The organism is Cellvibrio zantedeschiae (assembly GCF_014652535.1).
In the GTDB taxonomy this organism is placed as follows: domain Bacteria; phylum Pseudomonadota; class Gammaproteobacteria; order Pseudomonadales; family Cellvibrionaceae; genus Cellvibrio; species Cellvibrio zantedeschiae.
Genome location: NZ_BMYZ01000001.1, coordinates 55,795 through 286,480 on the forward strand (window position 1 = coordinate 55,795; position 230,686 = coordinate 286,480).

Consider the following 230,686-nt stretch of genomic DNA (forward strand, 5'->3'; position numbering starts at 1 on the left):
TTCCATAAGCGCCAGCCCAGCATAATCGGCATTGCGGTTTGATCAAGCTGCACGCCTACCCACTCAACTTCGCCATCTACGTGAGTTTTTTGCAGGAACCAACCAGGTGTGCCTGAGTAGCCTGGCGTTTTATTGCTGGTTTGTACGTGTTCCAAATATTCGAATGCAACTTTTGGTGTGACTTTATCGCCCAATGCCAGCATTGCCATGGTGACTTGATAAAAATCCCGTGGCCAAACTGCTTTGTATCCGGTTTGTGCTTTGTCTGCCGATGCAGAATCGCCCCAGGGATTCGAGAGAGATGCAATTACACCGCCCGCATAGGTTTTATCTTCCTGCGCTTTTAAAACGAGGGCGCTTGCGTAAACTAATTTGCCGCCGTCAGTTGCAGTTGCAGAAAGTTTTTCCAATTCTGGTAAAGAGGCGATGTAATCCTCCCAACCTAAGGTATCTCCTTTACCGTTAAAGTTTGCCAGAACTTTTTCATGTCCCGTGGTGAGGGTTTGGTTTGCGGCTGCGAGACTTTCATCTTTGGAATTGCCAAATCCTAAAACAAATTGCCATTCACCTGCCTCACCTTTTTTCAAGGTAGGAAGTTGCAACGTCATGGCGACATTACCGGTAGTGTCGCCGGTGCTTGCGTAGGTGTGGCTAAGTTTGCCTTCGGCTATTAAATCATTTATACCATCAGAAACGCCTTCAAAGCCTACAGTGCTCGCGCTCACGGGCGCATCTGTTTTTACCGTGAGATGCGTTTTGCCATCAGCGACTAGCCAGCTATTGTTTTCGCTCCAGGCTTTATCGCCGGGGCCGGTGTTAGCTAAATTGGGATTGATGTATAGAAACGGAGTGACATTATCGGCGAATGCGCGAAAGCTCACCTTCATCATTAAGCTATTGGTGTCGGGATCCGTAAAAATATGTTTTTCAATTTCGTAGCGTCCTTCTTTATCGCGATTAATAATTTTATAAGCGAGTGAAAGCGGACGGCCGCTTGCATCTTTGTCTAAATAATCGATATGGGAAATAGTGTCAGTTTTTTCCTGGTGTAAAAATCCGTTGCCTTTGATATAAAACTGCGCTTCCTGAATTTGTGCCTCATGAATTAAGCCAAACATGGTTTCGGTGAGCACGCCTTGCGCCAGGGAAAACCATACTTTGGAAATTTTTCCGCTGCTACCTGTATCCTGATATTGGCCTTGGGTATATTGCTCGTAAGAAGTGCCTATGCCATTTTTACCTGAGTAAGACCAATGTGATGCCGCGCCGGGAGCACCGGGAGCTATATCATTTGCAGTTGCAGTACCGCTGGAATGAGAAGCAGTATCTTTGCATGCACTAAGGCCAATCAGGGATGAAATTAATAGACAGCTCAAACGTTTTTTCATGTGGATACCATTTTTCATTTTAAGAAATTATAAATATTCTGGTCGCAAGTGGTTGCTTTGCAGCATGTTTACTATCGCCAAGGTTAGAATTAGTTATCCCCTGAAACAATTGCTTACATACGTATTCAGGTGACATTGTTGCTGCATACGTATGCACAAAATAATTTATAGCAAGGTTCGCCAAGCGCATTGCATTTGCATTGGCTAACCAGGTTTATGAATACGTATTCTATTGGATTTATTGCAATGAAAATTCTGCATACGTATGTAGCCTCTTGGTTTGGTTTTAAGGCTCGCGTATGTTGTCAGCCATACGCACATTCCTTTATGTATTGCCAAAATAATTAGCTTGCAGACTGAATGAGCAAGATGCGGTCTACCAATAACAAATTAGTCCCAGCCTGGCAGGTGTAATCGCCTTAGCCAGGCTATGAGGTGTAATCATGCAACAAAATCCCTGGTGGCGCGGCGCGGTCATCTATCAAGTTTATCCTCGCAGTATGATGGATAGTAATAATGATGGCATAGGCGATATTCCGGGCATTATTAGCAAGCTGGATTACATTGCCAGCCTCGGTGTGGATGCAATTTGGATTTCGCCATTTTTTAAATCGCCCATGAAAGATTTTGGCTATGATATTTCTGATTATCGAGCCATTGACCCAATTTTTGGCACCTTAGCTGATTTTGATGAGCTCATTGTGCAAGCTCATGCGCGCAATATAAAAATTATTATTGATCAAGTATTGAATCACACCTCGGATCAGCACGCCTGGTTTGAGGAAAGCCGTGAGTCCAAAGACAATCCAAAAGCTGATTGGTATGTGTGGGCTGACGCAAATCCCGATGGCACTCCGCCCAACAATTGGCTTTCAATTTTTGGTGGATCTGCGTGGGAGTGGGAGCCTCGTCGTTGCCAATATTATTTACACAATTTTTTAAAGACCCAACCCGATTTGAATTATCACTGCCCTGCGTTGCGCGAACAAATTTTGCAAGAAGTGGAATTCTGGCTAAAACGCGGTGTGGACGGTTTGCGTTTGGATGCCATTATTTTTTGTTTCCATGACAAACAACTGCGTTCAAATCCAGCTAAACCAGTTGAAGAAAGAAAAGGCCGCGGTTTTAGGGAAGATAATCCTTACGCATTTCAGCGCCATGTTCACGATACTTGCCAGCCGGAAAATATAGGGTTTTTGGAATCACTGCGCAGCTTGATGAATCGCTACCCTGGCACAGTTACGCTGGGGGAAATTGCGTCAGAAGATTCATTGAAAACCATGGCGGAATATACGGCAGGCAACACGCGCTTGCACATGACCTATAGTTTTGAATTATTAGTTGATAATTTATCTGCAAGCTATATTCGCGAAACTGTTGAAACCTTGGAAAAAAACCTAACCGACGGTTGGCCATGCTGGGCTTTTGGTAACCATGATGTAGTGCGTGTTATGTCGCGCTGGAAGGGCGAAGAGCACGCGCCTGCCAAAGCAAAATTGCTTAATGAATTATTATTTTCGCTGCGCGGAAGTGTGTGTTCTTACCAGGGTGAAGAGTTGGGTTTAACTGAAGCCGAAATTGCACAGCATGAGTTGCAAGATCCTTATGGCATTACTTTTTGGCCGCGCTTTAAAGGTCGCGACGGTTGTCGTACGCCAATGCCGTGGAGCAAAAGCGCAATTAATGCAGGCTTTTCACAAGGTAAAACCTGGCTGCCAGTGTCGCCAGAACATCTTCCTATGGCCGTAGATCTGCAAGATGCGGATAAAAACTCTGTGTTACACGCGTTTAGAAAATTTCTTGCGTGGCGCAAGCAACAGCCTGCGTTATTGTGGGGTGATATTGAGTTTTTAGATGCACCGGAAAATGTGTTGTTGTTTGTGCGCACTTATGAAGGCCAACGTTTATTGGCAGCATTTAATTTATCGGCTGTGACTGAAACAGTTAATCTAGGTGGTAGAAAAGCTATGCCTATAAAAGCGCATGACGAAGTTTCAGCACAATGTAATGGTGATCAATTAACCTTGTCACCCTATGCTAGTTTTTTTGCATCGCTCGATTAATACTTTTTTTGCATGGTACCCTTGTCTTCCAGACAACATCTTTAAGGCGCCTTAGGGCGCCTTTTTTTGCGCGATACAAATGTGTTTAAGCGCCTTTATTAGCGTCACTTCCAATCTTATTTTCTTTTTGACTTTATTATGTTTATTGGTTGTCGCGCACTTCCAGATTTATTTGCGTGTTTAAAATTTCATCTACACATTATTAATTTTTAATGTAAAAAATACTTTTGCATACGTATGCGTTTTGTTGAATACGTATGCACACTATTGTCGTGCTTTAGCGACAAAGCCTACTATCCTCCCGAGGGCAGAACCAATCTGTTTTACGAGCTGCAGGTTTTGTTTCAACAAAATTTGTGAGAAAAAATAATAGAGTACACACCCGCGGGGAATACTAGATCATGAAAAAATTACCGTTCAATCATATGCTGGCACTCTTATCAACCATGACGTTGGTAGCAGGCTCTCATGCAGTTTATGCGCAGCAGGCCGCAGCGGAAGCCGAAGAAGTTGTAGTGACCGGTTTTAAAGCGAGCTTGGAAAAAGCGCAAGAAGTTAAGAAGGCCAGTTCTTCTATTGTTGAAGCTATTGCAGCAGAAGATATTGGTAAATTACCTGATAGTAGTATTGCAGAATCTTTGGCGCGTTTGCCTGGCTTGGCTGGTGAGCGTCGCGACGGTCGTACCAGTGGTTTGTCTGTGCGTGGTTTTAACGAGAACTACGTTGCCACCACCATGAATGGCCGTGAAATTCTCGGCATCGGTGACAACCGCGGTGTTGAGTACGATTTGTATCCATCAGAAATTATTTCTGGCGCAACTATTTATAAAACGCCCGATGCAACTTTGGTTAACCAAGGGTTGGGCGGTATTGTAAATTTGTCCACCATTCGTCCGTTGGATCACGCTCCGGTTATGAGCGTTAGTGGCAACTTTGAACAAAATGATTTGAAATCTGCAAACCCTGATTTTAAAGATACAGGCCATCGTTTGGCATTTACCTACGCTGATAAATTTGCAGATGACACAATTGGTGTTGCGCTTTCTGTTGCAACTATGGAATCGCCAAGCCAAGAGCAACAATTCCGCGCGTGGGGCTACACCGATGTTGACACTAATGGCGACGGCGTAAATGACGCGCGTGCAATTGGTGGCCAGGATACCAACGTGCGTTCTTCGCTCATGAAACGCGATACTTATTCAGGTGTTTTCCAATATCGTCCAAACGATAAAGTGGAAGTAACTGTCGACGCTTTGCATATCGATTTTAATGACGACAAAGTATTCCGCGGTTACGAAGAAGGTTTTGCGTGGGGCGGTGGTGCAGTAAATACTTATGGCAATGTTGTTGATGGTTTGGCCATGTCTGGTACCACCAGTAACTTCGCAAGCGTTATCCGTAACGATGGCGACAGCAAAGAAGCGAAGCTTGATACTTTTGGTTTGAATGTAAAATATTTCCTCTCTGACGAGTGGTCATTAACGCTTGATGCAGCAACTGGTAAATCAGAGAAAGACCAATTGGATATGGAATCTTATTCCGGTGTTGGTCGTGCTCCATTTGGTGGTGCTGTTACTGCGGGCCCCCAAGGTGCAAAAAATGCACGCGCATGGACTATGACATCTAAAGGTGCATTCTTCTCTGCACATCCAAGTTTGACTCAACCTGACTACAGCAACGCAGCCATTATTAAATTAGCGGGTCCACAAGCCTGGGGCGGTGGTGCATCTCCTGCATTTGGTGGTCGTAATGATCAGCAAGATGGTTTCGTAAATAACCCACACTTTGAAGAAGAATTAACTACCTTGCGTCTGCAAGCATCTGGCGATGTTGAGTTCTCAATCGTAACAGGTGTTGAATTTGGTATTAATTATTCTGATCGTAGCAAATCAAAAGTTAACTATGGTGCGTTCTTAACGTCACCAGAATATTACGCTGCTGACGGTGTAACTATTGATGCGGGTGATGCGGCAGTTCCAACTAAATACATCACCGGTGTTGCCGATTTGAGCGTGTTTGGTTTGGGCAAAATGCTTGCTTATGACGGTATTCAAATGTACCGCGATGGTTATTACAAAGAGACACCTGCAGCCTTATTTGAAACTAACCGTTTAGGTGATACTTACACTGTTGATGAAGAAGTAACAACATTATTTGGTATGGCTAAATTCGAAACCGGTGTTCTGACAGGTAATGTTGGTTTGCAAGTTATTAGCACTGATCAATCAGCAACCGGCTTTGCAACGCAAACTAAAGCTGGCGGTTACGTGCAAGCAACACCGGTTAAAGATGGCAAAAAATATGTGCAATTGTTGCCAAGCTTGAACATGAATTTCCAGATTACAGATGATCAAGTAGTGCGTTTTGCATCGGCAAAAACACAATCGCGTTCACGTATGGATGACATGCGTCCAAACAGCACCATTGGTTTCTCGTTCGATACAGCGCGTCGTAACAGTACAGATCCATTGTTCAGTGCGTGGAGTGCTTCATCAGGTAATTCAACATTGAAACCAACGGAAGCTATTCAGTTTGACTTGTCTTACGAGTGGTATTTTGCAGAAGACGGTTTGTTGTCTGCTGCTTACTTCTACAAAGATTTGCAATCATGGAATCTTAATACTCGCGTAGTGACAGATTTCAGCAGCTACATTATTCCTGGTTACCATGATGTATTTACCGCGGCAGATACGGCTGCAGGTTACAGCTTGAAATCAAAACAAGGTGTGACAACTGCTAACGTTGCAGCAGGTTCTGGTTATGCAGCTGGTACAGAATTCCAGGCAAATATTCCGTTGCGTTTAGTCAGTGACTATCTGGATGGTTTAGGTGTTATCGCAAGTGCCGCATTTATGGACGGTGAAATTGATAACGCTGGCGTTAAACAAGAAGTTCCTGGTTTGTCCAAAGAAACCTATCAGTTGACCGTGTACTACGAAAACTCAGGTTTCGAAGCTCGTGTGTCTGCACGTAAGCGTGATGAATACTTGTCTGAAACCCAGGGCTTAAGTTTGGCGTTGACTCCAGGTACAGATTTAGGTGCAACGTTGGTTGATGCGCAAATTGGTTATAACTTTGCAAACAGCGGCATTCAGGCTCTTGAAGGTTTGACTATCACCCTGCAAGCGCAAAATTTAACGAACGAATCTACAGTAGTAACTGAACCTGATGACGCTCGCGAAATTGATCGCTACCAGAACTTTGGCGCTAACTATTTGTTAGGCTTCAGCTACAAGTTCTAAGCACTGTTGCTAGACTAAGTTAAAGATAACCCTGTTAGTTTTTCGCTAGCAGGGTTTTTTTGCAACTAAGGCGCTTCCAAAAATTACTAAAGGCCAGCAATGAATAAGCCTATAAAAAAAGTTGTGATCGTCGGCGGTGGCACAGCGGGTTGGATGTCTGCTGCGTTACTAAAAAAAGTAATGGGCTCTGTTGTCGATATCGAACTTATTGAATCTGAAGAAATCGGCAGAATTGGGGTGGGCGAGGCAACGATTCCACCTATTCGCTATTTCAATCAAGCATTGGGAATCGATGAAGCAGAGTTTCTTCGTGAGACTAAAGCCAGCATTAAACTCGCTATTAAATTTGAAAACTGGCGTGTTCCCGGCGAAGGTTATTTCCATACTTTTGGTGGTGCAGGAAAAAACATCGGGTTTTGCGCGTTTCACCATTTTTGGTTGCGTGCAAAAACGCTGGGCGATAAATCCAGCCTATGGGATTACGATTTGAATTATCTCTGCGCAGCGTCAAATAAATTTGCGCCCATAAATTCAAAAGATCCTGCCTTGGAAATGCAATATGCGTTTCATTTTGACGCATCGCTTTACGCAAATTTCTTACGAAAATTTAGTGAAAATATTGGTGTAATACGCACAGAAGGTTTGATTGAACGGGTCACTGTTCATCCGGATTCTGGTGCCGTAGATCATCTTATCTTGAAAAATGGCAGGGTAGTTCACGGCGATTTATTTGTAGATTGCTCTGGTATGCGTGCTTTATTGATTCAACAAACACTGGGCACGGGTTACGAAGATTGGAGTCACTGGTTGCCTTGTGATCGTGCTATTGCTGTGCCCTCAGAACGCCTCGCGGCGACTTTGCCTTATACGCGCTCAATTGCCCATTCCGCCGGTTGGCAGTGGAGAATTCCTTTACAACACCGCAATGGTAATGGAATCGTCTATAGCAGCAATCATTATTCGCAAGATGAAGCTGCGGCCATACTACTAAATAATTTGGATTCCAAAGCGCTGGCCGAACCGAATTTTATTTCGTTTAAAACCGGTCGTCGGTTAAAACAATGGAACAAAAATGTTATTGCTGTGGGTTTGTCGAGCGGTTTTTTGGAGCCACTTGAATCTACCAGTATCCACCTTATCCAATCAGCCATAGTTCGCCTGATAAAACTTTTTCCGCATGCGGGAATAGATGCAGTTAACGTTGCGGAATACAACAGGCAATCGAAAACCGAGTTTGAGCAGGTGCGCGATTTTATTATTTTGCATTATCACGTCAATGAGCGAACTGATAGCCAATTCTGGCGCGATCTGCGCAATATGGAAATTCCTGAAAGTCTTACACACAAAATTAATTTGTTCCGGGCTACAGGAAAAATATTTCGTGAGCAGGATGACCTATTTTTAGAAAGTTCCTGGCTACAGGTTATGTTGGGGCAGGGTATTGTTCCGCGTGATTATCATGCGCTGGCCGATAATCTATCTGAGCCCGATTTAATGTCTTTGCTCGCCAATATGAAAAAAATTAAGCAGAGCCCGCTGGAACAAATACCAAGCCATGATGAATTTCTCAGGCAGGTTTGTGCAAGATAATGATGAATCTCAGCTGTAGTATCGAATAATTAACCAGGAGAGCGTGGATGAAAAAATTAATATCGGTGATAGGCGTGTGGATCTTGTCGTCCTACGCCCTTGCAACAGACACGCTTATCAAGCATGTGGAGCCGCTCAGTTGGTGGGTGGGTATGCAGCATTCGCAATTGCAACTCATGGTGCATGGAGAAAATATCTCTACACTTACACCAGAAATTAATTACCCGGGTGTCACCCTTGTTAACACCCAGACAACGGATAATAAAAATTTCCTGTTTATAAACTTGAATATTTCTGAAGCAACAAAAGCGGGTAGCTTTGTTATTTCATTTAAATCCGGCGATAAGCAGCTTGCTAAAATTGATTATCGTTTGGATACGCGCGCAAAAAATTCCGCGATGCGCAAAGGTTTTAGCTCCAATGATGTTATCTATTTGCTAATGCCTGACCGTTTCGCAAACGGTTCCGCCGCCAATGATTCAATGGCAGATCAATTGGAAAAATATAATCGCACCTTGAGCGGTGGACGTCACGGTGGCGATTTAAAAGGTATGCAAGAGCATCTGGATTATATTGCCAATATGGGGTTTACCATGATTTGGCCAACGCCCCTCGTTGAGAATAATCAGCTGCAATATTCCTACCACGGTTACTCTGCAACTAATCATTATAAAATTGATAGTCGCTTTGGCAGCAATCAAGACTACAAAAATTATGTGATAGCAGCGAACAAAAAGGGCTTGGGTGTTATTCAGGATGTGGTGCTTAACCATATAGGTTCGGGTCATTGGTGGATGAAAGATATGCCCGCCAAAGACTGGATTAATTTTCCCGATAATTATACGCAAACCACACATCGCCGTACCGCTATTCATGATCCTCACGCCGCACCTGAGGATGCAACATTATTTACCGATGGCTGGTTTGTGCCCACCATGCCTGACTTGAATCAGCGCAATCCGTTATTGGCAACCTATTTAATTCAAAATTCGGTTTGGTGGATTGAATACGCCAATCTCTCGGGTATTCGCGAAGATACCTATTCTTATTCGGATAAAAATTTCCTCAGTGCTTGGGGAAAGTATTTGCTTGAGGAGTATCCCAACTTTAATGTGGTTGGCGAGGAATGGACAAGCAATCAGGCTATTGTTGCTTCCTGGCAAAAAGGCAAACGCAATGATAATGGCTACATATCCTACATTCCGAGTTTGATGGATTTTCCAGTGCATGATGCGATGCGCACTGCACTAACTGAAAATGAAGGCTGGTCTACAGGCTTAATAAAATTATACGAAACCATCGCCAATGATTTTATTTACGCGGATCCTATGAATATGGTTGTGTTTCCAGAGAACCACGATACCAGCCGTATTTTTTCAGCCTTAAATGACGACGTAAATTTGTATAAAAACGCCATGGTGTTAAGTGTAACTACGCGTGGTATACCACAATTTTTCTACGGCTCAGAAGTATTGGCGACCAGCCCCAAAGAACGCGATGACGGTGCCGTGCGTAGCGATATGCCGGGAGGTTGGGCTGGCGATAACATCAATGCATTTAGCGGTAAGGGATTAACTCCAGCACAGAAAGATGCGCAGGCATTTTTGAAAACATTATTAAATTGGCGTAAGACAAACGAAGCGGTAAAAACTGGAAAGCTTGTGCATTACGTTCCTGAAAATTCCACGTATGTTTATTTCCGTTATACAGATTCAAAAACAGTGATGGTTGTGCTGAATAAAAATACCCAGGACTCAAAGCTGGATTTAGCCAGATTTCAAAATATGCTAAAGGGAAAGGCCAGCGGTAAAGATATTTTGACTTCATCGGTAGTTGATTTTTCTCAACCACTTACCTTAAAAGCCAGGACGCCCATGGTGATTGAATTATAAATCCCCATCACATAGTAAAACGCCCTGGGCTTAAGCTGCACAGGGCGTTTACTTCAAAGTTAAAGCACAGCATCCGCGCTTAGGATTCCATTGTTGCTACAGTTGCTTTCGATGAAAGTTGATTGGCAATTGTTTCGGCCGCTTTCTTTCCCGCCAAAAAAGCATGATCAGAATTGTAATACTCCCACTCGCTATAGCGGCCCGCTAAAATAATATTGTGTTTTGCCATCCAGTTTTTAACGGTTGTAACGTTTTTAGCGCGAGCATGGTCATAAATAACATAGGCGTAAGGCATATCAACTTGATTTGCCGTAATCACTGTATCTTCTTCCGTCATCATGCCCACTTTAATACAATCTTCTATGCAGCGAGCAATCAGTTCATCGCCGTCGAGAGGCAGTGGTTTCCAGGGCGAATAAGAAATCTCACAAGTGAAACCAAAACCGCCGGGTGCATTGCATTCAGAGCTAGCATTTCCCTGCACAAATATGCGATGAAAAATGGAATCTTCAGGATAATAAATCCAATGTTTATCGGTAACATTTTCGCGCGCAATTCCAATATTTACACAGCGAATGGATATGTGTCGCAAACCTCTCGCGGCCGCTTGAACTTCTTCGGGTGCATCAGATCCGATTAAACGCACGAGTTCTGGTAAGGGCATAGTGGAAATTAAATTGTGGTAACTATAACGACGGCCATCAGCCAATACCACCAAGTGGTCACGCGGAAGTATCTGCACTACATCAGCATTGAGTTCAATGTCGCCTTTAATATGCGGAACAAATCCAGATACCAAGGCTTGGAATCCACCTTTTTTGGGATAGCCAAAGCGCGCGTTAGGCCCCATAGGTTTTCCCACGGGTTGTAAGGCGCCATCAATTATTTCGCCTAAGTCTGGAAGGGGAACTCGTCCGCCTAACCAGGACGTTTCCATTTGTGTTAGCGGCAATGTCCACAATTTTTTGTTGTAGGGAATTGCAAAATGTTTTGCTATGCCAGCACCCCACACTCTATAAATAAATTCTTCAAAGTTTTGTGTTTCGCGTTTTACTCCTGTTGCGCCAGCATTGGCTGCATCAAGAGTTCCATCGGCACAACAATCGTCCAGTTTTTCCATATCACATTTTTTTTCTGCGCTAACACTATGCAGATTTCCGTAGCGCGCATCAATCGCACCCATGATACAGTCCTTGATGACTTCTGGTGGTAATCCGTAAAGCGCCCCCTGGAATGGATAGCGGGTATATACATTTTTGCTATAGACCCAAGCTTCACGATTTTGCCAGTGTTGATTGTCGCCCAATAAAATATCGTAAAGTTTTAGTACGTAGGGATCGTTGGAAAACATTATGTGGCCGGCATAATCGAAGGTAAAACCTTTGTCCTGAATCGATCTGCACCAGCCGCCCACATTTGCATTTCGCTCAAGCAAAACGGTATCCGCACCTAAATGATAGGCGGCGCTTAAACCCGTAGGGCCACCGCCAATAATGGCGGTATTAACAAAGCGAGCCAGCTTTGCAGGCAGCGGATTAATTCCGGCTTTGTTAGGTTTAAGATTATCCTGACTTTGTTCTTCGTAATGAGCGACATGGCTGGTTCGCGCCTTTGTGGTTTCTATAAGTTTAGCCATGCTGGCAGCTGTTTTTTCCCAGGAGGTTGCAGAAACAATTGTGCGCATTTTTGCAATTAAGTTTGACCGTTGCTCAGCTGATAACGCCAAATAGCGCTTACATGCTGCAATAAATTCTGCTTTATTATGTGCAATGGAAACTGTATCGCTGTAAGGAACAACAACATCTGTGATAGCGGTGCTTACAATGGGCACTTCTGCTGCCATGTATTCCAACACTTTTGTTGGGCTAATAAAGCGTGTTGATTCATTTAGCGCGAAAGGTAAGAGGCAAACATCCCATCCTGCCAAAAATTGCGGTAAAGATTCATAGGGCTGCTGACCGAGATAATGAATATTCTCCCGTTGTGGTAAGGCTGCCGGATTAATTTTCACTACAGGCCCAACCAGTATTATTTGCCAGGTTGGATCTGAGTCTGCTAATGCAGCAACTAATTCCAAATCGAAACGCTCGTCTATCACACCATAAAATCCCAAACGTGGGCCGGCGATATTTATTTGCGCGGGGTTGGTATTTTTTCTGTCCAAAGCTTTTTCAAAATGACTTGCGTCTACACTGCTGGGGAAACAGTGGACGTTTGCATGCAAATTTCTTTTTGATTGATAAAGGCTTGGTCCACCGGTAAACACTATGTCGGCTACGCTAAGCAGCGCCTTCTCGCGCTGTATGAGTTGCTTTGGCGCGTTTTGGAATGCTGACAGCTCATCCATGCAATCATAGATAATCAATTTTGCGCGAAGTTGTTTTAACAACGGCAATGCCATGGGCGTGTAAAACCAAACAATCGGATCTTCGTCGTCAGGATTTAAACTTGCGACTAAAGGTTCGAGTTCCGATAGTTGGTCGTCGTGAAAGCCGGAGGTCTGTATAGGTGTATGTGGTTGGCAAATAGTAATGTTTGCACTGGGTGAGTAGGTTTTTAGAAAACTTTTTCCGTCATGAAATACAGGTTCTTCAAAAACAATAACTTTATAATTTTTCGCTAATCTGCTTAATAAATGTTGCGGTCTTTGATAAACGAAATCCCAGCGTAAATGGCAAAACACAATAATAGTTGGCATACCAGCTCCTAAGTCAATAAGGCACGTTTCGATTTTTAATTCTTTAAGCGGTTAAGCTATAACTTCAAAAATTTTAATAATTGCTGTATTTGCAAGCGATTCAATAAAAAATTTAACTTAACTTTTTGTGCCACATGAAAGGTTGTTCAAGGAATGTCATTTATGGCGTCGCGTTGATTATTGCCGCGTTTTACCATGATGGTGTACACAAAAAACTAACTCTGTACGATAACGAACCTTAATTTTTTTAATGGGTTGTTAATATTTATAAAATGATTTTTTAATTTATATATTGTTGCGCCATTAATTTATTTTTTGCTCACTTAAATCATCTTAAATCAAGTTAGATTTGTCTTTATTGGCCAAGGAGCTGAAAATGACCAGTGATGCTTTCGCATATCCACGACCACAACTGGTGAGAGAAAACTGGTTGTCATTAAATGGCAAATGGAAATTCGCTTTCGATGACAATAATCAATTTCAAAATTTGTCGGATGATATTCCCTGGGACAAAGAAATACTTGTGCCTTATCCTCCAGAGTCTGAGGCGAGTGGCGTAGGTGATCGCGGATATCATTACGCGTGTTGGTATAAACGCGAATTTGAAATTTCCACAAAAGGGCAGCGTGTATTGCTTCACTTCGGCGCCGTGGATTACCGTGCGAAAGTGTGGGTCAATGGACATTTGGTGGTAGAGCATATTGGCGGGCACACGCCATTTTCTGCAGACATCACCTTTGCGTTAGGTGATTCTGAAAAACATGTAGTAACGGTTTATGCAGAAGATGACCCACACGATTTAGCGAAGCCACGTGGTAAGCAGGATTGGCAATTACAACCGCATTCTATTTGGTATCCGCGCACTACAGGAATTTGGCAAACCGTGTGGCTTGAGCCCGTTGCAAACACCTACATCAACAAAATTCGGTGGACACCAAATTTTGATGGTTTTGAGATTGGCTGTGAAACAAATATAGCAGGAGATCTCAATGCGGATTTTACCGTTGAGGTAACCATTTCACACAATGGAAAACTACTAGCTGATGATCACTATAAAATTATTGGCCACGAAGCCGCGCGAAAAATAAGTTTATCTGATCCAGGTATAGATGATTCGCGCAACGAATTATTGTGGAGCCCGGAACGCCCTACATTGCTCGATGCAGAAATTATTTTGCTGCGCGACGGTGAAGTGATCGACAAGGTTTCGTCTTATACGGCCCTGCGTTCTGCGCATATTAATCGCGACAGATTTATGCTCAACGGCAGGCCCTATTTTTTGCGTCTCGTTCTGGACCAAGGTTATTGGCCCGATACTTTATTAACAGCGCCATCTGATGATGCGCTGCGTCGCGATGTAGAGCTTACCAAAGCTATGGGTTTTAACGGTGTGAGAAAACACCAGAAAATTGAAGACCCGCGTTATTTATATTGGGCCGATAAATTAGGTTTATTAGTGTGGGAGGAAATGCCTTCTGCATATAGATTTACGTCTACTGCAATTAAACGTTTAGTGCGGGAATGGGAAGAAGTTATTGACCGTGATTACAGTCATCCCTGCATAATTGTTTGGGTGCCTTTCAATGAATCCTGGGGTGTGCCAAATCTTACGTCAACACAAGCACATAGGAATGCCGTTGAAGCGCTTTATCATTTAACGCGTACTTTCGATTCTACTCGCCCTGTTATAGGTAACGATGGCTGGGAAGCATCAGCAACTGACCTTATTGGTATTCACGATTACGACGCAAATCCGCAGAGTATCGCTGCGCGTTACGGTTCGTCAGTGCAACAGGAACTGTTTGATCGTCGTCGCCCCGGTGGAAGAATTCTCACGCTCGATGGTTATCCGCATCGCGGTCAACCCATTGTGCTAACCGAGTTTGGTGGCATTGCCTATGCCAAGCAGCGTCACTCGGAAGAAGGGCAAGAAATGTGGGGATACTCACAAGCATCCAGTGATGGAGATTTTTTCAATCGATATCGTCAATTGCTAGAGGTGGTTAACGAAACCGCAATGTTCAGTGGTTTTTGTTACACACAATTTGCCGATACCTTTCAAGAGGCGAACGGTTTGTTGTTTGCTGATCGCACACCTAAGTTGCCTTTGGAAAAAATCGCCGCAGCTACGGGAAATATAAAATAATAATCGCATCGCCAGTGTTCACCAGATGCAGAATTATTCTGCTATTTAAAAGGCCAAGCAATGAAGAATATTATTAAGGGCCTCACACAAAATTCTTCTATTCCTATTTGGGGCGGAATTGAATGCACGGTTCACAGGCTGGGGGATGCCTATGGCGACCAATTGCTTCGCAACGGACATAATGATCGTGCTTCAGATTTAAAAATCATTGCGGAGCTTGGTATAAAAACGCTGCGCTACCCTGTGGTATGGGAACGAATTGCACCTCAAGGGTTAGCAAAAGCTGATTGGTCGTGGACTGATGAACGGCTCGCACAATTAAAAGAGTTAGGCATAAATCCTATCGCTGGATTGCTGCATCACGGTAGTGGGCCGAGCTTTACCAATTTAATTGATCCTGATTTTCCCGCCAAATTTGTGGAATTTGCCGTTGCGGTTGCTGAGAGATATCCCTGGTTAGAAATATTCACACCCATTAACGAACCATTAACTACGGCGCGTTTCAGTTGTCTGTATGGGGTTTGGTATCCACATCTTCGCGATGACCACGCATTTTCACTTGCCGTATTAAATCAATGCAAGGCGAACATTCTGGCAATGCGTGAAATAAAAAAAATTATTCCATCTGCAAAGTTTTTGCAGACCGAAGATCTCGGCAAATGTCACGGAACTAAAAAGTTGCAGTATCAATGTGACTTTGAAAATGAACGGCGATGGGTGTCCCTGGATTTGCTCACGGGGACGCTAAATAACCAATCTGTGATGTGGAAATATTTTAGAAAGAGGGGGAAAGTTAGTGAAGATGATTTGGAGTATTTCACTACTCATTATTATGCTCCCGATATTATTGGTATCAATCACTATATTACCAGTGAGCGTTTTCTGGATGAAAACAGGAAAAAATATCCTGAGTGGTCACATGCGCAAAATGGAAAAGATACCTATTCTGATATAGACATCGTCCGCGCTGATATACACAAAAGAGAAGGACACTACAAAATATTAAAATCCGTGGCTGAGCGTTACCATTTACCTATAGCTTTAACGGAAGTTCATCTTGGATCATCGCGGGATGCACAGCTGCGCTGGTTTATGGAAGCCTATAGCGCTGCAACCAGGCTTAAGGATGAAGGCGTAGATATACGTGCAGTCACGAGTTGGTCGTTGTTCGGAGCATATGACTGGAACAGCCTTCTCACACAAAATAATAATTTTTATGAATCGGGCGCTTTTGATATTCGATCAGGCGAACCCCGACCCACGGCCGTCGCGCATTTGATTAAGCGCTTATGTGAAAATAAAGTGCCTGACCATCCAGTGCTGCAAGCGGATGGTTGGTGGAAGAATCCCGAGCATGTTCACTTTGCATTTGGTTCATCAAAACACGCCAGAGGCTTGCCCACGATTGAGCACATGTTCCCCGAAAATTTGTTGGCAGCAAACGTTAAACCCATATTGATTATTGGTGCCACGGGTACATTAGGCAGGGCATTTGCACATATCTGCAGCATGCGTAACATTTCATACGTGTTATTGTCCAGAAACGATATGGACATTATGAATAAAGAACGCGTCGAATTTTTTTTACAGAAGCATGAGCCTTGGGCTGTGGTTAACGCAGCGGGATTTGTGAGAGTAGATGATGCGGAAACTTCACCGGAGTTATGCTTTCGCGAAAATGCTTACGGTCCCGTCGTTTTAGCACAGGCCTGTTTAAAATATGGCGTAAACTTTTTAACCTTTTCTACAGATTTGGTTTTCAATGGCCAAAACACAAAGCCCTATCGCGAAAGCGATTCGGTTTCGCCGCTGAATGTTTACGGCGCCTCAAAAGCCTATGCGGAGGCACATGTACTAGCCGCAAATCCATCCGCCTTAATTGTGCGAACAAGTGCTTTCTTTGGCCCATGGGATGAGCATAATTTTATTGCACAGTTAATCAAATCAGTGACAAACGGCAAAAGCTTTATGGCAGCTAGTGATCAAACCATAACGCCGACTTATGTTCCTGATTTAGTCAATAATTGTCTCGACCTTATTATCGATGAAGCCAAAGGAATTTGGCACATTGCCAATAGCTCTGCTACTACCTGGTCGGAGTTTGCTTTTTCAGCCCTGGATGTTGCCGGTGTTGATAAAAAGCTCATTAAGCCTGTTGTGTCCACCGTGTTTAATCCAAAAGCTAAACGACCTGCGAATAGCGCACTGGAGAGTGAAAAAGGAATTTTTTTGCCAAAGCTAGAAGATGCTATCGAAAGGTTTTTTAGAGAGGTTAAGAGTATTTGAGAAGAGTATTGCTACCAGAAGAAAAATGGGTAACGCAAAAAGGCAGATATAGATCTGCCTTTTTCTAGTTCAATAGGATTATCGTTTTGTCAGCTTTATCGCCGCATCAATAAAATAAATAGTTGTCGTGCCTTCAAATCCCGAATCAGTTCCAAAAATAACCCAGAGTGCACCATTGGCATCTGAGTAGGTTGTGAATTTTCCGGTCTCGCTTTTCAGCGTTTTCTTTTTGTAGGATTGGTCAGTGCTTTCGCAAGCTAAACCGTTACCTATGTTGCCAATCACCATTGTATCGCTGCCGCCCGTTGCCTGGTTATTTTTATCGATATTCATTAAATAAAAACCTGTACCGTCGTTAACAGGTTTGGGCTCTATTTTTGCTGCACCGGCTTTTACATAAACGGAATCACCAGGTGAGCCGCCAATACCTGAGCAGCCACTATGCACGTCCGTTCCTATACCTAATTCAAAATCAATTTCGTACCGGGTATTGGGCTCAAAACCGGTAAATTTTTTGGTGACGAACATAAATAGATCATCGCTATGATTATTGCCGCTGATTTTTATTCCTTTGCGATTTTGTCCGAGCGACGAAGGTAAGCTTGCGTGACTTGATGTTAATTCATAAAAGGTTTCCTGCCCTGCTGGATAGTCAGCGAAACCGGCGACCCAGCCTTCGGCGTTAGTATTAAAGTCAATATTGATGAGTTTGGTATTGGTGGGCGGAGCACCTACGTAGAGTTTCCCTCCTCCACAAGCGACCAATGTTGCAGTTATTAACAGGCCCAAGGCTATTTTTAATGGATGCGTGGAATATTTCATAGGATTTCCTCATGTGTTGCATCTGGATGATGAGGGCATTGTGATGGTCGGCAACCGATCATTCTGTGGGGAATATGTAGGGACTTGTAAAAATCTGTAGCCAGTCGTTACCTGGTTCGCTGTGTTACAAACTATTACAATTTCGTGCATTTAAATAACAGTTTTCTGGCTGGCATCCCGTATAGCATTAGGTGTATTCGGTAAAAATAACGATAGTTGCCTATAGAAGGAGTTCTCTATGAAAAAAATTATTCAATGCTTATGTATCAGCGTGCCGCTGGTTGCTTGTGGTGGTGGCGGTGGAGGTTCTACGGATACGCCACGTTTGCCGCCCCAGGTTAAAACAGATTACAGCAATCTTAAGCAGTCCAAGCTTGAACCTGGCCCTTTAAAGCAAGTAACAGCGACCGATTTGACCGATATGGTTAAAAACGGTTTGCGAATTTCATTGCGCGATAATCAAAACTTTAATGAGCTGGCGCGCACCGCAACCTTGAGTGGTGACAAGGCTTCATTGGCCAATGGTTCGAAAACATCTGGCGATTTTTCCGGCACTAATGTGCAGGTAGAAAATGTGGATGAGGCGGATGTAGTGAAATATGACGGCCGCTATATTTTTGCGGCAACGCCAGTGAACTATACAGATGCCGGACCAAAGGCAGAACTAAAAATATTCGCAACTAATCCTGCTACAGCTACCAGCACGTCAGTGAGCACTACAGCAATTGATACAACATATTGGGGTGATATTTCAGATTTGTATTTGGTATCTGATGCTTCAGCCACAAGTGGTTTGGTGACTATTCGTCGTTCCATGAATTTTATGTATTTTGCCAAAACACTTAATGCTGCTGATGGCCCAACACCGGATGTTCCTGAAACACGCGCCGCACAGGAGAGCAAAGCTGCAGCAATTGTTGCGGGTGATGATAAGCGTTTAATCATGCCGCAAGATATGGACAGAGGCGTAGAAATTTCTTTATACGATGTGCGCACACCCGCATCGCCATCCAAAGCCTGGACTGTGACCTTGGATGGTGATTTGCTCGCGTCGCGTAAAATTGGCAACACCTTGTATTTAGTTACCAGTTTTGTTCCGGCAATTCCAGATTTACGATATGGCGTATCAAATAAAGAAGAGCTAACCGCGAATGAAAATTTAATTGCGTCAACTCCGGTCGAAAAATTGTTACCAAATTACGCTATTAACGGCGGTGCCGATCAGCCGCTAAATAAAGAATCTTGTTTGGTTTCGGCCAATGCAAAGGCGAATGAAGGCTACCTAAATTTAATTAATATTACGACTATAGATTTAAGCAAACAAAAATTGGTGAATTCCGTTTGCATCAATACAAATGTTGAAGGTGTTTATAGTTCGTTAAATAATTTGTATCTCGGCGGTTCTGATCCAGCTAAATGGCAAGATTGGTCCAGCTTCTCGGTTATTCACCAATTCAAATACACCGACACTGGTGTGAGTTATGTTGCCAGTGGTGGTGTTGAAGGTATTCTTGGATGGGGTGAGCCTTCGTATCGAATGGATGAATATAAAGATGCGTTGCGCGTAATTACTACTCGTTATGGTGATAAGGGCGAACCTACACATCAATTAAATGTATTGCAAAAAGTTGCGGGTAAAAGCGAACTAGCCGTTGTTGCGCAATTGCCCAATAAAACACAACCAGAAGCAATTGGAAAACCAAGGGAAGATATTTACGCAGTAAGATTTAATGGTGATCGCGCCTTTGTGGTGACCTTTGAGCGTAAAGATCCTCTTTATGTATTGGATCTTGCCGATACCAAAAATCCAAAAATTGCTGGGCAATTAGAAATTCCATGTTTCTCTACCTTTTTGCGTCCTATTGGAAAAGATTTTGTTTTCTCTCTCGGTAATGAAACTGATGCAGAAGGTCGTCAAGCCGGCGTTAAGGTAGCCTTGTATGATGTGCGGGATATCACCAAGCCGGTGCAAGTAAGCAGTCAGGTATTTGGCGACGCCGGTAGCTGGAGTGAAGCGCTTTACGATTATCATGCGTTGTCGTTTTTGCAACGTGGAGATGATCAGCTTCGTGTAACCTTGCCTATGGTGTTGTACAAAACTGACATCGGAAAAGATTTCTGGAATTACACCTGGCTTAATACAGGGTTGCATATGTTTGAAGTTAACGGCTTGGTCAATGGCAAAGCTTCGTTGGATTATGTAGGAAATTTAATTTCTGAATCGAGCACCACTGCAGAGTATCCTTCGTGGAGTGGTAGTGATCGGAGTTTGTTGCACGACAATGCAGTCTTCTATGTTCATGATTCAAAAGTGAATGGTAGTTTCTGGCCGGTAAAAAAATAATACGGCGTTAAAAAAGCCCTGCTGTTTAAACCAGCAGGGCTTTTTTTATGGCCAAAAATAACGGTTGTGTGAATATTATGTAGCTGCTTGCAGCTGCAAGGCTGCGCTCAAGCATTTCTAAAAAATTAAATGCATCGATATACTCTTGGTTTACGAAGGCTTGGTTTTACCCCGCCAATGCCTAAGGCAAGCTTTAGTATCATCGAATTTCCTACTCTTAAAATTAATATGCGGCTCGGTGTTTAACACTAGTTGCATACGTATGTATGAACTGAATACGTATGTAGCTGGTTGTACGTTTTCTGGCTTCTTAATAATATTATCGCAGACGTATCTGTTGCTGATCTGTCTCAATCGCTGTTAGTTATTTGGCGCAGTTTATACTGCGCTTTTTTATTTCTGCCGCTATTGTTATGTCCCACTTGTCGCCCCCGTCGTATTAATCTTCATTTTTTGAATTTATCGGTATTTCAAGAAAATTTTTAAGAAGGCTTTTGAATTTACAAGCCAAAAATTTTGTATACCAGCGAATTGCCAACTAGCCTGTAATCAAACCATATATACCTTTTGACTGGGACCGTTCATAGGAGTGTAGGTATGGGTACTGCTATCCCTCCTTAGCGCCTGTTTTGCATACGTATGTACTTGTTGAATACGTATGCATGATGTTGTGAGCAAGGCGTCACACAAATTAACATCTAGTAGTTAATGCCGAATTTCTAAATTCTGAAATAAGTTCTTGTAATACCGTGTTGGTGCTTTGGTGGTGCTGATTTCGACAAGACGCTTAGCGCTGCCTAACCATAAAAAACGCAGTCATTAATTTGTTTCAATAGTTCTATTTCGAATGTGGATCTTATGGACGCCGCTAATTAAGAGCAGCCATAGCGCAATAAATATTTGTAATGATACCTAGTGAAGTTTTCGGTAAGAGTCTTTGCGATTTGTACCGGGTGCAGCTCATTTATTATTGTTAAATTCGTTTCTGCGCCGCCTACATTTCAAAAAAATAACATAGGGGAGAGTAAACTGATGTTCAATTATCGTAAAACACTAGGCATCTTTGCCTTGGTTTGCACTATCGCAAGCCTTGCGGGATGTGGTGGTGCCAGCGGCACTGGTAGTGACACTACGCCGATAAAAACCTGCGGCAATTTTCAAATTGTTTTGGCCGATGGCTCCTGTGGTGCACCGCCACCACCGCCACCCTGTGCCGACGGCTTCATTCGCGCTACGCCTGATAGCGCCTGCGTTAAATCTGATTTTAAGTTGCCGACAATGCCAGCCAAAGTTGCTGATGATGAAGCGGTAATTTATTTCAATAAAGAAGATAAAAATTTTGCCGGCTATACGCTTTATACCTGGCAATCCTGTAGCCCCACCTGGTTAAAACCAAGCTCTGGCTGGACTGATGAATCGCAAGTGATTCAAGGTGTTTCTGAAGCAGAACAAGACCCTATTTACGGTGCTTATTTTGTGGTGAAACTCGCCCCGGGTGGAACCTGTGGTAATTTCATTATTAGAAGTGCTGGCCAGGCGCGTCAAACCAACGATTTGACTATAGGTACTGCAACGACTGGCAGTCCTTTTGATCGCCGCTATTTTGTGATTGCTGATCCGTCAGATTTGCGCAACAGCCGCGTAAGCGCTTTGCCGATTTGTATTAACGATGTGTGTGCAAAATTTGAAGAGCCCAAGTTGGCTATTTCCAATATAGCTGCACACTGGATTGATGCTTCAACTATTTTGTGGGATCGCGAAGTATCTAATGTAAAACTTTATTCTGCTAACGACGGCGGAAAAATTTCTGCCAATAAAGATGGCTCTGTTGCTAACGGCACTGTGGTGGCAAGTCTCTCTGCAACCAGCATTAATGATGCCCAGCGAGCATTGGTTCCGCACCTGAGAAATTATCGCGCTTATTCGCTTAATTTAACGGCCGATGTGATTAAAGGTTTGCTGAAAAAAGAATTGGTTATTGTTGGCCAAACATCTACCGGTAACTTGGTGGGAACGCGTTTGCAAACCGCGCAAATTCTTGATGCTTTGTACACCGCGGGCGCCAACGACGCTAACGAAGCGAAATTGGGTGTGAGTTACACCGGCGGCAATGTTAGTGCATCTGTATGGGCGCCAACAGCAACTAAAGTTGAGTTGCGTGTGTACGGCAATGATTTGGTGATCGAAAGCACCAAAGATATGACTGAAAATAAAACCACCGGTATCTGGACTTATAGCGCTGCTAAAGCAGAGTTGGATCGCAAATTTTATCGTTTCCGTGTCACTGTATTTAATGCATTCACAAATAAAACCGAAGTGTTGGAAACAACAGACCCTGAATCTGTGAGCTTATCGACCAACGGTTTGCATTCGCAATTTGTAAATTTGAATGATAGCGATTTGAAACCTGCCGGTTGGGATGGTCAGGTTGTGCCAGAAGTTTCTGCACCGGAAACCATGTCAATTTACGAAACCCACGTTCGCGATTTCAGTGCGAATGACCAAAGCACACCGGTCGAGCATCGCGGTAAATATTTAGCATTTACAGATACCAATGCTGCGCCGGTTAAACATTTGAAAGCCTTGGCTGATGCTGGCTTAACGCATGTTCATTTGTTGCCAATTGCCGATGGTTCCTCCATTAGCGAAGATCCTGCGACCCAAATTAATTTGGACAGTTATGTATTTGAATTGTGTGCGGCACAAAGCCCACGCGATAGTGCAATTGTGTGTAATGGTGTAGAAAAACCTAACGCAACCTTGCGCAGCGTATTGCAAAAATATGCGGGCGATTCAACCAAGCAACGTGCAGTGATTGATGCGTTGAGAGATTTTGATGCGTTTAACTGGAACTACGATCCTGAACATTTCAATGCGCCGGATGGTAGCTACGCAACCAACGCAAAAGGTGTGACACGTATTCTTGAAACCCGTGCCATGAACCTCGCGTTACACAACCTGGGTTTGCGTGTGGTTTACGATGTGGTTTATCCGCACATGGCTGCTGCCGGTGTTAAAACAGCGAACTCAACGTTTGACAAAATTGTTCCCGGTTATTACTTCCGTCAAAACGCAATTTCTGGCGCGGTAGAAACCCAAACCAATGCGGGTCCAGATACGGCAACTGAGCATGTTATGGCTGCCAAATTTGTATCTGATTCCTTGGTGCAATGGGCTTCTGCATACAAAGTGGATGGCTTCCGTTTCGACCAATCGGGTTACATGCCTAAATCAGTATTGGTAAATGCGTACAGCGCTGTTAAGGCGGTTGATCCTGATAACTATTTTTATGCTGAAGCTTGGACCGGCGGTAGTTCGTCGGGTGACCGTATTGCCGAGCGTGCTTCGCAAGTACCTTTAGCGGGTACAGGTATTGGTACTTTCAACGATGTAATCCGCAACCCGCTGCGTGAATTGGCGCTGGTGAATGGCGGTGCCCTGGATCGCGTGCGCGCTGGTTTGGCGGGTAACCTGGCTGACTTCCGCATTTTGTCCAAGTCTGGCAAAACCGTTAAAGCAAGCACTGTTGGCGCTTACAACCTTGATCCGCAGGAAGCCATTAATTACGTTGAGAAACATGATAACGAAACCCTGTGGGACTGGATGCACAGACCTAACGCGCTGCCTGCTAATACAACTGTAGAAAATCGTGTGCGCATCCATGATATGACCTTAGCCGTGCCACTCCTGAGCCAGGGCGTACCATTTATCCAGGCCGGTAGCGACATCCTGCGTTCCAAGTCCATGTCATCCAACAGCTATAACGCGGGTGACTGGTTCAATGTGCTGGATTTCACCAAGCAAACTAACAACTGGAAAGTGGGCTTGCCGCCAGCGAGCGACACCTCTGATGCAAACATCCTCTTGGCCTTTGCTGACGAGCAATCCAAACCTACGCCAGCTTTGATACAAAAATCATCCGATGTATTCAACGAGATTTTGAAAATAAGCAAAAGCAGCCCGCTGTTTAGCCTGACAACGGCAGCCGATGTTATGGACCGTGTTGGTTTCCACGATGGCGGTACTACCCAAAAATCGAACTTGATCGTGATGAGTATTGATGATGGCGCAGGCAAGGTAACGGGTACCCAAACCAACCGTGCAGACCTTGATCCTAAAGTCGATGCAATTGTGGTGATCTTTAACGGCTCTGCCACGGCGATTACGCAAAAAGTACTGACTTCTGCGGGCTTTGTATTGCACAGCATCCAAAAAACCTCTGTGGATGATACAACTCGCACCGCAAGCTTTACCGAAGGGACAGGTGGCGGCAGCTTTACGGTGCCGGCTTATACCGCTGCAGTATTCGTTAAACCGCAATCAGGCGCGCAAGGTGCAGGTCTTTCTGCGACTGCGACCTCAGGCTATGAGCCACCGGTTCCCTACGGGGATACCGCCCTTTATGTGCGCGGTAGCGTATCTCCTGCCGGTTGGGATGCAACGGCTGCTAACCGCATGAAGTACGAAGGCAACGGCATTTACTCTGTGGTTCTGGATGTTCCGGCAGGCACTAACGCATTTAAAGTGGCTGAAGCTAACTGGAGCTTGCCAAACCTGGGTTCAAACCAGGCGGTAACGGTTGGTACTCCTGTGACCTTGACCCAAGGCTCGAACGATAACCTCAATCTCACTGTGGCTACGGCTGGCAAATACCGCTTCGAACTGAATGCACTGCAAAGCACCACGGCGCCAATTTTGACGGTGACTAACCCGGACACCTTTGGTGCCACTGCGGTTTACCTGCGCGGCACTGTATCGGCTACAGGTTGGGATGCAGCAGCAGGTAATCGCCTGGTTTACGAAGGCAACAGTATTTATGCCTTGAAACTAGATCTTGCTGCGGGTGACTACGTGTTCAAAGTGGCTTCGTCAGATTGGAGCACCTTCAATCTGGGTAACGCCTCTGCGGTTACCTTGGGTGCTGAGCTGCCCATTATTCAAGGCAGCAACGACAACATCCCAATTCACATCACCAAAGCGGGCAGCTACCGTTTTGAAGTGAACACGCGTAAACCTGATGCTCCAGTGGTTAAGGTTTACCAGGATGACTTGTTCAAAGACACGCCCATCTATGCACGCGGCACAGTGTCTAGCGCAGGTTGGGATGCAACCAGCGCTAACAAGTTCAGCTACAAGGGGGCAGGTCTGTACACCTTGGGGTTAAACATTGCTGCTGGTAATTACATGTTCAAAATCGCTGAAACCAACTGGTCGAACCCGAACCTGGGTGCGCCCTCCGCAACCCTGGGTGTACCAACGGATTTGGTTCAAGGTTCAAACGACAACATTGCTTTGAGTATCCCAACGACAGGTGATTATGTTTTCACCGTGGATACCACCAAAGCGGATGCAATTACTGTGACTGTGGATTCGAAATAGACCCCCTCCCAATCCTTTCCCGAAGACTCGGGAAGGGATTGGTTAACGAGGTTCGAACAACAAAAACTAAATGACTAGTCGAGATTAAGCAGATGAAAAATTTTAATGTAAAACCGCTGGGAGTTGTCATCTCCGGGTTGTTAATGGCAGCGACCACCCAATCGGTGCTCGCGCAAGATGCAGACAAAAAAGCGATAGAAGAAGCTGATGAAGTCATCATTACTGGCTTCCGCGCATCCATCGCCAATTCGATCGAAATGAAGCGCAACGCCGACACTATTGTGCAAGCGATTTCGGCGGAAGATATCGGCGGCTTGCCAGATAAATCTATCGCAGAATCACTCAGCCGCTTGCCCGGTATTACCGTCACCCGTTCAAGCGGCCAGGCCGGTACTATCCAGGTGCGCGGTATGGGCGAGGGCTACGTGTTCTCCACATTAAATGGTCGCGAACAGGTATCGCCGAACGGCAGCCGCGCCATGGAGTTCAGTCAGTTTCCATCAGAATTAATTAACTCTGTTGAAGTTTACATGTCTCCCAAAGCTTCGCTGATTGAGGGTGGTATTGCAGGTACTGTAGAGCTTAAAACCATCAATCCCCTGAAGATGAAAGATGACCAAAGCATACAGATTGGCGTGCGCGGCAACTACAACGACAAAGCCGATGAGCTTTATGAAGTTGAGCCATACGGCAAACGTTTCTCTTTATCTTTCTCTAAAAAATTGTTGGATAACACTTTGGGCGTGAGCTTGGGTTATGCAAAATTATTGCAACCTAACGCCGCATCCCAAATTGAAAACGACAACTATTCCAGACCTGCGCTAACAGTGGATGGAAAAGACGTTTATGCACCAGAGAGTTTTTTTGTAAAACAAAAAGGTGGTGAAGATGATCGCGATGGCTACATGGCCACCGTAGACTTTGAACCCAACGAACATCTTGCCATTGAAGCAGACGCTTTTTACTCCAAATTTAAATCGCAAAGTGATGAACGCGGTATTCGTGTGCAAGGCTTCAGAAATATGAATGTCTACAACACGACTTACTTCGACGACATCTACATGACTGGCGGTACTTTTGTTGGCAGAAAAAATTCCCAGACAATCGATTTCAAAGTTGAGAACAACGATACCACGACCGATTACGATATTTTCTCTGGCGGTTTTAACGCTAAATGGTCTGAAGATAAATGGAACATCGCGGCCGATCTTTCGCATTCAGAAGCGTCAGGTTTATTTAGAAATTCTCTGTCGCGTTCATTTCTTTATAAAAAAGGCCCGGTGGATTCTGCGCATCCTGATGGCTGGTATCGTGACGATGACCAGCAAGCGGCCTTTGCGCTTAACGGCATCAATATTCCCAAGTTCAGTTTGAATCGCGATTACACCAATACGGCGACACTGCGCATGGGCCAATATGAAGAATATCCCTATATCAACGAAGACAAAATTGACGCTGCGCGTATCGATGGAAAATATGAATTGGATACACCGGTCATAGTGTCCATTGAAGCAGGCGTGCGCGTTGCGAAACGTAATCACAAACAATCGCGTAATGTGTTTGTGTATGGCGACGGTGCTGGTGGTCGTATCACCACGGATTATTCATTGCCAATCACTGATGCAAATTCTGATGTTGTGAATTGGAAAGGTGATTTCTCTAACATGCCGTCGTTTCTTGCAATCGACAGCCGTTCCATTATCGAACAAGCCTACAAAAATAATTTGGTGTTGATGAGCCGCACTAAATACACCGGCCCCAATACACCAGAAATTGCCAACCCTGATGCCTTTGATGCAAATGGCAACCCGAAACCGCGTTCAATTGTTGCGGGTGCGCGCTGGGGCGAGGGGCGTTCCTGGTCCATGACTGAGCAGGCGGATATTCAAGAAGATGTAAATTCTTTTTACATTCAAGCGAATATCAACACCACTCTGTGGGACAGGGACTTAACGGGTAATATCGGTTTCCGCCGTATTGATACCGAACAATCCAACATGGCATTTGTGAATGTTAACGGCGACACCAGCAAAGGCGCAGTTGAAATTTGCGATGACGTAGGTGATTGCCGTTCAGATTTGGCGTTAACACGCATCGGTGTTGAGTACAGCAATAATTTGCCGTCACTGAATTTGAACTATCACCTTGCTGAAAACGATCAATTGCGTTTGGCATTAGCACGTGTATTGTCGCGCGCGCCCATCAATCGTCTTGCAAACTTTAACCAAGGAAGTATCGATGCCAATAACCCGAATGGCCCGACTTACAACTACGGTAGCAACAGCTCGCCAACCTTGAAGCCGTTCCTTGCAGACCAAATCGATATTTCTTACGAACACTACATGCCAGATACCAATGGTTCATTCTCCATTGCGGCTTACCATCGTGAAATTAAATCCTTCATTCAAGATGCATCTATCGAGAATTTTGATTTCGCTGCAAATGGTTTCCCCATTCCAGAAACTTTCCCCGTCGTGGAAGGTGGTTTGGTCGTGGATAAACCCGTGCGCAACGGAACCTACACTTTCTCAACCAATAATGCTGAAGGTGGATATATTCGCGGTTTGGAAATTTCCTATACGCAAACCTTTAACTGGTTACCGGGGCTTTTCAAAGGCTTGGGCGTATCGGGTAGTATCTCTAAAGTAGACAGTAAAATTACTACCGTGAGCACCCTGGATCCCAACAATCCAGATAGTAATTTGCCGTTCTCCGGTTTGGTGGAAGATTCCGGCAACATTACTATTTTCTACAGCTACGAAAATTTCGAAACCCGTTTATCGACAACGCACCAGGGCTCTTTCGTGGGTGAAGCTTTAAACATCGCCCGTGCGCCAGTAATTTATGCTGCTGAAACCGTTATGGATTTCCAGGCAAGCTACAAATTCGATAACGGAATCAATATGATTTTCTCGGTAAGTAACCTTACTGATGAACCAAACCGCAGTTACAGCCTCAGCGAAGAATTGCCACGCCGTTTAAACTGGTTCGGCAGAACCTTCTCACTGGGTGCAAACTACAAGTTCTAATTTTAAGTAAGATAAAAAAACCGCGCACTTGTTGCGCGGTTTTTTTTATGAAGAAACACACTTTATTTTTTTGCCGCCTCTGGTTTCGGTAGACCAATAGTTCCATTGATACTGATTACATTTTTATTCTCTTCTTTTTTCTCCTTTTTTTCAGATGCGGAAGTTATAGGTTCGCGTGTAAATGCATACTTTGTAGTATCGAAATCTAATTCTTTTAGTGGACCAGTTGGGCGAGACTTTAGCGCTTCAGTGAAAGTATGAATGTAGCCAGTCTCAATTATGTTTAAGGACAGATCCCAAACTACGCTTGTGGTGTTACCTCCACCGCTTTCAGCAACTAGCGCTTCGGTGCTACTACCTACAAATCGTTTTGTTAAATATTCTTTAAGGGGAATGAGTGATGTGATTGCTTCAGAAAGATGGGTGTCAGGAGCGGCGGTTACTTTTGATAATGTTCCATCTGCCGCTAACTCCTGAGTCAGTGAGTTTGACCCGAACCAGGGTAAGGGAGCGTTTAAATAATAAGGTTTTTCGGTGTCGACAATAGATTCAGTGCTTATAAAATTTGCGATCAACTCCGGCTTTACTTGCGTGATATCAGCTTTTTCCTGGAGAGCTACAAATTCACTAGTGACTTTCGCCGTGTCCTCGAAACTATTGGGGTCAGCTTCTAGAATTAATTTCTTGATAGATGTTAATTTAATAAGTTCAGTTTTTGGTATCTCAACTTCATAAATCTGTTCGTTTGAGGGTTTTGCATTTGTGGCATCAGTCTTATAAGTAATTGTTAAGGTTGCCTTTAGCCAGGTTGTTGAATATTTGCTGTTGTGTGTATAAATATTCTTTTTTACATAGAAGGGAATTCCTCCTACAGATTTATAAGTTGTAACTTCATTTTCGATTTTAGCTTCGCGAACCCATACAGTATTTGTGCATGAGCTTAGTAGGATTGGAATAAGTAGTAAAATTATTTTCGGTTTCATAGAAATTTCCTTATGCAGTGGATGTGTGTGGAAAACAATAAAGCGAAAGCCAATCTATGCTTCAGGTGCATGTTTTTCTATTACATCTAATAACACATATGAATAATGGATAATTAGTAAAAACGGTGATTTCGAAAAAGTTAACTGGAAATTCAACGTGCTAAGTTGTTATCCTGATAGCCAATTACTTTTTTATTCAGAAATTTATATGGCTATCGAAATCGAACGTAAATTTTTAGTTGTTAATGACAGTTGGCGCAGTGCTATTGCTGTTTACTTTTGCCAGGGATATTTGAATCGCAGTAAAGAGCGTACTGTTCGAATTCGTGTCGCGGGAGATCAAGGTTTCCTTACCATAAAAGGCGCAAGCAAAGGCGCAAGCCGCACTGAATTTGAATACGAAATTCCTCTGGCCGATGCCAAACAAATGCTCGCTTTATGCGATGGCCCTTTAATTGAAAAGTATCGCCGGAAAATTTCCTTCGCGGGTATGTTGTGGGAAGTTGATGAGTTCCTTGGTGATAACCAAGGCTTGGTCGTTGCAGAAATTGAGTTGGAGTCTGAGGAGCAAGCCTTTGAAAAACCTGATTGGCTGGGTGAAGAGGTGACTCAGGACGTTCGTTACTACAATTCCAACCTATCGGTTAATCCCTTCAAAAGCTGGGCAGTTTAGAGGGTATTTCAAAGCTCATTGCTATCTGATGTTTAATAGAAAATAACAATTAGACCCATTTCTTTAATTGTCTTTATCTCTTCGATCCATTTGCCTAGTATAAATCCTGAAACAAGCCTTTGGATTCGATGAGGACAGGATTATGGCTAAGACAATGACATTTGCGACCTTACACTTTGGTGTGGCTTTCACCGTGGGCTATGCCTTAACGGGTAGCGCTCTGGTAGGCGGAACCATAGCTTTAGTCGAGCCGGCAATTAATACAGTGGTATTTTTCTTTCACGAAAAGGCATGGCTCAAAATTGATGAGCATAAAGCAGACTTGGTGGAGATTTTTGCGAATAGGGTGTGAGGCGGATTATTCCGCCTCTGCCTCAAGTTCCTGTTTCGCACGGCGCGTTTCAATGAACAGGCCTATATAAACCCCAATTTCAAACAATGCCCACATAGGAATGGCGAGTAAGCACTGGGAAGTGACATCGGGCGGGGTGAGAATCATACCTACCACAAAGCAACCCAAAATCACGTAAGGGCGTTTTTTAATGAGCGATTTGGCTGACATAACCCGCGCGTAAATCAATAGCACTGTGGCGACGGGAATTTCAAAAATAAATCCAAACGCAAAAAACATGTGCAACACAAAATCCAGATATTTTGTAATGTCGGTCATGGCCGTTACGCCTACCAAACCTGACTGCGTAGTGATTTTAAAAATCAGCGGAAAAATTAAAAAATACGCGAAAGCCATGCCTATATAAAACAACAAAACGCTGCTCACCAAAATGGGTAGCGCGATGCGTTTTTCATGTTTATATAAACCGGGCGCAACAAACGCCCAAATTTGGTAAAGAATGTAAGGAATCGCCAGCACCAGGGCTACAAAAAAAGTCAGCTTCATTGGTGTTAATAAAGGCGATGTGATATCTGTTGCAATCATGCTGGCATTGGTGGGCAATAATTCCATTAGCGGTGCAGAAACAATCGCGTATATGTCATTGGCGAACTTGGCATAGAGTGCCAAAAACAACGCGAAGATGACGACTATAGTTCTCAGCAGGCGAGTGCGTAATTCAATCAGGTGATGAACCAGTGGTAGTTCTTTATCGTTTTCGGCCGATGTCATAGAGATGCTTTGTTACTGGTTTGAGCAGAATTATGTTCAGTGGTTGGATGTTCGTTAGCAGTTTGCTTCGCAGCGGGTGTGTTTATTGCTGCAGTTGTATTTGCTGGAGCATTTGCAGAGGCGAGAACTTTTCCATCAGTTGTTTTTTTCTGCGCAGGTTCAAGCAAGTTTTCCAATTCCACATCTGCTTCTGGCAGTTCTGCTAAATTTTCTAACTGTTCTTCCATGTGCGAATGATAGGGCAAATCAGGTTCGCTTTTATATTCGATAGCAGTGGATTCAATAGTGTTTTGTGTCTCTGCAAAAACGCTGTCCATATCGCGGCGCGCTTGTTCCAGGTTGCGCATAATTTCTTCGTTGTGCAATTGTCGACGAATATCATCCACACCAATTTGGCGTTCTATTTCTGAGCGTGTTTCGCGCAAGCTGCGTTTAAAGCGACCAACCCACAGGCCCACAGTACGCACGGCTTCAGGCATACGTTCCGGGCCTATGACGAGGAGCGCAACAATCGCACAGACAATTAATTCAGAAAAACCAATATCAAACACGGGCTTTGCCTTTTTAAAACTACAGCTTAGCTATAGATATCCGCTCATCCTGAGTTTGTCGAAGGATGAGCGATGTAGCCCTTCGACATGCTTAGTGTGAGCGGAGTAATTATTTTGGATCTTTATCGGTGGTCACTTTGTCTTTCTCTACCGAGCCTTCAATAATCTTGTGATCATCAGCCTGAAGTTTTTCCTGCTCTTTTTCTTTGTCGCCGTCACTCATGGCTTTTTTGAAACCCTTGATTGCGCCACCTAAATCACCGCCCAAATTGCGCAGGCGACTACCGCCAAAAATGAGCAATACGATAATCAGGATAATCAGGATTTGCATTGGGCTGCCAAAGTTACCGGCAAAAATGTGAGCTGTCATAAAACGCCTCGGTTAAAAAATTAATGATTGTTACTTGTGCGCGATGCTTTTTCATCGTGCCCTGAAATATTAAAACGACGAGCTAATTCATTGAGTACAGCATCGGCGTTTTCACCTAAATGGGAGAGCATCACCAAGCTGTGAAACCACAGATCAGCGGTTTCATAAATGACTTCCGTATTGTCGCCGCTGGCTTGTGCATCCTTCGCGGCTAAAATAGTTTCGGTGCATTCTTCACCGACCTTTTCCAAAATTTTATTTAAACCTTTTTTGTGCAAGCTGGCGACATATGAAGTCTCGGCGTCTGCAATTTGTTTGCGCGCTTCTAAAATATCGGTCAGTTGTTTGAGAATATCGTTGCTCATTGGGCTCTCTCTGTCGTCGCGCCTAGTAAATCTCGCTGGGGTCTTTTAGTACTGGCTCGACCACTTGCCATTCGCCGTCATTAAACACGCGATAAAAACAGGATTCCCTGCCGGTGTGACAGGCAATACCGCCAATTTGTTCCACCATCAGCACTATGACATCTTCATCGCAATCCAGCCGAATCTCTTGCACGTTTTGTACATGGTGCGAGGTTTCACCTTTGTGCCACAGCTTATTGCGCGAGCGCGAAAAGTATACCGCTTGCTTAAGCTTTGCGGTTGTTTCCAGCGCTTCGCGGTTCATCCACGCCATCATTAAAATGCGGCCGGTCTTGGCATCTTGCGCTATGGCGGGCACCAGGCCATCGCTGTTCCAGCGCACTTGATCTAACCAGGAAAGAGTTTCGGTCATAATCTCAGGGTCACACTAAGGCTTAAGCTAATTTCGAGTTTTCGGCCAGGCCGAGCAGTGCGCATTCAACGTTGCTGCGCAGGTGCTGGCAATTAAGGGTGCCGATTATGGCACTGTTAACGGCGCTCTGGGCGAAAATTACTTTCATTTGCTGTTCGATGATGGCGTTGGCCGTTTTTTGGGTTTGATCTTCTGCTAGCAAGTGGCCGCTGTTGAAGATCTTTTTAAGCAGCACACCAGCGTTATTAAGTGCGCAGCTTTGCATAAGTTTATGGTCGTCTGCTTGTGCAGGATCGAAAGTCGCCATAACCACGTCGGCCTCCTGAGCGCAGATCATTCCGCCCTCAAGCGTTTTGGTGGACATGCCGAAGGCGCGAATCCAGCCCTCCTGTTTTAATTTGGATAGGGTGTGTAGCACTTGGTGGTGATGGATTAAATGGCTGTCGTTACCGTCGGAATGGATAAGCACTATATCGAGGTAATCTGTACGTAACCGACGCAGGCTGCGCTCTACGCTCAGGCGCAAGGCGCTGGCCTCAAAATCGAAATTGGAATTGCCATTGCCATCGTAATTGCGGCTGAACTCTTCGCCAGCTTTGGTGCAAATTACCCAGTCTTTGCGCTCACCGCGCAACAAATAGCCCAGGCGCTCTTCACTCACACCATAAGCGGGTGCTGTATCCAGAAGGTTGATGCCAAGGTCGCGTGCCGTGCTTAGCAAGGTGCGGGCGTCATCGTCACTTGGCAGCTCAAAGGCTTCCGGATATTTGACGCTTTGGTTGCGGCCGAGCTTTACCGTGCCCAAGCCTAATCGACTGACGCGCAGGTCAGTGTTGCCGAGTTGTGTTTGCGGGAGCATTAATGCTGATCCTTGTTGTTATCCGTGAAGCTTTCTACACCGTAGGGTTCATCCTGATCTTCGTCGTAAGCTTCAACTAATTCTTCTTGTAACTTGAGCATCAAGCTCTCTTCTTTGCTCATAGCAGCGGGAAATGCGGTTTCCCAAGGCGTTGGTGCTATGTCGGGCTTTGGTAGCAGCCCTTGCAAGCCGGAACTTTGGTTACCCGGTGTTATGCCCGCCTGTGCAAGTAAGTCGAGCGCTTGGTTAGCAAGGTTAGGTGCAAGCGTAAGTTTGGTAGGCCAACCCACCAATAGGTTGTTGCAGCCGTTTGCCGGGGCGATAAACGCGTTATCGGGGCGTGCAAAATTAGGTTGCAGGGGCTCGGCGCGGTTGATGGCTAAAGTCGCCCATTCCGCCTCACTTAAATCTACCCAAGGTATTAACTCCGCGAGCTCTTGTTTGGCTTGCTCGATCAGCTCGTCTGCATCCATGGTTGCCCCACGCTCGGCAAGGCTACCACCCAGATACCAAACCTGTTCATGCTTGTTGAGCGCGTGGCTGGAAATGGTCAAGCGCGGTGTAGTTTCCGCTCCTAAACAGTGGCCAAAAAAGTGAAATGGGTGATGGTGTTTGACCATGACCTGTTGCAGCGGGCGTATTTGCATGGCCGGGCTATCAAGCCCAAGTTGCGACAAGAGCGAGGCATTGCCCTGGCCTGCAGTAAAAATAAATCGCTTGGCGCGTATTTCCAGTGGGGCTTGATCGCGCTCTATCCGCAAGTAAGCGTTTCCATCAGCATCTTTTAGGAAGCGTGTTTGTTCGCCGTCGATAAGGAAACAGTGCGGTTCTATATTGTGCGCAAGATTGGTTACCAGGCTGTGAGCATCGAGCACTATGTCCACCAATCGATAGAGGCTGCCGTTGAAGTCTTTGTGGCGCAAAAGCGGCGGGCGGCGCTCATCGGAAACGGGATCAACCCGGCCGCGCGTGGCTTTGCTGGCGAGGAAGCTGGTGAGTTTGGCGGTGATGCTATCGCCAGACCATAGAAAGAAATGGTCGCTAAGGATGCGCGTGTTGCGCAGGTCTACATCGCCCTCGCCACACAAGCAGGCGCGCCAGTGCTGGGGCATATCGGCGATGGCTTCAGAAGCACCCGTGAGCATGCCACTCAGGGTGTATTTCATTCCACCGTGAATCATGCCTTGCGATGCCATTGTTTGATCGCTACCCAAGGCTTTGTGTTCAAACAAGGCGAATTTATAGCCTTGGCTTTGCAAGCGATTCGCCAGCCACAACCCCGCCACACCGCCACCTATAATGGCGATATCGAGTTCGATGTGCGTGGCTGACGTGGTCATGTGGCTGTTAGATTTCCACCTGGGTGCCAAGTTCAATCACGCGGTTGGTGGGAATGTTGAAGTGATCTACCGCAGTGCCCGCGTTGCGCGCCATGGTGGCAAACAGATGTTCACGCCACATAGGCATGCCGCTATCCAAGGTTGCGACAGGAACAATTTTTTCACGCGACAGGAAGAAGGAGGTTTCCATGATATTGAATGATAAGCCCTTCTCCGCGCAGGCGGCTAAGGCCAAGCGTATGTCTGGCGGGTTCATAAAGCCGAAGGTGATTACAACGCGATAGCAGTTATTACCCATATCCTCAATTTCACAGGCTTCTTTGATATCTACCCAGGGAACGTTGGAAACCTCCACCGTTAAAAATACCACTCGTTCATGCAAAACCTTATTGTGGTTGAGGTTGTGCAAAAGGGCATGGGGAGTTGCTTCGGGTGTTGCGGTCAGGAAGACAGCAGTGCCTGGCACACGCGTAGGCGGGCTGATAAATAGGGAGGGTAAAAGTGCATCAAGAGGAACCGATGAGGCGCGCAAGCGTTGGAACAGAATATCGCGGCCTTTGCGCCATGTAGTCATCAGCATAAACATGGTCATGGCGATGAGGATGGGCAACCATCCACCTTCAAACACCTTAGTGATACAAGAGGTAAAGAGCGCTATATCGATGCACAGGAACAACCCGGTAGACGCAATACACAAGGGCAGGGGAATCTTCCAGCCAAAGTAGATCACAAAGAAGGTGAGGCAGCTGGTAACCAACATATCTCCCGTCACGGCTACACCATAAGCAGAGGCCAGGGCGGAGGAAGATTGGAAGATAACCACAATCAGCACAACGGCGATCATCAACACAAATGTCAGGCCGGGCAGGTAAATCTGGCCAATTTCGTTGGCTGATGTTTGCACCACCTTCAAACGCGGTAAAAAGCCCAGCTGTACGGCTTGTTTTGTGAGTGAGTAAGCGCCAGCGATAGTCGCTTGGGAGGCAATGCCTGCTGCCAGCGTAGCCAAAATCACAATCGGATAGAGCGCCCAATCAGGGAACATATGGAAGAAGGGGTTGGCGATAGTCGTTGGGTCTTTGAGGATAACCGCGCCCTGGCCAAAATAGTTGAGCAGCAATGCCGGGAAAACCAATACAAACCAAGCTGTGCGAATAGGGCCTTTGCCAAAGTGCCCCATGTCGCCGTAAAGGGCTTCTACACCGGTCACTGCCAAAACCACGGAGCCAAGGATCAAGAAGGATGCAAAGCCATGGTCCGTCAGGAAGTGAAACGCATAAATCGGGTTAAGGGCGAGCAGAACATGGGGGTTATGCAAAATACCGTTGATGCCGGAAATGCATAGCACCAGAAACCAGACGATAGTAATTGGGCCAAACACCGCGCCGATACGCGAGGTGCCCCCGCGTTGAAGAGCAAAGAGCCCGACAATAAAGGCAAGGGCAATAGGCACAATATAAGGTTTGAATGCGCTGGTAGCGACTTCAAGTCCTTCAACGGCAGAGAGTACGGTTACTGCGGGTGTGAGTACGGCATCGCCATAAAACAGGGACGCACCCAATACGCCCAACATCAACAAGTAGGGCTTCCAGTTAGGGTGATCTTTGGTTGAAGCAAATACCAGCGCCAAAAGCGCCATGGTGCCGCCTTCGCCGTGGTTGTCGGCGCGCATCACGAGCGTGATGTACTTGAGCGTTACCACAAACATTAGCACCCAAAAAACGGTAGAGAGTCCGCCGAGCACAGCGGCTTCGGTCAGGGCTATGCCGTGGTGTGGGCTGAAGGTTTCTTTCAGGGCGTAGAGCGGGCTGGTACCTATATCGCCGAAGACCACACCAAGGGCGGCAACAGTCAGGGCGGCATGGGAAGATTTTTGCGCGGTAGTTTGTGAGCTCATCAATTGATCTCGGAGCAACAAAGAAGGTTGGGCATTGTGCCAGAGTATAGACGCGAATCAACTGCTAGTTGTTAAGTGCCAAAAGCCGATCCGGTGCATTTGGAATTCAGTTGATCTTTGCGATTCTCTTTGACAGACTCCAAGGCCGAATTCAGCAGCCCGGATTTACGAGTAAACGCGGTTTATGTCCTTAAAAATAATTGTCACCGATACCCAAAGCGCGCTCGGCCAAACCCTTGAGCACGATTTGGAGCGAGAGCAGTGCCAGCTCTTGTCGCCCAAAATTCATTGGGAAGATGCCGCTGCTGCACGTGAATATCTGGTGCAGCACAAGCCTGACATTGTTATTAATACACTCGCATGGGAAGAAATTCCCTCCGCGGAACAACAAGCGCTCATACCGATTGTTGCCGCTAATATCGCCAGCGCTTGTGCAAGTTTGGGGGTGCCTTTAATTCACTTTTCCAGCTACCAGGTCTTTGGGGTTGATAACAAAAGCAGCCACAGCGAGAAGGATATTCCCGCACCGGTTAGCGCAGAAGGGCGCGCATTTTTTGCAGCGGAACAAGCTATAGAGCATAGTGCCGCGCGCTATATTATTTTACGTTTGGGTTGGATCATCGGCAGCATTGGCAACAATCATCTCACGCGTTTATTAACAGCAATTCAAACACAGCAACCTATAACGCTTAACACGCGGTTGCGCGGCGCACCTACGTTGTTGTCAGATGTTGTACGAGTTTGTGTTGCGCTGGTAAAGCAAATTTCCTGTGGCTCCGACAATTGGGGCGTAATGCATTATTGCAGTGGCGATGCGCTCAACGAAGCAGAATTTGGCGAGCAACTTGTGCAACTACTTGCACAACAACAATTACTCAAACACGACGCGAATTTTACGCTAATCGATTCAACCCCCACCACCGAACCACTCAGCGCCGTGTTAGGCTGCCGCAGAATTCGTGATTCCTTTGGTGTACAAGCAAGACCCTGGCGTCCGAGCTTATTGCCGCTGGTAAAGCAGTGGTTTCATAATCAGGCCAATCAATAAACATTGAACTTGTGCAAATTATCAAAGAATAAAGCGCATGGCAGTTTGCTTAAATGAAGGTTGGTTTTTGCTAAAAAAGTGACATAAAAAAACCGCAGGTGTCGCCACTTGCGGTTTTTATTTTTTTGGAAAGATTTAACGCTTAAACGCGTTGGAAAACTAAAGTTGCGTTGGTGCCGCCGAAGCCGAAGCTGTTGGACATGACGCGATTTAATTTCACGTTGTCTTTGCGTTCCAACACAATCGGCATACCTTGGGCTTCTGCGTCGAGCGTAGTGATATTTGCAGACGCGCAAATAAAATCATTTTCCAACATCAGCAAGCTGTAAATAGCTTCTTGAACGCCGGTTGCGCCCAAACTGTGGCCAGTCAAAGATTTTGTCGAACTAATTGGTGGAATTGCATCGCCAAAAGTTTCTTTAATGGCTTTCAGTTCGGCCAAGTCACCTACAGGTGTAGAGGTGCCGTGCGAGTTGATGTAATCGATGCTGCCTTGGGTTGTTGCCAAAGCTTGCTTCATACAACGCACCGCGCCTTCGCCAGAAGGGGCAACCATGTCGTAGCCATCTGAAGTTGCGCCGTAGCCAACGATTTCTGCATAAATTTTTGCGCCGCGCGCTTTGGCGTGTTCGTATTCTTCAATCACCAAACAACCGCCGCCGCCAGCGATAACAAAACCATCACGCTCTGCGTCATAAGCGCGCGATGCCTGATCTGGAGTTTCATTGTACTTGGTAGAGAGTGCGCCCATGGCATCGAACAATGCAGTTAACGTCCAATGTTCTTCTTCGCCGCCGCCTGCAAACACTATGTCTTGCTTGCCGAGTTGGATTTGCTCGAGCGCAACGCCAATGCAATGTGCGCTGGTGGCACAAGCAGAAGAAATTGAGTAGTTAACGCCTTTGATTTTAAACGGAGTCGCCAAACACGCTGAGGTGGTGCTGCCCATGGTTTGGGTTACACGGTAAGGGCCAACACGCTTCACGCCTTTCTCGCGCAGGATATCGGCAGACTCAACGAGGTTTTCAGAAGAGGCTCCGCCCGAACCCATAATGATACCGGTGCGCTCGTTGGAAACTTGTTCTTCGCTCAAACCTGCATCGGCAATGGCTTGTTGCATGGAGATGTAAGCATAGGCTGCTGCATCACCCATAAAGCGCAGGACTTTGCGGTCAATTAATTCAGATAAATCGATATCAATTGAGCCAGCAACGTGGCTGCGTAAACCTTTTTCTTTGTAGGCTTCTTGAAATTTGATACCAGAACGGCCAGCGCGCAAAGCGTCTAACACGGCAGTTTTATCATTGCCCAGGCAGGAAACAATTCCCATACCGGTAACAACAACGCGTTTCATAGGCTACCTCTTTACTTTTCAAATCCCCAACGTTGCAGCTCTTCGCTGCGTGCATTCACAGCGCTTAATCCTACGTGAGATTAAGCTGTGCGTCCGTTAGGTGTGAGACTGAGTCGGTCATGGCTGGGCGGCGATTATGCCACAGTTCAAGCTGTGCTACACAACCCCGCCGCGGTGGGATGGATCAGAAACTATCGGTATTTTGGAACAAACCGACACGCAAATCACTTGCAAAATAGATGTCCTTGCCATCGCAAGAAACGCGGCCATCGGCGATACCCATAATGAGTTTGCGCTCGATAACACGCTTTAAATTGATGTGATAAGTGATTTTCTTTGCAGTTGGCAGAATCTGGCCAGTGAATTTCACTTCGCCACAGCCCAAGGCGCGGCCACGGCCAGGATTACCTTTCCAGCCCAAAAAGAAGCCAACCAATTGCCACATGGCATCAAGGCCCAAGCAGCCTGGCATTACCGGGTCACCGGGGAAGTGGCAGGCGAAGAACCACAAATCAGGGTTAATATCCAATTCCGCCACAATCTCTCCCTTTCCAAACTCACCGCCGGTTTGGCTGATGTGGACGACGCGGTCGAGCATCAACATATTAGGCACGGGCAATTGCGCATTGCCGGGGCCAAACAGACGGCCATGACCGCATTCGATCAGTTCTTCGCGGGAGTATGAGCTCTTGGGTTCAAAATTGGTCATGAAATTAACTCAGCAGTTGAAGGCGAGCGCGGCGAAGAGCCGCACAAAAGGCCGCCATTCTACCTTCTGTGCTTATCTTGTCCAGCACCTTGCCCGCGAGTAACGCCCGATTAAGTCGATTAGTCAGGCGTTTGAATGAGTCTTAGGGGATGGTCTTTGGATCAAACCAAAGTTCTTTGCGGTCCAGAGGTGTCTCTTTGGAGAGTGTGGGGTTATCCAGGAAGAAAGAGCGGCGATTCTTCATGTCAGCTTTTGCCAATACATCCTGTACCGATGGATCTGCAAAGAAGGTTTGGTCAAAACTACCGTCGGCAATAGCCGCGTTTAAGCCAGCTTCCAAATCCCGGGCAAGTGCTTTGTTTTCTTTACCGACAAATAGATAGAAGGGCATGCGATACACCAGCATCAAGCCTTTCTCGACGGTTAAATCTTTTAAGTTGGGGTGTGCATCCAGTTCGCCAAAAGGTTCGTGCACGCCGCGTGAGAAGGCATCAAAACGGCCGCCATCTACCATCAAAAACAGGCTCTCGTATTTGTTGGCTTTCACCACCTTAAAGCCGTTGCTTTCTAGAATCTTGGTATCCGCCCAGGTTTTGCCCTGGCCGATAGTCAGCTTTTTCAAATCCTCCACGGTTTTAACGTTGTCGAATTTGCTTTGGTTGTTTTTGTTGATGATAAAGATCCGGTTGCCCAGCAAGCCTTTGTAGAGGCAAATGCGGATAGGTGTAAACATGGATTCTTTGTCGGCATTGGAGGAGTTCCAAAAAGCCTCAAGCTTGCCGTTGGAGACTTCTTCCATAATTTTGACTTGGGAATAGGGCTCTTTGGTTACGACCAGTTTGTATTTTTTGTCGATATGTTTGAGTGCCAGCTGAATCATTTTGACCGCATAGGGGCCGTTAGGGTCGCTGGAATCATTAACACGAATAAGGCTATCTTCGGCGCGCGTGCCCGAGCTTAATACACCCAAAAGGCAAACAAGCGCTAACTTTCTGTATTTCATAAACTCCCCGCTATTGCATCGTTTTTATTAAACGGCGTTTTATCCTGATGTAACTGCAGCTGACGCCTTCGTTTAATGAATATAGCCGCTTATTTTGGATGCATTAAAAAATCTTACTTATTTGCTGTGTTGTAACCAATTACACACGAATAGTGAGAAATAGGGTAACTCGTTTCGGCGTGCTTGTGGTGATACTGGTCTGAGTAGCGGAACACGGAGGATTGAATTGGCGAAATCATTATTGGGGAGGGCAGTCAGCGCACTTTTGGTGAACAAAAATGCGCTGTTGGTCGAGAAAGTGCGCTGGGTGTGGCTTAGAAATCTTTCGGGTCAGCCCACAACTCTTTGCGATCGAGTGGGGTTTCTTTAGAAAGTGTCGGGTTATCCAGATAGAAAACCTTACGGTTTTTCATGTTGGCTTTTTCGATAATGTCTTTAACTTGTGGCGAGCTGTAAAAGAGTTTGTCAAAACTGCCATCGGCAATGGCTTTGTTAAAGCCATCTTCCAGCTCTTTTGCCAGCTTGCGGTTATTTTTGCTGGTGTATAAGTAGAGGTCCATTTTGTAAATCAACAGAATGTTTTTCTCTACGGCCAAGTCAAGTTTTGGGCGCAGCGCAAGCTCACCAAAAGGTTCGTGAACCCCGCGCGGGAATGCATCAAAGCGTCCGCCTTCTACCATGTAGAACAGGTTTTCGTATTTGTAGGTTTTGATGACGTTTAAGCCGTTTGCTTCCAGGATTTTGCCGTCAGCCCAAGTTTTGCCCTGGCCAAATTTCAGCTTTTTTAAGTCTTCAAAGGTTTCAACTTTATCGAACTTGGCTTGGTCGTTTTTATTGATGATAAAAATCCTGCAACCGAGCAAACCTTTAAACAGCGGGATGCGAATGGGCTCCAGTTCCTCTTCTGTTTCTTTGCCTGTTGTGGTCCAGATTAAATCCAGCCCGCCGGTTTTTACTTCCTCATTAGCGCGCGCTTGAGTGAAGTTTTCTGTACCTACTTTTAAGGTGTATTTGGTATCCATATGGTCCAGTGCGAGCTGAATCATAGATACGGTGTAGGGGCCATTAGGATCATTGGAATCATTGACCTTAAGAACTTTGGTCTCGGCCATACCGAATGGAGCCGCGGTGAGCAGTAACGTCAAACATGAACATTTAAGGAGTTTCATTGGGTTTCCTTCGGTCAATAAGCGCGTGGTGATAAGTCTTCTTTTAGATTTTGCTGGAGAGCCAGCGGGCTTATTAAGGAGTTTCTGTGTGTGGCTAAAGTATTGGCCAAATTGATAATAAAGCAAGCATGGGGGTCGTGCTTTTAGGTGTATATGTGGATAGCAGATAGAAACACGGCCTTTTAAAAAAGAGGCCGTAGTGGTGAGCAATAAGGGGAAGTTCTATTTAATTAATAAGTACGCGCCAGGGAGAATTCGGCGACTTGGCGCATAGCTTGGGTAAACGTGTTATCGGGGAGCGACTGCAATTGAGCTATGGCATCGCGCACTTGTCCGCGCGCTGCTTCCAGCGTGTAATCCATAGCGCCTGTAGCTTGTACGATTTCCAAAATTGCCCCTAATTGACTGGCATCACCGTTGCGAATGGCATTTGCAATAACGGCCGCTTGTTCGGGTGTACCTGTGCGCATGGCGTAAATTAAGGGTAGGGTGGGTTTACCTTCAGCCAGGTCGTCGCCCACGTTTTTGCCGAGTGTTGCGGCATCGCCTGTGTAGTCCAGTGCATCGTCAACCAATTGGAAAGCGACGCCAACTTTACGACCGTAGCTTTTCAGTGCTTCGCGTTGCGCGGGGGTTGCACCGGCGAGCACGGCGGCAACTTCGCAGGCCGCCGCAAAAAGTATGGCGGTCTTTTTGTCGATAACCTGATAGTAATTGTCTTCAGTAACATCGGGATTCTTGGCGTTTACTAGTTGTTGTACTTCACCTTCCGAAATGACATTGGTGGTGTTCGCCAAAATCGCCATAACATCCATGCTGCCAATTTCTACCATCATTTGGAATGCGCGCGAATAGAGGAAGTCGCCCACCAATACGCTGGGTGCATTTCCCCACTGGGCATTTGCCGTAGGGCGGCCGCGGCGCAGGTTTGACATATCCACTACGTCGTCATGTAACAAGGTGGCTGTATGAATGAACTCGATAATTGCGGCCAAATCCAAGTGTTCGGTTTTGCCGCTGGTCTGCGGGTAGCCCAGGGCGTTAGCTGTTAACAAAACCATTAAGGGACGCAAGCGTTTGCCGCCAGCTTCAACCAAATAATGGCCAATGTTTTCCACCAGACCCACATCAGAATGCAACTGCTTGATGATGAGTTCGTTGACTGCGGAAAAATCGTCTTTAACAACTTGATGAAATGGCAACATGATGGAATTCTTATGATGAAGAGTAGGATTGGATCACGGCGGCAATGCTAACAGTGAGTGCATCATAGTCAAGCAAAACCCTGTGCCAGCTAACAATAGCGATCAAGTTTTGGGCTTTTTCAGAACTCGGCGAGTTCCGCAAGCGTGTTAAGCTGCGCGGCGGTTCCGCGTTAGTCATAAGTATTAAATTATCAGGAAATATACGGTGCTATGAGTTTTATCTCGCGTTATAACACCCTGCGTTTTTCTTTAGCTGTATTGATACTCGCAAGCCTGGGTTTATCCAGCGGCAGCTTTGCTGAAACAGCAAAAGAGCCTGTCGTGGTTCCGCCGTGGGGAGGTGGCGCTAATTCGCCCAAAGATTATTTTTATCGACTATTAACTCTAGCACTCACTAAAACCGAATCAGCTTATGGTGCTGCGGAAGTTGTGCCATATCAAGAAGTTTTGACAGCCACACGTTTTATGGCTGATTTAAAAATGAATAAAACCATTGACGTCATGTGGCATGGCAATAGCGAACTTTATGAGCGCGAACTTCTCGCTATTCCAATTTCCTTAACTAAAGAATTAAATGAATACCGTGTTTTTCTTATTCGTCGTGAAGACCAACCGCGCTTTAGCACTATTAATTCTTTGGATGATTTAAGTAAGTTCACTTCCGGCGGCGGTGCCGACTGGCCATCGCGCGATATTATGGTCGCCAATGGATTGCCAGTGATTGGCATTACCAACACCAGCTTGCTATTTAACATGCTAAAGGCCAAGCGTTTTGATTATGTTTCGCGTAGCTTGTTTGAAGTGTGGGGTGAAAACGAACGCTTTGCAAAAGAGGGCTTGGCGTTAGAGCAAACGCTGTTAATACACGGCGGACAACCGTTTTATTTTTTTGTGAATAAAGCCAACACCGCACTCGCCAAACGTATAGAAGAAGGTTTGCGATTAGCAATTGCAGATGGAAGTTTTGATGAATTATTTTATAGCGACGAAGGAATGCAGCGGGGACAGCAAGAGCTTGAACATAACGAACGAAAATTAATTAAATTAAAATATCAGCCGCGCGCCACCACCGGATTACCGTAAAGCCATTGGATTTTAAGAGCATGATGTGAATCCACGGCTAAGGCAACCAAGGTATCTTGCGCAATTAACTGTTGATGAAATCGCCAATCGCGTTGTTGTTGATTTAGCGCAGCATCAAGACTCGCACTTATATTTTCTTGATCAAACTGAAAAATAATCCTATCCAGTCCGGTAGAAATTCCACCGCCAGTCGCTTTAAAAAAAGCTTCTTTAAGAGTCCAATATTTATAAAACAAATTTTCACGTTCGGTGATGGGGCGGTTTTGTAAGGCGTTGAACTCACTTTCGTGAAAAAAGCGTTTGGCAATTTTCATAAAGTCGCGCCTGCCAGCCGTTTCAATATCAATGCCCAGTTCGCCGTGTTTGCTTACGGCCAGTACTGCCAGTGTGTTGCAATGAGATAAATTGAAATGAACGGATGCGCAATTGCTTAAAAAGGGCTTTCCATGTTCGCTGCGGGCAAATAGCAAATCATGCGCAGCAATACCTGTATAAAGTGAGAGCACTTGACGCAAGAATGCGCGAGTAGCAAGAAAGTGTGCCGAATTAATTTTAAATTCTTGCGCGCGAATGAGTTCCTCACTAGAAACCAATTCCGCAAATTCTGCATGCGGCTTTGCGGAAAATTCCGATAGATCCAGCAACCACACATCAACATCATCTGACGGTTGTGATGCGAAATCTACATTGAATTTAATGTCTATCAAGACCAATCGCCGCCTGAATCGCTATCAGATGAAAAATCACTGCCAGAGTCGCTATCCCAAGAGCCATTGTCGCTATCGACAAAATCATTACCGCTAATGTCGTCGTAATTACTCGGCGTGGAGTGATTGCGAGTTTGTTCATCGTGATCGCTCGATTGATTAGTATCGAGCACCTTGTGCATTAGCATTTCACCGGCGACCACACCTGCACCTATTGCGGCGCCCGTGGCCAAACTGCTCGCAATGTTGGAGCCCATGCCACCGCCTTGTTGAGGAGTGTTTTGATATGATGTTTGCGGACCATAAGAATTTGTTTGGGTTAATGGGTTAGATTGAATTTGTGGGCGGCGCGAGATGCTGCGAACAATAAACACAATAAAAAATACTACAAACGCTACCGCGCCCCAAGTCACCAAAGGATTGGTGGAGTGATAGCCGCCTTGGTCAGCATGATTAATTTTTTGTTTGAGTGCTTCTACAGCTGCGGGTTTTGCAAATGCCAGGTTGGGCTGTAGCCGTTCCGCGCTAGCGAGTTCTGTGCGTGCATCATCAAGCTTACCTTGCGCCGCTAAAATTTCTGCGTATTTGAAATGCGCTTTTGCGCTATCTGGATGCGCGCTTATGACTTCCTTCATAAGCTCATCAGCTTTGCTTATGTCGCCACTTTTAAGTGTTTGGTTTATATCGTTAAGGCTCGGCTCGGCACTCACCAGGCCACTAAGAGCCAGGGTTACCGAAAAGATAAAAATCTGAATGGTGCGGGCAATTGAATAGGATTGCATGATGTGCTCCAAAAGATATTTTTAAATGAAAACCGTGTTTTACTATAAAGCTGAAAATTGTAGTTGGGCATTTACTATAACAAATCAAGCTGCCGCCAGTGTTAAATTTAGTTGCTATGCTTTATCAAGTCACCAATAACAGGAGTGTTTATCATGGCGAGGGAAACCTTGGTTATGCGTATGTGGCGTAAGCTGAATGGCTCTGCCCTGGGGCGTTGGCTTTTTGCAAAAATGGTTTGCTTTAAAGCGCCTTATTTTGCCAGCGTGGCGCCGCGTATTCAGGTATTAGAGCCTGGTTTTTGTGAGGGTTCAATTAGGCAGCATCGGGCGATTCAAAATCATATAGGTACGGTGCACGCTATTGCTTTGTGCAACCTTGCAGAACTCTGTGCAGGCTTAATGACAGATGTGTCAATTCCAGCGGATATGCGTTGGATACCTAAAAGCATGAAAGTAAATTATCTGCATAAAGCCAAGGGAAATATTCGTGCGCAAGCAAGGCCCGAGGCTGAATTATATTCATCAGCGCAGGCTTATAACGCTTTAGTGAGAGTTCGCATGATGGATGATCAGCAGACGGAAGTATTCTCTGCAGAAATTGAAATGTGGATTAGCCCGAGATCCTAAATAAAAGCGCGCTGAAATCTAGTTGATCGCAGCGCGCTTTTATTTGTTTAGAATGAAAAAATTATTGTTCAGATTTTTTACTAAATATTTTTTTCAGTAATGCAGCCGCCGCCACTAAACCTATAATAATAAATTTCTTGAAGGCTAATAATAAAACGCCAAGTTTAGCAAACAAACCCATTTTAGCAGCCACACCACCTGCCACCAATGCAGCTAAGCCATACTCAGCGGTGTGATCAGTTTTGCTATCAAAATCAGCATAGCGGTTGCCCTGGGTGAACTCCGTAACAGCCAATATAGAGGGCATTTCACTTTTAATTTGCGAAATTTGGTTCATGGATGCAACTGCGTTTAAAACCAAGACTCCTTTCCTGCCCAAAACGCGGATATTGTAGTTCAAGGAATTAACGCCCTGCTTGTCGCTGCCATATTCTTTCGCCCAAAAAAGTTTTCGTGTAGTCTTGTCATAACTTGGCGGCTCAGCCCAACCCACTAAATGCATGGCGCTATAGCCCTGTTTTACTCGTTCTTTGTTTTCCTCCTCACTTTCTTTTTTCATTTCTTCCAGCAGTTCGCTGTAATTAATTTTATCGGCGTCTTCGTCTTTAATGTGCCCATCTTCAGTGTAACTGATAACAACGCCCCAACCGGCGTCTGATAAGGGGCTGGTTTCTGTGGGAACAATCATACCCAATGTGTCATTTCCCGGTGGGTTACCCCATCCTTCGACTAATAGTTTTTCTGTATCGGCTGGCGTTAAGTAACGAAAGTTTGCCGGTAAATCCACAGTGGCTATGCCGTTGGGCAATGATATTTTTCCCGTTTGGAATTTAAGCGATGCTAAAAAGGTTGCGGCGCCTGTGTCAGCTGCAGAAGTGGTTGCAGTTTCTTCGCTGGCCTCAACAACAGGCGGGGTGTCAGTGGATTGCGAAAAAGCGTTGAGTGAAAAAAGTGTCAATAAAATGAGAAATAGCTGCTTGGCCATATTGAGTCCCTGTCAGTAAATAAAAATTATTCTTGCGTTCCCTTGTGGCTATAAAAACTAAAATCATTATTGTTATGTAAAACGAACTCATTCCATTGTGATTTTTGCTATTAAGGTCCAGAAATAGGGTAGGTGATTTTTGCATTATTCAAATACAAAGGCAAAATACTTTTCGAGTAGCTATCGCCTGTGTATTAAAGATGAGAACCCATCATCAATGTGCATGAGTAAAACATATTGATGATGGCAAATTTTATCGTTCATCGGCGAGGCTGATCATCCATTCAAGGCCGAAACGGTCGGTAAGCATGCCAAAGCAGGGCGACCAAAAAGTTTTGCTTAAAGGCATTCGCACAGTACCGCCATCGGCAAGGGCGTTAAATGCGCGTTCCGCTTCTTCCTGGGTTGGTAACGCAAGCGATAAATTAAAACCACTAAAGCTTGAGTCAGAATTGCAGCCATCGGAAGCCATAAGTGTGTTGCCAGCAATATGAAAAGTTGCATGCATCACTTTGTTTTCAAATCCTGGCGCCAGGGTTCCAGGTGGTATGGCATCCGGGCTGTCGCTATAGCGACCCAAATAGCTCACGGTAGCGCCCAATGCCGTACCATAAAATGCCAAAGCCTCTTCGCAGCGCCCGCCGAAAAACAAATAAGGTTCAAGTAAGGTTTTCATTAAAAGATCCTGTTAGTCGTTAATTTGAAATTAAATTATGAGTGTCTTTGTTCAATTCATGCAAGTGGCACTCTATATATTGCATTTATGAAGATGCGATTTCTCCAATGCTGTTTTATTTTGTAAAGTCGATTAATGCATCTGTTCGCCAGCTATATACTGACCCTATTAGATAGCATTTATCCAGGTAGAAATCATGAAGATAAAATTATTTTTGTCCATCCTTGTCGCCTATAGTCTTATCAATATGGCTTGGGCTGAAAAAGTGTCTATTATTTATGATGAGTCATCAATCCAGGCGAACTATGCTGCCCGCAAGTTAAGCGAAACTTTAAAAAGTGAAGGTTACGAATTACAAAAAGAGCATGTGGGATATGATTATCTCATCAGTCTCGCAACTCACCCCGAACGATTAAAGCCAGAAGCTTTTTCAATCATTCCCGAAGGAAAAATTATTACCGTAATCGGTGGTGATAATCGCGGCATGATTTATGGTGCATTAGCGCTTAGAGAGCAATTGCGTAATCATGTTTCATTAGCAAAAGTAACTGCTGAAAACCAAACGCCACAGCTTGAATTTCGCGGCATAAAATATAATTTACCCTGGGAAACTTACCGGGCCAGTACCGCACTCACACAACATACATCTACCGTTCGCGATCTAAAATATTGGGAAGATTTTTTAGATATGATGGTGGAAAACCGTTTCAATGTGGTCAGCTTGTGGAATCTAAATCCTTATACCTTCATGGTGAAACCAAAAAATTTCCCGGAAGCCAGCCCATGGTCAGAAAAAGAATTTTCTGAATGGCAAAAGCTTTACCGCGGTATTTTTAAACTGGCGAAAGAGCGTGGGTTGGATACCTACATTGTTCATTGGAGTATTTTTGTTAGTAAAGAGTTCTCCGAAGCACACGGCGTAGCTAAACAAAATTTTTACCCACATTATTTTGTCCCCGGCGATACATCTGAAATTGTGCGCCGTTATTTACGCGAAAGTGTTAAGCAGACGTTAGAAGAATATCCTGATCTGGATGGTATTGGTATTTCCCACGGTGAAGGCATGGCTGGCATGACACCGCTGCAACGCCAACAATGGATGGACGATGTTTTAATTGCAGGTATGCTCGAAGTAAAACGCCCCGTTAAATTAATTCACCGCGTTCCTTTTTCATCCGGTTTATCCTCAGATCCTGGCGTCAGTAAAAGCGTAGAACAAGTTACACGTGCAGCAATGGAAAAATTGGAAGATCGCTTTTCCGGACCAATTTGGGTGGAAATGAAATTCAATTGGTCGCACGGTCACTCAACACCGAAATTAGAAAAAGTTCACGGCGGAAAGTTAGGTGATACCTATTTCGTTCCTCAGCCGAAAAATTACAAAGTCGTGTGGCAAGTCAGGAACGAAGATTTCTTTGCTTTGCGTTGGGGCGTGCCAGAATTTATCCGCAAACATATTGAACTCAACGGACACCATAACTACGTAGGTGGATATTTTGTTGGGTCTGAAACCTATATTCCCGCATTGGATTATTTTACCGCGGTTAAAGATCCCGTGGATTGGAAATGGGCATTCCAGCGGCAATGGCTGTTCTACAAATTGTGGGGCCGTTTGCTTTACGATGCCAAGACGCCAGACAGCGTTTTCCAAGCTGAATTTAATCGCCGCTTCGGCACAAAAGGCGATAATTTATTGCAAGCCTATTCACTTGCGTCTAACACACAATTGCGATTAGCGTCCCTTTATGATTCAACATGGGACTTTATGCTCTACAGCGAAGGCTTTTTAGCTTTGCAAGGCGACACTACTAAATATATTTCCGTTGATAGGCTCATCAATCAAGCCACCATGTCCAGCGACTATGTTTCTATTAATGATTACGTTGAAAAAACCAATAAAGGCGAAAAGTTTTCGGAAGAAAAAATAACACCATCAAAACTTATCGAAATGCTAGAGCGCGATAACAACGAGGCACTGAAGCTCGTCAACGCAATAGATACCAAGGGCAACGCCAGCCTTATGTACGAAGTCGCTGACGTAAAAACCTGGGCCAATTTAGGCTTGCACCTCGCCGAAAAAATAAAAGGCGGTATAGCCCTTAAAAAATTCCGCCTCACCGGCGATACAGAACAGCAGCAACAAGCTATTCAACATTTGGAAAAAGCCTTGGCTTATTGGGATGAAGTAATCCGCATCACACGGCCTATTTATCGCGATATGCCATTAACCCACTACAACCATATCTCCTACGATGAAAATAAAAATAATTTGTTTCATTGGGCGCTGATTCGTGATCAGGTAAATGCAGATGTTGATATTGCGCGGAATAGTGTGAAGAGGGATTAGTGGAAACGAATGAGCATATGACTACTAGTCTTATTGTTAAGTGTAATTAGTAAGTTTTACATACATTAAGGCACTAAGCTAACCGCCCTGTGCCGTGGTGTTTCCCAAAAGCCAGCAGATTCGTCTAGAATGATAATATTGCACACCAGTGTTTTTTGAAAGAGATGATCTATGGCCTACTCGCGCGCATCAATTCCATTGTTTTCGGTCGCGTTGCTCGTGCTTACGGTCTATATGCTTTATTTAATCCTGTGGACAAATATTTTTAATATTCCTGCGCTGGATGATTCTTCATTACATCAAAATGCGTTTGCAACAGCAGAAGACTCGCATTATCCAGTTGATCAACATTCTACTTTCGATTCACAAACACTAAAAAAGATATTTACTCCCACTACTAAAAAAACAACTCAATCTGAGTCAGGCAATCCCGATCATTCGCAATCACACGCAGACACTCAACTGCCTGGCCAATCACTCTCTCAGACGGAACAAGCTTCCAGCATAGATTCTATGAAATCTGGTGGTGCAATTATCCCCACAAAAACTCCGCAACAAATTCGCGCTTACGAACTTAAAATATTATGGGATAAATACAGCGCACGCGTGCCGCGTTTGTATTCAAGCCCTTTAAGTTCAATGACAGAAACAACATTGGGCAGGGTAGGGGTAATTTCCATGAATCTGGATTTACTCTACCCGCAGGACCAAGGCGCATGGATGCTAAAAGTTGAAGGTGTGCGTGAAGAATTAATCGCAATAGCCGCAAAGGGTGAGCGCGAAGCGGTACGGGCATTGAGCTTTCAATACTTCCGAGCGCCGCTAAATAAAACAATCGAATCTCTCGCCTGGGCAATGATCGCCAACGCCATTGCGCCCAATGAATATTACCTAACTATATGCATGGCATCACCCGAGGCATTCCCGGAAGAGGTCTTTGTTCAAGCGAGTGAGCAAGCTCTAAATAATGTGGCGAATTACGGTTTTGTTGTTCGTAAATAGGTATCACGTTTTAAAAGAAGCGGTGACGGCTTATCTGGTTTAAATAAAAGACCAATTTTTTGCAGTGTACGAGGCCATTATTCTGCTCAAATCGCTTCTGTCAGAAATAATTATTAGCGATGTTTAATCTAATTATTTTTTGCCTTTCATTAAGGTGGACTTCATACAGTTAGGTATGAATTTTATAGCGTGTCTTGATGATGAGTTTATCGACGTGTTGATTGATGCGCTATACGCATCTGCTATGACAACTTGGAATTTGCCTTAGCGTCCAACCGTCGGAAACCGAAATATTTAGCATTAAAAGAAAGTGGCATCTCATTCAATTGTGCAGCAAATTCAATCAGTTATGCTAACGCACATTGAAAGTGCGTCGCGCTCCGGGCCGATAAGGAAATGTATAAATGGGATATCTACAAACGAATTTGTTCGGTTTGTTGGTGGTTTTTGCGAGTATTACCGCAGAAGCTAAACAAGCTTTGCCAGGCAAGCTTCTGCTTGATGATGGGCGTGGCGGGCCTTTTGAAACTCATCTCATTGACCTTGCCAATGGAAAGGCGCAAAAGCTTCCGCATAGCTCGGTAGGTGAGAGCCAGCAGAGTTCTGATTTGTGGGAAGCCGGGCAGCCCATGGGCAGCGGTATATTGGTACGCGAGGATCCAGTAGGTAATTTGGCTTTCATCAACAGTCGTTCGCTGAGGGAAGAGGCTCGTATAGACCTGGCGCCGCTGCGAGACGCAGGGGTAGATCCAGAATTTCGCTCAGCAATCCCCTCTCCTGATGGTCGCATGTTGTTGGGTTATTGGGAGCCGAACGATGCGCCCAAGCCGCGCTTGTATGTGATTAGCCGCGAGCAACAGGTTCTCGACAACGGATCGCCCTTCAAATACCCCACTGAAAATGCCACTTACGCTCTGGATTGGTTGCCAGATGGTCGCTATGTCTATCTGGCAGGTCAAACGCTCGTTACAGCCAAGCCCGACGCGGGAGTGGTATCGCAAGTGCGGTTGCCTATCGAGGCTGGTCTTGATGCCGATGGTGCAAGATTAAAAGTTAGCCCGGATGGTCAGCGCATCTTGTTAAATCTGTGGACGCGCGGAAAAACACCGCTCTCCCTGCTTTTTACCATGCGGTTGGATGGTAGTGATATGCGGTTGCTTGCGCACCCCAGCGAGCGAGTGTTGCGGGAAAACGCGCGTATATCATTGCAAGGTGCGACCTGGTCGCCCGATGGCAAATGGGTGGCGTTTGTCGTGGGCACAGTTAATCCCTCTGTACCGGGGTATTACCAGATTTGCCGGCCAATCTTATTTGTTCCTACGGATTCCGGCCCACATGAAGTCGATACAACCGCTGTAGCAGATCCTTATAAGCGGACTTTACCGGGGGAACCTGAACCACTTACAACCTGTGGCAACTTGAGCTGGCTACCTTGATTGCCATCTTTCCAATTACATCTTTAAAAACACACCATTAACAAAGGAGACAAATATGGGTGCCGATGCGTTTGTAGGTTTTTATGGGATCAAGATTGAACTGGATCCTGATGATGAAGACGAACTGGATGCTTGTGGGGAAGAGACAGATCCGCGCTGCGTTAAAGCCAAGCAGGCCGGATTGGAGTGCCACAGCGGGAATATGACCGACGGCGAGGATTATTTTCTATTTATCGGCAAGAATTTAGCCTGGCTGGGATTGGAGCACGATCAATACATTTCCTACTCGCCCGACTCGTTTAACGCTATTGTAGAAAGGGTAAATAGTCAGCTTAAGAATGCAGGCTTTACCGAAACACCAGCGCTGCATTTCCAATTTGTGGGGCAGTATTAACGCTGGATTGGTGAATTCCGGACTTCTTATTATTCCTTTTCCAGGCATCGCCCCATTACAGCCGGTGAGGAATTGAGCCCCTGGATGCGCCAACCCAGGGGCGTCCATACGGCCGTCATTGCACCGGCCAAATTTACTTCTTCGTCACTACGGTTTGATAGGGGCGGCATATCCAAACGCGGTGTATCTGTCGTTGCCAGCAGCTCGCGGATTGTGATTGGGTTTACATCTCCACCAATATCCGGCAAACAGCGAGCACCGTCGCGCATGACAGATGCGGGCGCTTTTATAATGTCTGGCCCTTCTACAAACTCAACTTGCGGTAACGATAGGTGCTCAAGCGCGGTGCCATCTTCCTTGGCAATAATATCGCGCAAGGAACGCCAGAATTGCACGAAGGCCTGGTGGCGATCCACCGCCGTTTTGCAACCTTTGGCTTGCGGCGACAGTACAGCTTGCGCGGGAAGCTTCAAGGCTCCGCAAGCGGCGGGAGTCACCGATACATGGTAATTGCTACCAGTGCGCATTATTTTCAAGCGATAGGCCTGGTTAAGCAGGTCATCCTGCCAGGCAAAAAGCCAGCTGCCGTCAGGTTGCTTTAAAGCTGGTCCGCTAGTGCTCAAATCACATTCCCGCGTGCCAGCATAAACGCTGACCCCCGCTGTGAGAGGTGTGCCTGTTGCATCCAGGCTGAGATGGACGTTATTAACATCGTCGATAGAACAAGACACTAACCTGGGTAATGTCACAAGAGGGCTTTCAGTCGCAGTTGCATAGCTTGGCCACAACAACAGGAAGGCGCTAAACAGAAAGGTACGTATTAACTGAAATGATTTCATTTTTCCTCCCTAATGGTTTTTTAGCCTTCACGGTTTTTCCCAGGCAACCAGGCTGCATACCGGAAAATGTGCAACTCCACCCATATTGATAAGGATTTCTTTAGCAAGATTATGTGGTCGTCCGTAGGCTATGCCGGACACATCTTTGGCGCCTACTGGAACCTGCCAGTAAGAGCATTTTCCAGTTCCGCCAGCGCCACCTAAACCACCACCAACCATGTTGGAGGTTGTATCGTATTTAAAGGCAACCCTGCTATCGTCAGGCGACCACACCGGGTGAGTCATATAGCCCTGGTTTGTTAAGCGATAGTGGTTTGAGCCGTCGATGTTGGCAATCCACACATCACCCATGAGGGCGGTTGCGGAGTTGCGCCAGAGATAATAAACCGCGATTTTGTTTCCCGCGTGATTGATTCGCCAAAGCCCAATTTGCTGCCCGGCGGGAATAGCAAGGCGACCAATGTCAGCCCATTTGCCATCAGGTCCGCTTATGGAAATAAGCCCGGTTTTGTCGTGAATTCGATACAAACGTCCATCCGCAAGGGTATCTATAGTGTTATCGCTGCCGCCACTGGAAAGCTCGCGAATAATGTCTCCTGTCCTCAGGTTGGCGACAAACATTTTGTCGCCATCGCTAGCGCCAACAAACGTACGGAGCAAATAAAAATCATGGTTTCCAAATACCGGGCCTGAAATGACTGTGCGCTTTGGAATCTGTTGTGTCACTAACAGCTGCCCGGATGAAACATCGTAGATATTTACAGTCTCTGTTCGGGTAGATGTATTTTTTGGAAAGATGGCCAGCTGTCGCCCGGCGGCAAGCAAAGAAAAGGTGTCATCGCCTTTTCGATAGGGAGCGAATTCTTCCCAGCGCTCACCCTTCACGTCGCCCTTAATTAATTTGCCCAGGGTCATGTCGGGAGTCAGTATGAATTCTTTATTGGTGTTGAATGATGGGTCGGATTGAGCTTTACATGTTGAGAATAGTATTGCAAAAACAAGCGCAAGTTTTCGTTTCGTCATACCAAACTCCCTGATGTTTTTTTCACGTTGAAATATTTCGCCAGCAATTTTCATTAAGGTATTGCTGTGTTTTTTCAAAGCGATTGTCGACAACGCATTTGGGAAGTCAATAAGAAAAACTGTTGTTGTGGTAGCGGCGATGAACGAGGCGAAAAAATTTTCTATAAGTGCTTAGGTGTTAAAAAAAATTATGGTTTTTAACGTGAGTGACAGCGAGTTTTTTAACAACTAGTTTGTGTCTTAATATTGGGGTGGGTGTGGTGCGAGGCGTCCAACTGGAGTTAATCAAAACAAACTAGTGTTTGTTTTGACCCTGCGGGCTTCGGTGCTTTTGCCCCTCGTTTCAAACGCGTTGCGTTTGTGAACCAGGAACTTTGAAGAACAAACCGCAGCGCTACGCGTTAAATAAAAAGCCCCTATCGGTTTTTGCCGATAGGGGCTTTTTATTTAATATGGTGGGCCCAACTGGACTTGAACCAGTGACCTGCCGATTATGAGTTTGATGGTCTTCTGTTTTATGGTTATTGATGAGTATTGATATGGGTTTATATTTATAACAAAATCAATAGGTTATTTTGTTTTTATGATTGATGAGTATTTCTGTGTGTTGAGCTATTTTGATAGCATTTGTAGCACAGGTGTAGCACAGGAATCGTTCGCATGTCAGAAAAATCAAAGCTTAGATTTACAAAAGAGCTGTTATTAGCATTGCCTATTGCTGCGAAGCGTGAGCGTTATCGAGATTCAAAGGTAGAGGGGTTGGTCTTAGATATTCTGACAACAGGGAAGAAGGTTTTTCGTGTCTACAAAAGAGTTCGAGGGACTCCTGCACCAATAAGCGTCACGATAGGAAGGTTTCCAGAAGTAACCATCGAGCAGGCTCGTACACATGCTTTAAAAATCCTTGGCGCCATCTCTCTGGGGGTCAATCCAAATGAGCTTGAGCGCATTAACCGCCGCTCGAATATTACCCTGCTGCAAGTCTATGAAGATTATAAGTCTCGAAAAGAACTTAAATCGGAAACTATACGTGGATATGAACAGGTTATGCGGACCTACGTTAGCGATTGGCATGCATTACCAATAATTACTATTACTGAGTCTTTGATAAAGCTCAGGCACAAAGAATTAAGCGCGAGCAGCAAAGCCCAAGCGGACTTGTGCATGCGTTTACTTCGAGCGTTATTCAACTTTGCATTATATGAATATAAAAACGCAAATGATGAGTCAATTTTCACTAAAAATCCTACTCACGTTCTTAGTCATCAAAAGCTATGGAATAACGTTGGGCGTAAGCAAACTCGAATTTATCAAAATGATATTAAGGGGTGGTATGGAGCAATTTCGCGAGTGCGAAATACTTCCGACGCTTTTACCCAAGCGGTTTGCGATTTTGTAGAAATGACTTTTTTTACAGGCTTGCGCAAAACGGAGCTACTTTGTCTTCCTTGGGCTGATGTTGATTTAAAAGCTCGTGTTTTTTGTGTTGCAAAAACAAAAAATGGAGTCCCCTTATTGTTGCCTATTGGAGATCATTTGCTGACTATTTTTGAACGTCGTCGCAAGCAAACAGATGGGGCTTTTGTGTTTCAGGCAAATAATGAGCATGGTTATGTTCGGGAGCCTAAGAAAATAATTGCTAAATTGGTGGAGGAGAGTGGTATTCCGTTTACGCTGCATGATTTGCGTAGAACTTACACAAGCACTGCTGAATTATTAAAAATTGGTACATATACCATTAAGCGGCTGCTTAATCATAAAACTAAACGAGACGATGTGACCGCCGGATATACAATTTTGACTGCAGAAGAATTACGAAGTCCGGTTCAGGTTATTGAGACAAGGCTTCTTGAACTCGCAGGTATTAAAAGCGATCAACATATCAATCGTGATAGATTGTTATCAATCATAGATACGCTGTCTGATGCAGATAAATCGCTTCTAATATCCAAATTGTCTGACTCTAAATTTACCTTAGTCGCTTTGGATGGCGCTAGAGGCGAGGCTGACTAAAATCGGGTTTGTATTCGGCGAAAAGTTCATCGAGATCATCAGGTTCATCCTTAAGGCTACAAGATGTCGCGTCGCATATTGGACACTTTATATAAAAGCTTTTCCCTTTAGGGCATCGAGCGCCATCAATCTTTTTTACGTTTCCCTTGGATGTGAACGCAGGCTCGTTGTTGCATTTAGGTGCTGTGCACTTGATTTTGCGGTCTTTTTGAAAAATAAAGATAGTTCCGTTGCAGCCTAATATGCTGCAGGTTTTTTTAACAGAATCGCTGTTCTCCATTTTAACTCCTACATATTTTTATTTTTTTAAATTTCGACACTTAACAGCCTGCGCCAGATTTGGACTTTTGCTATTCATACAATAATTCCCACCGAATAATTATACCACAAAATGGTTCGCAATAAATTTTGGCTAGGTTAAATCCCGTTACACTGATATCAGATATCCTGCAAAACAATTAATTGAATTATGAATTAATGTTTCCGATAGCTGCATATTAGTTACTCCTTAATTATTCTTTAACTATAGTCCCTCCCACACCTTTAAATTTCTCTACAAACGCAGCGATTTTTTGAAACACACTTTGTTTCTTTGCGAGGTATTGCGGGTTTAGCGGGCTCATCTTGGGTAGGATGGCGTTAAGCTCTGTTCCTGCATCGCTGGCGTACTCTCGCTTGAGCGACGTGGTGATATACCGCTTTGCGGCTTCTTGATTCAGATTCTCAGTAATAATCAGCTCTTCTGCTTCACGTTGCTGTTCGGCTTGGGCATACTTATAAAAAGCTTCGATTACGTTAACGGCATTATCAATTTTGTCGAGGTCAGTTTGATTGATGAAGTCAACGACCAAGCTTTCTTTAGCGCGATTGCCGAGGCTTGCGCGAATGATCCGGCGCATCTCTTCGACTAACTCTACTTTGCTTTTGGTTTTTTTGTGGTGCTCGAAAATCAGCTCCAGAATGTAATCCAAATTGATCTCTTGCGATTTAAGCAAATCCACCTCAAACACTACATCGTCCCAGTCGATGGTTGATTTAGCTTTTTCTTCGGCGGATTTTTCACGGCGTTGCCAATCGCGAATATCGTTGTAGCTAGAGCGGTAGTCTTGAATCTTGCGCTCGGCGGGCAGGCGTATGGTTTGCAACGCCGCCAGCTTTTCATCATCCAAATAATGTTCTGCTTTAAATGCCTCAACGGCTTCTGGGCTGTTTATATCCAGTTTTTGCAAGGCTTTTAGGCTGGCAAATTCGTCGTAGTTTTGCAGCACGTTTTCTACGCGCAAGTATTCGCCAAAGAGCTTGGCAAAGGCTTTTTTATCGGACTCTGTTTCGATGGTGGTTGGATCAGGAAAGCGTTGCTCCAGTTCGCTCACTACATCCATAAAACCGCGTCGTGCTTCGCCGGTCACCACATCGGTAAAGCCTTCCATGTATTCCTTGTAGCTCTTTTCCAGTACGACGTTTTTAGTGTTCTTGTCACCAAACAACGTGATTGCGTCCACTGTCGCCGTTTCCAGATCGCGAAAGGTGACGATATTGCCGAACGTTTTTGTCGCATCATAAATACGGTTAGTGCGCGAAAAGGCTTGCATCAAGCCGTGGAAGCGAAGATTTTTATCCACAAACAAAGTATTAAGCGTTGGTGCATCAAAGCCTGTAAGGAACATTCCCACCACAATCAATAAATCGATTTCTTTGGTTTTAACCCGCATGGCTAAATCGCGGTAATAATTCTGGAAGCCGTTACTATCCACACTGAAATTCGTTTTAAAGAATAGGTTGTAATCAGCAATCGCAGCGCTTAAAAATTCTTTGGCGCTACTGCTCATCGCAGACACTTCAAAACCCTCGTCCTGAATGTCGCCTATCGCATCCTGCTCTTCATTGGCGGCAAAAGAAAAGATGGTGGCGATCTTCAGTGGCTTTTCGCTCTTAGCCTGTAAGCTATTCAAGGATTCATAATACAGCTTGGCGGCATCCACACTGCTTACCGCAAACATGGCATTAAAGCCCTTAGCGTTAGCCTGTAAACGATGAGTTTTCTGGCGATAGTTATTGAGAATGTATTGGGAAATCTCCCGAATACGTTCGGGGTGTAAGAGTGCTTCCTTATTTTCTGCTGCGGTGAGTTTTTTCTCGTCCAGCTCGGTTTCTATGGCTTTAAATTGTGGGCGCACATCGTTGTAGTCCACTTTGAACTTGAGCACCTTTTCATCGCGTATCGCGTCGGTAATCACATAGGCATGCAGTTCGCGGCCAAATACGGTTGCCGTGGTTTCTGCACCTAGCGCATTTTGTGGGAAGATAGGCGTGCCGGTGAAACCGAACTGATAGAAACGCTTAAATTTTTTGTTTAGGTTTTTCTGTGCCTCACCAAACTGGCTGCGGTGGCATTCATCAAAAATAAACACCACTTGCTTACCGTAAATGGGCAAGTCGCCTTCAGTTTTCATCAGATTGTTGAGCTTTTGGATGGTGGTAACGATAATTTTATTATCGTCTTTTTCCAAGTTGCGCTTTAAGCCGGCGGTGCTGTCTGAGCCGTTTACGCTATCGGGTGAAAAGCGTTGATACTCCTTCATGGTTTGGTAGTCCAAGTCTTTCCTGTCTACCACAAAAAATACTTTATCAATAAATTCCAGCTCGGTTGCCAAGCGCGCTGCTTTAAAACTGGTTAAGGTTTTGCCGGAACCGGTAGTGTGCCAAATAAAGCCCCCGCTTTCTGGTTTGCTCCAGCTTTTCGCCTCAAACGAGCTTTTGATTTTCCACATAATGCGTTCGGTGGCGGCGATCTGATAGGGGCGCATTACTAGCAGCGTATTGCTTACATCAAATACCGAATAATGCAGCAGCACGTTCAGCAGCGTGTGTTTCTGGAAGAAAGTGGCGGTAAAATCTTTTAAATCTTTAATGAGATTGTTATCGGCCTTCGCCCAGTTCATGGTGAAGTCGAAACTATTTTTATTGCGCGCGGTAGTATTGGCAAAATAACGGCTATCGGTACCGTTAGAAATCACAAACAGCTGCAAATACTTATACAGCGATTGTTGGCTATTAAAACTCTCTTTACTGTAGCGGTGCACTTGGTTAAAGGCTTCACGAATAGCAACACCACGTTTTTTTAATTCAATTTGCACCAGTGGCAAACCATTAACCAAAATTGTCACATCGTAACGGTTGGCGTGGCTACCCGCCTGTTCAAACTGCTTAATCACCTGCACTTTGTTGCGGGCGATGCTTTTCTTATCGAACAGGTAAATGTTCTTTATGCGGCCATCATCAAACACAAAATCGTGGATATAGTCGTTATGGATTTTGCGGGTTTTATCGACAATATTATCGCTGGGTTTATCTAAAAAGGTTTCCACAAAACGCAGCCATTCACTTTCTAAAAACGCCACATTATTAAGAGCCTGTAGTTGCAGGCGAACATTGGCCAGCATAGCCGCCGCGTTATTCACGCTGGGCAGGTATTCATAGCCTTGGTTTTGCAAATCCTGAATAAACTCGCGCTCCAAATCGCCTTCGCTCTGGTAGCTTTCTTTAACTTCCCATTCTCTTTTGTATTTATCCAGAACGATAAAGTTATTGGATTCGGCGATAGTTTTGTAGTCGGTCATTGCGTTTGGTTCCTGGTATCCATTACCACAGATTAAATGAGCTGAGCGTACTGACGAAGCAGTGACACGGTTTGCGGAAGTTGTTGTTTTTGTAAGTTGGCGAGGAAATCATCAACATCCATAGCAGGATTTTTTAAGGCATTACGTTGATCGCGAAATGCAGAGCAGCAAATGGCAGGCGCCATATCAATTTGGTAATAAATAAAATCGTCTGGGTGAATAACTTCAATTTGAAAAGACGCCAAATACTCTTCTGGAAAGTCTTTTAAATTTGACGTCACAATTGCATCAGCTTTGCTTTTAATCGCGGCAGCCAGTACATGGCGGTCATCTGCATCAGGCAATTCAAGCCCCTGAATTAAGCTCTCGTAACCCGTGACTTTGGCATCAGGCACATGGCGATCCATCAACTCCCGCACCTTTTCCAATTGATCGCGGTTATATTTTCCTTCTCTTAGACGTGCGTTAATCCACTCGTCGTGTATTCGGTCTGTCCAATAAGCTTTAAATAAATTTTTACTGGCCAGACGCATTAGGCTATCCCGCAGGGGGGCGGGATAGAGCACGCAGGCATCAAAGACGACTGAGAACCGCACCATTAACTCTCATACCCCATACCTAAGGATTGCGAGAGTGCTGTTAGTTCATCTAATGCTTGGCTTCTTTGGCTATCAATCTTCTCTTTGTACTCAAGTACATCTTTAGCTAGAACGCGGCGATGCGCGCCAACCTTACGAAAGGGCAGCTCGTTCTTCTCCAGTAGGCTAACCAAATGTGGGCGGCTCACATTCAATAAATTGGCCGCCTCTTGGGTACTGAGTTCATGGTGAATAGGAACAAGGCTTATAGCGTTGCCCTTGGCCATTTCTGAGAGTATATCCAGCAACAATTGCAGTACTGGGCCAGGTAATACAAGGTCTTCAGCCGTACCGTTGCTGCCCCTGAGCGACATTTGCACCCTATCGGCATCCGCATACTTACTGAGCATACGGCTGGAGAGTTTGGCCTCTTCCATTTCGGGCTTGGTAGGTAAATGCACAATATTATGCCTAGCGTTCATAACAACCTCCGTTATCGCCTCAAATAGGCGGATATTATGGGGGAACTATAGCATAAACGAAATAAACGAAAAGCCCTAAAGAGTGAGGCGGACTGCGCACAGCCCTCGCTACTTCTCCATCCGGTCGGGAAAGCTCGTTAGCAGGTCGCGGTGCTGTGCAGGAGTTCTGCGGTTTAGATTGTTGGACATGAGGCCTCCTCCTCGGAGTATTTATCTAAAACGATTCCTTACGGCGGTGGAGTTGGTGTCATCATCCATTTTGTAGTTCCTGGGTCCTGAAGCCATAAGTCGTTGTCAAATATTTTACTAGCTCGTCCAATTTTTCTTTGTCCCTATCTTCAATATCAGCAATCTCTTCACCTGCATGGGCGGAATGGCTGGATAGATTAAGAATTCTATTTAAGAATGGGTCTGGTTGTCCGCCTTGCGTTTTTGGTAGAAGCGCGGGCCAGTGGTTGTAGCCCAAGAATGTGGCCATTTTTTCCAAGATGTTCCGCAGAAAGCCAAAGTGGTATTTTCGAACTTGACCACTCGTAATAGCTTCTTGCAGTTCGGATAATAAAAACAAATGATAAGAAAAAGGGGAGTCTGTTGGTTGTTCTACAATCTGAAAAAGCCCATCAGCTTTTTTTGCTAACCGGTGTTTCTTAAATTCATTGTTTGGATTGTAGGTGAGTTTGTAGGTTCCATCGGCCTGCTTTTCATAGGCTTTGTTACTCAGCTCATTACTTAGAACGTTATAAAACAGTGGGCTGTGGGTTGTAATAATAAATTTAAGATTAGATTTACTCGATTTAATTAACACCGCGAGGTCAACTGCTAGTTCAATTAGATGGTTGTCATCCAGAGAACAAACCGGATCATCAATAAAAACATATTCCAACTGATCAAATTTATCAGTTATTCGGTTCGTGGGATCAGGTTCATTGCGAATGGAAACTACTTGCTCCAATAATGTGTAAATAACACTCCAAACGAAGTTGCTTTCCTCTCCCTTAGAAATTTTCACAATTTCATAATTCCCTTGAACTACTATAGCGCCGTCGTCGGTTGTAACGATAGCGTCGCCCACCACTACTGGCTGATTGGCTGCTATTTTAAAAGTTACCTCAGAAAAAGCAGGAACGGGAACTTCAACTTCCCTCCCATCATGATCTTCGATTTTCAATACGTATGCTTCATTGAACTCTGGCGAGACTCTACTACTCGTGTAGCGCTGAAAATTGGAAATGATGTTGCCGTCTTCTCCTAAGTCTTTAAGCAAAGTAATAAGCCAACCTGTAAATGTATTTGGCTGAACTTTCAATTTTGGCTTAGGATCAATTTCAGCTTTTAAATCGTTATCCCAGTAAAACAAGTCTTCAGTAAAAGCATTGTAATAAAGAATTTTTTCGCGAGGCTGATTGTTTTCATCATCGGTGATTTTGGGTGCAACCAAATTTTTAAACTCAAGTGACAAACGAGTCTTGCCTGTACCATTGAAAGCATAAATCAACTGTACCTTTTTATTAGCGTCTTTTAGTTCCTGAGCTATGTCCTTTAATTCCTTGTTCATGTTATGCCGTTACCTCTTTAGCTTTCGGAAAGCTCAACAACAAATCACGGTAATACTCGTATTGTTTTTGGCGCAGTTCGATTTCTCGGGGCAAGCCTTCGGTGATAGAGCTGGTTAGTGCGTCAAATTTATCCAAAAGAGATACGATGCGTGCTTGTTCAGTAAGCGAGGGAATGGGTAACAATCTTTTCTCAATAGCCCCCTTTCCAACATGCATCATTGTCGAACCTGTACCATGCTCCGCCTTGAGCGCCTCCGTATCCCACGCCAATAGATAAAAAAGATATTTCTTAGAAATAAGGGTGGCATCAGGTACAACTTTCCAAATGTGGTAGTGATAAATTACTTTTTCACCGCCCCAAATTTTTGGCCCAAATGAGGCTGACCATGCGTATAACAAATCACCATTATCACAATACTTATCTTCATCAAGCTCAAGGTTAGAATAATACCAATTGCCGTTCGTAAAGAAATTACCTACCCTTAAAACTGGATACTTACCCATTTCGAGTAACTCCGGCTGCTTGTAGGCTCTGCCATTTATAAAGCGGCATACCTCCCCCAACGTCTTCCTCTCCACCACCCCCTCTTCAAAACTCAACAGCTGATCGCGAAAGTAGTTGTATTGTTTTTTGCGTGCATTAAGCTCGGCGGTCAGCTCGGCGGTCAGCTCGGCGGTGTGGGCGGTAAATGCGTCCAACATGCGGACGATTTCGGATTGGATTTCTAGAGATTTTTTTGGGTTTTCTGGGCAGGGGATGGGGATTTGGAAATCCTTAATCTTGGCATCAGAAATTGCAGGATACGCCGAACCGCTCTGATTTTCTTCAAGGTATTTTTTGAAATCAGTGGAGGATACCCAATGCAAAATCCATTTAGGTAAAACCTTACCACTATTTGTGCGCAATACACAGTATCCCGTACTCGCAACTTCGCCCGAATAACCTTCGGGAATTAAGCAGTACCGCATTTGTGTAGGGCGAGTTGTTGCAAAAATAACATCATCCTTTTCCACAAGCTTTTGTGCTCGGCTTGGTGCGTTGCTAGATGAAACTACAGATGTTTCAGTTATTGATTTTGTTTCAATATCCACAGAAGTGAGATCAATATAACGATAGGTTCGATCTGCATCTCTCCACTTTATATTGTTTGTGGGCAATACGACTTCCCCTATAGCCATCCACTCTACATCAACGCCATCCAACAGCCTTTCCAAATAGTTCAAGCTGCTCATGCGTCCAACTCCTCACCTTCAATCTCCGCCACAATCGCATCAATCTCTTTGCGCAGCATGTCGATTTTGGCAACGGTGGTTTTGAGTTCGGCATTGAGCTGATTAATATTCACCACTTCACGATTATCTTTCGCTTCTACATAGCTGCTTACCGACAGGTTGTAGTCATTTTCCGCACTGGAAATTATTTCTACTGACACCGTTTTGGCAAAGTGTTCAATGTTCGCTTTGCTATCGAACACTTTCATTATTTCTTCAACATGAGCATCGGTCAGGATGTTGTTATTGGTTTCTTTTTTAAATAAACCGCTGGCGTCTATAAATTGGATGGCGTTGTCTTTTTTGTTTTTGGCTAATACCAAAATGGTCACAGCGATGGTGGTACCAAAAAATAGATTAGGCGCTAATGAAATCACCGTTTCTACATAATTGTTATCCACCAAATATTTTCGAATTTTCTGCTCTGCACCGCCACGGTAAAAAATACCGGGAAAACACACAATAGCAGCGCGGCCTCTGCTAGATAAATAACTTAGCGCATGCAATACAAAGGCAAAATCCGCTTTGGATTTAGGCGCTAGCACACCGGCGGGGGCAAAGCGTTCATCGTTAATCAGGGTTGGGTCGTCGCTGCCAATCCATTTAACGGAATACGGAGGGTTGGAAACAATCGCATCAAATGGCTTGTCATCAAGAAAGTGCGGCTCTCGTAAAGTATCGCCCAGCTGCACATTGAACTTGTCGTAGTTAATGTTGTGCAAAAACATATTCATACGCGCAAGGTTGTAGGTGGTGTGGTTTAGCTCTTGCCCGTAAAAACCTTCATCAATAATGTGCGCATCAAAATGTTTTTTAGCTTGCAAAAGCAGCGAGCCAGAACCACAGGCAGGGTCGTAAATTTTATTCACGCTAGTTTGGCCATGCATGGCAAGTTGCGCGATAAGTTTGGACACATGCTGCGGAGTAAAAAATTCACCGCCAGATTTGCCCGCGTTAGCTGCGTAGTTGGAAATTAAAAATTCGTAGGCATCGCCAAACAAGTCGATATGGGATGCATCCGCTTTTTCATAAAAATTATGGCCAAAATCCAAACCTGCTACGCCTTTGAGCACAGCGGCCAAGCGCAGGTTTTTGTCTTTTACCGTATTACCAAGGCGGTTGCTGGTGGTATCAAAATCAGCAAACAGGCCTTTAATATCTTTCTCGGAGGGGTAACCGTTGGCGGAGCTTTCTATAGCGCCAAAGATGGCGGCAAGATCGGTATTCAAACTTTCGTTGGTATTCGCAGCCTTGACCACATTGGCAAACAACTGGCTGGGGTAGATAAAGTAGCCCTTGGTTTTAATGGCGTCGTCTTTAATGTCTGGCGTGATCACGCTGTCGGGCAGTTCGGCGTAAGTAATGCTGTCGTCACCGGCTTCAATGTAGATAGCAAAGTTTTCGCTGATAAAGCGGTAAAACAAAGTGCCTAGCACGTATTGTTTAAAATCCCAGCCATCGACGGCGCCGCGTACATCGTTGGCAATCGACCAGATTTGGCGTTGCAGGGCGGCGCGTTGTTGTGAACTTGTCATTCTTATTTCCTGTTTAATTCGTTTAGTGCTTATAGTTAAAAATAGTGTCGATTGCTTTTGGCTATTAAATAACAGCCTGCTTATCGTCGAGTTAAGCCGGTTGCCTAGTGTGCCTTATGTCGCAAGGCAACAGGTATTTTTTTGAGGCTGCCATAATAATCCGTGATTAAGCTTCATTGTTAGAAGCTTAATCGCCATTTGGTTTGCCGTCATTTTGCCAGTGAGAGAATAAGGGAAAGTCAGGGGCAGGTTAGTAGCCTTGGCTAGGGGCAACTCAATTGAATCCAGGCGTTAAATGTCTATCTCGTATTCAATAGACCGCTCATATGATTTTTCTCGTTGCGGCAGGTGCTCAATGGCAAGCGAAGAATAATTGTCTCTGCTCATTAATTTAGCGAGAGTGATCATTCTTTGTTCTTCGGAAATGGCTTGGCCTGAGTCATACGCTCCTGCTAACTCATCCACCTCTGATCTATTTACATAGAGGTGAGATTCTTCTTTATGGCGGCTAAGCGCAACGTAAGTGTTTGCACGATCCATCCCGCCGCTGTACAAAGTAAAAGTGTTCCCATCTATAGTGGTGCCCTGCGAGCTATAGACTGTGAGGGCATAGGCTAGGCAGAGGTTTGTACCGAGTGTATCGCTGTACTCTGATGCAAGGAAGGTTAGATTTCTTTGATCATCGGTTGTCACAGTTAACCTTGCATCATTTTCAACCTGTTGGATTTCTTTGATTGTTCCCAATGTACCGTTCGATACTTGTAACCGCTGGTATTCATTCCGAGTGAACTTTACCCTGTCGCCTATCGAAAATTTATACTCAAATTTCTTATCTGCGATGCTACAAGTGAGAGGGATATTTTCCTGACCAACTACACCTTCCTTAATAAGAATAGTTCGAATGATTTCGGAAAGCTCTTTTACGTTTTCCCATCTTTGTGCCATGACTAGAGTTTTCTTATCAGGGTTAGCCTTATGGTACTGGTGCCAGTCGGCGATCAATTGCTGCTTGGTGTCACCGCTGGTTTCACCCAAGTGCAAACATTTATGTCTTTTGAGTTCGCCGAGAGCGGCAATAGATTTTCCATCTCGAAAATTTGCCACGGTTGTTCTGGCCCATTCTTTGTTTTGTCTGCGGATATTTTGAATACGTTGCGTGCCAACGATTTCAGGGCGGGAAAGATAACGAAGCGCGCCTCCTCTTTTTATGCTATCGAGCTGCTTGTCTTCCCCTGTGAGAATAACTTTGCATTGATTCTTTTTTGCGGCATGTAGTAGTTGCTGCAAATCTGTGCTGGGCAATTGCCCTGCCTCATCAACAATAAGGACATCTATATTTTTCAGTGGGTTTTTTCCATCGTCGATGGACCCAATAATAGAAGCGACCGTTCTAGATTTTATACCGGTCTCTTCAGCTAAATTGTCTGCTGCTCGCTTTGCGATACAAGCACCCTCGACCTTTAATCCTTGCTGTTCAAATGCAGTCTTTACAGGTAGTAGCGTTGTGGTTTTTCCTGAACCGGCACTACCTTGAGTTACTACAAAGTCGCCGCCATTCAGCATTGCAAAAATGGCCTCGCGTTGTTCATCGTCGAATTTGAATGAATTTTTCTGCGCTTTTTGGCTGCATCGGATGGCTTGCTCCGAGTAATCAATAGCTTCGATAATTTCTTTTTCAAAGATTTGCTTCGAATTTTGACTGGCAAGCTCTTTTGCTGTTTGAATCATTGATCTTTCCGTGTCTATAACCTCTTGAGTTGTGTAATAGCGACTGAAAGGTTCATCTGGTGCGAGTTCAATGATGTTGCATCCACACAGAATCTGTTTTGCAATTTGTTCTGCTTCCCGAGCATTTTTATTGGATGCAACGGCTGCTATGGCAACTTTTTGATAAACTTCTTGCTCGGTGAAAACAGCTTTGGTTTCAGTGATCTCAGTTAGTATCAAGTCTGCATCTATTTCTTTGGTTGTTCTCACTCTATTAGCCAGCTTAATCTGTGAGATGGTTTCTTCGTCTAACCCTCTCTCTGCCAGCGCCTCTTTCCATTGCCCCGCAAGTACTAAGTGATCAACAGAATGTTTTTGCTTGCGAGTCAGCAGCTTGATTTTCTGCCCGCTTTTACTTGCACTTGATTTAATACCTGACTCATAAAGCGCTTTATTAATATCTTGAGCACGTTTTGAGTATTCGTTGCAAATATCACTGTCAATCGCCGCGATTCTAAAAGATTCACCATCTAGCTCTACGGCAAAACCAAGCTGCTGTATTTGATAAGCAAGTTCAGCGCGATAAATAGCGCCGCTTGCTTTTTGCCATTGATAGAGTTTTCGGGAGTCGATACTGCCCCAGCTTAAATCGTGTCTTGGTGCAACGTTACATATCAGCGCATGCGTATGAATTTGAGGTTGTTGCTCCCGATTAGTTGAATGCTGGAAAGTGGCGACTACTAAGCCTGCTGTTCGTTCGTACTGTTCACCCGATTTCCCTCTGCGAGTTATTGCAGCTTTTCGTTCCAAAAATTCTATGCCTTTACAGACCGCGCTTTCTTGAGCGGCCAATATTTTCTGTTTCAGATTTTGGTCGCCTGCTGCGGCTAGGAGGCTCAGGGACTTTGGGCAGCTATAAGTACAATCCCAAGCATTGCGGCGTTTGTCTTTCCCTGCGTTTTGAACCAGTGCCTCCCCTAGTGGTGAAAAACCGCGCATCAAGTTCTGATACTCTTGGCTCGCTACGATTTTGTTGCATAACCCGAGCTGCCGCGCGCCCACGCCCCGCCAAACTCCGGGTGGTTCTCCAGAACCGAGATAGTAATCTTCTTTTGCGAGGTTGGCGTAGTAGTCAATGTTGTTAACGGGGCTAATGGTCAGCATTGTATTCCCCTCTTATTCAGACGATTTGTTTGTGGCGATTTTGTATTTTCCTTCGGAGCAATTGCCTCGATCCATTTTGCAGGGCAGTGCCTTTTAGCTACTGAATTTGCTTTATATATTGGCCAAACTAATTTGTAAGTTGCTTGCCAGCCAGGAACAAATAAGTAGCCTTCAACTCCCTTGTTGCTTGCAGGTTTCAGTTGCGTCAATTCAAAGTCCTCTACCAACTGCTCTCTGGTGCGTACCCATGTTGCATTAGCGTCAGATGAGTTGGGTCGCTCAACAATTCTTTCACCAAATATTCTAGAAATGTACTTGGCTTCATCGCCACCGGAGCCGATCCGTAAAGATATTATGTTTGATAATAAATTTAATATTGTATCCGTATCGTTCGCCCCATAAATTTCTCGAATTTGAGATATTGACTGCGTGCAAATCACAGACCTGGCTCCACGACTACGAGCAAGTTCAAGCCATTTTTTTATCATGGGATTTCGGGGTAGATTCGCAAACTCGTCAATGAATAACCAAGTTTTGCGCTCAATATTTTCTTCTAGCGCAAGAAAGTTTCGCGTGATAAGTGACACTATTGCATTGCACAGCGGTGCTCCAATAGAGTCAAAGCGTGGATCTGACTGTATGATGATGACTTTCTTTGGGTCGTTTCCTGAAACCCATTTTTTTACACTGAAACCGCCTTTGACAGGACGAGGCCACGCAATAGCCAGATCCTCAATCCAACTCAGCTCTCCTGTCAAGTTCACGTAAAAGCCCTGCGTTGTCACCGATTCTTTTTTTATGAAAGATGCCGCGATTGGGTGGTGAATATTTAGTAGCTCCAACATTTGATCTTGAGGAGTGCTCAACATGTTGCTCAACGCTTTCCAGCCCCACGGCTTTTTGTAACTCAGCAGTACCAATATCATTCCAACAAAGAGCATCCTTGCACCTGTAAACCATATAGCATCTTTTCCGCCCCTATCAGGAATTAGGCACAAAGCTAGCAGTTCGGCTTGATGCTTTGTGCCAACATCTAAAAATATATTCCAGCAGGCACTACGCTCATCCCAGGCGGCAATTAAATGGGTAGTATCAGAATTATAAAAGCTAGAAGTGTATTCGCCTTTCTCATCATAAATAATTGCGTAGTCGCCACGACTTATAGCTTGGCTAACTAACGGCTTAAATACCGTCGATTTACCGCCACCAGTCGCACCAACTATGCCGAAACTGGCTTGTTCACGTTGCGTGCATAAGCTGATTTTAGGGTGAATATAAATCCCCTTTTTGGAACTCAAATTTGCTTTTAAATCTCGTTGATGTGAAGCCCTTGCATGTCGTTCTGCTCTATTTCCCTCTAACAATAGCGGGCCTTTGATATGAATTACTCTCTCCCGTCCGCCCTCCACCCAAAGGAGTTGGCGAACGAACAAAAATGACGTTACAAATGAGAAAATAATTGGCAATGTAAGGTGCAAAATAAATTCAGTTCTTAGATTGGCCACTCCTAGGTTATTCCAATAGATCAGCCATTTTTGGAATTCGACAAATGGAATGTACTTGCCAAAAATTGTGAGTATAAAAGGGTAGTGCTTTTTAAATGATCCCCAGTCTGAGTGATCAAACCAGCCCCAAGTGGTATTCCAGAGTATTATTGATTGCGCTAAGAAAAAAATAGCGAATAGCACAACCATTTGTGGCCATAGTTGATATCGTTTGTTATGTGGTGGATTCATCTGTGGAGCCCTCATTCATTCTGGTTTTATATTTTTTTATTGCCAGCAAACGTTCGCCGTCATCGAGTCCCGCAACTGCGGTGAGAATCTCAAATATTTTTTTCGTAAGCCGTTGCTCCAACCCTGCAAGCAATGAAGAAATTTCTCGTTGATTGAGGTGCTCACGCCATGCCGCTCTGAGAACGTCGGCTTTGCCCATGCCCCTCTCTTCGGCTTCTGCCGCAATTAAATTAAAATCGTAGCTGGTAAGCCGGAGATTTATATTTTGATTCAGTAAATCGTTGTTTTGATGTTTCATATAGATTTTCAACCTGTGTAAACATTGTGAACACCTTGTTGCTCCTGACTTTGGTGCTTAATTTTTCTTGTAACCGTTACGACCATGTAAACAGTGATAACTCATTTGTCTCAAGCACTCTGCCTGGTTACGGGCACTGCTCTGCTAGCATCACGGGTGCGTTAGGGTCTGAGTCCTCTCATGGAGTACTGGTATATGTCCTTCTCTCGATAAAGCTTTCTAGCTCATCAAGCGCATAAAAAACTTTCCGCCCAATTTTTATGAATGGCAGGTCATACCGACCGGTTGTTGCCCAAGCGGCCAGTGTTTGCGGTTTAACTGATAAGTACTCCGCAGCTTGGTCACGGGGGAGTAGGTTTCTTTGTCGAATCATGTGTAAGTCACTCTTAGTGGAAGTGGCTTAATGTTATTTTTCTACTAAAATTTTGGCTCACGACTTTTCTGAAATTAGGTGAACAGGGGAAGGAAATGAAGCGAGGTACAAGGTTAAAGCGTGCAGTTCGGCGGGCTTTGTGTTCGGTCGGTAGGGGGTGCAGTGATGAGCTTGTTAATCTTGTGTTTAATTTGTCATCTTTGTTGTTTAGTGAGCATGCATTAAAACATACGGGGTTCGGCAGAAGGTCTGCCGGAGAGCTGTTCAATGAGGCAGTTGAAGGGCGATATAGGGAAATCTGCGAACTGTTTAAAAATCTCGTTGCTGAGAATAGTGCTGAGTTTCAAGTGCTGGAGATGAATGATGCAATCAGGTCTCCTGATTCAGTGCTGCAAACTGCTGAGCTGTTAGTTGCGCAATCTGATTACTTGAGTTGGTATAGTAAGAATGGATATACGACAGCTGAGGAATTGAATCAGAGTGACCAATGCAGCAAAGCTGAGGTCGCTAGCAAAGATTTGCAATTAATTCGTTATGTTTTAATGGCGCTGGCAAGAGCAATTGATTCATCACCGGAGAAGGTGTGTAAGTTTTGTTTTCGCATTATTACTCAAAGATTGTCATGCAGAAAACATCTCTCCACTCAATCATCAGTGGTTTTGGGCCAGTCAGGTAATGTTGAAAGAAATAGAGCAAAGAAAATATTGGATGTAATGGACCCTACAGCAGTTCGGCTTTTGGATAGGTTCCGGGCACAAAGAATAATACTTGGGGATAATGTGTTGGTCTTAAGTTCGGAAGAGACGGAAAGGAACCCTGTATCCATATTACGCAATGGCGCGCCCATAGCGCCAGATGTTTACAGGCTAATCAAGTTAGCTAAGACTGAGAATTGGGACGATTTTAAACCAAAGGTTTTGTCATTCATAAAGCAAAATAGTCCTCACGTTTTTAAAGTCATAAGGCCTGAAGTTTATGAAAAATGCTATAGCTTTAATGATTTTGTCGGTGCCGTATACAGCAAAGGATGCCTAGACAACACTATGGAGGCATCACTTGATCCATATTGGTTTTTCAGAACAGTAGTTATTGCTGAGCTTTGGTATATCGGTGAAATATTGGTGCCACAGGTGGACGGAAGGTTTAAAGATAACTCTGAGAGAGATGAGAGGATCTTAGACTATGTATATAGACAGCGGCTCACCTATCGAGAGATCTCCGCTAGGGAGGGCATTAGCATAGGCTCAATTTCTAAGATTGTTAAACGGGGTGCTAAATAATACAGAGCTTTTTTGCTCTACAGTTTAAACGCTTGTAGCACAGATGTAGCACAGGAAAAATACGATTAGCACTCACTAACCGTAAATCCCTTGCTGTATATGGTGGGCCCAACTGGACTTGAACCAGTGACCTGCCGATTATGAGTCGGATGCTCTAACCAACTGAGCTATAGGCCCTAAAGAGGTGTGCAAGCTTGCTTGCGAGTCGCGCATTATAGGGGGTCGGTTTGGATGTGGCTATAGTCTTTGTGCGATGCGGTAGAAAGTTTGTAACTTATTGATTGCGCTAAAAAACAAAACCCGCACTTGGCGGGTTTTGTTTTGTTCGTTTGATGATCAGTTAATTACTATTAATCATCAAGGCATTACTAGTCATCTAAAAAGCTGCGCAAATGATCAGAGCGCGATGGGTGGCGCAATTTGCGCAACGCCTTGGCTTCGATCTGACGGATACGCTCGCGCGTTACGTCGAATTGTTTACCCACTTCTTCCAAGGTGTGGTCGGTGTTCATGTCGATACCGAAACGCATACGCAATACTTTTGCTTCGCGGGCGGTGAGGCCTGCTAAAACTTCGCGTGTTGCTTCCATTAAGCCTTCCATTGTGGCTGATTCAACCGGAGACACGATTGTCGTATCTTCAATAAAGTCGCCCAAATGTGAATCTTCATCGTCACCGATTGGGGTTTCCATGGAGATAGGTTCTTTGGCGATTTTCAGCACTTTACGAACTTTATCTTCTGGCATGTCCATGCGTTCGCCGAGTTCTTCCGGCGTTGGCTCACGACCCATTTCTTGCAGCATTTGACGCGATACACGGTTGAGTTTGTTGATGGTCTCAATCATGTGCACCGGAATACGGATAGTGCGCGCCTGGTCTGCGATAGAACGAGTGATTGCCTGACGAATCCACCATGTAGCGTAAGTTGAGAACTTATAGCCGCGACGGTATTCGAATTTATCCACCGCTTTCATCAAACCGATGTTGCCTTCCTGAATCAAATCGAGGAATTGCAAACCGCGGTTGGTGTATTTTTTTGCGATAGAAATAACGAGACGCAAGTTGGCCTCAACCATTTCTTTTTTGGCACGGCGTGCACGCGCTTCACCAATCGACATGCGACGGTTGATATCTTTAATGCTCGCCAAACTCAAACCGGTTTCGGTTTCGATATGTGCGAGTGCTTGCTGGCCTGCGATAACATCTGGCAATACGGCTTGTAATTTGTCCGCATTTTCAGTTTTGGCTTTAATTAAATCTGGCAGCCATTCTTCGTTAATTTCATTGCCGGGGAATTCTTTGATAAAAGTTTTGCGTTGCATTTGCGCTTTGCGCGTGCACAAATCCATTACCAAACGTTCGGCTTTACGCACGCTCTCAAGTGTTTCGCGCGCTTTGGAGTAAATAGGTTCGAACTGACGTGCAGGCAGTTTGAAGAATTTGAACAGGTCGCCCAATTCAGATAATTCTTTTTCTGCTTGCTTGCTACCGTAACCGTATTTGGCCAAGGTTTTAGTCACTTTGTCTTGTTGCTTTTGCAGGGCTTCAAAACGAACTTTGGCTTCTTCTGGATCTACACCAGAAACAGCTTCTTCTTCATCTTCAGTTGCACCGCCTTCGTCGTCGTCATCATCGCCAGCGGGTTTTGCGCCAGCGACAGGAGCAACTTCAATTTCGGCGTCTTCATCAATCAGGGTTGCAGGAATTTCTTCTACTGGATCTAACCAGCCGATGATAACGTCAGCAAGGCGACGTTCTTCTTTAGCAACCAACGCATATTCATTGAGTACGGTTTGCACTGCACCGGGCCAGTAGGCAACGGCGTGCATCAGCTCGCGCACACCTTCTTCAATGCGCTTGGCAATAACGATTTCGCCTTCGCGAGTTAGCAATTCCACAGTGCCCATTTCGCGCATGTACATACGCACTGGGTCGGTGGTGCGGCCAGCTTCGGTTTCTACGGCGGCGAGGGCAGCGGCAGCTTCGGCAGCGGCAATTTCATCGGCGGCAGAGTCGCCGTCGGTCATTAATAAGGTATCGGCATCGGGTGCGGTTTCGTATACGCGAATCCCCATGTCGTTAATCATCTGGATGATGTCTTCAACCTGATCCGGATCAGAAATATCTTCCGGTAAGTGGTCGTTAACTTCAGCGTACGTGAGGTAGCCCTGCTCTTTACCGCGGGCTATCAGCTCTTTAATACGAGACTGTTTTTCTTGAGCGTCATCAGACATTAAGTGACCCTGTAAAACGTGAGTGAGAAATGCAAAGCGCGGGATTATAGCGCAAATGCGCGCGCGGATTCTAGCAAAGCTAGCCGCAAATGCCCTATGCGACCCATGATGGGGATGAATTCGGCAATTTAAATGTGCGAAATCAATCTTGCGGGGTTTTATTTGCCAGTGCGGCGCGCACCAATTGTTCCCGTTCGGCTTTGCTGAGCTGAGTAAAGTCGGTGTTTTTGAGTTTTTCCAAGGAGTCGGCGGATTTTTTTTGATTTTGCTGACGGTGCAGGGCTTCCAGGCAGCCCTTGAAGGCAGCTTCATTATCGTAATTGGCTTTTGCGGCTTTGTCCTCACGGGTGATAGCCAAGGCGCTAGCAGCTTGGAGTAGGTCGCTGCCAGCAATTTTTGCCAGGCGTTCGGTCTCTTCCTCGCCGTAAATTCCACGCCAGTAGCCAATCAAATGCGAGAAATTGTAATGGGGACGCTCGTGTAAGACTTTAAGCAAGCGGCCCAGGGTTTGAATATCGGGGTCGCTATTGTCGAGCCAGCCTACGTAGTCAGCTTCCAATGCAGCCAAACTTGGTGAGGAGGCTAATAGCGCAACCGCTTTTCGCGCTGGCGTTATTAGCATGCGGTTGCTTGCGCTATTCCAGGGCGACGCAGATTCTGCAACTGCCGAGCGTGAATGATGGCCGCTGTAAAACTCATCGTAATTGGGCGGTGGCGCTTCAGTGTCGTACTCATTATGGTAGTAGCTCGCCCAGCCCGGGTCTTCCTGCTGTTGCGGAGCTTGCGACTGGCCTGACGGCGGTTGGATTGCCTGTTGAATGTGAACCTGTTTGGGCGCGGTTTTTATCGGCTCTCTTACAACAGGTTTGGCCGGCTCTTTTATTGGCTCGGGTTTGGGCTCAGGATTTTTCGCGGCTTCAAGGACTAAATCCTGCAAAATATTGCGGCTCAAACCGGTTCGTGTCGCAAGGTTTTCAAACATAAGCTCGCGGAAAACGCTTTTGGGTAACTTATCGAGCATGGGCGCGGCGCGCTTACTAAAAGTCGCTCGGCCTTCCATGGTGCGAATATTCAAGCCTTCGGCAACTGCGTCAAACAGGAAGTCCTCCAGCGGAACGGCCAGCTCAATCATGCGCTCGAATTTCTCTGGGCCAATTTGGCGAACGAGAGTATCCGGGTCTTCGCCTTCCGGTAAAAACAGGAATTTTACGGTTCGGCCATCCGCCATAGTGGTGAGAGATGCTTCCAGTGCGCGATGGGCGGCGCTGCGGCCAGCTTTGTCGCCATCGAAACAAAACACGACTTCGTTGGTGTATTTAAAGGCTTTGTCCAAATGGTCTTCACCGCAGGCTGTGCCGAGTGTCGCAACACCGTAGCGAATACCAAATTGCGCCAGGCTCACCACATCCATATAGCCTTCAACGACCAGCAGGCGCGGTAAATCCCGATAGGCTTGGCGTGCCTCGTAAAGCCCGTAAAGTTCCTGGCCTTTGTGGAAGACGGGTGTTTCGGGTGAATTGAGGTATTTGGGTTTGTCATCTCCCAGAACGCGGCCACCGAAACCAATCACGCGCCCGCGAATATCGCGAATGGGGAACATAATGCGGTGGCGAAAACGGTCGTAGAGTTTTTTGTCGTTTTCGTGATGAATCAGCATGCCGCCTTCAATCAGCAAGTGCTTGTCTTCATCATTATTAGCGAGGTTTTTGAGCAGATTATCCCAGCCGGGTGGGGCGAAACCCACACCGTAGTCTTTGGCGGTTTTGCCATCCAGTCCACGGCCCTTAAGGTAGTTTACCGCCATGTGCTTGCTGGGGTGATGGCGCAGTTGCTGTTGGTAAAATTCGTCAGCTTTTTCCAGCAGGCTGTAAATACTTTTGCGCTCTTGCTCGCGCTTGGCTTGCGCTTCGGTTTGCACTTCGCGCGGAACGGTTAGCCCTGCCACGCGAGCGAGGGATTCGATGGCTTCGGGAAAGCTCAAGCGCTCGTAATCCATCACAAAACCCAGCGCATTACCGCTCGCGCCGCAGCCAAAGCAGTAGTAAAACTGTTTGTCCGGGCTTACGGTGAAAGAGGGGGTTTTCTCATCATGAAAGGGGCAGCAGGCGCTGTAATTCTTGCCGGTCTTTTTCAGCTTTACACGGCTATCCACCGTATCAACAATATCGATACGGTCGAGCAAATCGTCGATAAAGCTTTGCGGAATCATGCCGGACATAGGGTTTGCAATCAGTAGGGCGGATGCGGCCGTAAATTGGCCTGCTAGTATCCTGTGTTGTGGGTGAAGTTTCTAGTAAGCATGCTTATATTTTGATTTGCGCCTATTATCTTTCCACCAATAAAAACATCTGGGAAATTCAATAATGAAAAGCATTAAGGTTGGCGTTTGGGTTTGCTTGATTGTGTCCTTTGCACAGGCCGCGTGGGCAGAGGATCAAACACAGTGGGCGCCTGACAAGCGCGATATTACTTATGCTGGCGTTGAGGCGACGGATAACCCGCGCAAGCTGGACGTATATCTTCCTGCAAAAGCCAAGAAACCTTTTCCTTTGTTGGTGTGGTATCACGGTGGTGGTTTGACCTCCGGGACCAAAAACTATGTTAATGATCAACGCATTGCCAGCTACTGGCGCTCCAAAGGTGTGGCAGTGGTGAATGTCGATTACCGCCTGTCGCCACAGGTGAAATTTCCGGCGTATATCGAAGATGCCGCGCAAGCAACAGCTTGGGCATTTCGCAATGCAGCCAAGCTGGGCGCTGATCCCAAGCGAATTTATGTAGGCGGGCATTCTGCAGGTGCTTATTTGGCCACCATGCAGGCAATGGATGAGCGCTATTTACGTGCGCAAGGTGTAGAGCTAACTTCTTTAGCGGGTTTTATTTCGTTAAGCGGCCAAATGACAACGCATTTTAATGTACGCAAAGAGCGCGGTTTGAGTGATTTACCGCTGGTGGTGGATGACGCCGCACCCTCGCACTACATACGTAAGAATATTCCGCGATTGTTACTCTTGATTGGCGACCACGATTGGCCGGCGCGTTTGGAAGAAAACCAATTGATGTATGCACAATTCGTGCAGCTGGCGAAAACCGATAAGGCGAGTTTTAAAGTGATTGCAGATCGCGACCACAACGCGATTTATGACCGTATTCCCCAGCCGCAGGATGAAACCTATAAGGTGATTTCGGAGTTTATCGGAGTGGATTAAGGCTTGGTTAAAGCCTTAATCCATAAGTTTTTAATGCGTAAGATTTGCCGCGAGGAAATCTTCAATAACGGAGAAATGTTTTAGTGGTTCGGTATGGCCGCCTTCAATGGCAGTGTGTTGTACCTTATGACTAAATCCGGCTTTTTCCAGGCGTTGCACCATTTGCTCGGACATTTCCATCGATGGCCACATTTCATCTTTAGTGGCGGATAACAGCAAAATCGGGCCGTGGATATTTTCTACTTTGATTGCCGCATCGGCCATGACCTGGTTGTTTTCCATCATTTTTTCAAACGCGGTGCGCAAATCACGTTTGATCAGGGCGGGCGTTGCGCTCCATGGAACGGGCACGAAAGTCAGCTCCTGGCCATGGTAGCTGAAAGAAGATGTATTCATCCCCAGGGTTAATGCGGGGAAAATAGCGCTACCCGGCACTATGGCAATCACTGCAGTATATTCGGGGTAATAACTGGCCAATGTTAGTGCCAGCTCAGCACCCTTTGATCCTCCCATAATAATGATTTGTTTGCCGTTTATATGGGGATCTTTTGTTGCATCCATGACTGCCTTATGCACACCTTCAAGGGCTATGCGGTCCAACTGGCGGGGCGTGTTTTTGTCACCAAAGTAACCTAGGGCGAGGAATGCATATCCTTGGGCGATAAATTTATCGCGCTGTGGTTTCCAATGCTCGCTTGCCCAAGGGTTACCGCCCTCGGAGCCGCCTAAGCCGACGATCAAGGGTTGGTTATTTCCCTCCCCCAAAAAGAGTTTGCTTGTTACTTGTCCATGGCGCTCCGGGAGTGCCGGTTTGCTTGAGAACATTAGCGAGCAGGCCGCTATTGCGCTTATCAAACACATGGCTACTGCAACTTGCAGGCAAAGTTTAAGTGTGCGTTTCATTGTTCGTCCTTCCCTGTATTTTTTCTTCCCATTCGTTTGTCGAGTTCACGTTTCTCCCAGCCTTTGCCAAAAAAAGCCCGAGTGTCAAACAGCTTTAAGGCGCAGTAAGCGAGCCAGGAACCCCACGCCAGTGCAAGTCCGAGCCCGTTGCGCATACTGCCGCCATTGAGGTATCCGGCAAGGCAAATCAGCGGGACTATAAGGAGATAAGCCGCCAGTTGCAGGACAAACTCGCGGATATCACGGATGTTCTTTAGCTCGCGCTTTTCCTCTTCGCTTAACTTGGTTTCGTCCACAATTTCGGGAACGCCAAGATCGGCTATATCAGTTTCAAAAACTGCTGCAAGGCATTTCAGGGTTTCGGTGGTGGCAGGTTGGCCTTTTTCCAGCCGTTGGATCGTGCGTTGGCTTAGCCCGCTAAACTCGGCGACTTGTGCTTGGGTCCAGCCGCGTTGAAGACGTTTTTCTTTTAGTGACATGTTTCGGCATCCGTTGATTAGATGGCCTTACCTTAGCAAAACGGCGACATAAGCGACACGACACGGGGCGACTTGGGGGTGACAGGAGGGTTTAGCGGGGTTTAATTAGGTATAGCGGTAGAAATTTATCAATATTCAGGCAGCAAAAAACCGCAAGTCGCTAGGCAGCTTGCGGCCTTAAGTTCTCATAAAGAGCAAGGCATCATTTTAGATGATCGACTAATTGCAGCTCGCTGCAATCGACCAGTCAAAAATTAATACAAACGGGTAAACTTTTTAGATTCGCGTTGAACCTTTTTAGCGTGGCGCTTAACAGCTGCAGCAGCGTCACGTTTACGAATAGTGGTTGGCTTCTCGTAGCATTCGCGAGCGCGAACGTCAGCCAAAATACCTGCTTTTTCACAAGCGCGTTTAAAACGACGTAAAGCTACGTCAAATGGTTCGTTTTCTTTAAGTTTTACTGAAGGCATGTTCTGACCTGTTCTGTTTTCGAAAAATGATGTCTTGAGGATAGGTTCGTGGAAGCTATCCAAGGGGTGCGGATTCTATACGCTTATGTATAGCCCTGCAACCACTTCGCCCTTGCCGCAGGCCAAACTTCTGTTTTTGTCGCTCTATCTCCTTTATTATGGCGACCCTGATTTACAGATAGAGCAATTGATCTTCCATGCGTATTCTCGGCCTTGAAACCTCCTGCGACGAAACTGGTATTGCTGTGTATGACAGCGAGCGCGGCCTGCTTGCCCATGCGCTTTACAGCCAAATCGCGCTCCATGCGGAGTATGGCGGCGTAGTGCCGGAGCTGGCTTCGCGCGATCATGTGCGCAAAATCCTGCCTTTAATCAATCAGGTAATGGAAGAAAGCGGTTCAAGTGCAGCGGATATCGACGGTATAGCCTACACATCAGGCCCCGGTTTAATCGGCGCCTTGATGGTGGGTGCATCTATGGGGCGCTCGCTCGCCTATGCCTGGAACGTGCCCGCGATTGGTGTGCACCATATGGAGGGCCATTTGCTCGCGCCCATGTTGGAGGCAAATCCCCCCGAATTTCCCTTTGTTGCCTTGCTAGTTTCCGGTGGTCATACGCAATTAGTAAAAGTAGATGCTATAGGCGTTTACGAGTTGCTCGGTGAATCTTTGGATGATGCGGCTGGCGAAGCTTTTGATAAGGCTGCCAAGATGCTCGATCTGGATTACCCGGGCGGTCCGCAAATCGCCAAACTTGCGGATTCCGGTGTTGAAGGTCGCTTCGTATTTCCTCGCCCCATGGTGGATCGCCCCGGTTTGGATTTTAGTTTTAGCGGCTTGAAAACTTTTACGCTCACCACAGTTGCAGCACACAAACAAGAAAACGGTTTGCCCGATGACCAAACCTGCGCCGATATTGCCTGCGCATTTCAAACTGCCGTGGTGGAAACTCTCGTTATAAAGTGCAAGCGCGCACTTGAACAAACGGGTTTAAAAACACTGGTGATTGCGGGTGGTGTATCTGCCAATAAAAAATTGCGTAAAGATTTAGAAATTGCACTCGCAAAAATAAATGCAAAAGTGTTTTACGCTCGCCACGAATTCTGCACAGACAATGGCGCCATGATTGCTTACGCGGGTTGTCAGCGTTTGTTAGCAGGGCAGAATGAAACGCTTGCGGTTAATGTAAAAGCGCGCTGGCCGCTCGATAGTTTGCATCCGCTTTAATAGCTTTTTTGCTTTTAATTTCAATTGGCGAATATTTTTATGGATATTGTGTACATACACGATTTGCGCATAGATACCATAATTGGTGTTTACGATTGGGAGCGTCAAATCAAGCAAACGCTGAGTTTTAATCTGGAGATGGCAACCGACATTCGCCAAGCGGCTGCGACAGATGATTTACAATACACGATTAATTATAAGGCCGTATCTGATCGTTTGATTGAATTTGTAGAAACAACGCAACCACAATTGTTGGAAACCCTCGCGGAAAATATCGCGAACATTATTATCAGTGAATTTCATGTGCCTTGGTTGCGTTTGCAAGTCAGCAAGGCGGGCGCTGTGCGCGCCGCGCGCGATGTGGGTTTGATCATTGAGCGTGGTAAAAAATACGGGTTGCCTGAATGACGCACGTTTTTTTAGGCTTAGGTAGTAATCTTGAACGTGAAAAAAATATTCGTGCAGGTCTAGCTGCACTGGAATCACTTTTCGGTGAGCTAGTCCTTTCCAAGGTATATGAAAGCGAATCCGTAGGATTTAAAGGCAGCCATTTTTACAATATGGTTGTATCGCTAAAAACGGATCTCAGTATTGCGTGTCTATCAGAAGCCTTAAAAAAAATCGAAGATGATCATGGTCGTGTGCGCACAGGTCCAAAATATAGCCCACGTACATTGGATATAGATATTTTAACCTACGGCGATTTTGTGGGTGTAGAAGCGGGTATTGAATTGCCTCGTGCAGAAATAACGCAAAATGCGTTTGTGTTACTTCCTCTCTCTGAAATTGCTCCGCAGAAATTGCATCCCCAGCTAAAAAAATCTTACGCTGATTTGTGGCAAGCTTATGACCAGGGCTGCCAAGCCTTGTGGCCGATTAGTTTGCCCAGCTAATTATTTTGTTACAAAAGAAAATCCTTCCGGGTATATATGATACCCATCAAAATCCCCTTTGCTAAGCGGAACTCCGTGGCTGCGCGCTATGGCATAAACCATGGAAAGATGAAAATAAAAGTTGGGTAGAGCATATGCATGAAGGAATTTCTCTCGCGGTAAGGCTACTTCAGTAAAGCCAGCCCGCTCGCGCAAAACTTCATCGTTCGGGCGATTGAATTCTTCTGCAGAAATGGTTTTCAGATAATCAATCGTATCTCTTATGCCTTGCGTTAATCCCTCAAAGCTGGATGTGTTTTGCATAAAAGAAACTACGGCTCGCCCCGCTAGCGGACAACACGCGCGCAAAGCAAAATTCGTAGACGTTGCTATTTGGCTATTCAGCGGCAGCATATCTGCTATTAAACAAGCATTTAAAATGTCAGGATTATGATTGCTGAAGCGCGAAATTTTATCGACTAGATTAAGTAAGCGTTCCAAATAGTAAATGAAATTTTCGCTTGGATTATTATTCGTATCCATTGCTGTTACCACCATTTCTTATAGGCAATTCCACCAAACAAAGATGCAATTACAAGCATTAAACCAAGGATGTAGTAATAACCATAATGCCAATGCAGCTCAGGCATATTGTCGAAATTCATTCCATATATACCAACTATAAAAGTCAGCGGAACAAAAATCGCGGTAATTATCGTTAGCACTTTCATGGTGTTGTTCAGTTGGTGCGAGCTGATAGATAAGTAGCCGTTAATTAAATCGCCGCAAATTTCAAAATACATTGTGCACAAACTGTTTAGGCGCTCGCAGCGTTCAAATAAATCTTGCAGGCCGTGCTCAATGTCTCCGTCTTCATCAATCAATCGTTGTGGAATATCTTTTAACAGATTGGTTACTAAACGTTCGTGGTAGCTAAAAATTCGTTTAAGTTTGCGCAAACGTGATTTATAGGCGATAAGCTCGCGCATAGTTTCATCGTTCGGTTTTTCTTGCATTGAGTCTTCCATTTCATTCAGGAAGGGCTCGAACTCCAAAATTGAATCCAGATAGCAGCCCACAGAAAAACGCATGATTCTGGATGCTAGCAAGCCTGGGCTTACTAGCAAATTTTCTTGTTGTGCATGCTCCCAAAAATAAGAGACGCCGCGCGAAGGCCGTTGGTGACAGCTAATAAGGCAACGGTCACCGGCAAACAATGCGATGGTCATTTGTTTGAAGGTTAAATCTTTCTTAAATTCACTTAAACCGCGGTACAAAATTAAGGTGTAGTTATCAAAGGTTTCAGTTTTTGGTGGATGGCGATAGCGCTGAACATCTTCAATCGCAAGTTGATGGCAATCCAATGACTGTAAAATAATTTTTTCATCAGCAGGGCGTTCGCCTTCCAAATCAATCCAGATAAATCCGCTTGCTTCTTCGCGCCAACGAGTAATTAGTTCCTCGCCGCCAGTTAGCCATTCACCATTTGAGGTTAAAAGTTGGGTGCGTATCATGTTGGCTCAATAGTTTTGTGGTTAGAGTTGTTTTTATATTCTGTTAATTTTGCAAGGCGCAAGCGGTTAATTTCGTCGCCAAAATCTTTGCCTGTGAATCCGCGCGCGCTTATATCTTTTACATCAATTTGCTGGCTGACAGCCAAAGCACCGCTAAAATATTCTGCTTGTGGGTATTCGCGATTTTCAAAACCAGTGCGGCCGCGTGCATCTGCTTCACAGCACATCAAAAATTGTGCGAAGCGTTCCGGGCGACGAAATGAATCTGTTTGTTGCAACACTTTTAACAAGGTTGCCGGTTTTAATTCAAGTGCGCGATGGCAGTGGGTGTGAAATTGGGCCACCATAAGTGACAGCTCTTTATATTCCTTTGGCGCTGCAATGCGTCCGCACAACTGTTTAACCAACGGCAGGCTTCTATCTTCATGAGCGATATGGCGTGGCCATTCATGTTCGGGTGTCGTGCCTTTACCTAAATCATGTAGCAGGGTGGCAAAACGAACGACGGTGCTGTCAGTCATTTTGGCAGCTTGCTGAAGACTCATAAGCGTATGAATACCCGTGTCAATTTCCGGGTGATGTGTTGCTGTTTGCGGTACGCCAAAGAGCGCATCTATTTCCGGAAATAAACGTGCGAGAGCGCCGCAATCGCGCAAGCTTTGGATAAAGATATCAGGCGCAGCTTCGCCTAAAGCGCGTTCCATTTCCTTCCACACGCGTTCAGAAACTAAGTGATCCACTTCACCGTTATCTACCATTTTCCGCATAAGCGCATTGGTTTCATCAGCAATAGTAAAACCTAAGTGGTGATAGCGCGCGGCGAAACGGGCGATACGTAAAATTCGCACGGGGTCCTCTAAAAATGCATCGGACACATGGCGTAATTTTTTATGGACAATATCTTGTTGGCCACCGTAAGGGTCAACAATATTTCCGTGCTCATCTTCAGCCATCGCATTGATGGTGAGATCGCGGCGAATTAAATCATCTTCCAATGTGACATCTTCACCGCAATAAAAACTAAAACCCGCATAGCCGCGGCCGGTTTTTCGTTCGGTGCGCGCGAGTGCATATTCTTCTTTCGTTTTAGGGTGTAAAAAAACGGGGAAATCTTTTCCTACGGGAGTGAAACCTTGTTGCTCCATTATTTCAGGTGTGGCACCTACCACTACCCAATCTTTTTCATGAAAAGGGTAGCCGAGTAATTTGTCGCGCACTGCGCCGCCAACGAGATAGGTTTTCATAATCGTGCCTGATGAAATATGGGACGAGTATAGGGGATTTACTCTTATAAAAAAATATTCAAACTTTTTATAACTACAGGGGTTGAGAAAGTTATAAGTATCCTTTAGAGTCAATGATCTTAAATGTTCAGAAATTAACAATTATGTCTCTACATTATTCCGCTAAACGAATTTGCGCCCTACGACCCCTATTTTGGGCAGTCGTCGCATTTTTATTTGCGGAATTTGAGCGAGAGTGATTGATTTAAATATTCTCTGATTTTCAAAGGCCGCAGCATAAAACCTGCGGCCTTTTTGTTTTCATAAAAAATTGCCGCGTGTTTTCTCTTGCAGCCCTAATAACTCGCAATAACGATTTTATTGCGAAAAAACAAGGAGCAGGCGCATGGCAGTTTTACTCGCATACATATCGGTGGTGCTCATTTGGGCCACTACACCTCTTACTATTCAATGGAGTAGCCATAGCTTAAGTTTTATCGCTGCTGTGTTGTTGCGTATGGCTATTGCGCTTGCAATTGGCCTTGTTATTAATGCGGTATTGCGTCGTAAACTCTTTGCGCAAGCCAGAGCCTGGCAAGTTTATGCTGCTGGCGCTATTGGTATTTTTCCAAACATGCCAGTGGTCTATTGGTCCGCACAATTTATTCCATCTGGTTTAGTTGCGGTGGTATTTGCTATGTCGCCTTTTGTAACTGGGTTAATGACATTGGTTTTGCTGAAACATAATCCTTTCAGCGCGCGGCGTGTCTTCGCATTGTGTTTGGCGCTCACAGGATTGGTGGTTATTTTTTATCACCAATTACAGTTTGATTTGCGGGCAGCTTATGGCGTTGCGGGAATTTTGCTGTCGTGCTTTTTGTTTTCTTTTAGTAGCGTTTTAGTCAAAAAGCTGGATGTAAAAGTTGATGCCTTTAGCCAAGCGTTAGGAACACTGTCATTTGCCCTACCTTGTTTGTTGGTGACCTGGTGGTTTATGGATGGGCATATTCCCACTAGTGTTTCGATGAAATCGCTGGCTGCGGTGGGCTATCTCGCGATATTTGGATCGCTGGTGGGGGCGGCGTTATTTTTTTACGTCCTGGCAAATATGTCACCTACTGCCGTGTCGCTCATTACGTTTATGACCCCGGTATTGGCATTAATTCTAGGAGCATGGGTTGGGCATGAAACACTCGGGTTGCAGCTGTGGACGGGAGCCGGTTTGGTAGTAATAGCTTTGCTGCTCTATATGGATTTGTCATCTGGCGGCTGGTTTTTCTCTGCGTTACGCAGAAATATTTTCCGAACCGAACCGCTGAACTTGGTAAAAGCCCATGTGGATAAATACAAGTGATCCAATTTGGTGCGTATCGCAATCTGCTAGTGCGGTTTTGTGCGCTAATATAGTGCCGTGCCGAGTATTTTATTTAGTATGCAAGATGGTATTCGAATTTTAAGCTAATGATTAATAAAGGAAATATAAAGTTGGCGTGCTATCTGCAAAGTTACAAGCATGTCGTTCTAATGGTTCGGCTGCCTCAAAAAACTAAATGTAGAAACATACTGAGAGGATTTACTCATGAAGATGAAAAAATTAGTTGCTGCTTGTGCCGCGTTGTCTGCCATGGCTGGTTTTGCTGTTCCTGCTGCGCATGCTGATGTTGCCGCGACCGTTGGTGTATCCAACATGTACTACTGGCGTGGTTTTGATTTGGGCGGTGGCGCGGCCTTGACTGCTGACGTGAATGTGAGCGGTAACGGCTTTGTTGCTGGTGTATGGACATCATCAGGCGACGGTACCCTGGGCACTGAATATGATCTTTACGCTGGTTATTCAGGTAAAGCAGGTGATTTTACCTACGGTGTGAGTTTGGTTTCGTACAACTATCCAACTTTAGGTGATGACTCAATCGCTCCAGGTGATTACGTGGAAGTCGTCCCGACCATCGGTTATGGACCATTCAAACTTACCTATTACGATGCGATTGCTGCAGACCATTCACCGCTGGGAGATAAAACATACAATTATCTTACTGCGGAATTGATCTTTGAAAAATTTGCAATCAAGTACGGCCGTCATTCTCAAGATAATGGTGGAGAAGGTACTTTGGACGGTGTATCTCACCTTGACGTGACTTACAAATATAACGACAAGCTGAGCTTTACCGTAGGTTCGTTGTTAACTGTAAATGACTTTGATGCACAGGAAAAAGAAGTTAACTTCGTTGTTGGCCTGACTTTGCCAATCGAATAAGTTTTCTTCTGATTGTAATCTTTAAAGAGCAAGCTTCGGCTTGCTCTTTTTGTTTGTGGAAAGCTGTGGCTTATAAAATAAGAATAATATGATTTATTCTCAAAGAAAGGATTAACAGGTATACTGTCGGCTTGCTTCAATAGCTTACTGAATTCAAGGACATCTTCCCCATGACTCAATCCGACGTATCTCAACGCCCCGCTATTTTAGTGACCGGCGGTGCCGGTTTTATTGGCAGCCACGTCTGCGTAGAACTCATTAATAGCGGTTACCTACCGGTAGTGGTGGATAATCTGTGTAACAGCAAAGAGGAGTCGCTCAAGCGTGTTGCGCGTATCGCGGGTTCTGCTCCGGTGTTTTACCAAGTCGATATCAATGATAAGGATGCAATGCGCAAAGTGTTTGCTGCCCATAAAATTGAAGCTGTCATGCATTTCGCTGGTTTAAAAGCAGTGGGCGAGTCCAACCAAATTCCGTTGAAATATTATCGTTATAACGTTGCCGGAACCCTGTCACTGGCTGAGGTGATGGAAGAATTTAAGGTCTGGAAGTTAATTTTCAGTTCGTCAGCTACTGTTTATGGCGACCCCGTAAGCGTACCTATCGACGAAAGTTTCGCGACTTCTGCGACTAACCCTTATGGCCGCAGCAAACTTATAGTAGAAGATATTCTGCGCGATCTCGCCAAGGCCGCAGGCAACCAGTGGAATATTTCATTGCTGCGTTATTTTAACCCTGTAGGCGCACACGAAAGCGGCTTGATTGGCGAAGACCCTGCAGGCATTCCCAACAATTTGCTGCCTTATGTTGCGCAAGTGGCGATTGGAAAGTTACCGCAACTCGCGGTATTCGGTAATGATTACAACACTATCGACGGTACCGGCGTGCGCGATTATATCCACGTGGTGGATTTGGCTCTCGGCCACGTAGCAGCCCTCAAAGGTTTGGATAAGGTTGGAATTGGTTGCCGCGCTTATAACTTGGGCACGGGTACAGGTTATTCGGTGCTGCAAATGGTGAAAGCTTTTGAAGAGGCGAGCGGTCGCACAGTTGCTTACAAAATTTCGCCACGTCGCCCCGGTGATATTGCAAGCTGTTACGCGAATGCAGATTTAGCTAAATCTGAATTGGGTTGGGAGGCCAAGTTTGGTCTTGAGCGCATGATGCAAGATGCGTGGCGCTGGCAGTCGCAAAATCCCAATGGATATGATGTGTAAGCATTTCTACAAACAAAAACGCCGATCAGTTGATCGGCGTTTTTGTTTGTGTCGTGGGTTAAGTTCTAAACCAAATCTTTATCTGTCGCGAACGAAAGCGCAAAAGATTTTGGTCCAACATTGATTGCACCAGTCATGCTCATCATAGACAACATGGTTTTAATGTCGTGTTGTTTACAGAACTCGCGGAATTGCAGCAGTACAGGTTCATCTTTAATTTCTTCCAATAAGCCGCCGTAACTCATTGCAATGACATCGCTGGTCAAGCCCTGGGTAATTTGTTTGCGCACGTGGTCAAACAATTTTTCCAAAGCGCCGAGAAAACCCTTACCTGTATCGATTTTTTCGGTGGCGCCGCGGTGTAGTTGTACTATGGGGCGCAAATTCAGCGCGCTAGCCAACTTAAAATTAATCCACGAAATATTGTTATCGCCTTTGCGCAAATGGCGACGGTCGCGCATGTAGGAAAGATCGTTTGGAATTAAATAGCCATAAACCTGATCGCGCATATTGTCGATGGCGCGAATAGATTTATTGAGTGGCAAATTCTCAACATGGATTTTCTTAACCAATTCATAAACCAATAATGCATGCCCGGTAAACATTGACATGCTGTCGTACAAACGAATTCTAAAAGGCGCGCGGCCTTCATTTTTTTCCAGCTCGCGGAATTTTGGTTCATTCACCAGGGCCGCTTCAGACACACGCTTGTAAACATCACTTTTTTTACTGTTGATGGTAACAACCTGCACCAAATCGTAATTGGGCAATAACCGCTCTTTCAATATATGCGTCATGTCGCTGACAGAAAGCGGGTCAGATTGCGCTAAACCAAACTGCTGTTTCGAATGGTTTTTGTAAAAATCCAACATGGTTTGCGGGTCGCGATAATCCAGCGCTTGGCCGCCATCGTAATTAATATAAATGGGCAACACTTCAATATTGTGTTGTTGGATAAATTTCGCGGGTAGGTCGCACGTTGAATCTACCGCGATGCAAGTTCTTGAAGACATGATTTCGGCTCCGTGATTCGATCCTCTTATTGGCGATCTTAAAAATTTAATGGGTGAACGCAGTTATCGTGGATTCCTTGATGAACTGCTATGAAGCCATTATTCGCTTTTGGCGGCTGAATCTATAGTCGGCAATTCCCAAGTTTTGTGTGAGGAAGATGAGGTAGTTCGTGTGCGAGATCTCGCACAAAGCTGCGGAATTCGAGAGGTTTTAATTATAAATGCAGCGGATATTAGCTAGCGAGGGGTAAAACGAGCTGGAATTCGGCTCCGCCCAAAGAGGACCGGCCTACATGCAATTTGCCGCCGTAACTGTGAATGATATCTGCCGCAACCGAGAGGCCTATACCTTGGCCGGGTAGGCTGGTATCGAGTCGATGACCGCGCTCCAGAATTCGGGTTTGTTGCTCGGCCGGTACACCGGGGCCATCATCGCTAATGTTAATGAGTAGTTGTTTATCCCTGGTTTCGCTGCGCACATGAACCCGCGATTTACCGTATTTAAAAGCGTTTTCAGTGATGTTTCCAATCACTTCCATCAAGTCTTGCTCGTCACCTGCAAATATGGAGTGCGCCGCTAATTCGCAATCAGCTTGTACACCTTTGCTGGCGTAAACTTTTTGCAGTGCGCTGAGTAAGCGGCGGACAATGGGTTCCAAATCGGAGCGCTGGTGGCTGCCTTGTTGTTGGCTGGAAACCGCGCGTTGCAACTGATAAGTAACAACCTGATTCATGCGCGAAACCTGTTCTGCCGCGAGCTGTTGTAACTCTTCATCGGCGGATGCCTGACTGAGTTTGGCCTGCATAACAGCGAGCGGAGTTTTCAAGCTGTGGGCGAGGTCGCTCAAACTATTGCGATAGCGTTGGCGCAGCGCCTGCTCGCGAGCGAGTACCTGATTGAGGTTGTCGACTATATCTTGCAATTCATCCGGGTGGTCGCCCTCGATATCGCGCGTATCGCCGCTCTGCATAGCGTTTAGCGCAACAGCCAATTTTTTTAGCGGGCTTAGACCCCAGCGTAAAATGGCCGTTTGCGCGATCAATAACAAAATCCCCACGGCGCCCAGCCACTGCCAAAGTTGATTGCGATAAGCATTTTTTTCCGCAATAAAGTCTTCACTGTCATGCACGGCGACAAAGCGAAAAGGCACCTCGCGGTTTTTCGCTACTTCCCAAAAAATATCCGAGTAAGCAATGAAATAATTTTCGTTTTCAAATTCAAAAATAATCTCTGCTGACTCATCAGCATTCAGTTTTGGTGAAATTTGGTCGTAGGTTGGTGGCGTTTGCAGCGAAGTCGAGTTGGATTGCCAAACTAATTCTTTTTTGTCATTAAAGAGATAAGCATAAAGGCCAGAGTTAATGCGCTCAAAATCCTTGTCTCGCAATTCTTTTGGCATAATTAAACGCGGCTTTTCATTTTTTTTGAGTGGGCGTGTGGGTAAATCTGCCGCGCTGTACAGCAGATAAATATTACGCTGTAAGCGCGCTTTTTCTGCAGTGATTAAGCTGGTTTGGAATGCTCGATCCAGGAAAAAACCGGTAACGCCCAAAAACACGGGCAACAAAAGTGCCGACGCAAAAAATAACCGCGCGGTTATGGAGGTCAACTTTTTGCTTAGCACCGAAGCTTGTCCGCTTAGTCTTTAATTGCGTTGAATCTGTAACCCAAGCCACGTTGGGTGCTGATCAAATTCAAGCTGCCATCTGGATCAAGTTTTTTCCGCAGACGACCGACAAAAACTTCAATCACATTACTGTCGCGGTCGTAATCTTGCGCGTACAAGTGTTCGGTTAATTCGGTTTTGGAAATATTTTTTCCGGCGTGCATCGCCAAATACGTGAGGGTGTTGTATTCAAAACTGGTGAGTTCAACTTCCTGGTCATCGCGGTGTACGCGACGGGCGCTGGTATCGATTGCAACAGGGCCGTAACGCAATACGGGCGCAGCATGTCCGCTGGCGCGACGCAACAGGGCGTGTAAGCGCGCGCGCAATTCTTCCGGGTGAAATGGCTTGGTTAAATAATCGTCGGCACCCGCTTCAAGGCCTTCAACTTTGTCTTGCCAGTTACCGCGCGCTGTTAAAATCAGAATAGGGAAGTTGCGCTCTTTTGCGCGCAATTGCTTGATAAGTTGCGTGCCGTCCAGCAGCGGTAAACCAAGGTCGATAATGGCGAGGTCATAATCGTATTCGCTGCCTAAAAACAAACCTTCGCGGCCATCGGCAGCCGTATCGCACGCATATTTTTCGCTGATAACAATTTGCTCAATTTGTTCGCGCAAGCTTTTTTCATCTTCAACAATTAATAAACGCATGATTCAATTTCCTTGTGGAGTGCAAATTATTGTGGCGTGTCTTCGATTAAGGTGCCGCTAACCGCGTCTAAATTAATGGTTTTCATGCGGCCATTTTTTTGAAGTAATTTTACGGCGTAACGCGGCTTGTCGTCTTCTTGATATTTACGCACGTTAATTACCTGGCCTTCCGCCAAAGCTTGTGCGCGTTGAGCAGCTTCAGTGGCAGAAATGGTCGGAACTTCGGGTTGTGTGTCATCACCGGAGTGTGCATTTTCACTCACTGCGGGTTCCGTTTGTTGTGGCACAGAAGGTACGTCTTTTTTGGCCGATTTTTTGTTGCCAAATAAATCTTCTTTGGCTTCGGCCAAATTTGTTTTAAAGCGAGAAAATTGTTTTTCTAAATAAGATGGGGGTTTTTCGGATTCTTTTTCGTGTTTTGCTTTTGCTTTTGCTTCAGGTGCACGGGTTTCAACTGTGTTGGTTTCGGGCGCTGGAGCTTTAACTTTGTCTTCAATGTGGGCTGGTTCAACAGTGGGAGTACCTGCAATAGCTTCAGCTGGCGCTGAGCTGCTACTAGCATTGGGAACCAGTTGCTCCACATGCTGTGATTGCTTTGCCCCTGGTTCGCTTCCGAACAAATCTTTTTTGGCAAAAGCCTGCGGCGCAGCCAAAACCAATGCTATCGCCAAGGGCGATAGCAGGGCTGTTACAGACAATTTTTTGGAAGCTTGCATGGCGACTCCTCGCACTCTTTATCTTTCAACCACTCTTTCTAATTCCAGCGCGGCGTTACATCTGAATGGTTAACGCTAGCTCACCGCGGGCGAGTTTGCAGAACACTATCGCTTCCTAATTGCTAAAATTCAATCGCTATTCAGCGAAAAATCAATAGTCCCTTGATCGCATGGCAACCGCTATCGCAATGCGGTCACCGGGGTGACGGTCAGTGCGGGTTTGGTAAATGCGCCCGTTGTATCTGTAACTTACATCGTAGCCGATAATGCGGTTTTCATATTCGGTGCGGTAATGGGTGCGGCACACCTCTTCATCGCGATAACGCACGGTGCGTTTACTGCCGGCATCATTACCAATGGATGCACCAATCAGTCCACCGACTGCGGTAGCGGATCCGCGGCCATCGCCAATTTCATGACCAATAGCGGCTCCTACTAAACCGCCCACTACTGTGCCGGTGAATGAATCACCACTGCGGCTTTCGCGCGCAACAGTTCTCACACGGCAAGATTCGCGCGGAACATCAATCGCTACCTGGCGGTAAATCGGGCGGGCATCCACTACACGGCCGTAATCACCATAACCGTAAGCGTCATAAGTTGCGTAAACATGGTCATGGTGGTGATGGCGTCTGTAGCCGTGGTCGGCAGAGGCGCAGCCAGCAATGAACATACTCATGCTTATGGCCAGGATACTGCGAGCAAACAGACGATTTTTCATGATGATTTTCCTATAACTGTTAGTTAACAAGGAATTGCAATTGAGTTTTTTAAGCTCACTTGCAGAATAAGTCTGTGAAGCTGAATCCATGCTGAAACTTCATGGGACTTTTTACCGGTTTGAACCATAAATACTCAGTATTAGCCCCAAATCCATGAGTTATTCAGGGTATAATCGCCGCCTTATTGTCCAAATATTTTTGAGTGGATTTGCGTGTTATGGCAGAAGTAGTAAACGTAAAAGAGTACATGGCTGAGCTGGGGCGCAATGCGCGCAAAGCTTCCCGTGCAATTGCAGCGGCATCTACCGGGGTGAAGAACAAGGCTTTGTTGGCCATTGCAGATGCCTTGGACAACAACCGCATCACTCTGGTTGCAGAGAACCAAAAAGACCTGGCGGCAGCCAAAGCCAATGGTTTGGAGCCGGCTATGGTAGATCGTTTGGCGGTCAAACCAGCGACTATAGATGCAATGATTGAAGGCCTGCGCCAGGTTGCTGCCTTGCCTGATCCCTGCGGTGCGATTACCGATATGAGCTATCGCCCAACCGGAATCCAGGTTGGAAAGATGCGCGTACCGCTCGGTGTTGTGGGCATTATTTACGAATCTCGTCCTAACGTGACCATTGATGCAGCCAGCCTTTGCCTGAAATCTGGCAACGCTGCGATTTTGCGTGGCGGTAGTGAATCTATTAACTCCAATCGCGCTATTGCAGCCTGTTTGGCGGAAGGTTTAAAAGTTGCGGGCTTGCCCAATACTGTGGTTCAAATTATTGAAACTACCGACCGCGCGGCGGTAGGCGAGTTGATCGCTATGCCTGAATTTGTGGATGTGATAGTCCCACGCGGCGGCAAAGGTTTGATCGAACGTATTAGCAAAGATGCCAAGGTGCCAGTGATCAAGCATTTGGATGGTATTTGCCATGTGTTTATCGATAGCAAAGCAGATTTGGACAAAGCCTTTGATATAGCACTAAACGCCAAAACCCATCGCTATGGCGTATGCAATGCGATGGAAACTTTGCTGGTAGACGAACAAGTCGCCGCGCAAATTCTGCCTCGCTTAGCTGCCGCCTACGCTGAAAAAGGTGTTGAGCTGCGTGGCGATGAAAAAACTCGTGCGCTTATCCAAGCCAATGAAGCGACAGAGGAAGACTGGGCGACGGAATATCTTGCGCCTGTGCTGTCGATTAAAGTTGTTTCAGGTTTGGATGAAGCTATTGATCACATCACCCGTTACAGCTCGCAACATACCGACGCAATCGTAACTGAAGATTTTACTCGTGCCCGTCGCTTCATCACCGAGGTGGATTCCAGCTCGGTGATGGTCAATGCCTCTACGCGTTTTGCGGATGGTTTTGAGTATGGCCTGGGTGCAGAAATTGGAATTTCTACCGACAAAATCCATGCGCGCGGCCCAGTTGGTTTGGAAGGCCTGACCTCGCAAAAATGGGTTGTGTTTGGTGATGGGCACGTGCGTGTGTAAAGCGAAAAGCAATGCGTAAAAAAATCGGTATTTTCGGTGGCACTTTCGACCCGATCCATATCGGCCATTTGCGCTTGGCGTTGGAGTTAAAGCAACAGCTTAATCTGGATGAAATGCGTTTGCTGCCGTGCCACCAGCCGCCGCATCGCGATGTTCCGCAAGCTAATAGCGCGCAGCGTGCCGAGATGTTGCGGATTGCTGTAAAAACTTGTCCTGAATTGCAATTGGATGAGCGCGAATTACAACGCGATAAACCGTCCTACACTTACGACACCTTGCAGGATTTCCGTGCGGAATTGGGTGTAGATGTAAGCCTTGTGTTGTGCATGGGTGAAGATGCTTTTACCGGTTTGTCGACATGGCATCGCTGGCAAGAAATTATCCAGCTTGCGCATATTGTGGTAATTGCACGCCCGGGTTGGAATATTCCAGAAACGGGCGAAGTGCGGGAGTTATTAAATCGTCATCAGGGATTGCCCACTGATTTAGTGAACTCACCTGCAGGCGCCATTGTGTTGCAATCGCCGCGTTTGCTGCCGATTTCGGCTACCGAAATTCGCGAGCAAATTAATCGGGAACAGTCTGCGCAGTTTTTAGTGCCGGATGCGGTGTGGGATTATATTAAAGCGAGTAAGTTGTATCGCTAAAATCCCTCTTTAAAGTGGGGGGATGCTTTTAAAAGTTGAAGTACAAATTTTTTTAAAACCTATAGGTAATTGAATGTCTGATTTAAACAACGCCATTATTGAAGCCCTGGAAAATCTTAAGGGTAAAAATATCGTTACGCTCGACGTACGTGAGCTTACCGATGTAATGGACACCTTGATTATCGTGAGTGGTACATCTAATCGCCACACGCGCTCGCTGGCTGAAAACTTAGTGGAGGAAACCAAAAAGAAAGGTTTCCGTGCAAATGGTATTGAAGGTTTGGAGGGCGGCGATTGGGTGCTGGTGGATTACATTGATACAGTTGTGCATGTAATGCAGGAAGAAACACGCGCTTACTATGAGTTGGAAAAACTCTGGTCGATGACGCCTGCAAGCCGCGCTGAATAATAATCTACTTTACTCGACGATACGGCGTTAAAAATGACTTCAAATGCTCATTTATTATTTATAAACTCGATTTGGGCATCCTGCGTCATTCTACCGCCCACATCCGTGTGGGCGTCCGCTTTTTCAGTCATTTTTGCCTTGTCTCGTCATCGTCAGTAACGATTATGGGTGCGTTGTTAGGTTTGATATTGTGAAGATTCGAATAATCGCGGTGGGCACCAAAATGCCCGATTGGGTTGAGGCGGGTTATGCCGAATACGCCAAGCGCATGCCGCGTGATGTAATGGTCGAGATGGTTGAGCTGCCGCTCGCCCTGCGCTCAAAAAATTCTGATATTGCCGGCGCCATGAAAAAAGAAGGCGAAGCAATTTTGGCAGCGGTTGGAAAGGGCGAGCAGATTATTGCGCTGGAAGTAAAAGGCAAGCCCTGGACAACAGAGCAGTTGGCAGAAAATTTGGCGACCTGGAAAATGAGCGGTTTCAATTACTGTTTGCTCATTGGCGGGCCTGATGGTTTAGCGCCGGAAGTGTCGGCATTAGCCTCGGTAAAATGGTCGCTTTCGCCGCTCACCTTGCCTCATCCGCTGGTGCGAATTTTGGTGATTGAGCAGTTGTATCGCGCTTGTACGATTTTGCAAAACCATCCTTATCATAAATAACTAAACCTGAAATAAACTAATCGCAAAAAGCGAAGTCACAAATCGCGCATTTTTTAAAATCTTAAGTTGCACACTCCCGTTTAAAAAATTACATTGCCCGATTAATGCCGTCATACGAAAGTCGCGCAGCTATAACAAATTAATTGAGTTATTCCCCGCATGTTTGAGAACCATCACTTTAAAGATCACCAGCGTGAAATGCGGATATTTAAATTCCGTTTGGGCGTGATGGTGAGCGTGATGGCCCTGCTGTTCTGCGTGTTAATTTACCGCTATTACAGTTTGCAGATTGTTAATTACCTCGAATACGCCACCCAATCTGAACACAACCGCGTGCATGTGGAGCCAATTCCGCCTACGCGCGGCATTATTTACGACCGTAATGGCGAAGTGTTGGCCGACAACCGCGCGAGCTTTACGCTTTCGTTGGTGGTCAACAAAACCATGGATTTGGATGCAACCTTAAACGTGTTGCGTACCCTGGTTGAAATCACGCCTGCTGATTTGGAAAAATTCTACAAGTTAAAAAAACAACAGATCCATCCGCTCGAACCTATTCCACTGCGCTACCGTTTGACCGAAGAGGAAATTGCTCGGCTTGCGGTGAATGAATACCGTCTTGAAGGTGTTCAGGTGGACGCGGAGCTGGTTCGTTATTATCCCTTTGGCGATGCCTTCGCTCACACGATTGGGTACGTGAGCCGTATCAGCGAATCGGATTTGGAAAAATTCACCGAAGAACAAGCGCGTCTTTATAGCGGTACGCACTCCATCGGTAAGTCAGGTATTGAAGCCAGCTATGAAAGCGAGTTGCTCGGCCAGGTTGGCAGTAAAAACGTAGAGACTAACGCGCGCGGCCGTGAAATTCGCGTGCTGGATCGTATTGATCCTACGCCCGGCAAGAACGTTACGCTCAACCTCGATTTAAAAATGCAGCAGCAGGCGGAAACCACTTTGGCCGGGCGCCGTGGTTCGGTCGTGGCGATTGAAGTCAAAACGGGCGCGGTGGTGACGGCGGTAAGTAACCCGGGCTTTGATCCCAACCTGTTCGTAACCGGTATTAGTTTTGCGGATTACAAAGCGCTTAACGAATCTCCTGAAACGCCCTTGATCAACCGCTTTGTGCAGGGGCAATTTCCGTCTGGCTCTACCATCAAACCTTTAATGGGCTTGGCGGGATTGCATTTGGGCTTTACCGATGTGAATCGCGCTATTAGCGATCCAGGCTATTTTACCTTGGGCGGCAGCTCACACAGATACCGCGATTGGACCTTGAATACACCAGGCTTGGGTGGTGGTCATGGCAGCGTCGCCCTTAAAAAAGCGATTGCTGAATCCTGCGATACTTATTTTTATGAGCTCGCGTGGCGCATGGGTGTGGACAACATCTACCCCTTTGGTCGTCACTTTGGCTTGGGTGCACGCACGGGTATCGATATTCCCAACGAGCGTCCGGGGATTTGGCCATCGCGTGAATGGAAGCGCACCAAGTACAAGCAGCCCTGGTATCCGGGCGATAACGTGAGTATCGGTATCGGCCAGGGCTATGTTTCGGTTACGCCTTTGCAGTTAGCGGTGATGGTATCGACCATCGCTAGCCGCGGGGATCGCTATCGCCCCCGTTTAGTGAAAGCGGTTGATGGTGTTGATACCAAGCCGATCCTTGAGGATCACATTGAAATCAAAAAAGAGCATTGGGATGCCGTATTTGAAGGCATGGAAGATGCGGTTTACGGCGGCGGCCTAGCCACCTTTCGCAAGTACCATTTGGGCATGGGTGCGGATTACCGCATTGCTGCCAAGTCGGGTACTGCGCAGGTAGTGAACATCGCCCAGGACGCCAAATACAAAATTGGTACTCTCAAAGTCGCCCAGCGCGATCACGTATTATTTGTGGGCTTTGCACCTGCGGATGATCCCAAGCTTGCCATTGCCATCATTCTGGAAAATGACGATCACCTTAAATCATCTGAAAACCCCAGTTTGTTAGCACGTCGTCTGTTTGATGGTTATTTGCGCGGAATTTTTGTTGGCTTGGGGCAACCTGTAGGCTTCCCCGAGGCCAAACCGCAAGAAGTGCTGCCTCCACCGGAGCCGAGCGAGTTGGAGTCACACGTGGATGACCCGCAAGAACCGCTACCGGATGACGTTAATGTAAGTTCCGCGAGCACGAGTTCTGTTGTAAGTTCGGCTAGCGCCAGTTCAGCCAGAAGAGGTGCACAATGATCCGCGCAGTCGACATCACCAGGTATTGTCATCATGGGTAATCAGGATTTTTTACGGCGCATGCCCAAAACCGGGTATGAATTTAGCCGCTCATACCGCATCGCCCAGCGCTTCCACATAGATTTTGTGCTGCTGTTTTTGCTGCTGGGGTTGGCCGGTTTCGGTATGGTTGTGCTCTACAGCGCGAGCAGCAGTAGCATCTTGGCGATTCAAAAGCAGGGCAGTTTTTTTGCTATTGCGTTTACAGCCATGTTTGTTATTGCGCAGGTGCCTGTCGATTTTATGCGTCGCATCGCGCCCTGGATGTACGCTGTTGGTGTAGTTTTATTAGTGCTGGTTTTAGTGGTCGGTATTGGCGCTAAAGGCGCCCAACGCTGGTTAGGAGTTGGGGGAATTCGCTTTCAACCGTCGGAAATTATGAAGTTGGCTATGCCGCTTACGGTAGCGGCGTTCCTGAGCCGCCAGTATTTGCCGCCGCGCTTCCTACATATTGTTATAGCACTGCTCATCATTATTGTGCCCACCGCGCTTATCAATAAACAGCCTGATATGGGGACTGCGATTCTGGTGCTTGCCTCGGGTATGGTGGTGTTGTTTTATGCGGGGTTGCAATGGTGGTACATAGGCGCAGCCGTTGCGCTCGCGGGCGCTAGCCTTTGGCCTATCTGGCATTACATGATGCACGACTACCAGCAAAAACGCGTGTTGATGTTGTTTGACCCCGAAAGCGATCCTCTGGGTGCGGGCTGGAATATTATTCAATCCAAAACGGCCATTGGCTCAGGCGGTTTGCACGGTAAGGGTTGGTTGGAAGGTACTCAATCGCGCTTGGATTTTTTGCCGGAAGGCCATACAGATTTTATTATTGCGGTAATGTCGGAAGAGTTTGGTTTGCTGGGGGTGATCCTGTTAATCCTTGCCTACATTCTGGTCATCGCGCGCGGCATGCACATTGCCATCAACGCGCAGGACAATTTTGGTCGACTATTGGCAGCCAGTATTTCCACTACCTTTTTCGTGTATGTGTTTGTAAATATGGGTATGGTAGCGGGCATTGTACCCGTGGTGGGCGTGCCTTTACCTTTTATTAGCCAAGGCGGAACTGCAATTGTGGCACTTATGTCCGGTTTTGGAATCCTAATGGCTATAGCGACTGAACAAAAACGGGTTATGAACCCGCAGAAATGAGATGACATTGTGGATGTAATTCTAGCGAAACAGCGTGGGTATTCGATGATTAAGCGGTTTTCTAAAGTAACTGGGTTGTGTTCATTGGTCTTTATGGCGAGCGTTATGCCTTGTCAGGCGGACTATACCCAGCATCCGGAAGCAAAAAAATTCATTGCTGAAATGGTTTCAAAAAACGGTTTCACCCGTGCAGAGTTAAATTCATGGTTTGAAAAAGCCGAGAAAAAGCAAGCGATCCTGGATGCTATTTCTCGCCCTGCGGAAGCCTCCAAAACCTGGAAAGAATATCGGCCAATTTTTCTTATGCCTGCTCGTGTGGAGAGCGGTGTGAAATTCTGGCGGGAGAACAGCGCTGAACTTGCACGCGCAGAAAAAGAGTTTGGTGTTCCCGCCGAAATTATCGTGGCGATAATCGGCGTAGAGACCAGCTATGGTCGCATCATGGGTAATTACAACGTTATAGATGCGCTTTCTACCCTGGCGTTTGATTACCCGCCGCGCTCGCCGTTTTTCCGCTCAGAGTTGGAAAACTATCTTTTATTGGCGCGCGAGCAAAAACACAATCCGCTGGATTTTAAAGGCTCTTACGCCGGTGCTATGGGCTATGGCCAATTTATGCCATCCAGCTATCGCAAATGGGCGGTAGATTTTAGCGGAGATGGTTTTACCGATATTTGGAAAACACCTGCGGATGCGATTGGCAGTGTCGCCAACTACTTTAAAGAGCACGGTTGGAAAACCGGTGAGCCTGTGACTGTGGAAGCTCACGCGGCAGACAATATGCAGGCGTCGACCCTGAACAGCATAGTGCCGCCGAGTCTGACCATCGACCAATGGCGCGCGCAGGGCATTAATCCTATTTCGTGGTTACCCCCAACGACGCGTGTCATTGCCTTTCAGTTTGAAGGCTCTAATGGTGCGGAATACTGGTTTGGCTTGCAGAATTTTTACACCATCACCCGTTACAACCGCAGCCCCATGTACGCCATGGCGGTTTACCAGTTAAGCCAAGCCATTAAGCTTGATATGGGGAAAATCTAGTGCGAAAGGTGAGGGCTAAGGGCAAGCTGAATTGGGCGGGTCTTGGTTTTTTACTGGCGATGTTGGCGCTGCTAAATGCTTGTTCCAACACGCCGAAAAAAACGGACTCCGGCGGTTCGTCTTCGTCGTCTTCCGGTGGGCGTTACCAAGGTAAAGATAAGGATTGGGGGCCGGACAAAGAAATCGATATGTCCCATATTCCTGACGCCGTGCCGCGCTATGAAAGCCGCACTATTGCCGGCAATAAGAACCCCTACACCGTGCTAGGCAAAACTTATTATCTAATGGATGACGAGCGCGCTTACACCGAACGCGGCAAAGCCTCTTGGTACGGTTATAAGTTCAACGGCGAGCGCACCTCGAACGGTGAGCTTTACGATATGTTCTCCATGACCGGAGCACACAAAACTTTGCCGATTCCTTCCTACGTGCGCGTTACCAACCTGGATAATGGTAAAAGTGTTGTTGTACGTATTAATGATCGTGGCCCCTTTCACGATGGCCGAATTATTGATTTGAGCTATGCCGCTGCCCAGCGTTTGGGCATTACCCGTTTGGGTACCGGTAATGTTGAAGTGGAAATTGTGGTGCCCGACGGCGACCCGCGCCCACCTTTGCGCACCCGCAAAACCGAGCTGACCGCCAGTGCAAAAGAGGCTGGTATTGTGACTAAGGCAGAGGCTGGAATTGCGTCTCATGACAATAAGGTGCCTGAGGGCACTTATTTGCAAATAGCCGCCTTTGGTGTGGAATCATCGGCTAAACAGTTCGCCAACAGTGTGCGTAAAGCCTTGAGCTATCCTGTCGTTATAAGTACAGCGGCTGCACCTAACAAGTTGTACCGGGTGCGTGTTGGCCCCTTCGCTGACGCGCAAAGTATGCAAAATGCACGCGATCAGCTGCAAAAAATCGATATTTTGCAAAGCCATGTTGTTTATCAGTAAGTAATTATTGAATTAGCGGTGTTACAATTCCGCACAATTATTTTAGGCTTTCCAGCTGACTCTTATTTTTAGCAATTTTTTAAGTGATTTCTTATGTTTAAAGTGACTTCCTTTAGCAAGACTTCTGGTCTTATCAAATCCTTAAGCTGCGCCGCGTTATTGGTGAGCTTGAGCGTAGTTGCTGCCACGCCAGCACCTACACCAACTCCCGGGCAAGCCGCTCCAGCCGGCGCAACTCCAGCACCTACCGTCTCTATTCCTGAAGCACCGGCCTTAGCGGCAACAGGTTACATTCTGATTGATGGCGAGACAGGGGAAGTGCTAGCGCAGAACAATGCCGACCAACGCTTGCCACCAGCTAGCTTGACCAAAATGATGTCCAGTTATCTGGTTATCGATGAGTTGATCCGTGGCCGTATCAATGAAACTAATATGGTGAACATCAGCGTTAAAGCCTGGAAAATGGAAGGTTCACGCATGTATGTGAAAGAGGGCACCCAGGTTTCGGTAATCGATTTGTTGCGCGGTGAAATTATCCAGTCCGGTAACGATGCAACCGTGGCCTTGGCCGAATACGTTGGCGGCAATGAAGATGCCTTCGTTGATCTAATGAATAAAAAAGCGTTGGAATTGGGCATGAAATCCACCCATTACCAAAACGCGGCTGGTTTGCCTGCTCCTGAACACTACACCACAGCCCGCGATTTAGCGGTTTTAGCGCGTGCGGTCATTTACAACCATCCGCAACACTACCCGCTCTATGCGGAAAAAGAATTCAAGTACAACAACATTCGCCAGCCTAACCGCAATAAGTTGTTGTACCTCGACCCAACGGTTGATGGTTTGAAAACCGGCCACACCGAAGAAGCGGGATACTGCTTGGTAGCTTCTTCCAAGCGTGAAGGCACGCGCTTAATTGCTGTGGTATTAGGCACCAAGAGCGACAACGCTCGTGCAGAAGAAACCCAGAAATTACTTGCTTACGGCTTCCGCTATTTTGAAACCGTAAGCCTTTACAAAGCCAACACCGAAATCACCAAAGCTCGTGTGTGGTCAGGTAAGGCACCGGAAGTTGTGCTCGGCTTGCCGAAAGATGTTCGCATGACCCTGCCGCGCGGCCATTTGGATAACGTGAAAGCCAACGTACACGTAAACGAAACGATCAATGCACCGATTTTGGCCGGTCAGGAGTTAGGTAGCCTTACCATTGAGCTGGATGGCAAAGTCATCAATACCCAGCCACTGGTAGCCTTACAGCCTGTAGAAGAAGCCAGTTTCTTTGCTCGTATGTGGGACAAGATCAAACTCTTTTTCCGCGGTCTTTTTAGTTAAGTCGCGGTATCTTCAATTAAGTTAGTGCGATGAATATGGTCGAGGGTGGCTAAGCCGCCCTCCCGGAGTACCCCATGTCTGACGAACAACAGCCCCCCAAAATCGAATTTCCCTGCGAAAATTACCCCATCAAAGTACTGGGTGACGCCGACTCTGAAATGCATGCGCTGGTGTTAACCGTTATGGAGCGCCATGCTCCTGGCTTTGATGAAACGCGGGTCACTATCAATCAATCCAGTAAAGGTCGCTTCCAGTCTGTGACTGTGTGGATTACCGCAACGGGCATTGAGCAGTTGACTGCAATCCACACCGATTTGCGTATCAGCAAAAAAATCAAAATGGTGATGTAAGTTGGTCGCACAGCCTGTTCTGGAAGTCAGTCATCTCGGCTTGCGGCCTTATGAGCAGGTATGGGCGGCGATGACCGAGTTCACCAATACCCGCACTGCAGAAACAAATGACCAGCTGTGGTTGGTGCAACATCCACCCGTTTTCACCCAGGGGCAGGCCGGTAAAGCTGAGCATCTATTGGTTCCGGGCGATATCCCCGTGGTGCAATCAGATCGCGGTGGCCAGGTGACTTACCATGGTCCGGGCCAATTGGTTGCCTATCCTTTGCTGGATTTGCGCCGCCTGAAAATGGGGGTGCGCGAGCTGGTGACGGCTATCGAACAAACTCTTGTGGCATCGCTCGCTCATTACCATATCGAAGCCTTCCCCAAGCCGGATGCTCCCGGTGTTTACGTGAACACCCAAGGCCGTGTAGATAAGATTGCCTCGCTCGGCTTGCGCGTGCGCCGCGGCTGTAGTTTCCATGGCTTGGCGTTGAATGTGGCTATGGATTTGTCGCCGTTTTTGCGGATCAATCCCTGCGGTTACCAAGGCTTGGCTATGACCCAAATGCAAGATCTGTTGCCGAATCCGCCGCTGATAGAAGATGTACAAGAACAACTTGTTATCCAATTTGCGCAGAAATTAGGTTACGAAACCTGTACAATGCGCGCCACGTAATTCCCCTCGGCTCGCGCCGTGCTTCCGCGAGCTGAAAACACGCAAAGAGCTTCTTATGTCTGATCTACCCATCGTTCAAATTCAGGAACTGCAACCGGTCAAACGTACCGAGCGTCACAAGCAAGGCGAAAAGCTGCGCGATGCCGACAAGGTTGAGCGTATTCCGGTTAAAGTTATCGCGAGTGACCGTGCAGATATCCAACGCAAACCGGATTGGATTCGCGTGCGTATTCCTGCATCGCCCGAAGTAGATCGCATCAAGAGTATCCTGCGTAAGAACAAACTTTCCTCTGTGTGCGAAGAAGCTAACTGCCCAAATCTGGGTGAGTGCTTTAGCGGTGGTACTGCGACCTTTATGATCATGGGTGATATCTGCACCCGTCGCTGCCCATTCTGCGATGTCGGCCACGGTAAACCCAATCCATTAGATGTTGAAGAGCCGCGCAAACTCGCAGAAGCCATTGCGGAAATGCATTTGAAATACGTGGTAATTACCTCGGTAGACCGCGACGACCTGCGCGATGGTGGTGCCCAACATTTTGCCGATTGTATTCGCGAAGCCCGTACACTCAGCCCCAAATTACAAGTAGAAGTATTGGTACCGGATTTCCGTGGTCGTATGGAAATCGCATTGGATATTCTTGAACAAGAAGCTCCAGATGTATTCAACCACAATATGGAAACCGTTAGCCGTTTGTATCGCCAGGCGCGTCCCGGCGCTAATTACAATTGGTCGTTGGAACTGCTGAAGCAATACAAAGCTCGCCGTCCCGACGTACTAACCAAATCCGGCTTGATGGTTGGCCTTGGCGAAACCAAAGAAGAAATTATCGAAGTCATGCAGCATATGCGTGATCACGATATCGACATGCTCACCATCGGCCAATATCTACAACCTTCCAAAGATCACTTGCCGGTAGAGCGCTATGTGCATCCCGATGAGTTCGCTGAGTACACGCGTCTTGCGGAAGAAATGGGCTTTAAACACGCTGCCTGCGGCCCATTAGTGCGCTCTTCCTATCATGCTGATAAACAGGCCCATGGCGAAGATATTAGCAATTTGCTACCAGCAAAAAGCCTTTAGTTCGCGATAATAAAAATAGGCTCCAAAAAATAGTTTCTATGGAAGCTATGCTTTAGGAGCCTATTTTTTTGGTTGATACAGTGATTAAAAAACCAGAGATTAAAGTTCAACTCCTTCAACACGCCCCCGAGCATTTTGCCCAGGTCGCCGCGTGGCATCATCAGGAATGTGAGCGTCAGGGCTTGCAATCCAGCTTATCAATACGGCAACAACGCCTGCTGCTACATGTGCAACACAGCGCTCTCCCCAAGACCATAATCGCATTGGAAGGCGAAGAATTAGTGGGTTGCGTCAGCCTCGTGAACTATACCTACCGCACAGACAGCAGCGTTTTAATTCCGCCAAACTCAGCAACTGTGTGGCTTAGCAACCTGTATGTTATGACCGAAAAACGCCGGCAAGGGTTTGGAAATCTGCTTATAGAAGCCGCCAAAAAGTACTCGCAAGAATTTGGAGCTAATGAGTTATGGTTGTCAGCGGCGGAGTTCACTGATTACTACCAAAAGCGCGCGTGGGAAGTTGTCCGCAAAACTCGTTTGGGCGGACGCCAGGTAAATGTTATGCGGATTGCATTAGCTGAACAGGCAAACGATTTTGCAGTTAATGGCTAATTCGAATAAAAGCGCGCTACACGCCCCAATCTAATTCCGTACGGGGCGCTCATTAGGTTTATTATCATTCCAGTTACTGAAGATGATAGACATTATGCGCAAACGGCTTTCAATAATAACGGCGGTTATTGTTTTTCTAGCAGTGTTAATCATTGCTGGAGTATGGCAATTTAATCGCGTATTAAAAGCATCTTCCGTAGATGATCTGCACTACCAAATCGAAAGTCTTAATGTGCACGGTGTGCAGCTCTCTCAATTATCTTTTGTTTACTCATCCCAATCATTTCCATATGTTGTTCAAGTTCGTAAGTTGCACATGGATTGGGAATGGCAAAATTTTATTCCGCAGCTGAATACGCTAACTATTGAACAAGTTGTTCTTAATGGTTTAACTCGCTCCGCAAAAAATAGTGCGGCGGAGGCAAAGGCAGTACCCGCTGCATTCAAACTTCCCGAGAATTGGCGTGCACCAGAATTTTTACCCAGGCAAATTCATATTCGCGAATTAGTGCTAAAACAACCTTGTGCAGCGGGTGTTTGCCGCATAACAGCGAAGGCTGATGCACTTGCTGAAAAGGAAAAAATAACGGCAACTTTAATTGCAAGCCCCGGCGATCAACTTGATTCACAGCATCAGTTGCGAATGACGGCTAATTATAGTGTTGAAAATAATCTTCCTAAACTGAATGCAAATGTAGTGCTCGATAAAAATATAGATATCCAACTCTCAACACATCTTGTAAAAAAAACCGAAATTTATTGGCTGGGAAAATTAAGCGGTTCAGGATCTTATCTTGATAATTGGTGGTTACCTCATTTAACGTCCTGGGGGATAAAAGCTACACCAGATTTGAATCAGGTAAATAGTGCAGTCGCAGCTACTTTAAGTGTGGAAAGTGATTGGCAAGTTTCTCTAACGCCATTGCTTAATATGCCTGTTAACGCAGATCTCGCTCAGTATTCCAAAGCCACTACCGGTCGCTGGTTCTTGGATGTAAAAATTCCGCAACCATTTAAGATTCCGCCTTTGGGTCAATTTTCTGGCCAAACAACGGTCGATATAGAAATGACTGCCGGTCAACTTAATCGCTATGCGGTTTCTGCAGATATTAATGCAGAGCAATTAAACCTACCGGATGCCTGGCAAAACTTTGGTATCTCTGCAGATAAGCTGCATATTAACTTGCATTCAAAGGTAGAAGCTGGCGCAAGCTTAGCGGCGTTGCCTATAGAATTCTTTGGTGATAGCCAAGGTAATCTTGCTGGGAAATTTTCAGGCCATATGGTGGCGGATGTTTTTGCTAAAAAAATTATTGTAGATCGTTTTTTATTAACGGCGAAAGCTAACCAATTAAAACCCTACGCTGATGATGAATTAAAAAATATCAACGTTAATTTACAGGCTGTCGGTTACTGGCAACCGGAAAGCTTTTCATTCAACCTCACTGAACCTGGTCAAATCTCCGCTGATGCAAATATCAAATCGCTCACCCTGATTGCAAAATCTGTCCGGATAATAGCAAATAAATTCAGCGTTGCAGGCAAGGTTGTTCAGGGAGCTGTTGTGTGGCCAGAACTTGCGATAGATAGTGATGCAATTATAAGTGTAGATAAATTATCGCACGCGCAACTCAAAGAAAATTCCTGGCGCTGGCAAGGAAAAGCTAAAGGCTTTGTTAGCAATTTGGATGTTAAAGGCGATTTATCGATAGGTTCTGCGTTTAGTATGAATCACAGCGTTTCAGTAAAATCATTGCAACTCAATGTGGAATGGAAGTTGGCAGACATTTTTCTATTAGCGGCTAATCCTTTTGCCGATACCTTAAGAGCTTGGCCACCTCTGTTGTCGCTCGCTCGTGGAAAACTTGACGCGCACGGAAGCTTTGAGTTTGATCTTGAAAACAAGAGCTTGAAAAAAAGTAATAGCTTTCTAAATGTGCAAGATGTCGCAGGTATTTACGATACAACAGCTTTTGACGGAATCAATACCAAAGCAACTATAAACACAGCGGATAACCACCTAAAAATCGTGACGAACGACATTAAAGTTAATCAGGTCAACAAAGGATTTATATTTGGTCCACTGCAAGCAGCAGGAAATTATCAAGCAACTTGGGAAAAGCCGACGGAAGGAAAATTGGCTTTAGAATATTTTAATGGTGTTGTCGTGCAGGGCAAAGTCAGTACGCCAAAACAGGATTTCGATTTTAGTCGCCCCGAACAAAAATTAGTTGTGACTCTCCATCAGCTCAATTTGACCAGCCTTTTGCAACAGTATCCTACCAGTGAACTTTCAGGTAGCGGCCAACTCTCAGGTAGTATTCCTATAGAAATCAGCAAAAAGGGCATTCGGATTTCCAAAGGCACAGTTGCTGCGGAGTCGCCGGGGGGAAAGCTTAAATACCAATCAGCGCGCGCTACCGAGTTGGCAAAAAGCCAACCCAGTATGAAATTACTAACAGAAGCATTAAATGATTTTCAATATTCGGTACTAGTGAGCGAAGTTAATTACGATGAAACAGGCAAACTGCTTTTATCGGTCAGGCTGGAAGGTAAAAATCCAAAGTTGGAAAAAGGCCGCCCTATTAACTTCAACATCAATTTTGAGGAAGATATACCGGCAATGCTCGCCAGTATTCAACTTAGCAGTAAAGTTAATGATGTTATTAAAAAACGTTTACAGGAATATTTGCAACGGAAGCCTGAGTCAACAGTAATCTCTATTAAAAAGTAAGATTTCAACGTGGTTTAAATTTTATTTAGCAAGAGGCACTATTTATGATTACTCGAGGGATTTGTATTCTTTTTTGCACCTTGATAATTGCCTGTACACCCACCGTGCAATTAGCTGTGCCCAAAGAACCTATCAATATTAATCTCAACGTAAAAATTGAGCATGAAATTTATATCAAAGTAGATAAACAGTTGGATGACCTTTTTAGCAAATCCAGCGGCTTGTTTTAATTCGGAGGAACTACTATGAAAATATTTAAGTTAATAAAACCGGTTTTGTGCGCTGCATTATTGGTCATTTCTTTGCCCTTAATGGCGATGACATTGCAACAGGCTATGAGTAGCTTGGGCGATGTAAAAGCCCAAGGCTTGGTGGGGGAAAAACCAGATGGCTACCTGGGTGTGGTCACTAATTCTGGCAATGCAGATGAAATAGTGAAACTTATAAACGAGGCGCGCTTGGCGCAATATCAACGCTTGGCTAAGGATAATAATATTGCGCTTGCCGATGTACAGGCAATGGCAGGACAAAAAGCAATTGAGAAAACCCAGTCAGGCCAATATATTCAAGTTAATCAGAAGTGGGCGAAAAAGCCTTAGCTTTTACCTTGAGCTAGCTGTCTTTACGGCAGCTGGCTTTCGGTTTCAGTTGCCAGGAATCTCAACCACAAATAACCAAGAACGCCTGCAATTAGTGATGCAAGTAATACAGCAATTTTGGATGCGGTGATTTCATTTGCATTGCCGGTAAACGCCAGATTGGTAATAAAAATAGACATGGTAAAACCAATTCCACCCAATAATCCTGCACCAAAAATATGTTTCCAATCTAGCCCTGCTGGTAATTTACAGACACCTATTGCCACGGCGAGAAAACTAACAAGTGTAATGCCAAGCGGTTTTCCAACAATTAAACCCGCCATAATTCCCATACTATTGTTGCTCGCTAATTCGTGTGACCAGTTTGCAGCAATAATTATTCCGGTATTAGCCAGTGCGAAAATTGGCAAAATAATAAATGCCACGGGCTTGTGAAGTATGTGTTCCAAACGATAGGAGGGCGATTCCTCATCATCGTCTTTTTCTGAGTCCTCATCTTTCGCTGAGTCATCGTCTTTCGCTGAAAAGGGAATGGCGAGTGCAAGCAAAACACCGGCGATAGTTGAGTGGATTCCTGATTGCAACATGCAATACCACATGATGGCGCCGCCTACTAAATAAGGAAAAAGGGACATGACACGAAATACACGATTAACGAGGCACAAGAGGCCGAACATACACGCGGCGACGGTAAGATAAAAAAACGAAAGTTTCGCAGTGTAAAAAACGGCGATCACTACAATCGCTGCCAAATCATCCATGACCGCAAGTGCAGCAAGAAAAACTTTTAAACTAGCGGGAACCCGGTTGCCCAAAAGCGCAAGCGCCCCTAATGCAAATGCTATATCCGTAGCCATAGGAATGCCAATGCCCGCTTGGGTTTGAGTACCTGAATTTAGTGCAAAATGAATTCCCGCCGGTACACATACACCACCTGCTGCCGCAACTATAGGCAAGAGTGCATTTTTGAAGTTAGAGAGCTCGCCAACATAAAGTTCGCGTTTGAGTTCAAGGCCAATCAGTAAAAAGAAAATCGCCATGAGCCCATCATTTACCCAGTGTTCAACACTTAAGCCAGCCACATAGGTGTGCCAAAGCTCAAGATAAGCGTGTCCGTAAAGTGAATTGGCAATCGCGAGCGAAACAATTGTGCAAATAATTAAGATAATTCCGCTCGCCTTTTCCGAGTCAAAGAATTGCATAAATGTTTTTGACAGCGCACTTGTGGTGGGGGCCATTTTAATTCCTGTGAATCATTGCTGTTGTACCAGCTTTGTCAGTAAAGCAGTTCGGGAATTATAACTGCATAGATTCCCTTGTTACCATTTCGTCTCGAAGTGGGCTAGCGAACAGAGACGAATGTCACCTGTTAGTAATATCCGCAGAAACTTGCATCATGTGCGCAATCCATGCAGATGGGTATTGCAGGTTTTTGAGTGTCTAAAAAATATTGAGAGGATACACACATGAAATTTACAAAAGCATCAAATCTTTTAGCCTGTGCATTAGTTGCCGCTGCTGCCGCATCATACGCAACAGCAGATGAATCGGGCTGGTACCTCGGTGGTAACATCGGTGAAACCGAGAGCGATCTGGATGTGGAGCGGCAGGCCGATAAACTGGTTCCACTAGGTGTTACAAGCACTTTGAATAGCCTTGATGATACGGATCATGGCTATAAGTTGTACGCAGGGTATAAGTTAAACCCCTACGTGGCGCTTGAAGGTGGTTACTTCGATTTGGGTGAATTTAATTTCACAAATGTTGCATCGCCTGCAGGAAGTCTAAGCGGCAAATTGGAATTGCGCGGTATTAATCTGGATTTAGTTTTATCAGTTCCCTTGACCGAAAAATTGTCAGGTTTTGCGCGTGTAGGCGCGAATTATGCCGAAGCTCAAAACAATTTTGGTAGCACAGGCTTTGCCTTGGCTCAAACCAGCGAAAAGGATCGTGATTTAAACGGAAAAGCAGGTTTAGGTTTGCAATACAACTTTAATTACAACTGGGCAATGCGCGTAGAAGCAGAGCGCTACCGTTTTGACGATGGTGTAAGCCAAATGGCTGATGCAAATATGTATTCAGTAGGTTTGGTGTATCGCTTTGGCTCACCAACCCCGCCACCAGCGCCAGTTGTGATTGCTCCACCTGCACCAGCGCCAGTGGTTGCACCGCCACCACCAGCACCCAAGTTTGAAAAATATACCTTGTCAGCAACTGAGCTATTTACGTTTGATAGTGCAGCTGTCAATGTTCCCCAACCAAAATTGCAAGAAATTGCAACTGTTATCAAGGGCCCTGGCGCACCGGAAAAAATTGTTATTACCGGTTATACAGATCGTTTAGGTTCTGACGAATACAACCAAAAATTGTCTGAGCGTCGCGCGCAAGCCGTTAAGGATTACATCATTGGCCAAGGTGTTGCTGGTGAACGTTTGGTGATTGAAGGCAAAGGCGAGGCTGATCCAATTGTGCAGTGTGACGATAAAAACAAGGCGGCTTTGATTAAGTGTCTTGCGCCTAATCGTCGTGTAGAAATTGACGAAGTGAAGATTGTCCGTCAAGTACAGCCTTAATTATTGTTATCGGAATAAAAAAATGGGTGCTTACTGCACCCATTTTTTTATCAAAAGGAAGAATTAGGTTGCGTTAAAAATTTAATTTCCTCGGGAGTTGAAACTCTTCCAAGCACTTTATTGCGATGAGGGTATCGACCAAATTTTTCAATAATAATTTTATGCTTTAACTCAAAGTCCAGCGTATCTTCCATACCTTTTGCGCTAAAAAGTTCGAGTGCATGCTCATGGATTGTTAAAGATTCGCTATGCATAAAAGGCAAATACATAAACATAGCTTCAGATGGCGTTAACAATTTATCTGCACCGGCGGCCACAGCTTCCTGAGCGAGTACCAAGGCGATAGCATCATAAGAAAAAGCTTGGGCTGAATCCCTAAACATATTGCGCGAGAACTGGTCTAGCACAATAATTTCGGCGAGCCTGCCCTTGGGTGTAATTCTCCATTCAAACAACTCGCCCCTGGTTGCTGCTGAATGAATTGACGAAAATTTTTCGATTATGGTTTTGTCGAGCTCCGCATCTTTTACCCACCATTTCGATTGGTCTATATCTTCAAACCAAAATTTTAAAATGTCTGTATACATAGAGCTCCGCATCCCTTACTAATAAACTTGGTTTTTGCGTTTTAAATGAAAATACGCCCAGGTAAATAACACCAATATTAATACCGCAAAATAAGGCACCTGCCAGGTTAAAGCTTTAGGTAATGCCTCACCACCTTGCTGCTCTGAAAAACTGGCCAGCAAATAGGAAAACCCGAGACTAAATAAACCATAACCTAAATTAAACACCAAGCCTTTAACGGAGAGTACAGTGGCTCTGCGCGAAGATTCCGCTTCCTGATGAAGTACACGGCTAAGTGTAAAACCGAGGAAGCCCATAATTGTCATTAAAAACATGACCGGAAAAATTCCCCACAATGGCCATGCAGGAACCAGCAGAGCAAGACCCAATAATGAACCTAGAGCTATAAACAACAAATTTGCCAGCATGCTGTAACGCTCATTTAATTTTTTAGCGATGCCCGGAATAAATATGCCTAGAAGGCCCAAGGCCGCACCTATAAAACCATAAGTCCATTCAGGCAAATTTATCAGCCGGTAATAGCTGCTGTTAATGGTTGCGAAGTTGCGAACGATGGAATCAATTGCAACGCCGATTAAAATGACCACCAGCACTCTAGGGTGAGTAAACGCCCAGCGCGCCGTTGATAGGGTTAATCCAATCGCATGCCTTATTGTTGATCCAGCGGTCGAGTGAGTGGGTTCAACCATGCGCAAGGTAAAAATTAAACAGACAAAGGCTTGGCACAACACCAGTGCTACGGGGAATCTGTGCACAGTTTCGGCGGATAATTGCCAGCTTGCGGGAAGACAAAAATTAATGGCACGCGGATCATAAAGCAGACCGCCGAGAATCATAGCAATAACAAATCCTACCGAGCGCCAACGCATAGTATTGGCGAGTAAGCTATCCCAGGCTGCCGTGCGATTTTTTTCATCAAGGGAATCGTAAGCTAAGGCTTCGTCTGCACCGCTAGCGCAAGCTTCCGAAAGTCCGGAACATATTCGATTAAGCACGCAAAGTAAAAATAAGGTCGATCCACCGTCACGTGGTGCTAGCAGTAAACACAACATTTCTACAATCATTAAAACAGATGCTGTAATTAATAATTTTCGCCTGCCGATAGTATCTGCCAGAGCGCCGGACGGAACCTCAAAAATAAAAATGGTTGCTGCCCAGATAAGATTCAAAAATACAAATTGATCCAGCGTTAAACCAAGATCTAAAAATAAAATAGCCAGTACGGGGTAGTAGGCGCGGGCGGTAAAAAAAACAGAGAAAATAATAAAGCAGCTAGAATTTTTGGATAAGTCTCGCGTCATTAAATTAGCCTTGTATTGAGTTATTCTGCTAAACGCTAGAGTTTACATAAGGTAAAATTTATTTTAATAAATTACTTTTCAGTTTCATCTTGAGGAATGTCTACCACTATGAGTTCCCTTTCACCGCTTACGCCAGTTTGTGGTGGTAAATGAATCTGCATTTCCAACGCGGCTATACCTATGTTTATGCTAGCCGTTAGCGATATTGGGTTAGTTGATAAAGGTCTATCTTTTAATTCTTCTATAGCAATTTCCAAAATTCGATAGGCTTGGGCAGTGGAGGCCCGAACTGCTTTTTCATTTAGCGATTCAGTCATGGAACTAGCTGCTGTTGAAAAAGAACCAACGCCATCTTTAATCGTGGAGGAAATGCCGCCCAGCGCATCTGTCGCTTTATTGGCTGCTTGCGATCCTAAATCTTTCATTTTGTCGAGCATAAGTGGAAATCCCGTGCTAAAAATAATTGATGGTGTGCATCTTTCAGTGCTATGTGTTTTCTCAATACTACCCGTTTTGCGTAGGCATAAATAGCACCAGCTGATTGCGCCTAACACAAAAATCGTGATTAAAACATTACACCTTATTACGCATCAGGTTTTTATTTAAAAAGCGCAACAGTTATTTGAGCTGTGCGAAAAATAATTTAGTATGAATGTGTAAAGGCTTCTATTTTAGTCGCATTTTTCAACCAGCAACAGTGGCGCGCTAATTTGTTTGCAGGGATCACATTTCGCATTAATAGTAGGACCTGTGTGGCGCAGATAACCGAATTTCAAAATTGTTCTAATTATTTTAGAGGTTTTATCCAAAGGCTGTATTTGCGAAATTCAACATGAGGACGTGGTGATGCATTGCCCTGCAATTTTTCCAAACGAGGCGGAGCGTTTGAAAGCCCTTACCGATTACGGGTTTGATAACGAGCAAATGATCCGCAGTCTCGACCCGGTTGTGCGCATTGCATCGCGCATGTTTGATATGCCGGTTGCCGCAGTCAATATGATTGGCAGTGATCATGTGTTTTTTGCAGCTAGTGTTGGAGTGGGCGAAGTTGATATGCGACGTGATGTTTCTTTTTGCGCACACGCTATCAACCAATCCGACGTTATGGTGGTGCCCGATGCAACCCTCGATGTACGTTTTCACGATAATCCACTTGTCACAGGCGATGCCAATTTGCGCTTTTATGCCGGAGCACCGCTTTTTTCTCCTGACGGTCATGCGCTCGGCGCTTTATGTGTGATTGATGGAAAGCCGCATCACGATTTTACTCAAGAAGATTGTCAGCGGTTATTAGAGTTGGCCAAGATGGCTTCGGATCGTCTGGAGCTACGCCGCATAGAAGTGGCAACCGAGCGTTCGCGTCCAAGCTTTGATGAATACGCCGGCAGTTCAAATACGCCAGTCGTTTGGTTTGACGAGAATTTGAATATTATTGAGTGGAATCAAGTCGCAGCTCAGTCGCTCGGTTACAAAACCCAGGAAAAAAACGGATTGAAATTTGATGCGCTTCTGGCGCAATCCGAACGCGCCACCTTTCTCGATTTAACGAAGCAGGCCATTGCTGCGCAATCTCTCGATGCGATTCACGTGCCGCCAAAAATGAGCGGACGTCGTAAAGATGGCAGCAGCTTTCTTTTTGGTTTTTCCCTGTTTGGTTGGCGCGATGGCGATGCCATGAAATTCGAAGCAGTGCTTAAAGATTTAACGCAGCAGGCGCAAGAAGAGGAAGAGCTGCGTCAACAAGCTAATCTCGATGCTCTCACAGGACTTGCAAATCGCGGTAAATTTTATCGCAGTGTAGAAGAGACTTTAGTGAATTCTACCGCGGCTACAGTGCTCATGATTGATCTCGATGGCTTCAAGGACGTTAACGATACCTTGGGGCATACCTTGGGCGATGCAATTCTGTGTGAGGTCGCAAGGCGACTTGAGCGTGTTGTTGAAAAAAGTGATTTGGTTGCCCGCATCGGCGGCGATGAATTTGCAATTTTATTAACAGGATTAAATGATCCTCAAGCCGCGTTGAATATTGCGGCAGAGGCCATTGATGATATTGCGCGCCCCATAACAATTGATGCTCATACTGTACGTGTAGCTGCGAGCTGTGGTGTTGCCCTGGCCCCTTCACAAGCACAAGAAGCTTTGGAGTTGGTGAGTAATGCTGATCTCGCACTTTTTAAAGCAAAAAGTATTGGCCGCGGTCGATTATTTTTATTTGTACCTGCCTTACGCATGGACGCCATGGCCCGACGTCGTTATGGGTTGGAATTACACAGAGCCGTGGATGAAGGCGAGTTTTTAATATTTTATCAGCCGCAAATAAATTTAATGTCAGGTGCTATCACCGGTGCAGAGGCATTAATACGTTGGCGTCATCCAGAGCGCGGATTGCTTGCTCCTGCTGCATTCTTACCCGCGTTGGAAGGGGGAACTCTTGCGGCAACTGTAGGTTCATGGGTGCTCAATGAAGCCTGTGGGCAAGCGTCTTATTGGCGTCGTAATGGCGCGCCCAATTTTCGTATAGGAATAAATCTTTGCAGTGCGCAATTTCGTGTGGGCGATTTGGCAACGGAGGTTATTGAAATACTGGATCGTCATGGGCTTCCACCGGAAGCACTTGAATTAGAAGTTACAGAAAATATCGTACTGGACAATGACGACATAGTGTTGGAAATTCTTGATCGCTTGCACAAACACGGAGTCGGTATTGCCTTTGATGATTTTGGCACTGGTTATGCGTCTTTGAGTTTGTTAAAAACCTATCCCTTAACGCGTATTAAAATCGACCAATCTTTTGTCCGCGGTATTTTAAATTCCAAGCGCGATGCGTCAGTAATTCGCGCGATTCTGGATATGGCACGCAGCTTCGATTTGGAAACTATTGCCGAAGGTATAGAAACCGAAGCCGAAAAAAATTATTTGCAACGCGAAAGATGCGACGAAGGCCAGGGTTATCTATTCGGAAAACCCATGACTGCTCGCCAATTTGAAATGTTGCTAGGAATAAATGTAAATACAAAAGTGCGTGCATAGTTTGGTCTGGATCGCATTTTTGTTTTACTTTCTAAATTTTGCGGGAGCACATTGTTAATCGCTTTTCTTCATCGATTTTCGTCACGCTTTGTCTATGTTCGTTAGCGTACGGCCTGAGTAAATAAACAACTTTAAGCTGTGAGGGAATTTCGCAAGTTCCTATGTTTAAAACCTATTTACTTGTAAGGAGATAACATGGATACCATTATTAATCTCATTGCCTATCTCGTTGTATTTGGATTGATATGGTGGCTGGTAAGTATGTTGCCGCTGCCGTCGCCCGTCGCACAAATCGTACGTGTGCTGTTTATCGTTCTATTAATTCTGATTATTTTGTCCTTTGCCGGTATATTGCCGAGCAGCTATTTGCCGCATATTAAATTTACCTGAGAGCCGGTCTGTCTCATGCTGCCTATCGAGTAAAGGCAGCATGAGGTAATACGGCGATAAACTGCTAAGCTTGAAGTTAGACTCATTCAAGCAGGAACGCTCAGCGGCAATGGTATCCGATCCTGAAAACAAGGCGCCCGGTTCTGGAAAATCAGCTATTTCCGGGAATACTGCACTTGTACGCTTGGAAAGCATGTCTGCATTAAGTCAGTCCGACAGTGTTAACCCCCCAAAACTTCGTTTTTTCCGTGCTTTGCAGTTATTTGCAATTATGTTCGCCCTTGTATGGTTGGTTAGTGCCTTACTGGTGAGTCATTATTTAATTCAGGAACAACTCAAGGAAAGTCTCAATTCCTCCAGCAATTATGTTGAGGGCGAGGTTGGGCATTTACTGGATGCGCTATCGCAAAATTTATATCGGGCCGAACAATTATCAAAAACCTTGTCGTTCGATCAGTCTGTTATAAAACTCGCTGAATTTACCAATCGTCATTCCAACGAATATAAAGATCTTCCTGATAAAGAGCGCTACGAGGCAATTTTAAAATTACTGGGAGCCAATACGGTAAATCTGCTTTTTGAACAGCTAGCTCACAGTGTTGATTTATACCAAGTATTATTGCTGGACTCGGCGGGATATTGTGTGGGTTCAAGTCGTTTTACCCAAGCGAATGGTTGCATCGGTGTTAATTATCGCGCGCGGGATTATTATTTAAAGGCACGAGATGAAGGCAGTGGCCGTCAATTTGCAATTGGTCGCGTGCTGCCTGTGCCTTCGTTTTTTTTCTCCACAGCAATCAAGAAAGATAATGAATTCCTTGGGGCGGTTGTTGTGCGCCAGGAAATAAAACAAATTCTTGGATTTCTTAACCACCAAAAATCACTCACATTTATCACCGGTAGCGACGGCGTCATCTTAAGCAGTTCACAGCCGGAACTCGTTTATAGTTATGTCGGTTCCGAATTTTTTCCGTCGTTAGATTTAACACAATATCAGAGTATTTATCATCGCGACAAAATGGAGAATTTGAACCTGGATCAAGTTGTACTTCCCTTTGGTGATTTTCCGTTTATAAAATTCCAGGGAAAAACTTATATGCTCGGTCACGTAAAAGTGGAGGGTGGGGATTTCCATATTTTTATTTTGGATAACGTGGAGCCAGCTATCGCCAGCTATTACAACTCCTGGAAGCTGGCCGGAATTATTGTTGTGTTGGGCTTGTTATTGATATTAATGATTGAGCGCAACTTAAATCACAATCAACATCGCATCGCCCATTTAAATGCGTTGTCAGAAGCGAATAAAAATCTCGCGCTTTTAACCGATGAACTCTATGAGCTGAGTGTAACTGATGCATTAACGGGTATTAGCAATCGCCGTTTTTTTCGCGCACGTTTGCAGGATGAAATTAGCCGCGCACAGCGTAGGAATAATTCCCTGTCAGTTAATAATGTGGAGCTTGTTCGGCTTTCATTGTTGATTATTGATATAGATGAGTTTAAACGGATCAACGATAAATACGGCCACCCTGTAGGTGACCAAGCGATTATAACCATGGCAAAAATTTGCGCCGATGCTGTGCGCCAGTATGATTGTGTGGGACGAATAGGTGGTGAAGAATTTGCCGTGCTGCTAACAGATGCAGATAAGGTGCAAGCCTGTGAAGTGGCGGAGCGCATTAGAAGCCAATGTGAAAATCAATTAATCCAATTTGAAAATTTTAATTTTTTTCAAACATGTTCAATTGGTATAGCGACGCTCAACGCGGGTGATACCGCAGATAGCTTGCTGTCACGGGCAGACAAGGCGCTTTATGAAGCCAAACACGCCGGGCGAAACCGTTTTATCTGTGCGGATTAAATAATCGATTCATAAATAATTTCACGCGTCTATTCACGCGTAAGATTAATTAGCTTCCGCAAATAGTTTGAGTCGTCCTAAAGCTTGCTCCCATTCTTTACCTATAGCCTCTAGCGTTAACTTGGCTTCGGCAATTTGCTGGGGATCAAGTTGCCATAGCCTTTCTCTCCCCATTTTTACGTGCTGAACTACGCCTGCATCCGCCAGCACTTGCAAATGTTTGGTAACGCCTTGGCGACTTATATCGGTATTTGCCGTTAATTGAGCAATTGAAAATGCTCCGCCCATGCAAAGCACGGCAACTAATTTAAGTCGAGTTGGGTCACCCAGCGCAGCAAAAACATTTGCAAGCGCTGTGCTGGAATTAATAATAGCGGGCAAGCCCGCATTAGTGAGTGTTGGCATAATTGGCTACATTTTTGAGTTGTGCTTCCCAACCATTGGTGTGCATGCGGAAGGCTTCCATGCGGCGGTTTGATGGAATCTTATCGAAACCGGATTCTACAACCGTGATCAGGGTGCTTTTGTCGGGCGCATCTTTTAGTGTAAAAGTCACCAATGTCGGCTCCTCGACTGAGTAATCAATTGTGAGGTCTACCGGGTAAGGATTCCAGCGGTATGAAAATAAATCCTGTGGATCGATGCGTTCAACAATAATATCAAACCACACATCTTCATGCCCACAACTGGCGTCCATGAGTCCGCGTGTGCGTTGACCGGCAGCGAATGTCTGGTCTTTAAGATTTACACCAAACCAGGTGCCGAAATTTTCTGCCGTTGTGAGCGCGCGCCATACGCGCTCGCGCGGTGCATTGACCAATATGCTGCGCTCAATGCGATCTGTTTCAGATGTCGTACTCATCGCTATCTGCTCCCCATTGCAGTTTTTTCTTCGCAATTATTGCCGCTCTCAAAAGGCGTACCTTCGCCCGTTTCGGTGTAACTTTGCAGGCTTTTCAAAAAGTAATTCCAACCGTTCTTGCACAAGTCGTAGCACTCAAAACCGGGAACCAGGCCGATGTGATCGAAATCTACACGCGTATGCGCGCTTCCGTCTGGCGTTAGTCGAAAGACAATCTGGGTTCCCACCCATTCGTCCTTGCGTGTCAGCCGCTCGTGCTCAATGTGAGCAAGGGTGCATAGCCAGCGCACCTCACGGTTAGGCTCAAGCGATTCAATACGCATGTCTTTGTAGCTATTACCAAAACGAAAGTGGAGTGTACCACCCGCAGTAGTCGAGCCCGTGCATTCCTGTGTCCACCAGCCCTGTAGCCCTTGCAGGCTGGTAAGTGCATCGTAAACCTTGGCGGGGGTAGTCTTACAAATAAAGCTTTGTTGATAGTGATTCATAATATTCTCCTATGTGCAACCAAATGGTTGTGTTTTGGAGTATGCGACTATTGAGTAATAAATGCAACAATTTGGTTGCATTTAAGGGCTGGAGGAGGTGGAATGTTAAGAGCGCTGTTTGGTATCCAAGGCCAGTAATCTATTGGACTAATGCTTGGTCGATTAACGCATTTTGACTTCAACCAGTTCCTTTAGGTAAGAGAGAACATCAGGGCCATCATTATTGCCATCGTCAGAGGGAAGCGGGCGTGGATCTTCTTGGCGGATAAGGAGCGATGTGATTCCATCAACTTCCTTCAACTCGTAGGTCATGAAGAAGTAATGTTCTGGAATATCTTGCAGGTTGGGGTGGGGGAAGAATAATGAATACTTCAAGCGCGATGTCGGAGTGAATTCAAGGACTGTACCCTTCTGCTCAAAAACCTGCCCCTCCCATTCATTGCGAAAAATGATCGAAGTTCCTGGCTCCCATGTCGTTAATAAATCAGATCCATACTGCCATTGCTTGACCAGTTCAGGTACGGTTAGCGCTAGCCAAACTTTCTGTGCAGGCGCAACAATGTTGACATTTGAATCAGATATTTTCATGTAATCTCCAAAAACTTTTATTGGCATAAGGTCAGCCAAGCTAGCATTATTTTTCAACTTTATGAAATAGTTGTGCAGCAAACCCATAGGACGACCAGCTCGTAGGTACGATTAGCGTAGCGTAATCGTACGAATGTTAATATCCAATTCTACGCCTATAGGGTCAATTTCTTGACAGATGTTGGTTGCGTGCGAAACCAATCATCCAAAGAAAGGTATTTGGTAAATTCGGGTTGTTTAGCCATAGCATTTCCCCTGGTTGTGCAGGGCAGAAATAATATTTTTTCGGCTCGAATTATTTAAAACCTATTTTTGCGGTTACCGCGTAATGATCTGACGCGAAGTTTTCACGCTCTTTGATAATGGTTGATTCCAGCGGTTCAATTTTTCCCAATGTGTAAATGTAATCAATCTTGCAGGTTTCGGTAGTGCCAAACGCGTGAAAGGTTCCTGCCTTATCATCTGGATGAAGTTGATGATAGGTATCTTTCGTAGCGATTGGCGAACCATTTTGACCGAGCAGATATTTCATCGAAGCTTCATCTTCACAAGCATTGAAGTCACCTGTCAGTATCGCAGCATGCTTTTTATATTTTCGCTCAGCAATAGTCTTCGCCAATAGTTCTGCCGATAAATCGCGCTCATGTGGTTTTAAGGGAAAGTGCGTATTAAAAACATAAATAAACTTCTTGGTTTTTTTATCTTGTAAATGAACCCAAGTAAAAATACGCGGCCATTGCATAGCCCAACCATTCGAGCCCGCAACATTCGGTGTAGGTGACATTTGCAAGGTGCCGTGATCTCGTTTATCCAAAGTAAATCGATCTTTCTTATAAAAGATCTGCGTTCCTTCACCACCTTCATCCACATTACGCCCACGCCCAATCACATCATACTCAGGAAATGCTTTTTTTAAATCAGCAATAATTTCAGGTGTAGCTTCCTGCACACCTAAAACATCGGGATTGTGAGTTTTAATAATGGTAGCGACGCGAGGTAGGCGAGAGTTCCAATCATTAGGAAAAGGGTCAACAGGGACACGCAGGTTAAATGTCATAACATTCACGTCATTTGCGTGGGAAAGTTGGCTGAATAAACCAAGAAGTAAACTGCATACAATGACTGCTGGGCGTAAACACATTTTTTTAATTCCAGTAGTGAAGATGAATGAAATCGTAGAGGTAGCAAGCTAACTAAATTTGCGTTACAGGTATTGATTTTTTACCACAGTCGCTTGTTATGCATTTTTTCCCGAGAGGAAATATAAAATGTACCCAGAAAAAATTAACTCACCATTTTCAATTGCATGGCGAAATTCTTGCTTTAACTCTGACTCGCTTTTAAAAGTCGTAGGTGATTTTGAACTCTGTAAAAATCCGCAAAGCCTCCATTCATCAAAACCATTATATTCACCATTAGCCCCAAAATCGAAGTCAACTGGACCAGACGATAAACGAACCGCGCAACCATAACCATGCTTAAAATATTTTACTCCACCTTTTAATTCACCCTGCAGGCTAATACCAGACGCAGCCCATTCCATATTACTCTTTGGTAATGCAATGCCTGAAGCATCCAAAAGCTCAATAGCTTCATTGACGGCAGACAAATAACTTTCAATTAGCAATTTCAGTTTTTCATTCATATTGCATAACGCCGAGCTAAGCGGCAGTTTTTAAGTTGCGGTTTTGTGGAATATTTTTGCGCAGCAAAACCACAAAGCCGCGACTTAAAAACTGTCTAGCGCAGGCACGAAGTGCCGGAGCGGTGCTGCAACGACTTGTTAAGCATATAAGGTTACACTAAGTTTTCTAGCAAAATAATAAAATTTGCTACGCATAATTGCGCCCATATTTATTCTTCTCACCTGCTCTACACTAAGAATTGGAACATGAAATGAACAAATAAAGCACTGAGCTGGTGTAAATGGAATTATGAATTCACCCTCTGGATTGTCAGAAACGATGAACTCAAGCAATTTGCTTTGTGCAACGAACCACTTTAGGTTCGGATTTCTCAAAATAAAGGAATCAATTGCCATTTGCATGGTGATACCACGCTTAAAATGCATGGGGACTACACCACCTTCTTCTATGTAGATAGTTTGCTTTAATTCTAAATTTAATTTTTGCTCATCGGTTAGTGTATTTCCAGTAACGCCAACCAAATTTCCTGACATAGACTCATCATAACTTTCGATTGAGGAGCGGAGGCACCAAAGAGCATAAAACTCAGAAATAATTTCATTATCTTTGCTTGAGAGAACGCGGCAACCAGAAGCTAAGACTCTTTCGACAACGGACTGATAATTATCCTCAATTTTCTTACCATAACCTTGCTCTGCACGCTGATCCCAAAGTCGATGAACACAAAACATTTTGTTCCGAGGATTAGCTGGAAATGTATTATTACCCTGAATTCGATGAGCTTGCACCATACCTTTTTCATTACAAAATCTTTCAATTGATTTACTTGGTAGTACATGCTGATTTTTAACCAGTTCGTTGCTCACCATTTCTCCGAGGGCTTAGCGCCGAGTTCAGCGGCAGCTTTTAAGTTGTGGTTTTGTGGAATACTTTTGCGCAGCAAAACCACAAAGCTGCGACTTAAAAACTGTCCAGCCAACGAAGTTGGTGATGCTTGAGCGACTTGTTATTTTTTACACATATTTTCAATCAATTTGTAATTTTTGCTTTCTTCTTTAACAAAAGAACCGGAAACTTCTCTAATTTCATACAGTTTTGCAGAACAGTCCTTTCCTCTAGGTGTTGAAACAATGTCATAAACAGCTTCATAGTTTGCGTTTTCTACAGGCGTGAATTCAATTTTTTTCATACACCAAGAATACTCAATTGAATAAAGCGATATGCCGGATATTCCAACACCAGCAAAAGAAAATGCAATTGGCTTGTTCGCCTCAACTTTTAGCTCAGTCTGTTGCTTTTTCGGCACCGCGCTATCATAAAGAGGCATACCAATGATTCGGCCCGCTTGACGATCAGCCACTAGATTTGCCTTTATACCTAAAATTGCCATTTCATCACTAGGCGCAGGTCTAGGCGCAATGCAATCAACGCCTCGATTAATAAAAACATCGTTATTATTACCCGGAATTGCCACTAAACGTAAATTTGCTGTTTTGCTGTCTGGGTTAGCTTTATATCCGCTGGTTGTGCAAGCACATAGCAAATTAATATTTGCGATTATAATAAAAATTTTTAATGATGTTTTCATTTGCTTTTTCCCTTAGATAAAATAACGCCGAGTTCAGCGGCAGCTTTTGAGTTTTGGTTTTATGGAACACTTTTGCGCAGAAAAACCATAAAACCACGACTTAAAAACTGTCCAGCGCAGGCACGAAATGCCGGTGCGGTGCTGGAACGACTTGTTAGCATTGTTTTAAAACTACCGATTTAACAGGATCCGCATTAGAACCAAGATTTGGGATGTGCAGAGAGATGATACTCTCAAGCGAGTAAGCGGTCTCAATAGCCTGTTCCGCTTGGCGGTTATAGTTTCGATTGAAAAGACCGTTAAGATCTATTACGTCTTTTTTTCCGCTCCAAACATCTTCAAAATCCTCTTTACTTATTTCAGCATACATTGACCCACCACCATGAGCCGCAGCTTGGATGCTTACCCAGTAGCGAATCTTTTCGTTACTGGAGTTAAACAATAGTACACCCTTGTTTCGATACAGTTGAAATTCCATTTTTTCTCTCACTCGCTCACTAAATTTTCAGAAAAAAATACAAATAATTCTAGCTTAACTATATTTTTCGTATAACTCGTACTGAGATGCTAACAGTTTACTAGATAGCGCCAACTATATAACCCGCAGATTTGTAAGCCAAGTAATTTATGGCTTCACCGTATAACCCCAAAATAATAATTTAATTGGGCTGAAATAAATTTTAAGTCAACCAAATGGTTGAACTATTCTCTCAATTAATTTTAGAGTTATACAGCGAGATCATTACCACTTAAAATAACAATAACGTGTTCCGGCTATTGCTGCTTTAAGTGGCAAAAGAAAATAAAAGAATGCTGCGGGAGTGTGCGGCTCTAATAAGTCTCACCGCGAATATACTGTTCGAGTTGCAAGATAAGATGTTTTTGCTCTTCCATAATATTTTCCAACAAATCCCTAATTGAAAGCATGGCGAGGATTTTGCCATTCTCAACTACCGGCAAATGGCGGATACGTTTTTCGGTCATCAGTTCCATGCAAACTTCGGTGGTTTGATCGGGTGCAACTGTGAGTGGGTTGGGGGTCATGATGTCGCGCACATCAGTGGTTTGGGATGCGCGCCCCATAAGTGCAACTTTGCGCATGTAGTCGCGCTCACTGATAATGCCAACGAGCTTGTCGTTTTCTGTGACGAGTAGGGCGCCGACGCTTTTATCAGTCATGAGTTTGATAGCGTCCCACACGGTAGCGCTCGGTGCGATGCTATGGGTTTCGGCATTGATTTTTTCGCTGAGGATGTCTTTTACTTTTTTCATGGCGTTGTCCTATTCCCGGGGTGATCCACATTTTTATTGTCGACAAAAGCGTTTCGCGATTACATCTTCTATGAGATTACATTCTGCTTCGGGGCTTTACAAATATTTGTTCGTGCATAAGGAGCCGATGTACCCAATTGTTTCGCTATTAGTAGTTCACGGGTAGATCTGCCTCTTGCACCGCTTTTGAATTGTTAAAAACAGTCAACATAAGTAAAACCTCACGGCATTTAAGCTGCATTTGAGTTTCAATCTCCGCATCTAAGCATTTGTAAATTTTAATTTCTAATAAGAGGAATAGCCCATGCCGCAAGCTTTCAATATGAAGGACAAAGTTATTGTTATCACCGGTGCAAGCCGTGGGATTGGTCGAGGGTTGGCAACATATTTCGCGGAGCAGGGCGCGCATGTTGTGGCATTGGCGCGTAATTTGGAGCAGCTTAAGGCACTGCAGACCGAGATATTGGCTAATGGTGGTGCATGTTCTTGTCATCCATTAGATGTGCGCGATGTGCCATCTATTCAAGGAGTATTTGACAGTATTGTGGCTGAGCTCGGGCGCATTGATATCCTGATCAACAATGCCGGCATGGGTAAGCCGATTCCTGCCATTGATATCACCGAGAGCGATTGGGATGAAATGATGTCGCTCAATATGAAAGGCACTTTCTTTTGTGCGCAAGCTGCTGCGCGCCATATGTTGCCGAAACAATACGGTCGCATTGTAAATATTAGTTCGCAAGCGGCAGTCATCGCGATTGATGGTGAAGCGATTTATTGCAGCTCCAAAGGCGGCATTAATCAATTAACAAAAGTCCTGGCGCTGGAGTGGTCAAAACAGGGTGTTACGGTGAATGCAGTCGGGCCAACGTTTACTTACACACCGGGCACTGCAGAGCGTTTGGATAATCCCGAATTTCGTGCTGGCGTTTTAGCAAATATTCCACGCGGTCGTATCGGTAGCATTGAAGATATAGCGACGGCTGTACAATTTCTTGCAGCAGATTCATCGGACATGGTTAATGGTGCTTTCCTATTAACCGATGGTGGCTGGACAATTATTTAATTAATATTTTAATAAAGGAGAAATTTTATGATCGAAAAGCTGCAAGCATTAAATCCAAAATTGAATATTAAATCAGTCGATAGTCCTGAGTTCTCTCGCTATGGTCGTGTGCTTACTGAATATGATTTCAGTGAGTTAATTGATTTAATGAAAGATTATCCAGTGCCCACTACAACCAACACATACATTCCAGAGGTTGAAGCCACGCGGGACTTACCTATTCACGCACTGCTTAGTCAACAACTTTATGGAGAAATGCCAATTCAAATTGGTTTTGGTGGCGGCCATTGTTTAACGCTTAACGCACTTGAGTGGCATAAAGGCAACGAGGTGGATGTCGCAATTACCGATTGGGTTGTAATGTTGGCGCAATTGCAAGATATTAAAGACGGCCAGCTCAATAGCGCCGATGTACAAACGTTTTATGTAAAGCAGGGGCAAGCGATTGAAATGTACGACACCACCTTGCATTACTCACCCTGCAATGTGAATGACGATGTATTTAAAATGATTGTCATACTTCCAAAAAATACCAATTTTCCGCTCGACAAAAAGCCTGCTAAAAATGATTTACTAGTTGCAAAAAATAAATGGCTAATTGCCCATGCAGATGCCTCATCAGAAGTGGAGCGTGGCGCCTATGTGGGAATTGTCGGGGAGAATTTGCGGTTGTTAGTTTCGTAATAATAGGTGCTTATTATTAAGGTTAAATAACGCGGGTTACTTGCTGCAACCCGCTCTGCTTACAATACTAACTCAATGCAATTTTAATCGTGGGCGCAACCAGCGATTAATTCTTCCTGCCAGCATTACCAATCCGGTTTTGATAAAGCCATAAATAGCGACTTGATGCATACGATAAAGCGAAATATAAACCAGCCGCGCTAAACGTCCTTCAATAAACATAGTGCCCTTACCCAAATTACCCATAAGGCTGCCAACCGTTGAATAACTGGCAAGGTTTACCAGGGAGCCGTGGTCGGTATATTTGTAGGCTTTAAGTGGTTTATTATTTAACAGTGCGCGCAAATTTTGGTAGCAAGTGCTGGCCATTTGGTGGGCAGATTGCGCGCGCGGTGGCACGCGTGAGCCATCGGCTGAAATAAATTGCGCGCAATCGCCAATTGCAAAAATTGTTTCGTCACGAGTGCTTTGTAAAAATTCATTGACGTGAATTTGGTTGATGCGGTTAGTTTCTAGCCCGGCGATCTTAGCCATAAAATCCGGTACTTTTATTCCTGCCGCCCACACCATTAAGTCTGCCGCAATCAATTCACCATCTTTGGTGTGCAATCCTTCGTTGGATGCCGACGTAATCATGGTATTGAGTTTTACATCCACATCTATTTTTACAAGCTCGCCGTGCGCTGATGCAGAAATGCGCTCCGGTAGTGCGGGTAATATGCGCGGGCCAGCTTCAATTAAAGTCACTTTTAGTTGGGATGTTGTAACTTCGTTGAATCCGTAATTGTGAATATCTGCCACGGCGTGATGCAACTCTGCCGACAGTTCTACACCCGTGGCGCCACCGCCGACAATCGCGATGCGCACCTGGCTATCTGCGCTTGGCAGGCGTTGAATACGCAGTAATTGATTGAGAAGCTTATTGCGGAATTTATGCGCTTGCGTTGGGCTGTCGAGAAAAATACAGTTTTCTTTTATGCCGGGTGTGTTGAAATCGTTTGATGTTGATCCGATAGCGAGCACCAGATAATCATAATCAATACGTGTTGACGGCAAGAACTCTACGCCGTCATCGTCGCACATAGGCGCAAGCACAATCTGCTTGGCGGTGCGATCTATATCGGCCAATGTACCCACGCGGAAATAAAAGTGGTTGTTGATAGCGTGGCCACGGTAACTCACCGCATCTACACCTTCGTCCATAGTGCCCACCGCAATTTCATGCAGCAAAGGTTTCCATAAATGGGAGGTGTTGCGATCAACTAGCGTGACATGTGCGCGTTTGCTTTTTCCTAAAGTGTTACCCAATTTTGTGGCAAGTTCCAGTCCACCGGCACCGCCACCCACAACCACGATTTTTTTCATGCACTAATCCTGAGTCAATTGTTTTGAAAACGGAGTGTTGTTTAGAGCTAATTATTTCCCAGAAAATAACGCGCCAAAGGGCGCTCAATAAATCTGTAGGTGTTTTGGTTTATGGCAGCCGTAAATTTCGTGTTTGCCAGGGTTTTGTTGCCACCTATTAAATCTTTGTAACCCGTATAAAAATAATATTCAGTTTTTTCGCAACTGGTATGCGCCTGCTTTTTCAAATCATCTGCGCTCATACGCGCACCCCAGTAGTTAAACAATGCTTGTTCCCAAGGCGTATTTACGGAAACCTTTTTGCTGATTGGCCAGGGTTGTAGTTGTGCTTGTTGGGCAATTAAATCGCTTTTAATTAAATCGTACACGCTAAACTTTTCACGGCTTTTAACATAATTGGAAAATCCTGCGGCAGCATTTTTCCAGTCACCTTTGTTCATGTAAATTTCGTGATATCCGACATCGCTTAAGCTATAGCCTTGACCAACGGCTTGTTGCAGCAGCGCAAGCGCCTCGTTGTGATAGCCGAGGCTGGAAAGGTTTTGTGCGTTAAGGCTAATGCTCTCTTTGGATGCTTTAATATCAAGCGCGATCTTTGCTTCGTTTAAGCCTAATTGCTTCAAGTTTTGATCAAAAAAAGATTGGGATAACGCAAAGTGCAGCGCTTGGTTCTCGGGGTTCAAGGGCATGGCTAGTTGATAGTATTTGCCGGCCTTGCGAATATCGGTAGTGTGCTCGTAGCTGCAGCCATTAACATCGGCGCGCTTGGTGTAGGTATCTGCAATTGCTTGATACAGCTCTGCCGAATTTGAAATATTTTCAGCACCTGATTTCAATGTGGCTATTGCCAACGCAAAATAACGATCTTCCCGATAAAGTCGCGCGAGTTGGATGTAGGGTATATCTGTTGTTGGTGATTCGTGAATGGCATCCAATAAAACTTCACGTAGTGCCTGGCGATTAGGCTGACGATCTTTTTCTTGTTGTACGATAAGCGCGCCAAATTTTGCCAATGAAGGCGGATTGATATCCGCGTGCGAAGATTCAGGCAGCTGCATGAAAACAACTTTTGCTTTTTCAAATGCAGTTTCGTCGCGGCCGCGCAATATGTTGTCATAGTGAATGTTGTAAAGAGCTTTTAATACTGCACTGTTGCCGGGGAACTGCTTAATAACTTCCGTTAAGTAAGTTTCGGCGAGTTGTATTTCCTGCGGGTTTTTACTGCGTATGCCATTTTGCATGTGCAGGTAGCCCAAGCTATAGAGAGGCTCTGAATTGCTGGGGTCTTGCTGTGCGGTTTGGATGAGCTGGCTGACAGTATCGGAGTTGTTAAGTTTGCGCGATTCCTGAAAATGACTAGACATTTTATGCTCATTCACAGGCACTAATACCGACGCTACACGTTCGGCTTTTTTTTGCGTTGTGCAACTGGCAAGCAGCATTAACAAGACAAGCGTAACTACATATTTCATGGTGTGCACTGGAATTCAGTATCCGCGTTAAAGGTCAAAGCCCAATTCTTCTGCTTTGGCAAAAGACTTTTCAGAATCGTAAAGTAAATTGTTGTAGCCTTGCGCTAAACCGAGCACGTAATAAGCCTCAGCATTTTTTGGCTCGCTCTTTACTGCTTGTTTGGCTGCCTCCAAGGCTTTGTCATAAGTACCATTTTTTATTTGCAGTTTGGCCAGAGCGATAAAACTTTCTGCTTTGCCGGTTTTTGCAGCGGCTTCTTTTAATGAAGCTAAATCTGCTGCGTTTTTGTCGTAGCTATATACCAGTGTCCATTCGCTAGCTTCGAGCAGCTGATGAATTTGTTCGTAATAACGTGCGTATTCCTGCGCTGAAATGCGAGTGGCTTTCACAATTAACTTTATGTCGACCACGTAATTGCCATTTTCTTCGCGGCCTTTTTGTGAGAGAGAGAAAAATTCATTATCAAAATTTTGACCTTGGCTGGCGACATTAACAACGTGGTTAGCTGAGGGACGGCCAAACACAATATGGGTGGATATAGTAAAGCCCGGGTCAACTTCATATTCCTGGATGCGATCTTTAGGCTTATCCAGGCCGCGGAAATCGGTGAAAAGATTAATTAATTGCGTGATATTAAATCCATAGGTAAGTGGCTCTTTCGGGCCGCTCCACACGTTGTTGAATTTGTATTGGCCGTTAAGATTAAAACTTTGCCACAAGCTGTCTGCATTGTTGGCGGTAACCTTGGTGACTTCGGCGCTGGAATAAATATGGCCAACCATTTCACGAAAACTTTTGTCGCGTTCACGCGAGTATTGCCATATACCACGCAAGCGCTGCTCAAATTCACCGCCCAGTTTTAAGGTGAAACTGCCTTCAGTGTTTTTGCCTTCAAACTTATCGAACACTAAATCCAAATGTGCGAAGTGTTTGTCGTTAGTGAGCGCAGGAATAGTAACTATGTTTTCCGTTGCGTCGTTAACGATGAGTGACGGTTGGCCTTCAAGCCCCACGGAGAATCCGGGAAACAAGCCTTTATCACCGCTAGTATCCATCCATATTTCTTCCAGCCCTGCTTGTGCTGGAATATGCACAATCATGTGGTCGAAACTGACGCTAGTGATCTTCATGTCGGGAATGCCGCGCGAACGAGTGATAACCAATGCAGGATCGGCTTTTATGCCCAATTTGCGCAGCATAGTGACGGCGAGAATCGTTTGGTCTTTGCAATCGCCGTAGCCATTGGTCAGCACTTCAAACGCGTTGTGGGGTTCATAACCACCACGACCAACGTGAGCAAATACGTAGCGAACTTTTTCTTGCAATGTTTGGTAAACCGCTTTTACTTTTGCATCGGGTGTCGTTGCTTTTTTGCTAAGGTCGGCAATTAATTTTTCCAGATTTGCATCGGTTACTACATGAGGCGCACTTAATTGATTCGCCCATTTCGCAATGTCTTGCCAAGAGCCCATGGTGCTCGCGCGCAATTGTGTGCTGCGGCGGTCATCACGGGGCATGCTGTCTTGCAACACGATTTTCGGTAAATTTTTTCCTTTCCATGAGAGTATTTGTTGATTGCCTTTTTCCTGACGTGAATAATTAATACCTATATTGTTTAAATCATTGCTAAACAACACCACATTTTTGGGCGCGGTGATGCTCAATTCAGTATTGCTAATGGCGTCTGAGCGAGAGCCTTGCCCTGCGGCGCGGCCTTCCCACCAATTCATGCTAAAACTGTCGAACCATTGGTTGGGAACAATTTTTTTTGTGTCGGTGTACCTATATTGGAACTCAATCACCGAGCCTTTGCGCACGTTAGGTAATGAAAATAATAAATCTTTCCGGTCCTGGTAAAAATTTTCGTCGCTGGGGCTTTGAATCTGGGTTGCATCGGGTTTGATGCTATCCATATCACCTTCCGGCGTGCGCACGTTGGCAAATTCAAGATTTATATCTTCATAAAAGCTGTTGAAGCTAATACTGATTTGGCTGTAATCGCGTACGGCTTCGTCGCTGTTGATATAAATGGCTACATAAGAAACCGAGTGGCTTAGAAAATTTTCATCGATAGTAATTTCGGTCTTGCGGGAAATAATTTCCGCTTCTGCATTTGGATCATGTTTAAATTGTTTTAGCAGGTTTGCCAAAGGCGGTGTAATTCTCACCACGTTTTTTGCGGTTGTAGCGCTAACAGGGTTCGGCAGAGGCGCCTCGGCTGAAACCTGTAAGCATGTAGTTGCAACTATTAGGGCAAACAATACGGCAATAGACTTCGTCATTGGGATAAAGATTTTCCTGAATTCAAACGCGATACTAGTTGGCAGAAATTTTTTAATAGAAATTATTTAATCGAAAACCAGCAACCGTCTTTAGCGCTCGCAAAAATTGCGTCGATAATTTTCATGTTAGCGAGTGCATCATTAAGCGGAGTTGGAACCGAATTTTTTTGGTTCACACTTTCGGCAAATGCATCGGCCATATTGCGATAATGGTCGCTTGGAAGCTGTACGATTTGTTCGCGGACTCCATCGCGCTTTAATTCAATGTGCGTGATGGTGTCAGCAATCGGATTAAAAGGTAGTGGAATTAAAATGCTGCCTTGCTCGCCATGAATTTCAACATATTGTTCGCCTTCACTTTTGGTGGTGGCGGTAAAGGTTGCGTTGCCTTGCGCAAATTCCATAATGCCAGATACAAAACAATCCACATCGTAACCTGCAAAAGGTGTTATTTGCCCAATCACTCGCGATGGTTCTGCATCGTAAATAAAACGCGACAGCGAAATGCAATAGCAACCAATGTCCATTAAGGCACCGCCGCCCCAATCGACATTATTGCGAATGTTATCGAGTTCGCGATTGTTGTAAGCAAAGTGAGAGTGAATGCTGCGAACCTGGCCTATGCGGCCTTCACGCACTAATTTTTTCGCCGTTTGCCACTGCGGATGGAAGCGATACATAAAGGCTTCCATCACACTTAGCTGTGGATGTGCTTGTGCAACTTTAATGAGTTGCTCTACATCTGCGGTGTTTAAACCTAAAGGTTTTTCACAGAGAACGTGCTTGCCAGCTTCAATTGCTTTAATTGACCAAGGCACATGTAAATGATTGGGAAGCGGGTTATAAATTGCATCAACATCTGGGTCCGCGAGTAATGCTTCATAGCTGGCGTGGGCGCGTTTAATTCCCAATTCTTTCGCAACTTTGTCGGCACTTTCCTGGCTGCGCGATGCTATTGCAACAACTTCGCCGAGCAGAGAGGTTTGAATAGCAGGAATAACTTTTGTGCGGCCAATTTTAGCGCTGCTAAGCACGCCCCAACGTAACTTTTGCATAAGAATCTCTTTGTGATATTGAGCAGATTGAACGGATGCCGCGCGCTGGTTTCAGCGCGCGCGTTTGAATCTATGGCTTATTGCCCTTTATATGAGTTTGCGATGTAGTCGCGCGCGTCTTTGGCATTGTTGTAACAAGCATCAAAATTTTCGGCAACTTGCATGGTGCGTGCGGCGGTTAACAGGCTCAAGGCTTTTGCATAACTCACAGTGCCGCCAAAACCTTTTGCTTTGGCTAGGGATAACTCCTTCCAGGCTGCGTCACTTTCGCTTGCGCAACTGCTGCGCATTTCAGGTTTTGCCGCACAGGCCAGTAAAAGCGCAGCGCAAATGGGAACAAGAAGGGTAAGGCTGAATTTGTGCGACATAATTAGCTCCTTTCGTGATGCCAATCGGAATATTGGTGAACAGCTGATTAGCAGGATGGGGCTTATTGTGGCGATAAGTGACGGGCTTGCCAATAAGAGAATCAAGCCCGTTAAAAGAGTTTTAGGCTTGCGAGCTTGTATGCGTCTGGGTAACTAAATGCTGATCGATAATATTGCGCGCATGGGCAATTACTTGATCCACAGGTGGCCATACATCAATCAAGTGAACATCCTGTTCGTCCAGCGGGTTTTCCATTCCGGCAAACTGGCTATCTAACAGGGCGGGGGACATAAAATGGCCCGTACGGCTGGTAATGCGATCCCCAATGGTTTCTTTGCTGCCATTTAAATAGAGCACTATGGTGCGCAAACCTGCGGACCGCAGTTCATCGCGATGTTTCTTTTTTAATCCTGAAAACGCCAGGATAGTGTGAATGTGCTGCGAATCGTTGCTTTGTAACCGATGTTTGATTGCAGCAACCCAAGGGGTTCTGTGCTCATCGGTGAGGGGAATGGCCTGTGCCATAAGTGCGCGTGATTCAGCGCTATGAAAATCGTCGCCATCAAGGTATTCATAGCCGTAGATATCGCCCAAAGCCTTTGCCAGTGTTGACTTTCCGCTACCGGAGACGCCCATAACAATGATGAGGTTGGTAGTTGCTTTAGGGTTGGAAACGGTATTTTGAGGAATCATTAAGGCTGGCCAATAAGTCATATTAATTGTGTGATGGTATCATATCGTCAAATGATAGCGCAATCATTTGTCTTGTGTTATGGTGCGCAAGGTAAGTTGAAACCATAGCTGTCTTTTGGCGGCGTGTCATCTCTAATGGAGATAAAAAAACAATGAAAGTAGCTAAACAAAGCTCTGATAAAAAGCTCACGCTGATCGATGTTGCCGTCGCAGCAGGAGTAAGTGCAATCACCGTGTCGAGAGTTATAAATCAACCTGAAAAGGTGTCTGAAGCTTTGCGCCAGCAAGTGCAAAAGGCAATCGACATGCTTGGATATATCCCGAACCAGTATGCGAGTTCGCTGGCTTCATCCAAATCAAAAGTAATTGGGGTTTCTATTCCCTCGTTATCCAACGTGGTTTTTACCGATGTGCTGCGCGGTGTTTACGATGTTATGGGAACAGCGGGTTACAAGGTGCTGTTGGTGGACACTCACTACTCGCCTCTTGAAGAAGAAAAAATGATTCGCACGCTGTTAAGTCAGTCACCTGAAGGATTGATTATCACAGGCGGTGATCAAACTAGAACCTGCCATAACCTGCTGCAAAAATCCCGCGTGCCTGTGGTGCAAATCATGGAATTGTTGAATGAACCGCTTGATATGAATATCGGTTTTTCACACTGGCAAGCTGGCTACGATGTAGTCACACATTTGATGGAAGAAGGTTACGAGCGCATTGGTTTTATAGCCGCGCGCATGGACCCACGTGCGCAACAGCGTATGTTAGGTTTTAAAAAGGCGTTGGAAAATGCCGGTAAGTCCTGGAAAAATTTTATCGTCACTACGCCTGAGCCCTCATCGATAGCAGTGGGCGGTGAATTATTTAAAAGTTTACTGGCATCAACCGATGGTACCGTCGATGCAGTTTTTTGTGTGAACGATGACTTGGCTCTCGGCGCTTTATTTGAAAGTCAGCGTATGAATATTAATGTCCCGGGCGATTTGGCCATTTGTGGTTTTAACGATATCGAAGCATCGCGCTTTGTAAATCCTTCGCTCACAAGTGTTCAGGTAAATCGATATGAAATGGGTGTAAAAGCCGCTGAGATGATCATTGATCGTTTAAACGGAAAAATGGATCAGCCCAAGGTTGTTGATATGGGATATCAAATTAAACGACGTCAGTCCTCTACCAATCGCTGATTTCAAATCTAACAATTGTTGCGTTGTACCAGGCAATCCGACAACACAATAACCATAGCGGAGAATAATTAAGTGAATACAACTGCAAGCGATGATCGTTTAGCCAAACTCAGTTGGCGTGAGCGGATTTGTTATGGTTTGGGAGACACGGGTTTCAATTTTTATTGGACAAATATTTCCGCTTTTTTGTTATTTTTCTACACCGAGGTGTTTGGTATTACCGCAGCTGTTGCTGGCTCCATGATGATTATTGTAAAAGTCATCAATGCTTTTACTGATGCTGGATTGGGTGCAATTGCGGATCGAACCCAAACGCGCTACGGAAAATATCGGCCATTTTTATTGTGGGGCGCTTTACCTCTTTGTTTTTCCGGTGTGCTCTTGTACACCACCCCGGACCTCGGTGGTCAGGGCAAAGCTATATGGGCATTTTGTACTTATCTGTTGATGATCACTTGCTACACCTTCGTCAGTATTCCTTACTCCGCTTTATCGGGTGTGATAACGGCGAATCCTGCAGAACGGGATACCATTAATAGTGCGCGCTTTGTGGGCGGCTATCTGGGAGCTGCTTTAGTAACCTGGGGAACACAGAAATTAGTGAAGCTATTTGGCCAGGGCGACGACGTGCTTGGGTGGCAATTGGCGATGGTGTTTTGGGGTGTTGCGGCATCCACTATTCTTATTACGACATTTTTGAACACGCGTGAACGTGTTGCAGCTGTGGCGACCACCCAACCAAAAATTATGGATGATATAAAAGACCTGGTTTCCAATGTGCCTTGGATTGCTGTTTTCACGTTGAATTTAATGGTGATGATATTGCTAACCCTGCGCACAAGCACAACGCTTTATTATTTTAAATATTATGTAGGTAAGCCTGATTTTTCTGCGCAGTTTCTACCAATTTTTATGTTGTCGGCGGTGGCCGGTGCTTTCTCCGCTCCCTTCCTCTTGCGTTTTTTTGAAAAGAAAGCCTTGCTAATTTTGCTCATGCTCGCCACGGGTATATTTTCCGTAGCATTTTATTTTGTTCCACCAGATGGAATTATTTATATGGTAATTCTTCAGGTGCTTATTGGCTTTGCCTTGGGTGTGAAGCCGCCGCTGACATTTTCAATGTTGGCAGATACTGCCGATTACAATGAATGGAAGCGTGGACGTCGCGCCACAGCTATGACATTTGCAGCAGGTGTGTTTTCGCAAAAGCTGGGCTCGGTGCTGGCCACTTTGTTTATCACAGCAGTGTTTACCGCGTTAGGGTATCAAGCTAATCAGGAGCAAACCGCAGACTCATTAAAAGGCATTGTGTTATTAATGTCGTTTATTCCTGCTGCCCTTGCGTTTTTATCAGTCGGCGCTTTGGTATTTTACAAATTAGATAAGCTCACCATGACAAAAATTCAGGAAGATTTGTTGGCGAGAAAAACCCAAGTGTAAATTTATATATGCATTTCAGCGCTGCTTTAGGCAGCGCTTTTTTTTAACTTTATCAAGATACGGATCAGGTAGACATCATGTTACAACCCACACACAACGGCGAACGTTTTGATTTAACAACTCCTACTGCAATGCCGCGTGCTGCAGGTTTTTTGTGGAATCAAAAAATGATGATGCAGATGACTTGTCGCGGCTACGCAGTTGCGCAGTTTATGCAGCCTGAACCAGCAAAATATGCTTACGCCCCTAATCTGGAAGCAAAAACATTTATGCAGCCAGAGCAGCCCTATTATGCGCATCATCCAGGCCGATTCTTTTACATTAAAGATGATGAAACGGGCAAATTTTTTTCTGCTCCTTATGAGCCTGTGCGTGCGCAATTGGATAAATTTAATTTTTCCGTTGGTAAAAGTGATCTGGCCTGGACAATTGAGCATCTCGGTATTCGCGTAGAAATGAGTGTGAGCTTGCCGGTGAATGATGTCGTAGAACTGTGGAGTCTGCGTGTTACAAACATCTCTGGCGGTGCACGCAAGATAAGTGTTTATCCTTATTTTCCAATCGGTTTTATGTCATGGATGAATCAGTCGGCAGAGTACCGTGCAGATTTAGGTGGCATAGTTGCCAGTTGCGTAACTCCCTATCAAAAAGTGGCTGATTACTTTAAAAATAAAAATTTCAAAGACAAAACTTTCTTCCTGCACGATCAGGAGCCTAGCGCCTGGGAAGCTAAACAAGAAACTTTCGAAGGCGAGGGTGGCCTGCATAATCCTTCAGCATTGCAGCAGGAGTTGTTGGCAAAAGGTGATGCGCGTTACGAAACACCGGCAGCAGTTTTGCAATATCGTTTGCATTTGGGTGAAGAGCAATCGCGCGAATTGCGATTTATTTTTGGACCCGCGTTTGACCATAACGAAATCGCTCAATTGCGCGCTAAATATTTAGGCAAAGATGGTTTTGAAAATGCGAAGGCTGAATATGAGGCCTATGTAAATGCTGGTCGCGGCTGTCTGCAAATTGAAACGCCCGATAAAGAGCTTAATAATTTTGTAAACCATTGGTTGCCGCGTCAGGTTTTCTATCATGGTGACGTAAACCGTTTAACAACAGATCCGCAAACGCGCAATTATCTGCAAGATAATATGGGCATGAGTTACATCAAGCCGCAGGTTACCCGCGCTGCATTTTTACATGCGCTCAGTCAGCAAGAAGCCAGTGGTGCTATGCCCGACGGAATTTTGTTGGCAGAAGGCGCAGAGCTTAAATACATCAACCAAATTCCCCACACAGATCACTGCGTATGGTTGCCCGTTTGCTTAAAAGCTTATCTGGATGAGACTAATGATTATTCCATTTTGAATGAGCAGGTTAAGAGTGCGGAGGGCGATGAATCCTTTAGCGTGTTCGAGCGCATTAGCCGTGCAATGGATTGGTTACTGAGCGCGCGCGATTATCGTGGTTTAAGTTTTATTGCCCAGGGCGATTGGTGTGACCCAATGAATATGGTGGGTTACAAAGGCAAAGGTGTATCGGGTTGGTTGTCGGTTGCTACAGCTTATGCATTGAATTTATGGGCAGATATTTGCGAGCATGAATCGCAAGCTGAATTTGCAAAAAAATTCCGCGCTGGTGCGCAGGACGTGAATGAATCCGTCAATAAATATTTGTGGGATGGTGATTGGTTTGCGCGCGGTATTACTGATGACGATGTAGTCTTTGGTATCAGCAAAGATCCTGAAGGTCGCATTTATTTAAATCCGCAAAGCTGGGCAATTTTGGGTGGCGCTGCCAGTGAAGGTCAGCGCGAAAAAATGTTAGCTGCTGTTGAGCAGCAATTGGAAACTCCTTATGGTGTCACCATGTTTGCACCTGCTTACACTGCCATGCGCGATGATGTTGGTCGTGTTACACAAAAGCATCCGGGCTCAGCAGAAAACGGTTCGGTTTATAATCACGCTGCCGTGTTTTATATTTACAGTTTGTACACTGTTGCGGAAAGTAATCGTGCGTATAAATTATTGCGTCAAATGATTCCGGGACCAAGCGAGCAAGATTATTTACAGCGTGGTCAGTTGCCGGTGTTTATCCCAAATTATTATCGCGGTGCCTATCATCAATATCCGCGTACTGCGGGTCGTTCCAGCCAATTATTTAATACAGGTACTGTGTCCTGGGTATATCGTTGTTTGGTGGAGGGCTTGTTTGGGTTGAAAGGCGATGCAACCGGTTTGCAAATTAATCCGCAATTTCCCAAAGAGTGGCAGCACGCCAAGGCAGTGCGCGAATTCCGCGGCGCAAATTTCCATGTGAATATTCAGCGTGCCGATGTGGCAGAAATTACTGTTACGCTGGATGGTGTGAAGTTAGCTCAACCGCATATCGATAACATAGTGGCGGGCAAAAATTACCAAGTGGATGTAGTCTTGCCGTTGTAATCAATATCTGAAAATAAAAAAGGCGCTCATATCTCAGGATAGAGCGCCTTTTTTATTGCTGTGTATACCAGATTATTTCGTTTTCTTTGCGACCGGCTTTTTTGCGGCAACTTTAGGTTCGGCTTTTTTAGCAGGAGCTTTTTTAACTTCTACTTTTTTTGCTTCTACCTTTTTAGGCTCCGCTTTTTTGGGTGCAGCTTTTTTAGCTTCTACTTTCTTTGTTTCTTTTTTTGCATCAGCCTTTTTGGGTTCAACTTTTTTTGCTGCTGGTTTTTTAATTTCGGGCTTTTTGGCTTCTGCTTTTTTTACTTCAGTTTTTTTTGCTTCAGGTTTCTTCACTTCAGCTTTTTTTGGTGCCGCTTTAGTTGTCACCGCTTTCTTTGGCGGCTCTACCTTTTTGGCGGCGGGTTTTGTGGGTGCTTTTACTGCTACCGGTTCAGCTTTTTTTGCGGCAGGTTTGGCTTTAACCTCAACCGGTGCTGGCTCTACCTTTTTTGTGGCGGCTTTGGCTGCAACAGGTGCCTTCTCTACGGGCTTTGCAGTTTTTTCGGTCTTAGGGGCGGGTTTGACGGGTTCAGGAGCTGGCTCTTCGGCAGGCTTGGCTGCTTTTGTTTTCCCTTTCCCTTTCGGCATGGTCGCTGCCAGGCTTTTTACTACGCTTAAATATTTGATCCAGGCTTGCTCGACTGGATTTTTTGGAGAGCTCTGGTTGGCAATTACTTTGAGGATGTGCAGGTCTTCTGTTGTCGGGTCAGACACTTCATCGGCAACGAGTGCGTTGATGAGTGTGCCATTTTTGCGTACCAGCCGCGCCTGTATATCCGACAGGCCGCCTTTCTCAAAGCCGTTAGGAAAGTGTACGGAATCTAGAAACGCCTGCTTTAGATAGTGTTCACGTGGCAGCATAGAGATTTCTCCGTTCTTAGTATGTGCACTCTTTGTTATTGGTAGCCGTTAAAAGTGAACGCGGCCAAAATTGTACGGCGAATGTAATCTGTTTTTATGACAGTGTATAGATGATTTTTTGCTCTTTGCTGCTCTTGATGACGGCTTTGCGAACAAGTCTCACTTGGCGGATGCTTGATGGGCGATTTACAGGCGAAAAAAAACCGGCAAAAGCCGGTTTTTGGGCCGCTGGTGTTCCAGCGAAAGCAGAGGCTATTAAGCCAGGGCTTTGATTTTTGCGTTCAAACGGCTCTTGTGACGAGCAGCTTTATTCTTGTGAATAAGGCCTTTGTCAGCAATGCGGTCGATAACAGAAACAGCAGCAGTGTAAGCAGCAGTTGCAGCAGCTTTGTCGCCAGCTTCAATTGCACTGATTACTTTCTTCAGGTAGGTACGCCCCATTGAGCGCATGCTGCCGTTATGCTTGCGAGCTTTTTCGTTTTGACGCGCGCGTTTTTTGGCTTGGGGTGAGTTTGCCACCGTGGTGCTCCTATAAAAAGCTTAAAAATGAAACTAAAAAATACTGAGATTCGCCCCTTTAGGGACTGAAATCAAGGACGCGACATTATCCCGTTTTTCGGCGGGCTGTCAACCCAAAAAAGCATCTCCACGCCAATCGTTTTGTTTGCGATCTTTATGTTCGAAAGAGGGCGTTTGGGCAGGCAGAAGCTTTGAAGCAGATAGCCATAAACGGTGCTTTCCAGAATGGTGCTTTTCCAGAGTCCCCATATTCTCTCATCCTTGATAAGTCGCTCATTCTTGCGTCTTTTCGCTCCCTCTGTGATAAAGGGCGGCGGCAGTTCTATACCAAAATCCGCCGCCACCCCTTATTTCTGTCTACTTCCCTAGGTAGATCTGGTCTGTTTGCTGGATCAGGCTTGTTAATAACACCTGAGCTTCAGTGTGTTTTAGTAAGGGCGCAGACTGGCCGCACCATAAAGACATGAGTTCCGCGCGCGCTTGCTCGGTTGCCGCAAGTTTGAGCTTTCCCGTGAGCCAATTCTGGATTGGATAGGGTGCAAGTGCGCTATCGCGTAAGTCGTTCATAAACCGGTTTTGGATGCCGCGCGCAAGGCGCCCGCTAAATGCACGGGTTAGGCCGGTGTATTTAGCCTCATTGCTCAAAATTTTATTGCGATGCAATTGGCTGGTGCCCGACTCTACACAGGCTAAAAAAGCGGTGCCGATTTGTACCGCATCTGCGCCAAGCGTTAATGCGGCGGCTATGCCACGGCCATCGGCAATACCGCCCGCGGCTACGACAGGAATCCTGACCGCATCAACCACTTGCGGGATCAGGCTAAAGGTACCCATCAGCGACTCTTCTGGTTTACGCAAAAAGGAAACCCGGTGGCCACCCGCTTCAAATCCAGTAGCTACCACCATATCAACGCCTCCTGCTTCTAAGGCGCGAGCTTCATCAGGCGTAGTTGCTGCACCCAGCGTCATAATCCCCAAGGATTTGCATTGCTCTATAACCCAGGTTGGAGGCACACCGTAAACGAAACTGAATACCTTGGGGCGAGCTTCCAATACAGCATGCATCTGCTCATCAAAATCCGGTGAGAAGTGTTGCGGTTGTTCTGGTACCGGTAACCCCAACTCGGTGTAATAGGGCAGAAGAGGTTGCAGGTACTCCTGGTATTGCACAGGGCTTGGTTGTGCGTCGCTCTGGTCAAACGGTAGCCATAAATTGAGTGCGAAAGGTTTTTGGGTTTGTGCACGTATGGCGGCTGCGACTTTGCTGATGTCTGGCGCCGTTAAATGATGCACACCAAATGAGCCGAGGCCTCCTGCCTCGGACACGCACGCCGCCAAATTCACGCTCGACAAGCCACCGCCAAACGGCCCCTGAATAATGGGCACGTCTAATCCCAGTCGCTGGCTCACGCGGGTTGTGCGCCAAGTGTTCATGATAAAAGCCCCTCCGCTTGCATGGCCGCCTTGACTGCAGGGCGATTTTTAATTCTCGTTAAATAAGCTTGTAAGTTAGGTAAGTCCGCTAGCGATAAATCTACATGTGCTGCCCAACCGGTGACGGTAAACAGGTAAGCGTCTGCAATTGTAAATTCATTACCGGTCAGATAATCCCGCTGAGCCAGTTGAGTTTCCAGCCACTCGTACTTTTTACGCAGAACACTGCGCAGCGTAGCCTTGGCGCTGGCATCCAGTTTCGCGTTAAAGAGTGGGGTAAAAGATTTATGTAATTCGGACGTTATGTAGTTTTGCCATTCAGTGACGCGATAACGCGTCATTTTGGATTCCGGCAGCAAAGAGTCTTCCGCAGACATATCCGCAATAAATTGCGCGATGATTGGCCCTTCGGTCAGTCGGCTGCCGTCTTCCAGTTCAAGTGTTGGAACCTGACCTTTGGGGTTTATCGCATAAAAATCGGCTCCGCCCTGGGTGCGGTGTGAATTCAAATTGACCTGCTCAAGATCAAAGTTGAGCCCCGCTTCACGCAGCACAATATGAGGGGCAAGTGAGCAGGCGCCGGGAGAAAAATAAAGTTTCATAGTAAAAGTCCTCTGGGTTTGTTCTTGGGTTGTTTATGCTGGACTCATTCTATTTATTGCTTTATGGTTAATAAATATTCAAAAAATCAAATTATATGTTCTATGGAGTAACAAATGACTCGCGTCTTTAACGAGGTAATGCTGGGGTCTATCGAATTATTTTGCCTCTGCGCGGAGCAGGGTAGCTTCTCAGGTGCTGCTGTTGTTGCCGGGGTTACGCCTGCAGCCGTCAGCCGCAGTATTGCCCGGCTCGAAGCGCGTTTGGGGGTGACTTTATTTGCCCGCACTACGCGCCGCGTCAGCCTTACGGATGCAGGTTATTTATATTTTCAGCGCTGCAAGGAAGTGCTTGGTCAGTTGGCGGATGCAGAGCGTGAATTGGCGGGGAATCAATTGTCACCATCGGGCGTGGTGCGTATCAGCATCCCGACTCCTTTTGGGCATTTTCGTATCTTGCCGTTGATTCCTGCTTTTAATGAGCTCTATCCGGATGTGCGCTTGGAAGTTCAGCTCAGCAACCAAAATGTTGATCTCACTGGCCAATTTGATTTGGCCATTAGAGGGCGCAACATTCCCGATTCCAGCCTGATTGCGCGCCACCTTGAAGATGCGAAATTAGTTACCGTGGCTGCGCCTGCTTATCTTGCCAAAGCAGGCATTCCGGAAACGCTGGATGATCTGGATAAACACAACTGCATCCAATTTCAATTGCCGAGTACAGGGCAGCCGATTCCATGGTTATATAGGACTGATGGTCGAGAGATCGATAAATTAACGAGTGGAACTGTCTGTTTTTCAGAAGATATTCTGGGTGCAGTAAGCCTTGCTCGCCACGGCGGGGGCCTTATGCAGACTTACGATTTTTGTGTGCAGGAGCGTCTCAATCGCGGTGAGCTAGTGGAAATTTTGCCGCACTACAAAGGTAGCTTTAGGCCATTTTCGCTGCTCTATTCCAAAGATCGCCATATGCCAATCAGGGTAAAAAAATTCATTGAATTTTTGATAGAGCAGCTTGGTGCTAACAAAGCATTACCTGAGTAAAAAGACTGCGTAAAAAGTTAGCTTTCCAATTTTGCATCCAGCGTAATCTTTGCGTTTAACAATTTTGAAACGGGGCAACCTTCTTTTGCCTTGTTGGCAATCTCCAAAAATTTGGTGTTATCGGCACCAGGAATTTTTGCGGTTAAATCCAAATGGGATGCGGTGATGGTAAATCCGGATTCCTGTTTTTCCAGCGTAATGGTTGCTGTGGTTTTAATTGTATCCACAGTCAAACCTGCTTCGGTTAAGGCAAGCGAAAGCGCCATACTGAAGCAGCCTGCGTGGGCGGCGCCAATCAATTCTTCCGGATTGGTGCCAGGGCCATCTTCAAATCGCGTATTAAAACCATATTGTGCGTCGCGCAGAGCGCCGCTTTGGGTAGAGATTTTTCCTTTACCTTGTTTGAGGTTTCCGATCCATTCGGCATTGGCTGAGCGTTGCATAAGTTACTCCTGAAACGATGATTAATCAGGCTTAGCATTATTTCTGTGGCAAGGATTAGGGTCTGTGCGTTGTCTAGCTTAAATGACCTAAGGGAACCGGCAATTTTTGTGAGCTTGATCACACTTGGCTGGATTTGATTCAAATTATTTTTGACGCCTGAAATTGCCTTGGGCAGACTCAGCATAGTTCTTCCGCATCATCTTTTAATAATTAATCAGGGAGTTAATGGTATGCATCTCAGTCCTTTTCGCGTTGCATTATTGGTTGTGATTTTCGTAGCTTCACATTTAGTATTTGCCGATCAAAAAATAAAAACCAAGAGCAATATCAAAAATGATCGCTTGGCTGAGTCGTCTTCTGCGGCAGCCTGTGTTGATGCAAAAGAAGGTTCTGCGGATGGAAAGACAGCTTGCAAAACGGAGTCTTCACAAAGTTCGGCAGCAAGCAAACCAGCTGACACATCCAAACCTTGATTTGAGAAGTTTACGGCCCCGAGAAGGGGCCGGATCGTGTTTTTTGTTAGGTGATGTGCGGAGGCAAGGCGGTACGGAACCGTTTATAAAAAGCAGGGATTTGCGGAAAACTAAAGTTGGACCTTAGGTCCCTACCAAAATGCTGAATGCTGCTTAAATCAAATCAAGTGACGATTAATTAATTCCTGCTTTAAATAGGCGTAGAAAATGGGTGCCGCTACTACGCCTGCAATCCCGAATATAGATTCCATTACCAGCATTGCGATTAACAGCTCCCAAGCCTTGGCTTGAATTTGCGTGCCGATAATTTTGGCGTTGAGAAAATATTCCAGCTTGTGCAACACAATTAAGAAAACGAGTGAGCTCGCTGCGACCGGAATACCAAAAGGCAGTGCGACTATCACAAGAATAGTGTTGGAAATAAGATTGCCGACAATTGGCAATAGACCCGCCACAAAGGTGATTACCACCAAACTTTTTGCCATGGGTAAATGGATATCCAGCAGCGGTAAAACCACGAGAACATAAAGCCCCGTAAAAAAAGTATTCACAGCTGAAATACGCACTTGCGCAAATACAACTTTCTTAAAAGCGCGACTTAAGGTTTTTATTCTATCAAGCAGTGCGGCGGCGAGCGGCGCGCTGGGTAATTGATTAACCATGTGTAGGGAAATCATCGCACCAATAATCATCCCCAATAAAATACGAACTAAGGTGTGGCCTGCATGGGTACTAATAGATTGTGCGTATTGTGAATGCTCGCGCATCCAGTTGGCGATGAATTCGCGCAGCTCTTCGGTGTTATCAGGCAGGTGGCTGCAAATCCATACCGGGCATTGCGCGCGCGATGCTTCAACTATATCGGCCATTTTTTGCAGTAGCGCATGAGTGCTGCCAGCTTCACTTTGAAAAAATGAAATTGCACCCCAAACGGCCAGTGTGAGCGCTGTAATAATAAATGTTCCAATCACGCTGACTGAAACCATACGCGCGCGGCCTTTGCCAACGCCTAAATCTAAACTGGGGGATAAAATCAGGACTAGTGAATGCACCAACAATCCTGCAAAAAGCGCAACCAGGAGGCCGTAGGTCAGGATTACCAGCAGAGCACCTGCAATTAAAATGTAGGATGCAATTTCCGGATAAGTGATTTTATTATTAATCATGAAGGCTTACCGATGAGTGTCTGGTTTGGTCTTATCATAGTGATATTCAACCAATAAGGGAAACTGTGGGCGCGTTACAAATTGTTGGGGGCACAGTCTAATGATTGCAAGCTAAGTACGCGGCTTTAAACCTGCGCGGCGGCGCTAAGTAATTTGGGAAGTTGGTGTTTGGGCGTTTTGCACAGCTGCGCCATAAATGCGAAGGAGGGTGCTGCCAATTCATGCCGGGTTTGCAATTCTTCCAATAAACTCAACCACAAGTGCGCAGTAATTTCTGCATCTGCCAGGGCCCGGTGGTAAATACCCTCGCTCGGTAGATTTTTATATTCAACCAAGGTGACTAATTGGTGGTTGGGCGCTTGCTGAAAAAGTCTGCGCGATGCCAATAAGCTGCAAGCAATTCCGCCATTAAAACTGCGTTTAATTCGTTTGAATTCTGCGCGCAAAAAGCGCTCATCAAAAGACGCGTTGTGGGCAACTAAATTGTGGCCATCGATAAATTCAAAAAACTCCTGCATTACTTCTGCATTTTTACGGGCTTCGCTGGCCATGCGGTTGGTGATGCCGGTGAGATTCTCAATAAAAAGTGGAATGCGTACACCGGGATTCATGAGTTGTTGAAAGCGCCGCGTTATTTGTCCGTTCTCAATTAAGACTGCACCAATTTCAATGCTGCGATCACCCATGTCGGGCGACAGACCTGTGGTTTCAAAATCGAAAACGATCAAGGTATCGGCAGGGCGTGCAGCTAGGTGTATGGTCATTTAAATGCAGTAATTATTTGCGGTGGGCGAGGGTCATAGCTTACCGCGTTGGCTGGATTTTTTCTCGCACACTATTTAAACGTTAATCTCCAAGCCAGCAGGGGACTGGCCCCAAACCAGTTACTCCAATGTCATTCACAGACTTATTCACAGCTTCTGTGGATAAACGATTGCTCGCTTTCACAACAGTTTGAATGCACCCTAATCAGGCATTGGCATAAATACTGCTGACCATTCTTTGTCGCTAGCCCTGGCGGGCGCCAGTTCACGCGAAATTTCGCCATTTTTACAATAAGCGCGCGGGTATTTTCTACCCAAGCTGGGGCTGATGACGTAGAATGCCGCCCTATTTTGAAGCTTCATTTAATTTCATTGATCTTTGTTTGTTGATCTTAATTGGTCCCCTGATTTTGGCCCCGTTTTTTTGGAGAGACGTCCGATGTTAAAGCTACCTGAAACCCTGCGCGAGAATGTACGCCTGCTAGGGGAGCTCTTGGGTGAGACGATTCACGCCCATGAAGGCGAGGATCTATTTGCTAAAGTCGAGGGGATTCGTAAATTAGGCAAGGCTATTACCCGTACTGAGAATGGCGACTCTGCACCTTTGGTTAAGCTGTTGGGCGAGCTGGATGACGCTGACATTCTGCCGATAGTTCGCGCGTTTAACCAATTCCTAAACCTGGCGAATATTGCTGACCAGGAGTACTTCTCAAGTGCTGAATCTGAGCGCGAAGATGTTCTCCAGGCCATGTTGCTGGAGTTCTCTGACAAATACGGCAAAGAAGAGCTGGCAAAAAAAATCAGCGAGCTGAGCATTGAGTTGGTGCTTACTGCGCATCCTACCGAAGTCACTCGCCGCACCCTGATTCGCAAATACGACCAAATCGTAGATACCTTGGCCGACAAACAAAACGGCAGCCTTTTAACGTTCGAACAAGACAAATTGCGTGGCCGCTTGCACCGTTTGGTGGAAGAAATCTGGGCTACTGATGAGATTCGTACTACCCGCCCAACAGCTATTGACGAAGCCAAGTGGGGCTTTGCCGTTATCGAAAACAGCTTGTGGGAAGCGGTGCCTGATTTTATTCGCCACCTCGACCGTTTGAGCAAGCGTCACCTTGGCACTGGTTTGCCAACAGACGTTCAGCCGTTCAAGTTCTTCTCGTGGATGGGCGGCGACCGCGACGGTAACCCCAACGTAACCCATAAAATTACCCGCGAAGTTCTTTTGCTTGGCCGCTGGATGGCGGCTGAGTTGTACTCGCGCGATGTGTACAGCTTGGGCGGCGACTTGAGTATGAGTGAGGCGAGCGACGAGCTGCGCGCGATCTACCCAAGTGCAACGCCTTACCGCGATGCCATGTTCACCCTGCGCAAGCGCATTCAGGCGACCTTGGAGTGGGCAGAAGCTCGCTTGCAAGGCCGCATCGTAGAAACACCGGAAGATTTGATTGTTAGCCGCGAAGATTTGCTTGAACCTTTGATGGTTTGTTACAGATCTCTGAACGATGTGGGCTTGCCGCACATCGCCAACGGCCCATTGATGGATACCATCCGCCGCATCCACTGTTTCGGCATCAACCTTGTTCCGCTGGATATTCGCCAAGACGGCGAGCGTCATGTTAAAGCTGTCGATGAATTGGTTTCTTATCTGGGCTTGGGCGAATATGCCAAATGGTCAGAAGAAGAGCGTCAGGCATTTCTGCTCGAACAATTGGGCAGCAAGCGTCCGCTGATGCCACTGCAATGGCCGGTAAGTGATGATACCGCTGAAGTGCTGGCTACCTGCCGCGTAATTGCGAGTGAGCCGCGCGAAATTCTTTCTCATTACATTATTTCTATGGCGCAACAGCCATCCGACGTACTTGCGGTAGCGCTCTTATTGAAAGAGTGCGGCATGACGTGGGATATGCCGATTGTTCCCTTGTTTGAAACCCTTGATGACCTCGACCGCGCGCCCATCGTAATGGATCGTTTGTGGAGTCTCGACTGGTACCAAAAATACAGTGCGAAAGACCAAACCGTGATGATCGGTTATTCAGATTCGGCGAAAGACGCCGGCAAGTTCTCTGCAACCTGGGCGCAATATAAGGCGCAAGAGAAGTTGGTTGCACTGGCTGAAAAATATGAAGTGTCATTGGTTCTGTTCCACGGCCGTGGCGGTACCGTTGGCCGTGGCGGTGGCCCGGTAGAAAAAGCTATGGCATCGCAGCCACCGGGCTCGATTCTTGGGCGTATCCGTGTAACTGAGCAGGGCGAAATGATTCGCTACAAGTTTGGTTTGCCGCGTGTAGCTTTCAGCAGCTTGTCCTCATATGTAGTAGCTACCCTGCGCGCAACCATATCACCGCATGATGCACCAGCACCTGAATGGCGTGACCTGATCGAGCGTATGGGTGCATCCAGTTTGGAAGCCTACCGCAGCGTTGTTCGCGGTCACGACCACTTCGTACCTTATTTCCGCAGTCTGACTCCTGAACAAGAGTTGAGTTTGCTGGCCTTGGGCAGTCGTCCGGCCAAACGTAAATCAACCGGCGGCGTAGAAAGCCTGCGTGCGATTCCCTGGGTATTTGCCTGGACGCAAGTTCGCTTGAACTTGCCTGCATGGTTGGGTGCGCGCCAAGCGCTTGAATATGCTTTAGAGCATGAACCCAAAACTCTGCAAGACATGGTAACCAACTGGCCATTCTTCTCCAGCTTCCTTGATTTGCTGGAGATGGTAATTGGTAAAGCCGATGGTCCAATCTGCACTTACTACGAAGAGCAGTTGGTACCGGCGGAATATCATGGCCTTGGCAAGCAATTGCGCGATGATTTGAAAGCGCTGGAAATGTTGATCAATGAGTTGAAGAAGCAAGACATTTTGTTGAAAGACGAACCTTTGCTACGTCAATCATTGGAAGTACGTAAGCCTTATGTTGATCCGCTCAACTACTTGCAGGCGGAGTTGTTGAAGCGTTACCGCAGCAGCAAGTCTATTAGCCCTGATCTTGAGCGCGCATTGAAAGTAACAATGGCCGGTATTGCCGCCGGTATGCGTAATACGGGTTAGAAGCTATCTACGTTGCTTTTGCGGCGTTAAAAATGATTTGGAAATGCTCACTTATTTCAATAAGCTCCGCTTTCAAAATCATTTTTGCCTTGCATAAGCTGCCTCGATAACGCTTCTGCGAAATAAAAAAACCGCGCAACTGCGCGGTTTTTTTATGGTATTAAATTAGTTTTAGCTTTGGGTTTAAGCTTCATATTTAGTAGGGGGTGTCATCCTCGCGCAGCGGGGATCCACGGGGCTGGCGCTCCAGCTCTTTATGTTGCTTAAAAACTGGATCCCCGTTGCGCGAGGACGACGACTCCCTTCTTGTGTAGATCGGTTTAACGATTATGCGCCAACTTAAAGAACTCCATCATTTCTTGAAGTTGCATGGCCTGATGTGAAAGTTCTTCAGCCGTTGAGTAGAGTTCTTCCGCTGCCGTTGAATTCTGTTGGGTAGCTATGCTGATTTGGGAAATTGCTGTTGTAATCTGGTTTGCGCCCATACTTTGCTCGTGACTTGCCGCTGAAATTTCTTGCACAAGGTCGGCAGTTTTGCGAATTGACGGTACCATCGCGTTTAGCAGGCTACCTGCATCCACCGCTTGTTTTACCGAGCTATTAGCCAGCTCGCCAATTTCTTTTGCGGCAGTTTGGCTGCGACCGGCTAACTTGCGCACTTCGCTGGCGACTACCGCAAACCCGCGTCCATGTTCGCCAGCGCGGCCTGCTTCAATGGCGGCGTTGAGCGCAAGCAAATTGGTTTGGTAGGCAATGTCATCGATAACGCTGATTTTCTCCGCAATCTTTTGCATGGCTTCTACTGTATGTGTCACTGCATCGCCGCCGCGGGCAGCTTCTTTGGCACTCTGCGTGGCAATGCTATCGGTGATTTTTGCGTTGTCGTTGTTTTGGCTGATCGAGGCTGAAATCTCCTCCATAGAAGCGCTCGTCTCTTCCACACTTGCCGCCTGTTCTGTTGCCGCCTGGCTAAGCGACTGCGCGGTCGCACTTACTTCCTCTGATGCAGATGACAAAGAATCAGCAGTGGAGCGAACATCAGTAATAATGGAAGAGAGCTTCACTATCATCTGGTTAATCGCAAACAGAATACTGCTTTGGTCTTTGCTACGCAGTTGTGCGCGCACGGCTAGGTCGCCATTGGCAACGCGCGAAATAATGTCGGCGGTGTAATTGGGTTCGCCCCCCAGTTGCAATAGCAAGCTGCGGGTAATGGCGAAGCCTAAAACAGTTGCAACCAACAAGCTGAGCAGAATCATGGAGATGTTAATCAGGCGGGTTTGCTCGTAGCGTTTAACCGATAATTCAAACTCATGCTTAGCCACTTTGGCCTGCAACTTGTTGAGTCTGCTAAACACATCGTTGAGCGGGTCAAAAATGGGGTAGATGCCGCTTTGAGTAAAATTGTTAATCGAAACTGTATCTTTATTGGTGTACCAATTTTGCAGATTGCTGAGTTGCTCGTCGGCCTTTTTCAATAAGGGCGTTGCTTCCTTTATAAGCGCGACTTCTTCGTCAACCAGTTCGGTCGCCAAATATGCTTGCCAAAGTTGGGTTGCATGCGGATGTATTTCGGCGGTTATACGCTGGGCTTCCTGAATCGTAATGATATTTTTGGCTGACTTTTGCGGTGTGTCTACCAGTATAAGTGCGTAGTCATCTATGACGTCTTTGAGTTGTTGCATAGGTACAACGCGATCGTTGTAAACGGTTTGCATGCCCAGGTTCGCATCGCGCATACCCGATATGCCCATAATGCCGATAACAAGCATCAGTGCAATCAATGTCCCTGCAAGAATGGCCAAACGCATGGCCACGCGCATATTGTTTAACATGAGAATCTCCTTAGATACTTATACTTTTAAGCAGCAACTGAGGTCGCTTTTATTCTGGAGGCGAAGTGTAAGTCGCGTCCTTAAGTGGAGTTTTATTTTCAGCACTATTGGAATAACCCTAGTTAACGACCTATAGCTTGTCAAAACCGCTTCATTGAGTAGGTTTACTTAAAAAGCAGATCTAAACTTTCGTTATTTGCGTTACTAAAACATCATAGAAATTTTTTTTAATTCAGATTTTAAATAAGGAGAAAGTTTTTCCAACTTCCTTATTCGTCCTTACATGAATGGCGCATCAGTACTTTATATTAGCTGCCTGCGATAGAGTATTTTTACCTAGACGTTCCTGCCGGATTGTCCCTCCCTTCTTTTGACACCCATTTAAACGGGGTCTATACCTAAATTTGTTTAAAGCAAGGCTCTCTATTGAGTCCTGATTGCTATTTGTCATTTTTTCGCTTCTTTTCTTGCAAGTAAATTTATAACGGACTGAGTGCTATGAACTCTCGCAACTATTCACAGACCCATAACGGGTCACAGGCTCAAAACTCATATCAGTCCAATAAGTGGGCAAATGCAGATTCTGCAGCGCCTTCTTCATTATTACTTTTGGGTGGGCTTGGTGTTACAGCGCTGCTCGCTGTTGTTGTTATTTTTTTAGGCGCTTTTTCGTTTTTTATAAAAGCAGTGTTATTTCTTTTGGTGGTGGCGGGTAGCGCTATTGCATTTCTGCAAGCGCAAACTTTTATTCGTAATAGTCAGAACCAAGAGCAAATGCGCGCAGCTGGCTTGCGTCAGCAAGAGCAGTTGCATCAGCTCAAACAAATCACTAGCAATTACCAACAATTAATTCGCGAGTTATTGCCACTCTGGCAACGCCAAACTGATTTGGCGAAATTCCAAATGGAACAAAGTATTACGGAATTGGTAAATCGTTTTTCCGAAATTCACCAGCGTTTGCAATCTTCTGTTGAAAGTGCGCAAGCAACTGCAAGTGGTATGAGCGGCCAACAAGGTCTTAGTGGTGTTATCGATTTTGCCAACGTAGAGTTGGGGCAGCTCGTACAAACCTTACGCAATGCGATTCAACAGCGCGATGAACTATTAACAGAAATTTCCGGGCTTTCAGAAATTACGAATGAGTTGAGCACCATGGGTGCGGATGTCGCGGGCATCGCATCGCAAACAAACTTGTTAGCTTTGAACGCTGCTATTGAAGCTGCACGCGCTGGCGAATATGGGCGCGGATTTGCGGTAGTGGCTGATGAAGTGCGCACGCTTTCCAGTCGCTCTGGCGAAACAGGTTCTCGAATTGGTAAGCGTATTCAGCAAGCAAATGCTGCATTGCAAAAAACTTTGGACCGCACGACTGAATACGCCGCGCAAGATGACCAGCGTTTAACACAATCAGAATCGTCTATCGAAGAAGTTCTCAAGCAATTTCAAAACTCAAGCGAACGCATTATGCAATGCGCGGGCTCGTTGGAAAGTGAAAGCTCACACGTTCAACACAGCGTTGAGGAAGTATTGGTCAATTTGCAGTTTCAAGATCGGGTTGGACAAATTCTCAGCCACGTTACTAACGACATCGAAAAATTTGTAGCTGTTATTAATGATCATCATCAGCGATTGGACGCTGGCCAGGATGTAGAGCCCATTGATGTTCAGCGTTGGCTGGCGGATGTACGTAAAACTTACACCACTCTTGAACAAGTGGATGTACATCATGGCAAACACGATTTTAATAAACCCAATAATTCTGACGTAACACTTTTTTAGGAGTAAGGCATGTCCAAGGTTATTTTGGTAGTGGATGATTCCGCCAGCGTAAGACAAGTTGTCGGTATTGCATTGCGCGGAGCAGGCTATACCGTTGTTGAAGCATCTGATGGCAGAGATGCGTTGTCCAAATTGGATGGCCAGCAAAAAATTAATTTAGTTATTTCCGATGTAAATATGCCCAATATGGATGGCATTACCTTTGTTAAAGAAATGAAACAAAAAGCCAATTTCAAATTTACACCCGTCATTATGCTTACCACCGAAGGTGCAGATGACAAAAAGCAAGAAGGTAAGGCTGCTGGTGCTAAAGCGTGGATTGTAAAACCCTTCCGCCCTGAACAATTGTTACAAACCGTTTCTATGTTGATTTAGTAAAAATTTCTTCGCACATCACGGCGCGTATGGCCAGCTCAAGGTAAGGATGGCAATTAATGAACATCACCCGCAAGAATAATAAATCAGGCACCATCTTTAATGTTGATGGTGAGCTAACGATTTATACAGTGTCCCAAGCCAAGCAGACATTTCTGGATGATTACGAAAATTTCACCAGCCCGGTTGCGCTCGATCTTCGCAGTGTGAGTGAAATTGATACGGCGGGTTTACAGCTTCTTTTGTTTTTGCACAAGCAACTCAGTGCCATAGGTAAGGCAGTGCATGTAAGCAAAAGTAATGAACATGTCGATGCACTTTTAAAAAACCTGGATGTAGCTTCTTACTTTACCCTGGACAATTAACATGAATTTCGACAGCGCCTTGCAAACATTTTTTGCCGAAGCAGAAGAGCTACTGGTTTCCATGGAATCTGCACTTTTGCGTATGGATGAAGGTGAAACTACACCGGATATTATTAATGAAGTATTTCGCGCAGCGCACACCATAAAAGGTTCCGCTGGCTTATTCGGGCTTGATGACATTGTTGCGTTTACCCACAAAGTCGAAAACGTTTTGGATTTGGCACGCGATGAAAAAATAAGTATTAGCAGCGATTTACTTAGCGTGCTTTTACCCTGTCGCGACCATATCGCGCATTTGGTTGATAACGCTTTGCAAGAAAATGCCAACGATGCGGAATGTATTGCAAAAGGCGATGCATTGATCAACGCACTATCACCCTGGTTGGGAGCTCCGCCAAAACCAGCAGCACCAGCGCAAGCCGTTCTCTCATCCAATATGGATAAAGCCGTCGCAAGCGAGCGCGATTTATGGCATATCTCAGTTCGCTTGGGCCCGGATTTGTTGCGTAATGGTATGGATCCGGTTTCCATTATTCGCTTTTTAGGGACCATGGGAACCATTACCCACATAGCAACCCTGACCGACAATTTACCGGAGCTGGCAGAATTCGATCCTGAACAATTGTATTTAGGTTTTGAAATTACTCTGGAAAGCTCTGCAACCCAATCTGAAATTGAAAACGCATTTATGTTCGTGCGCGACGATTCAGACATCCAGATTATTCCGCCGCGCAGCAATATCAGTGCCTACATAGATTTAATTAAGTCCCTACCAGAAAACACTCATCGCTTGGGTGAAATTCTGGTGAAGAGCCATGTGATTACTTATCAGGACCTCGAACAGGCATTAGCAACCCAAAAAGCACAAGCGGTTGCTCAGGTGCAAATCCCGTTGTTGGGACAAATCCTGATTGACGATCAAGACGTTTCCCCAGAATTAGTAAATGCTGCACTGGATAAGCAAAAGAAAAATCAGGAGCGTCGCGCTGGTCCAGAGAATCGTTTTATTCGTGTTGATGCAGAGCGCCTGGATAAATTAATTAATTTAATTGGCGAGTTGGTGGTAAATCGTCAGCGTGTTGATTTGCTCGCTTCTAAATTGGGTAACACCAATTTGACGGAAGCTATTACATCAATGGGAAATTTCACCGAGCAAATTCGCGATGCAGCGCTTACCTTGCGTATGGTGCCCATGGCAGAAACCTTCCAGAAATTTAAGCGCGTAGTGCGCGACACTGCAAAAGAATTGGGAAAAGAAATCGAGCTGGATATTGAAGGCGCGGAAACCGAGCTGGATAGATCCATGGTGGAAAAATTAAATGATCCGCTTATGCACATTGTGCGCAACGCAATGGATCACGGCATTGAACCTGTCGCAGTTCGCCAATCGCGCAACAAACCGAGTGCCGGCACTATTTCACTTAAGGCGCGCCACGATGCTGGCAATATCGTCATAGATATTAGCGATGACGGTGGCGGTTTGGATTTGGAACGCATTCGCAAAAAAGCTATTGCCAATGGTGTGATTGAAGAGGGCGTGCATTTAAGTCGCCACGAACTCTACCAACTTATTTTCCACCCCGGCTTATCCACTGCTGAAAAGGTCACCAATATTTCCGGTCGCGGTGTAGGTATGGATGTGGTGAAGCGCAACATCACCGAGCTGCAGGGCGCTATTGAAATTGATAGCGAAGTTGGAGTGGGTACGCAATTTACCATACGTTTACCACTTACTCTGGCAATTATCGATGGCTTCCATGTGGGTGCAGGCAATATTGATTTTATCGTTCCGCAAAACACCATTCTTGAATGCGTTGATTTAGGTTCACTCAATCACGTGCAAGGCCAAAGTTGTGTGAACCTGCGCGGCGAACAAATTCCCTATATACGTTTGCAAAAATTATTTTCGTTGAAAGCAGTCGACGAATCGCGAGAAAAATTAGTGGTGGTTCAGTTTGGCGATAAGCGCGCCGGTATTGTTGTAGATGTATTACACGGTGAGATACAAACCGTGGTGAAACCCATGGGCCCAATTTTCCAGGCATTAAAAGGTATTGGTGGCTCAAGTTTGTTGGGAACAGGCGCCGTCGCATTAATTTTGGATGTACAGCAGCTTATTGGTTTCGCCATCAATAAAGAGCATTCGCGTACAGGTTCTTTAGTGCCAGGCGCACAGGAGTAAAAAATGAATAGTTTGAGCAAACAAAAGAAAAACCTTGCCGAAAAAATTTCCAAACAATTTCTCACGTTTCGTATTGGCAATGAACATTACGGGCTTGAGTTGTCACAAACCCGCGAAATTATTGAATACAGCGGTATTACCGAAGTGCCACTTATGCCGAGCTTTTTACGCGGTGTCATAAATTTGCGTGGTGAAGTGGTGCCGGTTATCGATTTGGCTGTACGGCTTGGGCGCAAGTCGATAGAAGTTCAGCGCCGCACCTGCATTATTGTGGTGGAGTTAACCAATAACGATCAGCATCACGTGCTGGGTTTGCTGGCTGATGCAGTGAGCGAAGTTATCGAAATGGACGACGAAAATATCGAAGATGCCCCCTCCTTTGGAGCCAATATTCGTGCGGAGTTTATTCAGGGCATTGCCAAGCAAGGTGAAGAATTTGTGGTGTTGCTGGACGCAAACAACGCCTTGTCGATTCGTGAATTAGCGCATTTGGTTGAGGCAGAGTTGCAGTAACTGTTACTGCATTCCGGGCTTATAAACGTATTTAAATTTTCAATATTGTTGGAGTATATCCGTGACTATCGCACAGAAAATGATTTCACTCGTAGCATCTGCACTTATTGGCATTTTGCTGTTGGCAGGTTTGGCCCAGTATCAAATTGAGCACGTATTTGAGAAGGCAAATTTTGCCAACGTCAATACGGTTCCGGCAATGAAATTCCTGGGCATTATGCAGACAAATATTTTATTCATTCGTCTCTCGGTTTCGCAAAATGCAGAATTGAAAACGGTAGACGAGCGAGTAGCCTCTGAGACCAAAATTAAAACCTATATCGAAAAAGCTGATAAGGCTTTTAAAGATTACGAAGGCACTATTGCAGATGACACCGATAAAAAGATGTTTGAAAAAGAATCTGCCGCGTACAAAAAATATGTAGAGTTGTTGCCGGGAATTCTGGCTGCTTCACGTGCAGGCAATGTGGAAGAAAATAATCGCCTGCGTGCAATCTCCAGAGAGTTTTCCGGTGGCTCTATAGATGCCATTACCGAGCACCTGGATTACAACGTTAAACTGGGCCAGGAAGGTGCTGATGCTGCATTGGCAACCAAAAAGAGTGCCGTATTAACAGCAATTGTTATTGCATCCATTACTTTGTTTGTTATTGCCGCTATCGGGTTCTTTATTACGCGCAATTTATTAAAACAATTAGGTGGTGAACCAAGTTATGCATCGGAAATTCTGGGTCGTGTCGCTGTAGGTGATTTAACAACCGATATTCACATCAAACATGGTGATACCACCAGTATGCTTGCGGGCATTAAGGATATGGTTTCCAAACTCACCGATATCATTCACGACGTTAACAGTTCGGCCAATGCGCTGGCATCTGCCTCTGAAGAAGTAAACGCGACTGCACAATCATTAGCCCAAGGTGCATCTGAGCAAGCGGCGAGCGTTGAAGAAACTTCTGCTTCGATGGAAGAAATGTCTGCGTCTATTGCGCAAAACAATGACAACGCCCGTGTAACTGACGGCATGGCTCAGAAATCAGCGCGCGATGCGGTGAGTGGTGGTGAAGCTGTATCGGAAACTGTACACGCCATGCAAAAAATTGCCGAACGTATTGGCGTTATTGATGACATCGCTTATCAAACCAATTTGCTCGCATTAAACGCTGCGATTGAAGCAGGCCGTGCAGGCGAACATGGCCGCGGTTTTGCTGTGGTGGCTTCGGAAGTGCGCAAGCTTGCTGAGCGCAGCCAAATTGCTTCACAGGAAATTGGCGAGTTGGCAACGTCCAGCGTGAAGCGCGCAGAGCTTGCTGGAACCTTGTTACAAGACATGCTGCCTTCAATTCGCAAAACTGCAGATTTGGTGCAAGAGATTGCTGCTGCATCTTCTGAGCAAACAACAGGTGTAACGCAAATTAATACCGCGATTGGGCAGGTTAGCCAGACCATGCAACACACAGCAGCCGCTTCTGAAGAGTTAAGTTCTACGGCAGAAGAAATGAGCTCACAAGCTATTCGCTTGCAAGAGGCTATGACGTTTTTCAAATTGGTGAATGACGGCAGCAATCACAAGCCACGTGCTGCCTCAGGTAAATCGCAAAAAGCGCCAGCCATTAAAGAACCAAAGCAGTCTGTTGTTAAAAAATCGGGTCGTGTTGTGGATTCTGACCTCGACAAAAACTTCGTCAGTTTTAATTAAGCCTAACAAAAGGACAGGTATATGTTGAGCAACCTGAGTTTGAAAACAAAAATATTAATGCTGAGTGCTCTGGTCGCCCTTGGTTTGTTCTTCCTTGGTTTTATTGCCTATGTGCAGATTCGCGAATTTAACGACATAGTCAGTGAGGATGCGCAGATCACTCAACAGCGTTCTGATCTTGCCGCTGAAATCGAGCAGGCTTCAGTCGCCTTTAAATCCCAGGTGCAGGAATGGAAAAACATTTTACTACGCGGGAATGATGAGGAAAAACTGGAACGATACACCAAAGGGTTTAACAAAGAAGAGGCCGAGGTGCAAAGTCATTTGACCAAGGCAGTTAGTTTGCAAAAGAAACTTGGTCAAGCGTCTACAGAAATTGAAGTCTTTCAGAAAGAGCATTTAGGTCTTGGTAAAAATTACCGTGAAGCTCTGGCGACTTTTAAAGCGGCAGATCCAGAATCTGGTAAGAAAGTTGACAAGCTCGTGACAGGTATGGATCGCGAAGCCACTCGCCAAATGGCAGATTTGTCGGCGGGTATGAGCGCAAGCTTTAAAAAATACCTTGAAGAATCGCGCGCAAAAACCGATAAGTTATACGGCGATTCCGTTAAAAAGCTGGTCGTTATTAGTTTGATTGCCTCGCTCTTTATCATCGGCATCATGAGTTTGGTTTTCCTTGATTTATTTAAATTGTTGGGCGGCGAGCCTGCTTATACCGCCGATGTTGTTACGCAGGTAGCGGCGGGCAATCTCGCCATTGATATCGCGCTTAAACCGAAAGATACGACGTCGCTATTGGCTTCAGTTGCGCGCATGCGTGAACAACTTGCGCAAATTATTACGGAGGTAAGCAGCTCTGCAGATGCTTTGTCGTCGGCCTCTGAAGAAGTTAATTCAACGGCACAGTCGCTTGCACAAGGTGCATCTGAACAAGCGGCAAGTGTTGAAGAAACCTCAGCGTCCATGGAAGAGATGTCTGCTTCCATCGCGCAGAACAATCAAAACGCGAGCATTACTGATGGCATGGCCCAAAAAGCAGCGCGGGATGCTGCAACGGGTGGGCAAGCAGTTTCAACTACAGTTGATGCCATGCAAAAAATTGCAGATCGAATTGGTGTAATTGATGACATTGCCTACCAAACTAATTTGCTTGCGTTGAACGCGGCGATTGAAGCAGGTCGCGCTGGCGAACACGGGCGCGGATTTGCAGTGGTTGCATCTGAAGTGCGCAAGCTTGCTGAGCGTAGCCAGGTTGCATCCCAGGAAATTGGTGCGCTCGCGCGCGAAACAGTGGTGCGCGCAGAAGAGGCTGGAAAACTTCTTGAAGATATGGTGCCGTCTATTCGCAGAACAGCAGATCTGGTTCAGGAAATTGCCGCAGCGTCCGGTGAACAAGCCTCAGGTGTTGGCCAAATTAATACGGCCATTAATCAAGTAAGCCAAACCATGCAGCACAATGCGGCGGCCTCTGAGGAATTGAGTTCCACTGCAGAGGAAATGAGTGGCCAGGCAATTCGCCTGCAAGAAGCTATGACTTATTTCCGATTGGCGCGTTAGTGTGTTTAAGGCTTTGGTGCCTGAGCATCAAAGCCGGTTGGTCAGTGGCTGTCAACCTGCAATACGCAGGTTGAATAATGAAAGCTAACCATTATTTGTTTTATGGGTGCTGTTTCAAGTATGACTGTGGAATCAATTAATCATCTGCCCAGTGACAAAGAGTTTTATTTATTTCAGCAGCTTATTTTGGATAAGTTGGGAATTTTTCTACCTTTGCAAAAAAAAGCGCTATTGAGTAATCGTTTGTGGAAGCGATTGCGTGAATGCGATTTGAATTCCTATCAGGATTACTACCGGCTTATTGTTGATAAAAAAGGCGAAGCGGAATTACATGTGGCGTTGGAACTTGTCACTACCAATGAAACCTATTTCTTTCGTGAGCAAAAACATTTCGACTACATGGAGCAATCTATATTCCCCATGTTTAGAAACGGTAGCAAATTGCGTGTATGGAGTGCTGCTGCTTCTACCGGTGAAGAACCTTATAGCATTGCCATGATGCTGGCGGATAAGTGCCAATCTAATTGGGAGCTGGAGTGTTCAGACGTAAACAACACGGTTATTGAGCAAGCGCGCCGAGGGGTCTATCCCGAGTCCAGGATTCGCAATATTCCGCAACATTATTTACATCGCTTTTGCCGCAAAGGTATTGGCCCGCAAGATGGTTTCGTGCGGGTTACACAGGATTTGCGTGATCGCGTTAATTTTTTTACATTGAATTTGCATTACGATTTTCCGGATATTGGAAAATTTGATTTGGTTTTTTTGCGCAATGTATTGATTTATTTTGAAAATGACACCAAGGAGAAAGTGCTTGAACGCATAGCCAAGGTGTTAAATCCCAACGGCGTTTTATTTGTTGGGCATTCAGAGAGTTTGCACGGCGTGACACAACGATTTGCGCCTATCAAGCCAGCAATATACAGGCTTGTTAATTGAGTTATCCGTTATGAGTAAGGAATTAACGCCTCAGGATGCACGCTTAAGTATTCATCCGGGCGAATGGTATTTTGGTAATGAATACGAGAGCCTCTATACCGTTTTAGGTTCTTGTGTGGCATTAAGCGTATGGCATCCTACACTGAAAATAGGCGGCTTGTGCCATTACCTGTTGCCCGTTCAGCCCAGCCATTTAAGCGACAAAGGTTACGACGGGCGCTACGGAAAACTGGTTTTGCCGCTACTGAAGCAGGCCATGCAGCGATTTGCGCCCGCAGGGGAATATGAGTTGGGTTTGTACGGTGGCAGCGACACTATGGCTACTAACACGTCCAACTACAGTATTGGTAAACAAAATATTTTGTTCGCCCAGCGTTGGTTGCAAGATGAAGGTTTAGTGGTAATGCGCACTGACCTGGGTGGTAGGCACTCCCGTTCGCTGGTGATGGAAATGTCATCGGGTGACCTAAGCATCAAACACTATCCCGTATAAATTGGCCCAAGTTTATTGCGAGTAAAAATAGAATGAGTTGCGAGAATTTTTCACTATGGCCATAAACGTTTTAGTCGTCGATGACTCTGCAGTTGTGCGTCAGGTGCTGCGTGAAGTTTTGGGCGAAGCGCCCGATATTAATGTATATGCTGCCGTGTCTGACCCTATTTTTGCGATGCAAAAAATGCAGCAGGAATGGCCGGATGTCATAGTGCTGGATATAGAAATGCCCCGCATGGATGGCCTGACCTTTTTGCGGCAATTGATGAGTGAGCGGCCTACGCCCGTGATTATTTGCTCGTCACTTGCTGAGAAAGGTGCTGAGCTTTCACTCCAGGCTTTGGCCGCCGGTGCGATTGATATTTTCACCAAGCCGCAATTGGGTGTTAAAGATTTTCTGTTAGATGCCAAGCAACAATTTTGGAACAGCGTTCGTGGTGCAGCATCGGCACGTTTAACCAAACGCGCAGCCGAGCCACAAGCTAATAAAAAAGAAATTACCCATAAGCCAGTGCATGCCGATCTGGTGAGCATGACCAGTACGACGGATCGCATTAGCGTTATAGGTACTTCAACCGGTGGCACGCAAGCACTGGAAACTATATTGGTAAATCTGTCGCGCACTTGCCCCGGCATTGCTGTGGTGCAGCATATGCCAGAAAAATTTACCGCCGCATTTGCCAAGCGTTTGGACAGTGTCTGTGAAGTGGATGTTAAAGAAGCTGAAACGGGCGATCGTTTAATTCCCGGTCGTGTACTCATAGCGCCGGGCGGTCATCATTTGGAAATACAGCGCTCCGGTGCGCAGTATATTGCCAAAGTATTTCGCGGGCCTGCCGTTAATCGCCATTGCCCGTCGGTAGATGTTTTATTTCGTTCTGCGGCACGCGCTGCTGGCCGCAATGTAACAGGAATTATTATGACAGGTATGGGAGACGACGGCGCAAGAGGTTTGCTCGAAATGCGACAAGCTGGAGCGCGAACCATTGCACAGGACGAAGCTTCGTGCATTGTGTTTGGTATGCCTAAAGAAGCCATTAACCTGGGTGCGGCTAAGGAAATTTTATCCCTGACACAAATACCAGCAGTATTGGAGGGATAGATGAAAACAGCGGTAAATGAATTAAGTATCTTGGTTGCCGACGATAGCATTACGCAGAGGATGCACGCGCAGGCAATTTGTTCTGAATTAGGTTTACAAGATGTTCACGGCGCAACTGATGGCCGCGATGCGCTCAAAGTTTTGCTTGCACATAAAGTAGATGTTGCACTTATAGATCTCGAAATGCCCATCATGGATGGCATTGAATTGCTGCGCAGCATTGCACAAGAAAAATGTGTAAAAAGCGTTATCATCCTCAGCGCAAAAGATCCTATTTTAATTGCTAGTGTTGGCACTATGGCCGAAGCGGATGGTTTACATGTGCTCGGTACCTTTCAAAAACCTTTACAACGCGATTTGCTTGAAACCAGCTTGTTGCGTTTTGTTCGCGATTTGAAAAACAATCAAACCGATGAGCCACCGCCGCCCAGCGAAGTTACTGTCATAGATTTTTGCAACGCGCTGGATGCGGGCGATATTACTCTCGCATATCAACCAAAACTCACCGTACAAGGATTGATCTTGCGCGGTGTAGAAGCGCTTGCACGTTGGAAGCATCCGCAAAAAGGCAATATTTCCCCTGGTGTATTTATTCCCCTGGCCGAACGTCATGGGTTAATTGATACGCTCACGCGCGAGTTATTGCAAAAAGCCTTTAAACAAAAGCAAGCCTGGCAACAAATGGGTTTGCGTTTTCATATCGCATTTAATTTATCACCCCTATCTTTGGCTGATGCAGGTTTGTCAGATTGGCTGGCGGATTTGGCGCAAGAATATTCAATACCTCCTGACGAAATCACCCTGGAAGTTACGGAGAACGCTTTGCTTGGCGAACTGGCTTGTGCAATTCGCACCCTGGCTCGTTTGCGTTTGAAAGGCTTCAATATTGCAATTGACGATTACGGTACTGGCTTCGCCAATGCGCAACAATTGTCGCGCGTGCCGGCGACCGAATTGAAAATAGATCGCTCCCTGATTCATCAAGTTGCCACTCGCCCGCAGCAGGGCACTATTTTGGCTAGCACTGTTGATCTCGCTAAAAATTTAAAATTAATTACGGTTGCTGAAGGTGTGGAAACACTGGAGGACTACCGCATTTTGGTTGATTTAGGTGTGGATCAGGTGCAGGGCTTTTACTTTTCAAAGCCCCTGTACCCGGATGATTTATTGGAATGGATTAAATCCGGTTTATCAAAAATACGTCGCCAGGTGCACGGAAAGTGATTTACTAAAAAATACAATAATAGTTACAAGATTTAATTGAAGGAGGCGCAATTCAGTTACAGGAGTGTTAGTATCGCTCGCTTAGGGAGATGAGCGTTGAATTGGTCGTTTCGCATGCTGGCTGCCGCTATCTTGGCCAGCGCCTATCAAGTCTGCAACAGTTTTCGCGTTCACATCCTTAGTATAAAAATTATCTAAAGTGTTGTTTGCAATCGGCACAGTGTTAAAGATGCTGTTGAGCTATTGCATAACACATGGAAAACATTCTCCAAGTAGCAATTACTCAGGTGACAACATGCGCTATCTAAAGCTTACCGCATTTCTATTGGGAGCATGCGTTGCTCTTACTAATGCCATCGCCGACATCGCCATTCAAAACCCCGATTCTCGCAACGCCATCATTTTGGATGGACGCTGGGATACTATTATTGATCCCTATGAAAATGGTTACTACAACCACCGCTACGAAGAATCTGATAAAGGTTATTTTAAAAATGCGAAACCGGCGAACCCCAGTGATTTGGTGGAATATGATTTCGCGCGCTCACCAAAGCTGAATGTGCCCGGCGACTGGAATACCCAAGACGAAAAACTGTTTTTGTACGAGGGTACTATTTGGTATCACCGCGATTTTGATATAGGCAAAAAAACTGACCAAAAATATGCCATTTATTTCGGTGCTGTTAATTACCACGCAACTGTTTATTTAAACGGTAAAAAAGTGGACGTGCACGAAGGTGGCTTCACACCTTTTCAATTTGATATTTCAGAACAGGTGAAATCGGGCGTGAATTCGCTGGTGGTAAAGGTTGATAATCACCGCGAGCGCGACCAAATCCCAACGGTTAATACTGATTGGTGGAATTATGGTGGCATCACACGTTCGGTAAAGGTATTGCAATATCCTAAAGCCCATATCCAGGATTACTTTGTTCAGCTAAGCAAGACGGAAGAAGGAGTGTTGGAAGGCTGGGTGAAAGTTGAGAATTTTTCTAAAGAAAATGCCGATGCCCAAAAAGTAGAATTGCGAATTCCCGAGTTAAATATCTCGCAAAAAATTCCGCTAAATAAGAATGGTGAAGCTAAATTCGAAATCGCGACCAAGCCTATTTTGTGGAGCCCGGAGTCGCCAAAACTTTACACGGTTGATTTGCATTACATGCAAGACGTTGTGCACGATAAAATCGGTTTCCGCAGCATTCAGGTGCAAGGCGAAAATATTTTGCTCAATGGAAAATCAGTTTTCTTGCGCGGTATTAGTATTCACGAGGAGTCGCCTCTACATGCTGGCCGCGCATGGAGTGAAGAAGATGCCCGTATTTTGCTGACATGGGCAAAAGAATTGGGTTGTAATTTTGTGCGCTTGGCGCATTACCCCCACAGCGAATCCATGGTGCGTATGGCCGATCAAATGGGTTTATTAGTATGGTCGGAAATTCCGGTCTACTGGACAGTATTATTTAATAATCCTACGGTATACAGCAAAGCTGAAAATCAGCTGGAAGAAATGATTTCACGCGATAAAAACCGTGCATCAATTATTATGTGGTCAATGGCAAACGAAACACCTAATTCTCCTGCACGTTTGAAATTTATTGGCCAGTTGGCGCAAAAGGCTCGTGAACTTGATTCTACCCGCTTGATTACGGCGGCGCTTGATACCCAAAGCGATGAGAATGGTGTTAAAGCTATTGATGATCCTTTGTCATCCATTGTTGATGTGATTGGTGTGAATAGCTATTGCGGTTGGTATGCTGCCACACCGGGAAGCTGTGCAAGTTTGAAGTGGGTATCGCGGTATCGCAAACCTGTCATCATGAGTGAGTTTGGTGCCGATGCTTTACAAGGCCTGCATGGGGACAAAGCACAGCGTTGGACAGAAGAGTATCAAGCCGATGTCTACAATAATAATCTCGCTATGATTGATAATATGAGCTTCTTACGTGGACTTTCACCATGGATTTTAAAAGATTTTCGTTCGCCGCGTCGCCCCTTGCCCGCGGTGCAGGATTTCTGGAATCGTAAAGGCTTGCTTTCTGACAAAGGAATTAAGAAAAAATCCTGGTATATTTTGCATGATTACTACATGAAAAAAGCAGGTGATTAAATTTGGATAAAACCGCGCAATGCGCGGTTTTTTTAATTAGATGCGATGAAAGCTGTGCTGGGGAAACTTATGAATTTATTTCAAATAAAATCATTCACAAGAGTTACAGTGTTAATGCTGGCTGCATTTTTTTCCGCTGCGACACAGGCGCAGGAAGTTGTGCTGGCCTTTACCGATACTCTTGGCCCATCAACCAGCCTCGACGGTACAGCCCGCAGCAAAATGCTTATTAGAAATATGGCACGTGCAGATGTAAAGCAAGCCATGTTTTTAATCAAAACCAAACGGGTTAACGCCAATACTATAGATCGTTTGGATTTTTATGATGAGACCGGACAGCTTTTGGTAAACGCAGGTCATAATTTTTCAGTGGTGCACCGTCAAAAAAGCTTCGGCTACCCCATAGATATTATGAAAGCTAACGGTATCCTGGAGTCTTTTGCTAACTATCATAAGCATGTAAATTTTCCCTATCTGTATGGCAATAGCGACCCGGAAATATTATCCCAATTAGAGAATTTTTTAGCTGAGCACAATTATCTACCTACCTACGTTACTACGCGCGTGCACGATGAATACATGAATCATCTCTATCAGTTGCGCATTGGTAGTGGCCGCACAGTTGATATTCGCGCTTTGGAAAAAGCCTATGTGAATATGATTGTTAAGGCCGTAACTCATTATGATGCCAAGGCCCATATGATGCTGGGTTTCAGTCCGCGCCAGGTGCTTTTGCTGCATGAAAATGATTTGGCGGCTTATTGCATAGTGGGTGTGATTGATGAACTCAATAAGCGCGGATTTAAAATAGTTGCGCCAGAGAAAGTATTCACTGATCCGATTTCAAATCCGTATTTTATCTCAGGCTTTTCGGCCACTAGCTATATGCCCTACGTAACAGGTCTGCCAGAAGAAAAACCAATTTGGTACGAAGACGCTAGCACAAAAGATAAAGACGAAATTCATGGCTATTTACGCGAGCAAGGCTTGGATGGGTTGCTTCCTCAATAAGATGTTAGTGTTATTCATAATGCCGGGAATACAACTATGAAAGGAAATATCTGGGCTAAAGTATTTATTGTTGTCTTAATATTACCCTTGGTGATTTATTTTTTAAGTTTGGACGTGAATGCGTTGACAACTGGAGCTATTCGCGGAAAGAGTGGCGATGTTTATGTTTTAGGCGTGCAAAGCGAACTTTTTTGGGGAAAGTTTATTCTTAATTTGGTGTATGGCTTTGCAAGCACGCTGGCAGCTGTGTTGATTATTTTTGGCGAATCAGACGAATCAGACGAATCAGACGAATCAAACAAAAAATAGGGACAAAGATTTTTATGAGTTATGTTGATGTTGATGTGGCCTCGTAAAAAATCAATGCAGATTTTTACCTAAATAAGCTCTTTTCAAATCATTAATATTTAATTTCTTCATGTGTAGCATTGCATCTATTACACGGTCTGATTTGTCACTATCTTGATCGGTGATCATGTCGATCAGGCTTGTTGGCACAATTTGCCATGACACACCGTACTTATCTTTTAGCCAACCGGATTGCTGTTCTTTTTTATCACCACCGTCTGACAAAGTCTCCCAGTAATAGTCCAACTCTTCCTGGTTTTTGCAATAGACCTGAAGTGAAATGGCTTCATTAAATTTACTGTCTGTTCTACCGTTCATTGCAATAAATGTTTGTCCGTTCAACTCAAATGCAATTGTCATTACGGTTCCTGCAGGTTTTCCGTGCAATTCAGATCCTGAACTTCCGTAAAGAGCGACTTTAAGAATGCGGGAATTTTTAAAAATTCCCGTATAAAACTTCACCGCTTCTTCTGCCTGATTATCGAACCAGAGGCAGGGAGCTATGGTCTGGATGCTTGCCATCTTATTTTCCTTTGGTGTTATTTCGCCATGGTGGGGTCAATCGCTTCAGCAAAGGCGATGCTATTTCCATCGAGATCTTTAATCATCAGCGTTTTAACTTTTTCGGTGATGGAGGGAGTTCCGGGATTTAGATTGAGCTTTTTCAACGCGGAAATTTGTTCACTCATATTGTCTACCGCCAAGGTTACAGAGCTTGACCCGGCACGCTCTTCGCCCTCATAAACCTGCAGCCAACCGCCGCCTTCAAATTCCCATTCGCACACCCCTTGCATGGGTTTTGAATCAGGTGAGCGGCCCAGGAGCTTTTCATACCATTTTGTGGCAGAACTAATGTTCTTTACAGCCACACTGGCGAGCGCATTTTTAATTGCCATTTTAAACTCCTGATTTTTGCTCTTTGTTTTTTTATGGCGGGCATGATCGGGCGTAGGCTATATAGGCATTTTAAATCTATCTGTGCGCTAACTCGCGTAAATAAAAAGTGGATATTAAAAATAATTTTTAAACAATATTTGGTGCCAAATAGTTGCTTTAGGCGGCATACAATTCGAAATCTATTACTTTGCAGAACCGTTAATATCACTGCGTTATGTTGGTGGTTTCTGTCGTGTTTAATTGGTCTAATTCGTTGAGTGATCTGTGGGCGCCAACAATTTATACTGGATTGGTTATCAGTTTATAGCTATGCATATTTGTTGCGGTACGAAGGCATGCACGCAAAATAAGTGGAGGTTAGTTATGATAACTCACGTCACCGGGCTTTTTACTCACCCATCGCAAGAATGGAAATCAATTCGCGATACTCAAGAAAACATCACCCATATTTATTTGGCGCAAGTATTTTTACTGGCATTAATTCCGCCAGTTTCTGCATATGTTGGTGCAACCAAAATTGGTTGGACTGTTGGGCAGGGTAGTCGAGTTGTGTTAACGGAATCGAGCGCAATGGCGATGGCGATATTGATGTATGTCGCTATGCTGTTAGGTGTAGGTGTGATGGGGGCTTTTATTCAATGGATGTCCCGCACTTATCATTCCTCCCCAAGTTATTCTCGCTGCGTCATTTTCGCAACTTATACAGCAACACCTTTATTCGTAGCTGGGCTCACCATGCTCTACCCAACTCCCTGGAGCATAATGCTATTTGGTGCTGCGGCACTTTCATATACAACTTATTTGCTTTACTCCGGTGTGCCTACTTTCATGAATATTTCTGAAGAAGAAGGCTTTATGTTTTCCAGCTCAATTTTAACGGTAGGGCTGGTTATGCTGGTGACCTTAATGGCATTTACGGTATTGATCTGGAGCTTGGGTTTTGGCCCCATCTACGTTTAAGTGCTAATTGAGTTTATAGAAAGATAATCAGCAAGTGCGGATTGCGTACGCCCTACAGGGAAGTTTTAGGCGGGTGGGTAAAACAAAAAACCTATGGCATCTAACCATAGGTTTTTTTTCGAATTGATTAAGCGACTTGTTTGTTGCTATCTTTTTCGGCGGCTTTTTCCGCGCGTTTAGTGGCAATAGGTTCAATTTTTTTTTGCTTCTCATAAAGGAAGCGTAAGACCGCGGTACGGTAACCGTTGTATTCCGGATCATCAGCCAATTCCAAACGATTGCGTGGACGCGCTAATTTCACATCCAGAATTTCGCCTACGGTTGCTGCTGGTCCGTTGGTCATCATCACAATACGATCAGAAAGCAATACTGCTTCATCAACATCGTGGGTAATCATAATTACGGTGTTGCCTAAGGTATTTTGAATTTCCATCAAGGAATCTTGCAAGTGCGCGCGTGTTAATGCATCCAGCGCACCAAAGGGTTCATCCATTAATAACACCTGTGGCTCCATCGCCAGCGCGCGAGCAATACCCACACGTTGTTTCATTCCGCCGGAAATTTCATCGGGGCGTTTATGCATGGCATGGGTCATGTGCACCAATTCTAAATTGTGTTCAATCCATTCACGCATTTCGGCTTTGGTTTTTTTGCCTTTAAAAACACGTTTAACGCCTAGCTCAACGTTTTGGTAGGCGGTAAGCCACGGCAATAAGGAATGGTTTTGGAATACTACGGCACGTTCTGGTCCAGGTTCATTTACTTCGCGACCGTTCAACATAACGCCGCCGGTTGTTGCTTGGTAGAGGCCAGCAACAATATTAAGTACGGTAGATTTTCCGCAGCCCGAATGACCTATCAGTGATACAAATTCGCCTTTGTTAATTTTTAAATTGACATCTTGCAATGCGCAAAAAGGTCCGCGTGGTGTTGGAAATTCAATTCCTACTTTGGAAATTTCTAAATGCAATTCAGGCATGATCTTTTCCTCTGCTCCGGGTTACGGAAAATTAAAATCTATTCGAAAACTGTTGTGTTTAAGGCTTAGCGAACTACAGCAGATTTGTCCCAATTGACATAGCTTTGGATTAACAAGAGCGTGCGATCCAGTCCGAAGCCGATAAAGCCGATAGTCAAAACTGCTACGCAAATGCGGCTAAGAGATTCGGATGAGCCGTTTTGAAATTCATCCCACACAAATTTACCGAGACCCGGGTTTTGCGCGAGCATTTCGGCAGCAATTAATACCATCCATGCAATGCCGAGTGATAAGCGCAAACCGGTGAACATCATAGGAATAGAAGATGGCAGTACAATTTTGCGCACGTGTGTGAGCCAACCCAAGCGCAATACACGACTTACGTTCACCAAATCTTTACTCACACCTGCAACACCTACAGCGGTGTTGATCATGGTGGGCCACATGCAGCAGAGGCTTACAGTGAGCAGCGAAATAATGAATGATTTGGAAAACATAGGCGCATCGCTTACGTATACCGAACTGACTACCAAGGTGATGAGCGGCAACCATGCTAATGGTGATACAGGTTTAAAAATTTGGATTACTGGATTAAAAGCTTGATAAAGCGGTTGGCTCAGGCCAATGACTATACCTATGGGAATCGCAATAAGTGTGGCGATTAAAAATCCGCTCAACACAGTGACTAAACTGGTTTTAATTTTTTCAAAAAATGTTGGGCGACCGTTGTATTCGCGCTTTTTAATTTCCGCGTTGGGGTCCGCTTTAAGTGCTTCTTCATTACGTTTAGCTTGACGCTCATAAAAAGCAGCTTCGCGCGCTTTTTCTTCTTTGTATTCGACAATCATATTGCCGGCTTGTACATAAACTTCTTTAGGACCGGGAAAAGTACCCAAAGATGTTTTAATACTTTGCGAACCCACTTGCCAGAAGAGTAAAAAAATCACCAAGCCGACACAGGGAATAAAGGTGCCCAAAACAATATCGCGCCATTTGGCTGCGGAAATTTTTCCAATTTTTAGCGCTGCCAGTGGCGATGCTTTTACAGCGCTAGTAGATGCGGCGGCCAGGTTGGTAGTTGCTTCACTCATGGTTTTTCTCCAGCGTTTATTAAGCTCGCCTCATGCGCTCCCGGTAATTACCGGGAGCAAGGCTTGATACAAAGTTGCTATTACAGTTTCTCGTCGCCTTTCAAACCAATTTTGAATTGCTTCAAGTAATCATTTGGTTTGTGTCCATCGAATTTGATTCCATCAATCCATTCAGTTGCATCGGGTGCACGGAATCCATCCACTTTGCTAAGGTCAGTTGGGAAATCAGCAGCAGTGAATTTTCCCTCTTCGATCAAATCCTTAGCAGCTTGTTGATAGACTTCTGGTTTTACAATTTTCTTAGCCAAATCTATGTACCAGCTGTCGGGTTTTGCTTCAGGAATTTGACCCCAGCGACGCATTTGCGTTAAGTACCAGATCGCATCTGATTGATAAGGATAGGACGCGTTGTAACGGAAGAAAACGTTGAAGTCCGGCTCTGAACGTTTGTCACCGCGCTCGTATTCAAAGACACCGGTCATTGAGTTAGCGATAACTTTTTCATCCGCGCCTACGTAGTTAGCATTTGAAATCATTTTTGCGCCTGCTTTGCGGTTCGCATTCTCTTTTTCATCTAACCACTTGCCGGCACGAATCAGTGCTTTCACAACGTGAATGTGGGTGTTCGGATTTTTTTCAGCCCAGGCTTTGGTCACACCAAAAACTTTGTCGGCCATTTGGTTGTGCACTGTTAAAAGCGGTACACCAATGCCGCGGAAAACTGCTTGTTGGTTCCATGGCTCACCCACGCAATAACCGTTAATAGTTCCAGCTTCAAGTGTTGCGGGCATTTGTGGTGGCGGGACTACGGAGAGCATTGCATCTGAACCAATTTGGCCGGTGATATCACCTTTTTGCGGTGCGTACATGCCAGGGTTAATACCACCGGCGGCTAACCAATAACGCAAGCCCATATTGTGTGTGGATACGGGGAATACCATACCCATATTGAATGGTTTGCCCTGGTTTTTGTAATTTTCAATTACCGGTTTTAATACGGCAGCTGACATAGGATGTGTAGGTTTTCCGTCTGCACCTTTGGGAACATTTTTCTTAATCATGTTCCAAATATCATTGCCCACGGTACAGGCATAACCGTTTTGGTTGAGTGTGTAAGCCCATACCAATTCACCTGCGGTACCAAAACCTGCTGCAGCGCCAACGGGTTGACCAGCCAGCATGTGTGAGCCGTCAAGCTGTCCTGTTAGCACGCGGTCTAAAACAACTTTCCAGTTTGCCTGTGCTTCAAGTTCTACGTTTAACCCTTCATCTTCAAAGTAACCGTTTTCCAGTGCAACGGCGAGCGGGATCATGTCGGTGAGTTTAATAAAGCCGAATTTTAAATTTTCTTTTTCAGGTTTTCCGGTGGCTGCTTCAGCGGCATTCATCAAAGTAAATGCAGCTGCGAAACCGATGGTGGTTTTAATGAGTTTGCTAAGCATGCTCATTTTTTTTGAAAAAGGTTTTACCGATTTGTTGTCTAGCTTAACGCTCATAACCCTGCTCCTGATAAGTGCTGAATCAAACAAGTCGAAATGAATCTTTAAAATTTTCTGTCTGGTCAGTGTGGCTTGTGTTGTGTGCTCTAACTGCACGCATAAATGTTTTTGTTACAAGGTGACCTATTCAAACTCTGTGCCAAGCACTTTTAAAAAATCTATTTGTGCATTTTTGGTTCGCGAAAAATCACGAATTTTCAGATGTGCACATTTATGATTCAGGCGCGCTGATGAAATGGAATTTTTGGTTTCACAGATTTTTGGATTTTTGAACGCTTACAAGGCTAATTAAAAAACCTGTGCATTTTTTTGATGCATTGTGTGAACCTTATGGCGAAGGGGCTTTGAATGTGGTGTGTCAATTTTAAGAATTGTTGTTTAAATTCAACGAATTATTTATTAGGCGTTGAGCGACGTTTTATGCGCTCGCATGGGTCTTCAGGGAAAATAGTGAGCTTTAATCCTTAAGAATTCTTAAGGATTACGGAAATGCCGCTGCAAATATGTTCATCTCCAGTGCACTTCGGCTATTGTTTAGGGCGATGAAGTGTCATCTTCGATAGAAATGGTCAAATGAGGACCGCCTGTCCCCCAAACTCCGGGAGCATGCATTCCCATTTGCAGGCTAGTACCCGTTAGCCGGGGGCCGGGAATTGAATAAGCTCCATTTGGCCTATACTTAGCGGGCAGATAAACCGGAAAACCATAATGATAAGAGTTTGTTTAGTAAAATTTTTTATAGTGCTATGCGCACTGGCGGCAGCGGGTTGCACCACCGTAGGCTCCGGGCAGCCCGTGCAAGCCTATTCTGCAAATGTGGCTGACCTGCTCTCAGGTAAAGCTATTCTGGGACATCCCGTAAGCGATGCAGAGCTGCCCGACCTTGATATTTTCCAGGTTACCCCCGAAATGGAGGCGTTTGCCAAAAAGGCGACCCGCCATGGGGAAAGCTATTACGCGAAAGTGAAAAACCTGCACATAGCGCTCTTATCCTCTGAACAATATGGCGGTCGCGCCATTGCTTATCACGCCTATGTGACTGAGGTGCCCGCAGTGACTTTTGAGCAGCGGCGCGCCAATTGCCTGAGTTTTACCTTGCTCTATGTGGCCTTGGCGCGCTCGGTGGGGATTAATGCGCTGGTAAATGAAGTGGAAATTCCCCCAACCTGGGATTTGCGTAATAAGAAGGAGATGGTTTTTCTGCGTCATGTGAACGTCAAGGTGCCCATGTCGCGCGAAAACCCTAATATCTTAAATAATGATGACGTCATCATTGATCTGGAAATGGACAGATACAGATCTAACTACCGTCAGCATTCAATCAGCGATGTGTTGGCAGCCGCGCAGTTCTACAGCAACCGGGCGATGGAGTATCTGGAGAATAAAAATTATATCGATGCGTTCCTGAGCTTGCGCAAATCTATCAGCCTGAACGATCGCCAAACCTACGTTTGGAGTAATTTGGGGGCACTCTACAGTCGTATGAATTTATGGCGCGAAGCGGAGCTATCCTATTTACACGGATTGGAAATTGACCCGGAAGATTTGACGGTCATGAATAATCTTTCTTACCTATATCGCCAAATTGGCAATAAAGACCTGGCTGCAAAATATTCGCGTATGGCACAACGCTATCGTGAGTCCAATCCTTTCTTCCAATACAATCTTGCATTGTCAGCTTACGACCAGAGCGATTATGCAGCTGCGCTGGATTTTGTAACACGGGCGCTTCAACTGGAAGCGAATGACATTCGTTTTTATGAGCTGGCGGCGAGTATTTATGAAAAGCAGGGCCGCGTTAGCAAGCGTGCCGAAATGCTTAAAAAAATTAAAAAGCTCAAGCCTCTGGAACTCTATAAAGATTAAACAGCGACATAATGTGCGCATTAAGATTTAAAATAGAATTTGTCATTGTCTTGTCATTTTAGTGTGGGTAAATAGCCTTGCAGTAAGCCTCTGCAGCATCCGATGTAAAATTCAGGCACCCTACCTGCAAGGACGCAGGTCCCCCATCATTCAGTTCGCTTTAAATCCCCCTTCGGTTCTACATTTTAATTGTCATCTTTTTGTCATTTTTTCTTCATATAGTGCGCGCACCTTTTTTCCTTTCGCGTTAGAGAAAATAAATATGTCCCCTAAAGCTCACAAGCACCTGCACTACAATGTAGCGCTGGTGGATAAGGTGTGGAATTTAAAGCGCCTGTGCGAAACCCATTTAAAAATGCATATTCCGCTTAACATGGTGCTTAAAGATGAAGAGTATCGTGCAGATTTATTAGAAAAAGCTTTAACCACTGAAAACGAAGAATTGGTTGCGCTGGTGTGGGAAATTCGCAAAATGGAAGATGCGATTGTGGCATCTACGGAAGATGCTGAAGCACAAAAGCAACGTAAAAAATCGCGCAATAGCTTTCGTATTCATGTGTTTAATGCAGCCGCATTTGCGTTAATTATTTTTATGAGCGGTTATTTGCTGCGTTCGTTTCTGCCTATGGATGCCGGTGAAGTGTTTTTATTTAAAGCCGTACAAAATGTTACGGTGGAGTCGCGTTTAAAAGCCAAAAGCGGCGCGGCTTCAGGCAATCTCACCAAGGCGGATAAACCGCTGTTCCGCCTGCATGGTTCTAATACCATTGGTGAAAAATTGGCGCCCCGTTTAATTGAAGCCTATTTAATGAGCCAGGGCGCAAATAATGTTCATACCGACGTAAACCCCGCAGCGCCCAATGAAAAAATTATTTCCGGCGAAATCAACGGCCATATTGAGTTTATTGAATTGCACGCCCACGGTTCAGGAACCGCCTTTAGTGGTTTGTTGAAAGATGAAACTGATATGGGTATGTCATCGCGTCCTATTAAAGATAAAGAGCGCGAGGAGCTGTTGCCCAAAACTGGAGACCTTACTTTGCCAGGCAGCGAACATGTGCTGGGTTTGGATGGTTTGGCCATTATCACGTCCCCAAGCAACGCTGTATCGAGTTTATCAATTGATCAGCTCGTAGGTATTTTTTCCGGCGAAATCACTAATTGGTCGCAGCTGGGCGGCAAAGATCTCCCGATAAAAATTTATGCGCGTGATGATAAATCGGGTACCTGGGATTCGTTTAAAGCCCTGGTATTGGATTCGCGCAAAGCAAAATTATCTGAGTCTGCGGTGCGAGTGGAATCGAGTAGTGAATTATCTGATTCGGTAGCGCGAGAAGCAGGTGCAATTGGGTTTATCGGCTTGCCTTATGTGCGCCACGCAAAATTAATTGCTATTTCATCTTCTGATAAAAACAAAGCGATTATGCCTACTCACTTTACCGTGGGCACGGAAGATTATCCTTTGGCACGCCGTTTATTTTTCTACACACCGCAAGTTAATCCCAACATTGAAGCCCAGGAGTTTATCCATTTTGTGGTAACTGAACGCGGCCAATCGATTGTGGAAGACGTAGGTTTTGTCTCGCAAAATATTAAATTGGGTAAACCTTTTGATAATGATTTTTACCCAACGGATATGCGTGAGTTGACCGCGCGCTCTGAACGTTTATCGATTAACTTTCGCTTTAAAAGTGGCAGCGATGAACTGGATACTAAATCGCTTAACGATTTGGACCGTGTAGCGCGATATGTTGAAGTGAACGCCCCTAAACGTGTGCAATTGTTTGGTTTCTCTGACAGTGAGGGCGATGCTGGGAAGGGTAAGGAGTTATCTGAACGTCGTGCGAAAGTGGTTGAGCAACAATTAATTCAACGTGGTATTTACCCATTGGTCGCCAAAGGCATGGGCGATGCAGCGCCCTTGGCCGCGAGCAATACGGAAGAAGGTAAAAATATTAATCGTCGTGTTGAGGTTTGGATTTTGTAAGTTGGTATCTGTGTCGTTGAAAATTTTTCAGAAAGTTGTTGTTCAATTCTTTTGGTAGATTTATTTCGCCTGCTGGCGAGTCACTTTTCGTCCGGCAACTGCTCCTGCGTTGCTCTACCTCCTGCATCCAAGCAGTCGTGCTTGTCCACAAAATTGCAGGAGAGCAATTTTGCACAGCAAAGCTGCCCCAAAGGGGTGAAAGCCATGGATGGCTTTCATGAAAGAAAAGTAACCAAAAGAAAGGACACCCCTCTCGTTCCTGTTTCCTGTGCGCTTCAGAAAATTGCTGTCGTTCCGGTGCGACATCCATGTCGCATCGTCACTCAAACGCACATCCTGTGCGTTTGCCAACAATTTTCTTCCAGTGCTCGGGGAACTCGTAGGGGATGGGAGGAATTGAGTAACAGTTTTGCTCTGCCTTTAGGTTGTACTCTTGCTGGCTATTTTTTCCAATAGCCAGCTTTTTGCTTTTTCAGTATCAGAAAATAATTTGCCGTAACCTATATTGCGATTAGCCAGAACCGTGCGGATAAATTCCGTGTGTTCAAACGTTTTGGGATTTTTATCGACCCAAGCGATCACAAATTTTGATGTGATGCCTGCTTCCTCAAAAATCGTTTGGTGATTCCAGGCGTCCATTGTAGAAATTGCGCTCGACATATCCTGTTCGCCCAATACATAAAAACAATTATGTTGATTGCACGTGTCAGCAATTGTTCGCCACAGCATTACGGCGTTGTCATAGGTCGAGCTACCCGAGATAACCACATGCAGATAATTGTCCTGCAGGGTTATGTCCATGGTGTTAGGCATTAAGTCTCCCATGCGCCGCATTGCAGCGCGTTCAACAGTGTAAAAATCGAATTGATTTGATCCGCTAGTGGCGAATTAGTTGCGCAAATCAGCAACAAGTTTTCCAGCGTCGAAAACTTCTTTTTCGTGGGCGGGTTCGCGCCAGGTTTCTATCAGTGCAGCTTCATACCAAGTTTTCATGGCGGGCAGGGCGAGCATGGTTTGCAGGTATTCACTTGCCGCTTTACCAAGTGGAAGTTGATAGGTTTGTGCACGGAAAACAACGGGTGCAAAAAAAGCATCTACGGCGCTGAAGTTTTCGCCTGCCAAAAATGGCCCACCAAATTTTTGCAAACCCTGGCTCCAAAGTTCGTCAATGCGATCTATATCTTTTTGCAATGCAGGAGAAATATTGTGTAACGCAATGCGCACACCGCAACTCATTCCGCAATTATTGCGCAAGGTTTGAAAGCCCGAATGCATTTCTGCTGCTGCAGAACGCGCCCAGGCACGCGCGGTTTTATCACTCGGCCATACATGGGGATGATGCTCTGCCAGGTATTCAATAATTGCCAGGGAATCCCAAATTACGCGGTCCCCATCTTGCAAACAAGGTACTTTGCCGCTGGGCGAAAAGCTACGGTATGCCTCCCATGCACCCTTTTCGGGGAAGGGGTGCAATTGTTCTGCGAAGGGAATTTCGAAGGCCGAAAGCACCAGCCAGGGGCGCAGTGACCAGGATGAATAATTTTTGTTAGCAATATGAAGTGTGTACATCGTCGACTCCCAGTCATTAAAAAGCACTAAACAAAGCTAGTTGATAGGTAACCAAAATAAAAAAGCCAAGAGCTTGGTCTTGGCTTTAGTGTAGGGATCTTAATCCTGGTCTTCCAGCGCTTTGAGGCTCCATTCAATCGCCTCTTTATAGTATTGCTCTGGCAAGAGGTATTTGAGCTGTTGCAGGGTGCTGCGAATTTCACCTAGATCCTTGCTTACCATATTGATGTGGCCAACTTTACGGCCCGGTAAAACGGCTTTTCCGTACCAATAGGTTTGCGCGACGGGCAGGTTGAGCCAGTTTGGATTGTATTCGGTGCCAATCAAATTGATCATCACGTTCTGGCCGAGGATTTGTGCTTTCGGGATAGCCATATCGGCAATTGCACGCAAATGATATTCAAACTGGCTGATGCTCGCGCCGGCTTGCGTCCAGTGACCACTGTTGTGTACGCGCGGGGCTAGTTCATTAATCATCAACTGGTCGCCAACGCGGAAACATTCCATCGCCATAACTCCCACGTAATCCAATTCATTCAATAGTTTGCCCAGCATGTCTTCCGCTTGCGTTTGCAGCGCTTGCAGACGAGTTAAAGGCGCAACTGAGGCGTACAAAATACCGTTTAAATGTAAATTGAGTGTAAGGGGATAAAACACGCATTGACCCGCACGGTTGCGCACACCAACGAGGGATACTTCTTCATCAAACGGAATAGCTTGCTCTGCAATCGCCTGACCTTGCCAATCCGCAGGAACTTCATCGTCTTGTGCGCGAATCCAGTATTGGCCTTTGCCATCGTAACCACCAGTGCGGCGCTTAAGTAGCACTCGCTCACCCAACTGGTCACGTAACTCATTTGCGCTTATTTCATTAGCTACATTGCGCCAGGGCGCCGTGGAAAGGCCAAGGGAATCAATCAGTTCTTTTTGTGTTTTGCGATCCGCCAAGCGGCCAAATACCGGCTTATTAACAAAGTGTGCATGGTGCGCCAGGGTATTGGTCACGAGTGTATCCGGCCATTGCTCGCGCTCGGCAGTAACCAGATCATCAGCTTGCAGGGCAGGTGCGCTGCTTTCGTTAATATCTACCGGGCGTACATCCAGTGCTAAAGGCATGCCCGCATGCTTAAGCATGGCACCCAATTGACCTGCACCTAATACCCAAATTGGCTTACTGCTCATTCACTACCTACAAAAATTAACTTTGGAAATATTTTAAAGGTTACTGCTTTCTAGTCCCCCTCTTTAGCAAAGAGGGGTTAGGGGAGATTTGATTTTCGTTCACTACCTCCCCAACCCCCTTTTATAAAAGGGGAGCGCAGACTGCTTAATCCACGCTTGGATCAGGATTATCTAAAACGGCTTGTGTCTGGGTATAGCGGAAATCTTCAATGCGCGCCGCCAATTCAGCATCGTTCAGCGCCAGAATCTGACAGGCCAACAAGCCAGCATTAAAGGCACCCGCGGTGCCAATCGCCAAAGTGCCAACCGCAATGCCTTTTGGCATTTGAACGATAGAGAGCAAGCTATCCATACCGTTTAAGGCTTTACTTTGTACGGGAACGCCGAGCACTGGCAAACGCGTGTGAGCAGCAATCATCCCTGGCAAGTGAGCGGCACCACCGGCACCGGCAACTATAACGCCATAACCGTTGCTGACAGCCTCTTCAGCGAAGCTGGCCAGCTTCTGCGGAGTGCGGTGGGCAGAAACAACCTCGGTATGGTACTCCACACCTAATTTCTGCAGGATTTCAACAGCAGCTTGCATGGTCGCCCAATCACTTTTGGAACCCATCACAACGGCAACTTTAGTGCTCATAGCATTGTCTCGAACGAAAAATAACCAATGGAAAAAAGGCGCGCATAGTATCACATACTGGGCTACAAGCTAAAATTCGGAAGGAAAATTCATCAATAAGAGGGGCTTATTGGGGTGATGGCGCTGGAGTTGACGATGCCTGTTGAGATGAATCGACATCCGGCAATGCAACTGCAGGCGCTGATGTTTGCTTGCTGATAGAACTGGAGGAAGGCCGCTGTTCTCGGCTAGCGGATTCAACCCGAGGTTTGGTTTGTGCTTCTGCATCCACCACCTGAAAACGCAAAATCCCAATAATCTGATTCGCTTCGGTCACTACCTGAATTTGCCAGTCGCCTTTAGCATCTGCGGGGAAATTGGTTTTGTGCGTCCAGGTTTGGTAGCCCTGGTCGTTGCCGCCGCTGATGTTCAGGGCAATTTTGTCGAACTTCTTACCCTTGTGAATCCACTGGTGATAAATACGTTCACGCAATCCGCGTGGTGCGTGTATAGCGGTGTAGGCGTAAATTCCTGCATGTAATTGTGCGCTGGTGATTGTTTTGAATTGCTGTTTGGGGGCGCGATTGCGGTCGTCAATGTGATCGGTGATGGCGACCTTGGTTAGCCAGAGCGATGCCGGTGGAATCCATGGGCGAACTAAAATACCGAATCCACCAGCGCATAACATTAAAGACACTACAGCTATAGTACGCTTCCACCACACCACCGACATACTGCGAACTAAACCCGGGCCTGTTAGCAGCACGGCAATACCCAGCGACCACAAATAACTTTGCGGTGTAGGCAAATGGAAAATAAGTGGCAGTGCGGTTAAGAGCGCTGCAAACAGCGTAATGCCGTGAAAGCAGTAATACAGCCAGCGACGTGCCGCCAGCCAGTGGTAATAAATTGGGTCGATAATTGAGACGAGCGCTGCAGCAATTAATACGGACGTAAAGAAAACTTGTCCGGTATTCCATGCGGTGGTGATAAAGAAAAACGGAATGACAAAAAACAAACTCTCCTGATGCACCAGCTGATTCACGTATCGCAATACAACCGGCGGCACTGTTATACCAAACCAATGCGAGATTCCCTTGCGCAATAAATTTTCCATCGCGAGCCAAACCCAACTTGCCAGCATTAACACTGAAATTATTTGTGCAAATTGTTCCTGCTTTCGCTCCACTAAAAGAAAGCTGGCCACGCCCGATACAAACCCAAACAAAGGAATAATCCAGGGCCTGCGTTCAGCAATTTTTAGGGTTCGCCTGATCAGCTTTTTGATAACTGCCATGATGTTTTGTCTTTAACTTTTCCCTAACCTTGATGTAATTAATTGGCCGAGCTCACACTTGGTTTCAGGATTTCGATCATCCAATTCATAAATGCCTGAACGCGTTTTGGTAAATGGCGGCGATTCGCATAAATCAATGAAACCGGCATGGGCGCCGAGCGATAATCCGGTAAAACCTCGATAAGTTGCCCGCTTTGTAAATACGGCTTTGCCGTTGCGCCATTTTCTGGAATTTGAATAATACCGAGCCCTGCCAAACACGCGCTTAGATAGGCCTCCGCATTATTCACGATTAACGCACCTTCCATATCGATGTATTGAGTGACAGATGTTAGTGGGTCCACGTACTCGAATCCGTACGATTTACCACCAAGCACCGAAACATAGTGGACCAATTTATGGCGGGCAAGATCTTCAAGTGTTTGTGGAACGCCGTAAGTTTCAATGTAGCTCGGCGATACGCAATTGATGAGTTGATATTCGCCAATCGGGCGAGCCACCAAACTCGAATCAAGCAAGTTGCCGACACGTACCACGCAATCAAATCCTTCTCGCACAACATCTACCCGGCGATCTGTGCTGCTCAGTTCAATTTCCAAATGCGGATGTTCGCGTAAAAACTGTGGGAGCGCAGGGATGACCAAGCCCCGCGCCATGGCTGTGGGCATGTCCACGCGCAAGCGTCCGCTCAACTGGTTTTGCTGATTGTTGAAGAGGGTTTTGAGTTCATCGAAGTCGGCAAGTAAATCTTTGCTGCGCTCGTAAAACGCCTGACCATCGTGAGTCATCTGCACGCGGCGTGTGGTGCGGTGTAGCAAGCGTGTCCCCAACATAGATTCCAACTGCTGTACGGCGCTGGAAACATTGGCTTTAGCTATGCCCAAACTATCTGCAGCCTCGGTAAAACTCGCTAGTTCAGCAACGCGCAAATAAATCTGTATTGCATCCAACTGATTCATAGGTCAGCCCTATTGTTCCAATTTTATGAACAGTAAATTCAAAATTAGTGTCTTTATCCAGAATTTCAAGATTAATAGACTGGCAACCATCAAGCAATAAGCTTGAAAAACTTAAGGTGTGTTGGATGTTTGTCTCGCGGATATATCAACACTCTCCTTTTGAATCACTGGCTTTAATCATTGGAGATACGTTATGAATCATAAAATCGCAATCGTAACCGGCGCTAGCCGCGGTCTTGGTAGAAATGCAGCACTGCGTTTAGCAAGCAGGGGCGTTGACATCATCATCACTTATCACAGCAAACGTGATGAAGCCGAGAAGGTCGTTGCCGAGATTGAGGCGGCGGGCGCTAAAGCAGCGGCGCTCCAGTTGGACGTTTCACAAAGCAAAAGCTTCACTCAATTTGCTGTAGGTGTGAAAGCAATTTTGCAATCAAAATGGCAGCGCAATAATTTTGATTATTTGGTCAATAACGCAGGGACCGGAATCAACATTCCCTTCATTGAAACCAGTGAAGAACAGTTTGACCAAATGATGAATGTGCACTTGAAAGGTGTTTATTTTCTTACGCAAAAACTCGTGGGACTTATGGCAGACGGAGGCAGCATTCTCAATATTTCCAGCGGGCTGGCGCGCTTTAGTTTCCCGGGTTATTCAGCCTATGCCGTAATGAAAGGCGCTGTTGAAGTTTTAAGTAGATATCTTGCCAAAGAATTAGGTGCACGCGGCATCAGGGTTAATACGCTTGCACCTGGCGCCATAGCAACAGACTTTGGGGGTGGCGCCGTGCGCGATAATCAGGAGTTGAACCAACATATAGCATCGCTTACGGCCTTAGGGCGTGTTGGTTTACCGGATGACATTGGCGGTGTAATTGCGTCTATGTTGTCTGATGACAACCGCTGGGTCAACGGACAGCGAATTGAAGCCGCAGGTGGAATATTTTTGTAACACGCGATGCCCACTGAAAAAATTCAGTGGGCGATTTTTATTATTGGTCTTGTTTGGCGTCTTCCAGTTTTACACTGGTTAGTTTTTCCAACGCAGAAGATTTCTTTTCAATTAATTGTTCGCCCTCCTGGTCTACAAACAAAGCGGCAATGCCATGTTCGTTGGCAAGCTGTATGCCCACATCGCTGCCCACGCATAAAAGTGTTGTAGACCAGGCATCCGCAAGTGCCGGGTCTGCCATAAAAGCGCTGGCCATTGCAGTCTTGTGCTCAATCGGTTTGCCGGTGCGACCATCAAGAATGTGGCTAAAACGTTTGCCATTGCTGTCAAAGTAATGGTGATAGGTTCCCGATGGCATGAGTGATACAGGTTCGCCCGTTGCGAATATTGCTACCTTTTCTACTTTGCGTTCGGTTGAAATAGGTTTTTCCATAGCGATTCGCCACGGGCTACCATCGGCTTTTTTCCCGCGAACTTTCATTTCACCACCGATCTCAACAATGTAACTGGTGGCGCCGTGTTTTTCTAAAATATCTGCCAGCCTGCCCACGCTGTAGCCTTGGCCAATAGACGATAAATCTACGCGCAAATTAGGTAATGTTTTTTGTAGGTGTGTTGCGTCTACAGTGATGAGTTTATCCATACCGACGAGCTGCAAAGTTTGTTGTAATACTTCATCGCTCGGCAAATTAAACACATTTTTTTTGAATCCCCACAAATCAAATAAAGGTTTGATTGTTAAATCGTAACAGCCTTTGCTGGCTTTGCTGATGGCCCGTGCTTGCTCCACCAGTTTTACGATTTCTTCGTTGACTTCATGAGGTTCAGTATCCAATTGCGCGTTAAATAATTCGATGGTGGAGTCTTTGCGGTAATTGGAGATAGAAGCATCAATACGCTTCAACTCATCAGTCACTTCTTTTGCAACCAATGCTTGGTCTTCCGGCTTGGGCAGTAAGGCGGTGAGGTGATAAGTCGTGCCCTGCGCAAAGCCTTCAATTTTGATAGGCTCAGGTGTTTTAGTGCAGGAGGCGAGAAGGCCAGCGAAAGCGAGCAAAAAGATTTTACGCATTGTTGAATCCAAGCTAGATGAGATTGGTTCGCATTATAGCTTGGCTGATCAGTGAAGGCGTTTTAAATCGTGCAACCAATGTGAATAATTAAAAGCCAGATAAATTTTGTGGTTTTATAAGGTGGGAGCGAGCGGATTGGCAATACCAACCCGCGAGCAAGAAATAAAAAATTAAACTGGATCTGTCTCGCCGCCAAAGGCTGCGAGCAAAGCGGTTATAAAGTTTTTCAGTTCGCCGCTCATAATTGCAAAATCTGCATCGAATTGTTCAGCTTTGCTTTCTGGATTGCGCTCGTTGGCTTTTTCGCTGATGACGTCATCAAATTTCAAACGTTTAACAGCGAGCTGGTCGTCGAGTACGCAGTGAATAGATTCTTTCCAGGTCACCGCAAGTTTGCTTACAAACATGCCGCTGTTAAGGTGGCTGAGCATTTCATCGGCTGTTAAGTCTTGTTTTTTGCAGCGGATCACGCGTTCATCTTTACTCGCGTGCAATTCGCATTCTTCACCCAACTCAAAATCATTGGTCAGCTTGCCGGTTTGTACCCAGTGGGTCATAACTTGGGTGGGAATATTTTTGGCGCTGATGGGAATACAGCGCAAACTACCTAAAGCTTCGCGCAATTTGCTGAGCAAATCTTCTGCGCGTTTTGCAGACGATGAGTTAACCACAATTAATTTTTCTTGCGGGGCGATATAGGCAAAATCCAGCGATGATTTTGCAAAGGCTTTCGGCATCAATGAAAAAATAATTTCGTCTTTCAATGTCTGCTTTTCTTTGCGGCCAACACTGCGCGATTCGGCTTCGCTAATCGCCAAAGCTTTTTCTTCCAGGTGTTCGTTCACTACGGCGGCGGGCAGGATTTTTTCCTGCTTTTTTGCGCAAATCATGATGTAGCCGTTGGTCACGTGAATAAATTCACTGCCATGGCGCCCTAATGGCTCGATAAAACCATAGCGTAAAGGGTCGAGGCTACCGCAGGGATTAAAGCAGTGTGCTTCGAGTGCTTCGTTGAGTTGTTCGGGGGTATGAGTCCATTCTTCGGTAAGGCGGTATAAGCGGAGGTTTTTGAACCACATTGAATTAAATCCAGAATAAATTCGATCTAAAAATTGTTTTTGCCTTAAAAGCTGCGAGTGGCACCAGCGGGGCCCCCTGCGCGTTCCCCGAGCATTGGAAGAAAATTGCCGTAAAACAAACAGGACGTTTGTTTTAGTGACTACGCGACAAGGATGTCGCGTCGGAACGACGGCAATTTTCTGAAACGCGCAGGAAATGGGAACGAGCGGGGTGTCTTTTCTTTTGGTTACTTTTCGTTGGACAAGCAACGAAAAGTGACTCGCCAAGAGGCGAAATAAATCTAAAACAAAGTAAAAAATAAGAGCAAGAGCTGGGTGGCCAGCCCCGTGGATCCCCGCTTACGCGAGGATGACGACTACCCAATGTAGGAATTCAGTGATTAACCCACAATCTCCAACAACTCCACATCAAAAATCAATGCAGAGTAAGGCGCGATAGTTGGGCCTGCACCGCGCTCACCGTAAGCGAGGTTGTGCGGAATGTACAAACGCCATTTGGAACCAACTGGCATCAATTGCAAAGCTTCAGTCCAGCCAGCGATTACACCGCCAACAGGGAAGTCGATTGGCTCGCCGCGTTGTACGGAGCTGTCGAACACAGTACCGTCAATCAATGTGCCGTGGTAATGGGTTTTAACACGTGATTTCGCAGTTGGCTTCTCGCCAGTACCCGCAGTGATAATTTCATATTGCAGGCCAGATTCGGTCACAGTGATGCCGTCTTTCTTGGCATTTTCAGCCAGGAAAATTTCACCGACTTTTGCTTGTGCTTTTGCTTGCTGGGCTTGCTTCTCTTGCATGCGGGTACCGATGGTGCGGAAGGCTTCTTCCAACTCCGGGCGCGCTACCTGGCTGTCTTTGCCGTGGAGTGCATCGAGTACACCTTGGGCTACGGCTTCGGCATCTACGCCTTCAAAAGGGTTGGATGCGAGTTGCTCGCCCATTTGGCGGCCCACGCCGTAAGAGGCGCGCAGTTCAATTGTGTTGTACTTGTCAGACATGGAAATTCTCTCGTCGCAAAAGCGCTGGTTTAAAAGGCCGCGAATTCTAGCAGTTAGTTATCTGCTTTTGGGGGTTCTGGAGCCTTTTCGTTTTGGAGGTCCGGGTCATCCGCGTTTACGTCATGGATAAATATTCCCCAGAAAGCGATAAATAACGCGGCTACCAAAGGCCCAATAACAAATCCGTTAATGCCAAACATGGCAATGCCGCCCAAGGTAGAGAGCAGCACTATGTAGTCCGGTAGTTTGGTGTCGCGACCAACCAAAATAGGGCGCAGCACGTTGTCGAGCATGCCTATAACACCGGCGCCAACACCGGCCAGAATCAGTGCTGATGTGATTTCGCCAACGGCTGTGAGATACAGGGCGATGGGCACCCAAACCAATGCCGAACCCAGGGCCGGTATAAGTGAGGCAAACGCCATAAGTACACCCCACAGGAGCGCGCCGTGAACACCCAATGCCCAAAGCGTAATGCCGCCGATAGAGCCTTGCAGAATGGCAATAACTACGTTGCCCTTAATGGTAGCGCGAGTGACTTCTGCAAATAGCGCAAACAGCATGCGCTCACGGGTATCGCCCAGCGGCAGGGCGCGTACCATTAAATCCACCAAATAATTGCCATCGCGCAGCATGAAAAAAGCGATGTACAACATGAGCACCAGGTTCACCAAAAACCCAAAGGCATTTTGGCCAATCGTTAGCGTATGGCCCGCAATGAATTTTCCGCTCGACATGGCAGCATTGATTGCATCGTTTTTCAGGTTTTCGATATCAAAACCAAGCTTGGCCAGTAAATTATTGAGCGCAGGAAAGGCGGTGTGCATTGAGTCTATATAACGACCGGGGCTGATTTCACCCGACTGCAATTTATCGTAAAAAACCACACCTTCGCTGATGACGGAGCTGATCACAATAACAACGGGAATGATCACCACGAGAATGCAAAGCGTGAGGGTGGCGAAGGCAGAGCGGTTCGGGCTATTAGGCCAGCGTGCGGAAAATTTATCGTGCAGCGGCGCAAAAATTATGGCGATTGCGCAAGCCCAAAAAATAGTCCCAAAAAAAGGTTTCAACAGCAGGATAAACCCGATGGTAACTATGAAAAGGAATAGCAGGAAGGTGCGTGTTTCCAGTTTCTCGTGCATGAAATAATCCTTGTAGAAGAACAGATGACGTGACTATACGGCAGCGAGTGCGGGCTGTCATCACAGTCTATGCTAGTCTTAAGCCCCTGAAACCTTGGCGGGAGATGTGGATGCCATTTGTGCGTCGGCTCGGATTTATAATTTTACTTTGCTGCAGCCTCAAGGTTGTGGCTGCGCCACGTCCCTACATTGTAGATGTCCAGACCTCAGCGGTTGAGGGTGAATATTTTGCGGATTTGCTCGCGCTAATTTTAAATGCCAGCAAAGCGCCTGACGAAGTTATTCAAATTCGCTTTGCGCCTGAACAAATCTCGCAAGCACGTTGGGTTGCGGGTGTGGCCCAAGGCAAAGGTAATAATATTATTTGGACAATGACAAGCAAGGCGCGGGAACAAACTTTGCGCACCATACGCTTTCCGCTGATGAAAGGTTTGATGGGATATCGCGTATTGGTCATTCGTAAGGAAGATGAGGAAAAGTTTGCCAAGGTGAAAACCCAGCAGGATTTAGTTAAGTTGAGTGCAGGCCAAGGTCTGCACTGGCCCGATACGAATATTTTGCGCGCCAACCAATTTTATGTTTTGGAGACTATGGCAAAAGAAAATCTCTACAAAATGCTTACAGCTAAACGGTTTGATTTTTTCCCGCGTGGGATTATCGAAATACCGGTTGAGCAAGATTTAATTCGCTCACAAAATCTCATGGTCGAGCCGCACATACTTTTGCATTACCCCACAGACCTTTATTTTTTTGTGAACAAAAATAACGATGAGCTGGCTGCACGCCTTGAGAAAGGTTGTGCAATTATTTTTAAAAATGGTGAGTTTGAGAAATTCTTTTCGGGTTACGAACGTATGACGGCTGCCATTGATTTCCTTAGCAAGCATAAGTATCTAATCATTGAATTGGAAAACCCGCTCATCTCCGATGAAACACTCAAAGCATCAAGGCAATACTGGATAGAGCCGAACAAAAAGCCGTGATTGAGCCTGATGTGTTGAAGACGATTAATGCGTTCCTTTTTCATCAGGATTGCTGCAACTTTTAGCGGTGCTGCACCCACCACAACCACCGCACGAGCTCGCGGATTTTTTACCGAAAGGAAGCCACTGGCGAATCACGTAATAAAACGCTGTCAATACAATCACGCCAACAATTAATTCTTGCCACATGATAGGTCCTCGTTAATTAAACCAGCCAGCTCGCAATCGTGTAAGTGGCCCACGCCGCAAAATAGGCGAGTGCGAATAAATAAATCGCGAAAAATGTTGTGGATTTTGCAGAGTTAGTTTCGCGGCGCACTACAGCAATGGTAGATATACATTGGGGTGCGTAAACGAACCATGCAAGATATGCGAGTGCTGTCGGTAAACTCCAGGATTGACCCAAGGCAGAACCGAGTGCCGCGTCTACATTGTCGCCGCCTACCGCGTATACCGTTGCCAATGCACTCACGGCAACTTCACGCGCACCCATTGCTGGAATTAATGCGATACACATTTGCCAAGTGAAGCCGAGCGGTGCAAAAAAATGTTGCATCCAGCCGCCGAGCTGACCCGCAAAACTGTATTCAATAGCGGGGCGAGTTGCGTCGGCAGGTGCGCCGGGGAATGTAACCAAAAACCAGATCACAATCGAGAGCGCCAAAATAATTGTGCCCACGCGACGAATAAAAATCCACGAGCGTTCTTTCAGTCCCATCAATAAATGATATGCCATGGGCCAGCGGTAACTGGGCAATTCCAGCAGCAGAGGGTAGTGCTCGCGTGTTTGGTTGCGGCGCATAATTAACGCAACAAGGGCAGCGCTCGCCACACCGGCAAAATAAAGCGCGAATAAGGTTAAACCTTGCAGATTAAAAATGCCCCACACAGTTTGTTCGGGAATAAAAGCACCAATAATTAACGCGTAAACCGGTAAGCGCGCTGAGCAGGTCATGAGCGGCGCAATCATGATAGTAATGAAGCGCTCGCGTGGATCAGAAATGGTTCGGGTGGACATAATCCCCGGTACGGCGCACGCAAAGCTTGAAAGCAGGGGAATAAAAGAGCGACCAGAAATACCGAGTCCACGCATAGGGCGGTCGAGCAGGAAAGCGGCACGTGTTAAATAGCCCGTGTCTTCCAGCACCAAAATAAAGAAAAACAGAATGATGATTTGCGGCAAAAATACGATCACGGCGCCAACACCGGCAATCAACCCTTGAATCAGAAAATCTTTGAGTACGCCCTCCTGCATATTGAGGGATACAAATTCACTGAGCCAATCCTGCCCAAACGTAATGACATCTTTCACCGGTTCTGCCCACGCAAAAACCGCTTGGAAAATGATGAGTAGGGTGGTGAACAATGCGATCAACCCAATTACCGGGTGCATCACCACCACGTCCAACCTTTCCTGCCAGCGCGGTAAATGCTCAGGCTGAACAACGTTGTCCAGCATGATGTTTTCGATGCGCTGATATAGCTCTTCAATCGAATCGTCACGGCTCAGCTCATCCAACTGACCAAGAGACAATGTTTGCGTATCGGCGGGCAGCGGATTTTTCGCATGATTCTCTGCAAACTCTGCGAGCAGCTTCCGCAGCTCATCAGTACCTTGGCGGTTAACCGCAACAGTTTCTATTACAGGAATGCCGATAGCACGCGCCAATCCGGCGGTATTGATAGTGATGCCACGGTTGCGGGCAGCATCCATTTGGTTGAGTGCCAATACCATGGGGCGATTGAGGGTTTTTAGCTCCATCACCAAGCGCAAGCCAAGGCGCGAGTTTGTGGCGTCGACTACCGCAACCAATACATCGGGTTTGGCTTCGCCAGCGATTTTGCCCAGGATAAGGTCGCGTGCGACCTGCTCATCGGGTGAGGTCACGAACAGGCTGTAGGTGCCTGGGAGATCCAATAATTCTGCGGGATGGGGTAAATCAATCGGACCGGAGCGGCGTTCCACGGTAACGCCCGGGTAGTTGGCTACTTTGGCGCGCGCCCCCGTCAGGCGGTTAAAAAGAGAGGTTTTGCCACAGTTGGGGTTGCCAATTAAAGCAAAGCGAATTGGCGCTGGCATTAATGACTCCCGGAAATAACTTCCACACGGATTTTCGCCGCTTCTGCACGGCGCAAAGCGAATTTGGTCCCATTAACCTGGACTGCCAGTGGGTCGCTACCTAAAAGGCCGAAACCAATAACTTTGAGCTGGGCGCCGGGTAAAAAGCCCAATTCTTTCAAGCGCAGGGTGACGCGTTCATCCTGGCTGCCAAACAGGCTTTGCGCTTGCAAATCTACGATACGCACTTGCGCGCCTTTGCGGCATTCATCCAAACTCAAGCTTCCTGTGTTAGCAATTGGCGCATGGGTATGCAAGGTGGAAAGGTTTGGAGAAGGGGCGTTCATGGAAATGATCTCTGAATGCAAATGAGAGTAATTACTATATAGGATAAACTATGTATCGCTCGGCCGCAAACCGAAAGCTGCAATTTGAACACTGGGGGTGGGGGCGAGTTGTCACTCTCAATTGGCTTTTAATGGCTTTTTTACCCCATAATCGCCACAACCTAATGAATGATGACAGGAGCTTTTATGCAGTATAACGATCGCCCAACCGGTGGCTTAAGCGCTTTGGCAAAGTGGGGCGTGATATTGGTGGCGGTGGGCGCTATAGGCACAGTGGGTTATTTTTTAATGGCTGAGGAAGCCAAACGCCCACCTAAACTGCATGATTTGCCTAGCCCTGCGCCCATCCAGCCGGGCGTTGCACCGGAGGTCGCAAGCACTGCCAAGCCGGTGTATGACGAACCGGAACCCGCACCGGCACCTATCCCCTTGCCCGATTTGGATCAAAGCGATGCTGCAGTCTTGGCCGCGCTCAAAGCTCTAAACATTAATGGCTTGGTAGAGATGATTATTCCTCAGGAGATCCTGCGTAAATTTGTACGGGCAGTAGGCATTCTGGAAGAGGGCAAAGTCATCACTGAATATCGCCCCATTGCATCGCCGCAGGGCGCTTTTGTGGCAGATTCTTTTAACGTAAAGGTTTCCGGTGGCGAATTGGGTGAGCAGCAAGATGTAGAACAATTCCGCGTTAGTCCAAAAAATTACCTGCGCTACACGATGTTCGTGCAAGTGATTTCTGCTTTAGATAGCGATGCCAGTATCGCGCTGTACAAGCGTTATTACCCGCTGTTAAACCGTGCCTATCAGGAGTTGGGGTTGGGCAAAGGTAATTTTCACTCAGTGCTTATTCGCGCTATTGATAAAGTACTGGCTGCGCCCGACGCCGGTGGCGAGATGTTGTTGATTCACCCCAAGGTCTACTACCAATTTGCTGACCCGGCTTTAGAAAATTTGCCCGATGCACACAAACTAATGCTACGCATGGGGCCGGACAATGCAGCAAAGGTGAAGGAAAGCTTGCGCAATATTCGTATCAAATTACTGAAGAAATAACTGCCGTCGAGTTATAGATTCCTAAAAAAAGCCGCTCACATAAATACACTGTGAGCGGCTTTTTTTATTTGATCTGTAATAATTTTTTCTGCTCCCCAATTCCGCTTCGTTTGTCTATCCGGTTCTATCTCACTGAAAACCAACAAGAAAGATCATTTTTACGCCTGTGTGGCGAATTGACACAAGGGGTTGACAACGTTGTCCTGTAGGCATAATGTTGGCTCAACGACAACGTTGTCAGGTTGTTGTCAAAAAAATGAAAGTTAAAAATTAAGGGGAAAGTCATGTATAACAAGCTTAGCGATGCAATTAAGGCCGCGAACTATTCGTTTGCTTTACGTAAAACCGTAGCCGTGGCAGGTACAGCTGCAACTTTGGCCTTGATGGGTATGACCTCTCAAGTGCACGCACAAGCTGCTGCCGAGGCGGAAGAAATTACTGTTACCGGTATCCGTGGTGCGTTGAAAAATGCAGTGGATATCAAGCGTAACGCTACCGCTATCGTTGATGCGGTATCAGCTGAAGATGTGGGTAAATTACCTGACTCAGACGTGGGTCAATCTTTGGGCCGTATTCCAGGTATCACTGTTGCCCGTTCATTCGGCCAAGGTGCATCTGTTTCTATTCGTGGTGCTGCACCACAAATGACCTTGGTTCAATTGAACGGTCATTCAGTAGCTTCAACTGGCTGGTTCGACCAGGTTCCAGTTGACCGTAGCTTCAACTACTCAATGTTGCCTTCAGAATTGATTGGCGGCATGGAAGTTTACAAATCATCTCAAGCTGACCTCGCTGAAGGTGGCATCGGCGGTACTGTAAACGTTAAAACCCGCAAGCCATTGGACCTAGATTCAGGTGAAGCTTTCGTTGGCGTTAAAGCCGGTACTGGCACCATCGCTGATGACATCACTCCAGAATTATCTGGTTTGTACAGCTGGAAAAACGAGGGTGAAACCTTTGGTATTTTGGTTGCCGGTGCAACCGTTGAAGGCGACTACATTCGTCGCGGTGATGAGACTGACGTAGGTTGGTCAAGCGCTGTTGTTCCAAGTACTTTCATTCAAGAGCGTGAGCGCACTGCATTGAATGTTACTGCTCAATTTAAACCGACTGAAAATTTGGAATTTGGTGCCCAAATTCTGACGATGAAGTTAGTGGGCGACAACACCAACAACGGTTTGTATTTGTTTGCCGGAGCGACTCCGTGGGGTCTGTCTAACGGTGCGGTTTGTGGTCACACCAACTCAAACGGCGTGTGCGACAAATACACTGTACCTAGCAAAATCGCGACTGGCGGTTGGGGTTCAGACACTTCATTGTTCGGTCAAACCTGGGGCCGTAAAGCTGAGATGACCTCAGACAGTTACGACTTCAACGCTGCTTATACCGGCGACGGTTTCAAAGCTACCGCAAGCATCGGTAAAACCGAATCTGACGGTGGTAGTGCGTTAACCTTGAACTACAGCTATTTCAACGGTGTTGCTGGTTTCAACATGCCACACTTCACCGGTACTGTTGATGCGACCGGTAAGCAAATCAAAATTACTCCGACAAGTGATTTGAACCAATCTTTGAACAATTACGCCAAGAGCTTGAATCCAGAAGGTTGGGCAGTTCAAAGAGGCCCAGTAAGCGATGAAGAGTCTTACGGTCAATTTGATATTGATTTCGATCTCGACTTGGGTGCAATCAAATCGTTCAAAGTTGGTGTTCGCACAACCGATAACGATTTGGTTAAAGAAGGCTACAAAGGCATCCTGAAAGACAACATGACCCCAACAGCAGCGACTGAATTGTTCGGTGGTTCAATTGAATTGGGTAACGAAGGTTACAAAGCACCTAAACCAAAACTCGATGCAATGGTTAACGCAGTAATGGGTGGTTTGGATCGCTGGATTTACCAACGTTCTGCATACAAAGCATTGAACGAGAAGAACAACTCTGTTTACGGTATGTTCACGTTTGAAGCTGAAGGCGTAAAAGGTAATTTCGGTTTGCGTTATGTTGAAACTGAAGCGACCAGCAGCTCTTACAAAATTGACGGTACTCCATTAGCGACCGGCGATTTCGACGGCGACAAGTACTACAGCAAATCAAGATCAAATGACAAAGCTTCATATCACGATGTATTGCCAAGCGTGAACGTGTCATTTGATTTAACGGATGAATTGGTACTGCGTGCAACAGCATCGCAAGCAATCAACCGTCCAAGCTACGACAACATGTTTACCGCTGCGACTCAAGTGGGTTACCAGGATACTATTGCAGGTAACGAAACTTTGGTTACCGGTAATGTTGGTTTGAAACCAATGAAGTCAAGCCAGGCTGATTTAGGTTTGGAATACTATTACGGTGATGGCAATTTGGTGTCTGTAACTTACTTCGTAAAAGACATCAGCAACTTCGTAACTTCAAGCAACTCTTTCCACCAATCAATTGGTTTGGTAAGCCCTGATTCCAAGAAAGATGATTGGACTGTTACTAAATATGTAAATGCTGGTGGCGGTGAAATTGATGGTCTTGAGCTTCAATGGAACCACGCCTTCGGTAACGGCTTCGGTACTTCTATCAACTACACCTACGCAAATGGTACTGCACCAGCGGTAAGTTACGCGGATAACATCAACGTGTTTACTGAATCATCTAAAAACAGTGCTAACCTCGTAGGCTACTGGGAGAATGATACTTTCTCTGCACGTGCTGCCTACAACTGGCGCTCCAAGTACATGGTTCGTGAAATGCCTTTCTACTACGGCAACCGTTGGCACGATGCGTTCGGTACACTTGACTTGAGCTTCGGCTGGCACGTGACTGAAAATATCAACGTAACTTTGGAAGCAACTAACGTATTGGAAGAAGATGATATTCAATACGGTGCTGCAGACAAATCTACTGGCCTGAAGAAAGATCTTTACGCTGGCTACCCGGCTTGGTCATTCAAAGGTGAGGCACGTTACGTGTTAGGCGCAAACTTCAAGTTCTAATTTGAAATTTGCTAGTTCGACGAGTAAAAAAAAGGAGCCCAGCAATTGCTGGGCTTTTTTTTGGATTTAAAATGCGTAGTGAAAAATCGCGATAGAATGTAGAGTGATGAAAAAAGCAGGGGATTCGCAATGAAAATAAAACGTGTTGCAATTATTGGTGGTGGAACAGCGGGTTGGCTGGCGGCGAACCATCTTGGTGTTGAATTAAAACAGGATAAAGAAATTGAAATCACTGTGATTGAATCACAACAAATAGGGATTATTGGTGTGGGCGAGGGTACAGTTCCGCACATTAAAAATTCACTGCAACGTTTTGGTATTTCAGAAGCAGAACTTTTTGCAACATGCGACGTAGCTTTTAAAGAGGCGATAAAATTTGTTGATTGGTTGAATCCCGAAAAACATGGCGCAGGATATTCTTACTATCATCCGTTCAATACGCCTTATCCGTCTGGTTTTGATGTAACTCCTTATTGGCTTTCCAATCGCGATGACTTTAATTTTTCTGCAGTAACTCCTCTCACCGCAGTGGCTGACGCTATGCGTTCACCCAAAAAAATATCATCGCCACCTTATATGGGTGAAGTCGATTATGCTTATCATTTTGATGCGGTTAAATTCGGCAAACTATTAGCCAAAAATGCACGCGAAAGACTCTCAGTTAAGCATCTAATTACAACCTTAATCGGCGCGAAGAAAAATGAAGATGGCTCTATCGCAGCCCTAGTGTGTGAAGATGGTTCGGAACTGGAATTTGATTTTTATGTTGATTGCAGTGGTTTTGCATCATTATTAATTGATCGCGAGTTGAGCGTCCCTTTCATTGATAAGTCTTCGCAAATATTAACGGATACAGCGCTCGCCTTTCAGGTTCCTACCGATGGGATTGCTGAAATAGAACCTTACACCATTGCGACTGCGCACAAGGCAGGTTGGATTTGGGATATTCCATTATCTAATAGACGTGGAACCGGATTTGTTTATTCCAGTTCACATATGAGTGAATCCGAAGCTATCGAATATTATTCCAAATATCTCAAAATGGATGCAGATAAACTATCGCCACGAAAAATTAGTATGAAGGTGGGTTACCGCGAAAAATTCTGGGTTAAGAATTGTGTAGCTTTAGGGTTGGCGCAAGGATTTGTTGAGCCTTTGGAAGCCACATCCATACTGGTTACCGACTTTTCAGCAGAATTATTCGCGCGCAATTTTCCGCGTATGAAAGAGGATATTAATGTGTCTTCCGGCTACTGCAACAAAGTGGTTAGTTATACCTGGGAACGAGTGTTTGATTTTGTGCAGTTGCACTATTGTATTTCTGATAGAAACGATTCTGATTTTTGGCTGGACAATACCAAGTTAGATAATTTGTCAGATGTGTTGGCAGAACGTTTGGCTATGTGGAAATTAAATCACCCTAAAAAGCCTGATTTCTTCAGTCGCTTTGATTTGTTTGCGGTAGAGAATTATCTCTATGTTTTATACGGTATGAAATATATAACCAGAAAGCCACTGTTATCCAACTATGAGATAGATATTAGCAAAGCACAGTTGCAACAGGTTCAGCAGGTATCGCAAAAGCTATCCCGTGAATTGCCTGGGCATCGTGAATGGATTACTAAATTTAAGCTTGCCGTGGGTGATGCGTACTCGAGGTAAATATTTCAAAAGGCGACAAAAGTATTAACCGTCAGGCGACCAGTACGTGGATCGGAATTAATACTCCGCCCGGGGTCGATAAGATAAGGTGAATGAATCACGCAACTGCGATAAATCACCATTCGATTTAATGCAGCTGGCAAAAAGCCGATTTTGGTAAAGCGTTCGTTGGACTCGGAAAAATATTGCTGCGCTGGTCGCTTTTCATTGAGTTCAGCAAAAAACATATCCAGGTAGCGATCTTTGGTCGCTGGAGTAATGAATTCTAAACCTGTTGCATTATGGCGATAAAATGCCGTGCCTCCATGTGGTTGGCCGCATAAATATAAAAGAACCGCGAATTGGTTGATGTTGCTGGTATCAAAATGTGGAACGCATTGAAGGGGGCCAAGTTCTTCAGGTTTGGTCGTCATAAGGGATAGGGCGCATTCACTTTTACCCATTTCCAAATTCTCAGGGATTGCAAATTCGCTGCGAATGAGCGGTTTAATAAAATCAACAATGGTGTTCGAATAATCTGACGGTGGTGTGAGTCGTAAACCAGGATAGCCCTTACCGGTGCCGTGTCCGGCATAAGGTGAAAAGTTATTTGCTGCTGCAAATGCAATTAAATTGTTAGGCTGCTTTAATATATCGTCGATTATTATAATTTTTTGTATTGGATTGTTTGGGTTAAGAATTTTAACGGACAAGTTTTCATTAAGCGCAAATAGGTTCGTCACATCAATCTCGCATTGTTAAGAAAATTATAAGAGCCACAGCATAAATTTTGGCAGCCAAACTGAATTTCATCTGTGTGATATTGTAGTTCAAGTGGTAGTATACAAGAACTGTTATTCTTCGCCCTTGGGTGATTTTTGTGGTGCGAGTTACGAATAAAAGCATTAGTTACAAACGAATAAAAATAAGTGCGTTTCTTATATGAAAAGTACCCCAAAAAATACATTTTTGAAGCTCCGGTTATATGACTTGAGTTGCGTTAAAATACGCATAATATCTGTTTGACAACGTTGTCTCAAAGGGTTAATCTAATCCTGTGTTAAATGTTGTTTGCTAGTGTTCGTATGTTGTTGAGTTAATCCTCTTGTTGGTGTCGCAAGGCACCAACTTTTTTCAGCACGCACTGGTAAAAAACTTAAAGCAAATCTACCAATCGGTTGCCCTTGAACCGGTCCAGTTTGCGTGAATTTTACGGTTGTAATGAGGTCATCATGGGAAAAACGCCAAATCTTGATTCCGGTCAGCTTTTTATCGGCATAGACGGTGGCGGCACTAAATGTCGCGCACGTATCTTTTCTGCCGACGACAAAGTGCTGGGTACAGGTGTAGGTGGTCCCGCAAATCCGTTGCATGGGCAATCACAAGCTAAAGCTTCTATTTTGCAAGCCGTTGAAATGGCATTGACCGAAGCAGGCTTACCTAATTCCAGCGCTGGTAAATTAATTGCAGGCGTTGGCTTGGCAGGCGTTAATTTGCCTAGCCTTTTCGAGGTGATGAACTCATGGCATCACCCGTTTAAAAAAATGTATCTCACCACTGATTTGCACATTGCCTGTTTAGGTGCGCACAGGTCTGACGAAGGTGCAGTGATGATTGCTGGCACAGGTTCGTGCGGTTATTCCTATGTAAACGGCAAGGCGACCATTATTGGTGCCCATGGTTTCCCTTTTGGCGATAAATGTAGTGGTGCCTGGATTGGTTTGGAAGCGGTGAAAGCAGTTTTACTTGCGTCTGATAATCTTGGCCCGCAAACAATTTTGAATGATTTGGTTGGCGATCACCTTGGGGCAAAAGGTGTGATGATTGTCGACAAAATGGGTGCGGCAAAATCTAGCGACTATGCACAACTTGCGCGTTTCGTGTTGGAAGCTGCTGATCAAAATGATGAAGTTGCGGTAAAAATTATGCGTGAAGGCGCAGATTATATGAGCGCCGTTGCCGAAAAATTATGGGAGACAGGTCCGGGTCGTATGTCACTCATTGGCGGTTTGTCAGGTCGCTTAACGCCTTGGTTAAAACCCGGTATTGCTGCAAGCCTATCGAATCCTATTAGCCAGCCAGAATTTGGTGCAGTCTATTTTGCCAAACAACAATATGCGCTGGAGTAGATATTTTTAATCGCAATAATTTTCCATTCAGTTTTAAGTCTCAGTAATCGCAAGTCGCGTGTATAAATAAAGTAATAATTAAAAGCTTGCGTAAGCGAGCATCACGAGGATACTTACCATGAATGCATCTGCACAAACTTCGCAAAAAAATGCACCAGGGAATACCAGCACTTTTATACCTATGGTTATTATAGGTACACTGTTTTTTGTTTTTGGTTTTGTAACCTGGTTGAATGGTTCTCTTATTCCTTTCTTAAAAATTGCTTGCGAGCTTAACGAGTTCCAGGCATTGCTTGTCACCTTTGCGTTTTATATCGCTTACACCTTTATGGCATTACCTGCTTCTTTGGTGTTGCGAAAAATTGGATTTAAAACTGGCATGGTAGTTGGGCTCGGTGTTATGGCGCTTGGTGCGCTTTTATTTATTCCTGCCGCTAAATCTTCTACTTACACTTTATTTTTAACAGCATTGTTTGTGTTGGGTGCTGGCTTGACCTTGCTACAAACTGCATCGAATCCTTATATCGTTTGTATAGGCCCGCGTGAAAGCGCCGCCATGCGAATCAGTATTATGGGATTAATTAATAAATCGGCTGGTGTTCTGGTTCCATTGCTTTTTACCGCGTGGATTCTTACAGGCATGGATCAATTTTCTGCGGATGCCCTGGCCGCGTTGGACGCAAATGCTCGCGCGGAACGTTTGTCAGAATTATCATCGCGTTTGGTAACTCCTTATATTGTAATGGCGTTGGTGCTTATTGCTCTTATGGCTTTCGTGCATTTTTCACCTTTGGCAGAGTTAGATTTAAATGACGATTCTGATTCATTGCCCAATCAGAAATTAGGTGTGTTGCAATTTCCGCAATTAATTTTAGGTACTATTGCCTTGTTTTTGTACGTGGGCGTAGAAGTTATTGCGGGCGATACTATAGGTTTGTATGGTCGTCACCTTGGTGTAGAAAAATTTGGTTCGCTTACCTCGTACACCATGGCGTTTATGGTGTTGGGTTACATAGTTGGTGTTACTTGTATTCCTAAATATCTCAGTCAGGCTAATGCGCTTTTATTTTCTGCTCTCGCCGGTTTATTGTTTGGAACAGGTGTTATTTTTTCATCGCCTACTGACACAGGTTTATCGCAAATTTTATTTGTGTGGGCTGGCGTTCCTGCCATTCCCAATACTGTGTTGTTTTTAGCCCTGCTCGGGTTCGCCAATGCTTTGGTGTGGCCAGCGATTTGGCCACTCGCGCTGGAAGGCTTGGGTAAATATACCAGCACAGGTTCAGCCCTGTTAATTATGGGTATTGCTGGCGGTGCATTACTACCGCTCTTATATGGCCATTTCGCACATTCGAGCGGTAATAGCCAAATGGCTTATTGGATTATGTTGCCTTGCTATGCCTTTATTTTGTTCTATGCACTCAAGGGGCATAAGCTAAGAAGCTGGAAATAATTTTCGATTTAAATGCAGCGATCATATCAACAATAAAAACGAGGTTCTCATGATTAAGCAAAGATTCCCCGCGCTCGATATTATGCGCGGCCTCACTTTGGCGCTGATGATCCTCGTTAATAATCCGGGTTCATGGAGTTACGTTTACGCCCCACTGTTGCATGCAGATTGGCATGGTTTTACCCCCACCGATTTTATTTTTCCGTTCTTTTTATTTATGGTGGGCGCTGCGCTGTTTTTCTCGCAACGCTCGCTTATGTTGCCTCATGTCACAGCGGGCGAGCGCCATAAAAAAATTATCCGACGCACGTTATTGTTATTTGCCATTGGTTTCTTTTTAAATATTTTTCCATTTGTTAAACCTTTGGATGAAGCTCGAATCCTGGGCGTCTTGCAGCGTATCGCCTTGGCTTACATGTTTGCAGCGTTCATAGTGCTTTATGCTGGAGATAAATTGCGCTGGCTAATTGGTGCAATTTTGCTGTTGGGCTATTGGGCATTGTTGCAAATTAGCGATCAACCTTATTCACTGGAGGGATCAATTGTTCGTCAATTTGATTTATTTGTGCTTGGTGCAAACCACATGTGGCAAGGTAAAGGAATTCCTTTTGATCCAGAGGGCTTATTGAGTACTTTACCCTCAATAGTTAATGTATTGTTGGGCTATGAAGTTGCGCGAATTTTAACTCAAGGAAACAATGTTGTTGCTGCGCAAAAAAAATTGGCTGGTTTGGGTGTCGCTTTAATTGTTCTGGCGCTGATCTGGAATATCTATTTTCCTATTAATAAATCCCTATGGACTAGTCCCTTCGTTTTGCTTACCTCGGGTGTTGGTATCTTCGTTTTGTTGGCGCTGGTGTTGCTTGAACGAACACCAGCAAAACCTTTATTAAACTGGTTTACCCCATTTGGTAGAAATCCTTTATTCATCTATGCCTTGGCATTTATGTGGTCAACCATGATGTATACGCTAACCATCGGCGATCAAAGCTGGTATGACTGGCTGTACCAACAACTATGTCGTTTCCTCAATCTTTACAACGCGTCGCTAGCCTTCGCGCTCCTTCATGTTTTGCTATTTTGGTGCGTGGCAAAATATATGGACAGGAAAAATATTACTATCTCCCTGTGATTTTTTGGGCGCATCTGCGTGACAGATGCGCGTCTACTCGCCTCTACATTCCTCACATCTAAAACGTCTTGTATAGGCAGATCTTCACTAACATGGTTTAATCTAGCTCGTATTTAAAGTCAGCTGGATTTGCAGGGAATCACCATGTCTTACGCCGCGATCATACTGGGCTTGTGCCAGTTCTTATTTATGTCTGCTGTTGCTGTTGGTATTGCATTTAATGCTTTAGTTGGAAAGGCATTGGCTCCCACACCTGATATGGCAACCTTACCGCTATTTTTTATGATGGGCAGCACCGCAGCTTTAACGCTCGCTATGCCTGGAATTTTAGCGAAGTTTGGTTATCGCGCGGTCTTCATTGTTGGGGCCCTAATGGGCGCATTGGGCGGTTTATTTGCAGTGCTTGCTAACCTGTTACATTCATTTAATTTATTTTGCTTGGCAGGTTTTCTCATGGGGCTGTATCAGGCCTCAGCAATGTATTACCGCTTCGCAGCTGCAGATGCGGTTTCTGCGGAGCACAAAAGTTCTGCAATTGCCTGGGTATTAAACGGTGGCATTTTGGCCGCGTTTGTCGGGCCAATGATTGGTAGCCACAGCCTGCATTTCTTTAACGTAGATTATGTAGGCTCTTATTCTGCCACTGCGCTTCTCGCTTTTATTGCATTACCGCTTTTAGCGTTTGGGCCCTTAGCTTCACGTAACGCACATGCACCATTGCCAAAACTTTCGTTTAAAGCTATTAACTTTAATGCGTTTAGTGCAATTTTATTTTGTACAAGTGGATACGCCATGATGGGTATGGTGATGCTCGCCAGCCCACTCGCTATGTCAGGCTGCGGTTATCATCCACAGGATGCAGCCAGTGTAATTCAGTGGCATTTGCTAGGGATGTTTGTGCCTTCGTTGGTAACAGGAAAATTAATTGCGCGGTTCGGTGCTCAAAAAATTGCATTTGCTGGCGTAACTATTCTATTGTCAGGGTGTGCTTTGGCCTTGCTTGGAACCAGCTTAAATATTTTTCATTTTTCGTTGCTAGTGGTTGGTGTAGGTTGGAATTTTATGTATATGGGCGGCAGCACTTTGCTTGCTCAAATTCCCGATGTGGGTTTGCGCAGCCGTTTGCAATCAATCAATGAATTTATCACCTTCGCCGCTATTACATTTATTTCAGGCTTAACCGGGTGGATTTATGAAAGCATGGGATGGCTTGCTATTATCTACATCGCACTCATTTTGTTATTGGCAGTAATTGCGACCATTTTAATGGGGCAATATCGCCAATCAAATGCATTAAGTTCTAACTAACTTCTATTCAATCATAATCAACGTGTTTGCAGTAAGCCTGCCAGTTCTGGGATCATTGTTTAGTTCTGCTGCATTTTGGATGTTGGCTGAATGTAAAATATTGCTGCGATAAAAAATAGCGCGATTGAATTTAGCGTCAATACTCGCAGTGCGCGCAAATAGCTCATTGTCACCATTTATATAATCAAATGATGTTTTGTGGCTTTGCATTACTTCGCTTTTAAGCAAGGGCGCGTACTGCTGTAAACGCTGTGCATTCATAGTTTCAAAACCTGTTGTACGGTGGCGATAGAAAGATGTACCACCAAATTTGGAATCACACAGGTAATGCACGCTAGCGATATTATTGGTTACAAAACTATCAAAATGCGGCACGCTTTGAATGGGTCGCAAATCTTTCGCGCTGCTAGTTGCCAGGGATAAAACACTCGATAGCAGTTTAATATTAACCGTGAGTCTTGAGCTGAAAACCATCCACATAGTTTCCATTAAATGTGAATAAACATTTTCAGCATAAGTAGGAGATAGTGGCTTGCGAATGCCTGGGTAAAAATCTTTCACATCTTTTTGAAATGCGTGGCCGGACTCCGCATATTGAATCAGTGAATCAGGCAGCTTTAATAAATTATCCACTACTATGACAGGTTCTTGCTCGTGGCCTACGTAAATAACCTCCAGGGTTAAATCAGGGTTTATGGAAAAGTCATAGGTCGGATTGTTTGAATCGTGATTCAAATAAGAGCTCGCTAATTCAGGTTGGGCTAATTGCTGCATAATTTAGTTTCCCGCAAGACGCTTATTTTTCTTGTCGATCAATCCATAGATATGGCCAATAGAGGTCATCATTGTGTAGATAAAACTTAAATAGCCTTGGGTGTGCAGGCTATTGATGTCTGTAGTGCTTAGTCTGTTTAAATGCTCTTCATTAATTGTATAAAGGCCTTCAATGCGCGTGGATTCTCCAGATGCAAAAGTGATCTCCAATTGCATTGGTTGCAAAAGTTTTAAGCTCGCCAGAGTTGTTATAAATGCTTGAGTTGGTTCTTCGCCATTAACGAGTTCTGCCAATATGGATTTTATATTTTTTAAATAAGCTGTTTCCTTTCCATCGACGTCAAAGATGGCTGTGTTGACGCTGGCATCGGCATTTTCTGGTTGAATACTTTTGCTTCCAGTATCAATACAAATCACAAACTGGCTTTCATCGTGCTCTGACTTGCCAAGGAAGAAGGGCTGCCTTCTAATTTGTAGCGGCAAATAGAGTGAATTCCATTGATTGTGGGTAATAAATAGATTTTCACCAGCTTGAAACCCAAAGAGCGCTACACAATTGAATCTACCCGTGTCCTTGTCCTTCGTCAGGACTATTGGAAATTGTACGGCGAGCTTTAAAAACTCACTGAGTACCACAGGCACCATGTTTAAATGGCTGCCTTGTATTTCGGCCGCTTGGATGTTCACGCGAATGCTTTGATGTAGTTGATTGTTAAGCGCGACTAAAGTTGACATAAGAACACCTGATTTTTATTTATGATTAAACCGTAGCAAAACCATATTCGTGAATTTTATTAATAAGTTCGCGGTTGCTAGGCAGCATGCTTAAGGCTTTTTTTGTCGCTAGGGCACTTTGTGCAATTTGTTCGCTGGCTAAACGTTGCTCTGAGTAGGTGTGGGCAAGGATATTGGAATCCATTTTAAACCCCATTCCATAGAGCACATATTGATAACTGGCGGCGGGAAAAACTTCGTTGTTGCTGGTGAAATCGTGGTTGCTGGGTGAACGATAACGCCAGAGTTGCATGAGTTCTTTTAAACTATCGGGAATAGTTTCAGGGTTGCGATTGTCCGACCAAAAACTGTTATCTGAGCGTTTGCTCAAAATGTAATGCAATTTTAAGAAATCAATAATGCGGTCCCAGCGATACAAAAAGGTTTCATTAAAACGCTTGGCGGTAATATCCATAACATCTCTGCAAGCGGGCAATTGCTCCGCAATCATTTCTGCCGAGAGTTCTACTAATACAATGGCGGAGGCTTCAAGCGGCTCTAAAAATCCTGCGGATAAACCCACAGCAACACAATTATTTTTCCAGAATAACTTTCGATGCCCTGATTGAATTGGTATTTTGCGCAGTGATAAATCCTTTGCGACTGGACCAATATAATCACGTAATACTTGCTCAGCCTGGTCGTGGCTGGTGTGCTTGCTTGAATAGACGTAGCCAGTACCGCGTCTATGAACCAAACCTATATCCCAAATCCAACCAGCGGCTTGCCCGGTAGAAATAGTATGCGATGCAATGGGTGAATCTTCGTGTTCGTAAGGGACTTGTGCAGCAATAGCCGAGTCGATAAAAAGTACATCGCTTTTGTCCATAAAAGGAACTTGATAATGCTTGCCCAGCAATAGCGATGAAAACCCGGTGCAGTCCACAAATAAATCGCCGGCAATTTCACCTTGCTGTGCAGTGGTTACTGATTTTATATCGCCATTGTCGGCAGAGTTAACGCTGATAACATCGCCTAGGGCATGGGTAACTCCCAATTTTTCTACGCAATGTTTTTTAAGGAATTCCGCAAATTTTCCGGCATTGAGATGATATGCATAATTGGCGATGGACGCATATTCCGCGGTGGTAATTAATTTTGGAGCTAAGCCTTTTTCGCAGACCTGTTCTTGAAAGCATACGGCGTCAGAAAAAGATTGATGGCTGAATTCTCTTTGCCAATAGGGTGGCAAATCAACTTTATTAAATCCTTGCGGCAACATTAGGGGATGGTAGTAAAAATCATTGGGCGTGCCGTCAACCCATTTTGCAAATTTCGCACCTTGTTTAAAGGTGGCATCGCACTCGCGCATAAATTCGGTTTCAGAGATGCCCATTTTCATAAGTGTGCTGCGCATGGTTGGCCAGGTGCCTTCACCTACGCCAATAATACTGATATTAGGTGATTCTATGAGGGTAACTTTTACGCCAGCGTCGCTGCTGGATTTATGTTTTGCTGCAATTCGGCCTGCAGTAATCCAACCGGCGGTGCCGCCGCCAACAATCACGATTGATTTAATTGCTGTACTCATGGTTTCTCCACTCTTTAAAAATTATTATTATTTCGGGCGTAAAATTAATCGTTCTTTTATAGCTCTGCTTTAACGAAAAACGGGTTGCCAGAAATCTGGCAACCCAAGGCTGAGGAGAGCATGAACTTAAAACTTGGCTTGTACACCGACAGAAATACGACGACCCGCATCTTCAGCTAACAAGAATTGGTTTGTGTAACGGCCATATTTGGTAACGACTTCTTCGGTCAAGTTAGTGGCTTCAAACAACACCGAGAAGTTTTCGTTAATTTCGTAACTACCGCTCACATCCCATTGGCCATAAGCTGCTACGTTAACGACACCGTCACCATTGGTTTGGGTCATTGACTGTAAAAACTTATCACGCCAGTTGTAGGCGATACGCAATTGATATGGACCTTGTTCATAGAAGCCCACAAGGTTTGCAGAGTTACTGATACCTGTTACCGCAAATTTTTGCGTAATGTCACCGGCTTTTAGATCAGCATCGCTGTTTACTAAAGTACCGTTCACAATTACACCAAAACCACTGTCACCAAAGGTGTGTTGCAATGCGATTTCAAGACCATCAACAATGGCTTCTTCACCGTTGCTTGGCAGGGTTACCGTAAATTCTGCAACCTTGTCATTAGCATCTGGCGCATTTGGATTACTGCCTGAACTTGGGTCAGTCAACAAACTTCCTGTGCTGGTAACGAAGGTTTGTTTTTTGGTTCCGGTAGTAATGAAGTTACTTACGTCTTTCCAGAAATAGCCAGCAGATACGTAACTCGCATCGCCGTAATACCATTCCAATGACAAATCCAAATTGTCAGAAAGGAATGGTTTTAACGCGGGGTTACCTGCAGTAGCAGTCAATGTGCCTGGACGAGTTGTCACAATATTAGTCGCTGGAGTCATGCTGTTAAGTGGCGCACGCGTCAGTGAGCGTGACGCTGCCAAACGAGCAATGACATCATCCGTAATATTTAAATTAAAACTCATGTTTGGCAGGAGCGCTTTGTAAGATGCGTCTGTATCAATAGGCGATGCAGAACCATATACAGTACTCATTTCAGTTTGATCGAGAATTGTCAATTTTTCTGGCGAGCCTTGCGTACCCACAACTGTTACATCGGTGCTTTCAAGGCGCGCACCTGTAGTTGCTTTCAATGGCATGTCTGCAATTGATGTTGCGAAATCAAATTCAAAATAAGCTGATGTGGTTTTCTCTTGTACTACGTAAGAGATATCTGAACGCTTAGCATCAAAGTCTGCACCACTCTTACTTTCAAGGAATGCAAATTGTTGTTCGCCATTGTGACGCAACCAACTTGTTGGTGTTCTGCCATGACCGCTGACGTTATTTAAGAAATCACTACCTGCATTAAATACTGTCAGGAAATTATCGGGAATATCCGGTGAATCCGGGTAACCACAATATACGCAGTGCACACCACCAATTTCGTTGGTCCAGTAGGCTAAGGATTTGCTTTCATCGGACGACATCAAACCGAATTTAGCAGCAACCAAACCTGAGTCTGAACCTTCTTTCCAGATACCATCCATTTTGTATTGTTTGATATCGTCTTCAACTTCCCAACCGCGGCGCAACATTACATGTGCGCGACCATTGGCAGGATCAAGATAGTTGGACACGTTGTGCAAAGTACCATCGTAATTCAAGCCATTGGCTGCGCTTTGGAAATTGCTTACCCATGGCAAGGTGGCTGAGTCAGATTGGAAGCGCACACGGTTTTTGTAACCAATTAATGAAAGTTGGTTGCCGCCACCGTTGTTTGCATCGCGCGTTGCATTTGATTTGGAAATATCAAAAACAATATTCAGTTTATCTGTTACATCCCAATCGGCTTGCAAGCCGTAAGACTTGGTACTGGTTAAACGATCGAATTTTTTCGCGTGGAAATCTGTTGCCAAACCGGTCTCTTGGTAAAGATCGATAATGGTTCCGTTGGAATCTGTTTTTGCGCTTTCAACATTGGGTGCGGTGAACCAATGACCATAAGAAGTTGCATCAGTTTCAATATCAAAATCTGAAAAGAGTGCATCTGCAGTCAAGGTTAAATTGTCTTGCGGTTTGTATTGCAATACTAAATTGGTATTGGTACGGGTACGTTCTTCAAAGGTAACTTTGGTGTCGTAGTTACGCGGCGAAAACACGTTGCCAGCGAAGCCTGCGCCACTGTTAAGTTCTGCTTTTGGAATCCCCGCATTTTCCAACCAACCGTCGGTTTGCGCTTGATTCAAGCGAGTGTTGGCTTCTTTGTGCGATACAGCAAGCAGCGCACCGAACGTTCCATCGCTAAAAGTATCGCTGATTAACGCAGAGTATTCTGGTGTGGTGTCACCGCTATTGTTATCGTTGAGTGCTTTGATTGAACCTGCAATTTTTAATCCGTCCCACGCGAGCGGGCGCGCCGTAGTAATGTTTACGGTTGCACCAATGCCGCCAGATTGCTGAGTTGCAGTTGCGGTTTTATACACGTTAATACTGTTAACCATATCGGCAGAAATGGTGTCAAAACTAAATGCACGCGTATCATTTTCCGATGCCATTTGGCGACCATTTACCAATACTGTGTTGAAGTCAGGGCCAAAGCCACGCACAGTAATTAATTGGCCTTCACCGCCGGCGCGATCAATAGATACACCTGTAATACGCTGCAAAGATTCTGCAAGGTTTTGATCTGGAAATTTACCAATATCTTCAGAAGAGATTGCGTCCACAACACCATTACCATCGCGTTTAATATCTTGTGAACGCATCAAGCTACCACGAATACCTTCAACAATAACTTCGTCGACTTCACTGGATGCTTCTTGTGCAATGGAGTATTGAGCTGCTGACATTGTTGCCGTAATGGCAAAAATGGCGCTCGATAATTTTCGTTTTTTAAACATCTTGAATATTTCCCCTAAAAATTTATTGTTAATAATGGGATGAGCCTGGATCAACGTGTTAGCTATTCGGTTATCCAAAAACACGTTAGTACTAAGACGGGGAGCTATTGCGAATCCGCTCCCGTGAGGAAAAATATTTTTGATGAGGGGGTGTGAGTGATCTTTTGGGTAGATAAAAGCGGGAATTAAATAAGGGAATATAATCTGGAGTGAGGATGACTCCCTACTTATCAAATTAAGTAGGGAAGGTAGAGCGAAGTTTATTTAGTGTTGTGCGGAATATTATCCACATCACTGCGCGAAACAATCACAATATTATTTTGTGCGTCACGTTCTAATACTACGGGCAATGAGCTTGCCAGCATTTCAGTTAAAGAGTCGATTTGATTAGTGCTCACTGCTGCAGTAACTTTTAAATCCGCCAGATTTTTTGAGCCAAGACTAATTGAGCTACTAAAATAGCGATTGGCATCGGCTACAACATCGGCAAGGCTTGCGCGCAAATAGATTAAGCGTCCGTTGCGCCAGGATTCCAGTTCAGAAACTGAAATAGAATTTACCGCTTCAAATTTTCCCTCATTTAAACGCGTAACTTGTTGCCCGGCAGTAAGCACCACGGGTGCTAAATTTGCTGATTTCGTTGCGCTGGAAACATTCACAATGCCTTCCAATACGGCAACGCGTGTGCGATCTGAACCTTTACGTACATCAAATTGAGTGCCTACTACGCGCACTTTGGTTTCGCCTGCATCTACCCAGAATGGGCGCTCCGGATTTTTTGCAACTTTAAAGAAAGCCTGGCCACTCACTAAAATGATATGACGCTCTTTATTGGTCGCCCATGCTTTTAATTCGGATTTTGCGCCCAGTGTTATTTCGCTGCCGTCCTCAAGGATAAATGTTTTTACTTCGCCGGTTGCAGTCGCGAATTCCTGAGTGGTAATTTTTTCGGGTTGCAATCCAATGACGGCCACAACCAAAATCGCCGCAGAGGCTAGCGCAACGCCTAAGGGTGATTTTGGTTTTAATGCGTGCAAGCCAGAGAAAATGCCATTGCGTATAGTTTCAAACAAGGATGGTTTGACCGAGCGCTTGAGCGCGGCCAATTCTTTAGTATTTTTTAAATTACCCAAATCTTGCCAGATCATTTCGTACTGATCATAGGCATGTTGATGTGCGCTATCTGCTTGCAACCATTCTTGAAAATGCTGTTGCTCTAATTCACTCACGGAACCCGACTGCATTAACGTAAACCACTCTCTGGCTTCGTTATTGATGCGTTCCAACTGATCTGCTTGCATAATAAAGTTTCGCAACCTCAACTCTGGGCTTGTAATGCTTTATGGCAATCTGCCAGTGCATTAGAAATATGTTTACGTACGACGGTTTCTGATAAGCCAACCTGACGAGCTATTTCTGCATAAGATAATCCATCAAAGCGGCTCATCATCAGTAATTGCCGACGCTTTTGCGGCATTCCCCAGAGTGCTCGTGAAATAATCCCCAACCGCTGCTTGCCTTCAACTTCTCGCTCGGGGCCAACAGCTTCAATAATTTCTGCGTCGTTATCTACAACCGATTGCGTGTAGCGATTTTGCACTTGATTGTGCCGCTTCAAATCAATCGCAATGTTGTAACTGGTGGTATATAAAAATGCACGCGGATTTTCAACCGAGAGCGGTGACTCCATTCCAACAAAACGCGCAAAGGCTGAATGCACTATGTCTTCAGCTTCACTGGATTTCACCCCACATTTATTCACAATGTAGCGGCACAGTTCTTCGCGATGTTGAAGATAGATATCACGCACATAATCTTCTTTATTATCTGTGCTCACAATATCTGTCCGAAGGTTTTGTAATGGGCGCATAGGCTGACTAGCGCTCAATAACAGCAGAGCAGGAGGCTAGCCGCTCTGGTGTGGTGTTGGATTCTGCTAAAGCATAGCGTGAATTCATGGTTAACGCCTATTTAACTGCCATTTGGTTCTTACTTATTGTTGATGCGCATGGTGTTTTTGCGGCTCATGTCCGGGAACAAAAAGCTATCCACCGACTAAGACGTATGAGCCTGCCGAATCCGCTCCCCTTGGTTAAATTATTTTTTGTAAACGGTTTCGAGTTTGGTTTGCGACCCAAGTCAACCTCTTATGGGGCGCGGCTTTCGACAGGGTGGTGTTTTTCCTATATAAATAGCCACCTTTTATGAAATGGCTTCCATCTCCCTATTGCCTATGAAAAATGCGTGTGTCCGCACATTGTTAAAGCATGTCTTCCTGCTCGTGATGAGTTTGGGCAGCGTGTTTGCTGTGGGGGCTTATGGTCGAAATGAATCTGAGGCTGTCATTCAATTTGATATTCCTGCCCAGCCTTTGGATGCGGCTCTGTTAAATGTATCCGCACAAGCGAATGTGGATGTGCTGGTTTCCTCGACTTTGGTGACGCCTTATAAATCACCGGTAATTAAAGGTGAGATGACCTTGTCGAAAGCGTTAGATCAATTGCTGCAAGGCACTGCACTGACTTATAAAATTAGTAAACAGCAACGCGTAACTATCTCGGCGATTAAAAAGCCCCAGCCTAAAACTTTGAGCGAAACTCCTAAAGCTGTAAAAGCGATAGAGGAGGTTATTGTCACCGCGACCAAGCGTGCTACTGATCTGCAAAAAACACCTATTGCGGTGACGGCGTTAAATCAGGCGAACCTTAATCAATATCAAGCCAAAGATATTCGCAACCTCACGGACGTTGTTCCCGGTTTGGAAATGACCAACACCGGTGAGCAATCTGCGCTTTTGGTACAGCTGCGCGGCATTGGCCAAACCAATATCACTGAAATTGCAGATGGCCCCGTAGCCTTGCATATAGATGGTGTTTATTCCCCGCGCGCGCAGGGCGCCGCAACGCTGCTTTATGATCTCGACCGAATAGAAGTTTTGCGCGGCCCCCAGGGTACTTTGTTTGGGCGCAATGCAACGGCGGGGGGAATCAATATCCAAACTGAAAAGCCCAAGCTTGAAAGTGTGTCTGCTGAATTGGCAGTGACTCTGGGAAATTACGAACACGAAGCGCTTAAGGCGACGGTAAATATTCCAGTGACAGAAACCTGGGCCCTACGTTTTGCGGGCGCGCTTGATAAACACGATGCATATACCAAGCTCATCAATAATTACGCCGGTCTTGGGCCGCAATATCCCGCCACCGAAGCTGAATTAAATACTTATCAAAAAGCAGCCACCAATGCGCAAGGGCCAGATGCGGATGATCAGCGCGCGCTTCGCCTTTCCAGCTATTGGGAACCCACAGAAAATTTTCATTGGTTTGCCAGTCTTGAACATTATCTTGATCAAGGCACCAGTGTGACTGAGTTGGATCCAACTTTGGTTGCGCGCGGTATGCGTGTGACTGTGTCAGATACACCATCTTTTATTGACTTAACCAATAATACTTTTCGTTCGCGCATGGATTACACCTTTGCCAATGAACAAACGCTAAGTTACATCGCTGGCACCGCGGTTATGCGCCGCGAGCAGGGTTTTGATCAGGACATGGGGCGCAGTGGAAATTACGAACAACGCCGCACCGATAATTCGACCTTTCGCTTTCGCTCCCACGAGTTGCAATTAATTAACAGCGATAAAGAGCATTTGCGCTGGATTGTGGGCGCATTTGCATCGCAAGAACGCAACGATATTGTTTATGCAATTGATCAGGCTGATGACGATGGCCACGGTGACCCCACAAAAACTACCAGTTTTATTAGCGATTTCGGCGGTGCTGCCACAGCAATTTTTGTGCAACCCGATCGACGTGTTGAATCTAAAGCTGCATTTGCACAAATCACTTACGATGTGAATGAACGCAATCGTTTCACCGCAGGTGTGCGTCATACCAGAGACACTAAGTCAGATGAAGGCGGGCGCAGTTTAAATTGTCGCGTAACGGGAATGGGCCCCTATCTCACTAATGATTCGATTGGTCATGGTGCGCCCAAGCCACATCAAATTTACGCAGACGCAGGAGCGCAAGCGGCAATTGCTGCAGGCTTGCCTTATGACGATGGTACTCATGTTGGTATTGGTGATCAGGTATGTTGGACACGGCAAGTTAATGATTATTCTGCAACCTGGAAAAACACCAGCGGTTTATTGCGCTATGAATATGATGTGCACGCAGACGTTATGAGTTATGCATCAGTTGCGACAGGTTTTAAATCGGGTCACATTCAAGATCGCGGCAATGAAGCAAAACCGGAAGAAGTCATCAATTACGAATTGGGTTTGAAATCAACTTTGCTCGATGGAAATTTGCGTTTAAATGCAGCGCTCTATCAAGCTGATTACACTAATCTGCAATTTTCGGATCGCGATTTATTTGATACCAACGGCGATGGCGTGGTGGATCGCGTTACTAGCACTGTTGTGCGCAACGCCGCAGCGGCAACGGTAAAAGGGTTGGAAGTTGAAATCGATTGGGCGATCACCGGTAACGATTATGTTCATTTTGCTTCTGCTTTAATGAATGCGCGTTTCGATAATTTTCAAACGCCAGATACTTTATTTGGCAATTTATTTAATCCTTATGTAGATAGTGCAAGCGGGCGTGCGGCAAAAATAGTTGAGCTCTCAGGTAATGCTCCGGTGCGCGCGCCTGATTGGAAGTTTACTTTGGTGTATAAGCACGATTTTGAATTGAGTAGCGGTGTAGTTTCAGCACAAACCAAAGCCACTTTTTCGGATGAATATTTTTTAGATATCTATAACCGGACTAATTTAGCCGCCGAAATTTTTAAAAGTGCACCCAATGGTGCAAAAGATTTGGCAGTGCAAAAAGCATATCGCTCTTATGACATAAGTCTGCGTTATGAGTCCAATAATAATTGGGCGTTGGAAGGCTTTATTAAAAATGTGACTGATCAAAATATAAAAACCTCATCAGGCACTTTTATTACACCGGGTGGATTTGATGCGATTTTTTTGCCACCGCGCACCTTTGGTGTAACCTTGAGTTATCAGTTTAAATAATTTATTGCTCAAGCTTCATTGCAGTTATAAAAAAGCCCATTCTTTTTAGGGAATGGGCTAACGCTAAGACTACTGGAGAATTGCGGATTTATTTACACTTCGCTGCCGTTTATCCAGCTGCGAACTAATTTGAAATTGTCATCAATTAAAATCATGCTGGCCTTATAGCCAACTTTAATTGCACCTAAAGAATTTTCGCCCATCATGGCTGCAGGATACTGGCTTGCCATTCGAATAGCTTCATCCAAATCGATTCCTACCATTTCTACCGTATTTTTTACCGCCGCGAGCATATCCAAATCTGAGCCAGCGAGCGTGCCTGTAGCGGTGGAGAGTTTTCCATCTTTACACTGGATTAGCTCACCATTGAGCATAAAATTTTTATCAGTTGCGCCTACGCTTGGCATGGCATCGGTCACCAGTACCATTTTTCCTGGCGCCTTGGCTTGATGCGCTACTTTTAAACTTGCCGGGTGAACGTGGAAACCATCCACGATAATTCCGCACCAGGAATTTTTATCTTCCAATATGGCGCCGACCATTCCAGGCTCACGGCTGGTGAAAGGTGTCATAGCATTAAATAAATGCGTGAAGCTGCTAACGCCAGCGGCTAAAGCAGTTTTGGTTTGCGCGTAATTCGCTGCACTGTGACCTGCCGCAACTACAACACCTGCGTTAACAAAACGTTTAATCATTTCTGGTGTTGTTAATTCGGGTGCAATTGTAATGAGAGTTTTGCCAACTTTTAATGAGGTTAATAGTTCAAACGCAGCTTCATCAATAATTTTAAACTTTGAAGCATCGTGAACGCCTTTGCGTTCCGGATTTAAAAATGGGCCTTCCAAATGAATACCCAATACCCCCGGGACTTTTTCTGCAATCGCTTGGTTAACCGCTTCAATGGCTTTCGCAACTACCGATAAGTCATCGCTAATTAATGTTGGATAAAAACCTGTAGTGCCAAACTGGCGATGTGCTTGCCCGATAGCGCGTATGGTTTCTACCGTAGGCGCATCATTAAATAAGGCGCCGCCGCCGCCATTGACTTGAGTATCAATTAAACCGGGAATTAATCGCTGGCCTTGTAAATCAATTTTTTCATTTACAACAGCGGGCAAATTATTGATATCGCAGATAGCAACAATTTCTTCGGCATCAATAATCACTGCTTGATTTGTTAACCAGGTATTCCCAGTAAATATTAAGCCATTGACGAGGGCGATAGTCATTAAACAGTCTCCGTGACCTTGCGTAAGTGCGGTGGTTCGTCGGGATTGTAACCGCGTGCAATGGATAATGCGTTAGCCATACGATAAAAACTTTGTACGGCAAGCAATGGCGCAATGATGGAAGGAACATTGGTGACAACGGGTAAACAATCGTCTCCAGACACATTTTCGCTCGCAATCATCATGGCGGCTTTGCGTGCACGGAAATCTTGAATCAATGAATCCATACCGCTGAATGCCTGATCTTGTTGCGTAAACAAGAGCACCGGAAAATCTTCTTTTACGATTGCCATAGGGCCATGTTTTACTTCAGCAGCACTAAAAGCTTCCGCATGTAAGCCGCAAGTTTCTTTCAGTTTTAACGCTGCTTCTTGCGCAGTGCCGAAACCGACGCCGCGGCCAATCACAAATAAATTGGTGGCTGTTTGAAGTGTTTTTACGGCGGGTGACCAATCTTTTTCCCATGCTTGCGCTAAGGCTGTTGGCAAATTGGTTACTGCGTTTTTCAGTTCTGCATTGTCGCTCCACACGGATACTAAATGTAAAACCGCGCCGAGGGTCGCCAAATAAGATTTAGTGGCTGCCACACTTTTTTCTGCGCCGGCTTGCAGTGGAATAACAATATCGGCAAGTTGCGCGAGAGGGGAGTCTTCTACGTTTACGAAGGCCAAGGTTAGTGCCCCGGCTGATTTTGCCTGGTTAACGCTTGCCAATAAATCCGGGCTTTTCCCCGATTGGGAAATAGCAACGTACAACATGCCGTTTAATTTTGGTTGCGCGAGATATACGGAAGTGATTGAAGGCGCTGCCGATGCAGTCACTAATCCCAATTGCGTTTCAAACAAATATTTTGCATAGGTCGCTGCATGATCTGAGCTGCCGCGTGCGCAAGTCACTATAGCCACAGGTGCGAAGGTTTTCAGGCGTGCGACAGCCTCTTCAATGCGGCTTTTGTTCAATAGCTGTTGCTGCGCAATAACGCTGGAAGCGGAAGCTGCTTCCTGAAACATCAATGTTTGTTCGGGTTGTAAGTTGAGGCTGGATGACGACATGGATGCTCCGCAGGAAAAGTACTTTGTTTCTATTTGCTTTTTGAGACAACGTTGTCATTGTGGACTGACTTGATTCGCTTGTAAAGTGAATTGCCACATTTTTTACAGGCAGCTTGGAATAATGGCGGTGTACACCCACTAAAAATAATAGTGAGTGTCATTTCGGTGGGAGTTAGCCCTTACGGTTGGATACCGGGCAGGTAGAGTCCCGCACGATCAGTTCTGGATAAAAACCTTCGCTCTCTACGCTCTTTTCGCCATTTTTCATGACTTCTATCAGCAAGCTGGTCGCGTGCTGGGCGATGGTGCGAATAGGTTGCTGCGCAGTGGTCAGGTTTGGCCAGGCTTGGCGAGAGAAGGGTGAATCCTCAAAGCCGACAATCGACAGCTGTTGTGGAACTTCAACGCCTTGGATGCGTGCTGCAAACAGGGTACCTGCTGCAATTTCATCGTTACAAGCGAAAACAGCAGTAGGTTTGCTGGCACCATTCAATAATTGACGGGTGCGTTTTACGCCGGATTCAAACGAGTATTCGCCGCCAATAATTAATTTCTTATCCAGCGTAATTTTGTTGTCTTTGAGCGCAGCTTTGTAGCCTTCCATACGTTCCGTACTGGATTTATGCGCCTCATCGCCGCCCAGGAACGCGATAGCTTTATGGCCAAGATCAATCAGGTATTGGGTAATTTTATAGGCGGCAGTACGGTCATCAATAAAGACGCATGGCGATATGGTATCGGGCGGATTTGCGCCTGACAAAATGCGCACATATTTGAGTTTGCGTTTATTGAGCGCGCTCAAAACATCGGGCATTTCCGATACTGGCGGCGTAAGTACCAGGCCGCCTACACGACTGCGGTCTACCATGCCGATGATTTCATCAATGATGGTTTTGGATTTTGCATCACAAGGGTGGATCACCAATTCATACCCTTGGCGATGGCACTCTCCCAAAATACCCCGTTGCATATCAATTACATAATTGCTGTTGGGGTTGTCATAAATAAAACCAATAGATGAGGCTGTACCACGCAGTAACCGGGCCGAAAGATTCGGTTGGTAATTAAGCTCTTTAACGGCCTTCATGACCTTATTTTGCAGGTCTTGCCCGACAGTGCCTTCTTTATTAATGACGCGCGAAACAGTTTTAAATGAAACTCCGGCGAGCTTGGCGACATCTTTGATAGTGGCTTTCATAGATAATTACTTGTATAGGTAGTAGCTCTCATTAATAGCAGCTTCATTGTTTTTTGTAATGTCGATCCAGTGGCATGCAAGGGTATTAAATTGCGCAAGGTAATGTAAAGCGTTTTGCTCTCAGCTACACTGAATGTTAACGTCGGTCAGTTCCAATAAAAATGAGGTGTCAAACGTGATAAGTCTAAAAACGCTTGGTTTGAGTTTTTTACTGAGTTCCCTCTTTGTTACTTCCCTGGCACATGCTCAACCCACCCTGGAAAAATTGTGGTTGGCCGAAGGTTTGAATATTCCCGAATCAGTATTGGTCTACCGCAACGGTAAGACGAATTTTTTATTTGTTTCACAGATTAATGGCGACGCCAGTACAGTGGACGGCAATGGCAGTATTGCCAGATTAACCCTGGACGGCGAAGTGGACGAACCCAACTGGGTAACTGGATTGAACGCCCCCAAAGGTATGGGAGTTTTTGAGGGTAAGTTGTACGTATCCGATATCAACGAGATTGTTGTTATTGACATAAAATCCGCCCAAATTGAAAAGCGTTTGGTTGTTCCAGGAGCAGTCTTCCTGAACGATATTGCGATTGATGCAAAGGGTACGCTTTATGTGTCGGATACCAGAACCAATAAGGTTCATCGTTATGAAAAAGGTTTGCTGGATGACTATTTGGTTAAAGTAGAAAGCGCCAATGGACTTAAAGTGATTGGTCCAAATCTGGTGGTAGGTGCAGGTACGCACTTGTATTTGGTCGATAAGAGCAAAAACCGCTTACAAATTGCCGCGGGCTTTGCGCAGGGTATCGACGGTATTGAATCCATTGGCAAAGGTGATTTTCTGGTTTCCTGCTGGGCAGGTTTACTTTATTACGTTCATCTCAACGGTAAAATGGATTTATTAATCGACAGCCAGAAGGAGGGTATTAATACCGCTGATATTGGTTTTGATAGTCAAACCCAAACTGTTTTTGTGCCCAACTTTGCAAAAAACTCCGTAACTGCCTACAAAGTTGTTACTAACTAATCTTTAAGCCGTTCAAAGGGATTTGATCGATTGAATTCAAAGCTATAAATTTAAAAGCTACAACTAAAAAGTTTAGAAGGGAGACTGAGCTCTATTCATAAAAATACTGTTCCAATGGATCCTGAACGCAACATCCGTAGGAACACGAAAAGGGGTGCGGTTGATTGGATGTTAAAGCGTTAACACCTAATGGGTGCTTGTGTTTTTGTCGTTATTTTTTGCGGCATTTTCTGCTATTAATTTCCCTCATCGCTGTTCATGCTAACTCCGCTGTGCAACCGCCTGCGAACGATCAAAACGCTCCCAAACTTTTCTTCAAGCATGTGCTGCCCACGCAAATTGCTGGCATAGGTTATATCACCAGCATTGCGCAAGATACCCAAGGCTTTATGTGGTTTGGCGGCGCTAATGGTTTGGCGCGTTACGATGGCTACGACATTATTATTTTTCGCCACGACGACTCAGATCCCAAAAGTATAAGTCATAGCTCCATCAACCGAATTGCACAAGCGCGCGACGGTTCGCTGTGGGTTGCTACGCGCAACGGATTAAATTTATACGATTCTCGCTCACGCACCTTCACACACTTTACCGTTTCTTCGGAAGCCAGTACCAACGACATCACATGGGTTCATGAAGATCGCAAAGGCGGTATATGGTTGGGTACTCGCGGTGGGCTATTTAGTTTCGACCGTCGCAAAAAAATAGCCACAAAAATTGCTGATAAAACTCATTCGAACGCTAAGAATGCCAGTCAGGTGGTATGGTCGGTGGTGGATGATCAAGACGGTAATATCTGGATTGCTTATCAAGCTTATGGTGTAAGCCGCTACGATCCTGATACTCGCAAATTCGAAAGTTTTACACGCGATCAAAATCTGCCTAATGCGCATGGCTTTAATGACACGCGTCGGTTGTATGTTGATAACGAAAATCGATTGATGGCCGCAACATACGGCGATGGTTTATATCAATTTGATAGGGATAGTCATCAGTTTAATAAAATCAACCACGATACAACTGAGAAAGGCGCGACTGTTTGGTCGATGCTAGTCGATCTCAATAATAATTTATGGGTGGGAGACGGTAGTCACGTACATTTACGCCCCGCGCGCGACGAAAAATTTTATCGATATTTTTACAACGACCTTGATGTGGCCAGCCCTGGTAATTATGTCGTCAACGAAATATTTGAAGATCGCGCGGGCGATATTTGGTTTGGATATTTTCCCTCGGGTATCGACGTTGTTGATCGCCAGGCATCTGCGTTTAATAATTACGGTTATAGCTCAACCAATAGTAATAGCATTACTGACGGCGGTGTATCTTCTATTGCGGAAGATGTCACGGGCAATTTGTGGATCGGCACAGGTTACGGTTTAAATTATCTTAATCGTACAACCAATCAAATCACGCGTTTCAGTCACGATGCGTCAAATCCCAAAGGGCTAAGCGGAAGTACAATTTTATCCATTGCAAAATCATTCGACGACAATATTTGGTTGGGCATATGGTCCGGCGGATTGAATTGGCTGAATACCAAAACCCGCGAATTCAAACATTATTTGCCCGATGTAAATAATCCGCACAGCTTGCGCGGCCGTGAAGTCTGGTCGGTGATCGAAGATCATGAAAAAAATGTATGGTCTGCTACTGAGGAAGGCTTAAATAAGCTCGACCCCAAGACACAAGAATTTGAATTTTTTATGCCTCCACCGGAGTTTTTGGATGGCGATAAAGTGTTGTATTCCAGAGTTGTTTATGAAGACTCAAAAAACAATTTGTGGGTAGGTAGCATTCGCGGATTATTTTTATTTGATCGTGATAAAAAGCAATTTACTCGTTACAAACATGAGGCCGCAGACCCGACAAGTATAAGTGCAGATTTTGTACTCGTTGTCTATGAAGACCGCCGTGGAAATTTATGGGTAGGTACTGAGGGTGGCGGTATAAATCTGTTGGACCGCGCCACGGGTAAGTTCACCGCGTTTACTATTAAAGACGGTTTGGCAGACAACGTGGTGGGCGGTATTACCGAAGATGAAGATGGCAATTTGTGGTTGGGAACCCAAAAAGGAATAGCGCATTTTGACACCCAAAAGCGCAGCTTTCGCAATTACGATAAGCACCACGGGTTAGCGGATAATTTATTTAATCGCAATGCTGCGCAAGTGACCCGGCAGGGCGAAATTATCATGGGGCACAGCAAAGGTTTTACCTTATTTAAAGCGGCTGATATTAAAAGTAATACCTATGCTCCGAATGTTGTCCTCACGAATTTAATGATAGGTAATAAACCTGTCGCTATTGGTGCCGAGAAATCGCCGCTTACCAAGGCAATTGATGCCACTTCAAGTATTACCCTCTCTCACAAAGACGCGGTTCTCTCTTTGGAGTTTGCAGCACTTAGCTTCCATCATGTTGAAGATAATCAATACGCTTATCGATTATTAGGCTTTGAAGAAAACTGGAATTTTGTTGGCACCAAACGCTCTGCTACCTACACAAATTTGAATCCGGGAACTTACGTGTTTGAAGTTAAAGGGGCTAATAATGATGGTGTGTGGAGCTTGTATCCTGTCAGCTTACAAATTGATATTTTACCTCCCTACTGGCGCACCTGGTGGGCCTACACAATTTACGCACTGCTGCTGTTGGCGCTAGCTTATTGGTTCTTCCACGTGCATCGTTTGAAGTTGTCATTTCAAGCGGAAAAATTGGAACAAGAGCGAGTTGTTGTTAAACGGCTTAAGCAAATTGATAAATTAAAAGATGAGTTTTTAGCAAATACATCGCACGAGTTGCGCACACCGCTTAATGGAATTATTGGCTTGGCGGAATCTTTACGTGAAGGTGTTGCTGGCGATGTCTCACCTAAAATGAAATATCATTTGTCATTAATCGTTGATAGCGGAAAACGTCTTGCGAGCCTGGTAAACGATATTCTCGATTTTGCACAATTAAAAAATAAAGGCTTAACCCTTAATAGAAAATCAATTGATATAAAAGTATTGGTGGATGTTGTACTGACACTGTCAAAACCTTTGGTTGCTAACAAGGCGGTTGTGTTTGCTAATAACATTCCAAAAAATTTACCCTCTGCTTATGCCGATGAAGATCGGGTTTTGCAAATACTGCATAACCTTATAGGCAACGCTGCAAAATTTACTGATCGCGGCGTTATTAATGTCTCTGCGAGTGTGAAAGACGATTTTTTACAAGTTGAAGTTGGCGATACAGGCACAGGTATTCCTGCAGACAGGGTTGGCGAAATTTTTGAAAGTTTTACGCAACTGGAAGGCGGTATTGAACGCGCCCAAGGCGGTGCTGGTCTTGGGTTGTCGGTAACCAAACAGTTAGTGGAGCTGCATGGCGGCAGCATTCGTGTCGAATCCGTTCTGGGTATAGGCTCAACTTTCTATTTTACCTTGCCTATGAGTTATGACTTACCGGAAAAAATTAACTCCAAATATGCACATGCAACATCGGCGGACAAAGATGTTTCCTACTACGCCGCCAGTGTTGTCGCTCAGGACAAACAGCCGCATAAAAATAATATCTTGATTGTGGATGACGATTTAATTAACCGCCAGGTGCTTGCGAATTATCTGGCTATTGATGGTTATAATATTATTGAAGCCAGTTGCGCTGAAGATGCTTTCAAAATAATTGAAACCGAAGCTGTAGATTTGGTTTTACTCGATATTATGATGCCGCGCATTTCGGGTTACGAAGCTTGCAGGCTTTTGCGCGAAACTTACCCGGCCCATGAGTTACCTATTATTTTGTTAACGGCGCGCAGCCAAATGAATGATCTGGTGATGGGCTTTGAAGCCGGCGCTAATGATTTTATGGTTAAACCTATCGTTAGGGAAACACTCATAGTGCGTGTGGCAACACACTTGCAGCTACACGACGTAATGCGCAACATGGATAAAAAAGTTGCAGAACGCACCGAAGAATTAAATCGCAGCAACGCAGTTTTAAAAAAAGCTCAAAATGATTTGGAAATTGCGTATCAAAAATTGGAAGAAGCCAGCCTCACGGATCCACTAACCGGTTTAAATAACCGACGTTTTTTGACGGAATCTATAGTGGCGGATATAGCCTTGGTGGAGCGCAATTATCAGGATTGGCTGGGTACGCTTGCTAATGCCTCACCGCCATCTCAGCCACTTAAAGAGCAAGATTTGGTATTTATGCTGCTTGATATAGATTTTTTCAAAGCAGTAAATGATACCTATGGCCATAATTCCGGCGATAAATTATTGGAACAGTTCAGCCAGATTTTGAAAACCACCTTGCGAGAATCAGATTATTTGGTGCGTTGGGGCGGAGAGGAATTTTTAATTGTTATTCGCTACTGCACGCGTGAAGAAGTGACTGAATTAGCAGAGCGCATTCGGCAAAAAGTTGAAAGCTTTAGTTTTGATATTGGTAATGGGCAGCGTATTAACAAGACTTGTTCAATTGGTATGGCGGCCTATCCTTTTTATCGCACCAATCCTGCAGCAATGACATGGGAACAAGTCATTGATACAGCCGACCGAGCGCTCTATCTCGCAAAAAATCATGGCCGCAATTGTTGGGTAAATGTGCTGGCTGCTAACCCTGCTGAGTCAGGAGTTGTTAATCCCGCTGTTTGCGACAGTTTGATTTCGCTGGCTGCCGCGGGTGTGATTAGTATTGAAGCGTCCGTTACTATCTAATTTATTTCATCACCTCTAACTAACCTTGTTTGTTGTTAAATGAAGCAAGTTGCTCTTGCGTTGCCGGTTTTTGATGTTGCGCTTTCCAGGTCTCGTAGGGCATGCCATAAATTCGTTCGCGTGCATTCTCGTAATCGAGTGCGATATTTTTTTCTTCGGCCGCTGCAAGGTACCACTTACTCAAACAGTTGCGGCAGAAACCTGCAAGATTCATGAGATCAATATTTTGTACGTCGTTACGTTTATCCAAGTGCGCGATGAGCCTGCGCAACACTGCAGCTTCTAATTCAGTTTGGGTTTGAGTATCTAATTCGTTTATTTTCATAGTCACACCTGGATGTTAATAGTTGTCTGCATAAATGCAGGCAAACGGCTTGTCTGGTAGACACTATAAAATTTATTCCCAACAAAGTCTCTGGCGAAAAAAACAGTCAGTTTAAAAACAGTCGAATTGACGAAAAAACAAACAATTATTGCCGGGTTTTATGTTGTATTTGGCGACAAAGCTAATCGCTGCTTTTTTTGCCTTGAACCTCAATGGATACAACCTATACTCAAAGCGGACCACACGCTGAGAAGATTGAAGACGGGAGTTTGTGCGTGAATATTATTCTGGGAATTATCGTTATATTCGGCTGTATCATCGGCGGGTTTGTTGGTGGCGGCGGCCAAGTCATGGCTTTGTTCCAGCCATTGGAAGTGTTAATTATTTGTGGTGCGTCATTGGGTGCGATGATTATTGGTAACCCTTTGTCTGTTTCAATTGGGGTGGTCAAATCTGCCGGTGCGCTTATGACTCCCTCCAAGTATAAAAAGCAGCTGTATTTAGATTTATTGACTCTGCTCTACGACATCTTTAACAAAACCCGTCGTGAGGGTTTGATGGCGATTGAAGGCGATATCGAAGAGCCGGAGAGCAGCCCGATTTTTTCTAATTATCCCTCCATTCTTAAAGATCACCACGCTGTTGAATTTATTTGCGACTACCTGCGCATCATGGTTGCGGGCAACATGGCTCCCCACGAGCTTGAGGCTTTGATAGATCAGGAGCTTGAAGGCCATCATCAAGAACAGGCGTTAATCCCTTCAGCAATTTCAGGTGCGGCCGATGGTTTACCGGGTTTCGGTATTGTAGCGGCGGTATTGGGTATCGTGATCACCATGGGCAGTTTGGGCGGCCCGCCAGAAGAGTTGGGTCACCACGTAGCGGCGGCATTGGTGGGTACTTTGTTGGGTATTTTGTTTGCCTACGGTTTCATTGCTCCTTTCTCATCTTATTTGAATCACAAGAATCGCGACGAAGCGCATTTTTATTCTTGCATTAAAGCCTGTCTGGTGGCCTCTATGAATGGTGTGCCGCCACAAATTGCGGTGGAGTTTGGTCGCAAGGTTCTTTATCACAGTGTTCGCCCCAGCTTTAAAGAGTTGGAAGAACAATATCGTGCGAAAAAATAAGGGTAACCAATAATGGAGAAGGGTGCCCAGCCGATAATTATCATTAAGAAAAAGGGTCACGGCCACGGCCACCACGGTGGTAGCTGGAAGGTGGCGCTCGCTGACTTTATGACGGCGATGATGGCGTTTTTTATGTTGATGTGGCTTTTAGGCAGTACATCGAAAGAAGAACAAAAAGCGATTTCAGGTTATTTCAATGATCCTGGTAGCGAATATGCGATTGGTGAAGGCGGTGCTAACCCCGGCTTGATCAATGCTGAGCAACCGCAGGTAGAAAGCCATTCCGATGATCCGCAAACGGAAGACAAGAGCGATAAAGACAATTCTGAAGAAAATACCCAAACGCAAACCGCAGAGCAAATCTCAGAGGCCAAGCTCAAAAAAGAGATGGAGCGCATAGAGAAAGAGCAGCTGGAGCAATTGCAAACCCAGGTGCAGGAAGAGATTAATCAAGACCCTGTATTCCAGCAGATGAAAGATCAAATCCTGATTGATTTGACCGCGCTTGGTTTGCGCATCCAAATTGTCGATAAAGATCAGCGCCCCGGTTTTGATGTGGGAAGTGCGCGCATGAAACCTTATATCGAGGATGTGTTAAAAGCTTTGGCGCCGCTATTGGACAAAGTACAAAACAAAATTAGCGTTACCGGCCACACAGATTCCACTTCTTACGGCGCTGGCGCTAGTTACACCAACTGGGAACTCTCGGCAGACCGTGCGAATTCTGCGCGCAGAGCGCTTGTGCAAGGCAATTTCCCCGATGCCAAGGTGGCGACAGTACAAGGCATGGGCTCTGCCGCGCCGCTAATAGCCGACAAACCTGACGCGCCTATCAATCGCCGCATTGCGATTATTGTGCTTAAAAAGGCCGTTGCTGATGCTTTAAGTAATGGCGGTACAGGGCTCAATTCCAGTGATCTGCTTAAGACTACTGATATGGATTCCGAGCCCAAACAACACATCATGACGCCAAAGGAAGTTGAAGCTGCGATAGACGCCAAGCGTTGATTTCTGTTAGTTCAAAAAAGCTCCTTGCGGGATATTCCTTCAAGGAGCTTTTTTTATAGGATGCAAGCGCGCCAAGTCTGATTAGCTCGCCACTGGCGACTAGGCTATAATCGCCGCCTTTTACTGACCGACCAAGCAGACCAGCATGATTAATCTCAAGACCGAACTCGCCAAGCGCCGTACCTTCGCCATTATTTCCCACCCTGACGCCGGTAAAACAACCGTGACCGAAAAGCTTTTATTGTGGGGAAATGCGATTCAATTGGCGGGCTCAGTTAAGGGTAAGCGCGGCCCACATGCAAAATCCGACTGGATGACCATGGAACAGGAGCGTGGTATTTCGGTGACCTCATCGGTCATGCAATTTCCTTACAAAGGCCGCGTAGTAAACCTGCTGGATACTCCCGGTCACGAAGACTTCTCCGAAGATACTTACCGCACTCTTACCGCAGTTGACTCGGTATTGATGATGATCGACGGCGCAAAAGGTGTTGAAGATCGTACGATTAAATTGATGGAAGTCTGTCGCTTGCGCGATACACCCATTCTCACTTTTATCAACAAAATGGATCGTGAAAGTCGCGATACTGTTGAGCTGCTGGATGAAATTGAAAACGTTTTGAAAATTTCTGCAGCACCCATCAATTGGCCTCTCGGCAGCGGAAAAGAATTTGTTGGTGTTTATAATTTTTACACCGACATTATTCACGTCTATCAATCTGGCCAAGGCCATACAATTCCCGACGATATTCAAATCAAAGGTTTGGATAGCGATGAAGCAACAAAATTGTTGGGCTCATATGCATCTGATATTCGCGAAGAAATTGAATTTGTGCGCGGCGCAACTAATCAATTTGATTTGGAAGAATATTTGGCTGGCCGTATGACGCCGGTGTTTTTCGGCACAGCTCTCGGCAATTTTGGTGTGCGCGAAATGTTAGACGGTTTTGTTGAATGGGCGCCTACACCGCGTAGCCGCGAATCAAAAGATCGCGTTGTTGAAGCGAACGAAGAAAAATTCAGTGGTTTTATTTTCAAGATCCAGGCAAACATGGATCCCAAGCATCGCGACCGAATTGCGTTTATGCGTGTGTGCTCGGGTGTTTACCAGCAAGGCATGAAAATGAAACATGTGCGCATCGGTAAGGAAATTAGAATTGCTGACGCCGTGACGTTTATGGCGGGTGATCGCAGCGCAGTGGAAGAAGCACTCGCAGGCGACATTATCGGTCTGCACAATCACGGCACAATTCAAATCGGCGATACTTTTACCGAAGGCGAAGATTTAAAATTCACCGGCATTCCCCACTTTGCACCGGAACTCTTTCGTCGTATTCGTTTGAAAGATCCTTTGAAGATGAAGCAACTGCAAAAAGGTTTACAGCAGTTGTCGGAAGAGGGGTCAACGCAAGTGTTTTTTCCCATCAATAACAACGATATTGTTGTGGGAGCTGTAGGTGTTTTGCAATTTGAAGTTGTAGCCTACCGGTTGAAAGACGAATACAAGGTAGAAGCAGTATACGAACCGGTTAACGTTACTACGGCGCGCTGGTGTGAATGCGATGATCCGAAAAAACTGGAAGAATTCAAACGTAAGTGTACCGAGAACCTCGCGTTAGACGGCGGTGGGCATTTAACCTATTTAGCTCCATCCAGGGTCAATTTATCGCTTACACAGGAGCGCCATCCAGACGTAGAATTCAGGGCAACTCGCGAACATTAATCGATTTTATCGCGTAAATACACTAAGCTGGTTATATCTAAAATAATATTTGAGGCTGAAAAGTGACTCAAGCGAATAATAATAACGATCTGGTTTGGGATCTTGATGCGTTTAACCAGCGTCAGCGAGCTATTGATTTTGTAATGGGGTTTGAAAATAAGCTTTGCGTATTTTCAAACTCGGTTGAGCAGCTTTATACCAATTACAATATTTTCTTTCCTCGCGAAGAAGCCCGCAAGCTAGTGATTCTGCCCAATCCATACGCACATCACGATACCTTTAATGGTATTCCCGAATCTGCTGTAACTGCGACAGGAATGGAAATTCTTCCCGGGGTTTTTAAAGGCAAACAAACCTTATTTTTGCGTATCCCTTTTAAGCAGGGAACAATAAAAACTGTTCCCCTGCAAATGGGCTTGCGTGTAGTGCAACAGCAATGTCCTCCAGAAAGGCCTTTCTTGCCTGTATTGATGAAAGGTGATTTGCGGGAGTTGGATGCATCTATTCCCTGCTTGCACTTGCACAGAATCCACGTGAATCGGCTTACAGCTCACTCTACGTTGGACAAAAAAGATATAGAAAAAGTTATCAGTAAGCGTTTGGCAGATTTAAGTTTGCTTTAGACGTGGAATGAAAGGTGGCTTGATCAACACTCCTGCTGCAGAAACAAAAAAGCCACATATGTGGCTTTTTTGTTCTCAGTTTTGCTGAAATCTATTTCTGTAGAACGAATTTAATTGGTGCGGTAAATTCAAAAGTTGCTCCAGAAATTGCATCTGGAATTGCTGGGTATGGAGCAACTTTATTAACTGCTTCCAGTGCTGCTTCATTAAGCGCTTCAACCTCTGAGGCTTGTACTACAGAAGTGCTTACGATATTGCCCTGACGATTAATCGTAACGGCGACGCGCACACTACCTGTTTGACCGCGCTCAAGCGCTTTTTTCGGATAGCGAACGCTGGCGTAAATTCGTTTCAAGTTATCCGAAACATAGAATTGGCGAGCCAAAAGATTTTGTGCTGTTAACGCAGGTTTTTCATCATCGTCATTAGCTGCGGCAGCGGTTGCAGCTGGTGCTTTTTGCGCGGCTAAACGAGCAGCTTCAACTCTTGCAGCTTCCGCTTTAGCTTGTTCTGCTTTTAGTGCAGCAGCTTGTTTTGCGCTATCAGCAGAAGATGTTTGTGCGCCGGCAGTTTTTGCTGCTGCATCTTTTGCTTCTTTCTCTTTTTCTTTCTCAGCTGCTAAATCGGCAGCAGATTTAATCTTGCTCCAACCCGCCACTTCGGTAGTGCGCTCTTTGGACGGTTTGATTTTGTCGTAACGAGCTTTAAGCGCGGCGTTAACATTGCCAGCTTTCAAAATGTCATCTTTGTAATCAGAAGAAAGCGGTACTTTGCCAATCCAGGTTCTCAATAGCATTGCAAAAAATTTATCTCCAGCAATGTTGCCCAGGGCCACGTCGTTGATGGAAATATTTACACCTTTACCGGGCTCGTAATTGAAGGAAATGGTATCGTTTTGAACAAAACGACCTTTGAATAATCCGTCAAATTTCACCATGTTATCGGCTTGTTCAGTCAGCAGTGTAGGTGCGTTATTGATTGCCATACCCTCAATCCACCAGCGGCTGAAGCGGCGTGTGGTCACGCCTTCGGGTGCAACAATTTTTAATTCCATGCGCATGGCTTGGTTGTTAGCTAACAGCTTGTCAGGGTTATCGCTAAGGGAGCTTGAGTAAAGTGCACCGATAAATTGCTCTTTTCCCAAATCGATATGAGTAGCCATACCGTTGAGTACGGGTTCGGCGGCTACACTTAAAGAACAATAACAGGCGAGCAAAAAACTTATGCAACAGTTGATAATATGCTTTAGGCGCATGGCGTAAATACTCTCATTCTATTTATAGGTAGGTGATTGGTTGAGATAAAATCCGTTTTAAACGCGTGCTCCGATAGTTTGAAGTATAATATATAAATTTGAGAGGCGGTGTATTCTCTTTCCCTCTACCAGGCCGCTGACAAAAGTCTGTTTTTAGAGTATAGGTCAAAATTACAGAACAAAAATAATTGTTAATTTGAAATCTGGCTGTTTACCAGCTAGCTTTTTTGTCAGAATAAGCGAGTTCTTTCGTTATCCAATTTGCACACTAGGGCACGACATGGAAATAAAACTGCTGTCTAAGCTGTCTCGCGATTATGTTGAGCAGCTTTTATCAGGCATTCCATTTTTTAAGCTGGTCAAGCAACAAGATGCTTGGCAGTTTGAGTTGTTGTTGCAGTCTTCCCGAATTGTTACTTATTCACCCGGTGAAATTGTTCTTCAGCGTGGCGATTCGGATCATTGGTTGTTTTTCTTGTTAAAAGGGCGCTTGGCTGTCTATGTCGATGATCCGCTAAAAGGAGAGTTAATCAATTATGTAACTCCCGGTGAAGTGTTTGGCGATTTGGCGCAGCTGATGGGGCAACCTCGCACAGCCACAGTTCTCGCTGAATCCAGCGCGCGAGAATCTATAGTGTTGGCTACTGATGCCTCGATATTTGGTGATGTGAGTTCATCTCGTCCCATCACAATTCAAACTAAACTGGCTTATTATCGCAATACAGTGCATAACCTGCGTTGGAAGCTGGAAGTTTATCGCTCCCAGCATCTGCAACATCCACTTGCCAATAAGCATCGTCAGGTTAAGCTTTACACCGGTGTGAAAGACACACTTGAAGAGTTGAAGGCGCTTTATGAACAAGCACAGGCGCTTGCCAGCCTTTTATTAGAATGGAATAGAGAGTTCGGGGCTTTAAGTGCTGACTCAAGCGTCCAGCAAGATGCCTATAATCTATAAAAAATACGTCGCTAAAACTTTGCTCGCTTAATTTTTGCGTTTCACATGCATTAAGAATTTTAATAATACTGCTGGCCTCCCTGAGGCGCTGTCCTATCTATTGTTTCTATTGGTTGATTGACCTATGAAATTTGAAGACATGAAACTGATTTATGGTTATCCGTTGCAATTGCAAGCAAGCAATAGTGCGGGGCAACCAGAGCGATTTTCCTGCCGTTTAATTGGTTGCCTACCTGGCCGCAGTATTC

At 45.4% G+C, this 230,686-nt stretch carries 196 protein-coding genes and 1 tRNA gene (2 of these 197 running past the window's edge); 90 read left to right on the top strand and 107 right to left on the bottom strand.

Annotation, left to right across the window (positions count from 1 at the left end):
- On the bottom strand, nt 1-1,388 hold the 5' portion of the coding sequence (locus IE104_RS00335; protein WP_189414965.1) for a glucan 1,4-alpha-glucosidase. 1,033 nt of this gene lie to the left of the window's left edge; only the first 1,388 of its 2,421 coding nucleotides appear in the window; its start codon is at nt 1,386-1,388; its stop codon lies off the left edge, out of view.
- Nucleotides 1,389-1,831: 443 nt separating this feature from the next.
- On the opposite strand from IE104_RS00335, the gene IE104_RS00340 reads away from it, so the two are divergent.
- The 4 genes from IE104_RS00340 (at nt 1,832) to IE104_RS00355 (ending at nt 10,175) form a co-directional block, all read left to right on the top strand.
- Nucleotides 1,832-3,451, top strand: a complete 1,620-nt coding sequence (locus tag IE104_RS00340) for an alpha-glucosidase family protein (RefSeq protein ID WP_189414967.1) — start codon at nt 1,832-1,834, stop codon at nt 3,449-3,451.
- Between the two features lie 401 nt (nt 3,452-3,852).
- Nucleotides 3,853-6,693, top strand: coding sequence for a TonB-dependent receptor (locus IE104_RS00345; protein WP_189414969.1), 2,841 nt, complete (start codon nt 3,853-3,855; stop codon nt 6,691-6,693).
- 99 nt (nt 6,694-6,792) lie between these two features.
- Entirely contained in the window at nt 6,793-8,283 is a 1,491-nt protein-coding gene (locus tag IE104_RS00350; protein WP_189414971.1) for a tryptophan halogenase family protein, read from the top strand.
- 47 nt (nt 8,284-8,330) lie between these two features.
- Complete coding sequence (locus tag IE104_RS00355) at nt 8,331-10,175, top strand: glycoside hydrolase family 13 protein (RefSeq protein ID WP_189414973.1); 1,845 nt, start codon at nt 8,331-8,333, stop codon at nt 10,173-10,175.
- A 79-nt stretch (nt 10,176-10,254) separates the two neighbouring features.
- Here the strand turns inward: IE104_RS00355 and IE104_RS00360 are convergent, their stop codons facing one another.
- The gene (locus IE104_RS00360; protein ID WP_189414975.1) at nt 10,255-12,873 is read right to left on the bottom strand and encodes an NAD(P)-binding protein; all 2,619 of its coding nucleotides are present in this window, start codon (nt 12,871-12,873) and stop codon (nt 10,255-10,257) included.
- 376 nt (nt 12,874-13,249) lie between these two features.
- On the opposite strand from IE104_RS00360, the gene IE104_RS00365 reads away from it, so the two are divergent.
- Both IE104_RS00365 and IE104_RS00370 read left to right on the top strand, forming a co-directional pair.
- Nucleotides 13,250-15,019 carry a glycoside hydrolase family 2 protein gene (locus tag IE104_RS00365; protein WP_189414977.1) on the top strand — a complete coding sequence of 590 codons (1,770 nt, stop codon included), beginning with the start codon at nt 13,250-13,252 and terminating at the stop codon, nt 15,017-15,019.
- Between the two features lie 60 nt (nt 15,020-15,079).
- The gene (locus IE104_RS00370; RefSeq protein WP_189414979.1) at nt 15,080-17,305 is read left to right on the top strand and encodes a family 1 glycosylhydrolase; all 2,226 of its coding nucleotides are present in this window, start codon (nt 15,080-15,082) and stop codon (nt 17,303-17,305) included.
- Nucleotides 17,306-17,383: 78 nt separating this feature from the next.
- Here IE104_RS00370 and IE104_RS00375 read toward each other — a convergent pair whose 3' ends face one another.
- Nucleotides 17,384-18,127, bottom strand: coding sequence for a hypothetical protein (locus IE104_RS00375; protein ID WP_189414981.1), 744 nt, complete (start codon nt 18,125-18,127; stop codon nt 17,384-17,386).
- A gap of 238 nt (nt 18,128-18,365) precedes the next feature.
- Between IE104_RS00375 and IE104_RS00380 the strand changes: the two genes are divergently transcribed.
- The 3 genes from IE104_RS00380 to IE104_RS00390 all read left to right on the top strand — a co-directional run bounded on the left by IE104_RS00380 (nt 18,366) and on the right by IE104_RS00390 (nt 28,879).
- Complete coding sequence (locus IE104_RS00380) at nt 18,366-20,471, top strand: beta-propeller domain-containing protein (protein ID WP_189414983.1); 2,106 nt, start codon at nt 18,366-18,368, stop codon at nt 20,469-20,471.
- 1,032 nt (nt 20,472-21,503) lie between these two features.
- Entirely contained in the window at nt 21,504-25,850 is a 4,347-nt protein-coding gene (locus IE104_RS00385; protein WP_189414985.1) for an alpha-1,6-glucosidase domain-containing protein, read from the top strand.
- A 92-nt stretch (nt 25,851-25,942) separates the two neighbouring features.
- Nucleotides 25,943-28,879 carry a TonB-dependent receptor gene (locus tag IE104_RS00390; RefSeq protein ID WP_189414987.1) on the top strand — a complete coding sequence of 979 codons (2,937 nt, stop codon included), beginning with the start codon at nt 25,943-25,945 and terminating at the stop codon, nt 28,877-28,879.
- 62 nt (nt 28,880-28,941) lie between these two features.
- Here IE104_RS00390 and IE104_RS00395 read toward each other — a convergent pair whose 3' ends face one another.
- On the bottom strand, nt 28,942-29,862 hold the full coding sequence (locus IE104_RS00395; protein WP_189414989.1) for a hypothetical protein: 921 nt from the start codon (nt 29,860-29,862) through the stop codon (nt 28,942-28,944).
- Between the two features lie 208 nt (nt 29,863-30,070).
- Here IE104_RS00395 and IE104_RS00400 point away from each other — a divergent pair, with 208 nt between their 5' ends.
- Both IE104_RS00400 and IE104_RS00405 read left to right on the top strand, forming a co-directional pair.
- Nucleotides 30,071-30,535, top strand: a complete 465-nt coding sequence (locus IE104_RS00400) for a CYTH domain-containing protein (RefSeq protein ID WP_189414991.1) — start codon at nt 30,071-30,073, stop codon at nt 30,533-30,535.
- A 142-nt stretch (nt 30,536-30,677) separates the two neighbouring features.
- Complete coding sequence (locus IE104_RS00405) at nt 30,678-30,887, top strand: DUF2061 domain-containing protein (protein ID WP_189414993.1); 210 nt, start codon at nt 30,678-30,680, stop codon at nt 30,885-30,887.
- 6 nt (nt 30,888-30,893) lie between these two features.
- On the opposite strand, the gene tatC is transcribed toward IE104_RS00405, so the two are convergent.
- The 8 genes from tatC to IE104_RS00445 all read right to left on the bottom strand — a co-directional run bounded on the left by tatC (nt 30,894) and on the right by IE104_RS00445 (nt 37,452).
- Entirely contained in the window at nt 30,894-31,658 is a 765-nt protein-coding gene (tatC, locus tag IE104_RS00410) for a twin-arginine translocase subunit TatC (RefSeq protein ID WP_189414995.1), read from the bottom strand.
- Nucleotides 31,655-32,209, bottom strand: coding sequence for a Sec-independent protein translocase protein TatB (gene tatB, locus IE104_RS00415; RefSeq protein WP_189414997.1), 555 nt, complete (start codon nt 32,207-32,209; stop codon nt 31,655-31,657). The genes tatC and tatB overlap by 4 nt, the downstream gene beginning before the upstream one ends.
- A 109-nt stretch (nt 32,210-32,318) precedes the next feature.
- The gene (tatA, locus tag IE104_RS00420; protein ID WP_189414999.1) at nt 32,319-32,579 is read right to left on the bottom strand and encodes a twin-arginine translocase TatA/TatE family subunit; all 261 of its coding nucleotides are present in this window, start codon (nt 32,577-32,579) and stop codon (nt 32,319-32,321) included.
- A 20-nt stretch (nt 32,580-32,599) separates the two neighbouring features.
- Nucleotides 32,600-32,944, bottom strand: coding sequence for a phosphoribosyl-ATP diphosphatase (locus tag IE104_RS00425; RefSeq protein WP_189415001.1), 345 nt, complete (start codon nt 32,942-32,944; stop codon nt 32,600-32,602).
- A 22-nt stretch (nt 32,945-32,966) separates the two neighbouring features.
- A complete protein-coding gene (gene hisI, locus IE104_RS00430) occupies nt 32,967-33,356 on the bottom strand; it encodes a phosphoribosyl-AMP cyclohydrolase (RefSeq protein WP_189415003.1) in 390 nt (129 codons plus the stop codon).
- Nucleotides 33,357-33,378: 22 nt separating this feature from the next.
- On the bottom strand, nt 33,379-34,215 hold the full coding sequence (locus IE104_RS00435) for an aldo/keto reductase (protein ID WP_189415005.1): 837 nt from the start codon (nt 34,213-34,215) through the stop codon (nt 33,379-33,381).
- Nucleotides 34,215-35,555: an FAD-dependent oxidoreductase gene (locus IE104_RS00440; RefSeq protein WP_189415007.1), complete on the bottom strand. Its 1,341-nt coding sequence runs from the start codon at nt 35,553-35,555 to the stop codon at nt 34,215-34,217. The genes IE104_RS00435 and IE104_RS00440 overlap by 1 nt, the downstream gene beginning before the upstream one ends.
- A 7-nt stretch (nt 35,556-35,562) precedes the next feature.
- Complete coding sequence (locus tag IE104_RS00445; protein WP_189415009.1) at nt 35,563-37,452, bottom strand: potassium transporter Kup; 1,890 nt, start codon at nt 37,450-37,452, stop codon at nt 35,563-35,565.
- A 184-nt stretch (nt 37,453-37,636) separates the two neighbouring features.
- Between IE104_RS00445 and IE104_RS00450 the strand changes: the two genes are divergently transcribed.
- The gene (locus IE104_RS00450; protein ID WP_189415011.1) at nt 37,637-38,500 is read left to right on the top strand and encodes an SDR family oxidoreductase; all 864 of its coding nucleotides are present in this window, start codon (nt 37,637-37,639) and stop codon (nt 38,498-38,500) included.
- A gap of 142 nt (nt 38,501-38,642) precedes the next feature.
- On the opposite strand, the gene fabB is transcribed toward IE104_RS00450, so the two are convergent.
- From fabB to IE104_RS00475, 5 genes are all read right to left on the bottom strand, one after another.
- Nucleotides 38,643-39,854: a beta-ketoacyl-ACP synthase I gene (fabB, locus tag IE104_RS00455; RefSeq protein WP_189415012.1), complete on the bottom strand. Its 1,212-nt coding sequence runs from the start codon at nt 39,852-39,854 to the stop codon at nt 38,643-38,645.
- 184 nt (nt 39,855-40,038) lie between these two features.
- Nucleotides 40,039-40,563: a 3-hydroxyacyl-[acyl-carrier-protein] dehydratase FabA gene (gene fabA, locus IE104_RS00460; RefSeq protein ID WP_189415014.1), complete on the bottom strand. Its 525-nt coding sequence runs from the start codon at nt 40,561-40,563 to the stop codon at nt 40,039-40,041.
- 142 nt (nt 40,564-40,705) lie between these two features.
- On the bottom strand, nt 40,706-41,566 hold the full coding sequence (locus tag IE104_RS00465; RefSeq protein WP_189415017.1) for a transporter substrate-binding domain-containing protein: 861 nt from the start codon (nt 41,564-41,566) through the stop codon (nt 40,706-40,708).
- Nucleotides 41,567-41,880: 314 nt separating this feature from the next.
- On the bottom strand, nt 41,881-42,735 hold the full coding sequence (locus IE104_RS00470; protein WP_229837555.1) for a transporter substrate-binding domain-containing protein: 855 nt from the start codon (nt 42,733-42,735) through the stop codon (nt 41,881-41,883).
- Nucleotides 42,736-42,965: 230 nt separating this feature from the next.
- Nucleotides 42,966-43,940: a polyprenyl synthetase family protein gene (locus tag IE104_RS00475; protein WP_189415019.1), complete on the bottom strand. Its 975-nt coding sequence runs from the start codon at nt 43,938-43,940 to the stop codon at nt 42,966-42,968.
- A gap of 210 nt (nt 43,941-44,150) precedes the next feature.
- On the opposite strand from IE104_RS00475, the gene IE104_RS00480 reads away from it, so the two are divergent.
- Nucleotides 44,151-45,023, top strand: a complete 873-nt coding sequence (locus IE104_RS00480) for a transporter substrate-binding domain-containing protein (RefSeq protein WP_189415021.1) — start codon at nt 44,151-44,153, stop codon at nt 45,021-45,023.
- Here IE104_RS00480 and IE104_RS00485 read toward each other — a convergent pair.
- Both IE104_RS00485 and IE104_RS00490 read right to left on the bottom strand, forming a co-directional pair.
- Complete coding sequence (locus IE104_RS00485) at nt 44,993-45,730, bottom strand: 4'-phosphopantetheinyl transferase family protein (protein WP_189415023.1); 738 nt, start codon at nt 45,728-45,730, stop codon at nt 44,993-44,995. The genes IE104_RS00480 and IE104_RS00485 overlap by 31 nt on opposite strands.
- The gene (locus tag IE104_RS00490) at nt 45,727-46,512 is read right to left on the bottom strand and encodes a tetratricopeptide repeat protein (protein WP_189415025.1); all 786 of its coding nucleotides are present in this window, start codon (nt 46,510-46,512) and stop codon (nt 45,727-45,729) included. The genes IE104_RS00485 and IE104_RS00490 overlap by 4 nt, the downstream gene beginning before the upstream one ends.
- Nucleotides 46,513-46,665: 153 nt before the next feature.
- Here IE104_RS00490 and IE104_RS00495 point away from each other — a divergent pair, with 153 nt between their 5' ends.
- Complete coding sequence (locus tag IE104_RS00495) at nt 46,666-47,139, top strand: hotdog fold domain-containing protein (RefSeq protein WP_189415027.1); 474 nt, start codon at nt 46,666-46,668, stop codon at nt 47,137-47,139.
- A gap of 61 nt (nt 47,140-47,200) precedes the next feature.
- Here the strand turns inward: IE104_RS00495 and IE104_RS00500 are convergent, their stop codons facing one another.
- On the bottom strand, nt 47,201-48,124 hold the full coding sequence (locus IE104_RS00500) for a DUF2167 domain-containing protein (RefSeq protein WP_189415029.1): 924 nt from the start codon (nt 48,122-48,124) through the stop codon (nt 47,201-47,203).
- A 253-nt stretch (nt 48,125-48,377) separates the two neighbouring features.
- Nucleotides 48,378-48,800, bottom strand: coding sequence for a VOC family protein (locus tag IE104_RS00505; protein ID WP_189415031.1), 423 nt, complete (start codon nt 48,798-48,800; stop codon nt 48,378-48,380).
- 196 nt (nt 48,801-48,996) lie between these two features.
- Between IE104_RS00505 and IE104_RS00510 the strand changes: the two genes are divergently transcribed.
- From IE104_RS00510 to IE104_RS00525, 4 genes are all read left to right on the top strand, one after another.
- Complete coding sequence (locus IE104_RS00510) at nt 48,997-51,147, top strand: glycoside hydrolase family 20 zincin-like fold domain-containing protein (RefSeq protein WP_189415033.1); 2,151 nt, start codon at nt 48,997-48,999, stop codon at nt 51,145-51,147.
- Nucleotides 51,148-51,318: 171 nt separating this feature from the next.
- Nucleotides 51,319-52,149, top strand: coding sequence for a hypothetical protein (locus tag IE104_RS00515; protein ID WP_189415035.1), 831 nt, complete (start codon nt 51,319-51,321; stop codon nt 52,147-52,149).
- A gap of 404 nt (nt 52,150-52,553) precedes the next feature.
- Nucleotides 52,554-53,585, top strand: a complete 1,032-nt coding sequence (locus IE104_RS00520) for a TolB family protein (RefSeq protein WP_189415037.1) — start codon at nt 52,554-52,556, stop codon at nt 53,583-53,585.
- 55 nt (nt 53,586-53,640) lie between these two features.
- Complete coding sequence (locus IE104_RS00525) at nt 53,641-53,979, top strand: hypothetical protein (RefSeq protein WP_189415039.1); 339 nt, start codon at nt 53,641-53,643, stop codon at nt 53,977-53,979.
- A gap of 29 nt (nt 53,980-54,008) precedes the next feature.
- Here IE104_RS00525 and IE104_RS00530 read toward each other — a convergent pair whose 3' ends face one another.
- On the bottom strand, nt 54,009-54,818 hold the full coding sequence (locus IE104_RS00530) for a hypothetical protein (RefSeq protein WP_189415041.1): 810 nt from the start codon (nt 54,816-54,818) through the stop codon (nt 54,009-54,011).
- A 27-nt stretch (nt 54,819-54,845) separates the two neighbouring features.
- A complete protein-coding gene (locus IE104_RS00535; protein ID WP_189415043.1) occupies nt 54,846-55,841 on the bottom strand; it encodes a TolB-like translocation protein in 996 nt (331 codons plus the stop codon).
- A gap of 660 nt (nt 55,842-56,501) precedes the next feature.
- On the opposite strand from IE104_RS00535, the gene IE104_RS00540 reads away from it, so the two are divergent.
- A complete protein-coding gene (locus tag IE104_RS00540) occupies nt 56,502-57,854 on the top strand; it encodes a tyrosine-type recombinase/integrase (RefSeq protein WP_189415045.1) in 1,353 nt (450 codons plus the stop codon).
- A 512-nt stretch (nt 57,855-58,366) separates the two neighbouring features.
- Here the strand turns inward: IE104_RS00540 and IE104_RS00545 are convergent.
- From IE104_RS00545 to IE104_RS19165, 10 genes are all read right to left on the bottom strand, one after another.
- Nucleotides 58,367-61,474 (bottom strand): HsdR family type I site-specific deoxyribonuclease, encoded by a 3,108-nt coding sequence (locus IE104_RS00545; RefSeq protein ID WP_189415047.1) that lies wholly within the window; start codon nt 61,472-61,474, stop codon nt 58,367-58,369.
- A gap of 32 nt (nt 61,475-61,506) precedes the next feature.
- On the bottom strand, nt 61,507-62,073 hold the full coding sequence (locus IE104_RS00550) for a PIN domain-containing protein (protein ID WP_189415049.1): 567 nt from the start codon (nt 62,071-62,073) through the stop codon (nt 61,507-61,509).
- A complete protein-coding gene (locus IE104_RS00555; protein WP_189415051.1) occupies nt 62,073-62,534 on the bottom strand; it encodes a helix-turn-helix domain-containing protein in 462 nt (153 codons plus the stop codon). The genes IE104_RS00550 and IE104_RS00555 overlap by 1 nt, the downstream gene beginning before the upstream one ends.
- A 250-nt stretch (nt 62,535-62,784) precedes the next feature.
- A complete protein-coding gene (locus IE104_RS00560) occupies nt 62,785-64,089 on the bottom strand; it encodes an AAA family ATPase (protein ID WP_189415053.1) in 1,305 nt (434 codons plus the stop codon).
- 1 nt (nt 64,090) lies between these two features.
- On the bottom strand, nt 64,091-65,323 hold the full coding sequence (locus IE104_RS00565) for a restriction endonuclease subunit S (RefSeq protein ID WP_189415055.1): 1,233 nt from the start codon (nt 65,321-65,323) through the stop codon (nt 64,091-64,093).
- On the bottom strand, nt 65,320-66,897 hold the full coding sequence (locus IE104_RS00570; protein ID WP_189415057.1) for a type I restriction-modification system subunit M: 1,578 nt from the start codon (nt 66,895-66,897) through the stop codon (nt 65,320-65,322). Before IE104_RS00570 ends, IE104_RS00565 begins: the two co-directional genes overlap by 4 nt.
- A gap of 291 nt (nt 66,898-67,188) precedes the next feature.
- On the bottom strand, nt 67,189-69,768 hold the full coding sequence (gene mobF / locus IE104_RS00575; RefSeq protein ID WP_189415059.1) for a MobF family relaxase: 2,580 nt from the start codon (nt 69,766-69,768) through the stop codon (nt 67,189-67,191).
- On the bottom strand, nt 69,762-71,504 hold the full coding sequence (locus IE104_RS00580) for a type IV secretion system DNA-binding domain-containing protein (RefSeq protein WP_189415061.1): 1,743 nt from the start codon (nt 71,502-71,504) through the stop codon (nt 69,762-69,764). Before IE104_RS00580 ends, mobF begins: the two co-directional genes overlap by 7 nt.
- Nucleotides 71,488-71,802, bottom strand: a complete 315-nt coding sequence (locus IE104_RS00585; protein WP_189415063.1) for a hypothetical protein — start codon at nt 71,800-71,802, stop codon at nt 71,488-71,490. Before IE104_RS00585 ends, IE104_RS00580 begins: the two co-directional genes overlap by 17 nt.
- Nucleotides 71,803-71,980: 178 nt before the next feature.
- Entirely contained in the window at nt 71,981-72,175 is a 195-nt protein-coding gene (locus tag IE104_RS19165; RefSeq protein WP_189415065.1) for a helix-turn-helix domain-containing protein, read from the bottom strand.
- A gap of 95 nt (nt 72,176-72,270) precedes the next feature.
- Here IE104_RS19165 and IE104_RS00595 point away from each other — a divergent pair, with 95 nt between their 5' ends.
- Complete coding sequence (locus IE104_RS00595) at nt 72,271-73,455, top strand: winged helix-turn-helix domain-containing protein (RefSeq protein ID WP_189415067.1); 1,185 nt, start codon at nt 72,271-72,273, stop codon at nt 73,453-73,455.
- 100 nt (nt 73,456-73,555) lie between these two features.
- On the opposite strand, the gene IE104_RS00600 is transcribed toward IE104_RS00595, so the two are convergent.
- The 3 genes from IE104_RS00600 to dnaG form a co-directional block, all read right to left on the bottom strand.
- Nucleotides 73,556-73,632: transfer RNA gene (locus tag IE104_RS00600), tRNA-Ile, on the bottom strand.
- A 191-nt stretch (nt 73,633-73,823) separates the two neighbouring features.
- Nucleotides 73,824-75,689 carry an RNA polymerase sigma factor RpoD gene (gene rpoD / locus IE104_RS00605; RefSeq protein ID WP_189415069.1) on the bottom strand — a complete coding sequence of 622 codons (1,866 nt, stop codon included), beginning with the start codon at nt 75,687-75,689 and terminating at the stop codon, nt 73,824-73,826.
- Between the two features lie 142 nt (nt 75,690-75,831).
- Complete coding sequence (gene dnaG, locus IE104_RS00610; protein WP_189415071.1) at nt 75,832-77,907, bottom strand: DNA primase; 2,076 nt, start codon at nt 77,905-77,907, stop codon at nt 75,832-75,834.
- A gap of 145 nt (nt 77,908-78,052) precedes the next feature.
- Here dnaG and IE104_RS00615 point away from each other — a divergent pair, with 145 nt between their 5' ends.
- Nucleotides 78,053-78,898, top strand: a complete 846-nt coding sequence (locus IE104_RS00615; RefSeq protein ID WP_189415072.1) for an alpha/beta hydrolase — start codon at nt 78,053-78,055, stop codon at nt 78,896-78,898.
- 30 nt (nt 78,899-78,928) lie between these two features.
- On the opposite strand, the gene IE104_RS00620 is transcribed toward IE104_RS00615, so the two are convergent.
- From IE104_RS00620 to rpsU, 3 genes are all read right to left on the bottom strand, one after another.
- Nucleotides 78,929-79,801: an acyl-CoA thioester hydrolase/BAAT C-terminal domain-containing protein gene (locus IE104_RS00620; RefSeq protein WP_189415074.1), complete on the bottom strand. Its 873-nt coding sequence runs from the start codon at nt 79,799-79,801 to the stop codon at nt 78,929-78,931.
- Nucleotides 79,798-80,280: a helix-turn-helix domain-containing protein gene (locus tag IE104_RS00625; RefSeq protein ID WP_189415077.1), complete on the bottom strand. Its 483-nt coding sequence runs from the start codon at nt 80,278-80,280 to the stop codon at nt 79,798-79,800. Before IE104_RS00625 ends, IE104_RS00620 begins: the two co-directional genes overlap by 4 nt.
- A 254-nt stretch (nt 80,281-80,534) precedes the next feature.
- Nucleotides 80,535-80,750, bottom strand: coding sequence for a 30S ribosomal protein S21 (rpsU, locus tag IE104_RS00630; RefSeq protein WP_133685095.1), 216 nt, complete (start codon nt 80,748-80,750; stop codon nt 80,535-80,537).
- A 197-nt stretch (nt 80,751-80,947) separates the two neighbouring features.
- Here rpsU and tsaD point away from each other — a divergent pair, with 197 nt between their 5' ends.
- Genes tsaD through folK form a run of 3 tightly spaced genes read left to right on the top strand, consistent with a single transcriptional unit; the run spans nt 80,948 to nt 82,869 of the window.
- Nucleotides 80,948-81,976 carry a tRNA (adenosine(37)-N6)-threonylcarbamoyltransferase complex transferase subunit TsaD gene (tsaD, locus tag IE104_RS00635; RefSeq protein WP_189415079.1) on the top strand — a complete coding sequence of 343 codons (1,029 nt, stop codon included), beginning with the start codon at nt 80,948-80,950 and terminating at the stop codon, nt 81,974-81,976.
- A gap of 39 nt (nt 81,977-82,015) precedes the next feature.
- Complete coding sequence (gene folB, locus IE104_RS00640; protein WP_189415081.1) at nt 82,016-82,384, top strand: dihydroneopterin aldolase; 369 nt, start codon at nt 82,016-82,018, stop codon at nt 82,382-82,384.
- Nucleotides 82,381-82,869, top strand: coding sequence for a 2-amino-4-hydroxy-6-hydroxymethyldihydropteridine diphosphokinase (gene folK, locus IE104_RS00645; protein WP_189415083.1), 489 nt, complete (start codon nt 82,381-82,383; stop codon nt 82,867-82,869). The genes folB and folK overlap by 4 nt, the downstream gene beginning before the upstream one ends.
- Here the strand turns inward: folK and IE104_RS00650 are convergent, their stop codons facing one another.
- Genes IE104_RS00650 through IE104_RS00660 form a run of 3 tightly spaced genes read right to left on the bottom strand, consistent with a single transcriptional unit; the run spans nt 82,870 to nt 85,606 of the window.
- Nucleotides 82,870-83,391, bottom strand: a complete 522-nt coding sequence (locus IE104_RS00650; protein WP_189415085.1) for a DUF1993 domain-containing protein — start codon at nt 83,389-83,391, stop codon at nt 82,870-82,872. It abuts the gene before it with no gap.
- Nucleotides 83,392-83,396: 5 nt separating this feature from the next.
- Nucleotides 83,397-84,362: a magnesium transporter CorA family protein gene (locus IE104_RS00655; RefSeq protein WP_189415088.1), complete on the bottom strand. Its 966-nt coding sequence runs from the start codon at nt 84,360-84,362 to the stop codon at nt 83,397-83,399.
- Nucleotides 84,359-85,606 carry a multifunctional CCA addition/repair protein gene (locus tag IE104_RS00660; RefSeq protein ID WP_189415090.1) on the bottom strand — a complete coding sequence of 416 codons (1,248 nt, stop codon included), beginning with the start codon at nt 85,604-85,606 and terminating at the stop codon, nt 84,359-84,361. Before IE104_RS00660 ends, IE104_RS00655 begins: the two co-directional genes overlap by 4 nt.
- Before the next feature lie 385 nt (nt 85,607-85,991).
- Here IE104_RS00660 and IE104_RS00665 point away from each other — a divergent pair, with 385 nt between their 5' ends.
- The 3 genes from IE104_RS00665 (at nt 85,992) to galE (ending at nt 89,056) form a co-directional block, all read left to right on the top strand.
- Complete coding sequence (locus IE104_RS00665) at nt 85,992-86,939, top strand: DMT family transporter (RefSeq protein ID WP_189415092.1); 948 nt, start codon at nt 85,992-85,994, stop codon at nt 86,937-86,939.
- 225 nt (nt 86,940-87,164) lie between these two features.
- On the top strand, nt 87,165-87,839 hold the full coding sequence (locus IE104_RS00670) for a TorF family putative porin (protein ID WP_189415094.1): 675 nt from the start codon (nt 87,165-87,167) through the stop codon (nt 87,837-87,839).
- 170 nt (nt 87,840-88,009) lie between these two features.
- The gene (galE, locus tag IE104_RS00675; RefSeq protein WP_189415096.1) at nt 88,010-89,056 is read left to right on the top strand and encodes a UDP-glucose 4-epimerase GalE; all 1,047 of its coding nucleotides are present in this window, start codon (nt 88,010-88,012) and stop codon (nt 89,054-89,056) included.
- A 65-nt stretch (nt 89,057-89,121) separates the two neighbouring features.
- Here galE and IE104_RS00680 read toward each other — a convergent pair whose 3' ends face one another.
- From IE104_RS00680 to IE104_RS00700, 5 genes are all read right to left on the bottom strand, one after another.
- Entirely contained in the window at nt 89,122-90,069 is a 948-nt protein-coding gene (locus IE104_RS00680) for a DegV family protein (RefSeq protein ID WP_189415098.1), read from the bottom strand.
- Between the two features lie 233 nt (nt 90,070-90,302).
- Complete coding sequence (locus IE104_RS00685; protein ID WP_229837557.1) at nt 90,303-91,679, bottom strand: ATP-binding protein; 1,377 nt, start codon at nt 91,677-91,679, stop codon at nt 90,303-90,305.
- A 29-nt stretch (nt 91,680-91,708) separates the two neighbouring features.
- The gene (locus IE104_RS00690; RefSeq protein WP_189415102.1) at nt 91,709-92,386 is read right to left on the bottom strand and encodes a response regulator transcription factor; all 678 of its coding nucleotides are present in this window, start codon (nt 92,384-92,386) and stop codon (nt 91,709-91,711) included.
- Nucleotides 92,387-92,412: 26 nt separating this feature from the next.
- On the bottom strand, nt 92,413-93,102 hold the full coding sequence (locus IE104_RS00695; RefSeq protein WP_189415104.1) for a PepSY domain-containing protein: 690 nt from the start codon (nt 93,100-93,102) through the stop codon (nt 92,413-92,415).
- A gap of 151 nt (nt 93,103-93,253) precedes the next feature.
- Complete coding sequence (locus IE104_RS00700; protein ID WP_189415106.1) at nt 93,254-93,823, bottom strand: glycine zipper 2TM domain-containing protein; 570 nt, start codon at nt 93,821-93,823, stop codon at nt 93,254-93,256.
- Between the two features lie 218 nt (nt 93,824-94,041).
- On the opposite strand from IE104_RS00700, the gene IE104_RS00705 reads away from it, so the two are divergent.
- From IE104_RS00705 to IE104_RS00780, 16 genes are all read left to right on the top strand, one after another.
- Nucleotides 94,042-95,307, top strand: coding sequence for a glutamate-5-semialdehyde dehydrogenase (locus IE104_RS00705; protein ID WP_189415108.1), 1,266 nt, complete (start codon nt 94,042-94,044; stop codon nt 95,305-95,307).
- An 11-nt stretch (nt 95,308-95,318) separates the two neighbouring features.
- Nucleotides 95,319-95,954: a nicotinate-nucleotide adenylyltransferase gene (gene nadD, locus IE104_RS00710; RefSeq protein WP_189415110.1), complete on the top strand. Its 636-nt coding sequence runs from the start codon at nt 95,319-95,321 to the stop codon at nt 95,952-95,954.
- A gap of 73 nt (nt 95,955-96,027) precedes the next feature.
- The gene (gene rsfS, locus IE104_RS00715; protein ID WP_189415112.1) at nt 96,028-96,363 is read left to right on the top strand and encodes a ribosome silencing factor; all 336 of its coding nucleotides are present in this window, start codon (nt 96,028-96,030) and stop codon (nt 96,361-96,363) included.
- Nucleotides 96,364-96,553: 190 nt separating this feature from the next.
- Complete coding sequence (rlmH, locus tag IE104_RS00720; RefSeq protein ID WP_189415114.1) at nt 96,554-97,021, top strand: 23S rRNA (pseudouridine(1915)-N(3))-methyltransferase RlmH; 468 nt, start codon at nt 96,554-96,556, stop codon at nt 97,019-97,021.
- A gap of 159 nt (nt 97,022-97,180) precedes the next feature.
- Nucleotides 97,181-99,247 carry a penicillin-binding protein 2 gene (mrdA, locus tag IE104_RS00725; protein ID WP_189415116.1) on the top strand — a complete coding sequence of 689 codons (2,067 nt, stop codon included), beginning with the start codon at nt 97,181-97,183 and terminating at the stop codon, nt 99,245-99,247.
- A gap of 33 nt (nt 99,248-99,280) precedes the next feature.
- The gene (gene rodA / locus IE104_RS00730; protein ID WP_189415118.1) at nt 99,281-100,435 is read left to right on the top strand and encodes a rod shape-determining protein RodA; all 1,155 of its coding nucleotides are present in this window, start codon (nt 99,281-99,283) and stop codon (nt 100,433-100,435) included.
- Nucleotides 100,436-100,480: 45 nt separating this feature from the next.
- Nucleotides 100,481-101,476, top strand: a complete 996-nt coding sequence (gene mltB / locus IE104_RS00735) for a lytic murein transglycosylase B (protein ID WP_189415120.1) — start codon at nt 100,481-100,483, stop codon at nt 101,474-101,476.
- The gene (locus tag IE104_RS00740; protein ID WP_308429250.1) at nt 101,476-102,420 is read left to right on the top strand and encodes a septal ring lytic transglycosylase RlpA family protein; all 945 of its coding nucleotides are present in this window, start codon (nt 101,476-101,478) and stop codon (nt 102,418-102,420) included. The genes mltB and IE104_RS00740 overlap by 1 nt, the downstream gene beginning before the upstream one ends.
- 93 nt (nt 102,421-102,513) lie before the next feature.
- Nucleotides 102,514-103,752 carry a D-alanyl-D-alanine carboxypeptidase family protein gene (locus IE104_RS00745; protein WP_189415122.1) on the top strand — a complete coding sequence of 413 codons (1,239 nt, stop codon included), beginning with the start codon at nt 102,514-102,516 and terminating at the stop codon, nt 103,750-103,752.
- A 74-nt stretch (nt 103,753-103,826) separates the two neighbouring features.
- Nucleotides 103,827-104,102, top strand: a complete 276-nt coding sequence (locus IE104_RS00750) for a YbeD family protein (protein ID WP_189415124.1) — start codon at nt 103,827-103,829, stop codon at nt 104,100-104,102.
- Between the two features lies 1 nt (nt 104,103).
- On the top strand, nt 104,104-104,763 hold the full coding sequence (gene lipB / locus IE104_RS00755; protein WP_189415126.1) for a lipoyl(octanoyl) transferase LipB: 660 nt from the start codon (nt 104,104-104,106) through the stop codon (nt 104,761-104,763).
- Nucleotides 104,764-104,818: 55 nt separating this feature from the next.
- The gene (lipA, locus tag IE104_RS00760; protein WP_189415128.1) at nt 104,819-105,847 is read left to right on the top strand and encodes a lipoyl synthase; all 1,029 of its coding nucleotides are present in this window, start codon (nt 104,819-104,821) and stop codon (nt 105,845-105,847) included.
- 68 nt (nt 105,848-105,915) lie between these two features.
- Nucleotides 105,916-106,458: a GNAT family N-acetyltransferase gene (locus IE104_RS00765; protein ID WP_189415130.1), complete on the top strand. Its 543-nt coding sequence runs from the start codon at nt 105,916-105,918 to the stop codon at nt 106,456-106,458.
- A gap of 94 nt (nt 106,459-106,552) precedes the next feature.
- On the top strand, nt 106,553-109,192 hold the full coding sequence (locus IE104_RS00770) for an intermembrane phospholipid transport YdbH family protein (RefSeq protein ID WP_189415132.1): 2,640 nt from the start codon (nt 106,553-106,555) through the stop codon (nt 109,190-109,192).
- A 44-nt stretch (nt 109,193-109,236) separates the two neighbouring features.
- Nucleotides 109,237-109,422 (top strand): YnbE family lipoprotein, encoded by a 186-nt coding sequence (locus IE104_RS00775; RefSeq protein ID WP_189415134.1) that lies wholly within the window; start codon nt 109,237-109,239, stop codon nt 109,420-109,422.
- A gap of 15 nt (nt 109,423-109,437) precedes the next feature.
- The gene (locus IE104_RS00780; RefSeq protein WP_189415136.1) at nt 109,438-109,791 is read left to right on the top strand and encodes a YdbL family probable chaperone protein; all 354 of its coding nucleotides are present in this window, start codon (nt 109,438-109,440) and stop codon (nt 109,789-109,791) included.
- A 23-nt stretch (nt 109,792-109,814) separates the two neighbouring features.
- On the opposite strand, the gene nhaA is transcribed toward IE104_RS00780, so the two are convergent.
- A complete protein-coding gene (gene nhaA, locus IE104_RS00785; RefSeq protein ID WP_189415138.1) occupies nt 109,815-111,029 on the bottom strand; it encodes a Na+/H+ antiporter NhaA in 1,215 nt (404 codons plus the stop codon).
- A 228-nt stretch (nt 111,030-111,257) separates the two neighbouring features.
- Here nhaA and IE104_RS00790 point away from each other — a divergent pair, with 228 nt between their 5' ends.
- Nucleotides 111,258-112,364, top strand: a complete 1,107-nt coding sequence (locus tag IE104_RS00790) for an outer membrane beta-barrel protein (protein WP_189415140.1) — start codon at nt 111,258-111,260, stop codon at nt 112,362-112,364.
- A gap of 50 nt (nt 112,365-112,414) precedes the next feature.
- Here the strand turns inward: IE104_RS00790 and IE104_RS00795 are convergent, their stop codons facing one another.
- The 3 genes from IE104_RS00795 to IE104_RS00805 all read right to left on the bottom strand — a co-directional run bounded on the left by IE104_RS00795 (nt 112,415) and on the right by IE104_RS00805 (nt 114,690).
- Nucleotides 112,415-112,951, bottom strand: a complete 537-nt coding sequence (locus IE104_RS00795; RefSeq protein ID WP_189415142.1) for a DUF924 family protein — start codon at nt 112,949-112,951, stop codon at nt 112,415-112,417.
- Between the two features lie 18 nt (nt 112,952-112,969).
- Entirely contained in the window at nt 112,970-114,253 is a 1,284-nt protein-coding gene (locus tag IE104_RS00800; RefSeq protein ID WP_189415144.1) for an MFS transporter, read from the bottom strand.
- Between the two features lie 71 nt (nt 114,254-114,324).
- Nucleotides 114,325-114,690 carry a hypothetical protein gene (locus IE104_RS00805; RefSeq protein ID WP_189415146.1) on the bottom strand — a complete coding sequence of 122 codons (366 nt, stop codon included), beginning with the start codon at nt 114,688-114,690 and terminating at the stop codon, nt 114,325-114,327.
- Nucleotides 114,691-115,099: 409 nt separating this feature from the next.
- On the opposite strand from IE104_RS00805, the gene IE104_RS00810 reads away from it, so the two are divergent.
- The 3 genes from IE104_RS00810 (at nt 115,100) to IE104_RS00820 (ending at nt 119,537) form a co-directional block, all read left to right on the top strand.
- Nucleotides 115,100-117,286: a putative bifunctional diguanylate cyclase/phosphodiesterase gene (locus IE104_RS00810; RefSeq protein ID WP_189415147.1), complete on the top strand. Its 2,187-nt coding sequence runs from the start codon at nt 115,100-115,102 to the stop codon at nt 117,284-117,286.
- Nucleotides 117,287-117,481: 195 nt separating this feature from the next.
- A complete protein-coding gene (locus IE104_RS00815) occupies nt 117,482-117,676 on the top strand; it encodes a Thivi_2564 family membrane protein (RefSeq protein ID WP_189415149.1) in 195 nt (64 codons plus the stop codon).
- Between the two features lie 109 nt (nt 117,677-117,785).
- Nucleotides 117,786-119,537: a sensor domain-containing diguanylate cyclase gene (locus IE104_RS00820; protein ID WP_189415151.1), complete on the top strand. Its 1,752-nt coding sequence runs from the start codon at nt 117,786-117,788 to the stop codon at nt 119,535-119,537.
- 45 nt (nt 119,538-119,582) lie between these two features.
- On the opposite strand, the gene IE104_RS00825 is transcribed toward IE104_RS00820, so the two are convergent.
- The 10 genes from IE104_RS00825 to IE104_RS00870 form a co-directional block, all read right to left on the bottom strand.
- Entirely contained in the window at nt 119,583-119,942 is a 360-nt protein-coding gene (locus IE104_RS00825; protein WP_189415153.1) for an ArsR/SmtB family transcription factor, read from the bottom strand.
- Nucleotides 119,926-120,399 (bottom strand): SRPBCC family protein, encoded by a 474-nt coding sequence (locus tag IE104_RS00830; protein ID WP_189415155.1) that lies wholly within the window; start codon nt 120,397-120,399, stop codon nt 119,926-119,928. Before IE104_RS00830 ends, IE104_RS00825 begins: the two co-directional genes overlap by 17 nt.
- Before the next feature lie 2 nt (nt 120,400-120,401).
- Nucleotides 120,402-120,887: an SRPBCC family protein gene (locus IE104_RS00835; protein ID WP_189415158.1), complete on the bottom strand. Its 486-nt coding sequence runs from the start codon at nt 120,885-120,887 to the stop codon at nt 120,402-120,404.
- A 162-nt stretch (nt 120,888-121,049) separates the two neighbouring features.
- Complete coding sequence (locus IE104_RS00840; RefSeq protein ID WP_189415160.1) at nt 121,050-121,475, bottom strand: SRPBCC family protein; 426 nt, start codon at nt 121,473-121,475, stop codon at nt 121,050-121,052.
- Between the two features lie 295 nt (nt 121,476-121,770).
- Complete coding sequence (locus IE104_RS00845) at nt 121,771-122,532, bottom strand: endonuclease/exonuclease/phosphatase family protein (protein ID WP_189415162.1); 762 nt, start codon at nt 122,530-122,532, stop codon at nt 121,771-121,773.
- Nucleotides 122,533-122,712: 180 nt separating this feature from the next.
- Nucleotides 122,713-123,120 (bottom strand): DUF6896 domain-containing protein, encoded by a 408-nt coding sequence (locus tag IE104_RS00850; protein WP_189415164.1) that lies wholly within the window; start codon nt 123,118-123,120, stop codon nt 122,713-122,715.
- 138 nt (nt 123,121-123,258) lie between these two features.
- Nucleotides 123,259-123,987 carry a DUF4238 domain-containing protein gene (locus IE104_RS00855; RefSeq protein ID WP_189415165.1) on the bottom strand — a complete coding sequence of 243 codons (729 nt, stop codon included), beginning with the start codon at nt 123,985-123,987 and terminating at the stop codon, nt 123,259-123,261.
- Nucleotides 123,988-124,127: 140 nt separating this feature from the next.
- Complete coding sequence (locus IE104_RS00860) at nt 124,128-124,709, bottom strand: hypothetical protein (RefSeq protein ID WP_189415167.1); 582 nt, start codon at nt 124,707-124,709, stop codon at nt 124,128-124,130.
- A gap of 154 nt (nt 124,710-124,863) precedes the next feature.
- Nucleotides 124,864-125,187, bottom strand: a complete 324-nt coding sequence (locus IE104_RS00865; RefSeq protein WP_189415169.1) for a hypothetical protein — start codon at nt 125,185-125,187, stop codon at nt 124,864-124,866.
- A gap of 353 nt (nt 125,188-125,540) precedes the next feature.
- Entirely contained in the window at nt 125,541-125,981 is a 441-nt protein-coding gene (locus tag IE104_RS00870) for a CBS domain-containing protein (RefSeq protein WP_189415171.1), read from the bottom strand.
- 304 nt (nt 125,982-126,285) lie between these two features.
- On the opposite strand from IE104_RS00870, the gene IE104_RS00875 reads away from it, so the two are divergent.
- The gene (locus IE104_RS00875; RefSeq protein ID WP_189415173.1) at nt 126,286-127,047 is read left to right on the top strand and encodes an SDR family NAD(P)-dependent oxidoreductase; all 762 of its coding nucleotides are present in this window, start codon (nt 126,286-126,288) and stop codon (nt 127,045-127,047) included.
- 27 nt (nt 127,048-127,074) lie between these two features.
- A complete protein-coding gene (locus tag IE104_RS00880) occupies nt 127,075-127,731 on the top strand; it encodes a DUF4867 family protein (protein WP_189415175.1) in 657 nt (218 codons plus the stop codon).
- A 72-nt stretch (nt 127,732-127,803) separates the two neighbouring features.
- Here IE104_RS00880 and IE104_RS00885 read toward each other — a convergent pair whose 3' ends face one another.
- From IE104_RS00885 to IE104_RS00910, 6 genes are all read right to left on the bottom strand, one after another.
- Nucleotides 127,804-129,096: an NAD(P)/FAD-dependent oxidoreductase gene (locus IE104_RS00885; protein WP_189415177.1), complete on the bottom strand. Its 1,293-nt coding sequence runs from the start codon at nt 129,094-129,096 to the stop codon at nt 127,804-127,806.
- A 47-nt stretch (nt 129,097-129,143) separates the two neighbouring features.
- A complete protein-coding gene (locus tag IE104_RS00890; protein ID WP_189415179.1) occupies nt 129,144-130,568 on the bottom strand; it encodes a tetratricopeptide repeat protein in 1,425 nt (474 codons plus the stop codon).
- Nucleotides 130,569-130,595: 27 nt separating this feature from the next.
- On the bottom strand, nt 130,596-132,851 hold the full coding sequence (locus IE104_RS00895; protein ID WP_189415181.1) for a DUF3857 domain-containing protein: 2,256 nt from the start codon (nt 132,849-132,851) through the stop codon (nt 130,596-130,598).
- A 62-nt stretch (nt 132,852-132,913) separates the two neighbouring features.
- On the bottom strand, nt 132,914-133,906 hold the full coding sequence (locus tag IE104_RS00900; RefSeq protein ID WP_189415183.1) for a Gfo/Idh/MocA family protein: 993 nt from the start codon (nt 133,904-133,906) through the stop codon (nt 132,914-132,916).
- Nucleotides 133,907-133,983: 77 nt separating this feature from the next.
- Entirely contained in the window at nt 133,984-134,274 is a 291-nt protein-coding gene (locus IE104_RS00905; RefSeq protein ID WP_189415185.1) for a hypothetical protein, read from the bottom strand.
- Between the two features lie 121 nt (nt 134,275-134,395).
- Nucleotides 134,396-134,968, bottom strand: a complete 573-nt coding sequence (locus IE104_RS00910) for a gluconokinase (protein WP_189415187.1) — start codon at nt 134,966-134,968, stop codon at nt 134,396-134,398.
- A 152-nt stretch (nt 134,969-135,120) separates the two neighbouring features.
- Here IE104_RS00910 and gntR point away from each other — a divergent pair, with 152 nt between their 5' ends.
- From gntR to IE104_RS00925, 3 genes are all read left to right on the top strand, one after another.
- Nucleotides 135,121-136,152 (top strand): HTH-type transcriptional regulator GntR, encoded by a 1,032-nt coding sequence (gene gntR / locus IE104_RS00915; protein ID WP_189415190.1) that lies wholly within the window; start codon nt 135,121-135,123, stop codon nt 136,150-136,152.
- A gap of 72 nt (nt 136,153-136,224) precedes the next feature.
- Entirely contained in the window at nt 136,225-137,592 is a 1,368-nt protein-coding gene (locus IE104_RS00920) for an MFS transporter (RefSeq protein ID WP_189415192.1), read from the top strand.
- A gap of 77 nt (nt 137,593-137,669) precedes the next feature.
- The gene (locus IE104_RS00925) at nt 137,670-140,027 is read left to right on the top strand and encodes a GH36-type glycosyl hydrolase domain-containing protein (protein WP_189415194.1); all 2,358 of its coding nucleotides are present in this window, start codon (nt 137,670-137,672) and stop codon (nt 140,025-140,027) included.
- Between the two features lie 72 nt (nt 140,028-140,099).
- Here the strand turns inward: IE104_RS00925 and maoP are convergent, their stop codons facing one another.
- From maoP to gstA, 5 genes are all read right to left on the bottom strand, one after another.
- Entirely contained in the window at nt 140,100-140,933 is an 834-nt protein-coding gene (gene maoP, locus IE104_RS18945) for a DUF413 domain-containing protein (RefSeq protein WP_229837558.1), read from the bottom strand.
- 255 nt (nt 140,934-141,188) lie between these two features.
- Complete coding sequence (gene rpsT, locus IE104_RS00935; protein ID WP_189415196.1) at nt 141,189-141,452, bottom strand: 30S ribosomal protein S20; 264 nt, start codon at nt 141,450-141,452, stop codon at nt 141,189-141,191.
- 71 nt (nt 141,453-141,523) lie between these two features.
- Nucleotides 141,524-141,796 (bottom strand): hypothetical protein, encoded by a 273-nt coding sequence (locus tag IE104_RS00940; RefSeq protein WP_189415197.1) that lies wholly within the window; start codon nt 141,794-141,796, stop codon nt 141,524-141,526.
- 13 nt (nt 141,797-141,809) lie between these two features.
- A complete protein-coding gene (locus tag IE104_RS00945) occupies nt 141,810-142,886 on the bottom strand; it encodes an NAD(P)H-dependent flavin oxidoreductase (RefSeq protein ID WP_189415199.1) in 1,077 nt (358 codons plus the stop codon).
- Complete coding sequence (gstA, locus tag IE104_RS00950) at nt 142,883-143,488, bottom strand: glutathione transferase GstA (RefSeq protein ID WP_189415201.1); 606 nt, start codon at nt 143,486-143,488, stop codon at nt 142,883-142,885. Before gstA ends, IE104_RS00945 begins: the two co-directional genes overlap by 4 nt.
- Before the next feature lie 114 nt (nt 143,489-143,602).
- On the opposite strand from gstA, the gene IE104_RS00955 reads away from it, so the two are divergent.
- A complete protein-coding gene (locus tag IE104_RS00955) occupies nt 143,603-144,529 on the top strand; it encodes a LysR family transcriptional regulator (protein WP_189415203.1) in 927 nt (308 codons plus the stop codon).
- A gap of 17 nt (nt 144,530-144,546) precedes the next feature.
- Here the strand turns inward: IE104_RS00955 and IE104_RS00960 are convergent, their stop codons facing one another.
- Nucleotides 144,547-144,972 (bottom strand): OsmC family protein, encoded by a 426-nt coding sequence (locus IE104_RS00960; protein WP_189415205.1) that lies wholly within the window; start codon nt 144,970-144,972, stop codon nt 144,547-144,549.
- 231 nt (nt 144,973-145,203) lie between these two features.
- Here IE104_RS00960 and IE104_RS00965 point away from each other — a divergent pair, with 231 nt between their 5' ends.
- Entirely contained in the window at nt 145,204-145,446 is a 243-nt protein-coding gene (locus tag IE104_RS00965) for a hypothetical protein (RefSeq protein WP_189415207.1), read from the top strand.
- A 158-nt stretch (nt 145,447-145,604) separates the two neighbouring features.
- On the opposite strand, the gene IE104_RS00970 is transcribed toward IE104_RS00965, so the two are convergent.
- The 3 genes from IE104_RS00970 to IE104_RS00980 form a co-directional block, all read right to left on the bottom strand.
- Nucleotides 145,605-146,612, bottom strand: coding sequence for an AI-2E family transporter (locus IE104_RS00970; protein WP_189415209.1), 1,008 nt, complete (start codon nt 146,610-146,612; stop codon nt 145,605-145,607).
- Between the two features lie 125 nt (nt 146,613-146,737).
- Nucleotides 146,738-147,376 carry a 3'-5' exonuclease gene (locus IE104_RS00975; RefSeq protein WP_189415211.1) on the bottom strand — a complete coding sequence of 213 codons (639 nt, stop codon included), beginning with the start codon at nt 147,374-147,376 and terminating at the stop codon, nt 146,738-146,740.
- 201 nt (nt 147,377-147,577) lie between these two features.
- Nucleotides 147,578-147,739, bottom strand: coding sequence for a hypothetical protein (locus IE104_RS00980; protein ID WP_189415213.1), 162 nt, complete (start codon nt 147,737-147,739; stop codon nt 147,578-147,580).
- Between the two features lie 76 nt (nt 147,740-147,815).
- Here IE104_RS00980 and ppc point away from each other — a divergent pair, with 76 nt between their 5' ends.
- Nucleotides 147,816-150,428 (top strand): phosphoenolpyruvate carboxylase, encoded by a 2,613-nt coding sequence (gene ppc / locus IE104_RS00985; protein ID WP_189415215.1) that lies wholly within the window; start codon nt 147,816-147,818, stop codon nt 150,426-150,428.
- A 320-nt stretch (nt 150,429-150,748) separates the two neighbouring features.
- Here the strand turns inward: ppc and IE104_RS00990 are convergent, their stop codons facing one another.
- Nucleotides 150,749-152,263, bottom strand: coding sequence for a methyl-accepting chemotaxis protein (locus IE104_RS00990; protein ID WP_189415217.1), 1,515 nt, complete (start codon nt 152,261-152,263; stop codon nt 150,749-150,751).
- Nucleotides 152,264-153,262: 999 nt separating this feature from the next.
- Between IE104_RS00990 and IE104_RS19215 the strand changes: the two genes are divergently transcribed.
- The 14 genes from IE104_RS19215 (at nt 153,263) to IE104_RS01060 (ending at nt 167,918) form a co-directional block, all read left to right on the top strand.
- On the top strand, nt 153,263-154,042 hold the full coding sequence (locus IE104_RS19215; RefSeq protein ID WP_444542198.1) for a methyl-accepting chemotaxis protein: 780 nt from the start codon (nt 153,263-153,265) through the stop codon (nt 154,040-154,042).
- 9 nt (nt 154,043-154,051) lie between these two features.
- Entirely contained in the window at nt 154,052-154,417 is a 366-nt protein-coding gene (locus tag IE104_RS01000) for a response regulator (RefSeq protein ID WP_189415221.1), read from the top strand.
- A 59-nt stretch (nt 154,418-154,476) separates the two neighbouring features.
- Nucleotides 154,477-154,782, top strand: a complete 306-nt coding sequence (locus IE104_RS01005; protein ID WP_189415223.1) for an STAS domain-containing protein — start codon at nt 154,477-154,479, stop codon at nt 154,780-154,782.
- Between the two features lies 1 nt (nt 154,783).
- Entirely contained in the window at nt 154,784-156,964 is a 2,181-nt protein-coding gene (locus tag IE104_RS01010; RefSeq protein WP_189415225.1) for a chemotaxis protein CheA, read from the top strand.
- A gap of 3 nt (nt 156,965-156,967) precedes the next feature.
- Nucleotides 156,968-157,477 (top strand): chemotaxis protein CheW, encoded by a 510-nt coding sequence (locus IE104_RS01015; protein ID WP_189415227.1) that lies wholly within the window; start codon nt 156,968-156,970, stop codon nt 157,475-157,477.
- Between the two features lie 61 nt (nt 157,478-157,538).
- A complete protein-coding gene (locus IE104_RS01020) occupies nt 157,539-159,176 on the top strand; it encodes a methyl-accepting chemotaxis protein (RefSeq protein ID WP_229837559.1) in 1,638 nt (545 codons plus the stop codon).
- A gap of 21 nt (nt 159,177-159,197) precedes the next feature.
- A complete protein-coding gene (locus tag IE104_RS01025) occupies nt 159,198-160,733 on the top strand; it encodes a methyl-accepting chemotaxis protein (protein ID WP_189415229.1) in 1,536 nt (511 codons plus the stop codon).
- Between the two features lie 120 nt (nt 160,734-160,853).
- Complete coding sequence (locus IE104_RS01030; protein WP_189415230.1) at nt 160,854-161,672, top strand: CheR family methyltransferase; 819 nt, start codon at nt 160,854-160,856, stop codon at nt 161,670-161,672.
- A 10-nt stretch (nt 161,673-161,682) separates the two neighbouring features.
- Nucleotides 161,683-162,165, top strand: a complete 483-nt coding sequence (locus IE104_RS01035) for a chemotaxis protein CheD (RefSeq protein WP_189415232.1) — start codon at nt 161,683-161,685, stop codon at nt 162,163-162,165.
- Between the two features lie 55 nt (nt 162,166-162,220).
- Entirely contained in the window at nt 162,221-163,267 is a 1,047-nt protein-coding gene (locus IE104_RS01040; protein ID WP_189415234.1) for a protein-glutamate methylesterase/protein-glutamine glutaminase, read from the top strand.
- Nucleotides 163,268-164,491: an EAL domain-containing response regulator gene (locus IE104_RS01045; RefSeq protein ID WP_189415236.1), complete on the top strand. Its 1,224-nt coding sequence runs from the start codon at nt 163,268-163,270 to the stop codon at nt 164,489-164,491.
- A gap of 295 nt (nt 164,492-164,786) precedes the next feature.
- The gene (locus tag IE104_RS01050) at nt 164,787-166,598 is read left to right on the top strand and encodes a glycoside hydrolase family 2 protein (protein WP_189415238.1); all 1,812 of its coding nucleotides are present in this window, start codon (nt 164,787-164,789) and stop codon (nt 166,596-166,598) included.
- A gap of 69 nt (nt 166,599-166,667) precedes the next feature.
- Nucleotides 166,668-167,609 carry a polysaccharide deacetylase family protein gene (locus IE104_RS01055; protein WP_189415240.1) on the top strand — a complete coding sequence of 314 codons (942 nt, stop codon included), beginning with the start codon at nt 166,668-166,670 and terminating at the stop codon, nt 167,607-167,609.
- A gap of 36 nt (nt 167,610-167,645) precedes the next feature.
- Nucleotides 167,646-167,918 carry a hypothetical protein gene (locus tag IE104_RS01060; protein ID WP_189415242.1) on the top strand — a complete coding sequence of 91 codons (273 nt, stop codon included), beginning with the start codon at nt 167,646-167,648 and terminating at the stop codon, nt 167,916-167,918.
- A gap of 51 nt (nt 167,919-167,969) precedes the next feature.
- Here the strand turns inward: IE104_RS01060 and IE104_RS01065 are convergent, their stop codons facing one another.
- Nucleotides 167,970-168,479: a VOC family protein gene (locus IE104_RS01065; protein WP_189415244.1), complete on the bottom strand. Its 510-nt coding sequence runs from the start codon at nt 168,477-168,479 to the stop codon at nt 167,970-167,972.
- A gap of 17 nt (nt 168,480-168,496) precedes the next feature.
- Nucleotides 168,497-168,853 (bottom strand): VOC family protein, encoded by a 357-nt coding sequence (locus IE104_RS01070; RefSeq protein ID WP_189415246.1) that lies wholly within the window; start codon nt 168,851-168,853, stop codon nt 168,497-168,499.
- 364 nt (nt 168,854-169,217) lie between these two features.
- On the opposite strand from IE104_RS01070, the gene IE104_RS01075 reads away from it, so the two are divergent.
- Nucleotides 169,218-169,814: a Yip1 family protein gene (locus IE104_RS01075; RefSeq protein ID WP_189415248.1), complete on the top strand. Its 597-nt coding sequence runs from the start codon at nt 169,218-169,220 to the stop codon at nt 169,812-169,814.
- A gap of 127 nt (nt 169,815-169,941) precedes the next feature.
- On the opposite strand, the gene IE104_RS01080 is transcribed toward IE104_RS01075, so the two are convergent.
- The 3 genes from IE104_RS01080 to IE104_RS01090 all read right to left on the bottom strand — a co-directional run bounded on the left by IE104_RS01080 (nt 169,942) and on the right by IE104_RS01090 (nt 173,332).
- On the bottom strand, nt 169,942-170,793 hold the full coding sequence (locus IE104_RS01080) for an ABC transporter ATP-binding protein (protein ID WP_189415250.1): 852 nt from the start codon (nt 170,791-170,793) through the stop codon (nt 169,942-169,944).
- 65 nt (nt 170,794-170,858) lie between these two features.
- On the bottom strand, nt 170,859-171,884 hold the full coding sequence (locus IE104_RS01085; protein WP_189415252.1) for an ABC transporter permease: 1,026 nt from the start codon (nt 171,882-171,884) through the stop codon (nt 170,859-170,861).
- Nucleotides 171,885-171,964: 80 nt separating this feature from the next.
- A complete protein-coding gene (locus tag IE104_RS01090; RefSeq protein WP_373298478.1) occupies nt 171,965-173,332 on the bottom strand; it encodes a CmpA/NrtA family ABC transporter substrate-binding protein in 1,368 nt (455 codons plus the stop codon).
- Between the two features lie 759 nt (nt 173,333-174,091).
- Between IE104_RS01090 and IE104_RS01095 the strand changes: the two genes are divergently transcribed.
- Together IE104_RS01095 and IE104_RS01100 are read left to right on the top strand one after the other, a co-directional pair.
- Nucleotides 174,092-175,249 carry a transglutaminase domain-containing protein gene (locus IE104_RS01095; protein ID WP_189415254.1) on the top strand — a complete coding sequence of 386 codons (1,158 nt, stop codon included), beginning with the start codon at nt 174,092-174,094 and terminating at the stop codon, nt 175,247-175,249.
- A 262-nt stretch (nt 175,250-175,511) separates the two neighbouring features.
- On the top strand, nt 175,512-177,236 hold the full coding sequence (locus IE104_RS01100; protein WP_189415256.1) for a substrate-binding domain-containing protein: 1,725 nt from the start codon (nt 175,512-175,514) through the stop codon (nt 177,234-177,236).
- Between the two features lie 420 nt (nt 177,237-177,656).
- On the opposite strand, the gene IE104_RS01105 is transcribed toward IE104_RS01100, so the two are convergent.
- The 6 genes from IE104_RS01105 to IE104_RS01130 all read right to left on the bottom strand — a co-directional run bounded on the left by IE104_RS01105 (nt 177,657) and on the right by IE104_RS01130 (nt 182,859).
- Nucleotides 177,657-178,049, bottom strand: coding sequence for a hypothetical protein (locus IE104_RS01105; protein WP_229837560.1), 393 nt, complete (start codon nt 178,047-178,049; stop codon nt 177,657-177,659).
- Nucleotides 178,050-178,124: 75 nt separating this feature from the next.
- Entirely contained in the window at nt 178,125-178,805 is a 681-nt protein-coding gene (locus IE104_RS01110; protein WP_189415258.1) for a glutathione S-transferase family protein, read from the bottom strand.
- Between the two features lie 99 nt (nt 178,806-178,904).
- Nucleotides 178,905-179,987 (bottom strand): 5-(carboxyamino)imidazole ribonucleotide synthase, encoded by a 1,083-nt coding sequence (gene purK, locus IE104_RS01115; protein WP_189415260.1) that lies wholly within the window; start codon nt 179,985-179,987, stop codon nt 178,905-178,907.
- 145 nt (nt 179,988-180,132) lie between these two features.
- Nucleotides 180,133-180,624: a 5-(carboxyamino)imidazole ribonucleotide mutase gene (gene purE, locus IE104_RS01120; RefSeq protein WP_189415262.1), complete on the bottom strand. Its 492-nt coding sequence runs from the start codon at nt 180,622-180,624 to the stop codon at nt 180,133-180,135.
- Between the two features lie 106 nt (nt 180,625-180,730).
- Nucleotides 180,731-181,900: a DUF5924 family protein gene (locus IE104_RS01125; protein ID WP_189415264.1), complete on the bottom strand. Its 1,170-nt coding sequence runs from the start codon at nt 181,898-181,900 to the stop codon at nt 180,731-180,733.
- A 38-nt stretch (nt 181,901-181,938) separates the two neighbouring features.
- Complete coding sequence (locus tag IE104_RS01130; RefSeq protein WP_189415266.1) at nt 181,939-182,859, bottom strand: LysR family transcriptional regulator; 921 nt, start codon at nt 182,857-182,859, stop codon at nt 181,939-181,941.
- 193 nt (nt 182,860-183,052) lie between these two features.
- On the opposite strand from IE104_RS01130, the gene IE104_RS01135 reads away from it, so the two are divergent.
- Nucleotides 183,053-183,811 carry an SDR family NAD(P)-dependent oxidoreductase gene (locus IE104_RS01135; protein WP_189415267.1) on the top strand — a complete coding sequence of 253 codons (759 nt, stop codon included), beginning with the start codon at nt 183,053-183,055 and terminating at the stop codon, nt 183,809-183,811.
- A gap of 40 nt (nt 183,812-183,851) precedes the next feature.
- Here the strand turns inward: IE104_RS01135 and IE104_RS01140 are convergent, their stop codons facing one another.
- The 4 genes from IE104_RS01140 to IE104_RS01155 all read right to left on the bottom strand — a co-directional run bounded on the left by IE104_RS01140 (nt 183,852) and on the right by IE104_RS01155 (nt 188,112).
- Nucleotides 183,852-184,883 carry an FAD:protein FMN transferase gene (locus tag IE104_RS01140; protein ID WP_189415269.1) on the bottom strand — a complete coding sequence of 344 codons (1,032 nt, stop codon included), beginning with the start codon at nt 184,881-184,883 and terminating at the stop codon, nt 183,852-183,854.
- A gap of 171 nt (nt 184,884-185,054) precedes the next feature.
- Nucleotides 185,055-185,963: a recombination-associated protein RdgC gene (gene rdgC, locus IE104_RS01145; protein WP_189415271.1), complete on the bottom strand. Its 909-nt coding sequence runs from the start codon at nt 185,961-185,963 to the stop codon at nt 185,055-185,057.
- Between the two features lie 380 nt (nt 185,964-186,343).
- Nucleotides 186,344-186,964 carry a BamJ family beta-barrel-assembly machinery protein gene (gene bamJ / locus IE104_RS01150; protein WP_189415273.1) on the bottom strand — a complete coding sequence of 207 codons (621 nt, stop codon included), beginning with the start codon at nt 186,962-186,964 and terminating at the stop codon, nt 186,344-186,346.
- Nucleotides 186,965-187,017: 53 nt separating this feature from the next.
- On the bottom strand, nt 187,018-188,112 hold the full coding sequence (locus IE104_RS01155; RefSeq protein WP_189415275.1) for an AI-2E family transporter: 1,095 nt from the start codon (nt 188,110-188,112) through the stop codon (nt 187,018-187,020).
- Nucleotides 188,113-188,222: 110 nt separating this feature from the next.
- On the opposite strand from IE104_RS01155, the gene IE104_RS01160 reads away from it, so the two are divergent.
- Entirely contained in the window at nt 188,223-189,095 is an 873-nt protein-coding gene (locus IE104_RS01160) for a type 2 periplasmic-binding domain-containing protein (protein ID WP_189415277.1), read from the top strand.
- Nucleotides 189,096-189,119: 24 nt separating this feature from the next.
- Here IE104_RS01160 and IE104_RS01165 read toward each other — a convergent pair whose 3' ends face one another.
- The 3 genes from IE104_RS01165 to IE104_RS01175 are packed head-to-tail and all read right to left on the bottom strand — an operon-like array spanning nt 189,120 to nt 191,501.
- Nucleotides 189,120-189,284 carry a FeoB-associated Cys-rich membrane protein gene (locus IE104_RS01165; RefSeq protein WP_189415279.1) on the bottom strand — a complete coding sequence of 55 codons (165 nt, stop codon included), beginning with the start codon at nt 189,282-189,284 and terminating at the stop codon, nt 189,120-189,122.
- Nucleotides 189,285-189,300: 16 nt separating this feature from the next.
- Nucleotides 189,301-191,175 carry a ferrous iron transport protein B gene (gene feoB / locus IE104_RS01170; protein WP_189415282.1) on the bottom strand — a complete coding sequence of 625 codons (1,875 nt, stop codon included), beginning with the start codon at nt 191,173-191,175 and terminating at the stop codon, nt 189,301-189,303.
- A complete protein-coding gene (locus tag IE104_RS01175) occupies nt 191,175-191,501 on the bottom strand; it encodes a FeoA family protein (RefSeq protein ID WP_189415284.1) in 327 nt (108 codons plus the stop codon). The genes feoB and IE104_RS01175 overlap by 1 nt, the downstream gene beginning before the upstream one ends.
- Before the next feature lie 186 nt (nt 191,502-191,687).
- Here IE104_RS01175 and IE104_RS01180 point away from each other — a divergent pair, with 186 nt between their 5' ends.
- From IE104_RS01180 to IE104_RS01190, 3 genes are all read left to right on the top strand, one after another.
- Complete coding sequence (locus IE104_RS01180; RefSeq protein WP_189415286.1) at nt 191,688-192,554, top strand: DUF3014 domain-containing protein; 867 nt, start codon at nt 191,688-191,690, stop codon at nt 192,552-192,554.
- Nucleotides 192,555-192,838: 284 nt separating this feature from the next.
- A complete protein-coding gene (locus IE104_RS01185) occupies nt 192,839-195,538 on the top strand; it encodes a TonB-dependent receptor (protein ID WP_189415288.1) in 2,700 nt (899 codons plus the stop codon).
- 129 nt (nt 195,539-195,667) lie between these two features.
- Nucleotides 195,668-197,200: a tryptophan halogenase family protein gene (locus IE104_RS01190; protein WP_189415290.1), complete on the top strand. Its 1,533-nt coding sequence runs from the start codon at nt 195,668-195,670 to the stop codon at nt 197,198-197,200.
- 5 nt (nt 197,201-197,205) lie between these two features.
- Here the strand turns inward: IE104_RS01190 and IE104_RS01195 are convergent, their stop codons facing one another.
- On the bottom strand, nt 197,206-197,922 hold the full coding sequence (locus IE104_RS01195) for a DUF6445 family protein (RefSeq protein ID WP_189415292.1): 717 nt from the start codon (nt 197,920-197,922) through the stop codon (nt 197,206-197,208).
- Between the two features lie 489 nt (nt 197,923-198,411).
- On the opposite strand from IE104_RS01195, the gene nagK reads away from it, so the two are divergent.
- The 4 genes from nagK to IE104_RS01215 all read left to right on the top strand — a co-directional run bounded on the left by nagK (nt 198,412) and on the right by IE104_RS01215 (nt 203,201).
- Nucleotides 198,412-199,308 (top strand): N-acetylglucosamine kinase, encoded by an 897-nt coding sequence (gene nagK, locus IE104_RS01200; RefSeq protein WP_189415294.1) that lies wholly within the window; start codon nt 198,412-198,414, stop codon nt 199,306-199,308.
- A 118-nt stretch (nt 199,309-199,426) separates the two neighbouring features.
- The gene (locus tag IE104_RS01205) at nt 199,427-200,761 is read left to right on the top strand and encodes a sugar MFS transporter (protein ID WP_189415297.1); all 1,335 of its coding nucleotides are present in this window, start codon (nt 199,427-199,429) and stop codon (nt 200,759-200,761) included.
- A 49-nt stretch (nt 200,762-200,810) separates the two neighbouring features.
- On the top strand, nt 200,811-201,893 hold the full coding sequence (locus tag IE104_RS01210; RefSeq protein WP_229837561.1) for an acyltransferase family protein: 1,083 nt from the start codon (nt 200,811-200,813) through the stop codon (nt 201,891-201,893).
- A gap of 144 nt (nt 201,894-202,037) precedes the next feature.
- Nucleotides 202,038-203,201: an MFS transporter gene (locus IE104_RS01215; RefSeq protein ID WP_189415299.1), complete on the top strand. Its 1,164-nt coding sequence runs from the start codon at nt 202,038-202,040 to the stop codon at nt 203,199-203,201.
- A 3-nt stretch (nt 203,202-203,204) separates the two neighbouring features.
- Here IE104_RS01215 and IE104_RS01220 read toward each other — a convergent pair whose 3' ends face one another.
- From IE104_RS01220 to IE104_RS01245, 6 genes are all read right to left on the bottom strand, one after another.
- Entirely contained in the window at nt 203,205-203,975 is a 771-nt protein-coding gene (locus IE104_RS01220) for a DUF6445 family protein (RefSeq protein WP_189415301.1), read from the bottom strand.
- A gap of 3 nt (nt 203,976-203,978) precedes the next feature.
- On the bottom strand, nt 203,979-204,710 hold the full coding sequence (locus IE104_RS01225) for a SapC family protein (protein WP_189415303.1): 732 nt from the start codon (nt 204,708-204,710) through the stop codon (nt 203,979-203,981).
- 25 nt (nt 204,711-204,735) lie between these two features.
- The gene (locus tag IE104_RS01230; protein WP_189415305.1) at nt 204,736-206,280 is read right to left on the bottom strand and encodes a tryptophan halogenase family protein; all 1,545 of its coding nucleotides are present in this window, start codon (nt 206,278-206,280) and stop codon (nt 204,736-204,738) included.
- 126 nt (nt 206,281-206,406) lie between these two features.
- Nucleotides 206,407-209,181, bottom strand: a complete 2,775-nt coding sequence (locus IE104_RS01235) for a TonB-dependent receptor (RefSeq protein ID WP_189415307.1) — start codon at nt 209,179-209,181, stop codon at nt 206,407-206,409.
- A 260-nt stretch (nt 209,182-209,441) separates the two neighbouring features.
- Complete coding sequence (locus tag IE104_RS01240; protein ID WP_189415309.1) at nt 209,442-210,482, bottom strand: FecR family protein; 1,041 nt, start codon at nt 210,480-210,482, stop codon at nt 209,442-209,444.
- 17 nt (nt 210,483-210,499) lie between these two features.
- Nucleotides 210,500-211,018, bottom strand: a complete 519-nt coding sequence (locus IE104_RS01245) for an RNA polymerase sigma factor (RefSeq protein WP_189415311.1) — start codon at nt 211,016-211,018, stop codon at nt 210,500-210,502.
- Between the two features lie 372 nt (nt 211,019-211,390).
- Here IE104_RS01245 and IE104_RS01250 point away from each other — a divergent pair, with 372 nt between their 5' ends.
- Nucleotides 211,391-214,204, top strand: a complete 2,814-nt coding sequence (locus IE104_RS01250; protein ID WP_189415313.1) for a TonB-dependent receptor — start codon at nt 211,391-211,393, stop codon at nt 214,202-214,204.
- Nucleotides 214,205-214,296: 92 nt separating this feature from the next.
- Here IE104_RS01250 and nagA read toward each other — a convergent pair whose 3' ends face one another.
- From nagA to IE104_RS01265, 3 genes are all read right to left on the bottom strand, one after another.
- Nucleotides 214,297-215,433 carry an N-acetylglucosamine-6-phosphate deacetylase gene (gene nagA, locus IE104_RS01255; RefSeq protein WP_189415315.1) on the bottom strand — a complete coding sequence of 379 codons (1,137 nt, stop codon included), beginning with the start codon at nt 215,431-215,433 and terminating at the stop codon, nt 214,297-214,299.
- Nucleotides 215,433-216,485, bottom strand: a complete 1,053-nt coding sequence (locus IE104_RS01260; protein WP_189415317.1) for an SIS domain-containing protein — start codon at nt 216,483-216,485, stop codon at nt 215,433-215,435. Before IE104_RS01260 ends, nagA begins: the two co-directional genes overlap by 1 nt.
- Before the next feature lie 172 nt (nt 216,486-216,657).
- Nucleotides 216,658-217,683 (bottom strand): LacI family DNA-binding transcriptional regulator, encoded by a 1,026-nt coding sequence (locus IE104_RS01265; RefSeq protein ID WP_189415319.1) that lies wholly within the window; start codon nt 217,681-217,683, stop codon nt 216,658-216,660.
- 175 nt (nt 217,684-217,858) lie between these two features.
- Between IE104_RS01265 and IE104_RS01270 the strand changes: the two genes are divergently transcribed.
- Both IE104_RS01270 and IE104_RS01275 read left to right on the top strand, forming a co-directional pair.
- Nucleotides 217,859-218,707 (top strand): NHL repeat-containing protein, encoded by an 849-nt coding sequence (locus IE104_RS01270; protein ID WP_189415321.1) that lies wholly within the window; start codon nt 217,859-217,861, stop codon nt 218,705-218,707.
- 272 nt (nt 218,708-218,979) lie between these two features.
- Nucleotides 218,980-223,416 carry a diguanylate cyclase domain-containing protein gene (locus tag IE104_RS01275; RefSeq protein ID WP_189415323.1) on the top strand — a complete coding sequence of 1,479 codons (4,437 nt, stop codon included), beginning with the start codon at nt 218,980-218,982 and terminating at the stop codon, nt 223,414-223,416.
- A 19-nt stretch (nt 223,417-223,435) separates the two neighbouring features.
- On the opposite strand, the gene IE104_RS01280 is transcribed toward IE104_RS01275, so the two are convergent.
- Entirely contained in the window at nt 223,436-223,741 is a 306-nt protein-coding gene (locus IE104_RS01280; protein ID WP_189415325.1) for a DUF1244 domain-containing protein, read from the bottom strand.
- A 275-nt stretch (nt 223,742-224,016) separates the two neighbouring features.
- Here IE104_RS01280 and motA point away from each other — a divergent pair, with 275 nt between their 5' ends.
- The 4 genes from motA (at nt 224,017) to IE104_RS01300 (ending at nt 228,225) form a co-directional block, all read left to right on the top strand.
- Nucleotides 224,017-224,871, top strand: a complete 855-nt coding sequence (gene motA / locus IE104_RS01285; protein ID WP_189415327.1) for a flagellar motor stator protein MotA — start codon at nt 224,017-224,019, stop codon at nt 224,869-224,871.
- Nucleotides 224,872-224,883: 12 nt separating this feature from the next.
- On the top strand, nt 224,884-225,879 hold the full coding sequence (gene motB / locus IE104_RS01290; protein ID WP_189415329.1) for a flagellar motor protein MotB: 996 nt from the start codon (nt 224,884-224,886) through the stop codon (nt 225,877-225,879).
- Between the two features lie 145 nt (nt 225,880-226,024).
- Nucleotides 226,025-227,602 carry a peptide chain release factor 3 gene (locus IE104_RS01295; RefSeq protein ID WP_189415331.1) on the top strand — a complete coding sequence of 526 codons (1,578 nt, stop codon included), beginning with the start codon at nt 226,025-226,027 and terminating at the stop codon, nt 227,600-227,602.
- Nucleotides 227,603-227,664: 62 nt separating this feature from the next.
- On the top strand, nt 227,665-228,225 hold the full coding sequence (locus IE104_RS01300) for a hypothetical protein (RefSeq protein WP_189415333.1): 561 nt from the start codon (nt 227,665-227,667) through the stop codon (nt 228,223-228,225).
- Between the two features lie 91 nt (nt 228,226-228,316).
- On the opposite strand, the gene IE104_RS01305 is transcribed toward IE104_RS01300, so the two are convergent.
- On the bottom strand, nt 228,317-229,480 hold the full coding sequence (locus tag IE104_RS01305) for a TonB family protein (protein ID WP_189415335.1): 1,164 nt from the start codon (nt 229,478-229,480) through the stop codon (nt 228,317-228,319).
- 280 nt (nt 229,481-229,760) lie between these two features.
- Between IE104_RS01305 and IE104_RS01310 the strand changes: the two genes are divergently transcribed.
- Both IE104_RS01310 and IE104_RS01315 read left to right on the top strand, forming a co-directional pair.
- On the top strand, nt 229,761-230,438 hold the full coding sequence (locus tag IE104_RS01310; RefSeq protein WP_189415337.1) for a cyclic nucleotide-binding domain-containing protein: 678 nt from the start codon (nt 229,761-229,763) through the stop codon (nt 230,436-230,438).
- Nucleotides 230,439-230,562: 124 nt separating this feature from the next.
- Nucleotides 230,563-230,686, top strand: the beginning of a protein-coding gene (locus tag IE104_RS01315) for a flagellar brake protein (RefSeq protein WP_189415339.1). It continues 548 nt past the right edge of the window; 124 of the gene's 672 nt are visible here — the first part of the coding sequence; its start codon is at nt 230,563-230,565; the stop codon falls past the right edge of the window.

What these genes read in the sequence shown, in the direction of transcription:
- motB (WP_189415329.1), top strand. Translation starts at nt 224,884, where the DNA reads ATGGAGAAGGGTGCCCAGCCGATAATTATCATTAAGAAAAAGGGTCAC.
- IE104_RS00495 (WP_189415027.1), top strand. Translation starts at nt 46,666, where the DNA reads ATGGCGAGGGAAACCTTGGTTATGCGTATGTGGCGTAAGCTGAATGGC.
- IE104_RS00385 (WP_189414985.1), top strand. Translation starts at nt 21,504, where the DNA reads ATGTTCAATTATCGTAAAACACTAGGCATCTTTGCCTTGGTTTGCACT.
- IE104_RS00440 (WP_189415007.1), bottom strand. Translation starts at nt 35,555, where the DNA reads ATGACCACGTCAGCCACGCACATCGAACTCGATATCGCCATTATAGGT.
- IE104_RS01165 (WP_189415279.1), bottom strand. Translation starts at nt 189,284, where the DNA reads ATGTGGCAAGAATTAATTGTTGGCGTGATTGTATTGACAGCGTTTTAT.
- nadD (WP_189415110.1), top strand. Translation starts at nt 95,319, where the DNA reads ATGCGTAAAAAAATCGGTATTTTCGGTGGCACTTTCGACCCGATCCAT.
- folK (WP_189415083.1), top strand. Translation starts at nt 82,381, where the DNA reads ATGACGCACGTTTTTTTAGGCTTAGGTAGTAATCTTGAACGTGAAAAA.
- IE104_RS01295 (WP_189415331.1), top strand. Translation starts at nt 226,025, where the DNA reads ATGATTAATCTCAAGACCGAACTCGCCAAGCGCCGTACCTTCGCCATT.
- IE104_RS00960 (WP_189415205.1), bottom strand. Translation starts at nt 144,972, where the DNA reads ATGCAACGCTCAGCCAATGCCGAATGGATCGGAAACCTCAAACAAGGT.
- IE104_RS00350 (WP_189414971.1), top strand. Translation starts at nt 6,793, where the DNA reads ATGAATAAGCCTATAAAAAAAGTTGTGATCGTCGGCGGTGGCACAGCG.
- IE104_RS01225 (WP_189415303.1), bottom strand. Translation starts at nt 204,710, where the DNA reads ATGTCAACTTTAGTCGCGCTTAACAATCAACTACATCAAAGCATTCGC.
- IE104_RS00520 (WP_189415037.1), top strand. Translation starts at nt 52,554, where the DNA reads ATGGGATATCTACAAACGAATTTGTTCGGTTTGTTGGTGGTTTTTGCG.
- rdgC (WP_189415271.1), bottom strand. Translation starts at nt 185,963, where the DNA reads ATGTGGTTCAAAAACCTCCGCTTATACCGCCTTACCGAAGAATGGACT.
- IE104_RS00970 (WP_189415209.1), bottom strand. Translation starts at nt 146,612, where the DNA reads ATGATTAATAATAAAATCACTTATCCGGAAATTGCATCCTACATTTTA.
- IE104_RS00620 (WP_189415074.1), bottom strand. Translation starts at nt 79,801, where the DNA reads ATGAAACGCACACTTAAACTTTGCCTGCAAGTTGCAGTAGCCATGTGT.
- IE104_RS01135 (WP_189415267.1), top strand. Translation starts at nt 183,053, where the DNA reads ATGAATCATAAAATCGCAATCGTAACCGGCGCTAGCCGCGGTCTTGGT.
- IE104_RS00860 (WP_189415167.1), bottom strand. Translation starts at nt 124,709, where the DNA reads ATGAAAACATCATTAAAAATTTTTATTATAATCGCAAATATTAATTTG.
- IE104_RS00505 (WP_189415031.1), bottom strand. Translation starts at nt 48,800, where the DNA reads ATGAAAACCTTACTTGAACCTTATTTGTTTTTCGGCGGGCGCTGCGAA.
- hisI (WP_189415003.1), bottom strand. Translation starts at nt 33,356, where the DNA reads ATGACCGAAACTCTTTCCTGGTTAGATCAAGTGCGCTGGAACAGCGAT.
- folB (WP_189415081.1), top strand. Translation starts at nt 82,016, where the DNA reads ATGGATATTGTGTACATACACGATTTGCGCATAGATACCATAATTGGT.
- IE104_RS00980 (WP_189415213.1), bottom strand. Translation starts at nt 147,739, where the DNA reads ATGAAGCTTCAAAATAGGGCGGCATTCTACGTCATCAGCCCCAGCTTG.
- IE104_RS00680 (WP_189415098.1), bottom strand. Translation starts at nt 90,069, where the DNA reads ATGTCTTCAAGAACTTGCATCGCGGTAGATTCAACGTGCGACCTACCC.
- nhaA (WP_189415138.1), bottom strand. Translation starts at nt 111,029, where the DNA reads ATGGCCCCCACCACAAGTGCGCTGTCAAAAACATTTATGCAATTCTTT.
- IE104_RS01210 (WP_229837561.1), top strand. Translation starts at nt 200,811, where the DNA reads ATGATTAAGCAAAGATTCCCCGCGCTCGATATTATGCGCGGCCTCACT.
- IE104_RS01310 (WP_189415337.1), top strand. Translation starts at nt 229,761, where the DNA reads ATGGAAATAAAACTGCTGTCTAAGCTGTCTCGCGATTATGTTGAGCAG.
- IE104_RS01260 (WP_189415317.1), bottom strand. Translation starts at nt 216,485, where the DNA reads ATGTCGTCATCCAGCCTCAACTTACAACCCGAACAAACATTGATGTTT.
- rodA (WP_189415118.1), top strand. Translation starts at nt 99,281, where the DNA reads ATGGGTAATCAGGATTTTTTACGGCGCATGCCCAAAACCGGGTATGAA.
- feoB (WP_189415282.1), bottom strand. Translation starts at nt 191,175, where the DNA reads ATGCCAGCGCCAATTCGCTTTGCTTTAATTGGCAACCCCAACTGTGGC.
- IE104_RS01045 (WP_189415236.1), top strand. Translation starts at nt 163,268, where the DNA reads ATGAAAACAGCGGTAAATGAATTAAGTATCTTGGTTGCCGACGATAGC.
- IE104_RS00900 (WP_189415183.1), bottom strand. Translation starts at nt 133,906, where the DNA reads ATGCAAAAGTTACGTTGGGGCGTGCTTAGCAGCGCTAAAATTGGCCGC.
- IE104_RS01030 (WP_189415230.1), top strand. Translation starts at nt 160,854, where the DNA reads ATGACTGTGGAATCAATTAATCATCTGCCCAGTGACAAAGAGTTTTAT.
- IE104_RS00825 (WP_189415153.1), bottom strand. Translation starts at nt 119,942, where the DNA reads ATGCCAACACTCACTAATGCGGGCTTGCCCGCTATTATTAATTCCAGC.
- IE104_RS00835 (WP_189415158.1), bottom strand. Translation starts at nt 120,887, where the DNA reads ATGAATCACTATCAACAAAGCTTTATTTGTAAGACTACCCCCGCCAAG.
- IE104_RS00955 (WP_189415203.1), top strand. Translation starts at nt 143,603, where the DNA reads ATGACTCGCGTCTTTAACGAGGTAATGCTGGGGTCTATCGAATTATTT.
- IE104_RS00445 (WP_189415009.1), bottom strand. Translation starts at nt 37,452, where the DNA reads ATGAGCTCACAAACTACCGCGCAAAAATCTTCCCATGCCGCCCTGACT.
- nagK (WP_189415294.1), top strand. Translation starts at nt 198,412, where the DNA reads ATGGGAAAAACGCCAAATCTTGATTCCGGTCAGCTTTTTATCGGCATA.
- IE104_RS01185 (WP_189415288.1), top strand. Translation starts at nt 192,839, where the DNA reads ATGTATAACAAGCTTAGCGATGCAATTAAGGCCGCGAACTATTCGTTT.
- IE104_RS01095 (WP_189415254.1), top strand. Translation starts at nt 174,092, where the DNA reads ATGATAAGAGTTTGTTTAGTAAAATTTTTTATAGTGCTATGCGCACTG.
- IE104_RS01155 (WP_189415275.1), bottom strand. Translation starts at nt 188,112, where the DNA reads ATGCACGAGAAACTGGAAACACGCACCTTCCTGCTATTCCTTTTCATA.
- IE104_RS00615 (WP_189415072.1), top strand. Translation starts at nt 78,053, where the DNA reads ATGAAAAGCATTAAGGTTGGCGTTTGGGTTTGCTTGATTGTGTCCTTT.
- IE104_RS19165 (WP_189415065.1), bottom strand. Translation starts at nt 72,175, where the DNA reads ATGATTCGACAAAGAAACCTACTCCCCCGTGACCAAGCTGCGGAGTAC.
- IE104_RS00560 (WP_189415053.1), bottom strand. Translation starts at nt 64,089, where the DNA reads ATGAACAAGGAATTAAAGGACATAGCTCAGGAACTAAAAGACGCTAAT.
- rpoD (WP_189415069.1), bottom strand. Translation starts at nt 75,689, where the DNA reads ATGTCTGATGACGCTCAAGAAAAACAGTCTCGTATTAAAGAGCTGATA.
- IE104_RS00345 (WP_189414969.1), top strand. Translation starts at nt 3,853, where the DNA reads ATGAAAAAATTACCGTTCAATCATATGCTGGCACTCTTATCAACCATG.
- IE104_RS01175 (WP_189415284.1), bottom strand. Translation starts at nt 191,501, where the DNA reads ATGAACGCCCCTTCTCCAAACCTTTCCACCTTGCATACCCATGCGCCA.
- IE104_RS00480 (WP_189415021.1), top strand. Translation starts at nt 44,151, where the DNA reads ATGAGTTTTATCTCGCGTTATAACACCCTGCGTTTTTCTTTAGCTGTA.
- IE104_RS00500 (WP_189415029.1), bottom strand. Translation starts at nt 48,124, where the DNA reads ATGGCCAAGCAGCTATTTCTCATTTTATTGACACTTTTTTCACTCAAC.
- IE104_RS01125 (WP_189415264.1), bottom strand. Translation starts at nt 181,900, where the DNA reads ATGGCAGTTATCAAAAAGCTGATCAGGCGAACCCTAAAAATTGCTGAA.
- rpsU (WP_133685095.1), bottom strand. Translation starts at nt 80,750, where the DNA reads ATGCCTTCAGTAAAACTTAAAGAAAACGAACCATTTGACGTAGCTTTA.
- IE104_RS00545 (WP_189415047.1), bottom strand. Translation starts at nt 61,474, where the DNA reads ATGACCGACTACAAAACTATCGCCGAATCCAATAACTTTATCGTTCTG.
- IE104_RS00650 (WP_189415085.1), bottom strand. Translation starts at nt 83,391, where the DNA reads ATGGATACGAATAATAATCCAAGCGAAAATTTCATTTACTATTTGGAA.
- IE104_RS00535 (WP_189415043.1), bottom strand. Translation starts at nt 55,841, where the DNA reads ATGACGAAACGAAAACTTGCGCTTGTTTTTGCAATACTATTCTCAACA.
- dnaG (WP_189415071.1), bottom strand. Translation starts at nt 77,907, where the DNA reads ATGTCCGGCATGATTCCGCAAAGCTTTATCGACGATTTGCTCGACCGT.
- IE104_RS00380 (WP_189414983.1), top strand. Translation starts at nt 18,366, where the DNA reads ATGAAAAAAATTATTCAATGCTTATGTATCAGCGTGCCGCTGGTTGCT.
- nagA (WP_189415315.1), bottom strand. Translation starts at nt 215,433, where the DNA reads ATGACTATCGCCCTCGTCAATGGCTTAATATTTACTGGGAATACCTGG.
- IE104_RS01025 (WP_189415229.1), top strand. Translation starts at nt 159,198, where the DNA reads ATGTTGAGCAACCTGAGTTTGAAAACAAAAATATTAATGCTGAGTGCT.
- tsaD (WP_189415079.1), top strand. Translation starts at nt 80,948, where the DNA reads ATGCGTATTCTCGGCCTTGAAACCTCCTGCGACGAAACTGGTATTGCT.
- rsfS (WP_189415112.1), top strand. Translation starts at nt 96,028, where the DNA reads ATGTCTGATTTAAACAACGCCATTATTGAAGCCCTGGAAAATCTTAAG.
- IE104_RS00405 (WP_189414993.1), top strand. Translation starts at nt 30,678, where the DNA reads ATGGCTAAGACAATGACATTTGCGACCTTACACTTTGGTGTGGCTTTC.
- IE104_RS00375 (WP_189414981.1), bottom strand. Translation starts at nt 18,127, where the DNA reads ATGAAATATTCCACGCATCCATTAAAAATAGCCTTGGGCCTGTTAATA.
- IE104_RS01250 (WP_189415313.1), top strand. Translation starts at nt 211,391, where the DNA reads ATGGCTTCCATCTCCCTATTGCCTATGAAAAATGCGTGTGTCCGCACA.
- IE104_RS00695 (WP_189415104.1), bottom strand. Translation starts at nt 93,102, where the DNA reads ATGCAAGCTTCCAAAAAATTGTCTGTAACAGCCCTGCTATCGCCCTTG.
- IE104_RS00660 (WP_189415090.1), bottom strand. Translation starts at nt 85,606, where the DNA reads ATGAAAACCTATCTCGTTGGCGGCGCAGTGCGCGACAAATTACTCGGC.
- fabA (WP_189415014.1), bottom strand. Translation starts at nt 40,563, where the DNA reads ATGACCAATTTTGAACCCAAGAGCTCATACTCCCGCGAAGAACTGATC.
- IE104_RS00465 (WP_189415017.1), bottom strand. Translation starts at nt 41,566, where the DNA reads ATGAAATACAGAAAGTTAGCGCTTGTTTGCCTTTTGGGTGTATTAAGC.
- IE104_RS01190 (WP_189415290.1), top strand. Translation starts at nt 195,668, where the DNA reads ATGAAAATAAAACGTGTTGCAATTATTGGTGGTGGAACAGCGGGTTGG.
- IE104_RS01230 (WP_189415305.1), bottom strand. Translation starts at nt 206,280, where the DNA reads ATGAGTACAGCAATTAAATCAATCGTGATTGTTGGCGGCGGCACCGCC.
- IE104_RS01080 (WP_189415250.1), bottom strand. Translation starts at nt 170,793, where the DNA reads ATGCCTGAATTGCATTTAGAAATTTCCAAAGTAGGAATTGAATTTCCA.
- IE104_RS00390 (WP_189414987.1), top strand. Translation starts at nt 25,943, where the DNA reads ATGAAAAATTTTAATGTAAAACCGCTGGGAGTTGTCATCTCCGGGTTG.
- IE104_RS00965 (WP_189415207.1), top strand. Translation starts at nt 145,204, where the DNA reads ATGCATCTCAGTCCTTTTCGCGTTGCATTATTGGTTGTGATTTTCGTA.
- IE104_RS01040 (WP_189415234.1), top strand. Translation starts at nt 162,221, where the DNA reads ATGGCCATAAACGTTTTAGTCGTCGATGACTCTGCAGTTGTGCGTCAG.
- tatC (WP_189414995.1), bottom strand. Translation starts at nt 31,658, where the DNA reads ATGACATCGGCCGAAAACGATAAAGAACTACCACTGGTTCATCACCTG.
- lipA (WP_189415128.1), top strand. Translation starts at nt 104,819, where the DNA reads ATGTCTGATCTACCCATCGTTCAAATTCAGGAACTGCAACCGGTCAAA.
- bamJ (WP_189415273.1), bottom strand. Translation starts at nt 186,964, where the DNA reads ATGTCTGACAAGTACAACACAATTGAACTGCGCGCCTCTTACGGCGTG.
- IE104_RS00595 (WP_189415067.1), top strand. Translation starts at nt 72,271, where the DNA reads ATGAAGCGAGGTACAAGGTTAAAGCGTGCAGTTCGGCGGGCTTTGTGT.
- IE104_RS01220 (WP_189415301.1), bottom strand. Translation starts at nt 203,975, where the DNA reads ATGCAGCAATTAGCCCAACCTGAATTAGCGAGCTCTTATTTGAATCAC.
- IE104_RS00910 (WP_189415187.1), bottom strand. Translation starts at nt 134,968, where the DNA reads ATGATTCCTCAAAATACCGTTTCCAACCCTAAAGCAACTACCAACCTC.
- IE104_RS00705 (WP_189415108.1), top strand. Translation starts at nt 94,042, where the DNA reads ATGGCAGAAGTAGTAAACGTAAAAGAGTACATGGCTGAGCTGGGGCGC.
- IE104_RS00570 (WP_189415057.1), bottom strand. Translation starts at nt 66,897, where the DNA reads ATGACAAGTTCACAACAACGCGCCGCCCTGCAACGCCAAATCTGGTCG.
- purE (WP_189415262.1), bottom strand. Translation starts at nt 180,624, where the DNA reads ATGAGCACTAAAGTTGCCGTTGTGATGGGTTCCAAAAGTGATTGGGCG.
- IE104_RS00800 (WP_189415144.1), bottom strand. Translation starts at nt 114,253, where the DNA reads ATGACGCGAGACTTATCCAAAAATTCTAGCTGCTTTATTATTTTCTCT.
- IE104_RS00490 (WP_189415025.1), bottom strand. Translation starts at nt 46,512, where the DNA reads ATGCAATCCTATTCAATTGCCCGCACCATTCAGATTTTTATCTTTTCG.
- IE104_RS00540 (WP_189415045.1), top strand. Translation starts at nt 56,502, where the DNA reads ATGTCAGAAAAATCAAAGCTTAGATTTACAAAAGAGCTGTTATTAGCA.
- IE104_RS00585 (WP_189415063.1), bottom strand. Translation starts at nt 71,802, where the DNA reads ATGAAACATCAAAACAACGATTTACTGAATCAAAATATAAATCTCCGG.
- IE104_RS01105 (WP_229837560.1), bottom strand. Translation starts at nt 178,049, where the DNA reads ATGCCTAACACCATGGACATAACCCTGCAGGACAATTATCTGCATGTG.
- IE104_RS01110 (WP_189415258.1), bottom strand. Translation starts at nt 178,805, where the DNA reads ATGTACACACTTCATATTGCTAACAAAAATTATTCATCCTGGTCACTG.
- mltB (WP_189415120.1), top strand. Translation starts at nt 100,481, where the DNA reads ATGATTAAGCGGTTTTCTAAAGTAACTGGGTTGTGTTCATTGGTCTTT.
- IE104_RS00670 (WP_189415094.1), top strand. Translation starts at nt 87,165, where the DNA reads ATGAAGATGAAAAAATTAGTTGCTGCTTGTGCCGCGTTGTCTGCCATG.
- IE104_RS00770 (WP_189415132.1), top strand. Translation starts at nt 106,553, where the DNA reads ATGCGCAAACGGCTTTCAATAATAACGGCGGTTATTGTTTTTCTAGCA.
- IE104_RS01140 (WP_189415269.1), bottom strand. Translation starts at nt 184,883, where the DNA reads ATGCGTAAAATCTTTTTGCTCGCTTTCGCTGGCCTTCTCGCCTCCTGC.
- IE104_RS00990 (WP_189415217.1), bottom strand. Translation starts at nt 152,263, where the DNA reads ATGTTAAACAATATGCGCGTGGCCATGCGTTTGGCCATTCTTGCAGGG.
- IE104_RS01265 (WP_189415319.1), bottom strand. Translation starts at nt 217,683, where the DNA reads ATGAAAGCCACTATCAAAGATGTCGCCAAGCTCGCCGGAGTTTCATTT.
- IE104_RS01055 (WP_189415240.1), top strand. Translation starts at nt 166,668, where the DNA reads ATGAATTTATTTCAAATAAAATCATTCACAAGAGTTACAGTGTTAATG.
- IE104_RS00880 (WP_189415175.1), top strand. Translation starts at nt 127,075, where the DNA reads ATGATCGAAAAGCTGCAAGCATTAAATCCAAAATTGAATATTAAATCA.
- IE104_RS01070 (WP_189415246.1), bottom strand. Translation starts at nt 168,853, where the DNA reads ATGGCAATTAAAAATGCGCTCGCCAGTGTGGCTGTAAAGAACATTAGT.
- IE104_RS00815 (WP_189415149.1), top strand. Translation starts at nt 117,482, where the DNA reads ATGGATACCATTATTAATCTCATTGCCTATCTCGTTGTATTTGGATTG.
- mobF (WP_189415059.1), bottom strand. Translation starts at nt 69,768, where the DNA reads ATGCTGACCATTAGCCCCGTTAACAACATTGACTACTACGCCAACCTC.
- IE104_RS00555 (WP_189415051.1), bottom strand. Translation starts at nt 62,534, where the DNA reads ATGAACGCTAGGCATAATATTGTGCATTTACCTACCAAGCCCGAAATG.
- IE104_RS00805 (WP_189415146.1), bottom strand. Translation starts at nt 114,690, where the DNA reads ATGCTCGACAAAATGAAAGATTTAGGATCGCAAGCAGCCAATAAAGCG.
- IE104_RS00425 (WP_189415001.1), bottom strand. Translation starts at nt 32,944, where the DNA reads ATGAGCAACGATATTCTCAAACAACTGACCGATATTTTAGAAGCGCGC.
- IE104_RS00700 (WP_189415106.1), bottom strand. Translation starts at nt 93,823, where the DNA reads ATGAAAAATCGTCTGTTTGCTCGCAGTATCCTGGCCATAAGCATGAGT.
- IE104_RS00625 (WP_189415077.1), bottom strand. Translation starts at nt 80,280, where the DNA reads ATGTCACTAAAAGAAAAACGTCTTCAACGCGGCTGGACCCAAGCACAA.
- IE104_RS00435 (WP_189415005.1), bottom strand. Translation starts at nt 34,215, where the DNA reads ATGCTCCCGCAAACACAACTCGGCAACACTGACCTGCGCGTCAGTCGA.
- IE104_RS00810 (WP_189415147.1), top strand. Translation starts at nt 115,100, where the DNA reads ATGCATTGCCCTGCAATTTTTCCAAACGAGGCGGAGCGTTTGAAAGCC.
- gntR (WP_189415190.1), top strand. Translation starts at nt 135,121, where the DNA reads ATGAAAGTAGCTAAACAAAGCTCTGATAAAAAGCTCACGCTGATCGAT.
- IE104_RS01035 (WP_189415232.1), top strand. Translation starts at nt 161,683, where the DNA reads ATGAGTAAGGAATTAACGCCTCAGGATGCACGCTTAAGTATTCATCCG.
- IE104_RS00550 (WP_189415049.1), bottom strand. Translation starts at nt 62,073, where the DNA reads ATGGTGCGGTTCTCAGTCGTCTTTGATGCCTGCGTGCTCTATCCCGCC.
- IE104_RS01015 (WP_189415227.1), top strand. Translation starts at nt 156,968, where the DNA reads ATGAATAGTTTGAGCAAACAAAAGAAAAACCTTGCCGAAAAAATTTCC.
- IE104_RS00510 (WP_189415033.1), top strand. Translation starts at nt 48,997, where the DNA reads ATGAAGATAAAATTATTTTTGTCCATCCTTGTCGCCTATAGTCTTATC.
- IE104_RS00750 (WP_189415124.1), top strand. Translation starts at nt 103,827, where the DNA reads ATGTCTGACGAACAACAGCCCCCCAAAATCGAATTTCCCTGCGAAAAT.
- IE104_RS01100 (WP_189415256.1), top strand. Translation starts at nt 175,512, where the DNA reads ATGTCCCCTAAAGCTCACAAGCACCTGCACTACAATGTAGCGCTGGTG.
- IE104_RS00360 (WP_189414975.1), bottom strand. Translation starts at nt 12,873, where the DNA reads ATGCCAACTATTATTGTGTTTTGCCATTTACGCTGGGATTTCGTTTAT.
- IE104_RS01085 (WP_189415252.1), bottom strand. Translation starts at nt 171,884, where the DNA reads ATGAGTGAAGCAACTACCAACCTGGCCGCCGCATCTACTAGCGCTGTA.
- IE104_RS00395 (WP_189414989.1), bottom strand. Translation starts at nt 29,862, where the DNA reads ATGAAACCGAAAATAATTTTACTACTTATTCCAATCCTACTAAGCTCA.
- IE104_RS00820 (WP_189415151.1), top strand. Translation starts at nt 117,786, where the DNA reads ATGGTATCCGATCCTGAAAACAAGGCGCCCGGTTCTGGAAAATCAGCT.
- IE104_RS00890 (WP_189415179.1), bottom strand. Translation starts at nt 130,568, where the DNA reads ATGAAATATGTAGTTACGCTTGTCTTGTTAATGCTGCTTGCCAGTTGC.
- IE104_RS01280 (WP_189415325.1), bottom strand. Translation starts at nt 223,741, where the DNA reads ATGAAAATAAACGAATTAGATACTCAAACCCAAACTGAATTAGAAGCT.
- galE (WP_189415096.1), top strand. Translation starts at nt 88,010, where the DNA reads ATGACTCAATCCGACGTATCTCAACGCCCCGCTATTTTAGTGACCGGC.
- IE104_RS00925 (WP_189415194.1), top strand. Translation starts at nt 137,670, where the DNA reads ATGTTACAACCCACACACAACGGCGAACGTTTTGATTTAACAACTCCT.
- IE104_RS01005 (WP_189415223.1), top strand. Translation starts at nt 154,477, where the DNA reads ATGAACATCACCCGCAAGAATAATAAATCAGGCACCATCTTTAATGTT.
- IE104_RS00845 (WP_189415162.1), bottom strand. Translation starts at nt 122,532, where the DNA reads ATGACATTTAACCTGCGTGTCCCTGTTGACCCTTTTCCTAATGATTGG.
- gstA (WP_189415201.1), bottom strand. Translation starts at nt 143,488, where the DNA reads ATGAAACTTTATTTTTCTCCCGGCGCCTGCTCACTTGCCCCTCATATT.
- mrdA (WP_189415116.1), top strand. Translation starts at nt 97,181, where the DNA reads ATGTTTGAGAACCATCACTTTAAAGATCACCAGCGTGAAATGCGGATA.
- IE104_RS00370 (WP_189414979.1), top strand. Translation starts at nt 15,080, where the DNA reads ATGAAGAATATTATTAAGGGCCTCACACAAAATTCTTCTATTCCTATT.
- IE104_RS00870 (WP_189415171.1), bottom strand. Translation starts at nt 125,981, where the DNA reads ATGAAAAAAGTAAAAGACATCCTCAGCGAAAAAATCAATGCCGAAACC.
- IE104_RS19215 (WP_444542198.1), top strand. Translation starts at nt 153,263, where the DNA reads ATGAGCGGCCAACAAGGTCTTAGTGGTGTTATCGATTTTGCCAACGTA.
- IE104_RS01000 (WP_189415221.1), top strand. Translation starts at nt 154,052, where the DNA reads ATGTCCAAGGTTATTTTGGTAGTGGATGATTCCGCCAGCGTAAGACAA.
- IE104_RS00450 (WP_189415011.1), top strand. Translation starts at nt 37,637, where the DNA reads ATGTCCTTAAAAATAATTGTCACCGATACCCAAAGCGCGCTCGGCCAA.
- IE104_RS00905 (WP_189415185.1), bottom strand. Translation starts at nt 134,274, where the DNA reads ATGTCGCACAAATTCAGCCTTACCCTTCTTGTTCCCATTTGCGCTGCG.
- IE104_RS00830 (WP_189415155.1), bottom strand. Translation starts at nt 120,399, where the DNA reads ATGAGTACGACATCTGAAACAGATCGCATTGAGCGCAGCATATTGGTC.
- maoP (WP_229837558.1), bottom strand. Translation starts at nt 140,933, where the DNA reads ATGCTGCCACGTGAACACTATCTAAAGCAGGCGTTTCTAGATTCCGTA.
- tatA (WP_189414999.1), bottom strand. Translation starts at nt 32,579, where the DNA reads ATGACAGCTCACATTTTTGCCGGTAACTTTGGCAGCCCAATGCAAATC.
- IE104_RS00945 (WP_189415199.1), bottom strand. Translation starts at nt 142,886, where the DNA reads ATGAACACTTGGCGCACAACCCGCGTGAGCCAGCGACTGGGATTAGAC.
- IE104_RS00690 (WP_189415102.1), bottom strand. Translation starts at nt 92,386, where the DNA reads ATGCGTTTATTAATTGTTGAAGATGAAAAAAGCTTGCGCGAACAAATT.
- IE104_RS00355 (WP_189414973.1), top strand. Translation starts at nt 8,331, where the DNA reads ATGAAAAAATTAATATCGGTGATAGGCGTGTGGATCTTGTCGTCCTAC.
- IE104_RS01215 (WP_189415299.1), top strand. Translation starts at nt 202,038, where the DNA reads ATGTCTTACGCCGCGATCATACTGGGCTTGTGCCAGTTCTTATTTATG.
- IE104_RS00975 (WP_189415211.1), bottom strand. Translation starts at nt 147,376, where the DNA reads ATGACCATACACCTAGCTGCACGCCCTGCCGATACCTTGATCGTTTTC.
- IE104_RS00780 (WP_189415136.1), top strand. Translation starts at nt 109,438, where the DNA reads ATGAAAATATTTAAGTTAATAAAACCGGTTTTGTGCGCTGCATTATTG.
- fabB (WP_189415012.1), bottom strand. Translation starts at nt 39,854, where the DNA reads ATGAAACGCGTTGTTGTTACCGGTATGGGAATTGTTTCCTGCCTGGGC.
- IE104_RS01235 (WP_189415307.1), bottom strand. Translation starts at nt 209,181, where the DNA reads ATGTTTAAAAAACGAAAATTATCGAGCGCCATTTTTGCCATTACGGCA.
- IE104_RS00885 (WP_189415177.1), bottom strand. Translation starts at nt 129,096, where the DNA reads ATGAAAAAAATCGTGGTTGTGGGTGGCGGTGCCGGTGGACTGGAACTT.
- IE104_RS00865 (WP_189415169.1), bottom strand. Translation starts at nt 125,187, where the DNA reads ATGGAATTTCAACTGTATCGAAACAAGGGTGTACTATTGTTTAACTCC.
- IE104_RS00795 (WP_189415142.1), bottom strand. Translation starts at nt 112,951, where the DNA reads ATGTATACAGACATTTTAAAATTTTGGTTTGAAGATATAGACCAATCG.
- IE104_RS00850 (WP_189415164.1), bottom strand. Translation starts at nt 123,120, where the DNA reads ATGAATGAAAAACTGAAATTGCTAATTGAAAGTTATTTGTCTGCCGTC.
- IE104_RS00875 (WP_189415173.1), top strand. Translation starts at nt 126,286, where the DNA reads ATGCCGCAAGCTTTCAATATGAAGGACAAAGTTATTGTTATCACCGGT.
- IE104_RS01240 (WP_189415309.1), bottom strand. Translation starts at nt 210,482, where the DNA reads ATGCAAGCAGATCAGTTGGAACGCATCAATAACGAAGCCAGAGAGTGG.
- ppc (WP_189415215.1), top strand. Translation starts at nt 147,816, where the DNA reads ATGTTAAAGCTACCTGAAACCCTGCGCGAGAATGTACGCCTGCTAGGG.
- IE104_RS01160 (WP_189415277.1), top strand. Translation starts at nt 188,223, where the DNA reads ATGCCATTTGTGCGTCGGCTCGGATTTATAATTTTACTTTGCTGCAGC.
- IE104_RS00790 (WP_189415140.1), top strand. Translation starts at nt 111,258, where the DNA reads ATGAAATTTACAAAAGCATCAAATCTTTTAGCCTGTGCATTAGTTGCC.
- IE104_RS01065 (WP_189415244.1), bottom strand. Translation starts at nt 168,479, where the DNA reads ATGGCAAGCATCCAGACCATAGCTCCCTGCCTCTGGTTCGATAATCAG.
- IE104_RS01060 (WP_189415242.1), top strand. Translation starts at nt 167,646, where the DNA reads ATGAAAGGAAATATCTGGGCTAAAGTATTTATTGTTGTCTTAATATTA.
- IE104_RS00515 (WP_189415035.1), top strand. Translation starts at nt 51,319, where the DNA reads ATGGCCTACTCGCGCGCATCAATTCCATTGTTTTCGGTCGCGTTGCTC.
- IE104_RS00775 (WP_189415134.1), top strand. Translation starts at nt 109,237, where the DNA reads ATGATTACTCGAGGGATTTGTATTCTTTTTTGCACCTTGATAATTGCC.
- IE104_RS01130 (WP_189415266.1), bottom strand. Translation starts at nt 182,859, where the DNA reads ATGAATCAGTTGGATGCAATACAGATTTATTTGCGCGTTGCTGAACTA.
- IE104_RS01050 (WP_189415238.1), top strand. Translation starts at nt 164,787, where the DNA reads ATGCGCTATCTAAAGCTTACCGCATTTCTATTGGGAGCATGCGTTGCT.
- IE104_RS00340 (WP_189414967.1), top strand. Translation starts at nt 1,832, where the DNA reads ATGCAACAAAATCCCTGGTGGCGCGGCGCGGTCATCTATCAAGTTTAT.
- IE104_RS00470 (WP_229837555.1), bottom strand. Translation starts at nt 42,735, where the DNA reads ATGAAACTCCTTAAATGTTCATGTTTGACGTTACTGCTCACCGCGGCT.
- IE104_RS00475 (WP_189415019.1), bottom strand. Translation starts at nt 43,940, where the DNA reads ATGTTGCCATTTCATCAAGTTGTTAAAGACGATTTTTCCGCAGTCAAC.
- IE104_RS00840 (WP_189415160.1), bottom strand. Translation starts at nt 121,475, where the DNA reads ATGAAAATATCTGATTCAAATGTCAACATTGTTGCGCCTGCACAGAAA.
- IE104_RS00525 (WP_189415039.1), top strand. Translation starts at nt 53,641, where the DNA reads ATGGGTGCCGATGCGTTTGTAGGTTTTTATGGGATCAAGATTGAACTG.
- purK (WP_189415260.1), bottom strand. Translation starts at nt 179,987, where the DNA reads ATGAGCAGTAAGCCAATTTGGGTATTAGGTGCAGGTCAATTGGGTGCC.
- IE104_RS01305 (WP_189415335.1), bottom strand. Translation starts at nt 229,480, where the DNA reads ATGCGCCTAAAGCATATTATCAACTGTTGCATAAGTTTTTTGCTCGCC.
- IE104_RS00665 (WP_189415092.1), top strand. Translation starts at nt 85,992, where the DNA reads ATGGCAGTTTTACTCGCATACATATCGGTGGTGCTCATTTGGGCCACT.
- IE104_RS01075 (WP_189415248.1), top strand. Translation starts at nt 169,218, where the DNA reads ATGATAACTCACGTCACCGGGCTTTTTACTCACCCATCGCAAGAATGG.
- IE104_RS00745 (WP_189415122.1), top strand. Translation starts at nt 102,514, where the DNA reads ATGTTTAAAGTGACTTCCTTTAGCAAGACTTCTGGTCTTATCAAATCC.
- IE104_RS00400 (WP_189414991.1), top strand. Translation starts at nt 30,071, where the DNA reads ATGGCTATCGAAATCGAACGTAAATTTTTAGTTGTTAATGACAGTTGG.
- IE104_RS01010 (WP_189415225.1), top strand. Translation starts at nt 154,784, where the DNA reads ATGAATTTCGACAGCGCCTTGCAAACATTTTTTGCCGAAGCAGAAGAG.
- IE104_RS00580 (WP_189415061.1), bottom strand. Translation starts at nt 71,504, where the DNA reads ATGAATCCACCACATAACAAACGATATCAACTATGGCCACAAATGGTT.
- IE104_RS00530 (WP_189415041.1), bottom strand. Translation starts at nt 54,818, where the DNA reads ATGAAATCATTTCAGTTAATACGTACCTTTCTGTTTAGCGCCTTCCTG.
- IE104_RS00565 (WP_189415055.1), bottom strand. Translation starts at nt 65,323, where the DNA reads ATGAGCAGCTTGAACTATTTGGAAAGGCTGTTGGATGGCGTTGATGTA.
- IE104_RS01090 (WP_373298478.1), bottom strand. Translation starts at nt 173,332, where the DNA reads ATGAGCATGCTTAGCAAACTCATTAAAACCACCATCGGTTTCGCAGCT.
- IE104_RS00655 (WP_189415088.1), bottom strand. Translation starts at nt 84,362, where the DNA reads ATGATACGCACCCAACTTTTAACCTCAAATGGTGAATGGCTAACTGGC.
- IE104_RS00365 (WP_189414977.1), top strand. Translation starts at nt 13,250, where the DNA reads ATGACCAGTGATGCTTTCGCATATCCACGACCACAACTGGTGAGAGAA.
- IE104_RS01205 (WP_189415297.1), top strand. Translation starts at nt 199,427, where the DNA reads ATGAATGCATCTGCACAAACTTCGCAAAAAAATGCACCAGGGAATACC.
- IE104_RS00895 (WP_189415181.1), bottom strand. Translation starts at nt 132,851, where the DNA reads ATGACGAAGTCTATTGCCGTATTGTTTGCCCTAATAGTTGCAACTACA.
- IE104_RS01180 (WP_189415286.1), top strand. Translation starts at nt 191,688, where the DNA reads ATGCAGTATAACGATCGCCCAACCGGTGGCTTAAGCGCTTTGGCAAAG.